Origin of the sequence: Peribacillus sp. FSL M8-0224 (assembly GCF_038003055.1) — a bacterium.
Lineage (GTDB): Bacteria > Bacillota > Bacilli > Bacillales > DSM-1321 > Peribacillus > Peribacillus frigoritolerans.
In genome coordinates this window covers 4,325,364-4,556,049 of record NZ_JBBOOJ010000001.1, presented here as the reverse complement: position 1 = coordinate 4,556,049, position 230,686 = coordinate 4,325,364, and the positions used below count along the sequence as shown (strand labels likewise).

The window sequence follows — 230,686 nt, the reverse complement described above, 5'->3', positions numbered from 1 at the left end:
TTTGTCAATATGGGAAGGTTATCACCTGAAAAAGGGCAAGATAATTTGATTCGTGCATTCGCAGGCTTTCATGGGAAACACAAAAATAGTAAACTGTATATTTTAGGACAAGGTCCTTTAAAGGAAGATTTGCAGGAAATCATTGATGAGCTGGACTTAAATCATTCGATTCATCTTTTGGGCCAGCTTGAAAATCCATTTTCGTTCATGGAAAAATGTGACTGTTTCGTTCTTTCCTCACATTATGAAGGCCAGCCTATGGTATTATTGGAGGCAATGACCTTAGGAATGAAAATCATGGCTACTGATATAGTGGCTAACCGGACCGTTTTGGAAAACGGTAAATATGGTTTACTTGTCGAAAATAGCATAGATGGACTGGAAAAGGGCTTATCTACCATGGTTAGTGATGATAATCCTAAACTAGCGAAGTTTGATTACACCCAATATAATGGATTGGCCATGGAAACCTTCAATAAATGCTTATAAAATGAGGGAGGTCCTTATAATGAGACCTCCCACTAATGACATGTATAGGTTGCGAGATTTAAAGATTCATTTAAGCTTAAAATAAAAGGGGTAATACTATATGATTTTGGTCGTTGGCGGTGCAGGATATATTGGAAGTCATCTTGTGAAAGAGTTAGTGAAAACTGAAGAGGTTGTCATTCTGGATAATCTCTCAACTGGATTTCGTTCGCTGGTTGATTCGAAGGCCACCTTGGTGGAAGGGAATTTAGGGGACGAAGCGGTCTTGAATGATATTTTCCTTAAGTATCCGATTAAAGCGGTCATGCACTTTGCCGCTAATAGCTTGGTCGGGGAGTCTGTTCAAGATCCTTATAAATACTATGATAATAATGTAGGTGCAACTCTTACATTATTGAATACCATGCTCAAGCATGATGTTAAGAATTTCATTTTTTCATCAACGGCAGCTACGTACGGGATACCAAATGTGGATATGATTGATGAAGATCAGCCAACGAATCCGATTAACCCATATGGCCGCTCGAAATTGATGGTGGAACAGATATTAGGGGACTTTGCAAAGGCATATGGACTTCATTATGTCGTCTTGCGTTACTTCAATGCGGCAGGAGCACATGCGTCAGCAGAAATCGGTGAAAGCCATGATCCGGAAACACACCTGATTCCAATCATTTTACAGCATTTATTAGGTCAACGTGAGAAGATTTCCGTGTTTGGTACGGACTATGACACAGAAGATGGCACATGCATTCGCGATTATATCCATGTAACGGATTTAGCCCAAGCTCATATAAGCGCGCTTCAAGCCCTATTATCCGGGAAGAAGGATACGGCCATCTACAATCTTGGGAATGGAAAAGGATTTTCGGTTAAGGATGTAATCGACACTTGCGAAAAAGTCACAGGAGTTAAACCAACAGTTGAGTATGCAGACCGTCGGCCTGGAGATCCAGCCCGCCTGGTTGCTTCGGCCAATAAGATATATGAAGAACTTGGTTGGAAAGCATCGATAAATTTGGAAGAAATCATTGAAAGTGCGTGGAAATGGCATAAATCTCAAATGAATTAATGGTCCCTTGGGACTCGGTAGTCATTTCAGGCTGTAGACAAACTCGAAGGAAAACGAGTTTGCCTGCAGTTTTTTTATTTGAAGAAGTTGCAGCTGTTTTCAGAAATCCATTGAGGTTTTTTTTATATAAAACAGCAAAAAACATGTAGTAAACCAAGCTTTGTTTTAAAATCTGGTGATAATTCCCACCGGTTTCTTTAAAATCTTGCTGTTAGTTCAGCTAGATATAAATTTTTTTAATTTGAAACCATACTGATTGGGAAAAGGAATATTATATTAACATTCTACAGATATTCCACAATAACTAACCAAGCTTATGGAAAATGTTGTAATAAGATACCTTATAAGTTAGTTAAAAAACAAGACCAAATTAGATTGGTCTTGTTTTTTTCTTTTTTTTAGCAGTGAATGTAAATGTCTCTTGTGAAGCATGTCCAATATTTAAATTAAAACTATTTATAAATTTAACATTTATTTGTATATTTTTTGGTAAAAAAGACCTACTATCAAATATTCTTCTATGTTATTGTCAAAGAGGTAAATATATAATAGAGGAGAAATAATATGGAAGAAATAGAAAAAACATCCAAGGGGATGCTTGTTAAAAGAATATCTGCTTTAACTGTCGCTATACTAATAATTTATTTTCTAACCTTGCTTCAAGTGAAGCACAGGAGAATACTGAAATAGTACAAAAGGAGATTACTAGTGTAGCCGTACTAGAAGATTTAACAACTACTAATATTACTAATCTGGATGAGGGAAAAGTAACAAAGGAGATCGCTGAATTAGCTGAAGAAATAGAATTAAATGAAGGATTATTGTCTGATGATTTTGACTTTGAAGAAGCTGCAGTGAACCTTCCTTCGATTCAAGAAATGACTAATGAGGAAAAAGAAGTGTTTAATCAAATAGTAGATGAGCAAGTCAATCTAATGGGGCTTGAAAGTAAACAAGATAAAAAAATGGTAGGCGATTTATTAACCAATTTTTTTGATGAAGAATCCGAAACTTATAATGATTTTGAAGCACTATTAGAAGAAACGGAGAAAGTAGAAGAAGTACTTGTAACAACTAAAACTGAAGATATAGGTAATACAACCTTTATTAAAGAAGAATACACTGTATCTAATGTATTAGAAATTTTAAGTGTACAAGAAGCAAGTGCTATTTCTCTTAATGGAAAAGTAAAAGTTACAAATAGAGTAGCTGGGGCTGCATTTAATGTAGTTCTTGGGCTTGTTGTTGGTGGTGGACTTGGTGCTATAACAGCATATATCAAACAAAAAGGTAAAAATGCTGCTAGTCAAATGTTTGGTAGAACACTTAAAACAAAACTAACTCAATGGGGAGCTCCTAAATTAGCTATTGCAGTTACAGGGGTTACACTTTACGCTGTAGCTTATCTTGATCCAGGTAACGCAATAGCTAAGAGGCTTGACAAGTTAGATAAAAAACCAAACAATGGCTATGTAGACATGTACTAATTGAATTCCTTAAAGGAGATATTTAAATGAAAGTTGTATTTAAATACTTAATATTAATTATATGGTTAAGCATATTCATCTACTATTTTACTGAGTATATGCCACATAATGTTTATTTATATTTGTTAATCATACCAGTTTTTATAATAAGTCACACAATAGTTAATAAAATATTCGCAACCAGTAAACGGCCAAAAATATAAGACTATAATTACGTGTGTCGCTAAGCCTTGAGCGACAAATAAAAAAAGGGGCGATCAAAAAGAAGAGATCGCAATCCTTGCCTGCGATTCATAATATGGGGGATTGCAAGTGAGATTCTTACTTGTCCGTAAAAAAAGTGGTGGAAGTTTAATCCCAAAACTTCCGCAACTTTTTTACTTTCTTCTTTGTCTTCCTATTTCCAATGTTTATTCTTTTAATTTCTTACTCTATACGGCAGTTTTCATTCTAAGCTTGAAGAGCTTTCTGGATTGATTTTTTCATGGCTTTTACAAAATTTTGGCGTGTTTCTTCGGGTAATTCCAACAGGGAGAGGTACGGATTTAAATCTTCCAGTTCTACTAATAAAAGTTCACCTTGCTCATTCCGACAGGCATCTACTCGTTGGATGCCCCAATCAAGATTGTTCCATTCAATAAATCGTTTAGCAAAAGCCAGGTCTGCTTCAGTAGGGGCATATTCTTTTAATTCCCATCTTTTTTCTTTATCAGGCGCATAAAGGGCGTACTGAAATTCTTTATCGATAAAATAAAAAGAGACTTCATACTCAAAGTTGATAAATGGCTGTACCAATGTGTTCTTTGATTTTGCATCCATTTTATCTCCCAATTCTTCTTTCGCGGCAAATTCCAAACCGATGGAATCCGCGCCATCTTTCGGCTTCACTATATACGTTTCCACATTGGGAAGTTTATTTAAAGATTCAAGTGAATCGATGGTCGGAATGACAGGGAAGTGGGCATTCGTCAGTTCAATTAAGTATTCCTTCCCGTTCATATCAGCCTTTCCATCAAATGAGTTGTATGTTTTCAAATAACCAGCAGCCACTCTATTACGGAATGCTAGATACTTGTCTTTAAAATTGGCTACTGGACCGGCATTTCGAAAGACGATCAAGTCAAAATCCTTTTCAAACGTTTCAATGTCTTCAGGATGGCAAAGTACTAACCGAAAATCCTCCCTAAGCTTCGAGGTAAGGAACAAATCCTCCTCATAATAATTTCTTCCTTTTGCCTCATAGTATAAATCCGTTACGAATAATAGTGTCTGCATGACTCCTGCACCCGCTTTCCCGATATTTTCATTGATTGGTTTACATACAAAAAAATCCCGTCTTATTAAGAACGAAATTTGAACTCGCGGTACCACTCTTGTTTAATAACAAACGCACATCCCATTTAACGGGGGGAAACCGGTAAAGCTTACTGAAGCTTCGGCTTTACTTCTCGGGGATGATCTTTGGTAGATTCTGGACACTGGCTTTCAGCAAAGCACCAGCTCTCTTTGGAACAGAACGATAACGTACTCCTTCCCTTCATGGAATTTTACAATTGATGAATTTGAGTAATTGTATAATAGTCAGAAAATAAAATCAATGGTTGTTCACTTACTATAGGACGAAAAAGGGATATGGATAGAGATATAGAATTACTATTAAATAGAAGCACCATTCATTTAATAGGAGATGTTAGATTTGAAAACGGTAAGGGTTTTTCATTACGATGCGTTCAGCAGTAAACCGAATAAAGGAAATCCGGCAGGTGTGGTTTTAGATGCGGATGGACTGACCGAAAAGGAAATGCAGGATATAGCGATGAAGGTGGGGTTCTATGAAACCTCTTTTCCGATGGATTCCGATATTGCCGATCTTAGAATCCGTTATTTTACACCGGGACACGAAATGAATCTTTGCGGACACGCAACAATGGCTACCATCCATGCACTGAAGACCAGGGGAATATTGGATAAAGATGAGCTGATGATTGAAACAGGAGCGGGAATATTGCCAATCAAGATCCATGCGACGGCGAATCAAGATATATATATTACGATGAAGCAGGCCGCGCCGCAGTTTGAAGCGTTTAACGGAGATAAAGGTGGCTTAGCCAATTCCCTCGGCCTTGATATAGAAGATCTTGAAAGTGAATTACCTATTGTTTATGGAAGTACAGGTTTATGGACTTTACTGGTTCCGGTAAAAGAAAGAAGTTCATTTAAAAGGATGAAGGCCAACAATAGCCTGTTTCCGCAATTATTAAAGGAAATGCCAAGAGCTTCCGTTCATCCCTTTTGCCTGGAAACGTACGATAGTGATGCCCATATGCATGCCCGGCATTTTTCCTCGCCCTATTCAGGTACGCTTGAAGACCCGGTTACAGGAACGGCTTCAGGTGTGATGGGCGCTTATTATGCAAAATACATAAAGGCTGATCTTGAAGATGAGGTGCATTTGTTAATCGAACAGGGGCATGAAATCGGAAAGGATGGCAGAGTTCGCGTTACAGCTACCAAGAACGATGGCACATACGATATTGAAATCACCGGTAATGCTGTCTACGTTAAAGAATTTGAAGTGGAAGTCTAAAGGTACATAATGAGATACAAGCCTGAAAAAGTATTTGGAAAAAACCCTGTGCTAAGACGTTACGTGTCTTAGCACAGGGTTCTTGTAAATCAGAAACATGTTCACGCAAATGATTGAGGTGGAAGCGACAATCGCTGTCCTTTAGATGAGGGTCACGCCGCTAAGATCAATCTTTGCTCCATGTAAAAAGTTGTAAGTGAGTTTATCCATCGAAGCTCCAGTAAAGTCGATTTTCTTTAAATCGGACATCCGAAATTGAACATTGATGAGGGTGGCATCGCGAAATGATGCCTTTCTCAATGAAGAGCCTTCGAAAATGGTTTGTTTGAAAGTTTCCCCATCGAATATAAGACCAGATAAATTACAGCTTTTAAAATGGGTTTTATTATAAATGCTGTTCTTGAAAGTTACGCCTTTTAAATTTGCATTTTTAAATAAGGTGCCAGTTAAATTGGCATTTTCAAAGGTGCAATGATCTAAGTTACTGTTTTTAAATGTGCTGCTCGTCAGGTCGGAATGGCTGAAGTCAGAACGGCTTAAATCGCAGGAATTGAACTTCCCATCATGAACCGAAACCGAGCGGAAGTCGGAATCCAATAAGCGATGCCTGGAATAGTCCATGCTTATCGCCTGCTCAAGCACATTGTATTGCAGATTGAGGGATTCCATGAGCTCTGATACCTCCCCAATCGAATCAACAGTCAGCTTGAACGCTTCCTGTTCACTGGCACCATTCCTTCTATGGTCATCGTATTTTTCCAGTAAGTTTTGCAGCAGTTCTTCTTCCAATTCCGTTGCTGTTTTTGCACTTTTGTACGGGGCAAAAATGCCATGAACATGTGCATTCAGTTTTTCAATCAAATTTCATCTTCCCTTCTTAGAGAAGGCGCTCAAGTATTCGCTTGGCCTGCTCCCAGTCATTTTTATTTTGGATATATGTGTTTTCCCCGATTGGGGTGATTTTGTAATATTTCCTTCTTCCGCCTTGTGTGGCATCTCCCCAATAAGAGATGATGCATCCATCCTTTTCCAGCCGTTTCAGGCTGGAATACATCGTCGCTTCCTTAATTTCATATTGCTCATTGGAATTCGTATATATCAGTTTGCTGATTTCATAACCATATTTATCGCCACTTTGCAGGAGTTTTAGAATCATCGTATCTACATGTCCGCGAAGCAAGTCAGAGGATAGTTGTCGTTGAACCAAATCCTCACCTCCTTTGGTATATCTTATAGTATATTACTATGACAGTCAAGGTAGTTTGGTTACTATTGATCATACAGATTTGGAGGGTTTATGAAAAGAAACATGCCAATTTTAGTGAATCACTGCATCGCATATACTTTTTAATTGTACTAATTTTCCAGAGGTAATATCCGCTTGGAAGGGATTTATGATGTTTCATGGAAGATGTATGTAAGGGGGTGGGGATGTTGAATAATTCGTGGAATAAAGTGATTTATAAATTTTGGTCGCCGGTTTATGACAAAATCTTCAACTCTCATCTCTTTTTAGATGCCAGGAAAAGAATGTTTGAAGAGCTGGATTTTCATGATCATGCAAAGGTCCTGTTTGTGGGAGTAGGTACGGGGGCCGATTTGGAGTTGATCAAAAACCTTGACCTTGAGATAACGGCAATAGACCTGTCGGCGGATATGCTAAAAAAAGCAATGGGGAAATTTGATGATGCATCGATCAGTTTCCTCGAGATGGATGCACAGCAAATGGAATTCGCTAATGAATCGTTTGACTATGTAGTGGGAAGTTTGGTTCTTTCCGTCGTACCTGATGCCAATGAATGTCTTCGGGAAATGATCAGGGTTGTAAAAGGCGAGGGGAAAATAATACTATTCGATAAGTTTATTTCTAAAGATGAACGTCTTTCAGTGCCCAAAAAGCTTCTGAGGCAAATCATTCGATTTTTAGGAACGGATATTGGCTTGAGGTTTGAAGACTTGTTCAGTGGACATGAGAAGAAAATGGAAATTGAAGAAGATCGGCCGATCATGCTGAATGGAATGTATAGAAAGATAATCATCAGTAAACGGTTGTGAGGACATCAGGATACCACATAGAGCTGAGTTTTGTTTTTTGAAGCTAAACCGGATCCGCTGTAAAGAACATGTAATATTTGACATGCATGTATAAAACCCATGTCTTCCCTAACATGGTTAATGAGCTGATCATCGGGTTATTGAGTAAGAATGGATCATATCATCAGAAGGCAGTTTGCGTGCATCATTGATACCTTTAAATTCCAGTGAGCATTATATAACAATAAGGTCCACTGGTGTCTGAACGTCATATGTAACGCATTTTTGATGCGGCTGTTACAGAGGCACTGGGCGAAATGAGTATAATTAAATGGTGGGATAAAATGGAAGAGGTGATGGTTTTGTCGGAGACGATTACAACCTATGAAGATCTGTTGAACATGCTGGACTCATTATTGCGTGAACCAACTGGATTCTGGAATGGTTTTTATGAAGATCGCACAAAAGGGGTTCCCTTTTTCGAAAATTTCCCTGATGAGAATTTGGTTTCATATTTTGATGGTGGGTTAATTGGGCCAGGGAAGGTTCTTGAGCTTGGATGCGGACCTGGCAGAAATGCCATTTACCTTGCTCAAAAGGGCTGTTCCGTTGATGCGGTGGACCTTTCGAAGGAAGCCCTTGAATGGGGAAAAGAACGGGCAGGAGATAAAAATGTCCAAGTGAACTTCATTCAAGGGAATATATTTGATTTGGATATTGCAAAAGGACAATATGACTTCGTATATGATTCAGGTTGTTTTCACCATATTGCTCCACATCGAAGGATGAACTATTTGGAGATGGTGAAAAAGGCGTTAAGGCCTAAGGGGTTGTATTCGATCACTTGTTTTGTCGAAGGCGGCATATTGGGTGGTTCCGATATTTCAGATTGGGAAGTATATAGGCAAAGAAGCCTTAAAGGCGGTTTAGGTTTTACCGAAGAAAAACTCAGAATGATCTTCAAGGAATTCGATGTGGTGGAAATACGGAAAATGAGGAAAATGGAACAATCGGATGAAACCTTTGGGGTGCAAGGTTTATGGACGGCTTTATTTAGGAAATGAGAAGGCGAAATGGTTTTAAACGGAGGATCTGGGATCAGGTCCTTTTTTTGTGTGTGGAAATTGTTAACGAAAAATAAAAATGGTAAACTATAACAACACTATGAAGTTTTGGGAACGCAGATTTACCAGAATGATAGATGAAGGCTTTTGCTGATCTTTTTTTAAAAAACATGGTTTCAAAAACAGCTGGGAAGGTATATGGAAAGAGGGGGCCATCAGGCATCAGAGAGCATAAGGTTTTAAGTATGGAAGAGGTTTTCTTCGATGCTTGCTTTGTTGATAATATTTCAATTCCCTGGCAATGCCGTTTTCAGGTTAGATTGCTTTTTATAAAAAACTAAATAGGAGGAGTTTATGCACGTAAATAAAGAATTATATTCCTTTTTATTGGGTGTGGCAGCACAATTGACTGAGGATTGGTACGCATCATTGAATAAAAGTGATAGTGCGGGTGTATATAGCTCAACCGATCCCAAAGTGATTAAAAAACTTAAGCAGCAAAATAATGAATTCCATTTACGTTTCTTTCAGGTCTTTGATACAGAGGAGAGGGAATTCTTTAAGCAGCTTGGTGATTGGATTGAAGAGATCGGTCAGGATGAGCAGCATTTAAACACACCCATTTATTTTATATTGAGGGAGTTTTTCCGTACGCAAGAGCAATACCTGGTTTATATTGACCGGTTTGTGAAATTGCATGGAGATCAATATACACAGGAGGAAATAAACTCCTGGTATCGGATAGTGGTGAAGGTGATCAGTGAAGTGATGGAGCGGTTTACGGAAGCGAATCATAGGTATGCCAATAAAATTATGAAAGCCCAACAGGCAACGATCGATGAATTGAGCACACCCATCATTTCCCTTAAAGATAACACGGCATTGCTTCCCCTGATAGGAGATATTGACACGGCGAGGGGCATGTCCTTGCTTGAAAACACCTTACAAAAGTGCGCTGAAAAAAATGTCACCAGACTTTTCATTGACCTATCCGGCGTTCATGCAATAGATAGCGGATCCGCACACCAGCTGTCTCAATTGATTGAATCCTTGCATTTGATCGGAATTCAAACAACCCTTTCAGGACTTCGGCCGGAAATAGCCATGACTGCCGTTAAGCTTCAACTTCCTTTTGATAAAGTGACGATAAAGTCCACTCTTGCCCAAGCGATCAGTACGAAAAAATAATACATACATATCCAGGGCACGGGCATGTTCGTTATAAATTTCATCGAGAAGACCTCCTTATGGCGGTCTTCTCGTATGTATTAGCCTTCAAAAGGAGCAAGAGCCGGAACCTGCCGGATTTTATTCAATATTGGCAAAGACGGCCAGATCTTCTTTATTGCCAACCACTAAAAGCATATCTTTTTCATGGATATCCTGATCCGGTGACGGTGCTATGATAATTTCTCCATTACTCACGATGGCAATGACGCTGATATTATATTTTGCCCGTAAATCAAGCTCCCTGAGGCTTTTTCCCTTCATGCTCATGGGGAGGATGATTTCCTCGATATTGTATTCTTTAGAAAGCTCTATATAGTTCAGCATATTAGGGGAAAGGAGCTGATTCGCGACCCGTTCCCCCATATCCCTCTCAGGATAGATGACCCAGTCGGCACCGACTTTTGTGAGCACCTGACCGTGATTTTTATTAAGTGCTTTGGCAATGACCTTTTTGATCCCAAGCTCTTTTAAAAGCAAGGTAGTTAAAATGCTCGATTGCATGTCATTTCCGATGGCTACGATGACACAATCGAAATTACGGATTCCGATTGCTTTCAATGTCTCTTCTTCGGTCGTATCCGCCATGACTGCATGGGTAACGTTCAGTTCCGCATTCTCGACTCTTTCCTCGTTCACATCAATACCCAAAACCTCTTGGCCTGCCGTATATAATCTATGGGCCACACTGGTTCCAAATCTGCCTAAACCTATCACGGCGTATTGTCGTTTTCCCATCTTTTACACTCCTTCATTCATTATTAACCAATCATGATTTTCCCTTTTGGACGTCGGAACGGATCTGGCTTGCGCCTCATGGCGATAGCAAAGGCAAAAGTCAAAGGGCCAACACGGCCTGCAAACATCGTGAAAATGATGAGCATCCGGCCGACAGGTGATAATTCCGGGGTCAAACCCATTGAAAGTCCCACGGTGGCGAAAGCTGAAGTGGCTTCGAACAAAATCATCAAAAAGTCAGTTCCGCTTTCAGTGATGGTCAGCAGAATGGAGATGATGGAAACCACGAATACACCAATGAATGTAACGGATAATGCTTTAAAAATCGTTTCACTCACGATGCGGTGGCGGAACAAGACCACATCACCCTTACCTTTGATCTGTGACCAAACCGTTCCGGCAATCGTCGCCAATGTCGTCGTTTTAATCCCGCCGCCAGTCGATCCGGGTGATGCCCCAACGAACATCAAGAAAATGATGAGCAGTAATGCAGGCTGAGTTAAATCAGTGATATTCAGCGTGTTGGAGCCTGCCGTCCGTGGTGATACCGATTGAAATAAAGACGACAGCATTTTACCCATGAAAGATAAAGGCTGCAATGTCTTGGCATTGCCGTACTCGAATAAAAAGATTAAAATCGCGCCGGCAATCGTAAGGGTCAAGCTAGTCGTCAGAACAATCTTCGTATGTACGGATAAACGATGTGTATTCCGATATTCGTATAGTTCATTCATCACGATAAAGCCTATCCCGCCAAACGTGATGAGGAAGGCAACGGTAAGGGTTACGAATGGATCCGATACATATGGGGTCAAACTCCTGAATTCCCCCATTAAGTCAAAGCCGGCATTATTGAAATTTGAGACGGAATGAAAAACACCGTAATAGATCGCCTTGCCGGTTGGCATGTCAAAAGAAAAGCGAATCGATAAGATAAGGGCACCCATGCCCTCAATGATGGCCGTGAAAATTAAAAGCCGTTTCACTAATCTGACTACACCCGCCATGGATAGATTATTTAACGACTCCTGCAGAACTAACCTGCCTTTTAAAGAAATCTTTTTGCCTAATAATAAAAAGAAAAATGTCGCAAATGTCATGAACCCTAAGCCGCCTACCTGAATCAGTGTTAAGATGACCAACTCACCAAAAGTGGTGAAGGTCGATCCCGTATCCACAACGACCAGTCCTGTTACACATGTAGCGGAAGTCGAGGTGAATAAAGCATCCAGAAAAGAAAGACCATCGCCATTTTCTGTGGAAATCGGCAGGGTCAATAAATAGGCCCCGATAAGTATCAGGATGGCAAAGCCGAGTACAAGTATTTTTGGCGGATCCAATTTTGTCATTCTCAAATGATCATCCCTACTGTATGACTTTTAATCATCAATCTGCTTTTTGAATCTTTTTAAAGGCATAATAAAAAGACCTGCGAAAACATCGAATAGCTGTATTGCTACAAAAAGCGTGCAAAAAAAGCTTCCGAAATAGGCGGTCTTATGACCTCCTTCGCTTTAGCCGACGAAGTTAGCTGACGGGTAGGATGGCGAAAGAGCTGATCTCATCCCTTCTGCAAGGCAGAATTAACCCCAAATGATTGGGTCCTCCGTACTCATTTTCCATGAGTTTTGGCCGAAATGCATTAAATTGATAAACGTATTCTACTCCCATCATTTAGCAGTTGTAAACCCCTAAATCGTAAAAAAATATTTCTTTAACAAAACTGAAAATTTACGTTTTATTTACATTTAAAAAACGTATTGACAAATATTAGTTAGCACATTATGATAGGTTCGATTAATCCAATTATGATAACCGGCATCGATGTACTTTATTCAATAATTTCAAGCAGAACATGCTATTGCCAATCAAAATTTGTAATAGATATATTATGTTTCTTTTGTAAAAGATAAAGGAAAAAGCAGTACATTATTAGTTAAATTCAATACATTTTATTAAAAAGGCGGGCAATTATGGAGAAGACGTTCAATAGATATGTTATTAATGCTACAGGCAAGGGTGGCCAAACATATTTAACACAATGCCAGGATAAAGATGCACTAAGGAAATGGATAGCCGATCATGAGGATCAAATCATCATGAATGAATTAAGGATAACGGATAAGAAAAAGAATCCGTTTTTAAAATTGTTTTCCCCAAGGTAAATCAACTGATTCCAACATTCATTAGCGGTATTCAATTATTGTAATCCCTGTGTTCTATCCAGGAACGGTGAGCGAAAAATCCATATCTTGTTTTGCTTTTAAACTCATTTATTTTGAATGAGTTTTTTTGCTTTATTTACAGCATTTAACCATTAATGTTAAAATTTAGTAATACCTAATGTGGACGTAAAGAAAAGTAAAATGAAATAATCACTTTCCGAGAGCAGCCGAGGATTGTTGGGGATGTATGGTGACACATGAAGGTGGCATCGCAAATTGACCTCGTCCCGAGAAGCATTGCTTTGGGGACGGGGTTTTTATTGTTCGGTCAAAGGGGGAGAAGCGATGACATTAAAAAATGCATTGGTATCCTGGAATACCCTTCCATTCTTTTGTGCGGAATAGGTATCTCCAACTTCGGTTCTTGGGTGTATTTCATTGCCCTTAATTTAATCGTTCTGGATATGACTGGTTCAGCCTTGGCGGTAGCTGGACTTTATATCGTTAAACCGATGGCTGCCATATTTACGAATGTGTGGGCAGGGAGCGTGATCGACCGGATAAATAAGCGGAACCTGATGGCGGCACTTGACCTATTTCGCACGGTATTCATAGTCTTGCTGCCTTGGACTTCTTCTATTTGGGTCATGTATTCCCTTGTCTTCGTGATCAATATGGCAGGGGCCATGTTCGGAACAGCATCTAGGTCGTATATAACAAAATTAATACCCATTGAACAGAGGAAACGATTTAATTCATTACGAAGCTTAATGGATTCTGGAGCTTTTTTGATTGGACCGGCGCTAGCGGGTATCCTTTTCTTGATCGGTACGCCCGTTTTAGCGATTTATATTAACGCGGCTGCCTTATTGTTATCCGGTATCATCACTCTATTCATGCCTAATCTTGAAAAGGATCATCGCCTTGAACAATCCAATCATTACCTGTCTTGGACCATCATGAAAAAGGATTGGGGCATCGTCCTGGACTTCAGCCGGAAATCTTCCTATATCATGCTCATTTATTTCTTATTCAGCTGCATGGTGGTGATGGAAACGGCCATCGATTCCCAAGAAGCTGCGTTTGCCAAGGCCGTGCTCCGTTTGTCGGACAGCGATTACGGATTCCTTGTAAGCGTCGCCGGGGCAGGCATCATTGTTGGTGCCATAGTCAATGCCGTATTCATCAGTAAAGTGAAAATCTCGCACATGATTGGTCTTGGATCTTTATTTGTCTCGATAGGTTATATGATCTTTGCCTTTTCGAATTCCTTTTCACTGGCCGCCATCGGATTTTTCATCATTGCCTTTGCATTGGCTTTTGCCAACACTGGCTTTCAAACCTTTTATCAAAATAATATTCCTGTGGAAATCATGGGCAGGGTCGGAAGTGTTTTTGGCTTGTTAGAAGCTTTATTGATCATCATTACTACCGCAATCGTTGGTGTTTCAGCCCATTTCATTTCGATTCGGTTCGTGGTGATTTCAGGTTCCCTGATCATGTTCGCTTTATCCATATGGTTGTCGATGCTTAGTATGAAGACCTCCAAGAGCAGGTATTATTCCGTTGGTGATGTAGAGATAGAAGCGAAGGAAAAGATGTAATCCGATTTGTAGGCATGTTGATATGCCGTTGATGAATCGTTCATTGGATGAATGTGCGCAATTGGCTGATGAAGTTCAAGATTTGAAAATGGATTTTCGCCATTACTTCCACCGTTTGTTCTTCACAGTTCTCCAGCCACTCCGTAATCACCCCTAAAATCGCCGATGTCAGGAAGGCGTGCATATACATGCGGAATGCTTCATCTTTAGCTGCTGGATGAAGGCTGATCAAACGCTCCAACAGTACTTCCCCGAAAACCCGTTTTATTTTTTTCGCAAAAGAAGGGTCGCCCTGATCACCAAGAATGGCCCTTAATGCGTGAGCATGTTCACTGATGAATTGAAAAATCGCTATGAAAGGCGGATAAAGTTGCTGTTGATGAAGAGCCAAAAAAGCCTCTTTAGGCAAAATGGCAGTAATGCGGGTTTGAAGTTCATGTAACAATTCCTGCTGTAAGTGATCCATCAATTCATATTTATCTGTGTAGTGCAAATAGAATGTGCCCCGATTAATATTGGCACGCTCTGCAATTTTCTTTACGGATACATGTGAGAACCCCTCTGCTTCAATGAGTGCAATAAAATGATGTTGTATCTGCTTTTTCGTTTTTTGTACCATATCCTCATGAATCGATGCCATGGAATGTCTCCTTCACTAAACATTTTTCCAAATGTGTTGATTGTATTAGACCGAATGCTACCTTAGAATGATGATACACTCAACACCGTGTTAATTAAAGAGGGAGGATGTGTGTGCAATGAAAAATGCGATTTCCATTGATGGAATTGCTAAGGGTTTTCAGCAGAAGAAGGTCATTCAGCCAATGAGCCTGAATATTGAAAAAAGCGGAATTTTTGGTTTGTTAGGTCCATCCGGATGCGGAAAAACGACCTTAATTAAAATGATTGTCGGATTGATTAAACCCGATGCGGGTAAAGTCACGGTTCTGGATCATGAAGTGCCAAATGAAGCACTGTTAATGGATGTCGGCTATATGGCACAGTCCGATGCTTTATATACAGAATTGACGGGAGCTGAAAACCTCGAATTTTTTGCGAAGCTATACCGTTTTTCGAAAAAGGAACGAAGGGAACGCATTCAATATGCAGCTGAAATCGTACAGCTGACGAATGATTTGAACGTTCGGGTTGCCCATTATTCAGGGGGAATGAAACGCCGTCTTTCACTTGCGGTTGCACTCATCCAAAATCCGGAGATTCTCATTTTGGATGAACCGACAGTAGGAATAGACCCTTTGCTGAAACAATCGATTTGGGAGGAACTTGAGCGTTTAAGGAATGAAGATGATAAGACGATCATCATCACGACGCATGTGATGGATGAAGCGGAGCGATGCGATAAACTGGCGATGCTGCGTGAAGGTGAAATCATCGCGGCAGGAACCCCTGCAGCTTTAAAAACTCAATTTGCCGCGGAAACGCTTGATGATGTTTTTTTAAGGATTGGAGGCGGCCTAAAATGAGAATTGCCTCTCTTGTTACTCGTATTACCCAGCAGATGCGCCGGGATCGAAGGACGCTCGCTTTATTTTTCCTGGCTCCATTGCTCATTTTAACGCTCATGTATTTTATTTTCGATACAGAGTCAAGTGATTCGAAAATCGTTGTTACAGGCAGTGATGAAACGATCGTTAAAGCATTGAAACAAGCGGATTTTCAAGTGACGGCTGCTGAGGAATTCTCACAGGAAAAGATGATTGAAAAGGATACGGATGGCTGGCTGCATGTTGAAAATGGCAAAATGAAACTCACACTGTTGAACGACGAACCGACCCGGGCAAAGGCCGTTCAAATGCAAATGATGCAAGGTTTGCAAGGGAATGAAAAAAACACTCCATCAATTGAGGAGAAATATGTTTACGGAGATGCCAACACAAAGGGTTTTGATACCTTCAGTCCGATGCTCGTCAGCTTTTTCGTTTTCTTCTTTGTATTTTTAATAGCGGGGATTGCGCTTTTGAAGGAGCGTACAAGTGGTACGTTGGAACGGCTGCTTGCCACCCCGATTAAAAGATACGAAATCGTAGCGGGCTATGTGATCGGATATGGCTTATTTGCTCTAATTCAAACCATAATTGTCGTACTATATGCTGTCAATGTATTGGATATCGTCCTTGTTGGCTCCATTTGGCTCGTTTTACTGACGAATATACTGGTCGCGCTCGTTGCATTATCGCTTGGTACATTACTATCGAGTTTCGCGACATCCGAATTCCAAATGGTACAATTCATTCCGTTGGTCATCGTGCCGCAAGTTTTCTTTACAGGGATTTTCCCATTGGATGGCATGTCAGACTGGCTCCAAAAAATCGGCAAGGTCATGCCTCTCTATTACGCATCGGATGCCATGAACGGCATTATGTACAAAGGTTTCACGTTCGATGAGGTCTTACTGGATCTGCTCATTCTCCTGGCCTTTGCCATCGTTTTTATCACCATCAATATCATTAGCTTAAAAAAATACCGTGCACTATGAAATCAACAACTTAACAAAAGAAGCCGGATTCCTGGAAAGTGAGGAAGCGGCTTTTTTTTTACTGACATGCTTTAAAGGGATCTTGATACTTACACCTTTTTGACCATGAGCTTTTCGTTGTTATAATCTGATTCGCCATTAAATGCAAAGCCGAATTTCCTATACAAATGAAGGGCAGCCTGATTATCTTCAACTATGCTTAAATAGATTTCAGGACAATCATATTCTTCTATTATTCTTTTTATTAAAGCCTCCAACATGATACTTCCAAGCCCGAAACCCTGATGGGCAGCGTCAATGAAAAAGCGGTCTAACCACACTCTGCCATTTTCGCCTTCCCCAGGGAAAAAACCATACATCGCAAAGCCGACCAAGATATCATCATAATAGAGCCCAACTGGCCTGTAATAGTTACATTCCTTAGCGTCTTTTAAACATTGTTCAGTCGTTTCGATGTAAGCCCTTTGCTTTTCGTTTATTCGCAATTTCAAAATATCCGTTACATTTTCTTTCGAGACTTCATTTATTGTGGTCTTCATCATTCATTTTCCTTCCTCATTTCGCACTTGGTTATCCGCTTTGTTATCATGATATATAAATACCCTAAGGTATATGGTTTCGCACGTTTTTGAGGATTAGTAAATCTGATCGTTGATTTCCACTCCAGGCACTCGCTTTCCGCGGGCGGTCCGCCCTCGGCGACTCCTGCGGGATCTCCCATGGCCACGCTTTTCCCGCAGGAGTCTCGTACCTTACGTTCCAATCAACTGGAACGTTTTTTAAAATGAAAACTGTAGGCTGATCTCACACCGAGTTATGTTTGAGACTAGTTTACCCTTTAAGTTTTTTTCACCTGTAATCCTCATTGGATGGAAGACATATGCGACACTCCTGCCGAAATACTGTCTAGCCGAGACCCCACAGGCGCTCGCTTTGATGCGGCTTGGCAGACAGTCGGCGGAAAGAAGCGGAATTCTGAAATCAGCTGGAATGTTTTCTAGAACAAACTGTAGGCTGGTCTATTCGGAACCAAGTTTAAGACTAGTTTATCCTTTAAGTTTTTCACCTGTAATCCTCATTGGATGGAAGAAATATGCGACACTCCTGCCGAAAAACTGTCTAGCCGAGACCCCGCAGGCACTCGCTTTGATGCGGCTTGGCAGACAGTCGGCGGAAAGGGAGCGGATTTCTGAAATCAGCTGGAATGTTTTCTAGAACAAACTGTAGGCTGATCTCACACCGAGTTATGTTTGAGACTAGTTTACCCTTTAAGTTTTTCACCTGTAATCCTCATCGGATGGAAGAAATATGCGACACTCTGCCGAAATACTGTCTAGCCGAGACCCCACAGGCGCTCGCTTTGATGCGGCTTGGCAGACAGTCGGCGGAAAGGGAGCGGATTTCTGAAATCAGCTGGAATGTTTTCTAGAACAAACTGTAGGCAATCTCATCCCGAATTATGTTTAAGACTAGTTTACCCTTTAAGTTTTTTTCACCTGTAATCCTCATTGGATGGAAGAAATATGCGACACTCCTGCCGAAATACTGTCTAGCCGAGACCCCGCAGGCCGCGCCGAGGAGGCTTGGCAGGCAGTCGGCGGAAAGGGAGCGGATTTCTGAATCAGCTGGAATGGTAATAAAAAACTGAGACAAATTTGGATTTGTCTGCAGTCTGAAAGAAACAGAGGTTTCTTTACAATCGTTATAAAATAAACTATTGTAAAGAAAACCTATCATTCAGTCTAAATTATTGTTCTAAATCATTATGTATAGAGGAAGGTATATGGAAATATGGGTGTAAAGTATAGAATGGTCGTAGAACAAATGGAAAAAGAAATATTAGAAGGAAAATATACATTAAATACTAAGTTACCTACTGAAGAAGAGTTGATGAAGAAGTTCGATGTCAGCAGGAATACCATTAGAAAAGCAATCAACATATTGGTTGAGCAGGGGTATATCTATCAAGTTCAAGGAAGCGGCATATTCCTTAGGGAATTTTCCAGACCGGGCTGCATTTCGATGAGGGATATGGGTGGCTTAACCAAAGTTTTTCCAAATGATGAAATGAAAAGTAAAGTGTTGAAGTTAGAATTAATAGAAGCTGATGAAAAATTGGCCAAACAAATGAAATGCCAGGTAAAAACCAAAATCTATAACCTCAAAAGGGTTAGATACTTAAATGGTGAACCCATTGTAATAGAAGAGTCCTTTTTCAATAAAGATATCATCCCCATCATAAATAAAGAAATCGCAAATGGTTCCATTTATGAATATATAGTCGAGGATTTGAAGTTGAATATCGGGTTTGCGGATAAAATCATTTCGTGTGAAAAACTTAACGACGATGATGCCAGGCTTTTGGACTTGCAGCCAGGTGATCCGACATTAATCGTTGAAAGTACGGTCTTTTTAAAAGCGGGAGCCGTTTTTGATCTATCAATCGAGAAATATAATTACACTTCAGCCAAATTATTAACATTGACTTAAAGAGTGCAGGAAATTCCTAAATAAGATTTTACGGTGTGAATGGGAAATATCGATTCACACCGTTTTTTTTCATTCATTTCTCTTTTTCCCCAACGATCCCATAAAACAAAATCTTCATAATATCCTCAGTCAAAGGCAGGATGCTTTGATAAACCTCTTCCCGTTGGATATATTCATTCATTGCTTTTATATAAAATAAAATCGCTTCATTAGATAAGTTCGGATCAACATATCCTTGTTCCTTCCCCTGGTTAAACAGATCGATAAAGCGGGGCAGGGCCTTTTCTGTATATATTTTTTCCATATAATTGATTCCGGAAGTATATTCCTTCATTAAATATTGATAAAAATCTTCATGAATTTGTTTGGCTGTTTCATTTTTCGTGAACATGAGATGTTTTATTTTTTCAGGGAAGGCCATGTTGCTGGCCAGTATTTGTTCAAATTCATCCAATGCCTTATCTGTATAATAAACAAAAACCTCATGAATTAGATTATGTTTGCTTTCGAAGTAATTATATATCGTTACTTGAGATACATTTGCTTTTTTTGCTATTTCCCCAATCGAAATCTTTTGGACACCATACTCCATGAATAAAGCCAAGGCAGCCTCTAATATATTCAATTTTTTTTGTTCCCTGCGTCGTTGAAATCCGTCCATTTGTTTCACCTCAACCTTAGTTTAATTAAAAATATGTAATAGAACAATTAAATTAGTTCATAAACTATTGTCAGGAATTCTCCTTTTGTATATTATGAACTAAATCGGTTAAGATATTTCATATTTTTTTCAATGAGGAAGAGGTGGATGAGGAATGTCAGTATTGAAAACAACGGATTTAACTAAAAAGTTTGGAAAGTTCACTGCTTTAAATGGTGTGAACATTGAAGTGAATAAAGGGGAGGTATTTGGGTTCATCGGTCCCAATGGTGCTGGAAAATCAACAACGATCCGTGTGCTGCTCGGGATTTTAAAAGCGACGGATGGGGAAGCGAAAATTTTTGGCAAGGATGCATGGAAAGATGCGGTTGAAATTCACAAGCGAATCGCGTATGTACCGGGAGATGTGAACCTATGGCCCAACTTAACAGGCGGAGAAGTCATTGATCTATTTGTTGAATTACGCGGGACGAACAATAAAAGCAGACGCGAAGAACTAATAAAAAAATTCGATTTGGACCCTTCCAAGAAATGTGGAACCTATTCAAAGGGAAACAGGCAAAAGGTTGCTTTGATCGCTGCTTTCTCATCTGATGCCGATCTTTATATATTGGATGAACCAACATCAGGTCTAGATCCATTGATGGAAAGGGTTTTCCAGGAATGTGTGATGGACGCGAAAAATGAAGGAAAAAGCATATTGCTTTCCAGTCACATTCTTTCTGAAGTGGAAAGGTTATGCGATAAAGTGGGCATCATTCGGCAAGGGCAAATAATTGAAACGGGAACAATGGATGAGTTACGTCATTTAACGAGAACGAGCTTGCTTGTCGAAACGAAGCAGCCTATTCCTGCTTTAGGGAATGTAAACGGTGTTCGGGATATCGTGATGAAAGACCAGGCACTTTCATTCCAAGTGGATACAGATGAGTTGGATAATGTCATGAAGTATATAAGCCAGTTTGGAATTGTGAAATTGGAAAGCGCGCCGCCTACATTGGAAGATTTATTCATGAGCCATTATGAAGGTGTAAGGAAGACTTCAGATTCTGGGGCGGGAGGTGCGTTATAATGGCGAACCAGTCCTATCATAATACAGGAAGACTTTCCCGATTCATCGTACGGCAAGATCGGGTCCGGATCCCTGTTTGGATCATTTCCTTATCCGTCCTTTCCTTTATGGTTGCGATGGCATTCACCGATCTGTACCCGACTGGGCTAGAAAGGCAAACCATTGCAGAAACGATGAAGAACCCTGCAATGACAGCGATGGTGGGGAAAGGTTACGGCCTGGATGACTATACAAACGGAGCGATGATGGCGCATCAAATGTTACTGTTAACCGCTATGGCCGTGGGGATAATGAGTATTTTACTTGTTACACGCCATACACGCGCAGATGAAGAGGACGGCCGTATCGAAATGATCCGTTCTTTGCCGGCTGGACGATTGGCTAATTTATATGCAACCATTTCCGTATCGTATGGAACGAATGCGTTGATCGCGATAATAATGGGTTTCGGATTGTATGCTCTGGGAATAGAAAGCATGGATTTGGAAGGTTCCCTTATGTATGGAGCTGCTTTGGGGGCAACCGGTATTTTCTTCTCGGCAATAACGGCATTATTTGCCCAGCTTACCGAGAGTGCTCGAGGTACGATGGGTTACTCCATCACTGTATTGCTTCTCTCCTATCTTATTCGGGCGATAGGGGATGTCAGCAATGAAACACTTTCCTGGTTTTCACCATTGGGTTGGGTTTTAAGTTCAGAAGTATATGTGAATAATTATTGGTGGCCAATCATCCTTACGATCGGTGCGGCAATCATTTTGGTTGCCTTATCTCTATATTTGAATGCCATCCGTGATTTGGAAGCTGGATTCATTCCGGCTAAGCCCGGCCGGAAATATGCTTCATCGTTTTTAAAAAGTCCGCTTGGGCTCGCGCTGAGGCTGCAGCGTACAGGATTGATCGCCTGGGCAGCCGGGATGTTCATTTTGGGTGCATCTTACGGTTCCGTTTTAGGTGATTTGGAATCCTTTTTTACAAAAAATGAAATGATGGCCGAACTATTGACGCCAGTGAAAGGCTATTCGCTGACAGAACAATTCTTGACAATGTTGATGTCAGTCATCGCCATGATATGCACCATCCCGCCTTTAATGGCGATGTTAAAACTTAAAGGGGAAGAAAAAAAGAACCATACTGAACATTTACTGAGCCGTGCTGTATCCCGTACAAGGCTTATGGGCAGCTATCTTATCATCTCCGTTATTGGAGGTTTTCTCATGCTTGCGCTTGCTGACATCGGTCTTTGGGCAGTCGGGAATTCAGTGATGGATGAAGGGGTTGCTTTCGGCACTATATTTAGTGCAGCGATGGTCTACCTGCCTGCGATGTGGATCATGATTGGTATCGCCGTGCTGTTTATTGGCTTTGCACCAAAATTATCCGGCTTGACTTGGCTTTACTTGACATACTCAATCTTAGTCGTTTATTTAGGGGGAATGCTTCAATTCCCGGAATGGATGGGAAAACTAACGCCATTTGGCCATATTCCGAAACTTCCTGTTGAAGATATCGACTTCATGAAAGTATCCATGCTTACCATCATAGCTATCTTATTATTGGCTGCAGGCTTTCTCGGATATAACAAACGGGATATCCGCGGTTGATGGTTCGACTATGATTCTATTATTGTTGCAAATTGTCTTCAGACTAAAGCCTGATTTCTTTGCTTAGAAATCAGGCTTTTATTGGTTATCAGTCATGGGGAATCAATAATAGTACACCTAGCGCAATGATGATGAAGAATAAATAGCTTTCGAATTTCTTCGCGGGGATTCGCTTATTCATGAACATTCCGAGACCTGTCGCAAGTAATATAGCTGGAATGGAATAAGCGTAAAGAATAAGTGAATCGGCTGTCCAAAGTCCGCCTAGCGCATGACCTGTCACGACCAGGATTCCGGATATCAGGAAATGGGCTTGCAATGTTCCGCGGAATCTATTTGGGTTCCATCTTCGCAAAGTTCCATAGACGTCGACCGGCACCCCGTTAAAGTTATAGGCGCTGCCAAGGGCTCCCGACGCAAAACCGAACGGCCATACCCAGCCCTTTGAGTTAAGTAATGGTTTATCCACAGTCTGAAAAAATCTTTGCTTTAGAAGAGAATACCCCCCATATGCAATCAAAAAAACACCCAGTGCAGAAGTGATGATCATAGAAGGTGCGTAATGGAGCAAAGCCAGGCCAGCTGGTATGCCGATCACCGTTGAAGCAGCCAGCCTGATTAATACCGAGCGTTCGATATGCCGCCATCCGCTAACGACGGTTAGTGAAGCGACGGTAAGACCCGCCAATCCAATCAAGGAAACCGAAGTATTAAGCGGAATGTGAAGTAAGGCAAGCAGAGGCATGCTGACAATCGCTTCACCGAACCCGAACATCGTCCGCATCAAGGCGCCGATAAAGACTGCCGCCACCACCAATATGATGCTGCTGATCGTCATTCTTTCACCTCCTAAAAGCACAATAACCCTTTTATAATTATACCATACCAACCCGGTTTTAGACTGAGGGAAAGATACTTTGAAACGGGTTATTTAAGGTGTTTCACGCTCTTTGTGAAGTGTTTGAAATGATATTTAATAGAGAGGTACACACCCTTTATTTTTGTTGCTTATGAGTCAAAAATAAGGCAGGGGAAGCGGGTGTATATCTTGAAGTGTTAATTCAGATGAAACTCCATTAATTTCTACTTTCGCATCAACTAAAACAAAAACAATTAGTCACCTTTAGGAGTTTTAGGAGTGCATAAACCATAAAAGTGAAAGACAATAAACCCAAAAACACTAGGCTTTGCCTAGTTCAACAACTTAGTTGGGGACAGTTTTTCCTTATGCTCTTTCTTCTGCCAATACCTTTAAATTATGACACTTTTCATTTAGATAAATCAAATAATTGGCTTAAGAAACAAAGGCATAAAAAAAGGAAGAGGAACTACAAAAGTTCCTCTTCCTTTTTTCACTTTATTTTTTTGAAATTTTTCTTAATAAATATAAAGCGTATATGATAGCTGGTATAGCTCCAATCATTAAAATCATCTTTATTAAACCAAATATAAAAAAAGAAGGCGATACATTCATTTTAATTCAACCCCATTAAAAGTTTTAATCTCTATATGTGTATTGTGAATAAACACGAGCATATTTACTAGTTTTATTTAATTTAGTAAGTTTGAGAGAACTAGTAAGACTTACATAGCCATTAGTAACGGCACCAGTCATTTTATAATTTCCTACAGCATTCATATCATAATTTACTTTTTCAGCTTTTGAATCAGTAACATCACATGAAGCATCTACATTTGAATAAACAGTACCTTTTGTTCCTGCTACAGAACAATATCTCATTTTCAACCCATAATCACCAACAGAATAATGATTACCTAATTTTAAGGTAGCAACAGTCACCCCTAAACTTTTTAATTTAACCCAAGCAGTATACAATCTAGATCCATAATCTTTAGGTCCATGCCAGAATAGCCCCATCTGCGTAGAGGTAATTCCCCGAGCCTGTATGCTGCTTGAATTACTGTAATCAACTTCATCTGTTGAACTAAGGTCAACAGATGAACCATCGCTTAATTCTATTGTTATAGGTCCTTCAGAATTAACATTTGATTCGTCTAATAAAGCTTCATTAATCTCGTTCATTTTCTCTTTCTGGTATTGCTGTGCCACCTCTTCAGGTACAGACTCTACAATTGTATTTAAAAGATCTAGTTTATCGTTGTTTGAAAGACTTTCTACTTGATTAGATTCTTCAACACTTTTTAATACAGCCACTAAATCATCGGAATTGCTATTTTCATTTAATTTATTAGAGTATAAATCAGTTGCCTGATCCAATGAGTACTCTGATTTTTCTGGACTAGAAGCTTCAGCTTTATTAAATCCTATACCTGAAACAATAATCCCAAATCCCAAAACGCCTGTAAATACTTTTTTGCAAAATCCTAAATTCATTTGAAAACTTTCCCTTATTTAGTAAATTATTTATGTACTAGCAAATTATAAACTAATTTAACTACTAATTGTACATATTTTCCTACTAGTTAGGAATTCAGTCCCGAAATTGTTTATTTACAACGAAAATTACATTAATTGATTAAGTTGACTGTCAGACAAATTACACTCATCATTGAACAAAATTCTGAAAATGAAAGAAAAAGCTCGCGAAACGCATAAGTTAAGTTATGACACTATAAATCAAGTAATTATTTTCCTGCATAAGAAAAGGCTGAAGTGGAAATAATTCAGCCTAGAAAACCATATAAATATTTTTTTAGAAGAATATCCTTTAGCATTTACGAATCAATCTCAGGTCTTTTTTTCATTCAGTTAGTGAATTAATCATAAAAGATTAAATGCATATCACTGTTAGTCCTTGATTTCGCAAAAAATTCTGCTTCATTTCCTCCATCAACGAAGTTACCAATACCCCGGAAAATACCACATTGGCCTCGATCTAAATATCTTACCCCTACATAATCATTATAACTGTCAGGATCATACTCCCATAATTCAACTTTTAACTTACCAGCTGGACCCACGTAAGAATCCCGACAAATCTTATAATCACCACCAGTAGAGGGAAACTGATCACTTTCAGCACCATTAGAATAAAGAGATTGTTCTCCTAAGTAATCCCAGCCGCTTGCAAATGTAGAAGAAGGGAACAACAACGCAGCTAACAATGTCACAGCACTCATTTTAAACATTTTCATGCTCATTCTCCTCACCCATTTTGACTTATTATTCTCCATATAATTCTAATCAATATTTTTTATATTATCATCTATCCAAAGATTCACTTTTTCACGAAGCGTTTTTGTAGTACCCACTACTTCATGCCCAACATATGGAATTAGGGAAAAAGTGAAATGTGCTCGTCATTCAGTTTTGAAATGCATTTCTGAATCATCTTTAAACTTTTAAGCCTTCCCGGATCAAGTAAACTAATTACCTCTGAATCCACCATTTGTGTAGAGACGTCTCGATTTCCAATACCAGCAATCAGCAGCATAGTTGCTGCTAAACTAACACTGCAATCCATGGAATAGGCCAATGCTGAAATTCTTTCATGCTCATAAGCTTTGAATCTTAAATGAATCCTTTCCTTCTGAATAATAGTTCTCTTCTGGATTACTTCGGCTTCAAAATCCCCTCTGAAAATCGTATTATCATGCCTGTAGTCTCTTTTAAAATACATGGACAAGCCCTCGATACATTCCCTGGAATTGATAGCTTCCATTATTATTTTTTCCCCTATATCCTTCACAGGCTTATGAACACATTCATTTAATGAGTGTTGAACGCAAAAAAACATATTAGGGCTATCCAGGGAATAAAATGAAAGGAATATTTTGAAGGAAAGCGGGGCTGTGCATGTGAAAATCCATGTGGTGAATAGGGGGGATTCTTTGTGGGGAATTTCCCAGCAATATGGTGTCAGTATCAACCGGATTGTTCGGATCAATGGACTTGAAAATCCAGATAAGCTGGTGATTGGCCTAGCTCTTTTGATTCCTGAACCTTATCTTCAATACAGGGTTCAGCAAGGGGATACTCTAAATAATATCGCAAATCAGTTTGGAATTACGGTACAGGAAATCATGCAATCGAATCGCATCACAAATCCTTCCGCTATCTATCCAAGGCAGAGACTGACCATCCCGGTTATTTATCATACCGGAAGGGAGCGAGATACCCTTTATGATATAGCAGGACGTTATGGAACGACAGTTCAGGCCATTATGCAGATGAATAGGATTACAGATCCGTCCAATATCCATATCGGACGGATAATAAGGATTCCCCAGAAACCAAAACCCATCATTGAAGTAAATGGTTTTACAAACGTTTACGGGCAAACCGGTGCGGAGCAGGTACGTGAAGTAGCCTACGATCTGACCTACGTAAGTCCATTTGGTTATAGAATGAGGCAAGATGGCAGCTTAGAAGTCATAGATGACATCCCGACGATACGGGCGGCACAGTCGACTGGCGTCATACCCATGATGTGCATAACGAATTTTTCCGCGACGGAAGCGGGAACTCAGCTTGCCCATACAATACTTTCTGATTTAAGTTTAGTGGAAACATTATTAACCAACGTCATAAAAACGATGAAAGATAAAGGGTACCGTGGATTGAATATCGATTTTGAAAGTGTAGCACCAGAGGACCGTGATTTCTATAATCGCTTTCTCCAAAGAGCAGTGGATCGATTGCATCCTGAAGGCTACTTTGTGTCATCCTCCCTTGCCCCAAAAACTAGCGCCAATCAAAAGGGACCATTAGTTGAGGCACATGATTATCCAGTTCACGGACGGCTGCTCGACTTCGTGGTGCTGATGACATATGAATGGGGTTACCGAAAGGGGCCGCCGCAGGCAATCTCCCCCATTAATGAAATAAAACGTGTCCTTGACTATGCCGTAACGGTGATACCAACAAATAAAATCTTCATAGGATTTCAAATTTATGCACGGGACTGGCTTATTCCTCATGAAGAGGGGCAGGAAGCAGAGACTTTCGACATGCAGGAAGCCATCAGACGCGCCGTCCAATATAATGTAGAAATAAAATATGACGAGACTGCCCAATCACCTTATTATAGGTACAAAGATGATCAGGGACGCTCACATGAAGTTTGGTTTGAGGACGCACGCAGTGCCAAAGCCAAATTCGATCTGGTGAAGATTTACAGGTCAAGGGGTCTCAGTTATTGGGTACTTGGTTATCCTTTTCCCCAGAATTGGGAACTGCTTGGGGATACATTCATTGTACGGAAACTGTAGGGTGTTTTGTTACGGCAAGGTAGATCTCATAATTGATATAGTGATGGGCAGCTTTTTTATAAAGCTGTCCATTTTAGTGATTTCGAAATACACTACAAGAATTACAAGATTTTTATAACGGTTAAAATCGCTTGGAACCTGAGTCGAAATCGAGGACGCCATATGGTGGTCGTTTTCATTTTAATGAGAACTTTTTAAAAAACAAGGGAAAGGTCATTCAAAAAAGGAAAAGGGGTCCACATTGTGGAATTAGGAAGCTAGAATATTACTTACCGGAGGCACGTTTAATGGAACTAACCATCATAAATACGTTTACAGATCAACCTTTTAAAGGAAACCCTGCTGCAGTCTGCCTTCTTACCGGGGAAAGTGACAGCGAGTGGATGCAGCGAATAGCTAAAGAGATTAATATGCCTGTTACCGCTTTTATTCAATCACAAAATGGTGAATGGAAGCTGCGATGGTTCACACCATCCATTGAAATCCCGATTTGTGGACATGGGACGCTGGCAAGCTCTTTCTTTTTATGGGATAAAGGATACGTGCCAAGGAATCAGCCGATTGCCTATCAGACAAAAAGCGGGCTTCTCATTGCAAAATTCGTTGAAGGAATGATTCAGTTGGAATTTCCATCATTAAGGGAGAAGGAGACCGTTGCCCCTGATTTACTGATAAGGGCTTTAGGTGTTGTGCCTACTTATGTTGGGCAAAACAAATGGGATCTTCTAGTCGAAGTCCAATCAGAGGAAATCGTAAGGAATTTAAAGCCGGATATAGATTCCATTGCCCAATTGCCGGTTCGGGGCGTCATCGTGACGAGTCAATCCGATAACAGTGAATATGATTTCGTTTCACGTTTCTTTTCCCCTGCCCAAGGCCTTGACGAAGATCAAGTAACCGGCTCGGCCCATTGCTGTCTGGGACCTTATTGGGAAAGCAAGCTGGACAAAAGTATTTTTATAGCCTATCAGGCATCGGAAAGGGGCGGAATGCTAAAGGTTGAAGTAACGGAAAACACAGTTAAACTTTCTGGCCATGCCGTCACAATATTCGAAGGGAACTTAACCATCTAGATAATAAAGGAAGGTTTCATCCCGAACCATGATTTTAAAACAAGACTAGAATATCCTTAATGTTTTTTTATTATAACCCTCATTGGATGGAAGAAATTTGCGACACTCCTGCCGGAAAACTGGCTAGCCGAGACCCCACAGGCGCTTGCGTCGAGGAGGCTTGGCAGCCAGTCGGCGGAAAGGGAGCGGATTGCTGAAATCAGCTGGAATTTTTTTGAGGGGGCGTTTTCCCCGCAGGGAACTTGCACCCTTACCCTTTTTAGTGTACAAGAATCGAAATGGCACTATACACTAATAACAAAGCCATGATTACATTAAACTGACTTCTATACTTTGATAAAAACGTTTGAAAAACAGAACCGAACATACTCCAGCAGAACGTACTCATAAAACCAACGAAAGCAAGAAATAATGAAAAGAATAGTAAGCTGAAATTTGAAGAGTGATAAGGTAGGATGAAGGTCGATATTGCCGTGATGCCATATAAGATTCCTTTTGGATTTATGAATTGTAAAAGCATGCCTGCTATAAAACTGTTGTTCTTGTCATCATTATCGTCCTTCGCTTTATTTGAACTGGAAATGATTTTTATGGCCAGATACAGCATGTAAATTGCCCCAAGGATCGTCATGATAAATTCAATCTTTGGTATGAAATTTTCAAGCAAAACATTAAAATAACTGCACAATAGCATGATTACAAAAAAACCGGCACCTACTCCGAAACAAAATTTAATCGTCTTTTTTAACCCGTACTTGTTCGCAAATAACATGGCCATGATGTTATTTGGACCCGGAGTGAAACTTGTAACAAAAACAAACAGCAAAAAAGATAGTAATGGCATGGTTGACTCCCCTTTGTATGCTATAATGACCAAAATTGACATTATAACGATTTCCTTTTTATTGTACAATGCCGACGTTATATTGTAAATAAGGAGCATTTTTATGGAAGAAATAAATTTTATTATTGCTAACAATTTAAAAGCCATCAGGGAAAGTAAGAAATTAAGTCTTGAAAAGGTTGCCGAATTGACTGGAGTAAGCAAAACGATGATCGGACAGATAGAAAGGGGAGGATCGAGCCCTACGATTACGACAATTTGGAAAATAGCCAATGGATTAAAGATTTCATTTTCTTCATTGATAAATAGTCCGCAGCCGGATACAAAAATTGTTTTAAAAAGTGAAATTCAATCATTATCTGAAGATAACGGCAAATATCGAGTTTATCCCCACTTTCCCTTTGAGGATGAGAAGCGCTTTGAAGTATATTCAGTCGAGATAGAAAAAGGTGGATTCCTAAGTTCCGATTCGCATAGGGAGGGGACGGAAGAGTACATAACTGTTTTTGAAGGGGAAGTGACTGTACGTGTAAATAACGAAGAATTTACAATAAGGAGTGGTGATTCTATCAGGTTCAAGGCTGACAGACCGCATGCCTACCATAATTCAGGGGATACATTAACTCGATTAAGCATGATCTTATATTATCCAACTTAAAAAAGGGAGTAATGTAGTTCTGTTAATATATCTTAGCAAAGTGAATATCCCCTATGGATTGACTGTTGGTATGGTCTGCCTGTTGGGGATACTGCTTCAAAAAGTCAAAGGCCCAACGATTTGACTTGTTATCAAATTACTAGTAAACTGATGGTGCATCAAAGATGGGAGGCAGGCTTTACATGGATAGACGGGGATTTTCGGATGAGAACAAATTGAGTTTGCTGATTTGGCTGCGAATGGTTCGTTTTTATCAAAGAAGCAATCAGCTTTCGAATGAACACTTACAGCATTTCGGCGTCACCGCTGCCCAATTCGATATGTTGGCACAAGTACTTATCCATCAGCCTGTTTCACAAATCGAATTAGCGGAGCACCTAACGATAAGCCGTGGAGGCGTATCACATATGCTGACAAGGTTGGAAAAAGAGAACTTGATCGTCCGTAATCAACAATGGAAGGTTAAATATATTTCTTTAACGGAAAAAGGGAAAAAGTTAATGGAAAAGGTCATGCCTATTCAATCCGATTTCCAAGCTTCATTATTGGATATATTGGATGATGAAGAAAAGAAGCGCATGCATGAGATGATGATAAAGATTCATAGACATAGTTTACAGATGGAAGTGCCTAATGCCAGCCAGGAGGAATCCTAAGACTGGATCAGGCAGCCATAATGATAGCATTTTTATCAGTTTACTAGTAACTTAAGGGAGGAATGGAGTAATGAAAAGTGAAAATCATTTTAAACGAGATATTGTCGAAGTGAAAGATGTGAAGCTTCAAAGGTATAGTCCGATTCATACGGCCGGACCAGTCATAGAACCAGGAAACTGGGAAAAGAGTGATCCGTTCCTTTTAATGATGGAGGATAAATTTCAAAAGGGATCATTCGATATCCACCCGCACAGGGGAATTGAAACCGTTACATTCGTCATTGACGGAACGATCGAGCACTATGACAGTCATACCGGGGATGGAGGGATACTTGGACCTGGTGATGTCCAATGGATGACAGCGGGAAGCGGCGTTGTGCATAATGAGGTGCCTTCCGAAGGTGTGACTGCCCATTCCCTTCAACTTTGGGTCAACCTTCCCCGGAGTGAAAAGATGACGACACCAAGATATCAAAACTTAATGGCAAAAGATATGCCGGTCAGAAAAGAAGAAGGAGCACTAATCCGTGTCTTTTCCGGATCATCCAAGGATGTTATCTCAACAACGAAAAACCATGTTCCCGTGACGATGGTGGAGATGGTCCTGGAGCCTGGAGCATCGATCACACAGAATTTACCTGGAAGCTACAACGGAATCATTTATTTAATAGAAGGAAGCGGAATTTTCGGTAAAAACGAAGTGAGAGCTTCAAAGGGACAGGTCTTATGGCTGGGTACTTGTAAAGAATCAGGGGAAAGTGAAGTTGATATAACGGCAACTGAACCTTTAAGACTTGTTTTATATGCAGGAGAACCTTTAATGGAGCCTGTTGTTGCCCGCGGACCGTTTGTCATGAACACGGAAGAGGAAATCGATCAGGCATACCTTGAGTATCGGCAAGGTACTTTCTTGAAGCATTAGAATAAGATTTTTGACAAGGGCATCGTAACTGATGCTCTTTTTTTGTTTTTTTGAGGGTTTGCAAAATTACGTTGATTGGACACGGTAGGGGACTCGCGTTCCGCGGACGGTCCGCCCTCGGCGCTAACCTGCGGGGTCTTCCTTGGACACACGTTCCCACAGGAGTCTCGAACATCCGCTCCAATCAACTTTGTTTTAAAGTTTAGATAGAAACCCTCCTTTTGACAAAAGGGTATTAGGAATGGTTTCATCCCGAACCAGGATTTTAAAAGTAAACTAGTTTATCCTTAATGTTTTTTTTTAGTACCCCTCATTGGATGGAAGAAATTTGCGACACTCCTGCCGAAATACTGGCTAGCCGAGACCCCGGAGACGCCTGAGTCGAGGAGGCTTGGCAGCCAGTCGGCGGAAAGGGAGCGGATTTCTGAAATCAACTGGAACTTTCCTTGAAAAAACTGTAAGCAAACTGGCTTTCTTAGAATTTGTCTACTATTAGAGGTTCGGAATAGTCTCATCCCGAACCAGGATTTTAAAAGTAAACTAGTTTATCCTTAATGTTTTTTTACTATAACCCTCATTGGATGGAAGAAATTTGCGAAACTCCTGCCGAAAAATTGGCTAGCCGAGACCCCACAGACGCTTGAGTCGAGGAGGCTTGGCAGCCAGTCGGCGGAAAGGGAGCGGATTGCTGGAATCAGCTGGAAGTTTATTAAAAAAACTGCAGTTTCTGAGAGAGAGTTAACTTTCTCTTTTGTTTAATTTAGGTATAAAGACCAAGGGTGGTTATGGAAGCGTGTGATTCTATTTTACCATTAAATCATTTTATTGATATATCATCTATCTGTTACTAGGTATTTTAGGGTGATTATAATGATAATATTCTGTTAATATTCGATGTAGCATTGTAAATTTGTTTTAAAATTGGATTATTTTGTTGTAATATAGGAGATACACGGATCTTTAGAGGAAAAAAGTAGGGTGGATTTGTGTAGGGGTAAGTAAATTTGTCGGAATTCATTTTTTGGGAAAAGTGTGTCATTTATATGTATAAGTTATCAGAATGTTATGCCAGTATAGGACTAATGGGGGGATTACGATAATGGGGAAAAAGAAAATCGTAAAAATTGCATCAGCTACCATAATGGCTGCGACAACGATCGTAGCAGTAGCACCGGCACCATCGGATGCTGCGAATAGCCTTAATAGTAAAATCAAAACGGCCAAGGCCGCCATCAAAAAACCATTCGATACCTATTTCTACACTTCTAAACTCGCTTCAGTGTCCACTGTTGAAAAACAAATCAAGTCTGCAAAACAAGCAAAAAAAGACATCAACTCTACCATTAAAAAATCAATGTTAAGCAAAAAGGAAAAAGATGCCAAATACAAAGAAATCGAAGCTTATGATAAGTACATCACTCGTTCAGAAGGTTATGTAAAAGGATATAAAGCGGCTGAGAAAGCAAAAGCTGCACATGGCAAATCGATTGGCAACCTTACGAATTCAATACTTGCCAAGAAATCCATTGATATCAGGAATCAATACGAGGCATTGGATAAAGCCGTGAAAAAGGCAGATAAAGATATTAAAGATACGGTTTACGGTGCGAAAATCGAAAAGCTCCTATACGATAAATTCACTAAAGCGACCAAAACAGCTTTGAACGGTGACCTGAAAGTTCCATACTACTATGAAAAAGCTGCTTACTGGGTGAAGAAGGGGGATTTAAAGACCGCGGACAAACGGATGCAAACCGTTTCTTCGCAATTGAAGAAGGTCAGCAAAACATCCAAGCTCGGAAAAGCCATACACGCCTATGTTAAAGAAGTGAAAGGTAAGTATGATGATGCGGTATATGCAGAAAAGAAAAAAGAAGTGGCAAAGCAGGTCAATGCCTATGTAGCCCTTGCCAATGGGGAACTTAAAACAAAAGAACAGATAAAAGCGGCTAAAAAGGCCAGAGCCGACATCCACTTACATGGGATCAAGGAGTCGGACCGAAAGGAATTCGAAACGAAAATAGCATTGGCGGATAAGAAAGTAGCAGCTGCTAAAGAAGCTTTGAAAAATCCAGCGAAGGCAATCACGCTTTCCTTGATGCATACGAATGACACGCATGCCCACTTGGACAATGTGGCCAAAAGGGTGACAGCTGTTAAGGAAGTGCGTAAGAGTAAACCGCAAGCTCTTTTGGTGGATGCAGGTGACGTATTCTCGGGTACCCTCTATTTTAATGAATTCAAAGGGCAAGCGGATCTTCGCTTCATGAACTTAATGAAATATGACGTCATGACATTCGGGAATCATGAGTTTGACTTGGGTTCAAGCGCCGAAGGGCATCAAGCTTTGGCTGACTTCGTTGAAGGGGCACAGTTCCCATTTGTCAGTTCCAATGTGGACTTCTCCAAAGATGATAAGTTCAAGGGACTATTCTCGGATTTGATTTCAAGTAAGCCAGAGCATGGGAAGATATACAATGGAATCGTAAAACAAGTGGATGGCCAGAAGGTAGGTTTCTTCGGGCTTACGACTGAAGAAACGAAAGATATTTCAAGCCCTGGAAGTATAGTATTTGAAAACTATCTTGAAGAAGCCGAAAAAGCGGTCAAGGCGTTCAAAGGCATGGGTGTCAATAAGATCGTTGCCGTATCCCATATTGGTTACGATGATAATGCGGCCTATGACAATGATTTAACATTAGCTGCCAAGGTCAAGGGCATCGACGTGATCGTTGGCGGACATAGCCATACGCAGTTAAACGCCCCCGTTGTTATTGATAAGGATGATAAGGGGAAAACGAAAGATCCGACAGTCATCGTTCAAGGGTATCAGTATAGCGACTTTTTAGGAACGATCGATGTGGAATTCGATAAGAAAGGCAAGATTGTCGGACAAGCCGGTCAGCTGATTAAGCTTTCTGAAAAACAGGATGATGCTGAAGCGGCAAAAGTGCTTGAAACATACTCCTCGAAGATTAAGGAGCTGAAGGAAACGAAGACGGGTGCAATAGCTGTAAAGGCCTTGGAAACCCCTCGTGATTCAGGTGATGAAACGAAACCGAGTGTTCGTAAAAATGAAACCGAACTGGGTAATCTAATTACGGACGGAATGCTTAGTAAAGCGAAGGAATTCAATAAGGATGCGGTCATTGCTTTCCAAAATGGCGGGGGCATCCGCGCTGGCATCGATCAAGGTGAGATCACTTTAGGGGAAATCCTCACCGTTTTACCGTTTGGGAACACGTTAGCGACGATGAAGCTTACGGGTGCAGAAATCAATGAAGCATTAGAGCATAGTGTAAGCCTGGCCCCTAAGGAAAATGGCGGCTTCCTGCATGTTTCCGGAATGAAATTCAGCTACGACAGTTCGAAGGAAGCAGGCAATCGGGTGACAAAGGCAGAAGTCCTTGGACAAGATGGAACCTATTCCGAATTGGATCCAGCGAAGGAATATACTGTGGCGACCAATGCTTTTACAGCCAAGGGCGGAGATGGATTCAACGTTTTCAAGAAGGCTTATGAAGAAGGAAGAGTGACGGATATAGGCCTCGCTGATTGGGAGAATTTACGTGATTATGTAAGCGGGCTGAAAACTGTCGATCCAAGCATCGAAGGACGCATCAAGGATGTGGCTGGAAGCAATACAGACCCGACTGTGGTATTGGCTAAAGACTTTGGCGGAACGGCTGATGCGCCAAAAACACATGAAGGCAATGTAGTTGTGGATATCACGGATATTGCTTCATTGGAACATTCAGTGGTTAAAGGGAATCTTACATTAACGGGAACTCCTCCGGATGATTTTACTTTTTCAGAGGTTACAGTAGAGGGTGATTTGGATTTATCGGGACTTAACGGTAAGACCGTAAGCCTGAGCGGTGTCACGGTGAATGGTGAAACCATTCTTTAAACGGTTTTCAAATGATTGCTGAGCCTATGGAAAAAAGTTGGAGGGGTTGAGATCTTGAAGAAGAACGGGATAAGCAAGCTTTTCTTTGCCATACTGATCGTACTGTCAACGGTTCTGCCAAATGCAGCCGCAGCAAATGCCGAAGGGACAATATCGGTCATTGAAGCGATTAATAATAACAGCGGAACGGCGACGGTGAAGGGATATATCGTCGGTACAGCTAAAAGCGGTACAAGCTATCAACAAACATCGCCTTTTACTGAAAATACGAACATAGGCATTGCCGATAGTCCGGATGAAACGGATGTTAAGAAAATCATGCCTGTTCAGCTTCCAGCCGGAAGTATCCGAACGGCCTTGAATTTGGTCGAACATCCGGAATTACTTAAAGCGCAGGTGACGATTACGGGGAAGCTGGAAAAGTACTTTTTAGTACCCGGCCTGAAATCCGCAACGGATTTCACGATCATCACTGATGGGGGAACAACACCTGAACAGCCTGATGTGAAGGTTCTGGATTCCATTGCCGAGGCGCGCACGAATACGGAAGATGTCGTGCAGGTCGATGGGGTGGTCACGACGGGACTTGGTTATTGGGGAGGAAAAGGTTTTTATATCCAAGATGAAACGGCAGGGCTATATGTTTATGGTTCTTCGTGGCCTGCGGAAGTAAAGCAAGGGGATAAGGTTAGATTAATCGGACAAGTATCCGCTTATAATAAGGAATTACAAATCCAACCAACTTCCCTTGAAGTCGTATCTTCTGATAATGAACTTCCTGAAATCCAAACGATTGATGCTTCAGGGATCAATGAGGATACACAAGGTGAGCTGGTCACCATCGATAAGGCGACCATTACAGAATTGGCGGCATCGGGCACATACGGAACTTTCGAATTCAAAGCGGAAGATTCTGAAGGGAAATCCGTCATCGTTCGCCATGATAACCGGACCGGTTCGAGCTATGAAGATTTCGTGAAAAGCTTTAAAGCAGGGGATGTCATTTCCGTAACCGGAATCGGATCGAGGTTCAATGACACGTACCAGTTGAAGCCGCGTGGTATTGAAGATTATGAACTGGTGAACAAACCAGCCGTTTACACGGATATTTTCCCTGGTACGGTTAGTGAAAATACAAAGATATCACTTGAATCTGGTTGGGAAGAAGCGAAAATCCATTATACGCTGGATGGATCCGCACCAACGTCTTCAAGTGCTGTGTACACAGAACCCATCATTTTAACGAAAGATACGGTCATCAAGGCAATTGCTGTCAACGACAGGACATCGGAAGTTTTCACATTTGCCTATACCGTTAACAAAACCACTGAAGTGAAGATTCGTGACATTCAGGGGATGAATCATTTTTCATCTTATGAAACCCAACTCGTCTCAGGTGTGGAAGGTGTCGTCACTTATGTAAAAGATGCGAATAACTTTTACATGCAAGATCCCAACCCGGATACGGACTTAACGACTTCCGAGGGAATACTTGTGTACAACAAAGCGCATGGCCTAAAAGCGGGCGATCATGTCAAAGTGGCAGGTAAAGTCGCCGAATGGTATATCGAAGGATACGCTGAAATGAAAACGACGGATCTGCCGACAACTGAATTGACCAATACGACGATTGAAAAGCTTGGCACTGCATCGATGCCAGAACCGATCGTCATCGGAAAAGATGTCATTCCGCCGTCTGAGAACATCGATGATGATAGATTGACAGATTTTAATCCGGGTGAAGACGGCATTGATTTCTACGAGAGTCTGGAAGGAATGCTTGTGCAAGTATATAACCCGAAAGTGGTTGCTCCTCAAGACTATGGTGAATTGGTCGTGATTCCAGGGAATATGGAAACGACGACTGCAGTTGGCGGCGTCAAAATAACGGAAACGGATTTTAACCCTGAAAGAATTACCCTGGATATAAATGATGAATCATTTGCAGCGAAATCGGGTGATTTCTTTGAAAGCCCGGTTACCGGTGTAATCAGCTATGGATACAGCAACTATAGGGTAGTGACGGATAAAGCTCAGCTGCCGGCGTTAAAGGATGGCGGTACGGCTCGGGAAGTGACATCTTTAGAGAAGGATGCTGATGAGCTATCGATCGCTTCCTATAATATAGAGAATTTCTCCACTCAAACCGCTAATTCGAAAGTTGAAACGATCGCAACATCCATCATTACCAATCTTAAACAACCCGATATCATCGGGGTAACGGAAATGCAGGATAACGATGGGGAAACAGATAGCGGGACAACGGATTCTGCTCAAAGTGCCAAAAAGTTAACCGACAAAATAAAAGAGCTGGGCGGACCGCAATATCAATACATCGATGTCGCTCCAGAAGATAAACTTGATGGCGGTGCACCTGGCGGGAATATCCGTGTAGGCTTTTTATATAATGCCGACCGTGTCAAATTGACTGAAGGAACGAAAGGGACGGCAACACAGTCCGTGGCTTTCAAAGATGGAAAACTTACCTTGAACCCTGGACGAATCGAGCCTGCCGATCCCGCCTTCAATTCAAGCAGGAAGCCTTTAGCGGTTCAATTCGAATTTAAAGGCGAAAGCGTAGTGGTGGTGGCCAATCATTTTAATTCCAAGGGCGGAGACCAGCCGTTATTCGGCAAAAACCAGCCACCTGTCCTTTCAAGTGAAACGCAAAGGCTTCAAATTGCCTCCATCGTCAATCGGTTTGTCAGTGATATCAAGTCACAGGATGCCAAAGCGAATATCGTCTTGCTTGGAGACTTTAATGACTTTGAATTCTCGGCTCCGCTTAAAACATTGAAGGGCAAAGATTTAACCAATATGATTGAGAAAGTCCCTTTTGAGAAACGTTATTCTTACACCTATCAAGGCAATTCACAAGTACTGGACCATATCCTGGTATCGAATAATATGGCCGCGGCCACAAAAGTCGATATTGTCCATATTAATTCATCCTTCATGGAAGTTCACGGAAGGGCTAGCGATCATGACCCTGTATTGATTTCAACCACTTTATCTGAATCAAGCGGAGTTGAAACTCCTGCTCCAGAAAAAACATATAATCTGACAAACGTTAAAACGAAAAAACTTACGATTGCTTCACCTAGTGCTTTGATCGATCTTGATGAAACATCCAGCATCGAAGAAGGTATCTGGTTAAAAGGCTCATATGCTGTACTCAAAGGCCTCGGGCTGAAGAATGCTGCTGTGACGATAAAACCGGATAAGGATGGTGCAATCATTGATTTTAGCGGCATGGCGGTGAAGGAAGTCATCATTGATAATGCCAATGTAAAAGAAATCAGAGGCGCTGAAAATGTTCAGAAATGGTCGGTAACAGAAGGTGTTAACACATCGAATATCAAGTTTGTCGATTCCAAGGGGGAAGCAATTGCTTCCCCTTTCGACCCTAAAGAAAACCATGCGCCCGTCGTAACGAAAAAACTGGAAAATCTTGAAGTGAAAGCCGGCTCAAAGGTCACCATCGATTTGAGTGAGCACTTCTCAGATCCTGATGGAGATAAGTTGACCTTTTCATCCACTATCGGTACAGTCACCGGTCAGACATTAACGCTTCCTGCAAATGAAGCTGGAACATACCTTGTCGCAGTCAAGGCCGAGGACCAGCAATCGGAAGCGGTTGCCCGTTTCACGTTGACCGTATCGAATGATAAGCCGCTTGAAGCTTATTACGAAACGGCGGCAGGAAAAACGGGAACGGAACTGAAATCGGTTCTGCACTCGATAATTAAGGGCCATACGATGTTATCTTATGATCAAGTGTGGAATGCCCTTAAAGAAACGGATGAAGATCCGGTGAAAAAACAGAATGTCATCTTGCTTTACTCTGGAAAATCCATCTCGGAGAACGCGAATGGGGGCAATGCCGGACAATGGAACCGCGAACATGTTTGGGCAAAGTCCCACGGTGATTTTGGGACAAGCAAAGGTCCCGGGACAGACCTTCATCACCTTCGTCCCGCTGATGTGACAGTCAATGGCAAACGGGGCCACCTTGATTTCGACGAGGGAGGTCAAACATATAGTGGATGTGAATGTAAGTTTGATTCAGATTCATGGGAGCCGCCAGACCATGTTAAAGGTGATATAGCACGGATGCTATTTTACATGGCCGTCAGATATGAAGGAAACGGCGAGTTGGATCTTGAATTATCCGATACAGTCAATACGTATCCGAAGCCGCTTCATGGAAAGCTATCGACACTTTTAAAATGGAATGAACTCGATCCAGTCGACGATTTCGAGAGCCATCGCAATGATGTCATTCAGGACTGGCAAAATAACCGCAATCCATTCATCGACCATCCGGAATGGGCATCCGAAATTTGGGGTGCCGCTGAATCCAGAGATGAAAAAAAGGCGAGTTAAATCGGAGATCGAAGGGGAAGCAGCCTGATGGCTGCTTTTTTTAGTTTGATTACGCAGGTAATTAGAAAGTGCCTCACCCCGAACATGATTTTAAAAGAAAGCGGCATGTAAGTAAATGGGTTAATTATCTTAAAATACTGAAAAATCAAATATTACTTCTAAGTTAAATAATAAAAAATTTTGGTGGGTATGTTATGTAATATATGTTAATATGGGATATGCAATGAAAGGGTTTTCATTGCAAGAATGATAAAAATATTTTAATATAGTAATAATGCCGCTTTTTGATCTTCATTCACTTTAAAAGACGGTTAAAAAATTTATTGCCAGAAATGGGGCATTACACGATGAAATACAGATCTGCATTCGATATAATCGGTCCCGTCATGATTGGACCTTCAAGTTCACATACAGCAGGAGCTGCCAGAATTGGCAGAGTAGCACGGACATTATTTGGAAAGCAACCGAAGAAAGCGATTATTTCTTTATATGGTTCTTTTGCAAAAACATACAGGGGACACGGTACGGATGTTGCTGTCGTAGGCGGGATCTTGGATTTCGATACGGATGATGAACGAATCCCTGCCTCTTTAACGATAGCGGAAGAAGCCGGTATGGACGTTTCCTTTACAATTGAGGATACTGTGATGGATCATCCTAATACAGTCAAGATCAGATTGTTCGACGAAGATAAGGAATTGGAACTGGTTGGGATCTCCATTGGCGGCGGAACGATAGAAATAACGGAGCTGAATACATTCAAGCTAAAATTGTCAGGGGAAAACCCAGCCATTTTAGTCGTGCATAACGATGTGTTTGGAATCATATCTTCCGTTTCGACCGTATTGGCGAATCATGAAATTAACATTGGTCATATGGAAGTTTCACGAAAAGAAAAAGGTCAAATGGCCCTCATGGTGATTGAAGTCGATCAGAAAATCCAGAGCGATGTCATGAAGGAAATTGAAGGATTGGAAAACGTGTCGCAAGTCATAAGGATGGTTGAATGATCATCATTCAAAGTGCTGGCATAGATATGGAGGTAAAAACATGTTCCGAAATGTAGCAGAGTTGGTTGAACTTGCTGAAAGTAAACAGGTAAAAATCGCGGAAATCATGATTTTACAAGAAATGGAGTTCTCAGGCCTGTCGAGAGAACAGATCATCGAAAAGATGGACAGGAATTTGACAGTGATGGAACAAGCGGTGGAAAGAGGTCTGAAAGGTGTGCAATCCGTGACAGGCCTAACGGGCGGAGATGCCGTTCTTTTGCAAAATTATATCAAGTCAGGCAAGGCACTGGCAGGTAATTTATTATTGGATGCCGTCAGTAAAGCTGTTGCGACGAACGAAGTGAACGCAGCAATGGGAATGATTTGTGCCACTCCGACTGCAGGTTCTGCGGGCGTTGTGCCCGGTACATTATTTGCCGTGAAAGAAAAATTAAACCCGACCCGGGCAGAGATGATTGAATTTCTTTTCACTTCCGCAGCCTTCGGATTCGTGGTTGCAAACAATGCTTCCATTTCTGGAGCGGCAGGCGGCTGCCAAGCAGAAGTGGGCTCGGCAAGCGGAATGGCCGCAGCTGCGATAGTGGAACTGGCCGGCGGTACACCAAGCCAAGCGGCAGAAGCGATGGCGATCACTTTGAAGAACATGCTTGGATTGGTTTGTGACCCAGTGGCTGGATTGGTTGAAGTTCCTTGCGTGAAACGTAACGCAATGGGTGCATCCAACGCAATAACGGCAGCTGACATGGCACTTGCGGGCATTACGAGCCGCATTCCATGTGACGAAGTGATCGATGCCATGTATAAAATAGGATTGACCATGCCGGTTGCACTTCGTGAAACGGCAGAAGGCGGCCTGGCTGCGACTCCTACTGGGCGCAAATTGGCAAAGGAAATTTTCGGTTCATATAAATAAACATTCAGTCCCATTAACAAGAGGTTTGTTAATGGGATTTTTAATTGGTCTTAAAAATAAATGAGGCTATTTTTGTGAATGAAAAAAGGAAATTAGAGGAAGACCGAGGGATTTGGCGTTTTTGGACACGGAGATGGAAACAGTCGTTAAAAAATCTGAATTATCAGTGAATATGGAGCTATAGCAACTTTGTGAGTTATCCCTTTCAATGATAAGATGAGTACGAAATTCACTATGGGAAGGATTGATTCTTCATTAATTTTCTCGAACTAACGTACACGTCGGCAATGGAAAAAGCGATGTTTCAGGCTCATGGAATCGGCTATGCACAATATGCTCAAAAACTGGAGCAACGCATGATGGTTGAACAAGAACGGGAACAGGATTATCTACAGGGCAGGCGTATATCAGAGGAGATGAGAGCCAATCTTTTTTTGGGGAGCTAATTTCGATCTGCGATATCGATAACATAAACGAAAAAATACAAAAGGAGCAATCGAAAAGATTGCTCCTTTTGTCCGGCCATAAAGGGTATTTTTCCATTAAAAGAAGGAAACAGCACTTTTAAATAGAATGTACGTTCATGAAGAGGAGGAGGATCTTGTTGGAGAGAAAAGCATTGCTTGTATCAGCATTACCGGGATATGAAGAGGAAATTGGGCGGTGGCTATGGTGTTTAGAAGATGTTCGCCGTACGCTTATATCGGAATTGACTGGAATCAGCCAAAATATACTCGATTCAAAAATTGATGAAAGGCACACTATAGGCTCGATGTTATATCACATCGCGCTGATAGAAGCAGATTGGTTATACGAAGAGGTCCTTGTTACGGAATGGGATTCGGAAGTATCCGCGTTGTTTCCGGTAGGGTGCCGTGCTGAAGATGGCTCCCTGAATCATATTGAAGGACAAACATTAGACGAACATTTCTACCGACTCAATAAGGTGCGTGAGGTATTTCTTTCAAACTTTCGCACAATGGACCTGACGGATTGGCGTAAACCGAGGGTACTTGAAAAATATGATGTCACACCTGAATGGGTCGTTTACCATTTGATTGAACATGAATCACATCATCGAGGTCAGATATTCCAATTGCTGAAGAAATTACGGAATGAAAATGAAGTTAAAGAAATGTGATTCTTTAATCCCTGCTATCAACATCAGATTATGGAGGTCTCACCCGGAACCATGATTTTAAAATAGGACTAGATTATCCTTAGTGTTTTTTTACTGTTATCCACAGGAATGTTTAATAAATAAAGAACCTGAAGGCAAACTTGCTTTTCTTTCAGTCTGGAGCTGCCTTTATGGCAGCTTTTTGTATGTCGAGATACTTGGTTGTTGGATATTTATGGTGAATTACCCATAATAAGTTACAGTTTATGGTATATTGGTTAATGTCAATACGTCAACATGGTCCGGTGTGCTTGCGTTTTTGTTTGTCTTTAAATTAAAGAATAGATCCAAGCCTTCAAGAAAGAAAGCAGTGAGGTTTCCGATCTTTATGAGGTTATAGCGGTCAGTGCTATAAAAGACGGTGACGCCATCGTAAATTGAAATTATGAAAACAAGACATCTTGATGATTCCATATGGGATGAAACCATCAGAGACGTTTGTTAATAAAAAAAACTGTAGGCAAACTCGCTTATCTTCGAGTTCGTCTACAGTTTATATGTCTGGACTTTTATATCATTTAATCTATTTGGTGATTATGACCGAATTTCGACTTTAAGACGCTGCTCGCATACCCAATGAATCCTCCAACAATGGCAGGGACGATCCACCCAAGCCCAGCTTCATACATAGGAAGTATTGCAGTGAAGAAATCATTGATGAATGTAATGTGTACACCTGCTCCATTTAATCCATCAAATAGACTGACGATGAATGTTAAAAGTAAGCTGCCTTGATAAACCTCAGGTCTTCCCTTAAATAAGGAATGAAGAAATGTTAGGAAGATCAAAACAATGGCTAATGGATAAATGGCTGTCATAACCGGTACTGAAATGGCAATTAACTGGGTTAGTCCAATATTGGCAATGATTGCACTGAATATGGATAAACTTATGGCAATCGTTTTGTAAGGCAGACTTGGAAATAGCTTATGGAAGTACGTCGAGCAAGAGGTAATGAGTCCTACGCTCGTCGTTATACAAGCTACTGTGATCATTAATCCCAATAATAGCCCGCCATATGATCCAAAGTAGTAATCCGAGACTTTCGCCAAGATAATGCCTCCATTATCCAAGCGTCCAAGTTCCCCAACGCTTGAAGCACCCATATAAGAGAGAGCTGTATAAATGGTGGCAAGGATAACGGCCGCAATGGCAGTCGCTTTTCCACAAACGATCATGATTTGTTTTTTTGTTTTGGCACCTTTTTCTTTGATGGCATTAATGATGATGATGCCAAAAACAAAAGATGCAAGAGTATCCATGGTTAAATATCCTTCTCTGAACCCATTGAAAAATGGTTGAACCATATAGTGCTCGGCAGGTGCTTCAAAATCTCCAATTGGATTAACGAAAGCGACTACCACCAGGATTCCAATGAACGTCAACTTGATGGGTGTCAAAACTTTCCCCACAATTTCGACAATTTTCGCGGGATTGAGCGAAAGAAGGCATGAAACTGTAAAAAAGATGATGGTGAAAATAAGTAAAGGCAATGGACCTGGATCTTCAGGCAAAAAAGGTTTTACACCGATCTCAAAAGAAACGTTTCCTGTTCTAGGCATGGCGAATAATGGACCAATGGCTAAATAAAGAATGGTTGTGAATACAATACCAAAGACTGGATGGACACGGCTCGCTAATGATTGTAAATCATCTTTTCCAGAAAAACCGAGTGCCAGCACACCAAGTAACGGTAATCCTACTCCTGTGACCAAAAACCCTGCATTAGCCGACCAGATATTCATACCTGCCGATTGACCAAGCATTGGCGGGAAAATTAAATTCCCTGCACCGAAGAAAAGGGCAAATAACATGAACCCAATCACTACTATAAATGAAGATGGAACCTTATTAGACAAAATAAACCCTCCGACCAAAATTTGCTATTTTAGAAAATTATTAAATTTTCTAAAAATTATATAAACAGTAATACTAAGACCGTAAAGTATTATAACTAAATTAAATTGATATTTCAATATATTTTTTGTTTTTTATTATTTACCTTGATGATCAGTGATCCGCCCTTATCTTATTTTGAACATCTAAAGGCTGCTCATACTCATGAAATTTGAAATGTAAAGGAAATGAGGATGCAGAAAAAACTGCTTTACGTCGCGAACCAGTTTGAGCTCACGATAAAGAGTGACGGTTTAGATGCGGTTTTAATTGTGGGAAAATTAAGGAGGTGTTTAGAATGGTTGAAAAAATACTGGGATTGTTCTTTGAAAAACGGAAACAAAACAAAAAGGATGTTTTATTACTAATTTTCATATTCATGCTTCCTATAATTAATTTGGTTACGTATATCTCGGATATGGACTTATCTTGGTTATCTGGCATTGTATCAATTGCAATCATTATTCTTGCGGCATCTATATATTTTGAAGGAAAAAGAAACAGGGAAAACGATGGATAAACTTCTGTTTTAGTTTGAGGGGATGTAGGCTAATTGTAGTTGTTTAATCAATAAAATAAGATGACGCTAAAATAATAATTATTACTTTAATTAGGGACTGTACTTCAAAGGGAGCTGCTTTGGCAGCGCTTGAGTTTGTAGACAAAAGGGGTTTATCTAAATTTCAAAACAAAGTTGATTGGAGCGGGTGTGCGAGACTCCTGCGGGAAAAGCGCGTCGAGGGGAGACCCCGCGGCGCCGAGGAGGCTCCTGGACCGCCCGCGGAAAGCGAGTGCCTGTAGTGGAAATCGACATTCGAGGTTTTATAAACCCAAATAAAAAACTGAGGAAAACTTAATTGTTTGTTTACATTTGGGCTGCTTATGCAGATACTCCTTAAATTATAAATTGAAAGGAAGCTCTAAGGTATCCGATCAACGGGAGTAAAAATAACTTGTGCTCAACAGGGTTTGTATAGTCTTCTTCTGTCAATAATGGTTATGGAATCAGAATTTCTGCGTTTTGTCTATAACTTACCGTTTTGTCGTGAAAGGAATTTATGAAAATGCTCGAGAAGGGTAAAATCGGAAGCCGTCAACTGATGATATTAGTGATTCTATATACGCTTGGAGATTCTATTTTAGTCATTCCCTCCGTTGTCGCTTCCGAAGCTGAACAAGATGCTTGGATTTCGGGCATGATAAGCGTGGCAATAGCACCGTTATTGATTGTTTTGATATATGAGGCCTTAAGGAAATGCTATCCTGATTTAACATTAGTGGAATACAGCCAAAAAATTCTGGGGAAGTGGCTGGGAATGGCTATTTCTCTTCTTTTTATAAGCTACTTTTTTATAACCACAGCGACTTATTTGAGTGAAATTGGGGATTTTATGATTAGTCATATTATGCCTGATACTCCAATTCAAGTGATCATGATTCTTTTTATGAGTGTCGTCCTCATGGCCGCGCGTCTTGGTTTGGAACCTTTGGCCCGAAGCGCGGAAATATTTTTCCCCTATGTTTTATTACTTATATCAACCTTGATAATTCTTCTGCTTCCCGAGATTAAATTTCAAAACCTGCAACCCGTATGGGAGGGGGGAGTGAAACAGGTTATACGGGGTTCTATACCATTTATTGTTTTTCCGTTTATTGAACCGGTTGCGATTCTAATGATCCTCCCGTTCGTAAGTCAAAAAGATAAAATAAGAAAAAGCCTTTTTGTCGGTCAATTGTTGGCTGGAAGTGTTTTGATCATTATAACCATGTTAGCCATTCTTGTACTTGGTTCCGAGTCAACGATAAGACAAAATTATCCAATCTATATGTTGGCAAAGAAAATAAATATCGCTGATTTCTTGACGCGGCTGGAAGCAATAATGGCCATAATATGGTTCATCACAATTTTTATTAGATTTAGTTTGTTTTTTTATGTGACCGTTTTAGGTACGGCCCAAACGTTAAAATTGCAAGATTATCGTCCTCTGGTTTTTCCGTTTGGTATCCTATTGATTGCCTTTACTCTGATGATGACACCGAATATTGTCCATTATAATAAATTCATTACAGAAATCTGGCCGTTTTATGCCATGACATTCGGGTTTCTGCTGCCATTGATATTACTAATAATCGCCAAAGTTCAGAAAAATGATCAACGTAACTAAGGCGGGTCTATCTATTAAGAAACTAGTGTATAAAATTCTATTAGAAGCTCAGGTGTCATTTTTTACTTTGTCTCAGTTTATAGAACTCCTCGACCGTCGATTTCCACTACAGGCACTCGCTTTCCGCGGGCGGTCGGGAAGCCTCCTCGGCGCCTTGCGCCTGTGGTGTCTCCCCTCGACGCGCTTTTCCCGCAGGAGTCTCGCACCTTTCGTTCCAATCGACTAGGTGATCCTTCATGGTTTTTTACAGTAATCCATAAAGGATGTAAGAAATTTGCGACACTCCTGCCGAGTAACTGGCTAGCTGAGACCCCGGAGACGTTTACGTCGAGGAGGCTTGGCAGACAGTCGGCGGAAAGGGAGCGGGTTTCTGGAATCAACTGAAATGTAATTTAAGAAAAAACCGTATGCCGGCTCATCAGAACCAAGTTTAAGACTAGATGATCCTTCATGGTTTTTTACAGTAATCCTTAATGGATGGAAGAAAATTGCCGCACTCCTGCCGAAATACTGGCTAGTCGAGACCCCACAGACGCTTGCGTCGAGGGAGGCTTGGCAGACAGTCGGCGGAAGGGGAGCGGATTTCTGAGATCACCTGGAACGTTTTTTTAGGATTATGAAATAGACAAATAGAATTTAAAAAATAGTTTGACTTTTTTAACAACTATGTTTATATTTGGTTTAATACTAACTACCGTTAGTTAATATGGTGCGAAAAAGTAGGTGTTAGACATAAAAAGTAATCCAATGAATCATGGTTTGTAAGCGATTACACATTGTGTTCGTAAATTCATATGAAAAGACTTTTATTAAAACCAGGAGATGATACTTATGAAATATCCACTTACACCAGATGTAAAGCCAGAGTTTTGTACAACAGGAACTTTTATGCGTTTACCTTCTCAAAAGCATGATGCAAAGCTGGCAATTGTAGGTATGCCTTTTGATACAGCTGCTTCTTTTCGGGTAGGAGCCAGGTTTGCTCCTCAAGCCATTCGCCAATCATCCATGACCCTGTTTCCCTATCATCCGATTCATAATGTATATCCTTTTGAACAAATGAATGCCATTGATATTGGCGATATCCCTGTTATTCCCCATAATATTCATCGAAGCTATGAGCTAATGAAGGAATCCATTCATGAATTGATGTCCAAAGGGGTCATACCGATTGGATTAGGAGGAGACCATTCGGTTACTTTAGCTAGTTTACGAGCTGCGGCAAAGGTATATGGGCCTGTAGCCATGATTCACTTTGATTCCCATACAGATACCTGGGATACATATTATGAGGAAAAATATTGGCATGGATCTCCTTTCATTCGTGCCCACGAAGAAGGTTTGCTGCAGGCAGATAAAGTGTTTCAAATAGGAATCCGCGGCACGCTAAACCACTCTGGAGATTTACAGGCAAGCCTCGATTTAGGCTATCGCCTGATTACAACTGGTGAACTTTCCAATCGTGGATTTGAAGATGTTTTGAAAGAGATTAGAAAAACGATTGGTAACACCCCTTGTTTCTTGACATTTGATATAGATTTCGTTGATCCTTCTTTTGCCCCGGGAACAGGTACACCTGAAATAGGTGGGTTTAGCAGCTATGATACATTAAAAATGATACGATCCCTAACTGAATTTAACTTTATAGGATATGACGTGGTTGAAGTGCTGCCTTCATATGATCCAAGTCAAATCACTTCACTTTTAGCGGCAACACTTGTACATGAATTTGCCAGCCTGGCAGCATTAGGTGCGAAAGAAGATAATTAAAATCACTTTAACTTAAAAACAGCCATTTATTTAATAAAGGAGGCACCTCTTTGCGATGAAAGGATTACCCGAGCTTAAGCGTTCACTGAATACAAGATATGTAATTGTATTTGGACTTTCCTTTATGGCGCCTGTGACAGTCTTTAGCACATATGGCATCGCTATTGACCGTACCCATGGAATGATTCCGACAGCATACATAATCGCGTTAATTGTCATGCTATTCACTTCATATAGTTACGCAAAAATGGTTCAGGTATATCCCACTACCGGTTCAGCTTATACCTTTGTGCAGAAAGGAATTAACTCACACCTTGGTTTTCTGGTAGGATGGGTGATTTTATTGGATTATCTTTTCAGTCCTATGATCAGCGCTTTACTTTTTGGGATTATGGTGAATGCTTACTTCCCTGGTATTCCTATCGTTGCCGTTATCATTTCCTTTATCATTGCTGTGACAGCGATTAATATTTTTGGGATTAAGGTCGCTGCAAATGTGAATACCTTTTTGGTGATATTTCAATTTCTTTTTATCATGATCTTCAGCCTGCTTTGCATAAATGGACTTTTAGCAGGAAAAGGCACCGGAGAGTTGTTTTCTAAGGATCCTTTTTTTAGTCCAGACGTGAATATTAATAATCTGTTTTCGATTGTACCTTTATTATGTTTTAGTTTTCTTGGGTTTGATGCGGTTACTACACTTGCAGAAGAAACCAAAAATCCGAAAAAAACACTTCCTAAAGCTATTTATGCTACGACATTGATTGGAGGGTTATTATTTGTTGCAGCTACCTATTTTGCACAATCGATTTTCCCGAATTTCAATGCTTTTAAGAACCCTGATACAGCTATAGTCGATATCATGATTTATACCGGGGGTAATTTTCTGAATAGTTTGTTCATTTCTGTCGTAGTGACATCCGCCACTGCCTCTGCGATAGCTTCAGGAGGCAGCGGAGCCCGGATTTTGTATGCAATGGGGAGAGATAATGTTCTGCCTAAGCGGATTTTTGGATATGTTTCCCCAAAATTTCAAACTCCCATATTCAATATCTTGATCATTGCTTGTATTGCAATGAGCGCCGTATTTTTGGATATCGCAACGGCTACTTCTTTCATTAATTTTGGAGCACTGTTTGCTTTTACCTTCGTTAATCTTGCTGTGCTTTTCCATTATTTTGTGAGACAGAAGCAGAGAGCTCCTAAAAGTATCATTTTATATGTTCTTCTTCCCTTAATAGGCACCGGCATAACTATATGGTTTATGACAAAGTTGGATATCCATTCATTAGCATTAGGAATCACTTGGATGACAGTAGGGTTCATTTACTTATTGTACTTAACAAAAATGTTTAAGGAACGTCCTCCTGAACTGAATTTTGCAGAGCAAAAAGAAGAATTCGATGTAAAACTAGTGCAATGATCATTTACTGTTTTATTATTTTGAATGAAAAGAGGTAAACTTCATGACTATTAAAAAAGCGGATATTGTACTTTCCAGCGATGCTATTTTCACAGGGCTTACACATGAGCCAATGTCTGGGGCAATAGCTATCTTAGGTGACAAAATTCTGAGTGTAGGATCAAAAACAGAGATTGAACCTTTTATAGGAAGTGGGACAAAAGTATTTAACTATGGAAATCAATTGATTATGCCTGGATTTCATGATTTTCATCTCCACATTATGTTTAGTGCACTAAGTTTAACTAGTATTAATTTATTTGAAGCCAGGTCAGCTCAAGAAGTGGCTGCAAAAGTACTGGAATTTTCTAAAGAATGTCCTGGGGAAGAATGGATTATCGGCATGCAATGGGACGCAGGTTATTGGCATGATAAACAAGAGCCCCATTATAAAATTCTTGACGCTGTCATTCCAGATCGTCCTGTCGTTCTTTTTCATGCTGAAGGTCATTATACATGGGTAAACAGTAAGGCCATGGAATTAGCAGGGGTTACTGAGGAAATACGTGATCCGGATTTTGGTCGCTATGAAAGAGATAAGAATGGTTTACTTACTGGGATTTTATATGAAGATGCCCAGCAAATCGTTTTAAAAGAGGCATTACGGTTAACACAAAATAAAAAAGAAACGATATTAAAAGAGTTTTTACGATTGTTATCGCAATATGGAATTACTTCTGTAAACGATTTGTTTGCGCCAATAGATGACTTCCTTCAAGACTATGATCTTTTTGAGAAATTGGATAAGCAAGGAGAATTATCGACTAGATTTCATATCACTCCTGAATTGGATGGCAATTTGGACAAAGCCCAAATACTGAGAAATAAATATGAATCAAAGAAACTACAATTCTCAGGATTAAAACAATTCGTTGATGGAACAGTCACGGGTCATACCGCTTACTTCCTGAAACCTTACTCCGATCAAGTGGATATTTGCGGTCATCCAGCTCTAGATCCAGAAGTATTGATTGATCGAGTTGTTAAAGCGGATGAACTTGGATTTAGAATCAGGTTTCACGCTATTGGAGATGCGGCAATTCGTTTAGCTTTAGACGCTTTTGAAGAAGCTGTACGCAAGAATGGAAAAAGAGACTCAAGGCATACAATCGAGCATATTGAAGTAATCGATTCGGATGACATTGAACGTTTTTCAAAACTGGGGGTCATTGCCTCGAAGCAGCCTGATCACATGGCTGCTTCATCAAGAGAGGTATATTCTTCAATAATAGGTCCTGAAAGGGAAAAAAATGTGTTCCTGACGAAGTCGCTATTAAATACAGGTGCATCTTTAGCTTTAGGAACAGACTTTCCGGTTTCCATCTCATTAAATCCAATGCGGCAAATATATACTGCGATTACTAGAGTGGATAGTAGCGGAGATTCACAAAACACATGGCACCCTGAACAAAAACTCACTTTGGCAGAGGCATTGCAAGCATATACATATGGCTCAGCCTATGGATGTTTCAGGGAGCACGAGCTAGGTACAATAGAAGAGGGGAAACTTGCTGACCTTGTGGTTTTAGACAGAAATCTATTTGATATTCCAGAAAGTGAAGTGCTCAAAACTAAAGTGGAACTTACAATAAACGATGGGAAAGTTGTGTATAAAAGCGAAGAAACCTCTTTAACAAGCATATTCTAATTCTTATTTTTTAGAGAAAGAACCATGTTCCAGGTGTTAAATATTTAGTTTGAAAAAGGAAATGAGTTTATAATGAAATTAACTGATGTTGGATAGTTTGGAGGCTCATTATGACAAAAAATGAAATTAAAAACATTTCCTTGACTCTTTTTACCAAGTACGGATATGAGGGAACTGCTTTATCGGAAATTGCCAAGAGGGTAGGTATACAAAAACCCTCAATCTATAACCATTTCAAAAATAAGGATGACCTTTTCTTGTGTCTGTTTGAAGAAATCCTGGAAGAGCATATACACCAGGTCGAACAATTTGTCGAAGAGATAAATACCCTCTCTTCTGAAGAAAAGTTAAAACACATCCTTCTTGATACTTGTAACTATTATAAAAACCATGAAGATAAAGCAACATTTTTAAAGAGGGCAATGATCTTCCCGCCGGAGCATTTGAAGCACATTTTAAATGAAAGTTTCCTTAGATCTGAAGAATCATTTTCCGCTATCTTACATGCTATCTTTGTCGAAGGAATCGACAAAAAAGAAATACGCCAGGGGAAAGTCGAGAACTTAATCATGTCCTATTTCTGTTTGATTGATGGGATATTCATGGAATTTTCTTATTATGGTAAAGAGAATATGGAACCTAGAATTCAGAATATATGGGAAAACTTTTGGTATGGACTAAGTGGATGATACGTTCAAAAAGTTCATGCTCTAAAACTAGATCTACGCTCCAGGCACTCGCTTTCCGAGGGCGGTCCGCCCTCGGCGCCTATGCGCCTGTGGGGTCTCCCCTGTACACGCTTCTCTCGCAGGAGTCTCGTGCCTAAAATCGAAGTCTCTTCCAATACCCTGAAATTGGTAAAATCGCCATCAAACATATAAAACGATTCCCAAAATGGTCAGTTGTTCTTTCTCAGTCAACACAACTTATGATAAACTTATATTATCAGAATTTTCCAAATGATAGAACGTTCATTGTTCCGTTAAAGGGCCAGTTTAATTGAACAATGAATTGGCATGACACCTTGGTTAGTTATCTAAAACACGTCGAAAATGAATGTTGACCAAAGGGATTATCTATTAAAGGGATTAAATGGGAGGGAATGGAGAATGGATGTAAAGACCCTTTTGTTACAACAATGGGCAAGCTGCTTAGATGAAGAAGACTGGTTTCCACCACTTGAGAAAGTGCTAGAGGATATTACTTTTGAACAGGCAATTTGGAAACCAGCTGATGGGGCAATGAATTCCATTTGGGAATTAGTTTGTCATTTACTTTTCTATGAAAAGAGATTTCTGATGCGGTTTCTTGGTGAAACAGAGAATGAACCACAGGCAGAAAATAATGAATCTACATTTCGTTTACCAAATGAGACGTTAGAAAATTGGAAAGAAACAAAACAAGAATACTTTTATGTTCATCGTGAACTTGGAAAAATACTAGCAAAATCAGAACATGAAGATTTGTATAGACAGGTCCCGGGAGAAGATAATTCATTAGTGCTTGAACTGAAGAGTTTAGCCATGCACGACGCATATCATATTGGGCAAATTGTATTCCTTAGTAAAATGCAAGGAGCTTGGCCAGAGAAACGCAGCTTTTAAAAATGCTACATTAGCTTTACAGTTATTCCATTATAGGGAGCTTTAATGGAATAAGAACGGGAACGTCCAAATCGGACGTTCCCATATTTTATACCTGAAAAACAATAATCCTGCTTTTTATAGAGAAGAAGCCCTCATTGGATGGAAGAAATTTACGACACTCCTGCCGAAAAACTGGCTAGCCGAGACCCCACAGACGCTTGCTTTGATGCGGCTTGGCAGATAGTCGGCGGAAAGGGAGCGGGATTCTGAAATCAGCTGGAATTTGTCTGCAGAAAAGCTATGTGAATATAAGATTTCACATAGCTTTTATTTTTGGTTATGCGATTGGGCTTCTGTGCATTTGGGAAGAAACAGTCATTGGATGGAAGAAATATGCGACACTCCTGCCGAAAAACTGGCTAGCCGAGACCCCACAGACGCTTGCTTTGATGCGGCTTGGCAGACAGTTGGCGGAAAGGGAGCGGATTTCTGAAAACAACTCGAATTTGCCTACAAGTAAACTCACAATTCCTTTGTCTTAATCCTTTTGATTAACTCTTCAAACCAAGATATTGTGTGATCTGTTCTGGTCGAAAAATAACCAGCCAAAAATTCACGAATATTCTCGTTGCCTTTAGGTTCTGGCTCGAAATTCCCAAGCTGCTCCCAAATAGCCTTGATGGACTTTACTTTTCTTTCTAATATATCGACTACTTTATCCCGGTCCACATACTTGATGTTGGCTAAACCAACAATCATATCCTTGATTTCATCCGCATTTTCAAATAATTTATAGATTTTTTTGGGTAGTTCTTCGCGACCCTTATCCGTAATCGCAAATACCTGTTTATCAGGCCGATGTTCTTCTTTTATCACTTCAACTGGCTCGACTAAACCTTGTTTCACCAATGATTCAAAATGGTAGTACAGTTTACTTTCCGTTAATCCGCCCAGGCGATCCAATGGAATGGGTTCTGAAAGCTGCTTTTTTAATTTATAAGGATAATTTTTATCCTCCATCAGCTTGCTCAATATAAAAATTTGAATAGACATTTTCTACGCTCCTTTAAGAAGTATTATCTCCTTATTGTAGCAAAACCTAAGCTGTGATTTCTGCCGCTTTCTTTTCAACTTCTGTTTCAGAAACCTGTACTGGCATCGGTTTGTGCAAAAACGCGACAATAGCCATATTAATTAACATCGCAATGGCACCTACCGCAGCCATTGACCAAATATACGGACTTGGACTGATGCTGCCAAATAGGTTTGCAAAGTAAGCTTGCACCGAGTAATACATCGGTGAAATGTGGCTCATCCATTCATATGGTGCGTGCATCATATCACGTGTGATGGTGGCACCATTCGCTATTGTTTGCATTAATAAAATCGGTAAGTTTAAAATCATGCCGCCTTCACCAAATAAGAAGATTAAAATCGCGGTGAAATTAAAACATACCATATAGTTCAGTATTTGTTGACCTACTATACCAAAGAATAGGTCACCGCTCGGCTTGTCAATTAAATAGGCTACACCTACAGCGATGATTGATGAAACCACGGCAATCAATAATGCAGCCATTTGCACATAAGTGAATAAACGTGTTTTGCTTGCTTTTCCCCGGCTGGCTCTAAATGCACCTACTAATTGCATGGCCCCGATCATTGCCCCTACATAACCGGCCATTGTTAAGAACATCGGCAGCATATTATGATTCATGCCATCAGGTATTTCGTTGATTGTAACGACATTTCCTACATAGGATTTCTCAATCTTTTCCGCTAATTCAGCAGCTTGCTTTTCTGGTACATTAAAGTTCATCAATACGCCCTGAGCTGTTTGTTGCGAGAATTGTGTGCTTAACTGACTATTAATTTCAGTTACGACAGAATTCATGGTAGAAGAAACGACTGTTGCGCCTGCCTCATTGATTGTAAAGTCGATGCTTGATGACGCTTCACCTTTTTGAATATTTTCAGAGAAGGTTTTTGGGATGTGTACGACTAATGCTAAATCATTGAGCTCCAAATCTTTTAAGGCTTGTTTATTTGTTATATCCGTCTCGATTTCTTTAAAGGGTAAATTTTCTTGTAAATTTTCGGCGATCATTGCACCATTTTTACCAGCATCATCATTGATGATGGCGATAGGTAATTTATCGACATTTCCTGGAATGGCTGTATACCCAGGCAAGAAGATGCCTAGCATGGCAACTGCATAGAAAATCCCCATAAAGATTGCCGCTGTTGCACCTCTTGTTTTTAAGAATGCAGTAAATTTCATATGTTGAATCCATCCTTTTGTTTTAAAGTATATTACTCAATTTAAAGTACTCAAGTTAGAGTAGTTTAAAAGAAGTACTTAGAATTTTATTTTATTTTTTACATAAAGTCAATCGAAAAATTTTATGTTTCCTTATTCAAAAGAAAAACCCCCGACACTTTGTTGGGGGGAATTTGTTATTTAGATTCCATCGGAAACCTTGTGTGCAAAAAAAATCCTTCTCTGACTAGCATATAGGATCTTGATTTCATTCCATTAAGACACCCATTTTCTCGGTGTTACTAAACGAGTTAATAACAGCCTCTACTGAAGGAGAGTGTCATTTTCATAAATAATGACATTAGTGCAGGCTGTTTTTCATACGATATATTTGGGGTGAAAAAATGCCGAGAGTAAGTTATCGAAGTTCAGACGTTGATTTAATGGCAAGGATGATGAGAGCTGAAGCCGAAGGTGAAGGACTGCAAGGTATGTTGTATGTTGGAAATGTAATTGTTAATCGTCTTAAGGCAAATTGTTTAGACTTTAAAGAGTTAAGAACAATTCCACAAGTCATTTTTCATGTACAAGGAGGAAATTATTCTTTTGAAGCTGTTCAAAAAGGGAATGTATTTTATCAAAGAGCGAGAACTGCTGAAAAAAGATTAGCAAAACAGAATTTGGATTATTGGAGGCAACACCCAGGGAAATATGCGCTTTGGTATTTTAATCCATATGCTCCATGCCCTCCGACATGGTACGATCAACCTTTTGCGGGTCAATTTAAAAATCATTGTTATTATGAACCAAAACCTGGAACATGTGAAAGTGTTTATACAGGAGGTTAGGCTGTTATTTCATTTCAAGGAGCAGATCAGCAGCTCCTTTTTTTTATGCAACAATCGGGCACTCCAATAAGGTTTTTTTTGGTAAAATAAAGGGGGGAATGAGTTGTTGTTAGGAGGATTTTTAGTGAAGGCTATAATATTTTATATTGTTGGGGTATTCATTCTCTATATAGTTATTGAAACAGCAGTGAGAAGAGGAATTAACCATTCAAATATTGGTCAATTTCTTGAAAAAAAGTATGGAATGAAAGAAGATAAAAAGTCTTTTCTTGATGATGATTTGGATAATGAAAATAAGGAGGATTATTAAAACAAGGGAGGTTGCTGCGGCAACCTTTTTTTAGGGGAAGTTAATGTACGACCCCTTTTTATAAAAACAAATTCAACAAGAAAACAATGATTTTCCTAAAACAGGCTCCAGTTTGTCGGAAAGCATACTTAATCAGCATCTTTCCCAGGGCGGCGAAATTCGGCGTAGTAGACCTTTCTTTTTTTTGGTTCGGATTCAATATTTTCGATGAATGCTGTTTTGGCTTTCTCCAGTAACAACCCCTTTAGTTCCCGAAGCTTTATTGGACCCACTCCTGGCATCTTATCAGGTATATGTACTTCGAAATCCCCCTGGCGTTTATAAAAGCGGATGCTAGCAAGCCCCGTTCTTTCGGCTTTCCCCAAGGTATATGCAAATTCAAATTGCTGCTGAATGAATGAAGATAACTCAGGCAGCCCTAAACCTTCATAGAGGGGAGGGAATTCATGATAAACGGGAGGTTCTTTGAACGATATTGAAGAAATCTTCAAATGGATACTCCTCCTTTGGCGGAATAAAGAAAGACATACGTTGCCTATATTATTGTGCTATGGGCCAATTTTTTAAACATCCATACAGAGGTCTTGTGCTTTCCGGTAAAAATCCCATCATGGGGCCAGTTCATGTCTTTAACTCCTGTAAACCACCATCTACTGGCTGCATAATCAACAGGGTAAACTTACCCGTTGTAAGTTGATAAAATGGATTGTAATTCGATAATATCTTCATAGTTCGCCGTTGACCACTCTTATCTGATGAATAATGTATTTTTACTTTGCTGGATTTTTGTAAGGAAATTTTGGATGCGGTGATTCTGCTTATTTTTAAATGCTGGATATTGAACAGTCCAATCTTGATTTGGTATCTTCGGAAAATCATGGACGGAATCTATCTTATAGTGGCTATCATGAATAAAATGTGCTTTTGATGGTTGAGTACCCCCTGGTTCAAGAACAACATTTCCTTCATCAACAAAATGAGCTAGTATATTTTTCTCATGCATATTTTCTAACTCCATATATCCCTCAAATTTATTCTTTAATCTTTTAGAACAAATAATGGAAAGGAAATGGGAGCCTTTCTAAATAACACTGTTGCTGCTCAAAATCCTAACATATTTCTTTTAAAAGATATGCATGTACGGGGTTAATTTAATAATTATTATATAAAACATAACAAAAAATCACGGTCCCTTTATACGGATATAAAATTCTAGAGTTATTCTTAATTTACATCTAGAGGGAGGGATCCGAAGTTGTCAAAATTTCAGGCCATAACTTCTTTGTTCATCTTGGTATTTATCATCATTTTCGTATCTTATAAAATCACTGCTTTCTCATCCAATCATCCCACAACGAATCATTCCACATCCAACCGCTACATTCAACTACAATTATTAGGCGTTAATGATTTTCACGGCCAACTAAACAAATATCAATTGGTTTCAGGAACCATGGCAGGCGGTGCTGAATACTTGGCTGCCTATTTAAAAAAATATAAACAAGAAAACCCAAATACATTACTTGTTCATGCTGGTGATATGGTAGGAGGAAGCCCTCCGATCTCTTCTCAATTTCAAGACGAACCCACGATTGAATTTTTAAACCTCCTGCACTTTGATGTCGGGACACCTGGAAATCATGAATTGGACGAAGGCGTAAATGAAATGAAACGTCTTATTCATGGAGGATTCAATAAAAAAACAGGGTATTTTCAAGGTGCCAATACTGCTTACAGTTCTGCAAATATCATCGACAGAAAGTCGGGCCTTCCCTTGTTACCACCGTATGTTATTAAACAAATGGACGGAATTGATATTGGTTTTATCGGTGTGGTCACAAAAGAGACCAACATGTTTGTGTCCCCTGAAAATCGAAAAGAAGTAGAAATTACGGATGAAGTTTCAGCTATTAACCGAACCGTAAAGATTTTAAAGGATAAAGGGATCAAAGTGATTGTTGTACTGGCACATAATTCAGCTAAATCAGAAAAGGCAGGAGCAAATTCCACTGGAGCTTTAGTGGATATGGCTCCAAGAATCGATGATGAGGTAGATGTCATTTTTGCGGGTCACAGCCATGAATATGCCAATACCGTTGCAGCCGGTAAACTGATCGTTCAAGCTTATTCTAATGGGAATGCCTTTTCTCAAGTAAATCTTGAAATTGACCCGCATTCTAAAATTATTGTTAAGAAACAAGCAAAGATCATTGCCACTTCACATCAACATATAAAACCGGATGAAGAAACGGTTGCTCTTTTAAATAAATATAGAAAAAGATTAGGGAGCAAATTTAGTCAGGTAATAGGGGAAATGCCGGAAGAAATCAGACGAAATCAAGATGCATACGGTGAATCCCCATTAGCGAAAATGATTGCAGAATCTGAGCGCGAAGCCATGGGGGTAGAAATTGCTTTTGTCCATCAAGGCGAAATGCGGAAAAGCTTAAAAAAAGGGAAGATCACGGTAGAAGACCTTTATACAAACGTGCCTATGGGTCATAGTGTCAGTAAGTTAATTTTAACAGGAGAGCAGATAAAACTTGCTTTAGAACAGCAGTGGACGAAGGAATATGAAAATAGGTTACAAACGGTTGGCTTAACGTATGATTGGGAAGCCAAAGCTCCAATTGGCAGCAAGGTTGTTGTGCTGAAAGACAAGAATGGTCAAAAGATTCAGCCAAACAACGAATATGAAGTAGCGGTGAGTAATTATTTAGCTTCAGGCGGTGATAACTTCACTGCATTTGAACAAGGCAGACTCGTAGAATCCGGTCCGCAAGTTGTCACTGCACTTATACGTCATATCCAACAGAAGTATCCTCCCCATTCATTGAAAGAATGAAGGGGAAACATAACGGGTGCGTTTCTGTAATAAGCAGGAACGCCTTTTCCCTAATGTAAGCACGTTAGTTCAACAACAAGGAATTTGCCTTCATCCTAGGGAAATATAGTAATGGACTAAAGGGGCAGTATAGTTGAAGAAGGAACTTGAAATGTAAATCTCGAATATCTAATGTAATCGATAGATGAAAATTGGATGACAGACAGGAGTTAGATACGATGATAAAAGGTTTCGGAGGAATATTTTGGAGAACCAAGAATCTTGAAGTTGTAAAAAAGTGGTACAGTGAAGTGTTGAAGATTGAAATAGAAAATTGGAATGGGACTGTGATAAAACCGCAATTAGGAAATGAAACGATCTTTTCTTTCTTTACCGAGAATGACAGTCATTTTCCAACAGAACAACAAGTGATGTTAAATTTCGAAGTACATAATCTAAACGAGACTATTAAGCATCTTGAACATATTGGTGTACCTCTTGCAAAGAAAAAGGAGATTAGTGAATTTGGAAAGTTTATTTGGATTGAAGATCCTGAAGGTCGACTGATCGAGCTTTGGGAGAAATAACGAGTTGTCATTCATTTGAAAGGAGTTCTACAAATGACCGAACAGCTAATTGTAAGAGATGAGATACTCATTGAGGCGAATTCTCAGAAAGTCTGGGAAGTGCTTACTAAACCCAAATACGTTGCAGAATGGGATGAACTACCAGAAAATTATCCTAATGAAGATATGACCGAGGGAAGTAAGGTGATTTGGGATCTCCCTAATGGCGGTCAGTCAATCACTAAAATCATTAGAGCAGTTGTGCAGAAAGAATTAAAAATCGCTTTGCACGTTTCAAATTGGGAAGTAAAACCGAATGAAGGTGATGTCGCATATAATTATCACTTAAAAGATAAAGGCGATAGTACTCTGCTAAGAATCGAGATTGGTGATTTCTCCCTGATTAAAGACGGAAAAATGTATTATGATGCATCTATGGAATTTGCATCTAATTCTAAACAAATAATTAAGAAGTTATCCGAAAATCTTGGCTGATTAGACATACCTGGATTTCCTTCATGAACTCACGGGTGCTTTAATTCAAAAAGGGAGCTGCTTCGGCAGCTCTTTTTCTTATGGAGCTAAAGGCAGAATAGTTCAACAAGGGTATAGGCATATATGGTAAAGTTATACAGAATGAAGAAGCGGAAATTGGAGGAAATAAGATTGGGAGACTTAAATATTCTTTTACCTTTTGGTGCAGGGATACTATCTTTTATATCTCCTTGCTGTTTACCCTTGTACCCTGCGTTTTTATCTTATATTACAGGATTATCAATAAGTGAATTAAAAGAAGATAATAACAAATTAAACCGCAAACCAATGCTTCATACCTTATTCTTTTTGATCGGTTTTTCTATTATCTTTGTAATATTAGGGTTATCCACTTCTTTTATTTACGATCTCTTTTATGAATATATTGATTTAATTAGACAAGTAGGGGCTATATTGATAATTATTTTTGGTTTAATGATTGTTGGGGTTTTTCAACCTAAATTCTTGATGATGGACAGAAAAATAAATTTTAAAAATCGCCCATCTGGTTATATAGGTTCTATTTTAATTGGGATAGGATATGCTGCTGGTTGGACTCCTTGCATTGGACCCATATTAGGTGCCATCGTAACCCTTGGTTTATCGACTGGACAAGGTTTAATATATATGATTGCTTATATTCTTGGGTTTTCCATACCTTTCTTAACAATGTCATTTTTTATAGGAAAATCAGGATGGATAAAAAAATATAACCACAAAATAACTCAATTTGGTGGCTATATAACAGTTATTATGGGGATTGTCTTATTTTTTGATTGGATGGCCAAGATTACATTTTTTCTAACAAATAATGTATTTGGTGGCTTTACGGGTTTCTAATGCTTATAGAACTAACCGGTGCTTTACTTCAATAAGGAAGGTTGCTAGTGAATTACTTGTATACTTTTAATTACTTTTTGTGAAATAATGTGTAAATAAAATCGTATAACAAAATAGATAACATATTTTTTATTGGTTATCCCTCATGCTTTTATTCAATTGTATACCTAGAATGTATGAACAATAAAAGTGCTTTTATATAAAAAAATTACGTTTTTAGTATAATTAAGTTAAGTTACAATATAAGAAAATATTTACAAGGGGAAAAAATGAAAAATTCAAAGTTGGATTACAACCTAATTACACTTTTACTTTTACTATTTATAACAAGTTGTATAGCTATATTAAATGCTCAAGATTTTGGTCAATATGAAGGGAATTTTTTATTTAGACAAATAACCTGGTATATTGTAGGAATCGGAATAATTGCAGGAATTATGTATTTAGATTCTGAACAAATCTTTCGCTTGAATTGGTTTATTTACTCATTTAGCATAATTCTATTAATCGCGTTAATTTTGGCACCTGAATCAATAGCTCGTGAAATAAATGGAGCCAAAAGTTGGTTTCAACTTCCGGGAATCGGATCTCTACAACCAGCTGAATTCACAAAAATATCTTTGATAATTTGTTTAAGTTTCTTAGTACAAAAACATCATGAAAAATATTTAGATAAAACTTTAAAAACAGATTTGTTACTGTTAATTAAGATGGGAGCTGCTACAGTTCTTCCTATACTATTAATTATGCTACAACCAGATTTAGGTACGTCTTTAGTATTAATATGTATTTTTACAGGGATTTTTATTGTTTCGGGAATATCATGGAAAATTATCAGTGTTATTTTTATTATCATTTCCTTAATTTCTAGTATTCTTATATACTTAGTCTTTTTCAACCCTGAAATGCTTCAATCAATGGGATTCGCAACATATCAATTAGGAAGAATTTATGCTTGGATTGATCCAGAATCTTATGCATCAGGTGAAGGCTATAATCTAACCAAAGCATTACTAGCCATTGGTTCAGGAGGGGTATATGGTTATCTGGAAAAGGGTATATATGTTCCAGAAGCACATACGGATTTTATATTTAGTGTTATTTCTTCTAAATATGGTTTCTTCGGAGCTAGTATTTTAGTAACAATTTATTTTCTCCTTATTTCGAGTATAGTGAAGTTAGCTCTGGACGTAAAAAATAGTTTTGAATCTTACATATGCACCGGTGTTACTTCCATGATTTTTTTCCATGTTTTTGAGAATATCGGGATGAATATAGGCCTAGTACCCATAACAGGAATACCTTTACCTTTTATAAGTTATGGAGGAAGCTCATTAATTGGTAATATGTTAGCGATGGGGTTAGTCTTTTCAATAAGCTATCGAAAAAAAACATTTATGTTTGATTAAGATGGCTAAGTATTCAGGATTAATTCTAGGTAATTTTTTATTAAGAAAGCTATTTATTAGACGGTAAAACCGTCTTTTTTTTATGTCTCAGTCTTTGTCAACTCAATAAAGTCTTATGCAACTAAAGGGGCAGGATAGTTCATTAAGAACTACCCGTTTTTTTTGATGAATACCTTGCATTATATAGTAATATAAAATATATTTATACCAAGAGGTGGATAATTTGGAAATTAATAAAGAAGTCTTAAAAGGGCATATAGACACTCTCATCCTTTCTCTTTTACATAAGAGGGATATGTACGGCTATGAATTAGCCAAAATTGTTCGAGAAAAGAGTGATGACCAATTTGAATTAAAAGAGGGTACGCTTTATCTGTCTTTAAAGAGATTAGAAAAGAATGAATGGATTTCTTCTTACTGGGGGGATGAGAAAGGACCAGGAGGAAGAAGAAAATATTACAAACTTACATCAATGGGTGAAGAAGGATTTAAAGAAAAGCGTTTGGAATGGGAATTTGTAAGAGATGTGATTGATTCGTTTTTGGATTGGGGGAGAAAAAATGAAAGAAATTGAAGCATTTGTTGATTCGGTTTATCAAAATGTTGGCGGAAATAAAAAAGAAATACAAGAATTAAAAGATGAAATGAAAGGTCATTTATTAGAGGCTGTTCACGAGTTGAAATTAGAAGGAAAGTCTGAACAAGAAGCAATTGAAATTTCCATTGAACGTTTCGGCGGAGAAAAAGAAATGCGTTCTATTGTTGGTCAGTTGTTTAAAGCACAAAGAACATTTGCAAAATGGGTACTTTATACAGCATTAACATTCCTTTTAATTAGTTTTATCGGATATGGTATTCTTATTCCACTTGAAAGGAATCAACAAAATGAGAGTTATCAATTTAGTTCACAAATCCTTGATAGTTTAGGTAATACAATAACCGAGCAAGCTAAAACGGATATTCAAAAAATTGTACAAGAAAATGAAAACATTACAGGAGTAACCATTAGTGCTGTTGAGGTTACCAATTATGGTAATGAGACATTTTATACTACTGTAAGCGAAGAACCAGAATATAGTTTTAGAGAAAAACCAATATTTAACCACTTTATTACTTATCGTGCTGATGGTACAGGTAACGAAAATTGGGATGTCATGGTTGAATCAAAAGGTTATGTAGAAACAGCATATACTGCATTGTTTCTAAGTGTATGTATTTATTGGGTACTGTTTGCAATTTGGGCAATCATTAACGCTTATCATCATAGACGATTGAATGCTGGTTGGGTTATTGCTTTTGCTTTATTAAATGTTGTAGGGTATCTGTTTTTCCGTTTTATTGGAAAGGGGATAAAAAATGAAACAAATTGAAGAATACGTTCATTCGGTTTACCGAAATGTTGATGGAGATAAAGAAGAAATTCAGGAATTAAAAGAGGAAATGCAATCGCATTTATTAGAGGCTGCCCATGAGTTAAAAGAAAAGGGAGTATCAGAAGAAGAAGCGAGCAGAATGGCTATTGAAAACTTTGGAGATAAAAAACACATGATTAAAGGATTATCAGAATTTTTTAGTGTACAAAAGAGATTTGCTCGTTATATCTTATTATTTTCATTGGTTTCACTTGTGCTAGGAGCTATCATTTTTGTAAATACCTCCTTAGAAATATATAATTTCAAGGAAGAAAGAAGCATCATCATGAACGATGTGTTAACCATTGTAGGTGATGATGATGTGATTTCTGACTCCAAAAAAGAGGATATTCAAACTCTTTTCGACGAACATAAGGATCATTTGAATTATCTTGCAATATTTAACACAGAAGAGAACGCTCAATTAAAAGATTGGTTGAAAGAATTTAATATAACACAAAAACCTTCTACCACTTACCCCATTGAATATCAGTATGCAACATTTATGATAGAAGATCCGTATGAAATTTTTAATAAAGAAGGAATTGTTAGCGATGATTATGATTTAGGAACAGTGGCGAGTACAAAGGATAATTGGATTGTTCAATATGAATATAAGGATACCTACCAGAATGTTATTGAAGCAAATAATTCATGGGCATTAGGAGATTACATGGATATTTTTCAGCTGCCGATTTTGTTCTTTGTAGTGTTTGGGGTTCTAATTATTGTTTGGGGATTCTTAAAAAAATATCATAAAACATATTTAAAAGGACTTATAAACTGAATTTCTTAATGAACTAACGGGGGCGTTAGTTCTTTAAGAATTAAACAACTTAAATATCCTTTTTTTTAAAAAATCCTTCAAGATTATTTCAATTTTAAACAACTTTTAAGAGCCTTATTACATGTCAAATGTAGTAAGGCTCTTGTTTATTAGAGGGAAATTAAACAACTTAAATATCCTTTTTTTTAAAAAATCCTTCAAGATTATTTCAATTTTAAACAACTTTTAAGAGCCTTATTACATGTCAAATGTAGTAAGGCTCTTGTTTATTAGAGGGAAATTAAACAACTTTATTATCACTCTACATCAAGAGAAAAAACCCCTTGTTCAAATTAAATTAAGAAGTTATCCATAACAAAAAAGCGACTATCGCGATTAGATAGTCGTTTTAGGATATATATTCTATAAAAGAAGGTATTCGTAATAGTCCAGTCGATGTATAATTTCTAAACTTCACCTTGCACTTAATCTTGGGATCTAAATAAATGAACTTCTCATTTTCATCAACAACTAAATCTTGATACTGGCTATAGAATTGTTTCCTAGCAACAGGAGTCACAAACTCCATTATTCCTGCTGGCCTTATCCGATTGTTTTCTTCAATCCCTAGAAGCAAACCGAATTTATCTTTTCGTAATCCGGTAATTACTACACTTGTATATTGATAGTTAATTACCTTTAACCAGTCATGTGATCGTTTACCGATCTGGTATTTAGAACTTGCTTTCTTCTGGACGATCCCTTCAAGACCTTGTTGCTTTACTAACTCAAAATAAGCAGGACCATTCCCATATATCCATTTAACCTTACATATTAAATTGGAATCCTCGACTATTTCTTCAAGCAGCTCTTTTCTTTCCTGAGAGGTAAATGAGTTACTTTTTGACCATTATGATATATTACGTCAAACACGCAATATTGTATTGTATGTTCCGATCTATTAGATTGAAATCTTTGTAGCATTGCTTCAAAATTAGGCTTACCTTGTTGGTCAGTCACGATAATTTCACCGTCCAGTATAGTTCCAGATGGGATATCTAATTGGAGCAATTCAGGAAATTTCATTGAGACATTATTTTTTTGGCGAGTAAACAATTTTATCTGATTATCAAACTTAGAGAGAATTAAACGAATTCCATCAAGCTTCAATTCTGTTATAAAGCCTTGATCTTCGAATGGTTGCTCTTTACTTTGCAATAGCATTGGAGAAATAAACAATGTTACCACCTCTTAGATAATTGTAGCACTAAAAACTCTAAATTCTCTGAGGTAGATAATGTAAAATAATAATGCTTGTCTATAGAAATATAGGTATTAGTCTATAGAGTAAAATTGACACTCTTGACATATGTTATAATATGGTATGAATATTCTTATCTGAAAAAAATTTCCACTGTATAGTTAAGTTAATTTATATAATTATTTATTGGGGGGGGGATATGTATGGTATCTAGCTTATTTATTTTAATTGTAGTTGGCATTATTGGATTTACAGTTTACAAAATGATATTCAAAAAGAAAACGCCTTCTAACATGTATACACCTTACGATGACGTGGTTATGGGAAAAAAAGATGATATTAAAAAAGTTCAACCTCCACAAGATACAAAACACAATATCGAATATGAAGAAAAAAGCGATAAAGACAAGACCGTTTAACGGTCTTGTCTTTTATGTTTCTTAATTAGAAATGTAGGTTGATTAAATAAAACAGGGTGGTTTCCAAAATAATCCTTATTTATTACAAATATTATGATAAAAAGTAATTTATTACTAAGGAGGTAATTGGAAAATGAATAAGCCGTTTGGTAGAATGCTATCTGCTTTTCTTGTTTTTATGGTTTTAGTCACAGGTACGGTTTTTGTAGAGGGTATTAAGGTGGAAGCCGCATCTTATAAGAGTATTAATCTTGAAGGATGGAAAAAGTATCTTAGAGGTGGTCAATATGCTGGTGGTTTTACTATGAAGGCTGCTTACCAAGAAGAATATTCCTCTCTTTCTTCTACGAAATGGAAGCTTTCAGACAGACAAACTACTATAAGAGTTTCCGACGGTACATTATCAGTTAAATTTGGGGCATATACAAAGTTATATGATAACGGGGCTCAAAAACATCACAGTACATTATCTAGCTCTTGTGACTACATAGGCATTGGTGGACAATCAGCAACTTGTAAAAGAAATGCTACTGATTACACTTTGACAAAGAATAAATCTAGAACAGATCATACGTCAAATGTAACATTAGGATCTAACTACTTCCCATCAGTACATTATTTGAAGAAATCCTATAGTTATTAATTGGTTATTTTAAATACGGAGGTGCATTATGAAATCCATTAGAAATTTAATAATTGTTGCAATTACTGTAACTATAATCGGTACTAGTATATTTCTTGTTAACTCTAATTCAACGAGGGCTACTGATGAAAGTGCTGTTTTTGAGGATCTAGGAAGATATATAAAGAGTCTAAAAGAAGATGAAAAAGAGAAAAGGAATCTTACTAATGAGATTCTAGATAAAAATCAATATTTAATTTTAATAAAATTCTATCAAAACAATGAACCCACAATGACTACTGACGAAGCTAAAGAAATTGCATTGGCACAAATAATTGAGGAAACTGCCATAAAAGAGAAAGCAAAAGAATTAAGCATATTTCCTTCACAAGAGGAAGTAACAGCAAGAGTACAAGAAGAAAGGTTTAAATTCGAAAATGCAAATGATGAAGACCCAGATAATAAACAAGTTCAGGAAATGCTTAATAGTTTAATGGAGGGACTTGGGATGAACGCTGATGAATACTGGGGTTCTTATGTTCCTACAGGTTATGAATTTACAATTAGTCAAGAAAAGTTATATGAAGAGGTAACTAAGGAAATTACAGAGGTAGATCAAAAAAATGAAAAATGGAACACAGAAAAGGAAAACTATATTGGGAAATTTAAAGAAGTATACAAAGATGAAATTTCAGAACTCAAAAATAATTGATTAACTGATGCCCATTATTGGTGTGGATTTGAAAGAAAGTTGTACTGTTAATAAAAAGTCGTACCGTTTTGAAAAGAGTTTAACCGTCTATAAAAAAGATGAACCGAAATGATTTAATTTCGGTTTTTCTTAATGAACTAAAGGGGCAGGTTAGCATTCCTGTAGTTCGTTATTTTTCAGCTTTGAAAAAAATAGGGCTCCTCAGTAAGATATGAGTAAGACACCACTCAAACTCAAAACCTTAGGAGGAACCCTAATATGAAGTTTAAAATGCAAGATAAACAAAATCAACTAATAGAAAGAATTTCCGATAAACACCTTGTTGTTGGAGTGGATATTGCCCAACAATTACATGTGGCTAGAGCAGTGAATTTCCGTGGAATTGTAGTTGGAGATCCACTTGCATTTGAAAATAATGAAGATGGATTTGCTAGTTTATTAAAATGGATGGATAAGCTTCAAAGATTAAATAAACTGGAGGCAGCCATCGTGGGAATGGAACCTACAGGCCATTACTGGATTAATCTTTCAAAATGGCTATTTAAACAAGGAATTGAGGTAGTAACGGTAAACCCTCACTTAGTAAAAAGGAATAAAGAAAACCGTGATAATACTCAGTCGAAAAGTGATAAGAAAGATGCCCTGGTCATCGCTGATATGGTGAAGAACGGTTACTACACCTTTGTCAGGAACACTTCAGAATCATTTGAAATACTTAGGGTCCTTATGTCTAACCGTGATGTGGTAGTTAAACGACTCGTTAGCACTATTAATCAATTAAACCGTTGGGTGGATATTGTCTTTCCCGAACTCAGGCAAGTATTTAAAGACATTACTGCTAAAGGGGCAATCGCCACACTTCGTTTATTTCCATCTCCAATGGAACTGCGTTCCCTGAAACCTCATGATGTTGTTTCAGGTTGGAAATCAATAATGAAGAGGCAGCCTGGATTAAAGAAGGCTCAATTACTTCTTCAGTTAGCTAGGAAATCTGTCGGCACAAAACAAGCACTTGAAGCGTATAAATTTCATTTGGAACAATTATTAGAGGAGTATGATCTCGCAGTCTTACAACTCGAAAGAGTGGAACAGGAGGTTAAGGATGTATTAACACAAATACCTTTTGCCAAGAAGCTGCTTGCCATTAAGGGAATTAGTGAAATTTCTTTAGCCGGAATATTAGGTGAAGCAGGAGATCTAAGTGGTTTTTCACATGGTAATTCTTTACTTCGACACGCTGGGTTGCATCTGGCTGAAGCAAGCTCTGGAAAGTGGAAAGGCCAAATTGTCATCTCTAAACGAGGGCGATCTAGGCTAAGGCGTTTCCTTTACTTAGCCACCATGAGCCTTGTAATGAATAACACGGAATTTCGAGCCATTCACTCCCATAATGTTAAGGTGAAAAAAATGAAGAAAATGAAATCGATTATGAAATTGGTGGGTAAGCTAGCTAGGATATTTGTTGGAATAGCACGCAGAAACGAGTCTTATTGTGCAGATAAAGTTCAACCTATAACTGAAATGATTGCGTAGTTTTAAAGGGGGATTTTTTAATAGGGTTCTCGAAGGGAACCTTTAAAAACTAATGTTCATAGTTTTCTTTTTACTAATGTTGGCTTATTCGTAGGATCTCAAAAATGTACGGAGTACCAGATTACTTGAACAAAAGGGCACCGACCCATCAGGTTAGCATAACTGGCCTCCACCCCTTGGATAGGCATGACGAAGGAATGATAGGGCAATTGACCCGTTGAGACATGGGAGGGAAAGCCTCCAGGGGCGGCGTGGAGAATGTACATTATATGGTAAAATGTGGAGTGTTGTACAACTCCTTTATTTCCCTATGCCTTCACGAAGACTTCATGTCCTGAATCACTCCGTTTTAACCATGAACTTAAATTCAAGGGTGATGAAATCCTGCGAATAAGCGAGTATTTGTGAGAAAATCGAATTAAACTGAGGGAGTTCAACAAGCGCAGTGTACTCGTACTGTCAGCTATTAGTTTGTTTCTTGAATAACCATCCCCTTGTTCGTTTAACTTTTTCTCGATGGAGGACTGCTTGGCTTTATCGAATGCTAAACCGATACCTAAACTTTGCTCTTCAATTTCATGACTGCTCCAGCATCCTGTAAGGGATAAGAACAAAAGAACGGAGAGGGGAATGAAGATAAGTGCTTGTTTCATATTTTCCTCCCTCTTATTCTTGAGATAATAAGCAGGAGAAGCGGGAGAAAACCAAATAAAAACAATGCCATATGGCCGACGAAATCCCCTAGTTTAAATAGGTCATTCATATTTTTCGGAATCATGGCAATGATGTAGAGAATCGGAAGCAAGCCAAACATGAATGGGTGAATGCTCTTTTTCGTAAGTTGAGACAGCCCTAAAGCAGCTGCAAAGTATGAGATGCTAAATGTGGCAAATATTTGCATGACCCAAACCCCGACCAATAAAGATTCAAACCGTTCAAAGATTAAACCGGAGATTTCAAAACTCCGTATAAGGTCCAGTGTCGGCCATGTTCTCAGGACCACTCCATCAACAGATAATGCCCCGATCACCATTACGACCGTTATCACATAAAAAATCAATGGAATGGAAACTCCAACAAGCAGGGCTTTTACTGCTTTTTTTGGCTGATTCATAAACGGAACAAGCAGTAACATGATTTCAGGCCCTGAAAAAGCGAAAGCCGTTGTTTTTACTCCTTTTAGTACAGGGATGACTCCGTCTCCTAATACAGGACGCAGATTATCGATCTCAAATATTTTGAAGCTCATAAAGGTAACAACCAAAAAAAGGATAACTGCCAAAGGTAATATAATCTCAAAAAGACGGGCGATGGGGTTAACTCCTCCGATGATGAGATAAAGACTTACCCACATGAAAATCATGGTAATTGCCCATGTAGGCGTACCTTCCAGAAGTAAATACCTTATAACTTCAGCCATTGCACGGAGCTGAAATCCGGAAGTCATAATAAAATAAAGTATTATAACTAAACTAAGTGAACTCCCCACCCATTTTCCTACAATTTCATTGATGTATAGATAAACGGTTTTTTCGGGAAACTGTTGGCTTAATTTGACCATGACCACCCCCGCGATTATCGCGATAATCCCGCCTAAAATAACGCTTATCCATACATCTGGTGTATGCACCTTCTCGGTAGCTGATCTGGGTAGGGTGAGTAATCCTGTGCCGAGTACAAAGTTGATGACAAAGACAGCTGTTTGAGGAGTTGTAATTTGGTCTTTCGGACTGAGAATCATTCTTTAACCACCCTTCCACCGATAGGTTATCCTTTGCGAATGGGATTTTTTGTATGCATTATCTTTGGACGGCGTTTCATCATCATAAGTGGCATGCGAACCATCAGGTCTTTCCACTCACTTAAGCGATAAGGAACGGCTGGACTCAAATAGGGCACACTAAAGCTTTTTAATTTAACTAAATGGCTGGCCATTAAAAGAAAAAAGAGAATGACCCCGAATAATCCAAATGTAGCAGCACATAGCAAGGAGGGAAAACGAAGCATCCGTAATGTAAACCCAGTAATATATTGCGGAATGGAAAATGATGAAATAGCGGTTAAGGCTACTACAATGACCAAAACTGGGCTAACGATCCCTGCCTGTAAGCAGCTTCCCCAATGATTAAACCGCCGACAATTCCCATTGCGGGACCGATTGGCTTAGGCAATTGGAGTCCTGCTTCCCTCAAAATTTCGATTGATATTTCCATGAATAATGCTTCGATAAGTACCGGAAACGGAACCCCCTTTTCCGCAGGTACAGAATACAGAGCGTCCTGATCGGGTGATCGCTGCTTTGATGGAAGGTCGAGTGTCCCATCTTGTTAGACGGGAAGCCCTTCGCTTTGAGCATGATGTTACAATCACCGGAAGATTATTATGAAAGGTGGATTCCTGGTACATTCATCCGTATTCGTTACCTCGCAGCTATTCTGGCTCTTTTTACACCGTCTTTGTATATAGCTTTCATCTCATTTCATTCAGGGATGATTCCGACCAAACTGGCCATTTCCATTATAGGAACCAAGGCCGGGACTAAGGTGATTATCCTCGATAAGTTGCTCTACATAACCCGATTCCGGAACACTATCAATATCAATTTTCTTAATTCGATTTTCTACCTCTTGAACTAATTCGGGATCAACAATATCTTTAATATAAGCGACAACTAAGTCTTTTTTTGAATGCTTACCTACTTGGAATTGTACTAACGATAAACTTTCATTTTCATCACTCATCCTTTGAGTTGCGAAGCCGATTAAACAATTTGGAGATTAAATAAGGAATAAAAAACACAATAAAAGCTTGTATAAAAACCTGCCATTCTGGAAGGTAGGAAACAATCGTTTTCCACATTTTCATCACCCTATACTTGCCTAATATCAGCAGCTAAAATCTGTGTAATCTTCTACAAAATTCCTTTATTTCTCAAATAGTATTAATATCTTATACGTTTCTTATGCAAGGAAGTTAAAGGCAATTCGCCTTATTTCCATCATCTTATACGTGTATTAGCTACACGAGACAATAAATGCCATCCAACAATCTCCACTGGTTGTAAATATGACTTGGATTTAAATGGGATAATATGTAATGGTAGCTTACATAAACAGTGCAAATGATCCCAATCTAATTGTTATTGGGAAAAGAGAGACCGTTAAGGTCTTTATTTGGTGGTAACTTTTTAAGTTCACGTTTCTTTACTAACCCAATAGCTGATTTATCAATTATGTTCTTAAATCTTAGTTGCGAACTAATATAAGTTTGTGAAGAAATGTACTTAAACTATCGGGTGCGTTAGCGCCATAAGAAGGCCGCCAAATGGCAGCCTTTTGAACGTATGATTCTTATACAAATCATACATTCGGATTCAAGTAAAAAGCACCAAACAAATACTTTTAATTAACTATTAGGGCAGGCTTGAATTGAAGGTCAAGCTGCCGAACCAGACGGCTTTGAAGTAACGAAGCAGATTAAGTAAAAAATAAGGAAAAAAAAGACACAGCTATTGCTAGTGTCTTTTTTGAGACGTTATTACACCTTCGTCTATACTTCACACTGTTGTTAAACATAATATATTGCGGACAACCTGTATTTACTTTTTTGTATCAAATTTTGAAAAAGACGGGAGAACGAACATTAATGGACAAAGAAAAAGGAAGTAAAGAAAAAAAACAAAAGGGGATAGAAGTTTTGGGAGATAAAAAAGAAATACAAACTCAAATGTTGGAACTACAGAGAGAGTCAACAGAAACATTGAATAAAGTCTTAAATGAAATAACACTATTAAATAGTAATCTGGAAAAAATGGGGACTGCAATTTCTTCGATGCAACAAAATGTACCTACTACAAATTCTTCAAACATACTTGCTAATCTTGATGCTGACACAATGTTAAACCTCTTACCGGTCGCAAGTAGCCTTTTTAAAGGTACAGGAACGGGACATGCTATGTATCCGATGTCTCAAGTTCCACAACCTAATCCTTTAAGCTTCCTTAATAATTTGGATATTGATAAAGCATTAGAAATCTTACCGGTTGTACGTAGCTTTTTTAAAGGTACAGAAACGGGACCTGCTATGTATTCGATGTCTCAAGTTCCACAACCTAATCCTTTAAGCTTCCTTAATAATTTGGATAAAATCTTACCGGTTGCACTTAGCTTTTTGAAAGGTATAGAAACGGGACCTGCTATGTATTCGATGTCTCAAGTTCCACAACCTAATCCTTCAAGCTTCCTTAATAATTTGGATAAAATCTTACCGGTTGTACGTAGCTTTTTTAAAGGTACAGAAACGGGACCTGCTATGTATTCGATGTCTCAAGTTCCACAACCTAATCCTTTAAGCTTCCTTATTAATTTGGATAAAATCTTACCGGTTGCACGTAGCTTTTTGAAAGGTATAGAAACGGGACCTGCTATGTATTCGATGTCTCAAGTCCCGCAACCTAATCCTTTAAGCTTCCTTAATAATTTGGATATTGATAAAGTATTAGAAATCTTACCGGTTGTACGTAGCCTTTATAAAACTGTAGGCGAAAGTGAAGGCAAGAATAAAAATAAAGAATAGCAATGTAAAAGGGCAAAGAGCTGACTCCAAAAAAAGAGTCAGCTCTTTGCCCTTCGTTTACTTATTAATTAAAATCCTACTAAGATAATAACTAGTAGGATGAAAATCACAAGGATCAAGGCAGTGTTGTTTCCACCATTTCCACCATTTCCACCAGACATATCTATCCCTCCTTTAAAAATTGTAAAGGACTGGAAAAGTTAGGTTCAACTCTTGTGGGTTCTAACCTCAATAGTTAAAAAATAAATGCCCATAATACTCCCCTTGTCCTCTTTAACAAGATATGTCTGTAAAATTATCTTGTATAGGACAAGCTATTAGGGGATATGTGGATTTTTCAAGAATGCTAATTTTTAAAAAAAGTAAGGGAGTATGCTATTTATCAAAAAAGAGTAGAAATGGAGCGTAAATCGTATCTGCGAAGACATCTCTTGATAACACAAAATAATCTACATACTATTTAACTTATAGGGTTTGGCCGCCAATTGGCTACACGATTTGAATGTACGACTTTTTACATAATCTACATTCAATTTAAAGTGAAAAAGTCACCCTTAATTAACTAACGGGGCAGTTAGTTCAACAAGGATTCCCCAATTAAATGGTGAAATATATACCTATGGATATACACATATCAAGATTCTTATAAACATTTGTAATGTCATATAATTCATTACTCTTTTGTAAATCAGGAGGAAGAGCAATTGGAGAATCAAAAAAAGATAAAAAAACAAACAGTATCAATTGGGGATGTATATGCGGTAAAACTCCCTGATGGGAGATATGGAGCATTAAGAATTGTTAACTGTGATCGAAACTCTTATCTTCTTGTTACCACCCCATATATAGGGGAGACTATCCCAATGATTGAAAATAATGTTTTAAGTAAAACTCTTCTGCAAAACCGTTTTTATTTTGAAAACGCCCCTGCAATTTGTTGGTTTGATGGTAAAATTCCTGGAACTTTTATTTACATTGGGAACATTCAAGGGACTAAAAAAATGAGACAAAGTAATTATGGTGGCACCTGGGATGAAACAACAGGTATGGAAGCCCTTTATGAGTGGCGTTGGATCAATGACAGAGATAACTTTGAGAAAGAAATACTAGAGGAAGAGCGAAAGATTGAACAACTAATGGAAAAACCGCAGAAACCAAGAAAGATGATGACAGATGAATCCTTTTGGTACATAATTTCTCTTCTAGATTGGGAGTCAGTTAATGATGAGGATGAAGTTATAGAAGTGGCTGTTAGAGAGCTTGAGAAAATGGGAGTAAGGAATATTAAGCAATTTGAAGAAGCGATGTCCTACAAACTTTATTTATTAGACACAAAGGAACACGCAAAAAACATAGGCGAATATTCATACAGTAAAAACAAGGATGATTACTTCTCACCTGATGTTTTTTTATACCTTCGATGTGAAGTAATTGCTAAAGGAGAAGGCTTTTTCAATGCAGTTCTAGAATACCCTGTACTTATGCCTAAGGAGAATACATTCGAACCATTGCTTTCCATAGCAACTGAAGCATATGAAAGGCTTACAGGAAAAGAGTTTCAGTATATCACTGGATGTGATTATGAGACTTTCTCAAATGTTGTAGGTTGGAAATAACTTTGCAATCTTCAACTAACGTGGGCGTTAGCTGAGGATCAGAGCTGTCTTTTAGGCAGCTTTTTCTTATGGCACTAACGGGGCAGGATAGTTCATTAACTTCCAGTTGTTAATAAAATTTATTCCCGTTTATTCGTATGGTCATTTAAGCATTACGAAAAATGGGAGGATTAGTAGTTTGGAAAAAAAATCCACAAACGAAAGAAATTACTATAAGAACAGTGCTAAATATATATGGGGTTTTCACTGTTCTTGCATTAATATTATCAATTTTTACCACTCCTTAAATGAAAACATGCAACTTTTTTACGATGAAGATTTAATGATGGAATCCAAAAAGATAAAGGAGTTCTTACTTTTTATTTTTGGTTCTGCGTTAGTTCACTAAAAGAAAAAGGAGAGTGCATATTATACATGGCTAATATGTACTCTCCTTTATTTATTAAGGTTTTTATAATTAGGTCTAGATAATTTTGAAAAACTAACAAACATTAAAGGACCGTCAATAGACCTGTTTTTTGTACGAAAGAAGGATGGCCACCAAGTTTCGACGAATATATCAATATACTTGTTGGAGGTGTTGGATATGGGGATTTGTTGTGGAGAGTGTCACGTTGAATTAAAGAGTGATGATTATGTCACATTGGATGAATTTAGCACGCTGAGGCACACATATTGCGGTTATGATCTTATTGCCGAGCTGATCAAAGACATTGGGACTTATCGAAATATCAAAACAAAGTATTGGTTTTCCCGTGAGCGTACTAAATGAAAATCGGTAAAATCTTGGAGTTAATTAAAACTGATACATCAGCGAATATTGCCAAAAGGGCTGATGTTCATCTTTCAGAAGAATCACTAAGAAAAGCATTGAATAAAGCTGGTTATGAGTATAGAAATTCAGGCAAAAAAGGCTGGTATTTTGTTGGTGAAGGTGACGAGAAAACGGTACAAGAGCAGCTTATTTATGACTTTGCAACAGCAGGAAAAGTTTCAACTAATGTAAATAAAGAACCTATTAACGATACCAACCAACGTTCTAACGTTGGCATAAAAAGTGGTAAAGAACAGGTCAAACAAGCGAACGAACAATCAGCACCAACCATAGAACGAACCAACGTTATAAGAAAACGTTCTTCATTCGATATGGATGTTGAACTTATGAAGGAACTAAAAATACAAGCAATCATTCATGATAGGACGGTTTATGAACTAGTTGAAAGTGCCGTAAGACACTATTTAGCTGAATTAAAGGGAACATGATGTGGCTTTGAAATAAAGTCACGATGTTTATAATAAAGTTGCACCGTTTTACCCCTTTGGATAATATCCTCTAAAGGGGTGTTTTTATGTCCAAAAGATAAAGTACATCTGAAATTTAAAAATGGATCAAGGGAATTTTTTAGTGGTAATAGAGTTGTTCAGTTAAAGGGCGCGATTCTTTAATGAGAATTACTTTTCTTATGGAACTAAAGGGGCAGGTTAGTGCAATAAAGCGTCCAGGGGTTATAATTAAGGATGCAGCTTTATTAAAAAACTAGCAAGTTATTATGTTAGAGAAGAGGTTAACAATGAAAAATAGAGAGGGAGCTATCGGTTACTGTTTGGGAATGGGTAATACATATGAAGATTATCCATTTCGTGATAAGAATTGGACGTTAATGCGACATATAGATAACAAGAAAGTGTTTGCGTGGATATTTGAAAAAGATGGACATATTTGGATTAATGTGAAATGTGAACCTGGTTTTTTAGATTATTGGCGTCAGCTTTACCATTCGGTAGTTCCGGCATTTCATCTTAATAAGGACCATTGGAATTCGATAATTCTTGACGGTACTGTTCCAAAGGAAGACATTTACGAAATGATAAAACAAAGCTATATGTTAACTAAAAAAAATAATAGTAAAGTTAATTTCAAAAAGTGAAGGCATTGATTCAGCAGGAAGGATTTATGCCTTTTTCTGTGGAACTTACTATGATTGTGAAATAATCTACTTAAAGTAACGGGTGCGTTAGCTGAAGATCGGAGCTGTTTTTAAGGCAGCTTTTTCTATGCTTTTAAAGTGGGAAGATAATCCGATAATAAAAAAATACCGATTAATTAGAGGAGAAGGGTGGTTAATAATATTTAGGGGTGGGTTATTTCGTTTGCTTTAATTATATTGGTTAGACCCTGGAGTAACAACTTTTCGTGTATTGCTGATATGTGGAATCATTAAATCTTTCTCTTATCTTAGAGAGAAAGGACTTTGGAGAAATTTAGCTTTAGGTCTTAGTATATTTGTTGGTTTCGTTTACTTTATGAGCTGTTGAATTAATAAGAATAATATTCCAGGGTAATGGATTTTAAATTGTTTATTCAACAAACAGGTGCTTACTTCATTACCAGGAGCTGATCAACAGCTCCTTTTTCTTATGGGCGAACCCTAATAGTTCTCACATGTCACTGCAAAATTCTATATACTAAAATTAATTAAACTAGAAAACACGAAGAACCTTTAAATAGAAGTGTAATGGGAGGAGGATCATATCATGCTTATTACGGAACGGCATCAATTAATATTAAAGCTATTAAAAGAAAAGGGGAATGTTAAGATTCATGAGCTAGTAGAATTAACAAATACTTCAGAATCTACTTTGCGTCGTGATCTAGATCAATTAGAAAAGCAGAACTACTTAAAACGTGTACATGGTGGAGCTTCACTTTTACATAGTAAACGAGACGAACCAAGTGTGTTTGAGAAAATAACGCAGAACCTTGAGGAAAAAGCTAAGATAGCAAAATATGCGGCAGAACTAATTTTGGACGGCGACTGTGTTTATCTTGATGCTGGAACAACAACGTATCAGATGATCAAACATTTAAGACAAAAAGATATCGTTGTCATTACAAACGGAATTGGTCATTTAGATGCATTACTTGAAAATGACATATGTACATATTTTATTGGTGGGTTTGTTAAAAAGATTACCAAAGCAACAGTTGGACGTTATGCATACGAAAGTATAAAAAAATACAGGTTTGATAAGTGTTTCATGGGTGCGAACGCTATTCATTATAATTTTGGATTGACTACCCCAGATCCAGAAGAGGCGCAAATAAAAGAAAGAGCCATCTTTTTGTCACGTGAGGCCTTTGTATTAGCAGATCATACAAAATTTGGAGAAGTATCATTTTCTAAGTTTGCAGATTTAAACCAGACGAAAGTTATTACGAATGAAGAAGGTACAATAACGCTAGGAAAATATAAGGAGAAAACGGAGATAATTATTGTGATGGACTAAAAACTAAATTTGCTATCGTTGAAGGAAAGCTGGTATTCAAACTGTCTGATTCAGACATTTAGAATACCAGCTTTTTTTGAAGATTCTGAAATTATTTTATTGAAAATTTTCCCCTTTGTTTTATCAATATAATAAAGAATGCTTGATTTATTGTAATGTGACCAATTAACAATCAGGGAAAATCTGCTCCATGTATTAAACATTCCATTTGAAACGTTTAATATTTTATGTTATCAATATATTTTTTGAAATAATTGGAACCGTTGACAATTACAAACAGCTCTAATATAATCAAAATCAATCAAAAACAACCAAAATCAATCAATTGTAATTCTAATGTGTAAAGGGTAATTATATTGTTTTACAAGGTATGAAAGCGTTATCAATAAATAGTCAATGTGAAAAAACTATCAAAATCAACCATACTTCCATTGTTTCAACCAAAAATATTCATTTAAGGAGGTGATCTTGTTTAAGAGATTGAGAGCGTTAACAATTTCTCGTTCAGTAGCTAATTATTTTCATCTTCAAAAACTAGGGGGGACTAATATGGTGAAATATTTAAAAGTAATAGGAATGCTAGTTTTGGCGTTTGTAATTGCCGCGATGACGGCATGTAGTGGGGCTAGTGAATCATCAAATGGATCAACAGACGGTAACGAAGGACAAAAAGGTAACAAACAATTAACGATCGGTGTAGCGGTGGGTAGTTTAGCAAACCCTTTCTTCGTCTCCATGGCTAAAGGTGCTGAAGAAGCAGGAAAAGAATTAGGTGCTGAAGTTCTAGTTGAAAGCGCTGAATATGATTTAGCCAAACAAGCAGCTCAAATTGAAAACTTTATTACGAAAAAGGTAGATATCATTCTTTTAAATGCTGTTGATACAAAAGGAATTGCGGCAGCTGTTCAACAGGCCAAAGCGGCTGATATTCCAGTAGTTGCTGTAGATACCAATGCTGAAGGTGGTGTCGATGCCACTGTTACTTCAGACAACTATCAAGCTGGTAAACTGGCCGGAGAATATGTGATTGAAAAATTAGATGGAAAAGGAAAAATAGTTATTATTGATGGACCTCCTGTTTCGGCTGTATCTGATCGTATTCAAGGATTTGAAGATGCAATAAAGGATTCCGAAATTAAAGTAATCGCGAAGCAAAATGGAGAAGGGAATCGCGAAAAGGCATTAACGGTGATGGAAAGTATTTTACAAGCTAATTCATCAGGCTCTATTGACGCTGTATTTGCGATTAATGATCCAGAAGCAATTGGTGTTGAAATTGCTCAAGAGCAAGCGAATCGTAAAGATGAATTTTTCATTGTCGGAGTGGACGGTGCTCCTGAAGCCACAGAAGCAATGGCAAAGGAAGGAAGTACAATTGCTGCTACTTCAGCTCAGTCACCTAGTAACATGATCAAAAAAGCTGTTGAAATCGGAATGAAAGTGAAAAATGATGAAAAAGTTGAGGAGCTTATTAAAGTTCCAGTTGAGATTGTAACTCAAGATACATTAGATTCTTACCAAGGTTGGTAAGAATCTTTCATAGGCTGATAAGGATTCCTCCTTTAATCAGCCGATTCAAATCAATATAAGGGGTGAGATAAAGGTATGGCTGTGAATGAAATGTCCCTTAAAGGCCAACAAAGTCTAAAAAAGCCAGTGTTGAATATGGAAGGGATTGGTAAGACATTCTCGAGTGTAACCGTATTGAACAATGTGAGAATTGAACTTTATCCAGGTGAAGTACATGCATTAATGGGAGAGAATGGCGCTGGAAAGTCAACTTTCATGAAAATCCTCGCAGGTATTCATACACCTGATGACAATGGTGGGAAAATCTACTTGAAAGGTCAACCAATTTTATGGAAGGACCCTACTGATGCAAGGAACAAAGGAATTAGTGTTATTCATCAGGAGTTAAACCTTTCTCCTAATTTAACAATAAGTGAAAATATCTTAATGGGTTCCACCTTTCCTAGAAATGGTTTAGGAATGGTGAAATGGGATAAGGTCCATGAACGTGCCCAAGAGGTGTTAGATTCAATGGGGTCGAATCTAAATCCACGCCAATTGGTTTCGACCTTAAGTGTTGCTCAACAACAAATGGTCGAGATCGCCCGAGCATTATCCTTTAATGCAGAGGTACTCATAATGGATGAACCAACCGCCTCTTTAACAGATAAAGAAATAAAAAAGCTGTTTGAAATTATTGATGATTTGAAAAAGCAGGGAGTTGCCATTGTATATATCTCTCACAGAATGGAAGAAATCTTTAAAATTTCTAATAGGTTCACTGTATTACGTGACGGCGAATGGATTGCAAGTGGGCCGATTGAAGAGACAAATCCTGATCATCTCGTAAAGTTGATGGTAGGACGGGATTTAAAGGACTTGTTTAATCGGTCAAAAGCCTTTGGCACAAAAAATCCAAAGGAAGTTTCACCTGTACTTGAATTGAAAAATGTTTCTGATAACACAATTGTAAAGAATGTATCTTTAAAAATTTACCCAGGTGAAATTGTTGGTTTAGCGGGGCTTGTTGGTGCTGGCAGAACAGAATTGGTTAGGGCCATTTTCGGTTTGTCCGAGTTGAAAAGTGGCGAAATATTGGTTGATGGTAAATCTGTTAAAATCAAATCCTCAATAGATGCTATTGCTAATAGGATTGCACATGTACCTGAAAGCAGGAAAGAACAAGGGTTATTTTTATCAATGTCCGTAAAAGAAAACATCATAATGGCTGAATTGAAAAAACACGCTAAAGCAGGAATTGTTAGTTGGAAGCAAGCAAATGAAAGCGCTAACCAATATATTGAAGACTTAAATATAAAAATAGCTTCCCCAGAACAGCAAGTATCAAACTTAAGTGGTGGGAATCAACAAAAGGTAGTGATCGCTAGGTGGCTATCAATTGCACCAAAGGTATTACTACTGGATGAGCCAACACGAGGGGTTGATATAGGTGCCAAGACTGAAATCCACAAGATTGTTTCAAAGCTTGCAGATGAAGGATTGGCCGTTTTAATGATATCATCTGAACTTCCTGAAGTATTGGGGGTAAGTGATCGAATACTTGTCATGAGTGAAGGAAGGTTAACAGGCGAGCTTTCGAAGGAAGAAGCTACACAGGAAACTATTATGCGTTTAGCTACCATAGGGGGGAGAGAGAAATGAGAGGGAATACGCAAACTATTACACATTCACAACGCCTAAATATAGGAAATGTCCTTTATTCTTTATGGAATAGGCTTGGCATGATCATGATTTTATTATTATTGTGTGTAGTACTTTCATTTACAGCACCAAATTTTTTAGATACAGCCAATTTATTGAATGTATTAAAACAAGTTTCCATTATTGCTATTTTAGCTGCTGGGATGACAATCGTTATTTTAACTGGTGGTATTGATTTATCAGTTGGTGCAACAGTTGCTCTATCTGGCGTTATCTCAGTCATGGTCTCTTCTGCAGGAGTTAACCCTATAATTGCGATGTTATCAGGCGTACTAGTAGGGTATGCAGTAGGACTGATTAATGGGTTTCTTACAGCCAAAGCAAAGTTACCAGCATTTATTGTTACACTAGGCAGCTTCACATATGTTCGTGGACTCGCTTATGTCATTAGTGGCGGTTATCCAATTGTTTTACAAAACGAAACATTTAAATTCATCGGTGGTGGAAGTATTTTCGGAATCCCCACTCCTATTTATATCATGTCTTTAGTATATGTTGTGATGTTTTTCGTTCTTAAATATACGATGTTCGGTCGTCATATTTATGCGATTGGTGGCAATGAAGAGGCAGCTCGGTTAACTGGAATTAAGGTTGAAAAGTCTTTAATCAATGTGTATTCGATTAGTGGTTTACTAGCTGGTTTAGGAGGAGTCGTTTTAGCGGGAAGGTTGTTTTCTGGACAGCCAACTGCTGGTCAAATGTATGAGTTAGACGCAATTGCTGCTGTTATTCTAGGAGGAACAAGTTTAACAGGTGGAAAAGGGAAAATAATAGGAACAATTATTGGGGTTTTAATTATGGGGGTAATCAGTAATGGGTTAACTCTAATGGATGTCAACTATTATTGGCAGTTAGTTGTAAAAGGTGGAGTTATTGTAGCAGCCGTTTTATTAGATCGATTGCGCGGAAATAGTCCAGCATAACGATCATATGTCATTTTAGATTTTAAAAAAGGGATGTGAAATAAAAGTGAAGAGGATCATTAGTATTCTACTAATATGTTCAACTGTCACTTGTTTACCATTTAATCGTGCATATGCAGAAGACCCTGGGTATTATAATGAACCATACCGTAATCAATTTCATTTTTCTCCTGAAGCTAACTGGATGAATGACCCGAATGGTATGGTTTTTTATAAAGGTGAATATCATTTGTTTTATCAATATCATCCGTATGGAACGACATGGGGACCGATGCATTGGGGGCATGCTGTCAGTAAAGATCTTGTTAATTGGGAGCATTTGCCGATTGCTTTATCGCCGGATGAAAACGGTCAGATTTTCTCGGGGAGTGCTGTTATTGATTGGAACAATACAGCTGGCTTTGGAAAAGAAGCAATGGTTGCCATCTTTACGCATGCAGGGGATAAGCAAGTCCAAAGTATAGCGTATAGCCTAGATAAAGGAAGAACTTGGGAAAAGTATAAAGGGAATCCCGTAATGCCAGACCCTCCTATACAAGATTGGCGCGATCCTAAAGTATTTTGGCATGAAGAATCAAACCAATGGGTTATGTCGTTAGCGGCTAAGGATAAGATTATGTTTTATACCTCACCTAATTTAAAAGAGTGGGAGTATGCAAGTGAATTCGGCGAAGATGGTGGAATACAAGCAAATAGCCTAGACAGAACTTCTTATACCATGTCATCCCAGACAGGTGAATCATTTAGCTATGAGGGAGATATTACCCTTAATGAGAAGAATGGGAGAGAAGGGGCAGGCGGTTTAGTTTTTCGGTCAGACAGGCGTGCAAAGAACGGCTATGTTGCGAGCTTAGATGCCAAAAACGATGTCATAACATTAAGTAAGAATGTAGATGGAACAAACGAGGAAATTGCGAGAAAACCTTTTACCCTCAAAACTTCAACTACCTACCATGTGAAGGTGGAAACAGATGGGGATCAAATTCAAGTCTCTGTAAACGATCAATCCGTTATAAAAAAAACAGATATAGAATTCGATTATGGATACTATGGATTGTCAGCGTGGAATTCAACGGCTGCCTTTCGAAATGTGGAGTTCAAGAATACATCTAACTTTGAAACCAATTTATCAAAATGGACAAATGTAAATGGAAGCTGGGAGAACACGATGGACGGAAAAAGTGGAGCCTCTACGGAGGATGCTTTTGTAATGAGTGGTCAAACAGGGGATAACTTTTTTTATGAAGCAAACATTGAGATATCTGGGGAAAAAGGTGGCAATGGAGCCGGCTCGCTCGTTTTTCGTGCAGATCCTCATGCAACAAACGGTTATATGGCGAATATCGATGCTTTAAACGATACAATAAAAATCATGAAAATTGAAAATGGAGACATATCCATTCTAGCTGAAAAAACAATAAATCTAGATACAGATAAAAGGTACCATTTAAAAGCAAGCACTCATGGAAAAAATATTAAAATTTTTTTAGATGGTAATCTCATTCATGATGTAAATGATTCAACTTTTTCGTCAGGACATTTTGGCTTAAATGTTTGGAATTCATCCACGTTATTCCAAGATGTTCAAGTTGGTAAGAACATCATGACAAATGAGAAGGAAGTTACTAATCATGATTTTGAGACAGGTGATCTAACTGGGTGGAGTACAATCGAAGGTAATGCTTTCACAAAAGATCATGTGACAAATGTACCATCTTACTGGGGAGGGGATTTCGGCCACCAAGGAAACTACCACCTATGGGGGTTTACTGATCTTCAAAAGGGAGATGACGCAACAGGTGAACTGCACTCCTCATATTTTAAACTAGGTGGCTCTGGAGAAATCAACTTTCTGTTGGGCGGTGGTAATGATATCAACAACCGCTATGTTTCGTTAGTGAGAGCCTCTGATGATCAAGAATTAATTCGACAAGCCAATACCAAATTTAAAGAAGAAAAATATCAAAAATACGTCTGGGATGCTTCTAAATACATTGGAGAAGTGTTATATATTAAAGCTGTAGACCATGCTACAGGTGGTTGGGGTCATATAAACATGGATGATGTTAATGTTTATAATGAAGGGGCCATGCCAAATGAAGTAGACCAAGTTGCCAAAGAGCCTGAGAAAGGCGATTCGAAAGAAAGCGGCATCCTTACAGACTGGTCTGCTGTTTCTGGAGAGTGGATACCTTCTACTCATGGTAGTAACGGAGGGATTTGGGAATGTCCTACTCTAATCGAATTACCAATTGATGGTGACCCTTCAAAAACAAAATGGGTACTACAGGTAAGCATTAATGATGGCGCTCCTGCAGGCGGGTCAGGTATGCAATATTTTGTAGGTACCTTTGACGGGAAAACGTTTAAAAATGAAAATTCTTCCGATCAAGTGTTATGGACTGACTACGGGGCAGATTATTATGCCGCAGTAGATTGGAGCGGAATTGATGGTAAGAATGGCGAAAAATATTGGATTGGCTGGATGAGTAATTGGCTGTATGCAAATCATACACCAACTTCGACTTGGAGAAGTTCAACGACATTGCCAAGAAAGATGGAGCTAACTCAGACAGATGAAGGTTTACGTTTAAAACAAACACCAGTTTCTTTAAAAACCATTCGAGATAAGAGTGAAAAAATTTCATATAAAAATAAAGTCATATCTGGTGAAAGTAATCTCCTATCCAAACTATCAGAAGATACATTTGAAATGATAGCTGAGTTTGATGTAGATGATATAAAAGCAACTGAATTCGGCTTTCAAGTTCGTAAAGGTGCAACTGAATATACGACTATTGGCTATGATGTTGCCACCAAACAATTATTCGTAGACCGTTCAAATTCAGGAAGCTTTGATTATGGGAACAATGTAGTCGGTAAGCATGAAGGACCGTTACATGCATTAAATGGGACTGTGAAAATGCATATTTTCATTGACCGATCTGCTGTAGAAGTGTTCGGAAACAAAGGTGAAACGGTTATTTCTGATCAAATTTTCCCGGATCCATCAAGTAAAGGATTACAAATTTATAGCAAGGGTGGAGAAGTTACGCTAAAGTCTTTGAAAATATACCCTTTAAAGAGTATATGGAAAAGATAAAGACTAAATTTCAATCCTATTAAAGATGGGTTGATAGTAAGAGTTTATGAAGGCTGTCGAAAATGATCGATAGCCTTTAATTTTACCTATATCACAAGAATGGAGAGTGTAATGTAAATGAATAAAACAAACCGCGCAGTCATATGCGTTGGGGAGCTTTTGATCGATTTTTATTGTACAGATATTGATGTTAATTTAATGGAAGGTAATCATTTTCTAAAGAAAGCCGGGGGCGCACCAGCGAATGTCGCAGCTGCTATTTCAAAGCTAGGTGGGGAAGCGAGTCTTATTGGAAAAGTAGGAAATGACCCATTTGGATTATTTTTAATAGAAACGATAAAAGAGGTGGGGGTTGATACATCGATGATTGTTACTGATGATTTGGCACCAACTACTTTAGCATTTGTTTCTTTACAAGCAAATGGTGAAAGGGATTTTGTATTCAATAGAGGAGCGGATCGAAATTTAACAGAGGATAACTTATACCTAGATAGATTAAGTGGTGCAAAGATCATTCACTTTGGATCTGCAACTGCATTTCTGGAAAACCCTTTTAAAACAACTTATTTAAAGGCAATGGAATTTGCACAAAATAGGGGGATATTTCTTTCGTTTGACCCTAACTTCCGAGATGATTTATGGAAAAATAGAGTGGCTGAATTTATTAGTTTAGCCAGAAAGGGTATATCAATGGCTGACTTTGTAAAAGTAAGCGAAGTAGAGCTTGAACTAATCACGGGAAAAATGGATAAATATGAGGGTATAGCAATGCTCCATCATTTAGGGGCAAAAATAGTGGCTGTTACCCTTGGATGGGAAGGCACTCTTCTTTCAAATGGAAGTGGAATGAGTGTAATAAACAGTGTCGAAGTAAACTCAATTGACTCAACTGGTGCTGGTGATGCATTTGTCGGTGCTGCTTTATTTCAATTTGCAAATCTTGAGTCCTATGACACAATTCTTAGTGATTTTAGTAAACTTAAAGAGATCATTCTTTTTGCAAATAAAGTGGGTGCCGTCGTGTGTACGAAGGTAGGAGCGATTTCTTCTCTACCAAACGAAGAAGATATATATAAGGTTTAGTCTTCAGCGTATTGTTTCGGATTTTTAGTTTATATTCGTCCCTTAGCGGATAAATATTATATATATAAATAAGAAGAACCGTGAACTGAAGTGAATTAGATTTTATTTTGATTAACTAGTAAAAAACAGATGGATAACAAAATCATGCCTTAATCGTTACTTAGAACAGTAATTAGGTAATTACTATTAGTGCCTCGCCTATTTGGATTGAAGGCACTATTTAGTGATTTAAGAAAAATGAGCCTACTTAATGTGAACTTTGTGAAATATTGTACTTAAACTAACGGGTGCGATCGGAGCTGTCTTTAAGGCAGCTTTTTCGTGTTTAATCGTTTTTCGACTTGGGCCATGGTTAATAATTGTTTTTTGTAACCCTCCTATCCAGGGAATGGAATATTATATTAACTTCTCCGGCAGTTCTGCAATAACCTACCTTCCTTAGGAACGTCTTTATGTACTTCACTGTTAATCATTTGGTAACAACTTTTGATTAGGATAGAACATCTTGTTCATTTAACCTGCTTCATCTATAGTAGATGGATATGAAAGGTGTAGAGGTGAAGAGATGGCATTGCGGCTATTACGGTATTTTATTTTTTTTCTTGGATTAACTTTCTTTGGATTAGGGAATGCGATTGCGGTGAATGTTCAATCCTTGGGGCTGCATCCTTGGGAGGTTTTAAACGTCGCCCTGTTCGAGTGGTTCGGTTTCACAATTGGGACGTGGAGTGTCATGTGTGGTTTAGTACTTGTGTTGATCGTCTTTGTCGTGGATAGGAAGTATATTAATATTGGTACCTTTCTAAATGCCTTGTCAATCGGCCCAATCATGGATTTCTTTTTGCATCTCAACATTCTTCCTCATGAAACGGAGCATTGGTGGTTGAATATACTCATATTGTTGACGGGTATCATCATAACCGGAATTGGCGGAGGAATATATGTGGCTGCGGGAATTGGGGCAGGTCCCAGGGATGGTTTCATGCTTTCCGTTTCGGAAAAAACCGGGTTATCGGTCAGTTGGGCAAGAATCGTTGTCGAGAGCCTCATCTTGATTATCGGATTCATCCTTGGAGGTCCAGTGTTTATTATGACGTTTGCATATACCTTTATTCAAAGCCCGGTCTTTCAGTTTTCCATGAAACTGATGCGTTCCTTTATCGTAAGTTTGGAGAAGAAGCGAAAGGAACAATTTGAGATTCCATTATAATGGGAAGGAGGATGTCCTTTGGTCACCTCTTTTCGTGCTAACGGGTGCATTTCTTTAAAAAGGAATGCTCTTTTCGTATCCAATTAAAAGGAAGTGAATGTTATTATTTTATTAAAGATGGTTGCTCTTCTATTATAGGTGGAGAAAGCTTTAATAAAATATTAACTTTGGAAGCACACCACTGCAATAAGACTTATAACGAAATTAAGTTCTTGATATATCCCGTCAAGGACATATTATGAAACAGTGCTTTAATAAAGGAGTTGTATAAAATGAATGAAAATAAAGGTACAGAAATAAAATGCTTTTCAAAAGCAGAAAACATTCTACCTCAGATCAATAGTAAAACTAAGCTAGGCGACTTACGAAAAATCGCGAAGGACATTAAAAAAGATCACGAACTAGCTATGGAACTTTGGTCAACCGAAGAGTTTTTGCCCAGACTATTAGCAATCTTAATTATGGACAAAAAACTTCTTTCACAAGATGTGCTAAATAAGCTTGATAAGGATATGCAGACTCACACTTTTGATGAGCGAAATAACTTAATGGATTGGTTAATGGCTAATCAGCTCACCAAAGACAAGAAGAAAATTGCATTGATGGAGTCATGGGAAAATAGTCCTTCTGCTCTTCAAAGGCGAGCTTTCTGGTATTATCAAGGGCGATTGAGATGGACTGGACAAACACCGCCTGATAACACCGCATACTTGCTATCTGCATTAGAAGCTAATATTACGCAGGAAGAACCGGAAGTTCAATGGGCTATGAATTTCACCGCAGGCTGGATAGGCGTTTATGATGAAAAGAATCGTGCACGTTGTATTAAACTTGGTGAGAAAACGGGTCTTTACAAAGATGAAATAGTAGCAAAAGGATGTACTCCCAGCTATTTGCCGGAGTTCATTACAATTGAAGTTAACAAACGACATAATAATTAGTTACCTCTGAAAAATTTATACAAATAGGTAGAAAAGTTAAAAATTAAGGCATGTTTTTTTGGGGAAAAATATTGAAAATTCAAATATTTTTAAACAAGTAGTAAAGAGAATTTGTAAAATTAACAATATCCCCCCCCCCAGAAACCTAAATTTGAAGTTATCGATAACTTAATGGTTATTCGTATAAAGAACCATTTAAAAAATGGAGTAGACTTAGATTGTTTATCTGATTTACCGAATAATTGGACCATTAGGGATAAGATTCAATCAACAAATTTACCTCTTTCCAAATTCGGAAAGACTGGCTAGAGTAACTTTATCTTTTAAAAAAGAAGATTAGGATGCTTTAAATAGCGAAATGAAAGAATTTTGTGAATAAATGTACTTAAGCTAACGGGTGCGTTCGTTCTATAAAAGGCTGCCAATTGGCGGCTTTTTTTACAAAACAAAAAAGGAGCTATATAGCTCCTGGTAATTTTAAAAATCCAAAAGGTTCAGCCCTTGTTATAAATATCAAAAGGACGATGTCAACTTCCGTCATAATAAACATAGGCACAAATTGATCCATTTCCCTTGCCAATCCGGTTACTTCATTTCAAATTCAGTTACCCATCTGTTCGCCGCACTCAACATGAGCCCATATTCTAAATATTGCCATCAAGATAGTTTAAGGTGTGAGTGAGATAGTTTAATATAAATGGAGGATTAAGACCGCCACGTTGATGATGGACTTTCTGTCTGAAAGATGTAAAATATAGGTTTGATTGAAGTTCATCTTATTTACATAATGTAGCATATTGAAGGTTTAAGTGATAATACAATCAGGAGGAATTTTTCAATGGCTTTGTCCGAAATGAATAGTAATTTGTTTAGAATGATTAATAATCTAGGTAAACAATACACGGATTTAAATCCTTTCTTTGTATTCATCGCTGAATACATGATTTTTTTCTTAGTATTGGCAGTCCTGATGTTTTTGTTTTCTCGAAGTAATAAAAATAGAATCATGGTAATCTGTGCATTTATTGCATTAGTTATCTCGGAAATATTGGCGAAAATAGCAGGGCAATTCCACTCGAATTATCAACCGTTTGCTGAGTTGCCCAACGTTAATAAGTTAGTTGAAAAAGCAGTCAATAATTCATTTCCAAGCGACCATACAATCATATTTTTTTCATTTTGCATAACCTTCTGGTTGTTCAAAAGGGGTTGGGGGTTTTTATGGGGAATTTTGGCTGTTCTTGTAGGCATTTCGCGAATTTGGGTAGGTGTCCATTATCCAGCAGATGTTCTAGTCGGAGCCATCATCAGTATCGTTTCAGCGATGATCGTTTACAAAATTGTTCATAAGTTAAGTCTGACCAAGAAATTTTTGAGAAATCAAGGGGTGGGCGAACAATCCATTCTATCTGCCCTATCCAAACAAAAGAAAGGTCAGTCAAAGGACTATTAAAAAAGGGTTAATTAATATACAAATTAGCAGACCAAATCGGTCATTGCTTCACTTGCATTTGTTGTTTTAAGTCTTGTTTCAAGAACCGAACGGAGCAGGACAAAAAATATGTAATTATCAAAAGATGATTTACTTCTTGAAATGAAATAATTATTAAACAGGAAGTTTTAATCAACGATTCTTCAACTGAAAGGTCGAGAGTATAACAAAAGGTTGCTAAGGCAGCCTTTTTCTTATGGCACAAAAGGGGCAGGTTAGTTCCAAAACATTAAAAGTTAACGTAATTCCCCTCTAAGATGTATTCGTCTCGATTTGCTTTCTCAATATTGCACCTAACAGAACAATAGTATATTGTTCTGTTAGGTGATATGGTTCATCAACTTAAACCATTAAACTGATTACTGGAGGTATTTTACTGAATGAATAAACAGGACCAACTAAATATTATCAAAGAGGATTTTATTAATTGTCAAAAAGTACTATTGGCAATTGGTGATGAAACACGTCAATCGATCTTGTTAGTTCTAATGGGGACGGATTGTCAAACAGGATTACGTGTGGGTGAAATCACTAAACAAACACATCTTTCTCGACCTGCTGTGTCCCATCATCTTAAGGTTTTACGGGATGCCGGTGTTATTTTAATGCGTAAAGAAGGGACAAAAAACTTTTATTATATTAATGTACGTACAGAATTGGGTTTATTAAGAACGCTTGTGTTGGATATTGATAAGTTCATGCAGAACTTTTATTGAAATGATGGAATATAAACACACATAAGTTGGAGGTATAGGTATGAGAGCAATGGTTATTGATAGGTATGGGAAAGTTCCAATGCATTTGGTAGAAATGCCCACACCTGAAATTGGTGAATATGAGGTACTCGCAGAAATTCATGCAGCTAGTATTAATCCTGTTGATTTTAAGATACGCGATGGGAAAGTGAAATTGTTAGTTAAATATAAAATGCCTCTTATCTTAGGAAATGACTTTTCTGGTGTCGTTGCAAGGGTTGGCAAAAAAGTGACTCGTTTTAAAGTTGGTGACGAAATATATGCACGTCCACGTAAGAGTAAAATCGGTACTTTTGCTGAATATATCGCTATTCATGAAGATGACATCGCTTTAAAACCTAAAAATTTAAGCTTTGAAGAAGCAGCATCGATTCCACTGGTTGGGTTAACCTCCTATCAAGCCCTAACTGACATTTTGCAATTACAAAAGGGACAAAAGATTTTAATTCAAGCTGGGGCTGGCGGTGTCGGTACCTTTGCTATTCAACTGGCCAAATTAATGGGTGCCACTGTTGCAACGACTGCCAGTGAAGCTGGTGCGAATTTAGTAAAATCTCTTGGTGCAGATGAAATTATTAATTACAAGACAGAAAAATTTGAAGAGATACTGAAAAACTATGATGCCGTATTTGATACACTTGGGGGTGAGATACTTGAAAAATCATTCGAAGTGATAAAAAACGGAGGTAAAATTGTTTCCGTTTCGGGATTAACGAATGCTCGTTTTGGTAAAGAATATGGTTCCGGATTTTTTAAAACTATGTTGTTTTCTGCAGCAAGTAATAAACTTACTGCGCTTGAAAAAAAGCATAATGTTCAATATACGTTTTTGTTTATGAAGCCGAGTGGAGAGCAATTACGTATAATCGCAAACTTTATTGAGACTCGTAAAATTAAAACTATAATTGATAGAGTTTTTCCTTTTGAAGATGCTCAAAAAGCGATGGAATATGCGGAGTCAGGAAGGGCGAAAGGGAAAATAATATTAAAAATCAGATAGTCGTCAAACGAATTTGAAAACATTTCCCAACTTTTCATTTTTTCTTTTTAATAACTCTATAAAGTCACTCCCTTTTAATCAATCTTTTTTCAGTATGGAGTCTTTTGTAAGGATATTAAATCTAGGGTAAAGGTAACTTTTTTCAATCAATCTTTATTCTAAAGCTATAAATGATCTTCAACGCACAGGTGCTTTAATGAAGTAACCAAAGCCTAAATCACAATTATAACACCGGTAATTTAGGCTTTATGTATTGTGATTTCCTTAACGTTGTAACCCCGACACTTTCCTGACGCTACCCCTTAATGAACTATCTGGGCAGGTTAGTTCAACAAGAAAATTGACACGTAAATGATAGGCGGCTCTCATCATATTAAATGGAATAATAATCGAAAAACATATCCAGAAACGAATGAAACACCTCTGATTTCTCATCACGGCGGTATGCTACTGCAATATCCAGCGTAACTGTCGTATCCGCCAGTTCCTTAAAGACAACTCCAGTAGTTTGTATATTTCCAGCTGTAAGTGAGACGCCCATCCCAAGGGATACGAGAGACATTACCGTTTGGAGGTCATGGGTCTCAACCGTGATATTAGGAGAAAACCCGGCTTGAAGACAGGTTTTTGTAATCACATCGTAAAAGCCCGGTCCAATCACCCTAGGGGTAATAACAAATGATTCGTCTGCCAAGTCTGCTATGGAAATGGGGCCCCCTTTCATGGCCAAGGGATGTTTTTCTGGTAGCATGGCTTTTAAAGGAAGATGCATATAATTTTTTACGATTAGCTGTTCGCTATTAACAGGTGGGGTGAGAAGCCCGACATCAATCTGTTTCCCATGTAATGCATGAATTTGGGCGGTAGTACCCATTTGCTGTAGATTCAAGTTGACGGAAGGATACTTTGCCCGATACTTCTGCACGATGGGAAGAATATTTTCTCCAGTCCCGGTGAACGCAATTACCAACTTCCCGTGTTCTGCCCTAGCCGTCATTCGTGCTGTATCAAATGCATCCTCAACCAGATCAAGCATTTGATAAGCCTTTTCCAGAAAAGCTTTTCCTGCATTGGTCAATTCAACCCGGCGATTGGTACGATGAAACAGGAGAACGCCAACTTCCCCTTCCAATTGTTGAATTTGCCTGCTAAGCGGGGGTTGGGCAATATGCAAGCGCTCGGATGCACGACTAAAGTTAAGCTCTTCTGCAAGTGCAACGAAATATCGAATATGCCTCAGCTCCACTCTTCCTCCTCCTGTTCATTGAATAATACTTATTGGGTATCATTATAGATATTTTTAAGTATTTCTACAATTCTTTCTTTTTATTTATAATATCTCTAAAGCTGCTTTTGTAAGGAACATGTTCCGAAAATGCAAGTCGATGAGTAGGGAAACGAAGATTTTTATATTTTGAGAGTATAAATAAGGGAGAACGAATATTCATTCTGCTATTTGGTTTCAGGCAATATTATGTCTCTAATTATAAGTCTTCTCATTAAGAACGCACGTAACGGTATGGTACACAATCAGACTGGGTCAAAGATGGCATAAATACATCAAAACGTAGGTCTTAATTATTGTTCTCATGGTGGTTTTTAATTGAAAGCGTTTTCCGTAAACTGTTGGAATATGAATTGAGGAACTTATGAAAGTAGGACTGTTTTGTAAGGGTATTTTTAATTGAGGAGTTGATCTAATGAATTTTAACAAACGGTTAGACAAGTTACGGGGTTTTATGGAAAATGAAAAACTTACAGCAGTATTATTGACGGATCCACTTAACCAGTGCTACATGACTGGATTTGAAATAATTACTTATTCCCGACCAATTTTCACATTAGTAACTAAGGATGAATGTATCCTAATTGTACCAGGATTAGAGGAAGAACACGCCAAATTATATGCAGAATATGATCGTATATTTGTGTATTATGAGCATCCTGAAAAAGCAGATCAAATTAACCCTGTTGAGTTGATTATAAAATGTTTACAAGCTCAAAAAGGGGAAAGAAGGCTCGGAATTGAGTCTCGCTACTTACCATTTGAATTAGCATGTATCCTCCAGAGAGAAAACTGGGAATTGGCTGATATTACTTCCGAGTTGATTAAAATGCGAGCGATAAAAAGTGTGAAGGAATTAGAAAAAATGCGTCAAGTCTGCTCATTAGCTGTAGGCTCTGTACAAGCAGCATTTCGTGCTCTTGAAGTAGGAATTACTGAGTTGGAAATTGAAGATGCTGCAGCCAGAGCAAGTTATCAAGAAGCCTCTTACCTTTATCCCGACTCAAGCTTTATTTCTAGAGGAATGAGTCCATCTGGAATAGAACGTACTATTCTGCCACATGTGTTTTCAAATTTGAGAAAAATAGAATTAGGGGATGGATTAATTATTACAAGAATTACTTCACTTGATGGATATAAGGGTGAATGTGAACGAACTTGCTTTGTTGGGGAGCCGAATGCTAAGCAAAGAGAATTGTTCGAAGTGATGGTGAATGCACGAAAAGCCGCGCTTGATACAATCAAAGCTGGTGTAAAGGCAAATGATGTAGATGTTGCAGCACGCTCAATTATTCAAGAAGCAGGATATGGTGAAAACGCCCTTCATCGCACCGGACATAGTATCGGTCTTGCTGTCCATGAGGCTCCGTTCTTCCGTTTTGATGATAACTCCATATTAAAAGAGGGAATGACATTTACGGTCGAACCCGGTATTTATGTCCCTGGAATAGGAGGCTTCCGTCATTCGGACACGATTCTCGTTACAAAAAATGGATATGAGATGCTAACGGAGTGTCCGGACTCCATAGAAGAATTAATTTTTAATCCTATTGCCCATAAATAATAGGTTTAAGCAGAGTCAGAAAAAAGCTGTCGGGTTTTATCGATTTCCATCTATATTTGTCTATTCTCAGCACCTTCCAGATTGGGATTAATTAGAAAAGATTTCCTTTAAAAATAACAAGCAAGCAAGCCAGCCAGACACCTGCTTTGGGTTCTGGCGGCTGCTTTAATGAAAACTTATTCTGGGAGTATATAAGAAGGGGGGAGAGGGTTTGAATACAAGACTGTCACGACAAAAGGGGATTATTGTACTACTCTTCTTAGGTTGGTTTGTTTCTTCCATTGATCGTATGTTCATAAACATAGCAATTTTGCCTATTGGAAAAGAATTAGATATGGATGCAGCAACTTTTGGGATCGTGCTTAGCATATTTTATCTGGGCTATACACTCATGCAAATACCAGGAGGTATGTTAGCAGACCGATACGGGTCCAAATATGCCATTATAGGAACAATCCTAGTGTTCTCCTTGTTTGCTGGTTTGTCGGGTGTGGCTTGGTCGGTCACTTCTCTCTTAGTTATCCGATTTTTCTTTGGATTGGGAGAAGGAGCGTTTCCAGGAGCAGCTACCAAACTAATGAGTGAGAATGTGAGCCCAGAAAAAAGATCTAGTGCACAGTCAGTATTACTTGTCGCAATTGTATTGGGTGGGTTCGTGGCAAGTATAGCGGGAGCCTACTTTATTACGCAATTAGGTTGGAGAAACGTGTATATATGCCTTGGAATTATGGGGGGGATTATCGCCCTGCTGTACACCTTATTTCTCCGGTCAGACAAAACCGACCATAGTGAAATCGAGCAGCAAGAAGGGAAAGTCACAATTACTTCTCTGCTGAAATCACCTTCTATGTGGAAAATAATGGCATGTCTTTTTGGGTTGTATACTGCGATTTGGGGACTGAATAGCTGGGTGCCATCCTATCTCATGAATGTCCGTAAACTCAATCTGCTTGATACTGGGATCTACTCATCCCTTCCGGCAATTGCAGGGATGATTGGTTACTTGGTTGGAGGGTGGCTGGTTGACAAAGTCTTTGTGAACCGTGAGAGACTATTGATCATCTTTGGCAATTTACTATCAGCCATTTGTATTTTTGTCATGTTCAATGTTGAATATCTGACAATGACAATCCTCTTTCAAAACATGGCGGCTTTCTTCCTTCAGATTGCATACATGGGCATTTTGGCCGTGCCATTGAAATTGTTGCCCTCTACGATTATGGGAAGCGCTTTTGGAATGATAAATACTGGAGCGAATCTAGCAGCATTTATCACTCCAGCAGTTATGGGTGCTTTGATTCAACTATTCAATGGATCTTATTACATCGCATTCTGCTATTTGATTGTAGGCACTATTTTATCTCTTATTATGGGCCTTCTCCTTGGTAACGTGCGTAACGATTTTGTACAAAGTCGTGATGGTTCGAAGACGGCATAAATTGTGAAAGAGTGTACTTAAACTAATGGGTACGTTAAGGTTAGCCAGTTTTACTGGTTGACCTTTTTTTAATAGAATCTAAGGATAATGAACTTATTGCAGTTGGTGTGAACTTTGACTTTGCTCAAGAAGATGAATTAAAACAAGCTGATTTTGTAGTGAATAATTTCAAAGAAATCTTAGAGTTAGTTTAAACTTCAAAAGGCTGCCAATTGGCGGCCTTTTGAAAATACGATTCTTAGCATTATCATACATTCGCATTAAAGTGAAAAACTACCTGTTTGTGTCCACCGTTTATTCGTACTGTGACACAATCGTTATGTATTTCTCGGGTTTGTGTCTACCCTCAAACGGCCTCGCTTCTGGAATAATTTTTTTAATGTAGCAAATTCTATTCATAACCTGTTGTTGGGGCCCCTTAGCAACAATTCTGGTGACCCGTGACAATTGGAAGGCTTGGCGTGTTTTAAATCCTAAAAAATCAAACCATACTATCTATAAGAGGTGAATTTACTTAAAGGAATTTCCCTGAAATACATACAAACTTTTGGGACGCCGTGATAGCAATACCTGTTATAATGCTCCTAACTCAAATAATTAAGGTTTTTTTAAATGTTTCAAAAAAAATTGTACCTTCCATAGCACTGGCACTTGGTCTGATGATTTCAATTTTCATTAGTCATAGGCACAGCTTAGTAGCAGGTATCTTTATGGGTTGGTTTTATGGTTATGCTGCGATTGGAAATTATGCTGCCCTAAAAACGTCCATAATGGCTTATAGAAATAAAGAATAAGACTACTTTCCCACAATAAGCTGTTTGAATAAAATGTCTTAAACTTAAATAAATGTCCATTTTCAGGCCATCCTTTTAAAGGATGGTTTTTAGCTTTGAAAATTGTTGCACAGTTTATGTCAACTCCGAGTAAAGTTTTATAGAACTATCAGGGCAAAACAACTATAATGGTAAAATGAGGTAATGGGTGGTAACGATATTGAAAAAGTATCTTGTGTTTTTGATTAGTTTCGTAATGATATATATGGTATTTCAAATAGGATCAGGTTTGATTCTTACTGCTTCTTATATTCCCGATTTTTCTTCGATAAAGGGTAATTTAAGTCAAGAAGTAGTGTTTGGCAAGACTTCAATTCCATTACTGGTAACATTGCTAACTGCTACATTAGCTTATTTTCTTTCTCAAAAGAAATTTAAAATCTCAAAAAATTAAATAAATAACGGGTATGTTAGCTTAAGATCGGAGCTGTCTTTAAGGCAGCTTTTTCTTATGGAACTATCGGGGCAGGTTTGTTCAATAAGCAATTTTGTAGAATCACAAAACCTTTGAGTTGCAGAATACACTCAACAAATTCAAAAACTTTCAAAAAAAATCAACAGTTTAAATAAACAGAAACCGCAAAGTGGTTTCTGTTTATTTTGTTAAACTTAGGTTTTTATTTGCATGTTATGCTTTTTCTAAAAATACTTTAACTTTTTGAAACTTTTTCTAAAGATATATTCCACTAATAGTTGAAAGGAGTTGAGAGAGATGGAGTTTGAGAATGATAAGAGGGTTAAAAAAGCAATCAGGGGCAATAAAAAAGCTTTTGAACAACTCATAAAGCAGCACTATGAACGAATCTACCGGACTGCTTATCTTTATGTACATAATGAAGAGGATGCATTGGATGTCGTTCAAGAGACGACATATCAAGCTTATAAGAGTATTCACTCATTAAAGCATCCAGATTACTTTATGACTTGGCTTACCAGGATCATTATCCGATGTGCTGGTCATATTCTCAAAAGAAGAAATAATATTGTGCCACTAACAGACGAATTATTGTCTGATTTATCGGTAACCTATCATTCAGGTCATGACGAAGCAATAGATCTATTAAATGCGATCGGACAGTTAAAAGGGAATTATAGATCCGCCATTATTTTGTTTTACTACTATGATTATTCTATTAAAACCATTAGTGAAATCATGGAGATCCCCGAAGGGACTGTAAAAACTTATTTAAGCAGGGGGAAAGCCGAATTAAAAAAGTCCTATAAAGATGAGGAGGGCAAATGTAATGGATAACAATGAAGTAAAAAGTGCTATTGAAAAAATAGTTGTACCAAAAGAAAAAGTGTTTGGCGCTATTGATAAAGGCTTAAAAATGTCAGGGCAAGGTAGGAAAATAAAGAAAAAGAAAGTTCTTGCAGGTTCATCTGCTGCAGCTGCTCTTCTTGGAATCACCATTGCTTCTGGATTTGTTAATCCTACAATGAATAAAGTATTGGCTAATACCCCTTTAATAGGCGGGATTTTTCAAGAATTCAATGATTCAATGGGCGTTGAACTTGCGAATCAAGATGCAATTACAGAATTATATCAATCCTTAACTAAAAATGGAGTGACTGTAAAACTCACCAGCGCTTATTTTGATGGCAATGTGGTATCAATTACAGGATTTGTAGATGAAGATGTTGAAAAAGGGCATAACGAAAAAGGGGAAGTAAGCTTTGATATGAATTTTGAACACAACAAAGGGGATAATGACCCTTGGTTGAATGGAAAGTCGACAGACATTAGGAAGGTCAAGGGGGGATACAATTTCCAATGGAAAATGGAATATCCATATAAATCATTTAAGGAGAATTCTACTCTCCCCATAACTATTCATAATATTAACGGGATAAAAGGTGAATGGAATTTTGATATCCCAATTCAGCAAGAAAAAAACAGTACACTTGTTATTGATCAGGAGCAAGGGTACCCGGATGATGAGGTCAAAATCCGTATTAAAGAGGTCCTCACCGCAAGGGCGTCATCTTCGCTTATTTATGAGACGGTGGAAAAATACAAAGATGATGAAATTTATATACTAAAAGCAATTGATAATAAAGGCAAGGTATATAGGTTTGGAAACGGAACATCTCTAGAGGAGGCAGCACTAGAGGATGGATATCATAGTACTGCTCGAACAAAAATGACCAAGCTGAACTCAAATACTACTTCACTTACCTTTTATCCGCAGCTATCTGTTGCAGACCCAAAAGTACAACAGCTATTGGATAAAAAATCATTTACGTTAAAAAGCAAACGGCTCAATTTAGGCCTTCAGGTAAATGATATAACTAAAAAGGGTAGTAAACTAGTAATCGATTATCAATTTACAGGGCTCTCCAAGGAATTGAGTAAACACCAGCTTGATTTATTTGAAAATAATTTGAAATATGAATTATTGTTGGTAGATAAGGAATATATAGGGGGGATAGATCCTGAAAATCCAGTGCCACCTAAAAATCATAGCATTCGCATGAATAAAGTGAAAACTATCGATAAAAAGACAGCGCACTTCCAATCTACATTCGATTTAAATGGAGAAGAAAAAATCATGAACTTTAAACTGAAAAATACAATTTTGCAATTCAATTTTTCAAACTTTATCCCAGCTAAGGAATTACAACCATTTACTGTTGTACTTCCAGTGGGGAATGAATAAACAATTAAAGTAGCTCATTTTAGGGACCATATAGTTGACGAGTGGGATTCTACTAGTGCATTGAATAATTAATAATATCGGGGCGATGACTTATGTAAGTCACCGTCTTTTTTTATTAGTTAGAAGTTTGTGAAATATTTTACTTAAACTATAGGGTGCGTTAGCTGAAGATCGAAGCTGTACTAACGGGGCAGGTTGAAGATGTAACTATAAATATAAAACATTAACCATAAGAGATTCTTTTGTATTTTTATAAATAATATAAAATTTTATTTATGTTGGAAGTTTAGTATCCTTTAGTTAAAGGAGAGTTTTGTGAAAAATTTGAATTCACAGGGGTGATAAAATGATTAAAGGATTACATCACGTTCAGATAACTATACCAAAGGATACTGAAGAAAAGGCTAAGAATTTCTATTGTGGTATTTTAGGTTTACAAGAAATCGAAAAACCCGAATCCCTAAAAGGACGAGGAGGATTTTGGTTAAAAGTCGGTGATAAAGATGTACATATAGGAACAGAAGATGATTTTGATAGGTTGAAAACTAAAGCACATATTGCTTACGAAGTAGAAGACATCTCATATTGGAAAAATAGATTAACAAAAGAGAATATACAAATACTTGATGGTGTTCCAATTCCAAATTTTGAACGATTTGAATTTAGAGACCCATTTGGTAATAGGGTAGAAATGATTCGAAATTTGAACTTATAAGTTCTTTTTGATCGATTGGAGCTGTCTTTAAGGCAGCTTTTTCTTTATGAAACAAACGGGGCAGGATAGTTCAACAAGGAAAATCTTTATTTAGAAGAGAAAAAATAGTGAGGAATATTTAAATATTAATTCTAAGGAGAAAAAAATGGCTCAAAATGGGATTGTTTTAGTAGTTAGTGTATCAATATTCAAAGATGGAGAAGTTTTAATGATAAAAGAAAATAAACCAAGTGCAATGAATAAGTGGAATTTCCCTAGTGGACGAATTGAATCTGGTGAAGACATTCTTTATGCAGCTCGAAGGGAAGTAAAAGAGGAAACAGGTTTTGATGTGGAACTTACTAGCACAACTGGTATTTATAACTTTATCAGTAATGCAGGTAATCAAGTTGTTCTTTTTCATTTTACTGGAGAAGTTACTGGAGGTTCATTAGATATTAAAGAAGATGAAATTATAGACTATAAATGGTTAAATATGTCTGACCTCGTGAACTTTGATAATGAAGAACTTCGTGATGCAGGTGTTATAAAACAAATAGGAAATAGTCTAGTTAATAAAAGTTTCCATTCAGTAAATATCTTTAATCAACAATTAGGCAGTTTGTGAATAGATGTACTTAAACTAACGGGTGCGTTAGCTGAAGATCGGAGTTTTCTTAAGGCAGCTCCTTTTCTATAAAACAAACGGGGCAGGTTAGTTCCATAAGCGTTGTGTACTCAAATACGAAGGCTTAGTTTATTTATTTTTACCAAACTTCTCGTTACCTTTCAACTTCATTGATTCTTTCTATTAGACGCAGAGCCTCCCCATCCTTTAAAAATTTAATTTGTTTACCTTTGTAATAGATTACTATTGTTCCTTTTTTCGTTATTCGATAAGTAAATGGTTCTTCACTTAATCTGTTTCGTTTGTCTATATTGCTCACTACACCGTCTCCCTACTTATTATAGTTCAAAGATTATATTCAAAAAAGGCAGTTGATTCTCCTGTGTTCTTTAAATATTATTATTCACAGTCTGTGTCAAATCTGTGATAAGTCTTATAGAACTAACGGATGTGTTCGTTCATTAGTGAGCTGTGGCGATTGGCCTTTTTCTTACAGGATTGTTTGAATAGGATATGAGTAATCAGCATAATTCTTATTTCAAAATAGATGCATATCCGTTTCGGATCTATTCATTAGTTCATATCCTATTAATACTAGGGAGGAGATGAATAGATTGGCATCGAATGATGAATTGATTTGTCAAAAGTTTGCTAGGATTATCGGCGGCCAAGCAGGATTTGCGGGTGGCAAATGTGTGGCAACCATAAATCGAAATGAAATAAAAGTGAAAATTTTAGGGAAACGTTTTAGAGTAACCCCTTCTTTCTCATATGAATCCAGAGATAATCAGACTGGACGGGCATTGTGCCTAGGCAGGGTAGCGCTCTTGCAAAAAGAAGTCGAGAATTTTGTTTCTTCCATTCTTAAACAAGGAATAATAGTTTCATCCGTACACAATGAGTGGCTATTCGATAATCCGAATTTGGTTTACGTTAAAACGAAGCTGTTGAGGATCCATTAGTTTTTGCAAGGAAAGTCAGGAAAGCGTTAAGGAACTAATGGATTTCCCACTAGTGGTAAAACGGAGCTGTCTCTATGGCAGCTCCTTTTCTTATGGAACTACCCGGGCAGGTTGAAGAACAGGTAATAAAATCTCTATGTCGAATTAGTAACAAATGGGGTGATTAATTTTGATATATGTAAAAAGCTGGGAACAAAGTGAGCATGATTTAGATTTTTTAACGGATATGATGTATGAAGCTATTCATATTCCTGAAAATAAGCCACCTAAAGAAGAACTGTTAAATTTATCACATATCAAAAAATATAGTGAGGGGTGGGGCCGAAAAGGTGATAGAGCAATAATTGCTTTTAAGGATAATTTTCCTGTTGGTGCTGCATGGTATCGCCTATTTGCAGAAAATCAAAAAGGTTACGGATATGTTGATGCTAAGACTCCTGAACTAGGTATAGCTGTAATTAATAAAGTAAGAGGTACGGGAATAGGTAACCTGCTTATGGAAAAGTTATTTGAAACAGCTTATAGAGATGGTTATACATCACTATCTTTGAGCATTGATCCTAGAAACACTCAGGCTGTACAACTTTATAAGAAACTTGGATTTGAACAATGTGATTCATCAGGAACATCTTGGACAATGATATATAACATCTCTTCCAGTTAGAAATTATCAACTAACGAGTACGATTGCTGAAGGTCGGAGCTGTTTTTAAGGTAGTTTTTTCTTTATGGAACTATAGGGGCAGGTTAGTTGAACAAGTAAAAGGTTTTTGTGGTGGTTATCTCGAAACTAAATGAGTAGGAAAATCATTTTAACATCAGGGAGGATGGCTGTTGTACTTAATTTAGGGATCCATATTCTAATTAGAATTGAGGAGTGAATAGATTGACCAACGTAAAAGATATTATTTCTGACCAGTTCTTAGCGAATGCTAATGACCCTAGTTGGTACAAACCATTTTCAGAATCAGTTGAAAATTTGACGGAAGAACAGGCTTTATGGAAGCCAAGTAAAGATAGTAACAGTATAGCTGAAATTGTACAACATCTGATTTATTGGAATCAAACTTGGCAAACCAGGTACGAAAAATCCAACGTAGACGCTGTATCTTCAATCGGAGATAATAATCGGAGCTTTTTAAGTCCTGAATATATGTGCTTTAACGATTTGAAAAAAATCTTATTAGAAGTCCTTTTAAAGTGGGAAGGGTTATTAACTAATGAAAAAATAGAAAGTGATGTTATAGGTTTTCCTGAAAAAGTTAAGTGGTGGCAAATTCTTGGAAATGCAACTACCCATAATGCATATCATATCGGTCAAATTATTTATATAAGGAAACTGCAAAACAGTTGGAAGGCGAATGCATGAGAAGTTGACTTAGCTGCTAATTGGAACTTTTCGCTAGAATGGATTGCTGCGGCAATCCTTTTTTCTTCTTCAACTAAAGGGGCAGCATTCCTGTAATGAACGAATCGGTTTATTTATGCAAAGCCAACTAAGTTTGTGAATAAGTACACTTAAACTAACGGGTGCGTTAGCGCCATAAAAAGGCCGCCAATTGGCGGCCTTTTGAAAGTATGATTCTTATCATTATCATACATTCAAATTATAGGGAGTTTTGTTCAATAATAGTTCTTAATAAATTGGGATTTTAAGGTAAAATATTATTTGAACTAAAATTATATAATAAGGAGTTTGATTTTTTGAAAAAAAAATTTTGTTTCTATGCTTTTGTTCTCTTTTGATAACAGCTTGCCAAAGGGAGTATAAAGGTGAATATATAAAATGGGGAGAAAAAACCAACAGTAATGCGACTGAATTATTAAAAGAAAATGGAATACCTTATAAAATTAAAGATGGAATTATATATATACCTGAAGATGCTTTTGATAAATCTATTATGTGTTGTGCTTAAAGATTAAAATAACATAAGTTTAAGTTTGTTAAAGTAACGGGCGCGTTAGCTGAAGATCGGAGCTGTCTTTAAGGCAGCTTTTTCTTATGCAACTAACGGGGCAGAGTAGTGGAAGAAGGTATTTATTGTTCAGCTAAAGAATAGTATTCGGTAAAGGTTGATTTTAAGGAATAAACTAACTTAATATCAGGAGGGAAAAATGGCTGATAATAGTTATGAGAAACAACATCTGAAAAAACTCAGGACTTTTACTTATATCACGATAGCATTAATATTTTCAATGATATTTCTATTTATTAGCATTTTTCTTTTGTTTTTTTCTATGTCAGGCATTTTAGACTTTGTGTATTTTACACCCCAAATAGCCATTTTCTCATTCTTGATTTCTTGTGTATTTTCTGTTTTAGCTATAAAAAATCTATTTGGTAAGATATTGTTAGTATTGAACATATTTCTCATGCTATTTATGATTTTTTATGGACCATAACTAGTTACCATTAAATGAGGACTGCACATTTTAGATATGACTAATATGTGTAGTCCTTTTTCTATCAATTGTGGAAAAATGTTTATTTTTTGAAGGTGATTCTCTTATTTTGTTGTATTTTTACTAATTGATGGATTAATTAAAAATACAGCAAAAAACGGAGGGAAATCACATGTTTAACAATTGGAAAAAAACACTGATGGCTGGAGTGATCAGCTTATCCTTGCTAGGTACTGGGTACGTCAGTCATGACCTGATCTCCTCGCAAAACGTCTCGGCTGAACCGGCAGCTAAAAATGCGCCAGGGCATTTGAAAAAAGCGGAGTCTTCCCAGCTTGATGAAATTATCAAACGTGGATACATCCGGGTAGGAATGACGGGGGACTATAAACCATTTACCTATTTGAACCCGGAAACGAATGAGTATGAAGGCTTTGACGTGGATGCTGCCAAAGAGCTGGGTAAAGATCTTGGCGTAGAGGTGAAATTTGTCCCTACCACATGGCCTGCGATGATGAAAGACCTGCAAGCGGACAAATTTGATATCGCTGTGGGCGGTGTGACCCGCAACACAGCCAGACAAAAAAGCGCTTATGTATCCCAAGGTTACCTTTCATTCGGTAAGGTGCCTCTGATTCGCAAGGAAGATAAAGACAAGTATCTTACCATTGAAGATATCAACAAGCCTTCTGTGCGCATTGGCGTAAATCCAGGCGGAACAAACGAAGAATTTGTTCGTCAGTATCTAAGCGATGCTAACGTAACGGTTGTAGAAAACAATCTTGATATACCACATCTTGTAGCAGAAGGTACGTATGATGTTATGATCACTGACACAGTAGAAGCAATGCTATATGCAAAAGCTGATTCAAGATTGCATGCGGCTCAAACCGACAAGCCTTTCACAAACAGTGAAAAAGGTTATATGATCCCAAGAGGCGATTTCATTTATGCAAGCTACTTGGAAATGTGGATGGATGAAATGAAGCTCCAAGGGAAATTTGACGCCCTCTACAAAAAGTGGATGGAATAAAATATAAGAGGTGTTCCCCCTTTTATTTCACCACCTGTGTTAAAAACTGTCCATCATTTGAAAACAAGCGTACCCCCGTTCAAAATTTGGACGGGGTTACGCTTGTTTAATTTAACCATTATGATAAATGTAATAATTGAATCAATAATATTAAACAGTAAATTAATATTATTGATTTTTACGATTGAAAAAATTTAATTTTACTATTTATATTTTTAATTCCTTGTTATATAATCGAATCAACTAAAAGGGAGGAATTGCATTCCATTATGGCTTATAAAGTAATTACAGATTGTCCTGTCTGCAGTAAAACATTGAAAATTACAAAGTTGCAGTGCTCTCATTGTCACACTACGATCGAAAATGAGTTTGAATTATCTAAGCTGGCATCCTTATCAAAGGATCAGCTTCATTTTGTGGAAGTATTTTTAACATGCAGAGGGAATATCAAAGAAGTTGAAAAGGAGCTTGGGATTTCGTATCCCACGGTTCGAGGCAAGCTAACAGACATCATTTCATCCCTTGGATATGTGCAGAAGAAGAAAAATGAAGTAGACGAGAAAAAAGTTGTCACCATGTTGGAAAATGGCGAAATCACACCAGAAGAAGCCATTAAGCTCTTAAAAGAGGAATAGGGGGGAATTTATCATGAAAGAGGAAATTTCAAGAGTGTTAACAATGGTTCAAGAAGGAAAGATTGATGCAGATAAGGGATCAGAATTGATTCAAGTATTAAAAGAGAAAGAAGAAACAGGTCATAAGCCTTTGGAAAAGCCAACTAAATATTTAGATAAAACATTAAAAATTCGTGTTGTATCAGCCGAAAATGATAACGTCACGGTCAATTTGCCTATAAAACTGGTCAAGGTAGTATTAATGGCTGGACACAGCATCGCAGCGAGTATTCCTCAATCGGAAAAATACGTTAAGGATGTAGACATAAGCCTTATCATTGAAGCAATCGAAAACGAATTAGATGGCCAAATTGTTGATATTAAATCGGCAAACGGGGATACCGTTTCCGTCATCATTGATTAGTGATTTGTTTATGATGCATGTAAAAGTGAAAGCAAAAGACGTTCGGTTTACCATCCCAGTTCCATATGCCATTTTAAATATTGTTATTTCCATTTTGTCTTCAAAATTTCTTCAGAAAAATGTAAACAAATGGACAAAAGAGCACTTCGAAAGAAAAAAACTGGATTTTACCTTTCCGTTAATAGACAAAAATAGGCTAAAGCCTATCGTCAAGGAACTGAAAAATTATAAAGGGATCGTGCTAGTGGATGTCAGAGCTAAAGACGGTACTGAGGTTAAGGTTAGACTATAATTTATTATAGAATACGCCGACCACTGCCTGGCATTTTGAAGGAAAATCCTAATTTCTCACAAAGTTCTTTAATTTTAAAAGCTTAAACAAGCATAACCCCGTTCTAAATGTAGGACGGGGTTAAAAATATGTTGTTGCGCCCGATTGTTGAATAATATGACGGGCGCTTTTTTAATCGCGCATTGCTCCTGCCTCTCGGGAAGTCATTGCACCTTGTCCTTCGCTTACATCTTTTTGAATTTGTTGTTTTACTTTTTGTGCATCAGTTCCGGCAAATTCCGGTTTCATAATGTAACCCGAGTTCTCTTTAGCTGGTTGATTCTGCTGCATACAATTCCTCCTCAATTTATGTTTAACACTCTTATTATTTACAAAAAGGTTCAAGAGTACTATTTGATTTTAGAAGCCAATTGCCCTTGAAGTATAAACCTAAAACCAATAACACCTCTCGGAAACTCAAGTGTACTCTACATACTTGATCGTATTACCTTGTGGGAATTGAAGGGAATATATGTATCGCAAAGAATATATAATGAAAAAAATTATATAGATGAGAGGGGATATTATGATGATTAGTGAAAAGAGCAAAAAAATCATTGAAAATTATATTATGGCCTACAATTCGTTTGATATTGAAAGTATAGTTAAACTCCTTCATAAAGAGATCATGTTTAGGAATTTCACGAATGGCGAACTGAACACAGAGACCAGAGGCATACAAGAGTTTAAAGAACTGGCGGAAAAGTCGTCAAAGATTTTCTCTAGTCGCCGTCAGACGGTTATTGACTATAACGCTATAGAAGATAAGGCAGAAGTGCAAATTGAATATGAAGCAATACTGGCTGCTGATTTGCCTAACGGATTAAACAGTGGAGATAAGATTCAATTAAAAGGAAAGTCCATATTCGGACTTAATGAAGGGAAAATATCATTAATTGAAGATTATAGTTGAGTGCATCTAACCTTAATTACGCTAAATAAACGCGTGAACAAGCTTCAATAACTATTGAAAATATTGTCAGTACTCAACAAAAGGGAGCAATTCTTTAATAAGAAATGCTCAGTTTGTAGACAAAAGGGGTTCGGAAAATATATCTTTCATCAATGAAGTTCCCAAACTAACAACTTCAACTCATCAGGTATGTTTTCTATATAAATGCTATAACAAAGTTGATTGGAGAGAAAGGTGCGAGACTCCTGCGGGAAAGGCGCGTCTAGGGAGACCGCGCAGGCGCAAGCCGAGGAGGCTCCCTGACCGCCCGCGGAAAGCGAGTGCCTGTAGCGGAAATCCGCTGCAAATTGTACAAGCCATAAAAAAACGGGAGGCAAACTCGATTTCTTCAAATTTGTCTACAGTCTCAGCAATTCTTTAATAAGAAATGCTTTTCTTTATGAACTAACAGATGCTTTAGTACATTTTAAAAGGAGCTGTCAGAAGCTCCTTTTCTTATGCAGCTAAAGGGGCAGTGACTGCAAACAATCAATAAGTGAGATTAAATCAACAATCAGTTAAGTTGGTTTATATAGGGAAAAATAGAATAAATTTACTTGAAATGATAATTATGATTTAATCAGAATGTCAGTACGTTTTATAAATGACTCACTCAATAATTAGATATACAAGGAAGGTGTTATTATCCATGGAAATTAAATCGATTGTTTTACAGACTAAAAGTTTAATGCAAATGAAAAATTTCTATATTGGAACATTAGGTTTTTCTCTCATTAATGAAGATAAGAATAGCTTTCGATTGGCTGTTGGTACAGGTGAAATGGAGTTTACAACAAAAGAAGTAAAAGGTGCCCCCTATTATCACTTTGCTTTTAACATACCGGCTAACAAATTTAATGAGGCAAAATCATGGGCAAAAGAAAGAGTGAGTTTACTTGTTGAAGATGGGGTAGATGAAGCTAATTTTACTCATTTACCTGCCCATGCTCTTTATTTCTATGATCCTTCTGGTAATATAGTAGAATTTATTTCAAGATATGAAATTGCTGAAGCTAGTATGGAGCCTTTTTCGGTTAAAAGCATTTTAAACATAAGTGAAATAGGTTTAATTGTAGAAGACACGATAAGTGTGAGCGAAAAATTAAAGGAAATTGGTGTGTATGAGCGTGACAATCATACAATAAGTAAAAAATCCCTTAATTTCATGGGTGAAAGAAGGAATGGGGTATTTATTATATTAGCCCAACCTGGGAGAAGGTGGATATTCTCCGATAAAACATCTGCCATATCCCCTCTTGAGATTACATTAATAAATAACAATAAAATAATCATCAATTCCGATAATGAATTTCAGATATATTGAGACAGGTTAAAATTTTCTTGATTTAGTGAGTGTATGGTTTTGATTCTTTGAGGGGGAAAGGCAATTATGAAAAAAGTTTGTATGATATTTATTTTTGTTTCTGTACTTTTTTCGGTTGTAGCAATGAAAAAAAAGATCTGAAAGAAGACCCTGGGCTTAATAAATCCCAAAAGATAGAAGTATCGTCAGAAGAAAATCCAGACTTGGTTTTAAGCGTTATAGACAATCAAGATGAAGTAAGTGAATTTGTTAATACACTTGAAGTTGATAAATGGCGTATTGTAGATAATCCTCCAAATTTAACTAAAGAGTATATTTATAAGATGTACCAAGAAGATACAGTCAAACATGGAGAGCCAAATACAGATAAAAAGGAACTTAAACAAATCGCTACAATTATTACATATAAAGATAGCCCTTATATTGAACTTAGAACCAAGAAACTGAATTTAAATTTTAAAGTTCCAAAAGATGTAGCAGAATACCTATCCAATAAAGAGAATCAAAAACATTGACCATACAACAATTTACGTCAACAATACGTTATTTCTTTTTATTGAATGAAATTAACTGGTAATAGGCAGCTTTTTCTTATGGAGGGGTAGGATAGTAGAATTAGTATGCCGATAAAATTGTACAGAACTTAATAGGGGAAATATTTTCTTGAAAATGGTTAGAGTTATATTAGCAATAGTTGTTATTGTTCTAACAGGATATAATCGAATAACTGAAACCGAGTTAACGACTATTATATGTTTTCCTAAGGGGCACTTATATTGGTGACAGGATTATCCGAACTTCAAAAAGACAGAAAAGGCTTTTGGGGATATATGAACATTGTTATCTCTTTATTTATTTTCTTTGTTTCTATACAGGGTTTCTTAATGAACTAACGGGGCAGGATAGTTGAAGAGTGCTGTTTGACCTTTGTTCAACAATTGGGCCATATTATTGAAGAAACTTCATAAAGTTAAACCCTTAATGGGAAATCAATTTATCTTGGTTATTCAAGAATCGGAGGTGCAATTCTTAAATAAAAGAAATTACAGTTTAATCCAATTCCGGATTTTATGTTAAGATAATTCTTGTGATTAAGTTTGTTGCGAACTGAATAGAAAATTAATAAAATGAGTTTTGATTGAGGGAGAGAAAAGTTTGTCCAAATTAAAAAAATATCTATTTTTAACTTTTTCAATCACTTTTCTTTCTTGGGGAATGATTGCTGTTTATACGCAAATTAAAAATATTCCTTTTGGTTCATCAATTGCTTTATATATTCTTTATATTTTAGGTGTAATAGGGCCTGCAATCGCTGGTATAACCGTTAGCAAAAGGTCTGATTCAAAAGAAGATTTTAGTATGTTTTTAAAGAGTTGTTATCAACCACCGAAACATTTAAATTGGTATTTTTATTATCGTGATCGTTTTAGTTTTTTCTTTACTTCCGTATTTCGTAGTCGGAGGAGAACAAATTGTACCCCTTCAATATATACTTTTACAAATTCCTATTTTTATCTTAATTGGCGGTTTAGAGGAAATTGGATGGCGGGGGTATATGCTTCGAGAATTGACAAAAAGAATACCTGCTTTAACAAGCACATTACTCGTAAGTATTGTTTGGATTTTTTTGCATTTGCCATTGTTTTTCATAATTGGAACTTATCAATATGAATATTTGAATATTCCTGTATTCTCCATAAGTGTTATTTCTTTTTCCTTTCTTTTATCAACTGTTTATTACAAAACAAAGAGTATATTTCTTTGTATTATGACACACGCTTTTTGTAATAGTGTTCTCAATGTGTTCGTTAGCAATCAATCATTATTAGGAGGAATTATAGCATTAGTTTTTTCTTTATTCATCTACTTGCTATTCGTAAACAATCGCAACCGATCATTAATAATGAAAAAAGTTGATACATATATTGAATAATCTATTAGTAGCAATCTCTTATTCCACATAAGGGCGCGATTCTTTAATAAGAATCGCTTTTCTTAATGAACTAACGGGTGCGTTAGCTGAAGATCGGAGCTGCCTTAGGGCAGCTTTTTCTTTATGCAACTAAAAGGGCAGGTTGTTGGAGAAGGAACTATTTTGAACGATCTAGAAATAAAGACTATAAAGAAAAGATAATGAGGTGTTTGTATAGAAAAGATACCTGTTAAAACGATTAAGAAGATAGAAGAAGACATTGAAAAAAATGATTTAGGGAAAGCAAGGGATAGGCTACATGGGTTAATTTCGACCTATCCTAATGAGTTAGAACTGCGCAGAAAGCTGGGGGACATCTATTTTGCATTGAAATACCCTTCAATGGCAGGTCGTTATTGGTATTTAGAAAAGAATAAGACATCAGAGATGGTAAAAGCGTGTATTTTGTTCGAAAAATCTATGGGAAACGATCCTTTCAGAATAGCACGAGCTCTGAAATTTAAAGGTGATAGTGAAATTTTAATAAAACTGGAATTGGATCAGGTAATTTCGCCTATACAAAATAAAGTGAAAGAGAGTCTGCTGGAACAACCTGACGATCTATTAAAAGATAATTTGGTTAGTTTGGGTTGCTTCTCAATAATCATATTAACAATTCTCTTTGCATTAGTCGGAGTTTACGCTTTTTTCACCTGGATTTTTTGATCCGTAATCTTGCTTTATAAGAGAGTTTTATAGTACTTTTTCTTTACCTAACGGGTGCGTTACTTTTTTTAATTCTGGCTGCCATCGCTGGCAGTCTTTTTAGGAGCAGGTTAGTTGAACGATAAAGATAAAAATCATTCTATATGGAATGTTTTTTATCTTTATCATAATTCGGTGATGTACTAGGTTGTGTTAATACGCGGTCTAATACTTTTTCAGTAAATGGCATAAAGTAATTGAGTATCAGCCCGCCTAAACAAACGGTTAATAAAGTTCCAACGCCAATTGGTCCATTTGAAATCATTGCCATTATCAAGAATGCGAGGTAAATGACTGTTCTCGAAAAAAATATATTTGTTTTCGTTAATTCTTGTATGATTAATGTTAATCGGTCAACTGGAATCGGTGCAAAATTTGTGTGTAAATATGTTGCCGTTCCTAATCCTATAACAACCAAGCCGATTCCAAAACAAATAACTTTGCTGTACCATAGTTCAGGTGTTATCAAATCGTGCAATAAAAAAAGCCACATATCAATCCCGATCCCCGTTATAAATGCTGTTAACAACCCCAAAACTTCTGGTCTTTGCCTTTTTAAAAATGAATTAAAACATATCATGATCAAAGCTATTATGACTTCCCAACTTCCCACAGTAAGCCCCGCATTTATGGATAGTCCCACCAAAAGTGCATCAAATGGTGAAGTCCCAAGATCTGATTGTATAGTGAAAGAAATACCAAGGGTTAATACTAAAATTCCTAATACATAAAAAACATATTTCACTATACCGCCCCCTTTATTTTTTTGTTGCAAACGCAACAAAATTAAGTTAAATTTAATATAGGTCATTTTTATTGCATTTGCAACAAAAATACGTGCTGAGGAGTTCATTATGAAGGAAATTCTTCGTGAAATTGGAATGATAGCAAGGGCATTAGATTCCATAAGCAATATCGAATTTAAAGAACATGACCTTACAAAAGGGCAGTATTTGTACCTTGTGCGAATATGTGAAAACCCAGGAATCATTCAGGAAAAGTTAGCTGAGATGATAAAAGTAGATCGAACAACAGCAGCTCGTGCTATAAAAAAACTTGAAATCAATGGCTTTATTGAAAAGAAAGAAGATAAACACAACAAAAAAATTAAAAAGCTCTTTCCAACGGAGAAAGGAAAAAATGTTTATCCTTTTATAAAAAGAGAAAATGATTACTCCAATATCGTTGCATTAGAGGGATTTTCGGAAAGAGAAGTAGTAACCATTTCCGATCTTCTTCACAGAGTAAGAAAAAATGTAGAAAAAGACTGGGAATTTGTAAAAAAGGGAAACAAGAGAAATTATTGATTATTATAAAGGAGCGGCATATTTAAATGACTGCAAATATTAAAAAGTGTACCCTAGACGATTCGCGCATTCTCCAAGAAATTAGTTATGAAACATTTTATGAGACATTTAAGCATCAGAATTCACCCGAAAATATGAATGCCTATTTGGAAAGGGCATTTAACTTAAACCAAATAGAAAAAGAATTATCCAATATTTCTTCGCAATTCTTTTTTGTTTATTTTAATAATGAAGTCGCTGGATATTTAAAGGTCAATACCAATGATGCTCAGACTGAAGAAATGGGTGATGATTCACTTGAAGTCGAGCGGATTTATATAAAGAACAAATTTCAAAAACATGGGCTGGGTAAATATCTTTTAAATAAAGCAATGGACATTGCGATGGAACGTAATAAAAAGAAAATCTGGCTGGGCGTATGGGAAAAAAATGAAAATGCCATTGGTTTTTATAAGAAAATTGGGTTTGTTCAAACTGGAGCCCACTCTTTTTATATGGGTGATGAAGAACAAACGGACTTTATAATGACCAAAACACTCATATAATTTATCTTGAAAGGTGCATCATTGATAAATAATGAAGGAAATCCAAATTCAAACAAATGGCAGAGCTGATGGAAAAGAGAGTAAAAAATAACATATAAGCCCACCTTTATTTAACACTCAGGTTCAATAATTTTGGATGGTACTGCACGAACGGTTAAAAACGAATTGGAACTCATTAGAACTAATTATTCACTTTATTATTTACCCGAATTACATGACGGATACATGCTACAGCCGGTTTTATTCGGAGTATATTTCTTCTTTCAGATCTCATACTAAAGATAAGAAGGAGGGGTATACATGGCAAAACGAACAAAGAAAAATGATGCAGATCAAAAAAACAAACAAGGGTTTGATTCAAGCAAAACTGATTCTGAATTCTCTAAGGAATTCGGCAGTGCAAATGCTAATCAAGCACATAAAAATAAAGCAAAAAAAGAAAAAGCATCTAAAAATCAAGGTGAGTGGAAAGGCATGCATTGATGCCTGCTTGAGTACGCTTATCGTGCTTCAAACTTTTTACTTAACTTTATGTAAAGGAGCTTATTTAGATGACTCAATCCAAGCGACAACAAGAACGCCAATGGAAAGATCGTAAACAATCGCAGAATCCACATGGTAAGGTCCCTTCATTTGAACAATTAGCTGAAGATACGGGCAAAAATGAATCTGAAACTAAGTAAAACGGTTCTCTTTTCGTTACCTAAAAGGCCATAATCATCGATGATTATGGTCTTTTTAGGTTTTTATATATGAGCTGGATTTTTAGAATGATTCGTATGTATCCCCTTAAGTACATACTGTAAAAGACAAAGACTACATAAAAATGCGGATTATTACAAAACCTTTTAGTAAGGAGTTTTTTGGAAGGGGGGGGAAGATCAGATATATGTTTTCATTACGGGGAGATGCTCATAAAGTTTATCTTCAATTAAAAAAAGCCTCATACAAAGACCGATCTTTCAAAGGGATGAAAAAACTGATTGAAGTGGAAGAAATTCAAAATTTTTATAGTTCGATTGATAGCGATACGTTAAAAAAAGTTTATTATTGTATGATAAAAGAGAAAAACGGATCGGGGATCATTCCTATTATAATATCCTCTGGGCCTTGGCTTTTTCTTCTGTTTTCAAATCAATTGCAAGATTTCCTTTTTAAAGATGGGAGTTTGCTTTGGGTCGTCTTTAGTATAATATATATTTCGATTCTTTCCATAAGTGTGTTTCTTCACTTTCATGAAAGATCATGGTCTTTTGTTCATATTGAAATCATTCAAGAAATTTTACATGATCGAAAAGGGATAAGGGAAAAGGCATGAGGTTCCCTCAATTTTTCGGAGGATATTTGTCTGTAAACTCAGCGATTCTTTAATAAGAATCGCTTTTCTTATTGAACTAATAGGACAGGTTACTTTAACAAAAGTCATGTAAAATATAATGAAAAAGCGTGTAGTAGAGGAGTCAGAAAATAATATGGAATGTTTATGTGAACAAAAAGAAACATATGAGTTGAAAGTTGAAGGGGATGTTGGGGCGGACCCTATATGGTGCAATCAATGTGGTTGTAACTTGGATATAGATGACCTTCCGATTTCAGATACGTTAACTACTGAATTGATTGAATGGGTAAATAGGTATGGTGAATGGATTGATTGGGATGAAGATAAATTGCTTCCTAATGGGATTGAACTTGAAGAAGAACACAATAAACAAGGATTAACTTTAACGGAAAAAACAGAGAAAGAACTTGAAGGGAAATATAGAATTAAATTTTCACCTTCGATAATGGCAAGAATGTATGCAAATAAAGATCATTAACCCTTATTCCACGGAGCAGTCTTTAAGGCAGCTTTTTCTTCATGCAAATATCAGGGGCAGGGGAGTTCATGAAGGACAAATGGAAGTTTATATCGAAATTAATGAAGTAAGAGTTTAATTAATGGTAAAAGAGGGATAACAATGACTGTTTCATTCAACCCCGTTTCCAAAGATGAAAAGCATATTCTTCAGAATTTATATTCCCTTTATTTACATGACCTTTCGGAGTTTACCGAGGGTTTAGACATATCAACAGATGGTTCATTTGAATTTGATTCATTCGAATTAATTTGGAAGGAGGAAGGATTAACCCCATACTTTTTGAAAAAAGATATGAAAATTGCAGGGTTTTTATTACTGTTAGAAAGGCCGTTTTTAAATAAGGACTATGATTACAGCATTAATGATATTTTCATTTTGAAAAAATATAGAAGAAAAGGTGCTGCAATATCATTATTAAAGGAATTGTTTAAACAAAAAAAAGGTAATTACTTTGTTGTTCAATTAGCCAATAATATCCCTGCTGTTATTTTTTGGAGAAAGATTTTCAGTGAGCTAAATATAGATTTTGAAGAAAAAAAGCAAATTGTCGATAATGAAGAATGTTTGGTTCAATCCTTTCAAATTTAAACAGATAAACAACGGGTGCGTTGGCTGAACATGGAGCTGTCTTTAAGGCAGCTTTTTCTTATGGCAACTATCGGGGCAGGTTGGTGTAACTGTAGTGTTACAAAAAAGATTGATCATTTAGAATAAAGTTCGATAATTTATATTAAAGCTTGATAAAAATAACCTCTTTGGATTCTCAACCGTAAGAGGTTATTTTTTAGTTATGCTATTTATTGAGTTTGTGGTTTCTGTTGATAGTTTTTAAATTTCAATCGTGTATATGAAATAATGCCGGACAATAAGAAGAAGCTGATAATCGTTCCTTCACGAATATTGATTGGTAAATTGTATAGTAGTGATATTGTTATTGATAGAATAATGGAGAATAAATCGACACAATATCTGTATTGAGAGAAAGGGCGTTTTGTTAATTCAGCTATTCGTAAACATAAACTTTCAATAGGAAAAGGAATAATATCTAATGATAAAATAATGCCTGTTGTTCCACCGGCTAGTATCGCACCGAAAATAAATAGTCCGATTCTTACTAAATAATTCTCTACGTAAATCGTACCGAAAATAGTATAGAGGAAAAAATTAATAACCATTCCAAAGAACAAGCTGGAAATGAACATCAAAGTGAATTTTCTAAAATCCTTTTTTTCGCATAGGCAGATATAACCGAATAGAAAAATGAGATTTGCAATGAATGTAATTGTGCCAACTTTGATGGAAGTCCATTCAGATATTGATAAATTCATCGCATTAAAACTGCTGACACCAACATCAGCTTTTAATGTAAGACTAATGCCAATAGCACTTACTATATAGAGTAGAATCGATTGAATTACTTTTTTCATGATTATTCCTCTAATAAGTCCATTATTTGCATTAAATTTGGTATCGTATATGTGCTCTTAGGTGAACATGATTTAGGCATGCTTCTTTTAGGGTTAAACCATACACAATCAATTCCGACATTGATAGCTCCTTGAATATCCGATGTTAAACGATCACCTATCATTAAAAATTCTTCTTTACTGCTTGTATGCAGGGCATCAAAAATATAGTAAAAGAATTGGGGATTCGGTTTTTCATAACCAATTTCTTCGGAGATAAAAAGTTGTTCAAAATATCCTTGTAGCTTGGCACCTAATAATCTTTTTCTTTGAGTCTTTCCTACACCGTTTGTTCCAATATATAATTTATAATCTTGCTTACTTAAAGCATTTAATAATTCATGTGCATGGGTGATGGCCTTATGTCCTTGGTTTAAATGCTCACGGTACATAGCTTCAACTTTTGCTCCGTTTTCATCTATTTGAAATTCCTTCAAAAAAAGTGAAAAACGCGTTGTCAGCACTTCTTCACGAGAAATCAAGCCTTCCTCTAATTGATGCCATAATCCATCATTAATGCGCTTATAACATGCAATTGTTTGTTTGTTATAGGGCAACTCGTACAGCGTAATAATTTGTTTTAAAGCCTTTTCTTCTGAATCTTGAAAATCAAGTATCGTATCATCTAAGTCAAAAATAATATGTTTGTATTTGTTCATTCCTATCCACCTCTTGGTAGTAATATATCGAAAGTAACAATATAATAATAGGAGATATCTCATATTGAGGTGATAAAATGGAAAAAATCAATTTGAAGGATTACGCTGAAAATTTTGTGGATATATATAATGATATTCAAGAAACTTTTCCGAAAGCAGTTTTACATCAGGCTTTTATTTGTAAGTTTTCTTCAAATGAATATATAGTGCGCTTTGATGAAGATATTCAGTACTTATTTTTATTATTGGATGGGCGGGCAAAAATATATATAGTACACGAAAATGGAAAACGTGCGCTGATTCAGTTTCTAAAGAAAGATGATTTTATTGGTGAATTATCCTTGATTGAGGTGGAAAAGAATTTAAAAGATGTTGTGGCTATAAATGACTGCACTTGCTTAGCGGTTCCATTGGCTTCATCGAAAGAGCATCTGTTAAATGACAATCGTTTCCTCCATAATTTATCAAAATATTTAGGTGATAAATTACTTAAAAGAACGGATCATTACACAGATATGCAGGATTATGAATTCAAAAATCGATTGGCCAAATATATTCTTCAAATAGAAAACAATGGATGCTTTCAAGAGAAGCATACCGAAACAGCAGAATACGTGGGGGTAAGCTATCGACATTTATTATACACACTTAACCAATTCCATGAAGAAGGATTATTAGAAAAAAAAGGAAGGAAATATTATATCATTAATAGAGAAAAGTTAGAAAGATTGAGTTCAAAAAAGGATTAATTTAGTATGATTTGATAACTTGAAATATAAACAAGTTGTTACACTTTTTTCTTATCACAGAAACGGATACTGCTTTGCTAATATAAAAGATTTTGATCCATTAATTGTACAGTGGAAGAAAACAATCCTGAAGAAACTAAACGAATAAAGAAATGCTTGGCGGTACCCCTAGGTTAAAGTTAAAGGATAACATTGTGATATGTAACAAATGTGTTGGGTATTATTGGGTATTTATAATTCTTTACTAATCGTTCTAAAAAGGGTATTATTTAATCATGGTTTGAAATTCATGTGTTTATTTTAGAACGTTCATTCTATAATGGATTATGACGATTGTTTTTGTTAGTATTGGTTCATGGATTTTTTAAAGGAGAAAATAAAATGGCTAGAAGTAAAGAGTTTGACGAAAAAGCTGTATTAAGAAAAGCAATGGAGCTTTTCTGGGAACAGGGTTATGAAAAAACATCCATGCAAGATTTGGTGGATCATATGGGAATACACCGCAGGAGTATATATGATACATTTGGTGACAAGCGTTCATTGTTTTTAGCTTCCCTTAATCACTATGAAGAGCTCATCGTCAATGAGATGGAAAGCATAATTAGTAGCACTTCATCCATTAAACAGACGATACGTGATGTGTTTATTTTCGTACTGAATTCCATTGAACAATACCCAAAAGGTTGTCTATCAGTAAATGCAGCCATAGAATTATCTTTACTGGACAAAGAAATTGGACGCATAGTTACAAATATGTTTAACCGTACTGAAGATATGTTTAATAACCTTATAAAACGGGGCCAGATTAGTGGAGAGCTATCAAAAGAAATCGATTCTGATAACACATCTCGTTTCTTACACAACAATTTGGTAGGTATAAGAGTACTAATAAAAACTAATTACAATAAAAAAGAATTAGAAGGCATCATCACTCTAGCACTTTCAGTGTTGGACTAGCTTTCTTTTTTTTACCCTTTCTAGAACGTTCATTCTAAAAATAACATGAAACAAACCATCATAATGCATACTTATAAAACCGTTTTTAAATTTCTAAGGAGGAACACAATAATGACTAACTTTAAAATACCAACAGAATCAGAATTTATTGAAGCAGATGGAACTCGATACGCATATAGAAAATTTGGTATACAAGATGGTATACCAGTAGTATTTCTTGTTCACTTTAGAGGAACGATGGAAAACTGGGATCCAAACATGCTTGAACCTATTGCAAATACACGCCCAGTAATCTTGTTTGACAATAAAGGGGTTGGTGAGACCGATGGACTAACGCCTACTACAATTGCTGATATGGCAAAAGATACAGCAACATTTATAAAAACTCTTGGATTAGAACAAGTTGACATTCTTGGTTTTTCCATTGGTGGCATGGTTGCACAAGAGCTAGCTCTACAAGAGGGAGATTTAGTAAGAAAAATTATTATGGCAGGTACTTCGCCTGAATCTGGTATTAATCCAAATCCAGAGATTTTTGAAAGAATGAATCGTCACGGCGGAACGGAAGAAGATGGAATAAATGATTTTATGTTCTTTTTCTACGGACGAACCGAAACAAGTAAATCTGCAGGAATGGCTTCACTACAAAGAATTTTTAATCAGAAAAAAGTAAACAGTTCAGAACAAGTAAAAGAGGCACAATTACAAGCCATTGCAAAATGGGCTAAACAAAAATCCAATCATGATTATGAATGGTTACAAAACATCAAACACCCTGTACTTGTTACTAATGGTGTTAATGATGTGATGGTACCGACTAAAAACAGTTATATCTTAACAGAGAAATTACCCAAAGCACAGCTGATTATATATCCTGATTCTGGTCACGGGCACCTGTTTCAATTTCCAGAACTATTTGCAGAACACGTAAATTCATTCCTTGATTCTAATTCTTATTAAAAAGGAGTATTCATATGAGCAGATTATTTGAAAAATTTCGTATCGGAAACATTGACTTGAAAAATCGTATAGGAATGGCTCCGATGACTAGAAGTAGAGCTTTACCAGATGGTACGCCGAGCGATCTAATAGCAGAGTACTATGGTCAGCGTGCTTCAGTCGGTTTAATTATAAGCGAAGGAACCCAACCTTCAGATGATGGGCAAGGTTACACTAATACACCTGGAATTTATACAGAAAATCATATTAAAGGGTGGAAAAAAGTAACTTCTAAAGTTCATGGTGAAGGCGGTCATATTTTTGTTCAGCTTATGCATGTGGGACGTGTATCACATCCTGATAACACACCTCATCACCGCCAAGCAGTTGCACCGTCAGCTATTGCACCTGGTGTAGAAATTTTCACGGCAGAAGGAATGAAAGAAATTCCAACACCAAGAGAATTGAGTGAGCTTGAGATAAAAGATGTTATCCATGAGTTTCGTTTAGCAGCACGTTCAGCAATTGAAGCTGGTGCAGACGGAGTTGAAATTCACGGAGCGAATGGTTATCTGATCCAACAATTCCTTAGTGAAAACTCCAATCATCGTCAAGATGCATACGGTGGTACGATTGAGGGGCGTTCTCGATTCGCTATTGAAGTAGCTAAAGCAGTTGTTGATGAAATAGGAGCAGAAAGAACAGGCATCCGTTTTTCTCCTCAAGGAACACTGCAAGGCATTGATGAGGGGGAAAATAGCCTTGAGATGTATCGCTATTTAATAAGTGAATTAAATAAGCTTAACCTTGCATATCTGCATTTAATGCACTTTGGAAACGAGCAATTCCTAAAAGATGTGCGTCAACTTTGGGATCAATCACTTCTTGTTAACCGTCCAGGTCGTCCTCTAGATCAACTTTCGTCTGATGTAGATAATAATTTTGCAGATGTTGTCACAGTTGGCACTTGGGTACTAGCTAATCCAGACTTTGTAGAACGGATTCAATCAGGTGCTCCCCTAAACGAACCTGATAAAAACACGCTCTATGCAGGGGGAAAAGAAGGTTATACAGATTATCCTTTCTTAAAATAATTTAGTTAATATGAATATCCCATCCAGGGATATTCATAATCTTTTTTCTTAGGGTTCGTCATGAAAAGATACATGTGCGTTAAATAAAAATGTGGAGGATTGTAATGAAAGCTCTAGCAATTGAAAACTACGGTAAAAAACCAAATTTTTTAGACTTCCCTATGCCCAAAATGAATAATGATGAGGTCTTAGTTGAGATATATGCGGCAAGTATAAATCCTCTTGATACAAAAATTCGAAAAGGTGAATTAAAATTATTATTGAAATACAAGATGCCGTTAATTTTAGGAAATGATTTTTCTGGAAAAATTGTTGAAGTAGGCGCTAGTGTCACGAAGTTTAAAGTCGGTGATGAGGTATATGGTCGACCTAGAGCAAATAAAATGGGAACTTTTACTGAATATATCTCTGTCAACCAAGAAGATATTGCATTAAAACCGAAAAATTTAAGTTTTGAAGAAGCCGCCTCCATCCCTCTAGTCGGATTGACATCCTACCAAGCTTTACATGATATTCTGCGAATTGAAAAAGGACATAAAATATTAATACATGCAGGATCAGGGGGAGTAGGAACATTTGCTATCCAACTTGCAAAACATATAGGTGCTTTTGTCGCAACTACAGCTAGTGGTGGTAGTGATTTGGTGAAATCTCTTGGCGCTGACGAAGTTAATAATTACAAGACAGAAAAGTTCGAACATTCGATTCGTGACTACAACGCAGTTCTTGATACCATTGGGGGGGCGACGTTAGAGAAATCATTTGTAACATTAAAAAAAGGAGGAAAGATTGTTTCTATATCTGGAATCCCGAATGGTCGCTTTGCTAAAGAAAACGGATTTAGCTCATTTAAAAAAACCTTATTTTCCATTGCAAGTTATAAACTTACGAAGCTAGAAAAAAAACATAATGTCCAATACACGTTTCTTTTTATGAAGCATAGTGGAGAGCAGTTGGAAATTTTAACAGAAATGTTAGAGTCAGAAGTAATTAAGCCTACACTTGATAAAGTTTTTATTTTCGAAGATGCCCAAAAAGCATTGGAGTATGCAGAGACTGGAAGAGCAAAGGGAAAAATAATACTTAAATTGAAATAATCAGTCTTATCTAACAAACCATTCCTTGGGTGGAAAGTGTTTGTTTTTTTAACTTATCGAGGTTGCGAATAGAACTAACGGGGCAGGTTAGCTGAAGATCAGAGCTGTCTTTAAGGCAGCTTTTTTGTATGAAAACACAATAGTAAAAAGCCATGCTAAAATAAACCCTCCATATTCTCATTTTTTGATGGGGGTAAATGTACTATGTCGTTATTTAACTGGTTATGCAGTTTGTTGTTCAGATGGAGCGATTGTATAGCCTTTCTTTTTTAGGTATTCGATCATTTTTAATTCTTTGTTATTTTGTTTTTCTTCAAGGTAATTTGAGCCTAGTTCATGATAAGGTTCTCCTGTTTTTAAGATGTTGTAAGTAATCGTTAATAGTAAATGGGCAGAAGCGATTCGTCCCTTCATTTTCCCCTGTCGTTTAGTAATCCTTTTTCGATGTGAAGCAATTCTATTATTTTGCCTTGATGTTGCTAATACACATTCTACGGCCATTGTTTTTAAAGCTTTATTTCCTTGTGTGGTTTTACTCGTTTTTTTTTACCAGCACTTTCGTAATTTCCAGGACTCACACCAGCCCAAGAGGCAAGATGTTTAGCTGACTTAAATACGGACATATCAACACCCATCTCCGCAATAAAAGTGGCTGCGGCAGCTTTGTTCACACCAGGTATACCATCCAATAATTCTACTTCCTTACGATAGGGGGACAGGAGTTGATCGATTTGTTTTTCCAATTCTTCTATGGTTTGTTCTAAATAACCCATATGATCCCAATGGTAACGCAACATATCACGATGATGACGGCGAATACGACCATTAATTGCACTTGCAATGTCAGTTATACTTGCTTTTGTTCGCCAATCCACCATTTTTCGAAGACCATCGGTCTCTATTTTTTCACCATTTAGAATCGCTTCAAGGATACGACGTCCCGATAAACCAAAAATGTCTGATAGAACGGATGTTAGCTTGATATTAGCATCTTGAAGGATTTTGTGAATGCGATTCTGCTCTGATGTGCGATGATGAATCAATTTTTTTCGATAACGAGTAAGATCTCGTAAATCACGAATATCCTCTGGTGGGACAAAATTGTTTTCAATAAGTCCGCATCTTAGAAGCTTGGCAAGCCATTCGGCATCTTTCACATCAGTTTTACGCCCTGGAACATTTTTGACATGTCTGGCATTGGCAAGAACAAGGTGAAAAGAACCTTCGAGTATATTCCATATTGGTTTCCAGTAGACTCCGGTACTTTCCATCACAACATCGGATACCTGCAGGGTAGCGAGCCAATCACTTAAAGCCAAGAGTCCCGTTGTTGTAGTTGAAAAAGTTTCAATAGAGGTCTTTGGCTTTTTATCTAATGGACCAAATAATACACAGGCTACTACTGTTTCTTGGTGTACATCTAGGCCAGCACACCGTTCAATCATTGCTTCCATAGGAGAAATCACCTCAAAAAAAATTAACAATACATATGACAGGAGATTTGTTACAAAAATTTTTGTATACGTACTAGTAGTACACTAAATGGTTCTTCCATACTGTCACAACCAGTTTCTTATACAGGGTATCTTCCTTAAGATCCACCAAAAAAAGTTCAGCCTGGTTGTATTGTTATTTTCCATTATTGTCAAGGGGTTAATGGGTTAGACTCTATTTTGAGTTTAGATTTTCGTAGTAGATGGTGGCGGCGAGGAGCGCCGCCATAGGAGTTTCTTATGGAACTATCGGGGCAGGTTAGTTTAATAAGAATCATCAAATTGGTGGGAGGAAAATATGATGAAAGAAATTCCTTTGCAAGAAGGTAAAGTGATCTTTTTTTAAGAATCGGATTTTTGGGATGATTGGTTAGCAAGATGTATAAAGAAATATAAGCTATCAATACAGCGACAAACAATGTTAATTTAAAAAAAGTTTTTATCAGAAGTCATCACACCTCGCGGATAAGGAAGAATTATATATTGATAAAATAAGAGAGGTAATACAAGAATTACCTCAAAAAAACCTTTCTACACATGAGTAGAAAGGTTGGTTAAACAATCCTCAATTTAATTCTCTTTCGTTAATCGACTCATTCGGAATGGAGTAATGATGAGAACGATAATAAGGACAATTCCCATATAGCCAAAGATTGGATAGAGAGAGGAAACAAGTTTAGTGAAGCCAAAGAAGCTTGCTATAAATCCTATCAACAGTGATGAAATAACGATTACTTTAAATTTTGTGGTCTGCGGATCAGAAAAGCGTGTTCCAAATGAGTAGAACATGCTGACTGCCGTATTGAAAATCATGGCGAACAGAACGAGAGAGTACAGGATGCCTAAGAGAGGTGAAATACTGTTGGCGATTCCCAGCATGGGCATATCCAAGTCCGATACAGTATTAATATTTGAGAAAATAGTAAGGTGACTAATTAAAAGAAGTAGACCTAAAGCGATCCCTCCTGTAAGTCCTCCAATGGATGATATCCTTTCATCAGGTTCATTCCCACCCATAACAAGTGTCATGGAAGCCCCCATTGCAATGGTTATTGAAATATAGTTTATTGTAGATACAAGCCAATGTCCCGCAGCTGAGTTTTGTTCCAGCGCATGTGGTTCAAGTGACGTAAATGATGAATTCATTGTAAACATACTATAAATAAATAGAAAAAGTACGACAAGAATCAGAAATGGTGTGACGGATGCAATTACCTTAATCACACGGTCAACTTTCAGCATAACTGTTATCATAACAAGAACAGTCATAAGGATGGTTCCTATAAAGGAAGGTAATCCGAATTGCTGATCAAAGATCGAGCCTGACCCCGCAATCATGACAATTCCTATACCAAATAGGATGGCATTCAGAACATAATCAATGATACAGCCGAGAAAGCGACCGCAAATCTTATAAATTACTTCCTGATGCGAATCTGTTTGTGTACGACTGCCAAGCTTCATCAGAATCATTCCAAGGTATGCAAAAATAGCGACTGAAATGATAGCTCCAATTGTGCCCAAGTTCCCGAAGCTTACAAAATAAAGCATGGTTTCTTGTCCTGAGGCGAACCCTGCTCCGACTAGAATTCCGATAAAAGCGCTAGCGATCTTAAGGATTCTCTTCATGTTGTCCTCCGTTTTTCTTACGTTTATATTTTTTCTTAACTATTTGATGGATTGTTATTTGATAACCACATCTTTTGATACATATAATTTCCTAAGGAGGCTCCATGGTGTATTTATGGAGATGATTAACTTAGACACCGTCCTTTTATGGTACTGAAGTTCCCCAGTACTCTCGGGGGATTAGTCGATTTGCTGCACGCTACTGCCATCTCATCATTCAGCTCTTTCGAACGTTTCGCAGCATGATGAATCGCCTGTGAAATGGCTCTGCCGCCATTATTTTTCTGTAAAGCATCAAGTCCGGATGCTGTCGTTCCATTTGGTGAAGTGACTTTCTCTCTGAGACTTGCCGGTGTCTCGTCGTTCACCATAATCATCTTGGCTGCGCCTAAAATCGTTTGGGCGACAATCTCACGGACCATCGCTTCATCCATACCCTTTTTAACGCCAGCGTGTTCCATATGCTCCATTAAATAATAGAAGTAAGCAGGTCCGCTTCCTGCAATTCCTGTAAAAATATCCATATGCTCTTCTTCAATTAAGAACACTTTTCCCATACAGCCTAACAGTTCTTTCACTGCTATCACATTGTCCATCGCTGTATGTCTTCCCGGACATAACGCAGTTGCCGACTCCCGGATCATGCTAGACGTATTCGGCATCAACCGCACAACCTGCTGTCCAAGCTGTAGATGATTTTCCATGAATTCAGTGGAAATGCCCGCTAAAACAGAAATTACAACTTGATCCACTCTTATTTTATCTTTGAGTGCATCAAGAGCATCTGCTGCTCCCTGGGGCTTCATTGCCAAAATGAAGAAATCAACTTCTTCATATGGCAATGCATCCTGATGGACCGCATGAACTCCATACACGTGATTCATTTCCTCGAGTCGTAATTGATTGCTGCGATTTGTCACATAAATTCTCTCTGCTGGTATGCTCCCAATCTGCACAATTCCAGAAATCATCGACTCTGCCATCGAACCGGCTCCTAAAAATGCAACAGTTTTATCTCTCAACATTATGCCCTCCTAAAAGTTCATTGTTCGTAATTCCGTTCGTATTTTTTAACCTTGTTATCGTAACATGCTGAGATTTAGATTCAAGGGAAGAGAGGACATTCACCAGGAAAAGGCCGAGATAGTGAAGGGAAGCGTTATCATTTGGGGCTTACATGCCAGTCAGGTCATTTAATCAAGGATAATCGGCTGTAATCCGGGTATTTGCGGATATATTAGGAAGAAAAACGAAAAAAACAATTCATATCATTACAGGTTTTGGCCGTATTTTTTGTCTGTAAAATGCCCTTTTAATAATCGCTCTCCCATTTTATCTAAGACTTGACCTTAATTTATTGAGGGGGGATAGTTGCAGAAGCGAATTTCCTTATTTGAATTGTTCCATTAGATTGAGCAAATGTTACGGATAATCAATACCTTTAATTCGGTAACCCTGAGTATTAGAACATATCCTTAACATAGTGAATAGGATAATTTAAAAAATTTTTGAAGGCGTTGAGAAAAATGAACGATGCTCCTTTTTCGTATCCCCACCCATATCCAAATCCTTATTATTTTAACGTACCAATATATAACAATATAATACAGCCCAAATACTGGACTACACATGATGTTGCTAACCGATTAGATCTTTTTCAATCATCAATTGGAAGGAATGAAATCGGACTAAAAGATTATGGACGGAAACCATTTGTAATCAATATTAATGAAGCTACGAAACAAAACAATAACTACCGGACCGCATTATGGACAGGAAATCATTTTCAAGTTACATTGATGAGTCTTAAGGCTGGGGAAGATATCGGGTTAGAAATTCACCCTAACGTTGACCAATTTTTACGTATTGAACAAGGTCAAGGGATTGTTCAAATGGGCAAGAGAAAAGATAATTTAAACTTTGTACGGAATGTTTATGATGATTCTGCCATTATGATACCTGCTGGAACATGGCATAATGTAACCAATACAGGTGATATCCCGTTGAAAATTTATTCTATATACGCACCTCCACAACATCCATTTGGCACGATTCATGTAACTAAAGCAGATGCTTTGGCTGCAGAACACCGTTCTGACTGCGATATGCGCGATTCTCATCTAACAAAGTATCCAAATGGGATTCAAACAAATAATTTTAACAACGTAAAAACAAGCTTTTCTAAAGAGGAAGCAGCAGCTATAGCTTTACTTTTAGGCATTGATTTTAATAATAGCAAGTTTGATTTAGATGAGTTTTGGATGGGAGTAAATACTGAGCTGGAACATGGAAAAATATCCAGCCAAACAAATGTAACTGATGATGATCCTATTATAACGGGGAAAATTGCCCTAGCTCATCTTCAGGAGTTTCCTGATTACTATAAAAGACTAAAGGTGCTTGAGAAAGAAGCAAAAGCCTATTGGAACATGTATTAATAGGATGCCTAAATGATAAGAACAACTTATAATTTTAGCGAGTTTGTGAAATATTTCGCTTAAAATAACGGGTGCGTTAGCTGAAGATCGGAGCTGTCTTTAAGGCAGCTTTTTCTTTATGCAACAAACTAGTCAGGATAGTTTAGGAATAAATGATATAATTTGTAATATTGATTTAATTGAAAGGAGTTTGTTGCATATGCCAACCTGTCAGCAATGTGGCTATAAATGGGGTTGGATAGAGGCCTTTTTTAAAATGTTTACCTTTAAAAAGAGGTTAAGTTGTTCATCCTGTGATTCATCCCAATACGTTTCCAAGAAAACAAGAAAGCTATTAAGCCTATTTATATTTATAACTTTATTGATCGTACCTTTAATATCATTTGGTGTACCTAAAGGTTATGCCTTAGTTTTTGAAATAGTTGCGTATGCTTTAGTGATTATTATGATGCCATTTATATATAAGTTAAGTAACAAGGATGAACCGATGTGGTAGTCATTTAAACAACGGCGTAAGCTTAAGATAGGAGCTGTCTTTAAGGCAGCTTTTTATTAATGTAAATATCGGGGGAGTTTAGAAGAAGGGAGGAGTCAAAATGAATCAGAATATTGGTACAGAAGAAGCGATTAAAAGGTGGGATAGTTTCGCGGATACATATTCTGCAAATCATACCGAGCAAGGAGATCTTCATAAACAAGTTTTTTTGAATCCAACTTTATTATCACTTATGGAAACGGTGAGGAATAAAAACGTTTTAGATGCCGGGTGTGGTGAGGGGTATTTAAGTGGATGTTAGCGAGGTCCGAAGCAACTGTAACGGCTGTGGATTATTCATCACGGATGATAGAAATTGCTAAGGGAAGAACCCCGAATGATTTGTTGATTGATTATAGGCAGGGGAATTGTGAGGACTTGTATTGCTTAGAAGATAAACGTTTCGATTTAATAGTATCAAATATGGTTATTCAAGATCTTGCAGATTACGAAAAAGCATTTCAGGAAATGTATCGTTTATTAGTAGATGGAGGCTGTTTTATATTTTCGATTTTGCATCCTTGTTTTGTTACTCCAGAGAGTGGTTGGGAGAAAACGAAAAGCGGTAAAAAACTGCATTGGAACGTAGATAAGTATTTTTATGAAGGAGTGTATGAACAACGTTTAGGTGATAAAGAAAAAATGCTATTCTTTCATAGAACATTAACAAGTTATATAAACACTTTAATCAAAACAGGTTTTATTTTAGAAAGCATAATAGAACCTAAGCCATCAAAAGAGATGTTAGAAAAATATCCTTCATTTGAAGAAGATTTCAGATGTGCTGATTTTATAGTTTTTAAACTAAAAAAGTAAAGGTGAATCTTAATATTAGAAAATCAACGAGAGGAAGGTGTACATGGTGGGGAGAAATTACAGAATGATGAATGAGGTCTTAACAAATGTCCAGTAAAACATATCAAATGAACCAGAGTTATGTAGATTCTCAAGAAAAACAAAAAATGTTATACAAACGTACATTGATTATTATAAGTATTTCACAAATTTTTGGCGGTGCCGGTTTAGCGGCTGGAGTTACGGTGGGGGCACTTCTTGCACAACAAATGCTTGGCACAGATGCATTTGCTGGAGTGCCATCGGGTTTATTTACATTGGGATCTGCCGGGGCTGCTTTAATCGTAGGGAGACTTTCTCAACGTTACGGCCGCCGTACAGGTCTAACAGCTGGTTTTATGATAGGTGGACTTGGAGCTATAGGAGTCATAATGGCAGCCATCATAAATAGCGTTTTCCTTTTATTTGCTTCCCTGCTCATCTATGGTGCAGGAACAGCGACAAATTTACAAGCTCGTTACGCTGGTACGGACTTGGCTAACAATAAACAGCGAGCCACTGCCATCAGTATTACCATGGTGTTTACTACATTTGGTGCAGTTGCCGGTCCGAATTTAGTGAATGTAATGGGGGATTTTGCTCTTTCTATTGGCGTTCCTTCACTCGCTGGTCCTTTCATTTTATCAGCGGCAGCATTTATCTTAGCAGGTCTTGTCCTTTTCGTTTTGCTTCGCCCGGACCCATTAGTTATAGCAAGAGCAATAGAAGCGTCCAAACAAGAAAGTAAGCGATTAGGATATTCGGCTGATACTGAACAAATGGTAAACAAAAGAGGAATTATTGTTGGTGCGACAATTATGGTTCTTACTCAAATTGTAATGGTGGCCATTATGACCATGACGCCAGTTCATATGAGGCATCATGGACATGACTTGGGTGAAATAGGTCTCGTTATTGGATTTCATATAGCTGCCATGTATCTTCCTTCACTGGTTACAGGTGTCCTTGTTGATAAGTTTGGCCGTACTGCCATGGCTATTGCCTCTGGAGCTACGCTGCTTCTGGCCGGTTTAATATCGGCGATTGCACCAGGTGATTCTATGATTCTCCTAGTTATTGCCCTTTCTTTACTTGGATTAGGATGGAATTTCGGTTTAATAAGTGGGACGGCTCTTATTGTTGATTCAACCGACACTTCAAATCGGGCTAAAACCCAAGGTACAGTGGATGTTTTAATTGCATTATCAGGAGCCTCTGGTGGAGCCTTATCTGGAATGATTGTGGCCGGTTCAAGTTATACAGCCTTATCATTTATCGGAGGGTTATTATCTCTATTATTGATTCCAGTGGTTATCTGGTCTCGGGGAAGTGAAAAATAAAAAGAAGCCATATAATAAGTAAAAAAAGTCATTTCCTATCGTACAGGAAACGGCTTTTGAAAGTCATTTTGGAACGCTTGAAACGTTTGCCCCTTTTTTGCCATACAAAAAATCCCCTCCATCCTCGAAGGGTTGCTCTGTTTTGTGCAATAGCATTGGAGAAATAAACAAAGTTTACCACCTCATAATTATTGTAGCATTGATTGATGAGCAATCTGTAGATTATAATAATAATAGGAATACTACAAATGTACATATAAATTCATAAGAACTAACGGGTTGGGGGAGAAATTATGATGAAAAAACTAGCAAAGGCATTAACCGTAGGAGTATTAGCTCTAGGATTACTGGCAGGAGTTGGAGCAAATAAAGGAGAAGCTGCAACAGTAACAAAGCCGATCGGTTCAACTTTCTATAAGAGCGCCTTAGTAGGTACTACCTATAAGGTTCAAGATTATAAAGGTAATACAATTAATGCAAAAACAACTAAAGCTGTAACGTTAACTCCATATGCAACAAATAAAAACTTTTCATATGCTACAGTAACATTTGTAGATTATGATAAAGTAGGAACAAAGTGGGTCAAGTATACAAAAACAGCCAAAGGATATTTCTTTACTCCTATTAAAAATGGTATAACTTACAATGAATATACGAATGTAAAAAAAGGAATGACTTATAATCAAACGGTATCTATCACAGGTGAATATATGAAATTAGATTCAACATATACCTATGGCGGCATTACCCAAAAAGATTATACCTGGAGCCGTTACAGTGACACTAATGACACACATTTTTATACGGTTTTTGAAAACAACAAGTTAACATACAAAAGCTATTCTGTAAGTGAATATTAATAACAAAAAAGCCCCTCTCGTGTGAGAAGGGCTTTTTATTTTTATTATTCCAAATATAAAAATTGTTTCTTTTTCATTTAGGTGAATTTTGACATTGTGAGGGGAGAGGTGAAGTTTTGGAAAATAAAAGAAAATTGAACAAACAAGAAGCAATACCTTTGATATTGACTGTTGTTTAGTTATAGCTGCATTACTGGTTTTTTTATCGGCAGATCGATAACGAATATAGATTTAAGGATATCGATTTTTATTTTTTTTAATTGATATTGGATTTTTAGTGGCTTTGATTTTGGGAACCAAGGCAAAGCAATTTGGTATAAGAGTAATCAGCGTTTTATCAAAGCTTTCGGGACCATAAAGCAGGTTTTAGCCATAATAAATCCAAATGATTAATTTTAGGTGCTTTAGGAGCTGTCTTTAAGGCAGCTTTTTCTTAATGAACTAAAGGGGCAGGATTGTTGAAAAAGGAATGCAACCTATGTTTGTCTAAATAGTAATATTTAACAATGTTTAGGCATTGCTCTAATAGTATTTTAACAGTTACATTATTTTCTAAATGGGGAGGGGCATTTTTGCAAACTTTTTTTAGATATAACTGGATGGTAAGAGAAGACTGGTATCGTTGGTGTGAAGAGTTAAGTGAAGAAGAAATTCTGCGGAACCGAACGGGTGGAATGGGAAGTATATTGCATACACTTTTCCATATTGTTGATGTCGAATGGAGCTGGATACGTCTCTTGCAAGGTAAAACTGACTTTCAGGAGAGTTTCGATAGTTATAAAAGCTTGAACAAAGTTCGGAAATTGGACGCTGAATTTCATTTAGAAGTGGAAAACTTTGTGAACAACTGGGATGCTAGTATGGAAAATCAATTATTTTATGATACCTTGCAGGATGGAAGAATTGTGACGGATACTTGGGGTGAAATAATGCGACATACTATTGCTCACGAAATTCACCATATAGGGCAATTATCAATTTGGGCAAGGGAATTAGGGAAAAAGCCTGTTTCTGCAAACCTTATAGGTCGGGGTCTTTCCTCTCATTCCATATAAATAATTCAAATAGATATTAATTTAGTCGGTTTCTATATATATTGAGTGAAGTCCTTCAATTAGAGATCGCCTTTTCGATGTTCTGCTGCTGGTCAGTTTTGTTAAGCAAAATCAGTTTGTGAAGAATTGTATTTAAAGTAACGGGTGCGTTAGCTGAAAAAAGCTGTCTTTAAGGCAGCTTTTTCTTACGGAACTAAAGGGGCAGAATAATTGAAGAAGGAATGAAGAAACAAAAAGAGAATAGGTACTGTTAGTTAAAATGATTTTTATAGAAAGAAGGATTAATATGGCATATTGCAAAGTTCGCCAAGCTGAAATTTATTATGAAGATTTAGGGGAAGGAAAACCAATTTTAATGATACACGGTTATTCTCCGGACCATCGATTAATGAGTGGTTGTATGGAACCAATATTTACCAAGAGGGAGGGGTGGCGACGTATTTATATCGACCTACCTGGGATGGGATTAACAAAAGAATATAACGAAATAAGTAGTTCTGATGAAATGCTGGATGCTGTTTTAGAGTTTATTCAAGCTGTAATTCCTAACCAAGAGTACGTAATTGCTGGGGAATCTTACGGTGGCTATATAGCTAGGGGCATTATTGAAAAGCATCAAGAACAAATACTTGGTGCAGCATTTATATGTCCTCTTATTATTCCTCTTCCAGAAAATAGAACAGTTGAGATACATAAAATAATGAGAACGGATGAGAAGTTCATTGAAAATTTATCAAAGGCTGAATTAGAAGATTTTAGAAATAACAACATTGTACTTGATGAGTACACATGGTTAAGGTACAACAAAGAAATTCTAAGTGGTTGTAAAATTGGAGATGAAAAGTTTCTAAATAAGGTTAAGAATAAATATGGGTTTTCTTTTAAGATTGACCAGTCTGATTTTATTAAACCCAGTGTATTCCTGTTAGGAAGACAAGACTCTTCGGTTGGATATAAAGATGCTCTGGACATAGCAAACAAGTTTCCGCGAGGAACATTTGCTGTATTGGATATGGCAGGTCACAATTTACAAATTGAACAACCACAACTTTTTAGCACTCTATTAAATGAATGGTTGGATAGAATTGAAGAGTTCCAAAACTAATACTTAACGCAGTAATTGAAGTTTGTGAAATATAGTATTTAAATTAACGGTTGCTTTAGCTTAGGATCGAAGGCAGCTTTTTCTTATGGAACTAACGGGGAGGTTAGTGAAATAACAATCCTTTGTAAATCTTATTTTGTTATAATGGAAATAAAAGCTTAATTATTATAGGAGATAAAAATGTTTGATAAAATCAAGACTTGGGCGAGGAGACTAAAACAGCAAATTTTTATCCTTTACTTTGCTTGTAAAGATGAACGGGTGCCTTGGCATGCAAAGGTATTTACGGCTTGTGTTGTGGCTTATGCATTCAGTCCGATAGACATAATACCTGATTTTATACCCATTCTTGGCTACTTAGACGATGTAATTCTCGTTCCAATTGGGATAATGATCGCATTAAAGATGATACCAAAGAGTGTATTAACCGACTGTGAAGTTAAGGCAGAAGAAATGATGAAAAATGGTAAGCCGAAGAATTGGATAGTCGGCTCACTAATAGTAATGATTTGGGTCTTAATTATAATATGGGCAATTATATATATTTATCGTTTTATGAACTAACGGGTGCTTTTACTTCACTAGGATGCACAAGAAGACCACTTATAGGTGGTCTCTTTTATTTGTTCAAAAATCAACATTAATCTTTAACAAAGCCATGGTTAAAAAGCGATCTTAATATAGTCTATTATTATAAAAAGTGATTTTCCCTCCATTAATTTGTGGTACAAGAATCGGATTCTCTGAAGCTGATGCATTGTCATCTTTTATTTTTTAAGGTTCTTAGACTTTCCATATCCCCATTTACTATCACATCAATATGAGCAGAAATGATAGATATATCCAAATCCCACCATTTAATTTCCAGCAGTTCGTTAATGATTTCTTCCGAGAAGCGGGTTTTAAGTTTCTTTTCGGGATTCCCTCCAACGATGGTGTAAGGTTCCACATCTTTGGTAATAACCGATTTGGCGGCTACAATTGCACCATCCCCAATTTTTATTCCAGGCATGATGACAGTATCCATTCCTATCCAAACATCATTTCCAATTATGGTATCACCTTTAAACGGCAACTGATCTAACGTTGGCGTATACTTCTCCCAACCATGTCCGAAAATGTTGAAGGGGTAGGTTGAAAAACCATCCATTCTATGGTTGGCTCCATTCATAATAAACGTTACACCAGGTGCCATGGCGCAAAATTTCCCGATGACAAGCCGGTCACCGAAGAATTCGTAGTGATATAACACTTGATCTTCAAAAGACTCACCATTCCTTGCATCGTAATATGAATATTCACCCGCAATAATGTTTGGTCTAGTGATTGTATTTTTAATAAATTGCACGACGTGATTTCCTTTAATCGGATATTTATCTTGAGGATTTGGTCCATGTTGCTTATTAGATTCCATGGATATCCACTTCCTTTCAGGGTTTTTATAATAAACTTAGCCGGCCGATCTTATTGCATTCCTCAGCGAACCAAATGGCACCATCAGGACCTGATGCAATTCCATGCGGCTCCGCATTTTGGGTAGGAATTGGATATTCCGTAATTTCTCCTTGCATGGTAATGCGCCCAATTTGATTTGCTTTATGTTGTGTAAACCATAGCGCACCATCTTTTCCGGCAGTTATTCCATATGGGCCTGAACCTTTGCCAAGAAGTTCGTATTCGTCCATTTTTATCCCCATTATATGCCTCCTTCTTTTTGTATGAAATTCTTCTAGTCATTCGTTATAAATAATTGAAATCCTGTGAAAAAGTTTTTGCACAAGGTGTGAAGTCTGTCCAAGGAGAGATTTTAATTCATAGATGAAAAGGTTATTGAGATTCTATGTTTCTAATTGGTCATATTTGCAGGAGAACCCAATTACCTAACAATTTGGGTGAATTGTCTGATACAAAAGTTTTTTTTCCACATAGTTTATTAAAAAGTATGGTTACTCCAGCGGTGTTGATTAATCATGGGTATTTAATAAAGAACAATATTCAACATTAGAAAATTATGCTTATATATGGATACAGCCTGATATTAGAACATAATGAATCTGTCGTGACCTTGCCCTTATTTTGGCGGAAAATACTTTTATATATATCACAGGAGGGGTTTTCATGGAGAAAGCAATAATTGTGCCTTGGGAAGAAGATGAACTCACTCATGAGTTTTTTGTTCCTGAATATATTGAAAAAATGGCACTGGAAGTTCTTGAACATTACGGTTTCTCCGTTCAGAACATTCAAGTTGTTACAACAAAACCAGATAAAGGCGGCTCTATATGGAAAATGGAAACAAGTTCAGGGCCAAAGAGTTTAAAACTTTTACACAGAAGACCTACAAGAAGCATGTTTAGCTTAGGAGCTCAAGAATATTTAGTTAATGTTAAGGAAGCAAGAGTACCGCCCATCGTGAAAACCAAAGATGGAAAGGATTATGTTGAGGCGGGAGGGAAGTTATGGTTCGTCGCTGAGTGGATCGAATCATTGGCACCTGTATCAAAGGATTTGGAAGGAGCCAAGCATCTTTGTAATGCTCTCGGTGAATTCCACCTTTTAAGCAAAGGGTATGTTCCGCCTAAACAAGCTGAAGTTGCATCCCGGTTATATAAATGGCCAGCGACTTATGAAAAAGTCATCAATAAGATGGATTGGTTTCGGAACATTGCTAATGCATATGAAGAAATGCCTGCAAGCCCCTATTTGCTGAATGTTTTAAATGAATTTGAAGAACAAGCAAAAAGAAGCTTAGAAAGATTAAATGAATCAAGCTATCTAGAGCTAGCGCAACAAGGTAATGAATATTGGGGATTAGTGCATCAAGATTATGGCTGGTCAAATGGTCAAATGGGCTCTAATGGAATGTGGATTATTGACCTTGACGGTGTTGCTTATGACCTTCCTATTCGCGATTTAAGAAAACTGATTACCGGCACAATGGCGGATTTATATAGATGGGATGCAACTTGGGTAAGGGAAATGATCAAGTCCTATCACGAGGCAAATCCAATTTCATCGCAACTATATGATATCTTAATGATCGATTTATCTGCACCAAATGAATTTTACAAGAATGTTAAAGAAGTAGTATATGAACCTGAATTATTTCTAACTGATCAAACAACAACGATGATTCAAACAATTGTTGATACCGATCAAACAAAATGGCCAGTGTTAGAAGAAATTAAAGATGATTGGAAGGGAATGGAACAAACATGAAAATTTTAATGATTTGTACCGAAAAGCTTCCTGTTCCTCCGGTACTGGGCGGGGCCATTCAAACCTATATCTCAGGCATCCTGCCACATTTAAGTAAAGCCCATGATATAACGGTTTTAGGTATTAATGATCCATCACTCCCTGATCAAGAGACGATTGATGGAAACCGTTATGTACGTGTACCTGGAAAAATATTCGAAGTATATCGAGAAGAGGTTGTCAGCTATCTTGAAGCAAACCATTTCGATCTAATTCATATATTCAATCGGCCTCGGCTAGTCCTTCCTGTCCGAAAAGCAGCCCCTCATTCAAAAATTACCCTTAGCATGCATAATGATATGTTTAATCCAGAGAAAATCAATCCGGAGGAAGCAAAAGCAGCCATAGACGAAGTTACGAATATTGTAACGGTCAGCGATTATATAGGCAATGTCATAAAAAGTTTATATCCACAAGCTTCATCAAAGATCCGCACCATCTATTCTGGTGTTGACACCAATCGATTCCTGCCCGGCAGTCACCCGAGAATGCAAAAAATTCGTAATGAATTACGTAAAGCGAACGGTCTTGAAAACAAAACGGTCATACTATTTGCAGGTAGACTTTCAAGTAATAAAGGTGTCGATAGGTTAATTCGGGCACTGCCTGAGCTTTCAAGTAAATTTAAGGATTTGGCTTTAGTTATTGTCGGAAGTAAATGGTTCAGCCAAAATGATGTTACCGATTATGTAGCTTATGTAAGAGCATTGGCAAAAAAGCTGCCTATCCCAGTTGTTTCAACAGGTTTTGTCGCACCTAGTGAAATACAAAATTGGTTCGCTGCTGCCGATTTATTCGTGTGTACATCAATATGGCAAGAACCGCTTGCGCGCGTCCATTATGAAGCGATGGCTTCAGGGCTTCCAATCGTAACAACTGCAAGAGGCGGAAATCCAGAGGTCATTCGTATAAGAGAGAATGGGCTTGTAGTAGAGAATCCAGAAGATCCTGGATGTTTTACAGAGAAGATTACTGAAATTCTATCAAACAGGTCACTAATGAAAAAAATGGGCGAACGAGGCAGAGAACTTGCCCTTAGCTTATATGAATGGGATCGAGTAGGATCTGAAATACTTGAAGTTTGGAAAAAATAACTGAATAACCAATCAAGAGTGGATGTGAATTGCGCTTACTAAAATACTTGTCACTGGTGCTGAAGGGGTTACGGATCACATTTATGTGAACCATTCCTAAAGGGTACGAAAAACAAAATGATTGGCGATGATGCATCTGCAGGACCTACCTCCATTACCCCCTAATAAGCTAAGGAAGTTAAGCTTAAAGCTCTCCGGAACCACCCCAAGTGTCAATTTTATTATGCGAAAAACTTGTCAATGACACCCCACGGAATCAGACTTTGTAAAAAAATACAATTTAAGGGACCCCTTGAATATAGACTCAAAAAAGGTCGGGAATTTCGGGAGTGACTCCAAATTTTTGGAGGGTTATATCGCTCTCCTTTCAAATGAAACAAGTTGAAGAGCCATAATTGAGTAAAAAAAAGCACCTTGCTTACCTAGTAAATAGGCTGTTGCAAGGTGCTTGTATTATTTGTTTGAAAATTCCCTGAATAAGGTTATAATTAAAAGTGTTGGAGAACCTAGCCAACTAGACACCCTTAGAGAATTGCCTTGTCCGCTACTTTCTAAGGGTGGATATTAATATTCTGGCTCATGCTTGGTTGAATTTCGGGTATGGAATGATGGTGTGTAATGGATGGATTTGTTTTTCCATTCAGGATGGCATTTAACACAACCAGTGTTATTGTACCCATCACGACTCCGTTTCCACATATTAATTGGACTGTTTCCGGGAATTTATCGAATGCTTCCGGGACCCCCTTGACTGCCAGACCGACTCCTATTCCAAGTGCAATCGTCAATTGATTGGAAGGTTTGCTTAAATCCGCTTTGGCTATCATCCCCAAAGCTGCAGAGAGAAGCATGCCGAACATTGGTATCATGGCCCCGCCCAGAACGGGTAAAGGGATCATTGTCGTAAGACCGGCAACCTTAGGCACAAAAGCTAGAAAGATTAGGATACAACCTGCCGTGATTACTACCGAGCGCTGAGTTACCTTTGTCAGCAAGACCAAGCCAACATTTTGGGAGAAGGTAGAATGGTTGAAAGAGTTGAAGATACCGCTTATGAAGCTCCCTATTCCTTCTGCACGGAGGCCCTTTTCCACATCTTTTTCGGTTATTTCCTTCCCGCATACTTCCCCGAGTGTCAAAAAGACGCCTATACTTTCCACAGCTATGATTAAAGATATGATTGTCATAGTGATAATAGATGAAAGGTCGAAGGTAGGTACCCCAAAATAAAAAGGAGTCACCATTGTAAACCAGCTGGCCTCTATAAAGCCGGAGGTATCGACCATACCTAGAAAACCAGCCAATATAGTGCCAAGAATCATGGCGAAAAGAACTGAAACCGCTTTCAAGAAACCTTTAGTAAGTGTATTCAATAAAAGGAAACTTACTAGTGTAAAACAAGCTAGCATTAGATTCATAGGATCTCCAAAGGTGGGGGAACCGACTCCGCCCGCTGCATTTTTCATGGCAACTGGCATTAATGACACGCCTATGATTAATATGACGGACCCTGCAACAATTGGTGGGAAATAGGGTATTAATTTACCGATTACTCCTGATAAAATGGCAACAATTATTCCGGATACCATAACTGCGCCTAAAACCCCGGTTATACTATGGACCGATCCTATGGCTATTACTGGCTCAACCACGATAAAAGAAACAGCCATTAAAGCAGGTAATCTTATACCAAATCCTTTACCGCCAATAACTTGAAGCAAGGTGACTATCCCGCAGGCGAGTAAATCAAACGAGATCAGGTATATGATCTGTTCTTGTGTCAAGCCGATTGCAGGACCGACGATTAGTGGAACAGCTACCGCTCCTCCATACATTACACAAACATGCTGTAAACCTAACAATAACGTGTTTAGTTTGCTCAATTTTTCCATGTTTGCCCCCTTTTAATTAGTCACGACTTTCCAATTATATGAATGTAACGAAATCGCCTCCTTGTGATTTTGTAAATACTTCCTTATGGATGGTTTTTCTGTTGCTTATTAAGAAACGCTATTTACAAAATCGGTGTATTTTTATATTATCACCGCCATAATGCTAAATCAAGACTATTTTTTGGAAAAATATGAATATTCATTCAAGTTCACTCTGTATATAATTAAGAAGAATAGGGGGAGAAATATGTATTTAACGATCGAAAAAGCTTTGAAACTTCCTGCCCTAAACCAAGTGGAAGTTATTGGAGGAAGTCAAGGGTTAACTCGGGTAATTAATTCAGTAAGTATAATGGATCATCCGGATATATCATGGATTAAACGAGGGGAACTCCTGCTGACAACCGGTTATGTGTTTAAGGATGACCTGAATGCTCAAATCAATCTTGTGAGGGAATTGTCGAAAAGGGGAAGTGCTGGATTAGCTATCAAGATTAAGCGGTTTCTTTCTACGATTCCTCCTGGAATGGTGGAAGAAGCGAACAAGTACAATTTCCCATTGCTGGAGATTCCTTATGAAATGCCTTTATCCGACTTATTATTCAGCTTTACATATGAACTTGTTAATAAGGAGAAAGTGAATAACAATGGAAAAGGAAGTGTTGAAGTTTTTCATTCTCTTTTGAATGGGGAAAATAGGAGTTCATCTTTTATCCCCCAATTACAGGAATTTGGCTTTAATCCCGATAGGCCCTATATTCTGCTCTTAATAAACGGAACGAAAGAAGAAGGGGATTCATTCTTTCCAATTGGCAGAATGTTGGAGAAATTAAACCAAACGGAAAGGGAAGATTTCAAGTATTGGAATATCGATTTCGATGGTCAATTGATTATTCTGCAAGGGAAAGGAATGGTGACTGATGAACACCTTCTTATGCAGGCTCAACGAATTGCCATCCTTTTAGAAGGTCTTATATCCAAAGATGATCCTGGCACTTCACTATCCATGGGGTTAAGCAAGGTGAAAAAGGAATTCTACAATATGAAAGAAGGGTTTATTGAAGCTAAAAAGGCCATTCAACTTGGCTCGAGGCTTAACCCGACTAATATCAATGATTACGCAAGCGTTGAAGTTGAAGATCTAATAAATCAAATCCCTAAGGATGCCATAACTCAATACGTGCTATCCATGATTCAGCCGATTATTGTATATGATAGGGAAAATGAGGGTGAGTTGTTAAAAACGCTGGAAACCTATCTATTTTCAAGAGGGAGAATAGAAGATGCGGCACGGGCTTTGTTTGTTCATCGAAATACTGTAAAGTTCCGTTTGTCTAGAATTGAAGAATTATTGGGAGTTGATTTAAAATCGAGGGATATTGCTTTTAAATTGCAGTTTAGTATAAAAGCTGCGAAGTTATTATTACATGACTAAGTAAAGGAAGCATGATTTGAAGGAATCGGGAATCAAGTGTTACTGCACATGAAAAACTGCCAGGGAATGAAGGATCCCTGGCAGTTTTTCATGTGTATGGGCCATTTTCTTATTGGTTATCCAGCAGACGTTTGGCATATAGGGCAAGTTTTAAAGTGAACAGATCATCATTGCTTAAGTCCATTCCTAATCGTTTTTTTATGCTTTTAATTCGAAAATGGATAGTGTTTCGGTGTACCCCCATTTTTCTGGCCGTTTCAGCAGGTCGAAGATTGCATTGCAAATAGGCCTCCAAGGTTTTGATCAGATCAGACTGGGTTTCATCGTCATGGTCCTTCAGCGGTGCTAAATTACCTGTAACAATATCCATGAGCACATTTTTTGGAGCATACTGCAAAATTTTAAATGTTATTAATTCTTTGTAGCCGTAAACTTCCTTTCCTGGGTTCAATCGTTTTCCCAAATCAATAGATTGTAAAGCTTCCTGTAAGCTATGGGCCAGGTTATGAATACCTGTATGATAGTTACCGACTCCCAGTGTAAGTTCCATTGGCAGGTGTGTAGATAAAGTAGAGATGATTTGTTGGCTTATCTGGGTGACTTGTGAATAAAAGCGGGTGTTCCCTAAGGGGATGGTATCCAGATAAATGATTACTAGACTGCCCTTGATATTCCTTATGAGCTTATCGATTTTATATTGCTCGGTTAATGTTTCAATTGTCTTGATAAGCTGTTTATAAGTAATGGAATCATTCCTTTGATTCCATTGTAGCGTTAAAGGTAAAACCGTACATATGAATCCCCCAGTAATTTGTTGGGAGCTGGATTTGTCCTCCGTCATTTCTAAAATCCCGTAACTTAAATTTCCAGCACCAACTCCGGAAATATCTTCCATGTCATAGCTTTTCTCTTTTTGTTCATTCTGTCTCTTTACAATTTCACGAAGCAGGGGAGACATGATATCTGATAGCGAAAACTCAGGGGGAATTTTGAGAATGGGCAAATTGGCCATATTGGCAATGCTGATGGTGGTTTGCGGAATTTCTTCCAGTTTGATGAACAATCCTGAACAATTCATTTTTGCCAATTCGATTACGAATTGGTCTAATTGTTGCGGATTATCTTGAAATAAGTATCCGGTTGTTAGAATCAATTCATTTGGCTTCAACCAGGAAAGCACATCAGGAGCATCAAAGCTATTGATGGATTCTATTTCTCTATTAAGTCCCTGCATGCCAGCTGCCACTTGGCATTGTTTGATCTGTGGTAATTTTAATGCATCAGTCATCGTTAAATGCATGATAGGTCCCCTTCGCTGTGCCTTTTTTCTCTAATTTAACTAATTTTTTGAATATTGGCAACAGAAGCTAAGCTATTAGGATGGCCTGTTCTTTAAACGGTGAGTGCGGTAAGCACAAAGGGGTTGGAAAAATATTAGCTTTTTCAGCTAATGACCTATAAATGAACGCATGTATATAATTCAATTAAGTTAAGAATGTTTTGAATTATAAAAATAATTGGAAGAAGGGAGGGCCCGTATTGATATCTGACCTTAATAGCATTAATGAGTTGAACAAGGTGGAATTCATCGAAAAGTTAGGTTGGGTATATGAACATTCTCCATGGATAGCAGAGCGTTCATGGGAGTACAAGCCATTCATTTCCTTAGAGGACCTAAAGCAGAAAATGGAAGTTGTTGTGGAGAATGCCTCATTATCGGAACAGCTCCAATTAATCAAGTCTCACCCGGACCTAGCAGCCCGGATTGATATGGCTGAAGCATCAGTTAAAGAACAATCCGCAGCCGGTTTGAATTCGCTTTCTCCGGATGAATATGAAGAATTTCATGCGTTAAATAATCAGTATAAAGAAAAGTTTGGATTTCCGTTCATATTTGCTGTCCGTGGCAGCGATAAAACGGTGATAAAGGCAGAGATGAAAAGAAGGATTGGTTTGGATCAGGCAAATGAACTGAAGGAAGCGATCAAGCAAATCCACTTAATTGCCAGCCACAGGTTATCTGATTTTATAAACTAGGAGGAGGAATAATATGACAGCTCAAAATGAAAACAGAACGATGTTTTACGGTAAAGGGGATGTATTTGTATATAGGACTTTTGTGCAGCCTCTTACAGGTTTGAGGAAAATACCGGAATCAAGTTTCACAGAAAGAGATAATACTATTTTTGGATTTAATTGTCAGATTTCTCTGAAAGGAGAAGCTTTTTTATCTTCTTTTACGGAAGGAGATAATAGCTTGGTGGTTGCAACGGATTCCATGAAAAATATCATTCATCGCCAGGCGGCTAATTATCAAGGAAATACGGCTGAAGGATTTTTAAAGTTCATATGTGAAGTTTTCCTTGATAAGTATAGCCACATAGATGCAGTGGAACTGACAGCAACTGAAGTTCCCTTCGATCATGTACTCGTTCCAAAAGGGGAAGGACATGAAAATAGTGATGTTGTCTATCGATGTTCCAGAAATGAAAGGGCTACCACTACAATCGAAGTCAAAAGGACACCTACCGGAAGCAAAATCGTTAAGCATTCAAGTGGAATAGTTGATGTCCATTTAATCAAGGTTAAAGGAAGCTCTTTTTATGGATTTATTCAAGATGAATACACCACACTGCCAGAAGCTCAGGATCGTCCACTATTTATCTACTTGGATTTCGATTGGGAATATAGCCGCTGGGAGGATGGCACTGGAGCGGATCCAGAAAAATATGTAGCAGCAGAACAAATTTGTGATATTGCAAACACAGTGTTCCATGAACTGAATAACCGTTCGATTCAGCAGCTCATTTATCATATTGGTATTAGGATTCTGGAACGTTTCCCTCAGCTGGCTAATGTTCAATTTAAAACCAATAACCGTACCTGGGAAACCGTTGTGGAAACCATTCCGAATTCAGAAGGAAGTGTTTATCAGGAACCACGTCCTCCGTTTGGCTTCCAAGGCTTTGTCGTTACACAAGAAGACGTTAAACAAAAAAAGGCAGCTGATTCAACAGTAGGGGCTTCCCGATAATGGACAGTAAGCTGACCACACATGTTTTGGACCTGTCTAAAGGTCTGCCGGCAAAAGGGATGAAGATAGAACTTTGGGCCATAGCAGAACAGGGAGACCATTCTTTCATAAAAGAGGTCTGTACAAACAAAGATGGGCGAGTGGATGATCCGCTTCTTCAAGGGGATGATCTCAAACCAGGTGAGTATGAGCTTGTCTTTTATGTTGGGGAATATTTCAATGATGGAGCGAATGATCCCAATATAAGGCCATTTTTAAATAAGGTCCCACTTCGTTTTGGAATAAGAAGTAATGAAGAACATTATCATGTTCCTCTGCTTGTTGCTCCGGGAGGATATAGCACCTATCGAGGAAGCTAGTAAATCAGTAAGAGAGTTGGAGGGTTCAATTTGGCACATGAACGTACTGGTGCAGTGACTTTAGGCGGTAATCCAGTGACCTTGATTGGTCCCGAACTAAGAGTAGGGGATAAGGCACCTGACTTCGCACTATTAACAAATGACCGCCGTAAAGCACATTTAACAGACTATAAAAATAAGACATGCATCATCACGACTGTTCCTTCGCTTGATACTGGTGTATGTGATTTACAAACAAGGGTCTTAAATGAAGAAGCAAGCAAAATGGGTGATGATGTAGCGGTGTTGGCTATCAGCGCAGACCTTCCCTTTGCTCAAGCAAGATGGTGTAATGAAAGTAATGTCGAAGCTATAACCATTCTCTCCGACCATTTTGATTTGTCATTTGGTACTGCATATGGAACGTATATGAAAGAACAACGATTGGAATGCAGGGCAGTATTTGTAATCAATCAAGAAGGAACCATTGAGTATGTGGAATATGTACCGGAAGTCACGGATCACGCAGATTATGAATCCGCATTGCAGGTAGCGAAGGAAGTAATAAATAAAGCTGGTGCAGCTAAATAAACATTTTCCCTTACGAAGGAAAGTAAAAGTACATTCTATTATCCGCAAGACCGTCCGATTTACAAAAAGCTGGACGGTCTTTTGGTGATACTGAATTAAATTAGTAGTTTTCCAGTGACTTATCCAGGTCTCTTTCTAATGTAAAATATAATTACTAAAATTAAACATTAATTACTTTTATTTGAAGGAAAATCATGCTATAATGAAAGTCCAATAGCTTTAAATAAGATAGAAGCGCTTCCTTATCAGAGGAAGCGCCCTTTTTATGTTTTCACTTACTAATTAACATAACAATGCTAGAAACACCTGAAATAGAAATAAGTATACATGTAAACTCCTGAAATCCGTCATCTCTGCCCCTTCCACTTCAATTTCTTGATGATAAACAGCCCCTGCAATGATATTTTCTACATCACCTAATGGTAAAATCTATCGAGGGCCCTTTTTAAAACAACTTTTCTGGGTCATATCCATTCCCACTTAAGAATGTTCAGTGGTTTAATACAATAAAAGTTAAAAGTACTTGCCTTCTATTATTTCTTGTTGAAGGTGAGTCCTTTTCATTGTTCCATTTCAATTTATCAATGTAAGCATCTGTAATATCATAATACTCTACAAAAATCCCTTCAGAACAAAATCTGAAGGTTTTTTATGTTCATATAACCTAGATTATTAGAAGTTGAGGATTTTAAACTAATATCCTCGTCAACAGATGAATATAATAATCGTGAATTTTAGCATGTGGAAAATTTTTTTTTTGAAAGGGGATTTTTCATGAGTTCGGAAAAACGAAGAAGATTATGTCAGGAATATGCAAGAATTTTAGGCGGAGACGGAATGATTACTCCAGAAGGAGTATGCTTGGTGCAAAAGTTTCGTAATATTAAATTCACAATACTTGATCGCAGAACGCAATCTCCACTAGTCAATCCGCAATTTTTTACGTTTGAAAATGTTGATAGTAGGGGGAATGCATTAAATTTAGGGGAAACAGTTCTTTTACAAGAAGAAGTTAACCCGTTATTAACTGAACTTAGAAAAAGGGACCTTTTAGTTACTTCTATTCATAATCACTGGTTATTTGAAGAACCTCGGGCAATGTATATGCACTTTGAATCGATTGAACCACCTCTAGATTTTGCTAAAAAAGTTAGAGATGCATTTAGAGTATTAAAAGTGTAGTCAGACTATACGAGGCAAGCCTTACATCAGTGAGATTATCAATCCCACTGATGTTTTTTTTTGTATATCATGTCTTTTATTTTCCCCTGGAGCAGGCCGCATGGCATCTTGTGTAGTTTCTAAATTACCGGATTAGGGATATCAAAAGTACATATTGGACCATTAACACTAGCATGTCTGAACCTTTTTAGCTTAATTTGAAGAATTTCCAAATTTTCAAAGGTATTCAATTTAGTTTGTCCTGAAATAATAAGAAAAAATGCAGGAGAGGCCAAATGAAAAACAATAAATTAATTATCGCTATTTTTATATTTGTCTTAATGGTCGATCACTCGGTCTATGCCATGGAATGGGAAGATGAAGAAGGACCTATAAGTTTTAAAATTGAGATGTTACCTTGGGAGATTGTAAATAACATTATTCCTGATAAAACAAATTTCACCATAATCGATATTGAAACTGGTTTATCATTTAAGGTACAACGAAGGGCAGGTAGCCATCATGCCGATGTACAGCCATTAACCAAAGAAGATACTCAAATCATGAAGAAAATTTATAATAATAAATGGAGTTGGAATAGAAGAGCCATTATTGTATTAATCAATAATCAAATGATTGCTGCATCCATGCACGGAATGCCACATGGTGCTGGTGCTCTTCCAAATGGTTTTTCAGGTCATTTTTGCGTTCATTTCTCTGGAAGTATTACGCATAGGTTGAAAAACGAAGATCTTTCTCATAAATTAATGGTATTGAAGGCGGCTGGTAAGCTTGATGATTATATACAAACGGTAAATCCTTACGAACTTATACGTATTTTTACCATTGCCATTAATCAAGGAAATCAGGAATTATTAGCAATGACCTTATCAAATCCGAGTCACCCTAACCGTGTCAATAAACTTGTTAAAGATATTACATACTTTGGAGTGGTTGACCCTTTAAGACAACCGCCTGAACAGCTAAATGGTCTATTTCTCGTGGATGTACCCGTTCAAGTAGCTATTTATAAGAAGAAAGAAGGCAAAGAAATAAAGGTTATGCATTTTATGATCCGCAAGGAGAGTTTGCCTGATCGTTGGTTTATTGATCAAGATGCAATTTATGAAGACTTGAAGTGAAATTGTGAATGTTCAAGGAAACCAACCCAGGAGGTGCATTAAATGAGATTAACATGGATTGCGGGACTTTTGCTATTCGTTCAACCAGTGAATATTTCTGAAAGCTTATTGGTAACCCACCAAGGACAAACGATTGCCAGTGTCAACCATGCTGATATTACAATGCCCTTCCTGGATGTTCCTATGGTGGACGTGGATAAATACAATCAATTTGTCGAAAAAATAGACCGGCAAGTTTACCAAAAACCTGTAAATGCCACAATGGACAAGCAAGGTAATATTCTACCTGGGCGGGTAGGTTACAAGCTATACCATCGAGCCTTTAAAGAGCAATTTCATTCCTTTTTGTACAGTAGTAGATCATACAAACTAGAAGTACCTTTGCTTGCTATTCATCCAAAGGTTGACAGCGAAATACTTGCGGAAATTCGTGAAAAAAAGATAGGTGAATATAGAACCTATTTTAATGTGAACAATAAAAATCGTTCAAATAATATCTCACTTGCTGCAGAAGCCATTAATAATTATGTCGTGTTTCCAGGAGAGGTCTTTTCTTTTAACCAAGCTGTTGGCAAGAGGTCAGTAGAAAAAGGATATTTGCTCGCTCGGGTTATCGTTAAAGGAGAGTTTTCTGAAGGGATTGGCGGAGGGATTTGCCAGGTTTCATCAACATTGTTTAATGCTATCGACAATGCAGGGTTGCAAACGATTCAACGCTATTCCCATACAAGGAGCGTTCCGTATGTTCCATCCGGCCGCGATGCAACAGTAAGCTGGTATGGGCCTGATTTTAGTTTTAAAAACAAGTACAATCAACCGATCCTGATCCGGGCTACGATCCAAGGAGGAATGGTGAGTATCATGGTTTACTCTTCAGATATGATTAATTATAAAATACGAAAGATTCCTGATGCTTCAAAGCAGATATCCAAAGAACAAATTATTCGTTCGTAAAAGTACACGTATACGAATGGGGGCACCTTTGGCAAATTTGATGTATATATAGAAGAAACGCGTAAAAACAGCCTTTGCTTATTGGAGCAAGGGCTTGTTTGGGACATTTTCTTGAAAAAGAGAAGGGTTTATTCGTAGGTAAATCGAAGTTAATCAAAGGAATAAATGTTCAAGCCACTTTTGATAAAATATTCACTTACACTGACATACTGTTGTCAGCATAGACGTTTACAATAGCTATCGGAACTGCAACTAGGAAATCACCCGGTGACCCTAAATATTGAAGTATAGTTACTTACTCAACATTGAGGAGGAAATCGATTATGAGCGAAACAAAGACATTAAGAGGACTCACCACCGTCAGTTTTTGGGCCGACGATCTAGTGGCGGCAAAGAAGTGGTACGCAGAGCTGCTGGGTACCGACCCATACTTCGAACGGCCGGGATATGCCGAGTTTCGCCTCGGGGACTACCAGCACGAGCTGGGCCTAATCGATAGCCGCTACGCGCCCGGTGGTTCGTCGACCGGAGCGGCCGGGGGTGCCGTCGTGTACTGGCACGTCGACGATGTGACAGCAACTTTCGAGAAGCTGCTGTCTATGGGAGCGAAAGAACACGAGGCACCCACAGTTCGCGGTCAGGGGTTCATTACTGCATCCGTGGTTGATCCCTTTGGGAATATCCTAGGCATTATGTACAATCAGCACTATTTGGATGTTCTGGATTCGAACAGAAAAGCGTGATCCGCGCTGACGGCATTCAAAGCATGTCCAGTTTGCATTACTCGCATCTAGTTCGTATATACAATTTATAGAATCGTTTACTGATCGGAGCTGTCATTAAGGCAGCTTTTTCTTATGGAACTATACATAAGGAGATAATAAATGGATGGTACAATTGCGTTATCTCCATCGAAAAAAGTATCTATTGTGAGGGGATTTTTGATTTGTAAGAGGAATATAGAGCTAAATAAATGTAAGCCGCATTCCTTCGATGAAAAATGCGGCTGTTTCAAAAATTATTTAAGGGTTTAATACCCTCGATTCCGATCTACCATTCCACTTAATGGTTGTTCACTTGAAAATCGCCTTAAATTTTCTATGAAAAAGTTGCTCACTTCGTTAATCGTACTGGGCCCTGACAGGTGGGAAGTGACAAACACATTGGGCATGGACCAGAAGGCATGTTCTTTTGGCAACGGTTCTGTCTCAAATACATCAAGGACTGCTCCCTGAAGATGTCCTTCCCGCATGACAGATAGTAAAGCCCCTTCATCTATCAATGCGCCGCGGCCAACGTTGATAAGGTAAGCGTTGGGTTTCATCGCTAAAAGTAGGTCCTGGTTAATGATATGATAAGTGGAATCCGTTAAAGGAAGCGTCAGGACCAAATAATCCAGGTCTTTTACAAATTCACCCCATTGATCTGGAGTAAAGTGGAGATCCACGAGTGTTGCTTGTTTTCCACTAAAGCTTAACCCATGTACATTCATATCAAATGCTCGGGCTTTACGAACAAGTTCAGCGCCAATCGATCCAAGTCCAGCGATCCCGATTGTTTTCCCTTTTAGGGTTTCAGAAATGAAAGGATCCCACCTTCGCTCCAATTGCGATTGTTTCATCCGAGGACCGTCTTTCACTATGTCCAAGAGAAACAAAAATACATATTCAGAGATGTAAGCACCAAATTGGTCAATAATTCGAGTTATTGTAATGTTTTGAGGTATCGAATTGTCTGCTATCAAATCATTGACCCCTGCTCCCATTGATTGAAACCAGCGAACAGATGCGGCTATTGGTTTACATAGTAATTGTGTAGGAAAATTCCACCCCAAGATAACTTCAGTGCCTGGTAAATATTTTTCTGCTTCCTCCAAAGTTTTCGCTGTCTTCACCGATATGAACCCACTATTGCGGATACGATCAGCATAAGCATCGACCTCTGTCTGAATAGGACTAAATACAAGAATGTTTGGTTTGTGTGTACCCCCCATTGGCTCTCTCCTTATTGATTCTTTAAATATAGTGTAAATTCTTCCACCTGAGTCGTACATGGATAAAAAAACAGTGCATTACTTTCGAGTATGCACTGCTTTTTAAAATTTCTCCAGAATCATTCGTTTTATTTATTTAACAAAATGGCTTCTGCGTTACTAGGCTGCAGAGCTGTTTGCAGTGTTCTTTTTTCTTCATCGTTTAAAGGGACCAATGGTAAGCGGACACCTCCAACATTTAATCCCCGCATATTTAATGCTGATTTTACTGGTGCCGGGCTTGGTGCAGCAAATAATGCTTTCATGATTGGAAGAAGTGTACGATGTGCAGCGGCAGCACCATGGACATCACCATTTTTAAAGCTATTGATCATTTCTTGCATTTCATTGCCAATTATGTGTGAAGAAACCGAAACGATGCCTGCTCCACCGATGGCTAAAACCGGTAATGTTAACCCATCATCGCCGCTGTATAAAGTAAAATCACTAGTTGTTTTGCTTATGATTTGTGCCATGGCATCCAAGTCACCACTTGCTTCTTTTACTGCCACGATATTGGTGATTTTTGAGAGGCTGACAATCGTCTCCACTGACATGTTTACAACACTTCGACCTGGAATGTTATAAAGCATTACCGGTAATGAAGTGGAATGGGCAATAGCGCTAAAGTGCTGAAATAATCCTTCTTGAGACGGCTTGTTATAGTATGGGGTAACGAGCATGATTCCGTCGACTCCTGCTGCCTCCGCTTGCCTTGTCAAGCTGATGGAAGCTCTCGTGTTATTTGAGCCGGTTCCAGCTATGACTGGAACTCTTCCATCAACAACTTCTACAACAAATTTGAATAAATCCACTTTCTCTTCTTGAGTTAATGTAGGGGACTCTCCAGTTGTACCGGCTATTACTAATCCATCAGAACCATTAGCAATTAAATAGTTTACTAAAGTTCTCGTAGCATTAAAATCAACCTCTTCATTATGATTGAACGGGGTAACCATTGCGGTTAAAACTTGGCCAAAATTCATAACTTCACACCCTTTTGTATAATTTTTTAAAAATATTCAGAGGTGGTTAGGGCCATTCAGGAGTAAACGCAAAAAAGCAACAACGAGGATTCGCTGCTGCATTAGAAACAATATTTACCAAGAAAATGTTTCCGCGCATAAGATAGCCCTCCATATAGTTTCCTATATGACAGTCCTGTATTTATTCAATAGCAGAACCAGCTTCAAGAACATGAGATTCTTTCCGCTTCGGCAAATTCCCCTTTCCACAATAGTCATAGGATCTCATTCTCCTCAAAATGTGTACTAATGGTCTTTGCTCCTCTATCCTCACTTCAAAAGATTCCGAAGTAAGAAAATATTTAATTGATTGTAATATAACAGGGAATCCATTCTGTTGCAAGCCTAATTATGAAGTTTTTTAAGAATGCTAGAAATCTATGGAAATGGCTAGAGTATTGGGGTGGATTCATCTTTATTCGTTATAAGTTGAATAAATATTTAATGGACGAGGGTTCTAAACGAGGGAGTAGTAGAAAATACAACTCCCCTTTTATGATTCTTTTTTATTTATTCGATTAAAACTCAAATTACAGTTGGCCACTAATTTTAATCGGTAATTTCAACTAAGTATTCGTGCGTATAAAAACCTTCAATTCGTAAATAATATCCATATCTTACAATCAAAGGAGTGAAGTCTATTGAAAAGATATTCATTCTTTAAAAAGCAAGAAATTCATAAATCTACAGACTTCACTGATGTACTCAAACATCTGCAAAAGTCCAAGGACTTCACAAGCTTTACACTCGATTTTGAAAATGAAATATACTGTGTATCTTTTTTCGATACATTAATTGATAAAGATATAATGCATAGGGACCTCCTTCCTTTTTTACATACAAATTCTTCAACTCTGGAAGAGCTTGTACACAACTTGCCAATAGAGGGGCTTGTTTTTACAAAAAATCCTGCTGAACTACAAAGTCAGCTGTTAATGGGTTATATAGCCATTACATTAAATAATCAATCTGATCAAGCAGTTTTAGTTAAAGCAGCAAATAACACTTCGAGGCAAGTTACACTGCCAGAGGTAGAGTTCAGTGTTGTCGGTCCGAAAGAGGCACTGGTCGAATCACTTGATACGAATATATATTTAATCCGAAAACGGCTTCCAATTGCAGAACTTGCTGTTGAAGAAATTATTGTTGGGAAGTTATCCAAAACAAGAGTAGCTGTGATTCATATAGAAGGAATTGCAAATAGCGAGAATGTAGAAACCGTCATACAGCGCATATCTGATTTAAGGGTTAACCAAATAATTGATAGCTCCTATATTTCCCAAATGATTGAAGATAATAAAAATTCTCCTTTTCCTCAATTTATCGATACGGAACGACCTGATCGATTGGCTGCAGTACTTGGAGAAGGCAAAGTAGTGATCTTGGTGGATGGAGCTCCACATGGCTTACTTGGGCCCTCTACATTCTTTGAGTACTTTGCGGCATTCGAAGATTATTTTCTCAACTGGACAATTGCCTCATTCTTTAGGCTTATTCGTTTTTTTGCTGTATTGTTTTCCATCTTAATGACCCCCATATATGTCGCAATTCTCACCTATCATTATGAGTTGATCCCAAAGGATTTAGTCAGTACGCTTGTGATTTCTCGTAGCGGAATTCCATTTCCACCGATTTTAGAAGCATTAATCTTGGAATTAGCCATCGAACTTCTCAGGGAGGCAGGAGCTAGACTGCCGACTAAAGTAGGTCAAACAATAGGTATCGTAGGTGGTATTGTTATTGGGACGGCATCTGTTGAAGCAGGGCTGACGAGTAATGTATTGTTAATTCTTGTTGCATTGTCGGCTCTTGGTTCTTTTACTACACCTGTTTATCAAATGGGTAATACCATTCGCTTAATTCGATTTCCTCTCCTACTCATGGCTTACTTTTTAGGATTATTGGGTATAGCTATCAGTTTTTGTTTTTTGCTTGTGCATTTACTGAGGGTAACTTCCTTAGGGAGGCCATTTCTTGAACCATTATATCCGCCAAGGATTTATGATATGCGGGATGCCTTGATTCGTTTACCATTTTTTCTTCAGGCTAAACGTCCAATTGAGGTTCAGACGGAAGACACCGTTCGGTTAGAACCCAAGGAAGATACTAAAGACTAAGTGAGAGTGGAGGTTTCTTACATGAACGATAAAAGTGATCAAATCTCGCCTTTTCTAGTCTTCTTTTTAATCGTTAAAATTCAGGTAGGTGTAGGGGTCCTGGGATTTCAAAGGATAATCATTAAATCTGCTGGCCATGATGCTTGGATGGCGGTCATTATAAGTGGTGTAGTCTTTTCATTGGGTATTTGGGGTATGTACAACCTATTAAATCGGCACGATATGGACTTAATAGGCATACAGAAACGACTTTTTGGAAAGTGGCTTGGCGGTTTACTAAATATCATTTGGATACTGTATTGGCTGATGGTGGGGATTTCTGTTTTAAGATCCTATCTTGAAATCGTTCAATCCTGGGTATTCCCCCAAATTAACACATGGTTGGTGACCTCCATATTTGCTTTATTAATTTATTATGTGGTTTTAGGTGGGTTTAGAGTGGTCGCCGGTATTTGTTTTTTAGGGATCAGTATCCCTTCTTATTTAATTCTAACTTTTTATTTCCCGCTGGAATTTACACATTTTCGCAACCTATTGCCCATATGGGATCATTCTCTTAAAGAAATGGCCCTTGCATCTAAGCAAATGTCATATAGCTATTTAGGCGTTTCCACTTTAATGATGTATTATCCATTAGTTAAGCATCGTAAAAGTTCACAAAAGTGGGCGCAACTAGGAAATCTTACTTCTGTTTTCCTTTATTTATGCCTAACGATCCTGACAATAGGGTATTACAGTGAAGGCCAAATCAGTAGATATATTTGGGCAACTTTGTCTTTTTGGGGAATTGTACAAATGCCTTTTGTTGAACGGTTTGAGTACATAGGAATCGCTACATGGGTCTTAGTTTTAGTACCTAGTGTATGTCTCTATATGTGGGTTTCGGCAAGGGGGATTTCACAATACTTTAAAATGAAGCAGAAAACAATTTATGCTCTACTATTAATTTTATTGGTTGTGATGACAAATCTAATTAAAGGCAGGGGAATGATTAATCAATTTGTGGATTACATTTCAAATTTAGGATTGATTTTGGAAATTCCTTATGTCTTATTTCTGGTTTGTTTATCTACTGTCATATCAAATAAAAAGGAAGATAAAAAATGAAAATTTTATTCGCGAAATTGGCCCTGATACTTCTTTTAATTAGTGTTCTCTCAGGCTGCATGGGGGTGGAAAGCAAAGTTCTCGATGAAATAAATTTGGCAACAGCCATCGGATATGATTATGTCGATAAGACTCATTTCGAAGCTATCGCTGTAACACCTCTTTATTATCCTGATAAAACCATTAAAAATATTACCTTTAGTTCGAAATCATCACTTAGTAAAGACGTGCGAGATGAGATGAATCAGCAATCTGAAAGACCCATATTTAGTGGGAAATTAGAGGTGGTTTTATACGAAAAAAGGCTTGCGAAACAAGGGATATTCTATCTAATTGATACATTAATCAGAGACCCTTCAATTGGAACTACTTTAAAACTCGGCATTGTAGAAGGGAGTTCAAAGGGTGTGTTAAGCCCGCAGTTTGGCAACATAGATAAAGGAATTTATTTATCTAATACAATTGAACAAAATATAAAAATGGGTATGTTGCCTAGAACTAACCTCCATCTTTTTTTGTATGCTCATTACTCTGAAGGAATGGACCCATTCTTACCTATCGTAAAAGCATTGGATGGGAAAGTTTATATTAAAGGAAATGCCATGTTTAATAGTAAAGGGGAATACGTGTATCAGACTAAGAGCCGAGAAAATGTTATTTTCAAAATGTTATATGAAAATACAACAAGCAAGGAAGGGTTCTCTACAAAAATTGAAGGGAGAGAATTTGCTTCCGTCAACAATATAAAAACAAAAAGGTCTTATAAGATTTCAAAGCCGATGACAGATACTCCTATAACGATCGATCTCGAGATAAAGGCAATATTGCGAGAATATACCGGTGATGAAGTAACTCCTAAAATGATTAAAATTATAGAAGATAAAATGTCCAAAGATGTGAAGGAACGCTCGGAAAATTTAGTGAGGAATTTTCAAAAACTACATGTTGATCCCCTAGGGATTGGCGAACAAGTACGAACGAGGACTAGAAGCTGGGATAAGAAAAAATGGGATGAAATTTATACTTCTATCCCGATAAATGTGAATGCTAAAGTTGAAATTTTAGAATCGGGCGTTGTGGAATAGGAGTAAACTGAGTTGCGGTTTGGGGAAATAAAGCGACAGGAGTTCTTCTTTATAAAAAATGAAAAATTCCGGAGTTGATTTGTAAAATATTAGCATCATTTACAGGGTGCTTTTTTTTGCTGAAAATTATTTTATAAATTATCTGGATGTTTTACTTTAGTATTAGTCTCAATTGAGCCTAAAAATCACGTTTAAATTAATACGTTTGGAACGTTTACTTTTGCGACGCTAATTAAAGATATAAAAAGCTCTGCCTTGCATTTCAAGCATCTGCAGACTATATATCTAATATTCTAAAAATCCCTTGAATCACCACTAGATTTTGCTAAAAAAGCAAGAGACGTAATTAGAGAATTAAAAGTGTAGTCATACCATCCGAGACAAGCTTTACATCAAGGAGATTTACAATCCCCCTGATGTTCTCTTTTTGCATATCATGTTTCTTATTTATTTCCTGGAGCAGGCTAAGTAGGGGGCGTGCGTTTATGACACTAACAAAACAGCAAAAAGACAATTAATAAATTAATTGCCTTTTTTTATCCTGCTTGGAATGGAGAAGAATATGAAGGAGTCATTCAGAACTTCCTGACCCCCGTCTCCCATAGGGGAGTTTTTAATTTTTTCCCAATCCTCTATAAAGTCTTAAGCATTAAACATCGGTTGCGTTGTAGCGGGACAAATCGTTTTAACGGAACAAATAGATGAAAGGCTAATAGTGAAATTACCCATTGCTCTGTCAGTAACTATCACTTGTCCGGTAACAGCATCAAAACTGCGTAACTCTACAAATATAGGTTTAAATGGTTCAGCGGTTGTAGTGAATCCAATGATTGAACCTATGGTAGAATTTCTTAAAAACTCACTTATTTGTTGTCGGGTCTGACATGCTTGTCCGATTGGCGAAAATCTTTTTTGTTTATGCCCTTTGTCCTTTGCTTTATCACAGCAGGATGACTTATCACAGCAGGATGACTTATCACAGCAGGATGATTTATCATGGCAGGATGATTTATCACAGCAGGATGACTTATCACAGCAGGATGATTTATCATGGCAGGATGATTTATCATGGCTGGATGAATTATGACCGCAGAATGGATTATGACGGCATAAAAAATCATTACTTAAATTCATAAATATCACTCCTTTTTCTACTATATATATGAGATAAAACAAAACATGCTTGTACAAATTTACTAAATTCCCGGCCTTTATCGGATCCGTCTATGAATATTTCTAAGTAATGTTTTGTGAATCGTAACTGTCTATAAGGCAGTTACAAACAGGAATTGTTTTACGTGTTATAGAAAGTCATATTAGGGAGGGATCCATAGATGTCAAACCTTGATAATGAAGAAATGCTAACAGGAGGGAATGTTTCTGAAGTTTATCGTTCAGGAGATACTGTGCGACGGGAATTAAAGCCTGATAGTCCCAAGATTCATAAGCTATTAAAGCATTTGGAGAATAAAGGTTTCAGTTATGCACCAAAGTTTTTAGGTATTGATGAAAAAAGAAGAGAAATATTATCATTTATTGAAGGAGAAGCTGGTAATTATCCTTTAAAGGAATACATGTGGTCAGATGATGTCTTAATGGAAATAGCGAAAATGCTCCGTCTTTATCATGATTCTGTCAGTGATTTTTCATTTGATGACAGCTGGCAACCGATAGATAACACCCCACAACAACCTGAGGTGCTGTGCCATAATGATTTTGCCATGTACAACATTATTTTTAATCATAAAAAACCAATGGGTATTATTGATTTTGATGTTGCTGGACCTGGTCCAAGACTTTGGGACATAGCTTACACACTGTATACTTGCGTTCCCTTAAGCAGATTTCATCTTTCTGAAGCAGGTGAGAAAGTTTATTACCATTCATTACAGCATGGCACCCGTATAAAACAAAGAGTCAGATTGTTTCTTGAATCTTACGGTGAGGGAATAGAAGCAAACTATTTGGAAATGGTATTGCTGCGATTAGAAGGGTTATGTAAAACAATTACAAGAAAAGCCAGTGAAGGGGACATTGCTTTTCAAAAGATGATAGAGGAAGGGCATCTTGAACATTATCAAAACGATATTAATTTCATTCGGAAACATGGAAAAGAGTGGATGTAAGGGTGGGTTATTGTTTAATTAACGGGTGCTTTACACAAGAAAAGAATCCATTTCGATCAAACTTTTTTCAAAATGGATTCTTTTTATTTACGTTAATATGTGGTTCAGGAGAGGATTTTGATCAGTCTTGATTCTAAAATTACACATGGATCTTAATTAGTTCTATATTTTTATAAATGGACTTATGATCATTAATCAGCACCTATATATTCAACTCTAAGGGGATTTTTCACCTGATAATTATCCTCATGATTCATCGCATCTTTGAAAACTTCATGCCTTTGCCCTTTCCTGGTTTCTTCAGAAAAGAGAGTACGAGCTACAGAACCATATTCTCATATTTTCTTCATCCGTATCATATCTTTTTTGTGATACACACTTAAAACCAGACCAAACAAGAAGGCGTTGATCATCGCTGATAATGCACCATAACTCATAAATGGCAGGGATACGCTTATTATTGGTAATAAGCCGAGAGACATTCCGATACTGACAGTTACCTGTGCAGTGAATATGGCGAAACTGCCAGAAACAAGCATTTTCCCAAATGGGTCTTTCACCGTTTGGAATATAAGGGAAATTCGCCAGATCATCCATAAAAACAGCAGACCAATGAGCAATGCCCCGGTCCAGCCAAGCGTATAGGTAATGGTTACAAAGATGAAATCCGTCATCATTTCATTAGAAAAATCAAATGCTCCAAGGGAACCAAAATGGCCAAACCATCCGGCATCCTCAATTAGCCTTTCTAGTTTCAAATATATATACCCCGATGTCTCACTGAATTTTTCAGGCGTAACGAAGGCAAAAAGTCTCTCAAATTGATAGGCCCTTATATTTTTCAAGGATATAAGCAGAAGTGAAACACATGTAGTAAGCAGGACCGCTGCAGTGATAAGGATTTTCCTTTTATTTAGTCCGCTCTTCCAGACCATGACAGCGACCATCAATGAATAAAGCGCCACCGCCTGCAAGTTGACTGTAACCATAAACAAAAAGGCTGAACAAATGTATAAAATGGCAGCCAAATAAACATTCATCTTTTTTGATTGCAGCATTCCGGCCCAGGCAAGCAGTAAAAGCGGCAGAACCACATTAGAATCGACCGAAAATAAACCCATAATATTAATACGAGGACTGCCGTTCACTAAAACATTGGAATAATGGAACTGAACAAGAATCAGACATCCTATCGTAAAGAAAGCCCAGCCCCATCTCTGAAGTTTCCGATAATCGAAAAAAAGAAGGACACAGGCCAAAATGACACTTCCTGTGACAGAATATACCTGCTTCAGCACGGAAAAGGAATTACCATTCTTAAATAAGAACCAAAACAAAAACAGACCCGCAGCTGACATGAATAGAAACATGCTCATTAGCTTCCAATCAACCTTCGGCCTGTGCAGCTTGTCCATCTTCTGTCCAATGTCAGCGGGACTTCCCATTTTTCGGACAGCCAGTTCCTCTGCTTCATCTTCTGTATATCCTTTTTTGACAAGTTCAGTTTTAGCTTGATGCAAATGGGCCTTTAATTCAGCTTCTATATATTTTTTTGCTTCTTTTGATCGGATATATGACGAAACCTCATCTAAAAAATGATTGCTTCTCAATCGGTTCCTCCTCCTTCAAGCGCTATCCGCCAACGAGCAGAGGCGGAACCACTTTTAGATTCCTTTTTCTTTAGCCACTTTTTCGCACGTTCATCCAAGGAATAGAGCTTTCTTTCTTCCGTTTCCCAAAAAGACTGGATCCAGCCTTCCTTCTCAAGCTCATGCAAGACAGCATATAAGGAGCCTTCGTTATTTTCAAATTTCCGGATGCCTTTCTGGTAAAGAGATTCGTTAATCTGATAGCCACTTTTCTCCTCATCTAATGATCTGAAAATACCATTCAAAATGTCTTCACTACTCACATCCTGCTTTTCGATGGCAGTATGGATGGAGTGTCTATGGTTTTCCGTGAATTTTAAATCACGAAATGTATGCTTTTTCATAGCCGATTTCAAACGCGCTAATTTATCTTCCATCGGTGGATTCCTCCCAATAGGTTTTTAACCTTCTTTTCGCCTGGCGCATCCTGGTCTTCACCGTTCCCAGTTTGACTCCGGTAATTTCAGAAATTTCCTTGAGCTTCATTTCCTGAAAATAATGGAGATAAATAAGCTCACGATACTGGATGGGCAGCTCCATAACTGCAACAGCAAGCTGCCTGTCTTCATCCTGCTGAATGACCTCTTCTTCCACATTATCGGTAGAAGTCCAATCTTGCTCCTTTTCCGCAGTCGAAACTTTTCGGAAGTACCAGCTTTTCCTATAATCCTTACAATGGTTAATAGCAATTCTCCAAAGCCACGTCCTTATATTTGATTGTTGGTTATACGTGGGCAGAGCCTTATAGCATTTGATGAAAATCTCCTGTGTCAGGTCCTCTGCAACAACTGCATCTTTTACATAGGAATAGACCAATTGCAGAATATCCTGGCCATAAAGGGACATCATTTCATCAAGTAAGGATTCGTCATCTTTCTTTTGAGACCATTTCAACACAAACTCCTCCAAAACAGTTCACACTTCCTTCCCTAGATATATAGACGATAGTACTTATATGAAGGTTTTCTTTTTTTAAAAATTATCCCTTTGTTACTATGGAGTACAACTGAAAATCTTGAAAACATATTAAGAATCAGAACAGGAATAGTAGAATATATCCTTCCCTGACAAAATCCAATCAGAAAAGTTAAACCGTTTATAAACATGATAAACCGAAATCACTACTTTCTTGAATAGGAGAGAAGGGATTATTTGTAAGTGAGTCGAAGTTAATGTAAGAAGATGTTTAGTTTAGCATTTGGACGTACTACTCAACATTAGAGAGAAAGAATAATTATAAAGAAAGCGGGAGATCTATTGGATACAAAAGAGGTATTGAAGCGATTCGAACAGTTGTCTGCATACTATATTGAAGAGTTAAGTAAATATTCGCTGGATGAGTTTACGAGAAAGCCTTCTGAGGATGAATGGTCATTAGGACAAATGTACAATCATTTAATAAAGAGCACCCTTCATCTTCATTTGAAAGCCATTGAACAATGTGTTAATGGCGCTACTTCCGATGGCGGTGAAAAAACAGAAATAGGCGAATCGATTTTCAAAGAAGGGACGTTTCCCCCAATCAGGTTAAAAGGTCCGGATACACCGGATTTCACACCGCCAAATCCTACAGGCAAAGAAGAAGTAAAGGAAGGACTGCTTCAAATCGTTGAGAAAATGCAAAAGATAGAGAGAAAGCTCTCTGACATTCCGGCCAGCCAGAAAGTTCAGCACCGGAGAATGGGATATTTAAATGCAAAGGAATATTTTCAGCTAATCGAAATGCATTTCCGGCACCACTTACGGCAAAAAGAACGTATCGATCAGTTTCTTTTAAAAGTAAGTAAGTAAGTAAGAGGAACGAAAAAAGCCCAATTTCTCAATTTTAATGCTGAGAAATTGGGCTTTTTAATATTGGAATTTTCCTTAACGTTATAAATCCCCCTTATAGAACTAACGGGGTCCTTTAGCTAAAGGCCGGAACTGACATTAAGGCAGTTTATTGTTATAGAGGGGCCTTTGTTATCGAGATTACACATAATAGAGTTTTATCTATAACGCACTAAGAGACATTGATATAGTTCTTAACGTTTTAAAATCGTCAAATCCCGACGTTACCCCTATTAGATAAAGTAAGAGCCTGGCTATAACTAGCCAGGCTCTTATTATTAATCATGTTCTATATAGTGCAAGACTTTTGGGTGACTATCAAAGAAGCGTCTAAGCATTGAGTCCCATTTCCTGAAGTTAGCACTCCCCACGAAACCATCCAGATGATCTTCTAAACCATTCCAATGAACAACGAGTATAAAATGAGTTGGCTTCTCCTTATTTCGAAGCAGTTTGTGAGATAAGTGCCCCTCAGAACTGCTTAAAATGGGGAATGCTTTGTTAATTGTCTGTACAAATTCTTCCACTAACTCTTCTTTGATGGTTAACATCGCATGTTCGATAACCATTCGCTCATTAACTCCTTATTTTTTTAAGAAACGTTTTACTCCCTCGACAGCATAATCATGATCAAGTTGAGGTGTAAGCCCTGCTACTGTTACAGTTCCAATTACGCCTACCCCTTTAATACGAATAGGGAAAGAGCCGCCTACAGCTTGATAGTCTGATGATTGAAGAAGGGAGCTTTCATCATGAGTCGTACCTTGCTCTTCGAATCTTGCTCTAATATAATGGGAGCTTCTGTTGTAATGATCCACTATGCGTTTTTTTCGATATAGCCAGAATACATTTTCTTCGGATGTACCATCCATTAGGTGGGTGAATAAAGGTACTCGATTACGTTCAATATGAATAGCTACTGCTTTATTATTTTCTTTTGCATAATCAATTAATGTCATGCCCAGATTTAGAGAATCTTCATTTGTAAATGTATCAAATTGTAAGTCGTTTTCTACGTTATCAAGTTGTTGTAAGTTCATAAATAAACTCTCCCTTAAAATAAATTTTGTTTTTTATCTAATTTATAATTCAGTACGGATAGAAGAAATGCGAATGCCACCATAATGGCACCAATCCATGCCGTATCTAAATATGTTAAATGGTCTACTGCTACACCACCTAAGGTAGATCCTGCAGCAATCCCTACATTGAAAGCTGATATATTTAATGCAGAGGCAATATCTTTTGCAGAAGGTACTAATTTTTCAGCAAGCGTTACAATGTATGCTTGAACACCTGAAGACATCATAAATGCAAATAAACCTAACAAAATAATAGATATGATACTTAATCCTTTACTAGGTAGTAGTACCATTTGTAATATAAGTACAATACCTTGGAATAAAAATACAAAACGTAACGATTTAACAGGATGCTGGTTTGCCAATTTTCCACCTACTATGTTTCCAATTGCCACGGCAACCCCATAAACTAAAAGTAACAATGAAATAGATCCTGATGAATAGCCACTAATTTCTTGGAGAATAGGGGCGAGATAGGTAAACAATGCAAAGGTTCCACCAAATCCTAGGGCAGTCATTAATAATGCGAGTATTATACGTTGATTTTTCACAAGTTGCCCTACATCTTTTAGAGTAGGGGGATTTGTTTGTCTGTTCACTTTATCAACGGCAAATACATTTACAATTAGTCCAATAATGCCGAGTACAGTTACCGCACCGAATGTAGCGCGCCAACCAAAGTGTTGTCCAATATAAGTCCCCATTGGAACACCTGCTATGGTTGCGACTGTTAATCCTGTAAACATAATTGAAATAGCTGTTCCTTTTTTGTTTTCTGGTACGATATCGGCAGCGACTGTAGCTGCAATAGCAAAAAACACACCATGAGCGATAGCAGTAATAACCCGTGAGATCATTAATATTTCATATGTTTCGGCAATGACTGACATTGCGTTACCCAATATGAAAATCACCATTAAGATGAGTAAAAAGCCTTTTTTAGGAATGCGCCCTGTAATAGCTGTTACAATCGGAGTTCCAACAGCTATAGCTACTGCATAACCAGAAATTAAAGTACCAGCTTTTGTCACAGAAATAGATAGATCATCAGCGACAGTTTGAAGTAAGCCTACAATTACAAACTCGGTTGTTCCGATAGCAAATGCACTAATAGCCAAAGAAAGTAAGGCGATATATACTTTTGTTGACATTCCTTTCATATTTACCACCTCTATAATAATGATGTTTTTCCATCAAAGCATTTTCGATATACGCAAACTACATTGAATAAGTTTTTTACTTAAAGCTTTATCTAATTTTTTATTCAACCGAAGGGCTGGACCAGCTATCGCAACTGCTGAAATCATATTTCCCTCAAAGATGACAGGAGCAGCAATACAGCGTAAACCTATTTCTGTCTCTTCGTCATCTACTGCGTATCCTTGCTTACGAATGACCTTTAGGTGTTCTTTTAATAAATGTAAGTCTGCAAATGTATTTTTTGTATTTTGCACTAATGTTAATTCTTTAAGGATTCTTTCGAGCTTGGTTTTGTCTAAAAAGGCTAATATGACTTTTCCTAGAGCGCTTAAGTGGACAGGAGCCCGGTCACCAACCTCTGAGTGTGCCCTCATAGAATGATGGCCGTCAACAACTTGTGCTGTGACTACATCCGTTCCATAAAGGATTCCAACATAGGCCGTTTCTCCAACTTCTCTACTCAATTCATGTAATGGCGGAACCGATAACCAATTCGCTTTTGAGTTATAGGAAGTGGATAAAGATCCCATTTTATTAGTAAGACTATAGGAATTATCAATTTTTTTGACATAGCCCATTATTTCAAGGGTATATAACAATCGAAAAGCCGTTGATTTATTAAATGAGAATGTTTGTATTACGTCGCTAAGTGTCATAGCTTTTTCCTGTAAAGCATCTAAAATTAGAAGTCCTTTTTTCAGTGTAGCTACTTCGTATTGCTTCAATGGATTCACCTCTCTTTCTTACGTTGTTCATAATAAAATGTTGAGAAATAAAAATCAAAAAATGAATAAAAGTTTCTATAATTGAAACAAATCCTTAAATATAACGATAGTATTTCGACATTCACCTTTTTAGATGTAGTATTCACAAAATATGAAATGAATTATTTATCTTGTAGAGCAGCGAGGAGAATTACACAGGAGATATTTCTTAAAGAAAACAATTCAAATAGGAAATTTATTGTGGTAGCCGTCAGCTACTATTTCCGTTTTTCTTTAAGCTATCGTGTTGTATCTGGGTAATCGGCTTGAAAATTTGCTTAGCGTTGTAAATCCGCATATTCCTGACTGTACTCCTTATAGACTATAGTGGCAGATTAGTTCAACAAGGGTAATTCACAATTTGTATAGAATATGTAGAGTGTATGTACATTTGAAGGAAATGAGGTGGCGGCTATCTTAAGGAAAATTCTTTATTTATTGTTTTTGTTGGTATTGTTTCTTGGTTTAGTTGCTTGTAACAAGGCTGCGGTCAATGAAAAGGGTGAGGAAAAAGAGGGGAAACCTGTTAAAGAACAAAATGTGGTCAATGTAGAAGAGGCAGAAAAATTATTTAAAGATTATAGTACAGAACTATATACCATTAAAGATCCATCCAATCCCCCAACTTTTGATGAAATCGCAGAAAATATTAAAGAATATTTATCAGAAGAACAATATGATGCAGAAATCGCTAACCGTAAATTTCAAATACCAGAATTGGTATCCAATCAAATTAATAAAAGTATTGAAGTACAAGATGTGAAACTTGAAGAACAAAGCAAAAACGATGATGGAACAATAGATTACTTATATACAACGAAATTTAAAGTTTATGACGAGAACGAATCTAAGATTTATGAGAAAGAAGGAGAACTAACCATATCCACTACAAATAATGAATTGAAAATCGATCGAGATTGGAGTAGAGGAGTGAAAATTGACGGTTTAGATGGTGGACTTTAAGAGCTTATAGAACTAACGGGGTGCTTTAGCTGAACTTTAAGGCAGTTTATTGAGAGGGGCAGGATAGTGGCATAAATATATCAAATATAAGTATTAGGGGGAGTTGAATGAAAATGAATGACGAAAAAATGGGTTCGGCCAGTGGAATAGTTATCGCTGTAAGTAAAAGTGATAAACACACATTCAGTAAGGAAAATTGCAATAGCATAAAACTGTTGAAAGGTTTGGGCGTTGAAGGAGATGCCCATTTAGGTAAAACCGTTAAGCATCGTTCACGTGTAGCGGCTAACCCCAATCAACCTAACTTAAGGCAAGTTCACCTAATTCACTCAGAATTATTAGATGAATTGAAGGAAAGGTTTAATGTTGCAGCTGGACAAATGGGTGAAAATATTACGACAAAAGGTATCGATCTGCTTGAATTACCGAAGGATTCGATACTGTATATTGGGGAAACAGCAGTTATTAAAGTAACAGGCTTGCGAAATCCCTGTGCCCAAATTGATCAATTTAAATCTGGACTAATGAACGCTGTTTTAGACCGGGATCAGCATGGGAACTTGATACGTAAAGCAGGAATCATGAGCATAGTTTTGGAAAGTGGTGAGGTTCACCCCGGAGACCAAGTTAGAATTCAATTACCGCCCTTACCTCATGCACCACTTGAGAGGGTTTAATGTTTTCTAACAAAACTGTTTTTATTTTATTTAAAACCATTAGGGGGTTGCTGAGGCAGCCTTTTTCTTTGTGTTTTAAAGTTGCTTTTTATTCAAAAAGGGTATTTTTTATTGAAAAATAATACTTTTAGTGTAAAATTACACTAAAAAGGAGTATTTAGTATATATGGAAAAAGAAGAGTTCATCAATTTAATATCAGAAAAAATGAAACTTGTCCGAACAGAACAAGGTTTTTCTCAAGATAAGATGTCTGAAATTCTAGGAATTTCAAAAAAAACACTAGTTCAAATTGAAAAAAGAAGAACAGAAGCCAATTGGACCACCGTTGTTGCATTTTGTGCTTTGTTTAATCATAGCGAATTGTTGATATCATCAATAGGTGACAATCCAGTAGATTTTGTTCAGTTAATTGCTAGCAAAAATGGTGGTACGCCTAAAGAAAAAACAATGGGTGGTAAGATATGGTGGAAAGAAATCGAGTATAGAGAGGATTTTCGATTGCAACAAAATTTGATTAGTAACCATTACCGCATATTGGATCAATATGATTATCGTTGGCATAGTTCTTTTAATAAAGAAGAGAGTTTAAGTCGTTTAAATGAATTACAGGAGGCGGGGACTATCGAGATAGACAAAGGTACAGGAATGTGAATATATGAAGAATAAGATTTTATACACAATTTTGATAATCAGTATAGGGTTTAATTTGTTTTTATTTGGTAGATGGTTTATTTTTGAACAAGCGTATGAACCGTCGGAAAGTGAACAGGTTATTTTAAGTGAAATGGTGCTGAAAACAGTTGAGAGTAAAGAGTATAAAAAGTTAGCAGAAAAAGAGAATATTATTGCTTGATGCAAACATGGATAAAAATAAAGGTGGAAAGTTCCCCTACTATTTTGAAGTAAGTGTCCGTACTGACATACAAACTTATCTGTTTGCTTGCAGTAATGAACAATGCTCAGAAATGGAAAGCGCAGGCACGACTTATTCTCGATATAAAGACGAAGATCCCCGAATTCCATTTGAAAAATAGAGAAAAGTCAAAAATAACTCAAATAAAAGAAAGCCTCCTTCCTTACATAACAAGGATTGAAGGCTTTCTTTATTCTTATAGGTGTTTAATTTCCAAATCGACTTTTTTAATAGGGTTACTTTTTGGGTTTTTTATTTAAAATAGTGCGTAGTTCATTGATATCATCATCAGATAGGGTATCTTCGTGAATGAATTGGACAAGCATGGATTTCATGGCCCCTCCATAGATACGGTTGATAAATGATTCGGTCTCTGCACGCTGGCACTCTTCCTGTGAATAGAGCGGGTAAAAGGTGTAAACTCTTTGATCTTTATTGACACCTACTACATCTTTTTGAACCAATCGATCGAGAAGGGTCCGTATGGTTTTCGGTTTCCAATCGGTACTTTCCTGTAAGGAAAGTATGATGTCATTCGCTGTTTGAGGGGCTTTATCCCAAAGTACGTTCATGATTTCCCATTCTGATTCTGATATACTAGGAATGTTTTTTTCCATATTTCTCCCCTTCATTTTCATTATAGATTCCTAACTCTTTTAAAATTGATAAAGTGATTTCTCCCGCTTTGCTTCCAGAAGAATCATCTTCATTTTGTATATTGGTAGCAAAGAAATAAGTGTTGTTCTTCGTCTCTACATACCCGATAAACCAACCATTGATGTTTTTTCCATTCACTGCTCCTGTGCCTGTTTTTCCTGATAGGCGAGCTTCTTCATTCTTTTCTAAGAGTAGTGCCTCCTTCACGGCTTGGATATGCCTTTCCTTATATCCAAATTGATTGTTATAAAAGGCTTGCAGCAGTTGGACTTGTTCGACTGGAGAAATTTTTAATGAGGATTCGTTCCAGAATTCACTTAATTCCCCAGATACATCGGAATTTCCATAGTTTATCTCTTGTAGATTGGATTGAATGGTTTCAAATCCTGTTCTACGATCTAATTCTTGGAAATACCAGTTTACAGATTTTTGTAAAGCAGATGAGACATCCTGATCCATATTCCAAGCTTCATAGGGTTGCTCCGTCCCATCCCATGAAAGTTTGGATTCTTCGGGTGATATCACATTTGATTCTAGAGCAAATAAGGCACTATAGATTTTGTATGTGGAATCAGGTGATATCCGCAAAGTGCTTTTCTCTTCATTATAAATGCGATATTGCTGTGCGTTATGATCATATAAAACAAAGCTTCCTTCATACCCTTTAAAGAATTGATGTAAATCCTCATGAACTACTCCGTCATTTTTAAAATAGTATCGGTCGTTTTCCGTCGCAAATGCGGAAACGAAAGGTAATTGGATTGTCAAAATGATACTGGCCAACACATAAATGAAGACGCTTTTTCTTATTGATTTTTTTGCGGAATGCTTATAGGCAGAAATTTGTTCAATTCGTTTTTTGATTTGAAGCTTCGAACCGTTTAATTGTGTCACCAACTGTAGATTACTTGATCGTTTTGAAAGATCCAAAAAATTAATGATAGTATTTCCATAATCACTAATGGAATGATCATCCAGTAACTGTAAAACAGATGTATCACATGCGATTTCCCGATCCAATCTCATTTCTCTAAAAGCAAGCCAAACAAGGGGATTAAACCAATATATGATTTGATAGAACAATATCACGTAATTTGTCAGCAAATCCTTGTTTTTATAGTGATTCAGTTCATGAAGAAAGATATACTCGTAATTTTTCAAGCTAAGCCAGTTTTCATGCTGAGAAGGTAAGACGATATATGTTTGAAAAAGCCCGAATATCATTGGAGATTGGACTCTATTCGAAATAACAATCTCTATTGGTTTTTTTATCTGTAGTCTTTTCTTGCATTCTTCGAAAAGCACGAGAACTTCTTGATTGGAAAACGGAGAAGAATAATTCTTTATCCTTCTGATTGTGAGCCATCCACGAACCATAGTAAAGGTAAATAAAAGCATCCCTGACATCCATAAACCCATCACTTCCCTATTAAGTAAGGACAGGTCCGGCCGATTGACCGATACAGAAAAGTCTTGTATGAGGTGTAGGCCCTGCATCATATCAGTCCCGGTTTTTTCCATATTAGAGCTGGGTGCATTAATCTGATTTATATCCCCGCTGCTAAAGAGAGAACTAAAATTATATAAATCAGTAGGTATGAATGGAAGTGCTAAAGCGATAAAAAGAAACATCCACAAATGATAGTGCCATTTTGCTGTTAATTGTCTTCCAAACCATTTTCGTATAAGGAGGATAACAGTAACGGAAAATGAAGACACCAATAGACCTATTATAAAGTAGGTTAAAAACATGTCCTTCAATACCACCTCTCTTGACTTTTAAATTTAAAAAACAGGTATATAGCAAATTTATAGTGGCTTGATGGTAAAAAAATAAAGAATTGACTTTGTTTGATTACATATGTAATACTATACTACAGATGTAATCAGACTACAAACGTAATCTGTTAAAACTCCTTGCATGAGGTTGTTTTTACAATACGTACATAAGAGTCTAATCAAATAATTAGGAGGTTTAAGTTATGAACAAAAGATGGTTTTATCAAATACTGGCACCAATAGGCTTGGTGCTTATGGTTGCAGGCTGCTCAGATGAGGAAAAACAGGTTGTACAACAAGCGGAAACAGAACAAACCGGGGGAACTAACCAAACATCGGAAAATATTACGGCAAAAGAAGCCGCAATCAAGAAATTTGAACAACTTGAGAAGGAATATGATGCAAAGCTTGGGGTCTATGCCATTGATACAGGAACGAAAGAAACCGTGGAATTTCATGAGAACGAACGATTTGCGTTTACATCTACTCATAAGGCTCTGGCTGTAGGAGCACTTTTACAACAGAAATCGATAGAAGACCTTAATCAAAGAATTACCTATACAAGTGAGGATCTGGTTAATTATAATCCGATAACCGAAAAGCATGTTGATACGGGGATGACTCTTAAGGAGCTTTCTGATGCTTCGCTTCGATACAGTGACAATACTGCTGGAAACCTTATCCTTGAACAACTGGGGGGACCGGCTGGATTTAAAAAAGTACTGGAGGGAATTGGAGATAATGTTACCAACCCTGAGCGAATTGAGCCAGATTTAAATGTAGTTAATCCTGGTGAAACGCATGATACGAGTACACCAATAGCACTTGCTACTAGTCTTCAGGCTTTTACATTGGGAGATGCACTTCCAACTGAGAAACGTGAACTTTTAATAGATTGGATGAAGAGAAATACTACTGGAGATGCGTTAATTCGTGCTGGAGTGCCGAAAGGTTGGGTAGTGGCTGATAAGACTGGAGCAGGATCATATGGTACGCGAAATGACATTGCGATCATTTGGCCATCAAAAGGAGATCCTATTGTTCTTGCTGTACTTTCAAGTCGTGATGAAAAAGAGGCTGATTATAACGACGAGCTTATTGCTGAGGCAACAGAAGAAGTAATTAAGGCCCTTAAAGTCAAAGGTAAATAGAAAATGATTGTACTAAAAAAGGTTACGTTAAGTAGCCTTTTTTGGTGGATTAATTCCTATAATGATTGTTATGGTGACCCTTCTTCAACTCCCTTTAATGAACGAAAGCCTTTCATCATCTGTATTGCTATGAGACATAACGAAGCGACGCTTTTTTTATAGAGCTAAAGGGGCAGGATAGCGGAGGGAAATAATGGTATTGTATAGTGTGTAGACTAAGGAGGTTGTTATATGAGTTATAAGAACACACTTATTACCATTTCAGAGGATTCAAAAGTTTCTTCAGCAAAGGTACCTGTCATCAAAAACGGTAAACTCACTATTGCTTATATCGAGCATGATTTAATTAACAATAACCCCTATAAATTTACACAAGAAGACGTCCAATTCAAAACATATTTAATCAAAAATCAATTGGAAGCGGAAAATGCAGCTGAACTTCGAGAACAGTTCTTTTCAAAATCCAAGGCTTGTTTCAGGGCTTCTCCTTTAGTGAAAAATTATGGTTGGGGAATTCATTATAATAATCAAGGGAAAGTTGCGATATATGATGTTAACAGTGAAATGTATAACCAGTTGCTTAAGCAAGATGACATTACAAAACTTAAAGGCATGCGCTCCAAAAGAAAATAGATGCAGGATCGTTCAAAACGTAGTGACTGGAAATGTAAAACGATGAAGATGACGCAACCAAAAGATGTTGAAGCTAAGAAGGTATAGTCATTTTTAATCATTTTAATAATCAGTTTATTCTGATATCATAAAAGGGATAAAATGGGAGGAGGAAATAACATAAAAAACTTATTTTCAATCTTAAGTATGTTTGTGTTAGTTCTGGTAGGTGGAATGGTATTAGGTAATTCTTCTGCACAAGCAAGTGTTCCTCAGTATTCTTTTCAAACAGAAGATGGAAAATGGGATGGTGAAATTGGAAATCCTAACAGAGGTAGTGACTTACAGGTAGAACTGGTTTCCCCAATCTATTTAAAGACTTCTTCCGGAAGTAAGTTGTTGACTAATTATAGTAACATATGGTCCCGTCTCTGCAATGCCAGTACTGGAAAGTGCACAGGCTATCATAGCTTAGCTGGTGGAAAGACATTATTCACAGATATGAGAGTTGGTAAATTTTATGTAGATGTGAAAGATGGATACTCTTCTGGAAGAGTATCTGGAAAACTACAAATTGTTTTCAAATAATATGTAATACTAGCTACCCACTCTTAATGGGTAGCTTTTTATCATGAAAAGATTTTATAGGTATTTTTGTATAATTTATTAAAAGCTCCACCGCTGCCCTTTTTTTCAGAAAAGAAGTGAAGCTAACTGAATTGACTAGCACGATCACAAACGCAACAAAGGGTACGGGCCATAATACTACAAGATACAGTAAATAACTAAAACTTCAAATAGAGGTTTTCGTAGGGGGTGCTTAGTTTGAACAATCACCATGAAACGCCTGAGGAAAAAAGAGAAAGGTTAAGACAAGAAGAACTTAAAAAAAATCCAATAGGCACATTAAAAGATGGATTTAATGGAAATGGTAATCTAGCAGACTTAGTTGGCAGTTTAGGTTGGAAAGGGACGGGAATATTAATTGTTGTTTTAATAGTTGGATATGTTTTTTATAAACTGTTTTCTTAAAAGAATTTACTTAACCTTCTTCAACTAATGGGTGCTTACTGCCTTATTAGGAGCTGATCAGCAGTTCCTTTTCTAATTGAACTATCCGGGCAGGTTTGCTGAAGAAGGATTGAAACTTTATTAATTTAGGAATCGTATAAAAGAGAGTAATACGGGTAGGAAAGGATAAGGGATGATAAATAATGGAAATTTGTAGCGAATGCGGCCACGAACTTACGAAAGCCTATATTTCTGGAATTCAAGGAGAATTTCAGATAAACAAAGAATCAAGAGGTTTTTTCACGGATAGTCCGATTTACAGCAAAGTATCTCCTAGGAATATAAGTTAATGGAAATGCCCTTTCCAGAACTTATCTCAGAATTAGCGGTAGCACCTTTATATATTTTAGTGGTAATAGTGTCTATTTTAAATGTAATACTAAATAGAAAAAATAAAGGATGTTTTAATTTTTTCTTGATAATGGGTTCTTGGGTTTACATTTGTATATATTTATTAGCTCTGTATTTCTTTTTCTTTGGAAAATAAATAGTTAATCCACTAACAGGTGCGTTTGCTGAAGATCAGAGCTGTCTTAAGGCAGCTTTTTCTTATGGAATTAACGGAGCAGAATAGTAGAAGTTGGAAGAGGACATTCCAATAAAAAAATAGAATAAATTTGATATATATAACTCTAATGACGGTGGTGGTCTTATTGAAAAAAACTCCAAATAAAATACATATTATAGGTTCAGTTGGTAGTGGAAAAACAACCTTAGCAAGAGAGTTATCCTCTAAGTTAAATATCCCACTTTATGAATTAGATAATGTTATTTGGAAAAGGTATGAATCAGGAGATATTAAAAGAACTGAAGAAGAACGAGAAGAACATTTTAATATTATTATTCATTCTGAAACATGGATTGTAGAGGGGGTTCATAATGAAGAATGGGTGTCTAATAGTTTTCGGAATGCGGAATTAATTATTTTCTTAGATACAAATTATTCAGTGAGAATCTATCGAATAATAAAAAGATTTATCTTACAAAAGATTGGATTAGAAAGGTCAAACTATAAACCCACATTAAATATATTTTTTAAAATGTTTAAGTGGAATAGATACTTTGAAGAAGTAGGGAAACCAAATTTCTATAATAAATTTGGGATATACAAAAATAAGATATTAGTTGTGGCAAATACGAAAGAAATTAAAAATTACTTCAACTAACATGAGCATTAGCTAAAGATCTGAGCTGACTTAAGGCAGCCTTTTTTTCTTATGGCACTAAAGGGGCAGGATAATTCCATAAGGAATACTGTTAAGTGACATTAAAGTTGTTTAATGTACAATAAAGTCATTTAAAAACGTATAAATATTTTTAAAGTGTTACATCCAAGGTGGATGAACAGAGAGATTTAAAATATGCCAAAATAGTGATCAAATATTTTAATCACTATTTTGGTTCCAAATTTCCTATGTCTTCTATTCAATTTAAAATTAAATACCAGAGCAATGATCAATATGGGATTCCTAAATTATGAATTATATATTTCTCTGTTCATATTCACGATATCTTTATTTGCGAGGGAGGTGAAGTTAGAAGCTGATAACTTCTCTATAACCTTATCCCGTAGGAATGGGGCTTTTTCTTTATTGGCTTTTTCCAATGCTTTTGTTAGTTCTTCTTTTGTTAGTTCTGTGCAGTATGCAGGAGTTCCCGGCTGTTGTCTCCACGAATCACTTAAAGAACCACTATCCACTGTGTCGAAGCCTAGCTGGTTTACTACATCCATGATTATTTGTTTTTGTGATACGTCATTACCAGCAATCGCCATGGCAATGCGTCCACTAGTACCTTCGGGGGTTCCCTCATTTTCTAAAGTATGGGCTAACAAGTTGTTGAAAGCTTTGATGATAGGTTTACCTAATTGATTGGAAACCCAAACACTTTCAATCATCCCGTTTTCAATTTCTGCAATTTTTTGGTCTCTGCTAGGGTAATAATTTGAAGTATCTACGATGATTACTTCCTCCCCAACTTGCTCGATAATATTCCGAATGCTTGGCAGTGCTGTTAAAGGGAGAGATATTATAAGAACTTCAATATTGGTCATTACATCTTCTATAAGGACAGGTGTTCCAGCAAGCTCTTTTCCTTCTAAATGTTCAATTCCTCGTGCATCTGCAATTTTGACTTCATGTCCAGTCTTAACTAATTTTTTAGAAATAATCGACCCGATTGTTCCAGCACCTATAATTCCAAATTTCATCATTGCTCCTCCTAAAGAATTTGTATATCAAAGATTCTGCTTGCTTAAAGTTAACAATGATATTTTTATCTGAATCAATATCACCACTTTATCAATCCGTAAACATATCTCATTAGATATAAAAAATATTGAGTGTTTTTATTACATATACTAGAATATAACCAATTCTCATTTTTTTGAAGAAGGCAATAAAAATTGCCATAGTACATTTTTTTGTACCTAATAGTAGAAAGCAGGTGAATGGGTGTCTAGAATATGTAAGGATGGATTTGACAAAAAGTGTATAAAGGAACAGAGAGAAGTATATGGCATTGCCTATACCCAAAACATACTATCTGGACGTTGGAAATATCTCATTCTTTGGTTTATAAAGTCCAAAGAGCGCCGTTATAGTGAAATCAAAGCTTTTTTAGGGGATATTTCACAAGGTTCTCTTACAAAGCAACTTCGAGAACTAGAAACAGCTGGTTTAATTAATCGCAAAATTTATCCAGAGGTTCCTCCTCGTGTTGAGTATTCATTATCCTCAAAAGGGGAAGAACTCATTCCTATTATTGATTTAATGGAAGAATTCGGGAAGAAGTTTGGGGAGCAGGTAGACTAACCAAAGCTAACACATCGTTAACCCCAGATTTCAAAAACTAAATTTGTAGATAAAGTAAAAGTTGCGGGAGAAATCGTTCTAACGCAGCTTTTTCTTTTACGATAAAAATTTTGGGGAAATGTACTTAAAGTAACGGGTGCTTTACTCATTATCAAGAGCTGATCAAAAGCTCTTTTTCTTATGGAACTAAAGGGGCAGGATAGTTGAAGAGTGCTCTTTGCCTTTCTTCAACAAGAAGGATATTTTCTGTTTTTCGAGAATTAGAATGTAAGAATACGGATATTGCAAAATAACAAGAACAAAGGAGGTATGAAATATGAAGATCCACAGAATAGATCATGTAGGTGTAATCGTAAATGACCTCTCTGCTGCTAAAGAGTTTTTTCTCGATTTTGGACTAGAAGTGCAAGGGGAATGGGAGATGGAAGGAGAATTGATGGATAAGATGAGTGGGCTTAATGACGTTAAAGTAGCATGTGTAGGATTGGGGAAGCCAGACGGTCAGGCATGGATAGAGCTAATTAAATTTTATACGCCGTCAGATGAAAAAGATAGTCAGCAACCTTTTGCAAATACCCTGGGTATCCGGCATATTGCATTTGCTGTTGAAGATATTGAAGCCCTTGTTGCCAAATTGAAAAAGAAAGGTACGGAAATCTTTAGTGAGATACAACAATATGAAGATAGTTATAAGTTATGCTACTGTCGTGGACCAGAGGGAATTATTTTAGAGTTGGCGGAGCAAATCAAATAAATTAATGGTAATTAATGTTGCTGGTGGTACCCTTAAAGAATTAACAGGTGCATTAGCTCCATAAGAGGGCCAATAATGGATAATTAAACATATCCTAAGGAGGTAGATTAAATTTAAGAAAATCCTTATGTTATTTGGATTCACTTTTATTGGTCTTTTTTCTTTCCAATCTGATTTAGCAAATGCGCCAGTACCAGTAGATGAAGAAGTTATTCTGTTACCTGGAAGTGACACATTAGATGAAGATGACATTGAAACAGCCAAAAAACAAAGAGAAAAAGCGATGCAAGACTTGGCAGATCACCCGGAATTGTTTCAATTTGCAACTGAAATTGAATGAATAAATAAGGACTTCTTTATTGCAAAGGGGTTCTTTTTCTTGTTCATTTCTCTTGTTGAACTATGGGGGCAGGTCAGTTTAGTTTCAGTAAGGGTTATGAAATGGTTATGCCAGAATTGTTTAAAAAAATAACAAATAACGAATTTGACCCAAGAGATATTATCACACACAAAATGTCCCTTGAAGAAGCAAGTCATGGTTATCGAATTTTTAATAATCGTGAGGATGAATGTATAAAAGTCGTTTTAAAACCGTAATACTCTTCTCTTTCCAAAAGGCTGTTTTCACATACTTTGTTGCTATTTACCAGGTAGTGAGTTGTGGTTGATTTCCCCTCCAGATGCTCGCTTTCCGCGGGGCGGGCGGTGAGCCTCCTCGACGTAAACGCCTGTGGGGTCTCACCTGTCCCGCTGCTCCCGCAGGAGTCTCGCACTTCCGCTCCAATCAACCTTAAATAGTTTCGTTTTAAAAACATCAATCTTTACGAAAAGAGCCTTCCAAAAAGACTTCATACTGTGTATGGAAGTCTTTTTTTTTTGTAAAATTTTTTTATGGATAGGCGAAAAGTGGAAGTCTGAGTCCTATCTTGACATTGGCAGGAATCATTCATCATTAAGTATATCAATCTTTAACTAGGTGCAAATAAGGTAGGTTGCTGCTGCAACTCTTTTTCTTAAGGCACTAACGGGGCAGGTTGATTCAAGAGTAGTGTTTGGTCTTTGTTCAACAATTGGACCATTATGTGGAAAATCAGCAGAAACTTTTGAGGTCTTAATCAAAATAGTAATTAATCTACGGAAGTTGTAAAATAAAGGTAAGAATAGTTCTGGGGGGATTTATATCAATTATAATGCTATTAATCTTAGCGAGAAACTGTCCAAATTCAGTGAACACTGGTCGCCCAAAGTCATTGGTGAAATGAATGACTATCAGTTTAAGTTAGTTAAGATTCAGGGGGATTTTGTATGGCACGATCATAAAGACACCGATGAGGCATTCATCGTGATAGACGGCGAGATGTCCATCGCATTCCGCGATGGAGAGGTTAAACTTTCCAAAGGAGAAATGTATGTGATACCAAAAGGTGTGGAGCATAAGCCTTATGCTGAAAAGGAATGCCATATAATGCTGGTAGAGCCTAAAGGTGTAATCAACACTGGTGAAACTAATTTTAAACTAACTGCTGAAAATAATATATGGATTTAAACCGATAATTTTCCAGTTACTATCTTTGGATCAACATATAAAAGGAAGTTACATATTTTCCGCAACGGGAGCGATTCTTTAATAAGAATCGCTTTTCTTAATGAACTAACGGGTGTGTTAGCAGAAGATCGGAGCTGTCTTTAAGTCAGCTTTTTCTTCTTGATCTATCGAGGCAGGATAGTTCAAGAAGAATTAACACAAGAAGGTCGTCAATAAAGACAATCTTCTTGTGTCAATTTTTTTTTAGAATAAGGGATTTATAATTGGAATACTATGTAAAAATTAAAGCGAACAGAGCAGTTTTTAGGGTATTGATGGTGAGCGAAATGGGGGAAATGATTATCTTCGAGAAAAGTCCTATGATTCACTGATAAGACCGCAATCTAGGTGAGCGAGCCAAAAAATGAAGGCATCCTTAAAAGAGATGAAGAAGTCGTGTCAGAAAATAAATAATTCCCAATCAAAAAACCACACATCATGGTGTGGTTTTCATTTTTCTTCCTTTTATGCTTCTTTTACATCCATTCCCTTCATCATCGAACGGTCTTGGAGGCTTTCGGAACGCATGCTATATGCCACGAGCTTCTTCTTGTCCTGTTTTACGACATCCACATGGTCACCGTACACGAACACCAATAACCGAATATCCTTTTTGCCTTTTTTCGTATCGATGACCAATGGCTTAACACCGCTCTCTGGATGTAAAAACAAGGAATCGTTTCCAGGAAATATATGATTTTTCTTCAAAACCATCGCGTGGTTAACATCCTGAATCACTTGGTTCTTCTCTTCCCCTTCCAATCGTTTTCCGTCCATCGTGATTACGGTATTCCCGACACTAAGTGTTGGATGCATCTTAAATTTATTCAAAAGCCAATTGACGACATCGGTCGGAAGGCAGGTAACAACTAGTTTAAATATCGTTAAAATAATGGTCAAAATCAAAACGGGTCCTGTCATTTTTTCATCATCTCCGTATGTTATAAATGCCTCTATAAACAGCTGCCTCTATATTACCAAAAGAATGGACATTTTTTCTTTCGAAAATATGTCCATTCTCGTAACGTTTTCCTTTTGGGGCGTGCGGTATAAAATAACGGTCAGGGGGTTGCTTCCGCAGCTCCTTTCATATTGAAAAGGGAAGATTAGTGTATTCATAACGGGTGCTTTATTTCAATTACAAGGGTTGCTGCGGCAGCCTTTTTTCTTATGGCACTAACGGGGCACGATAGTTTAAGAACGAATGGGTTTTTAATGGTAAAATTAACCTGATTATAGTGATTAAGTGGTTTACCTGCAGTATAGAAAATAAAATAGGAGTTGTTTTATGTTTGACATTGCCTTGATTTTGATTATAGCTTCAGCTGGGGGAGTTATTGCTATTACCGGATTCCTCGTTATATTAGGTCGAAGAATTTTAGAACCTAAGAAAGAACTTCAACAAAAGGTAGATAAACTAGAAGAAGAGGTTCAAAAATTAAAAAATCACAAATAAAAACTAGCTTTAATGAATTAACAGGTGACATTAGCTGAAGATCAGAACTCTTTAAGGCAGCATTTTTAAAAATGTTTTAATGAGAGATAATTTGAGGGGGAATTTCAATGAGTAAAGCAATCATTTTTGATATGGATGGAACCTTATTTCAAACAAATTTAATTTTAGAACCTGCCCTAGAAGCAACATTTGAAGTACTACGAAAAGAAAATTTATGGGATAAAAAAACACCGATTGAACAATATAGGGGAATTATGGGTGTGCCACTACCGGTTGTATGGGAAACACTTTGCCCAAACCACTCACTAGAAATACGAGTAAAGAGCAATGAGATTTTTCATAAAAAGCTTATAGAATTAATCCAAGCACAAAAAGGTGCATTATATGCTGGTGTGGAGAGCACATTAAATGAGTTAAGTAAAAAGTATCCCTTATTTATTGCCAGCAATGGTCAGATAGAATATTTACAAGCAATTGTAGAAACTTATAATTTGGATAGGTTTATTCAAGATACATATAGTATCCAACTAATTAAATCTGGGAATAAATCAGATTTAGTGCAAATGGTGAAAAATAAAAATCAAATTGGAAAAGGTTACGTTGTCGGAGACCGGTCTTCAGATATATCTGCTGCTAAGGATAATGAACTTATCGCAGTTGGTGTGAACTTTGACTTTGCCCAAGAAGATGAATTAAAACAAGCAGATTTTGTAGTGAATAACTTCAAAGAAATCTTAGAGTTAGTTTAAATTCTAAAAGGCCGCCAATTGGTGGCCTTTTGAAAAACGTTTCAGGCTGATTAAGCAGCTGCTTCCTCAACAGTGTCGATTAAAAATAGAAGTGTAAAATTAAGGCTGACAGTTTTAAAAAATCACGGCTTGAACAGGTACGGTGAACCGTATCATAATTAAAAGGCCATGTGGTGGAAAAAGGTAAAACCTTGTTGATCGAATAAGTGCGCTAGCTGAAGATCGGAGCTGTCTTTAAGGCAGCTTTTTCAATGGAACTATCGGGGCAGGTTAGTACAACAAGCGCAGTGTATTCGTACTGCGTAGTTCGATATTTACACAAACACACTTATTTTTGTTAAAATTAGGTAGTATTAAATTATCATTAAGGGGCAATTGTTGTGCAAGAAATACCAGGACTTATATCCATTCTAATCCCGTCTGTTTTAACATTATTGATCATTAACTTTTTACTTGATATTGTATCCTTAAAAATTCAAGGAATGCCGCTCGTATTTCCGTTTATACTGTGTCCAATAGGAGCTATATTGGGATTCGTAGGCTATAAAATAAATCGCGATAAACTTTCGTTAGTTGGAATAATTTTCAACATCATTTTATTTATGTTCCCAATCTTATATAACATCATCGCTATACTTACACAAGGTCCATAAACTTTAGTGCAAAAGGGTTGGATTTTCCAATCCTCCGTTTTAAGAGATATATCGCACAGTTTGTTTAACTCTACAATAAGTCTTAAGAAACTAACGTGTGGTGCTTTGGCTGAAGATCGGAGCTGTCTTTAAGGCAGCTTTTTCTTATGCAACTAACGGGGAAAATTAGTTGTATAAGAAAATGTTAAATCAGAGAGTAGAATAATAGGGGGATGTTTATATGAATTGGAACTGGAATGAAACCACTATAGATTTTCCATTCTCTTCTGAAAACTTAAAGAACTTGTTAAAAACCATATGTAGAAAAGAAAACAGATTTTCACAATTTGAGTTTATTAAGTGGTGTGATAACTTTACAATGGCTTTTGAGGAAGATAAAGCATCCAATGAACTTGATGAAATGGCTTTTGGGATAGCACGAGATATTGAATGTCAATGGGATTTATTTTTGGTAAATACATACTCATTAAAAGAATTGCAGAATTTAGACCTTTCAAAAGTAGAGTTACCTCAAGATTGGTTTATAGAGTGGTTAAAGCAATTAAACGAGAATAAAAGGTAACTCCTTATTCCCCTAACGTGTCAGGTTAAATTATCAAACTCAGTATTGTTTTTTTTGGTTAATATTGAGATAAGGTAAGGCTACTATATGGGGGATGTAAAATGAGTAATTATAAAGTTGGTTATCACTGTAAATGTTGTGGAAATTATCACGATGAACTTCCCTTGAGTTATGGAAGTCCTATGAAGAAGTACCATTTGAAGAACAAGAAAAACGAATAGAGATGATTGAAGATATGTGTATAATTGATGATGAATATTTCTTTATTCGTGGATCCTTATGCAACTTTCGGGGCAGATAGTTGAACAACTTCATAGGTAATAATGTATTTTATATAATGGAATCACAAAAGAAGGACTATTTTTCTTTAACATGAGGTGAGAAGTAAGTGCGATTAACTACTGCATTAGATAATGAGGAATCTAAAGAAATAAGAAAATGGTTAGAACAATACATATTTCCAAACGATTTCCTTGAAGATGATTTTTTTAATACAAGTACAGTTTTATATTCGGTTGAGTTGAATAATCACCTTACTCTTTTCCATTCAGTTGTTCATAATCTAAAACCTGCAAAATTTTCTCCAGAAGATTTAAATGAATCTTTATTAGAAGGATGTAGAATATTTGGGGTAAATGAAGGGTGTAATTATTTTAATGTTAATGTTCACGATAATATTTCAAGGGTAATAGAAAGCATTGGAACTTATAGTTTAAAGAGACAGGATAAAACATCTGTACTATTTCCATTGTATTACCTATTGACTGAAAATACCGCAGGTGAAGGTGGTACTTCTTATACTGGACTTATAGGTAAGGATAAAGAATGGATGTTATCAATTGAGTTCGAGAATGAGATAATTTTTAAAGTTCATGGTAATGAAGACTTTTGTAATTTTGTTAAAAAAATATTATTACAGAATAAAGAAACATGAATGTAACCATTATTATTCAACTTTCAGGTGCTTTACTCAATAAGGGAGTTGCTTTGGCAGCTCTTTTTCTTATGGCACTAACGAGGCAGGATTGAATAACGTTCAATTTATCAAAAGAAGGTTGTTATCTGATATTCAACACATTTTTTAGAAATAGGTACTGTGGTTATATCGTTTATTACTTTAATTTAAGCATTTTTTATAACGTTACGTCATAGTCTTAAGTAAGAATAGAAGGAGGTTTGTATGTTTACGAAAAAAAAGATGGATCATTTTAGTTATTGTTTCTTTGGCTATATTCATACTATTGTACATAATCAGGTCTTTTCAAAGATGATGGTTCAATGAGTGGTTTCGTTACAAATGAAGGTAAGCAAGAATACATAAATTCTTATCATGAGGCAATGAGCTATTTACCACAACCTGTTGAGTCAAAAATGCTCAATACCGATTTTGGTAAAGTGAAGCTATACAAATTTCAAGAAGAGGAAACACCAGACAAAACACCGTTATTGTTACTTCCTGGAAAGGGGTCTGCTACACCAATGTGGGAAGCAAATCTCAATGACTTCTTAAAACACCGTCCGGTTTACACAATTGATTTGATAGGTGAGCCAGGGTTAAGTATAGAAACAAAACGTATCAAAACTAATATGGATCAAGCTATTTGGTTAAAACAAGTGCTAGAACAATTGCCAGAAGAGGAAATCAACTTATTAGGATTGTCATTTGGTGGATGGAGTGCGGCAAATTTAGCAATTAAGCACCCAGAAAAAATTCAAACACTCATATTAGTAGAACCAGTTTATGTTTTTGGTCCTATTCCACTAAAAATGATTCTAGTTTCGATTCCAGCTTCCGTACCAGCAGTGCCAAAATCAATAAGGGAAAGAATGCTTAGATATATCTCTGGTGGTGCTAAAATTGATGAAAGTGAGCCGGCTGCCAAATTGATTGAAACAGGAATGCGAACATTCAAAAGTAAATTGCCAATGCCAGAAAAGGTTAAAACTGAACATTTGAAGAAACTTAAGATGCCAGTGCTCGGAATTTTGGCTGGTCAATCGACTATGCATCATTCCGAAAAGTCGTTTCAAATCGGTTTAGAAAATTTAAGAAATCCATACAGTAATATGGTGTTATTTGAAGACGCCTCTCATGCTATCAATGGGGAGTACCCTGAAAAGTTGTTACAAACGATTGAAGACTTTCTAAAACATATTGAATAAGGGGTATGACCACGGCTATTTAGGTTCCAGGCATCTCATCATAATATAGTCATCGACACAAATGTGAATTGGTGATTATCGTGAGAACTTTGGTAGTTCATTAAGGATTACTAAAAATAATCAAACTATTTTATAAAAATTGTATCTGAAACAAAATGGATTCCTGTTTTTACACTAATATGTGGTTTCAAGAGGGAATTGTGGTCAATCTTGGTTTAAAAACTACACATAGACATTAATATTTTTATAAATGGACTTACTTGGAGAATTATAAATAGGGATAGTCCAATCACTATCCCTAACAATACATATGATTTCGATTAACGAGTTCTTCCGCCTAATTGTTGTTCAGCCATTTGCACTAAACGTTTTGTAATTTCTCCACCAACAGATCCGTTTGCACGAGATGTTGTATCAGCGCCAAGTGTAACACCGAATTCACTAGCGATTTCGTATTTCATTTGTTCTAGAGCTTGCTCTGCACCATTAACTACTAATTGATTATTGTTGTTATTTCTAGCCATGTTGTCAGCTCCTATGAATATAATGTGTTGCTGGTCATAGGTTTTGATATTGTTAAGAGTTATATACATAGATTTCAAAATAAATTAAGGCAATGATTAATTTAAATTAATACCATCTGTGGATTTAGAAGAGAGAGCAGAGGAAAACATTGAAGTCACCGGGTCGCAAGGAAGGGTTTCAGAAGCTCCGAAAGGCAAATAATCTGAGGGAGAGACTTTCTAAGGCAGGTTGCTTAGGCTGCCTTTTTCTTATGCAGCTATCGGGGCAGGTTAGTGGAAGAAGGAATTTTCGGGAAGATAACGAATAATGCATTAAAATGAAACGATAGGTGAATTATTATGAAAACAAATGATTTGCAATATCTTCGCTCAGGGTTAAGAGTCAAATGTGAAAAGGATGTAAATCCATCAGTAAGACGGACGTGCTTAAGCTTTGCGGTTTGGTTACGTACATATATGGAATTTCCTATAAGGGTTGTTGTATATCTAAAAACGGATTATCAACTTAAAACGAGAGATACAAGAGAACTGGCAAGTGCTACTTTTTTTGCACCTTATGATAAAACTGTTGAACCATACATAAGAATTGCAACAGGTGATTATGAAGAATTATTAGATAGTTACTATCGATTTTTGTGATTTGATTTTCTTGTTGAACAAACAGATGCGTTAGCTGGAGATCGGAGCTGTCTATAAGGCAGCTTTTTTGTATGAAAACACAATAGTAAAAAGCCATGCTAAAATAAACCCTCCATATTCTCATTTTTTGATGGGGGTAAATGTACTATGTCGTTATTTAACTGGTTATGCAGTTTGTTGTTCAGATGGAGCGATTGTATAGCCTTTCTTTTTTAGGTATTCGATCATTTTTAATTCTTTGTTATTTTGTTTTTCTTCAAGGTAATTTGAGCCTAGTTCATGATAAGGTTCTCCTGTTTTTAAGATGTTGTAAGTAATCGTTAATAGTAAATGGGCAGAAGCGATTCGTCCCTTCATTTTCCCCTGTCGTTTAGTAATCCTTTTTCGATGTGAAGCAATTCTATTATTTTGCCTTGATGTTGCTAATACACATTCTACGGCCATTGTTTTTAAAGCTTTATTTCCTTGTGTGGTTTTACTCGTTTTTTTTTACCAGCACTTTCGTAATTTCCAGGACTCACACCAGCCCAAGAGGCAAGATGTTTAGCTGACTTAAATACGGACATATCAACACCCATCTCCGCAATAAAAGTGGCTGCGGCAGCTTTGTTCACACCAGGTATACCATCCAATAATTCTACTTCCTTACGATAGGGGGACAGGAGTTGATCGATTTGTTTTTCCAATTCTTCTATGGTTTGTTCTAAATAACCCATATGATCCCAATGGTAACGCAACATATCACGATGATGACGGCGAATACGACCATTAATTGCACTTGCAATGTCAGTTATACTTGCTTTTGTTCGCCAATCCACCATTTTTCGAAGACCATCGGTCTCTATTTTTTCACCATTTAGAATCGCTTCAAGGATACGACGTCCCGATAAACCAAAAATGTCTGATAGAACGGATGTTAGCTTGATATTAGCATCTTGAAGGATTTTGTGAATGCGATTCTGCTCTGATGTGCGATGATGAATCAATTTTTTTCGATAACGAGTAAGATCTCGTAAATCACGAATATCCTCTGGTGGGACAAAATTGTTTTCAATAAGTCCGCATCTTAGAAGCTTGGCAAGCCATTCGGCATCTTTCACATCAGTTTTACGCCCTGGAACATTTTTGACATGTCTGGCATTGGCAAGAACAAGGTGAAAAGAACCTTCGAGTATATTCCATATTGGTTTCCAGTAGACTCCGGTACTTTCCATCACAACATCGGATACCTGCAGGGTAGCGAGCCAATCACTTAAAGCCAAGAGTCCCGTTGTTGTAGTTGAAAAAGTTTCAATAGAGGTCTTTGGCTTTTTATCTAATGGACCAAATAATACACAGGCTACTACTGTTTCTTGGTGTACATCTAGGCCAGCACACCGTTCAATCATTGCTTCCATAGGAGAAATCACCTCAAAAAAAATTAACAATACATATGACAGGAGATTTGTTACAAAAATTTTTGTATACGTACTAGTAGTACACTAAATGGTTCTTCCATACTGTCACAACCAGTTTCTTATACAGGGTATCTTCCTTAAGATCCACCAAAAAAAGTTCAGCCTGGTTGTATTGTTATTTTCCATTATTGTCAAGGGGTTAATGGGTTAGACTCTATTTTGAGTTTAGATTTTCGTAGTAGATGGTGGCGGCGAGGAGCGCCGCCATAGGAGTTTCTTATGCAACTAACGGGGGAGGTTAGTTCATTAAGAATTCACAATTATTTTGGAAATTTTTGTTATAATGAAGTGGATATTTAATACAGTTGTATTAAATAAAGGGGTGTTGACTTGATTGGTTGGTTAATTATTTTCTGTGAGATTGGATTTTGGGTGTTTGTTTTAGCAGGATTATTTGTTAGATATATTTTTAAGAAAAAGAAGCTTGGTACATTGTTGCTTATTTGTACACCAATCGTCGATATCATTTTACTCATTGCTACTGTTTTAGATTTAAAAAATGGAGCTATTGCCACCACCGTACATGGACTTTCTGCCATTTATATAGGGGTAAGTGTAGCGTTTGGGCATCAGATGATTAAATGGGCGGATGCGCATTTCGCTTATAAATATGGAAATGGTGAAAAACCTATAAAAAAGAAAAAATTCGGAAGGGAACATGCTAGACAGGAGCGCTTAGGATGGTTCCGGCATTTTGTTTCTTGGTTAATAGGAGGAGCTCTTTTAGCAGTGATGATCTTTTCGATTAATAATCCTTCTCAGACTCAAGCACTGATTAATACTTTAAGATTATGGACATTGATCTTGGTTATTGATTTTATCATCAGTTTTAGTTATACCTTGTTTCCCAAAAAAGAAAGGTAAAATTTTCTCTGAATCTTGAAAAATGTGAAACGAATATTGTAAGGAGACTTTATGATAAAAGAGTAAAGTCTCTTTTTAAATTGAATTAATGGAGGAGGTGCCAAAAAAGTCACTCCAAAAACGGATGCTCCTTTTCAATTAAAGGGTGCGTTAGCTGAATATTGAGCTGTCTTTAAGGTAGCTCTTTCTTTATGCAACTATCGGGGCAGGATAGTTCACTAAATATGGATAATTTTTCAATTTATATATTGTAGAAGGAAGAAGTGAGGGATGAAATTTGAGGATTTTCAAGATGTTTTCTTTGTGCATTTTAATGATAATATTCTTAAATGCTTGTAGTTTAGAAACTACAAAAACGAAAAGTGAAATTTTGGAAATACCTAATGAAGATGAATATACAACTTTATTAGTGCAAGGTGTTGATGAGGACGGGGTAACTTCCCAGTCAACTTCAAAGGTCATTACAGATATTAATGAAATACAGGCTTTTATAGAAAAAGTGAACAAAATGGAAGTTGTGCAACCTCCTAATAAGGAGTTATTGGAGAAGAGTAAAGAATTAAATAAAAAAGGGAATTACTTTTTTGTTTTATCCGATAAGGAAACCATGGATAACAAAGTATACACTATAAATTTTTTTAGTGATGGAAGGATTATGTTTCAAGAACCGAACGGAAAGAAGCGGGAAACAAATGGAGCAGAACAGAAAATGATGTATTTATCAAAAGAAAAACATACTGATGTTCTTCTTGAAATGAAAGAATTATTAAACATTAAGTTTTAATTAATCCTTAATCAACTAACAGGTGCGTTAGCGCCATAAGAGTGCCGCCAATTGACGGCCTTTTGAATACATTCAGATTCAAAAAAAATATAAACAAAATAAAAAAAGTAAAGCCAAATACTCTAGATTTTCGTCTAATATTTGTAATAAGAGAAAAAGCATATCCAATGTGATTGCGATTTCATTTAAAGTGTAATCATGAAAATATTTTAAAAGAATACCTTTACTGTTTTCTTCAACACTTACTAGTACTTCTTGGGGGGGGATCTGGCTACCCTTTTCCATTTTTTCGAATTTATCAGCCAGTATTACGTTAAGAGCGTTTTGAATGGATGCCTTTACAACGGGTGTTGACAATAATCCAATACTAAGCAATAGAATTGCAGCACTTGCAATAAACCCAATTAACCATTTTGACTTTTTTCTATTGTTATTCATTTCACTATAGGCTTTGTTAATTCCTTTTTGACTCATCAGTTCGAACTCTTTGGGTATTTCAATATTTTCGAGTTCTTGTTTAACTTAACCACACCCACAACGCCACTAAATCTTTGGCTTGATACTTACTCGTTCTTTGAACAAAACCGACCTTTTTGGCCAACTGTTTGAGAACATGAGGAGACAAAGATTGTTGCAATTCTAGTGAAAAGAGGTCCAGTTCATCTGAAACATCTCGGCACATAAAAAACCATCCTTTCTATCATATTACAGAAAGGATAGTGTTTTTTTCGTTTAGGGGCTAATGATTTGCCTTAGCTTGATGGGCATGTGGTAGGGACCCCTAGTTTGGATAGCGTCATGGAGGTACCCAATTAGAAAAAAGTTATAAGAAAGAAGTATTTTTACCATTAATTTAAGAAAACTGAATTCACAACATTCAGTTGTCTTTTATTTTAGTTACTTAGGTCGAAAAGGTTTGTTGACAAGTGTAATTACATATTATTATAATCAATTATATATGATATTGATAATCATTATCAATAATGGATAGGTGGAGATAGTATTGCTCAAAATGTATGAAACGGAATTTTTTGTTAGAGATGGGGAGACAGTGGAATGTTTTACATTCCGCCCAGTTGACTTTGATAAAGACTTGGATATGCTTTATGAATGGATGCACCAAAATCACATCGCACCCTTTTGGAAGCTCAATCTTCCTATGCCTGAGTTCAAAAAATGGTTACATAATTCGATCGAAGCTGAACATAAGGATGTCTACATTGGTACATTCAATGGAACCCCTGTTTGCTATCTGATTGCATACTCGGTCAAAGACGATCCGATTCGGGAGTATTACGATTATCAGAAAGGTGATTTAGGCATGCACTTGCTGATTGGACCGCGTTCATTTTTAAATAAGGAGGATGGACTTTCCATCATCAGAGCGATGATTATTTTCTTATATAATCAGTATGGGACAAAAAGGATCATCGGGGAACCGGATATCCGCAACCGAATTGTCATACCCATTTTAAAAAAATTGGGTGGAAAAGTGGTAGACAGAATCGACTTGCAGCAAAAGAAGGCATCCTTAATCGTTGGAGAAAGACAATCCGTTGAGAAAAAACTGAAAGAAAAGAATATCCAGGTAGAAATGTTGCACACGTTTACAGAACTTGGGAATGAATTGGTCTGATGGCGGTAAAAACAGCGATCAACCCGCAAGTAACCAAATTACTTAATTCCATTAGTAAAAAAATGATCGAACTAAACCATCCACCCTTGGATGTTCTGACACCAAAGCAATCAAGGGAGTTTTATCAAATCGCAAGAAGTTATTTCACACCGATTCCTGTCAATGGTGTAACGATTGAAAATACTTCCATCACTTCTGCGATGAGGCAAGAAGTACCAGTACGAATCTACACTCCTTTTGGTGAAGGCCCTTTCCCGGTTCTCGTATACTTTCATGGAGGGGGCTGGGTATTCGGGGATTTAGATAGTTCGGATAATGTATGTCGTTACTTTTCAAGTAAGGCTGGTATCGTCGTCGTTTCGGTTGGTTATTGCTTGGCTCCTGAACATAAGTATCCAGCTGCATTTCTTGATGCAGTCGAGTCCGTGAAATGGACGTTTCAAAATGTGGAAAAATTGAATGGGGACTCGACGCGAATTGCGGTAGGTGGTGAAAGCTCTGGTGGAAACCTTGCAGCCGCAGCAGCAATTTTTTTCAAAGGTGATGAAGAATTTAAACTGTCCCATCAATTCCTGATTACCCCGGTAATGGATTACAGCTTTGACACGTTATCTTACAAAGCGAATTACAAGTTTAATCTGACGACTGAGAAGATGAAATGGTTTTGGGCTCACTATTTGAACGATTCTTCTGAAGGCTCAGAAATATTCGTTTCACCTCTTAAGGTTCCATGTGCGAAACACTTACCAAGGACTTTACTTGTTACAGCTGAATTGGATCCTCTTAGAGATGAGGGTTTAGCTTTCGGCAAGAGACTGAAAGAAGCTGGCGTGAACTTAGAACTATTGCATTATGAGGATTTGGTCCATAGTTTCATCAATATGATCGGGACTGTAGATGGAGCAAAACAAGCACTAGAAGAAATGACAATAAAACTTCGGGAATTGTTGCATAATTGATATGTACACCAACCAAAACAATTAGGTTCCTTCTTAATAATCCTACTGTTGTTATTAAAGAGATTCAATTCAGTCGATAAACGAATGATAGATAAAGAAGGACCAAATAGAATCTAAAAAGAAGAAAGTGCTTGTTAAATAAAAAAAAGGATAGTTTTCTTGTTGAACGAACAGGGCGTTAGTTGAATATGTAGTATAAAGGGATCTTCAATCGAAGATTCTTTTTTCCTTTAGTATTAGGTCGATTATGTTAACTAAAACGAATTATGTTTTTAATTTTTAAAAAAACTCTTTCAATGTATTTTGTATTGTCGCGCTTTCTAATGGGCTAAGGAATTTCATTCTGTTTGGTCCCTTTCCTTTTTCGAAAGGCACTTATTCCTAACAATAATAGAGGAAGAAATAGCCTATAGGTTAAAGCATGTAATTATCGGTAATGTTTGGGGGTTTAATGAACTAATGGGTGCGTTAGTTCACTAAAAGAAAAAAGGAGAGTACATATTATACATGGCTAATATGTGCTCTCCTTTATTTATTAAGGTTTTTATAATTTGGGTCTTGATAATTGAAGTTCAGTTATAAAATCTCTATCCTCGAAGGGTTGCTCTGTTTTGTGCAATAGCATTGGAGAAATAAACAAATTTACCATCACAAAAAGTTGTCACACTAAAAATCAATATTCTCTTAGGCAGATAATGTAAAATCCAAGGGGCGGTGTTATTGATTCGAAGCACAAAGGACCAGGTAACAATGGTGGTACCCCATAATAGTAATATAGCTTATTTCATTTAACTACTTACAATTGTATTCTCTTCTTTGCATGCTTTAATGACTTCTAACCAATAATCCGGTTTTTGACCTTTAAACTTCTCTTTCAAATTGAATGTAGCTAATCTTTCTAATTTGTTTTTTGCTGCCTTAGACATGACTGAATTAAGATTAGAAGCTTCTAACATTTGGATAGAACCATCTAGTTCAATTGATCTTCTTAATGCATGAATAGACGTTCCCGTTACTAATCGATTCATGGTTTCTTTAAAGCTCTTGCTATCCATAGTTTCACTTATCGAATCTAAAACCAATTCTTCTATATTAAATTCATGGGCGGCCTCTAACAACTCTAAATAAAGGGCGGCTACTCCCTTCATATAAATACTACGGACTAGTTTTATAGCAGAAGCGTCGCCAGGATTCTCACTCACCTTAGTTATATCCATGCCGTATGGAGTCATTAATGCGATAAGCCGATCCACTCCGTTGCCACTTGCTGAAATAGGAACTTTATGTTTATAAACTGGTAAGGGCCCTAACATTGCTGCGTCGACAAAAAATGCATTCTTTTCTTGAATGTTTTTGTTAATATTTTGTTTTACTACAGGAGTCGAAGCCGATACATCAACGTAAATACAATCTTTCTTCAGATGGAGTTTTAACACTTCGCTAACCTCATAAGCTTTATCTGCTGGCACTGCTACCATGACTACATCAACTTCATTTAATACGCCCTCGGGATTAGAACGAAGCTCCACTTGCGCTTGTATAGCCCGTTCTTTTATTTGTGGACCGAAAGTAGGATGGTCTAACATGACATCATGAGCCAGGATCTTTTCTAAACCTTCTTGTTTTAATCCGACGGATAATTCAAAGGCTGCTTCTCCAAATCCAATAAAACCTAATTTCATTCTAAAGTTCTCCCTTCTTTTTATAGTCCATACGCTTTTATTTGTTCTCTCAACCAAGGAGGTTCAATGCTTCCTTCTGGTTTGCCTTGCTTGCGGGTTGTTTCATAAGCTGTAATGGTTTCTATGCGCGTTTTCTCATAATCTAGTTTTTTCTCTGCCTTAGAAAGAGCCACTTCAATCTTGTCTCTTGGAACCACAATAACACCATCATCATCACCAATGATCAAATCCCCTGGAATTACGGATACCCCTCCACAAGAAATAGGTTTATGAAGCTCACCAGGACCATCTTTAAGAGGACCGTTTGGAATAAATCCTTTTGCAAAAATAGGAAATTTTAATTCGCTAAGTGTTTCTTTATCACGAACTAATCCATCAATGATGACTCCTTCAAGTCCAATGGCTTTCGCAGCTCCTGCCATCAATTCTCCAAGGTAGGCGTTTGAAGTATGTCCTTTTCCATCCGCAACTAATACATAACCTTCTTTCCCATCATAGATAGCTTGATGAAGGAACAAATTATCTCCAGGTCTTAAGCTTACAGTTAGAGCAGTACCAACTACTTTCATACCTGGTGCTACAGGCTTTATTTTATAATCCATAGAACCTGTACATCCCATCGCATCTGATATAAGTGTAGTGTTAAGACGTTTTGCTCTTTCGATAATTTCTTCCGACAATAACGGTGCTAAGTTACTCAATGACATACACTCCTTTTACTTTTTTATGTTTCCATTAACTAAACAATTAGCTACTAAATGTAACTTGTTATCTTTGATGTACAATCAACTAAGATAACGCTTTCAAAAATTACATAATTTTTAGTGTATTTCCTGTCTCTTCAACACTTTGTCACGTTATTTTTCTAAGTTTATTGACAAAAAAAGATTTGTAGGTCATTGGAAAATCCACTATTTTTCTTAACTTTAGTTTTAAAGTAATAAATATTACTAAAACTTGTTTGGGGGTAATATTTATTACCAATAACTTAAATGTATACTAACAGCGTTATTTATTAAAGTAAACCCTTTTTTTAATGACATTGAAAAGAAACTGAATTTTAAGAAGAAAAAGGGCTTAAGAACAAAGAAAGCGAATTAGATTGTTAACTTGAAAGGTTCAATCACCTTTATTAGCTCATTTATTCCGAAGTGCTAATAGAAATTAATTTTATTTACTACTTATGAAGTAATCATGCATACGTTTATGCATACGTTCTAGAAGTTTCAGGTAAGGAAATTATTAATACTCTTATTAAGGGACTCTTTTTTACATTAATAAATAAAAATGATAAAATTCAATTGAATATCGTAATAAATACTTTATTAGAATAAAAAAATATAAAATTTACACTATAATATGTTCAATTGGAGCGAATCTTATGGAAAACCCAATATTAAAACTAAAAAACAAGATATCAGAATTAACAGAAACACAACAAAGAGTTGCGGACTATATTATTAAAAATCCTGTGGATGTCGCTTTTTTAACCGTAGATCAGTTGGCTGGAATTGTAGGAACTAGTACTACCACCATTATGAGATTGACTTTTAGTCTGAATTATTCGGGATATACTGAATTTCAAAAAGGACTTCAGGAACTTTTACGTAATAGAGCAGCTCCTCAAATTAGATTAGAGGCAAATTTAAAAGATTTAAATGAAAGTGATTTGTGGATTCGCTCTGCAGAAAGTCAACTCAATAATATTCAATCTACAGTAGAGATGATTTCCACGGAGAGTTTAAATAAAACGGTGGAAATGATTGTGTCTGCAGATCGAATATTTTGTACCAGTGTGAGAAGTGGATTACCAGTGGCACAACATTTAACTTTTGGACTTAATCGTCTACTTGGAAACTGTGAATTGATTGTTGCTGATTTAAGCGATTGGGTTGATAAAGGAATTAATTTTACTTCGAAGGATTTAGTCATCGCAACCTCTTTTCCAAGATACGCTAGAAGAATTGTTGAATTCGCGATGGCAGCTAAAGACAATAAGGCACAAATTATTTCTATTACTGATAGTTATTCTTCTCCTCTAGTTAAGTATTCAGATTTAGTCTTGCCATGTAATTCTAGTAGTATCGCTTTTCATAATTCACCAATAGCATCTATGCTTGTAGCAGATTATCTTGTAAGCGCCATAGCCATCAATTATCCTGAAAAAACCAAAAATCGTCTTGATGAAATTAATTCAATTCTTACCAAAATGAATTATCACTATAGTGATTAAATTTAAAAGGTGATAGGAGCAAGGATTCAATTGAATCCTTGTTCCTATCACCTTTTTATTTCTTCTTAACCAGATATCCTACTCACCATCATCTACTCTCTGCTTGATAAAAAAAGGTTTACTTTTAATAAGCATCCATGATAGTATGCTTTTAATAGTTAAAAATATTACAACATAAACTATAAATGTAAAAAATATTACTACAAAAAGAACATTAATTCTTAGGGATATAGTTTGTTTTCTCCAATTTCTGGTTTTGTTAAAAATATTCACCAGTATATGTCTGAATATTTCAGTAAAAGTAATTATTATAATATGCTGAATGACTATTGGAATCTAAGTATCACCGAATATTGCTTTATTTTTAAAATTAAAGGTTTTTGAAAACGTTATCTTTTTGAGTTTTTTTGTTTAAAGGTAATAAATGATCTTTATGTTACTTTAACTATTAGAAAAATTTCTTACATGTAATGAGCACTCTTTAATTAAAGTGGTGATTCATAAAAAAATTTAAAATGAAAAAGAGGTGTAATTAAGTGAATAATTTAAAACTGTAAAAATCAGATGAGACTATTAAAAGAGCAAGATACCAGCGTATTGGTAATATTATCTTAACGGATCTAATGATCAATTGGATGTATAATTACTAGTACTTCAAGATATGGTTCATAGCAACAATTATAGGGGAATTCAATAATGTCAATTTTGTAAACCCTTACAATGAAATGATGTTAATAGTCCATTAAGCAGTGCTAACTTATACTATAGAAAATTTTCATATATGATTCGAAATAACGTATTCAACATGTATTCTAAAAATTCAGGGAAGATAAAGAGGGGGCATACTATGTTAACATTTCTGGGATTTGCCATGATTGTGGTATTTATGTATTTAATCATGAGTAAGCGCTTATCAGCGTTCAGTGCACTTACGGTTGTTCCAATCGTTTTTGCGCTAATTGCAGGATTTACGGATTTAGGACCGATGATGTTAAAAGGTCTCGAGACTATAGCTCCTACTGCTATTATGATTATTTTTGCCATTCTTTATTTTGGTGTATTAATTGATACAGGATTATTTGATCCACTAGTATCAAGAATTTTAAAAATGGTAGGCGGTGACCCATTAAAAATTGTACTGGGCACTGCAATTTTATCATTGGTAGTTGCTTTAGATGGTGATGGTACTATTACCTACCTTATTGTAGTAACAGCTTTTCTTCCTTTATATAATAAACTGGGTATGAATAAACTCATTTTGGCCTGCATTCCTGCATTAGCGATGGGGGTTATGAACTTGTTACCGTGGGGGGGACCAGCTGCCCAAGCTACGGCGGCGGTAAAAGTGGATATAATAGACTTGCTTTTGCCAATCATTCCTTCTATGATTGCGGGTGTGTTATGGATTTTAGGAGTGGCTTACTTCTTGGGTCGACGTGAGCGTAAGAGATTAGGAGTTATCGATATTGAAGCTTTTAACGAAGAAGAAATTGCTGCTGCAGTTGAGGTAGGAATGGACTCATCAATAAAACGACCTAAATTATTTTGGTTTAACCTAGGCCTTACGATTTTAGTATTGGCAGCTTTACTTACGGGCTTCCTACCGTTGCCTGCGTTATTCATGCTCGGCTTTGCCATCGTTATGATTGTAAATTATCCAAACTTGCAGGACCAGAAGGATCGCTTACACGCACATGCAGGTAATATATTAACTGTTGTCTCCATGATATTTGCAGCAGGTGTATTTACTGGGATTATAGATGGTACTGGCATGGTTAGCGCGATGGCAGATACCCTAATAGCAGTTATTCCAGACTCTCTCGGACCAAAATTAACAGTCATTGTTGCACTTATAAGCATGCCATTTACATTTTTCATGGCGAATGCTCCCTTTTATTTCGGGATTATTCCGATTATGGCAGAAACAGCTGCCAACTTCGGTATCCATCCGATGGAAGTTGGACAAGCTTCTTTATTAGGACAACCCTTGCACTTGTTAAGTCCACTCCAAGGTTCTATCTATATATTAATGGGGCTTCTTGGTATAGAAATAGGTGATCATATTCGCTTTACAGCCAAGTATGCGGTAGGTACAGCATTAGTTATGATAATTGTTGGTGTATTGTTCGGAGTACTATCCATTTAATTATATAAACATAATAAATTCCAGAGAGCTAGTATTTCAAAATAGCTCTCTCTTTTATTGGTCTAGAATTACTTATTATTGTAACTATTTTATTTCACGCTTATTTATAAAGTACTAAAAAGTTGATTTTACTTTTTAATAAACTTCTAATGCACCAGGATTAAGCAGCGTACAAAAGCTTTAAAAAAAAGAAGTCCAGGAAGCTTAGTTAGCCTTGGTATAGCAATGGGTAATGGAGATGAATAATTATTTTTTTTGCTGATCTTTACTAAAAAAAACAGTGAATACGGTATAGCTTTTGCATAGAAAAAGTATAGGGTTAATTTAACTGAAAATGTATGTGAAATTTTGTACTTAAACTAATGGGTGCGTTAGTTGATTAAGGAACACAAATATGATCAATCTCTTTTTAATAGTATAAGGGCATTTTTCAAAACATGCCCTTTCTATTTATTCATTTATCAAGGTTGTTTGTATTAATTTGATCAAACTTTGTGGTGATCCCATGATCCGTTCTTTTTTTTATTTTTACTCTGTATAAATTAATCGCTCCTAAAGCTACAGATATTCCGGCCAAATATAGGGCATGTTGATAACTGTTCAATAGATTAACGACTAAACCGAATAAAGAGGGTGCTATGACAATGAATAATTGATTTAATGTCAATGCTGAACTCACCGTTAAACCTATAAAACGTGAATCCGATTGCTCTGTGATACAAGCAATAAAAATGGAATACCAACCAATGGCTACAAAACCCAAAAGAAAACAAAATAATAGCATCAAGATTTTCATATCAACAGTCATGATGAGTGGCAGCATAACTGTAAGAATTACGGTAACAGCCATCACAATAAGCAATAATCTTTCCCTTTTACCTTCAAAGAATTGATCACTCGCCCATGCGATGACTACCCGTCCAACCATACCACCTATTAAAACGACGCTTAAATATTTTCCTGCCTCTGTTAATGCATAGCCCCCTTCGTTATGCAAATAACTCATAAAATGCCCAATGATAATCATCTGTAATGACATCATCACAACACCTACTATATACATCGGATATAACTCTTTATTATTCTTGATGACACTCATTTTCTCCTTGAACCCGACCGAGGTTGATCCCGTTTTACCCGTTCTTTCTGGTTCGTTATATAATATTAGGAAGAGCAGCCCTCCCATTATTGCTACGATCCCTTGTACTATATGTACTGATGACAAATTGAAATGATAATATGTATAGGATAAAACTACAGAGGCTAGAGATCCTCCAAGCGGTATTCCCGTCTGTCTTATCCCTAGAGCCAGACCTCTATGTTCGTTTGGAAACCATTTTACGATGGCTGTGCTTCCACCGGTTTGAGCACTTCCGTACCATATACCGACCAACAATAATAAAAGCAGCAATACAATATAATCATTAACAAAAACTAGCGTTAAAGCTGAGAGGCCCAATAAAATGTTCCCCCACCCGATAATGTGTTTTTCCCCTTTTATATCCATCAAGTAACCGAACGCCAGCATTGAAAACATCGGACCAATATTGACCGCTGAAACAATGAAGCCTGTTTGAAGTGGTGTTAAATTCCATTCAATTTGATAAAATGCAGCGATGGGTCCCATGCCATATGTCACAAAGGTTGCTGCAGTTTGGGATAATGTGGCCACCAATACGATTAACCATTTATAATATGTATGCATTAAGAAATTCTCCCCCTATGCTTGATGTATCGTTCAATAATAATTCGGTGGGATAAATTCTTATTTTTAGCTTCTAGCATTATCTAGTCTCCCTTACTTATTAACTAACTAGAGTTTACTCTGACTGCCCAGAAGCGTAAAATGGAGGAAAATGATAGGGTTCATAAATTTTTTTTATAGGGTGTGCCAACTATATGAACATCAAAGAAATAGCATTGAAAATTGAAATATTAAACCGTCAAAATTTAAGTAAGTCTGCAGAAATCACGAACTATACTCAATCCGCCCTTACGGCTAAAGTGAAAAAAATAGAGTCGGAAATTGGAAAACTTGTTTTTAAACGCACGCCCCAAGGATTGAAAATCACTAGCGTAGGAATACAGTATAAAAACTATCTTCAACTTATTTCACAAGAGTACGAAGAATTTTTACAAAACATTGGTGCCATTCAAACTAACTCTAAAGTGGATTTTGGCACATCACATACAACCTTGAAAATCTATGGTGCCCATATCGCGAATACTTTGAATATGAAGAACGACATTCAAATGGATGTGGATTTCGCCGTAGATTCCAGTAATGCCATAAACCAAAAAGTGCACAATTCTGAATTAGATTGTGCACTCATTAGTGAACCTATTAAGAAATATCCCGACTTAACTTATGACATCGTTGCATCCGAAACATTCGAGATCATTTCAAGTAAGGACCATATCATCAATTTTGATTGGAAAACACCTATTACATTGCTCGTATTGAGTAAAGGTTGTATGTATACAAGAGCTGTGACCGAATGGCTTATGAATAATCAAATACCATATAAATTAAAGGAAATAAAATCAATCAGCAGTATCCAAGATTTTTTGCAAATCAGCAATACCATTGCAGTATTGAATACTAAGCTTATAGATTTATATAACTATACAAACATTCACTTTTACAAATTAAGCTTTAACAATGTCATTAATACCGTTTTCGTTTATAAGATGAACGACCGCGAACAGAACAATATCGTACAATTTAAAAATGTTCTGAAGACGATTGGATAATTACAAAAAAGAGGTTTTATCTTTAGAGTTGCTTTTTGGCAGCTCTTTTTCTTATGGAACTATCGGGGCTTTTAATTTGATATCGTTAATTCACCATTAAGGAATGTGATTTCCTGTGAGAGCAATAAATAAAATTAACTTAGTTACAAAGCTATTAATTTTTTTAATTTTTGTCTCTTTTAATACATATATTTGTTTTTATGCAAAAGACAAAACAGAAGGTATAGTTACTGCGTGTATAGGTATCTTTCTAGTGATTTTGGTTGCAACTATGGGATTTCTTCAAGATAGAAGCAACCATATGTATAAAAGATAAAGAGGATGAAAAAGATGAAAAAGGAAAGGCAAAAAAGAAGGTTTTTCAAAGGGATAATGATTGAATTTCGTGATTCAATCTTATATGAATTCGTTTTTAACCTCTTAACTATTATTCCAAGAATGATAGTTCGTTTAGTAAAAAGTTTATTTTAACTAATTGTGTCGGAAGTAAGTCTTAATGAACTAACGGGGCGTTAGCTGAAGATCAGACTTGTCTTTAAGGCAGCTCTTTCTTTAACTAAAGGGGCAGGTTAGTGGAATAAAAAATTTTCAAACGAAACCAAAACGAAAACCTTTAAATGGTAAAATTGAAAAAAATTCATTTTTATCATTAAGGAGGATATAATTTGAAGAAAATTTTTACTGTATTATTTTTAATGATGGTTTTAACAGCTTGTGGATCTAACAGCACTAACAAGGATTTTAATTCGGATACCACTAATTTGGAAACCACTAAAAAAGATACTAATTCGGAGGAAATGACTGAGCATAATTATCAATTTACAGGAGAAAGCGAACTGAATTATGGGGAGAGAAAAACGAATAAACCACTCATTCTAGCAAAGATAGCTATGAACTTGTATTAAAATATAAGGGGGCTTTGAAAGAGTTATCTTCCATGAAAAACCTGGAATATACTTATGAAACAACCACTTCAAGCGGAACTAAAACTGAGGCATACAAAGAACCACCTAGTGAAAAAGTATTTACAATTAGAGGTGGATCAGAAAATGGAGCAATAATAGGTGAAGGCGAAGTTATAAAAGTAAATGTAAAATGGGTTGGTTCTGAAGAGTCATTTCAATTGCATAATAAGGCTAAGTGATTTTGTTGAACTAACGGGTGCATTTCCAGGAGCTGTTCAGCAGCTCCTTTTCTTATTCAACAAACGAGTTGTTTGATTGAGTGCCGGCTCATGTTATAATGAATAACTTACGAAAATTACTATTTTGAACGGATGCCTAGAAAAGCCTCCGATAGCGATTAAATATGGAGGTGTAAGAGAATGAATAAACAATGGACGATTGGTCAAATTAAAGAATTTGTTGAGAAGAATTCGGAAAGTAAGTTGCTGACGACGGAATATCACGGTTTTTCTCAAAAGTTACTATTTAAATGTACATGTGGAAGCAACTTTGAAAAAACATTTAAGAAATTTAAAAATAATAACCAACGTAAATGTGATGTGTGCCAACCGCCTAAAGCGACTCGATAACGTATACAAAGAAACGAAGTGCTGATTTCTATACTACCTTATCAGGAGCAAAAGATCAGGGTTAAAGGTGAAGCCACCCATTTGATCCAACAGACAAAAAGGTTGCTGAGGCAGCCTTTTTTTTATGGCACTAACAAGGCAGGTTGGCTGAAAAGGGACGAATTACCAGTACAAAAGTTTTGATATTTTGAGATAATCAATAAGCAACAAGTCTTTAATAGACTGGATTTGTTTAGAAAATATTATACAAGTTTGGGTGGTAAACATTTCATGGGGAATGTACTACTGAGGCTGCCAATCGGAATATGTATTGCAGCCTATATAAGGCAATGCACAGATAAAATTATAAAAAATGATAGGTTCCATCAAATACATAGTTAAATAATTTTCTTATTGAACTAAAGGTCGGTTTAGTAGAAGATGGAGTCGCGACGAGAGCTCTTTTTTCCCGTAAAAGAACAGGCATGTTATAGTATAGGAGAACCGGATTTTATAATATCTGTGGTAATCTTAATCATCAAAGGAGTTTATTCATAATGCATGTGCTACAAAAAACACAAAAAATAGTTCGCTATCAGAATCAACAGGGCAATATACATTACGGTATTGTTGAGGATGACATGATATTACAACTGTCTAGCAGTTTTGCTGAACTTGTCAACAAGGAAATAAAGTATGACGGGGTCGAGCTGAAATATAGTGACGTGAAAATCTTGGAACCTGTAAAACCTTCGAAAGTGGTTAATTTCGGCTGGACATATGCAGGTCATGCGAAGGAAACGGGTGGAGAGGCAAACCTTGTTGAACCATTCTTATTTTTAAAGCCATTATCTTCGCTTATTGCAGACAAGGAGAATATTATCCTTCCTCCAAACGAGCTATCCAATCAAGTGGAACTTGAAGGGGAAGTGGCCCTTGTCATTGGAAAGCGCGGAAAAAACATTAAAGAAGAAGATGCGCTTGATTATGTATTCGGCTGCACGATATTTAATGACGTGACAGCAAGAGATCTTACAAAAAAAGATCCACAGTTTACGCGGGGCAAAGGATTTGATACATTCGGACCTTTGGGACCATGCATCGTTACCGGGGTAGATCCTACAAACTTAAGGATTGTGACCACTTTAAACGGCCGCGTTGTCCAAGACGGAAATACCAATGAAATGTCTCTAAGCATTCCATTTTTGATCAGCTGGCTTTCACAGGTAATGACACTGGAGCCCGGCGATATTTTGGCCACGGGTTCACCATCTGGCAGCTGCATGATCAAGTCGGGGGATGAAGTCGTTGTTGAAGTCGAGAATATCGGTCGGTTATGTAATGGTGTCCAGTAGGATTTGCTGGAATTCTTAATACGTTAAAAAAGATCAGAGCTGCCTTTAAGGCAGCTTTTTCTTATGCATCGGGCAGGTTAGTTTAATAAAGAATGGATAAAGTATCTATGTAGATAAACATTTGGGGTGTGATTGAAACGAATAACAGGCTATTAGAAATATAAGTGTTGGATGGGAAGATACACTAGATAATGACGACTGGTATTTTGGTAATTCGAAAAGTCTATTATTTCGATGAAGAGCCAAGTAATCCTTCATGTTAGCGGAATGCTTGACCCTTCAGTTTCGTTTACCTGCAAGCTCTTCTTGGAAAAGCAAAGAAGTCACGAGATTGTACTTATTTAGCATTGCGCGGGGGCTTATTAGTTGGATAAATTGCTTTTTCCAAGTCTTCTGTTGCAATCACGGGGTCTACTGTATTGCTTTTAGCCTTTCCCTTCTGACTATTGCCTTTATCACGCTTTTGGCTCATGCCTAGAACCTCCCTCCATGTAGCTTCATTTGTTAAGATGGACTATTAGATGGCGACTTATTCACCAAACGAGTGAAGGGCCTCGTTTTGATTTGAAAACATCCATATAGCATTTAATATGTAATGGTGTCAGCTATTGTTGATAGACGATAATGAATATTAAAGTCCATACTTTGTTATCTTTTTATAAAGAGTAACTCTTGAAAAGCCTAATAAGGAGAAGCAAAGCAGCGGAACATATATGATGATTGTCCGGTTATGTATAATGAATTCATATCTTTCAAATGTAATCACACTGAAACCGAGATTTTATTTTGACAGAAAGCCCTTTTTATCCTGTAGAAGTCTACTATGGCAATCTGTCTTAAAGTTGCCAATTCCGATTACTATGTCCTATTGGTGCTTTACGGCATATAAAAATAAAAGTAGACGGTACAGCTGGAATCTTAGAGATTTTCACTGTACCGTCTATAAAATATTCAAGGTTTTTATTGTATTTGAGAATTTTTTTTGGGATACGGCTGTATATAGAATCCATCCGTTTCTGACCATTCTCCATATAGGATATCCTCAATTTTTTTATAATTCCTCTTCTGAAGCCCTTCCAGAAGCCATTCTTTTGATTTTTTCACGGATCGAAGTTCTTCCTCTTTTATTTGGCCTTCTTCAATTACTAAGATAGAAGGTGCTTCATCCCTAGGATTGAGGTCAAGCATATCTGGTGTGATGCTTCCCGCCTTAGAATGAAGCTTTACACTGATGTCCCCGCCAGGCTCAAGATATAAATCTCGCACTTCCCGGAGAGTGAACACCCCCTGTTTCCGTAGCATGGTTCGAACCTGTTCAATTTCCAGGTGATTTTTTTTCATTTGTTTTATATCCAATTCGCCATTACGAATAATCAAAGAAGGATGTCCTTTGAGCAACTTTTTCATGCGATCACTTTTTTGAGCGCAAATCTCAATGATATAAACGGAAATCCCCCAAAGGCAAATGGCAAATAGAATCTGCCAGATCGACACTTTTTCATCGTAAATGCCTTCTTCCAGAATGCCGCCTAATACTAAAGCGTAAATAAAATCAAAAGGGGTCACTTGAGACATTTCTTTTTTTCCAAGAAGTCTTGTCACTGCCAGGAGTCCAGCCAGCCCAATCACCAGCTTCGTTGCTATTTCCAGATAAATCATTTTACCACCTCATCTTTTTTTCCCTTTCTCCCTTTTAACAATCATTTAAACCAAATTGTACCTGGTATTTATTTCACACGCAGAGTACCGTTTTCTGCAATTCTATTAAATAAGAATACCCAACATCAGAGGCGGTATTGTCCTATTAAATAAAAGAAGACGGTACAGCGAGAATCTATAGAGATTTTCACCGTACCGCCTATTTTTAAATGAACATAAAGTTGTTAACCTGCCTATTCATTACCAATCATTTTTCAAAACAATTTTTCCTATCGCCTTGCCTGACTCCATGTACTCATGAGCTTTTGAGACTTCATCAAAGGTGAATATGTTTGGATCCACAAGCGGGCGCAGCTTACCTTCCTCAACCACCTTGGCAACCTTCTTCAAAATCTCTCCATATTGCTTATGCATGTCCTTATTTAATATCTTCAACAACATAAAGGTAACATGCAGAGAAAGTCCCTTTGAATGCACTGGGGAGAGGTCATGAGTCGAACGGGCTGCAATGGCTGCCACCGTTCCATGTACCGCAGCCGCCTCAAAAGAGCGATCAAGGTTTTCTCCGCCTACCGTGTCAAACACAACGTCAAATCCTTTTCCGGCTGTATATTTTTGTACATAGTCATGAACGCTTTCTTCTCGATAATTGATCGTTACATCTGCCCCAAGGCGCGTGCCAATCTCCAGCTTCTCTTGCGAAGAGGCAGTTGTATAGACTGTCGCGCCTTGCCATTTGGCTAGCTGAATGGCAATGTGGCCTACACCGCCGGTTGCTGCATGGATCAGTATATCTTGACCAGGGACTAGATGTGCCCGATTGAATAATGCTTCCCAAGCGGTAATGGCAACTAGTGGTAAAGCAGCGGCTTCTTCCATCGTCAAATTTTTCGGCTTGTGAGCAAGTAAATCAGCATCTGCAAGCATGAACTCTGCAAGTGCACCGCCAGTCCCTTTAAAACCACCCGCGCATCCAAACACTTCATCGCCAACTTTAAACTCAGTAACTCCTTCTCCCACTGCAGATACCAAACCTGCGACATCACCATGTAAAACGGCTGGAAACTCGGGGGCAACGGCTGGAACTGCACCAGCACGGACTTTCGTATCAATAGGATTTACACTTGAAGCCTTGACTTGAATAAGTACATGTCCAGGTTTTAATTCGGGTTTTGAAACCTCTTCAAGCTGAAATACGGATGGATCACCAAAAGATTGAATGATTTGTGCTTTCACTTTAGTCACTCCTATTTATTTTATGGGGAATTTTTCATTGCCTATGCCTGTTAAGGATTGCAGGGAATAGGATGAAATGTAAGAATATTTAGTCTTTGTTTGTAAAATCAATGATACTTTATCTACTATAAAATTAAAAGTTACACACATTATTGTTTAATAGAATAAAATTTGTAATATAGTATACTGACTTTATAATTTGAACAGGTGCTTTAAGGGAGTTACTTTGGCAACTCTTTTTTTATGCAGCAAAGGGGCAGATTAGTTGAAGAGTGCTGTTTGGCCTTTATTCAACAATTGGGCCAGATGATGAAAAAGGAATTCTGGAATGATTGCAGAATCTGTAGAACAGTGATGATGGAGGTGTATTAATGGAGTTAAGACCAGTAGAAAAAGAAGAATATAGTTTCATTGAAGACTTTGTATATGAGGTATTCAAAAATACCGCTTATTCAAATGGATTAGCTGAAAAAGCTTTGGTAAGAGAGATCCGGGAAAAACCCTATTATATTCCACAGCTTGATTTAGTTGTTGAGGAAGAAGGGGTAATTATAGGTCACTTTATCCTTTCAAAACTTCCAATTAGTAATAGGTATGAAAATGAAATGTTGATGTTATCACCAGTTTCGGTGGCAATTAATAAACAGCGTCAGGGTGTTGGTACGTATATGTTGCAGGAAGGTATTAAATTAGCTGCTAAAATGGGGTTCAAGGGAATGATTGTTGAAGGAGATGATCGATACTATCAACGCTTTGGATTTAGAACATCAACTGAATTCGGAATCTATGCGTCCAAAAAAAATCCTCCACCTTCTGTTGAGAATTTAATGGCTATGGAGTTGTGTGAAAATGGGTTGGGAAATATCTCAGGTGAAGTAGATTATTCGATTTATACTGCATTGACACATTGACAGTCATATCGATCCTATACAAATTCAAGATTTTGAGGAAGTTAAGCCATGAATCGGAGGTTAATCAATCTTCACTAAAGGGCGATTCTTTATGAACTAACAGGTGCTTGCTTCATTACCAGGAGCTGATCAGCAGCTCCTTTTTTGATGCAATAATATGGTAAAATGAGTAAAAAAGGAGGGGCATTATGAAAGTGGTTCTTCAAGCAATTATAGGTTCAATTTCCATTCATATAATCTATGTAGTCGTTATGATGCTAGTCGGTTATATAAAAACGAAAAACTATAAACCAGGTATTGAGAATGCATGGGGAAAAGTAGAAAACCTCCAAAACCAGGTAGAGTGTGTGAGTGTTACGCCCCCTCATTTTTATGTTTTATCATTTTTAGGAGTTTCAGTAATTTGTGGAATTGTAATTTTATCGTATGAAAAGTTAATGAGCTAACGGGGTATGTATATTATTGAATGGACTTAATGATTAAAGGGGGATAAGGATGGAAATTCGTTCAGTGAAAGGGGCAGATTACTATGTCATATCGCCGCTGATCAATGAGTGGTGGGGCGGAAGGCAAATGTCTGATATGCTACCGAAATTATTCTTTGATCATTTTACAAATACAAGTTTCATAGCCGAAAAGGAAGGGAAAATAGTCGGTTTCCTGATAGGGATTTTATCTCAATCTCAGCCTGATGAGGCATATATTCACTTTGTCGGAGTGCATCCTGAATACAGAAGAAATGATATCGGCAGACAGTTATATAATCAATTTTTCGATGTCGTTAATCAAAATGGCCGCAATGTTGTCCGTTGTGTAACGTCTCCGGTCAATAAATCTTCAATCGCCTATCATACCAAGATGGGATTTGAAATGGAAGAGGGAGATACATTCATTGATGGTGTTTCAGTGCACTCTGACTATGACGGACATAATCAAGATAGAGTTTTATTCATGAAACAGTTATCAATGAACTAAGGTCGACCAGTAAAAATCGGTCGATCTTTTTTTATAGAATCCACTAAGGCAGGACTGTCAGCTAAAGCGGGTTTTATTCATTGCCAATGCGGCCTGGAATAGCACGTACAATACCCGTTCTTTGTAATATTTCTCTGAAGAACCTCATAATTATCTAATCTGCTCATTGTATGCCCCCTTCATTTCTTCTTAGGCAGCTCTTCTTTTATGGTCCTATAGGGACAGGATAGTTCAACAAGGATAAGATATAATTTGGATTAATATACAAAATTTTAATGAATATAGAAAGGAAGCATGAATATGACAGAAATGGTACCACTGACATCGGAGAATTTGGAGCTATGCATCGAACTCTACATGAACGTTTTTAATCGTGAACCATGGAATGAAAGATGGACCTATGAAACGGCTAAAGAGAGACTTTCCGACTTATTGCATACACCTAAATTTCTTGGGTTTTTATTTCATATTGATCATAAACCAGTTGGTTTCATTGCTGGAAATAGTAAAGTGTCTGATCAAGGTTTAACGTATTATTTGGCAGAACTTTGTGTGAATAATCAAATGCAAGGCAAAGGGCATGGCTCAAAAATGCTTCGAGCCTTGGAAGCTGAACTGCAGAAGAGAGAGATTAAAAGTCTATATCTATTAACGGCCAATGAGGGGCTTGCAGAAGCATTTTATCTGAAAAATGATTATGTTGTAAACGAAGATAGGGTGGTCATGAAGAAAAACTTTTTTTGAAAAATAGTCAAGGGACGTGATGGGATTTTGTCGAAATCTGTAAAGTTGTATCAATTAAGCAGAAAAATACATAAATGGACTGGATTGATTTTATCCATCTTTTTCATGTTCATCGCAGTAACTGGCCTCGTGCTTGTTTATATGATACCACTCGGAGTGGCTGATGAGTTACGTATGGGGAAAGAGGCAAGTCCAGATCATGCGATACCCATGGAGAAGGTCGTGTCCATTGCTGTGTCTCAGGATCTACCAGGTGCGGATTCGGTTGAAGATATCTTTAGAATCGAATATAGACCAAGTGCAAATGTGTACCAGGTTCGCTTTAATAACGGTCAAGGTGTTCAAATGGATGTGAGTACGGGAAAAGTGTTATCCACAAATCCAGATTACTCGACTTTCCTCATTACATTACATGATGGAACCTTCTTTGGTGATTGGTATAGATACAGTATCCTCACAATGACGGGTTTATCCTTAATCCTGCTGTCGTTTTCCGGGTATTACATGTTCGGGTATCCTCTCTATAAGCGTCTAATGGCGAATAAAAGGAAATCTTAATATGAGGTGGTAATGTGTCTATAAAAGGTTTGAATCACTTTTTATTTTCAGTTTCTGATTTAGACAGTTCCATAGAATTTTATCAAAAGGTTTTTGATGCGAAATTATTAGTTAAGGGCAGAACCACAGCCTATTTTGATTTGAATGGAATGTGGATTGCCCTGAATGAAGAAAAAGATATTCCCCGTAATGAAATAAGCCAATCATACACACATATCGCCTTTTCCATAGAAGAAGCCGACTTCATGAACATGTATGAGAAACTGATCGGATTGAATGTAAACATTCTGTCAGGACGTCCAAGAGATGAAAAGGATAAGAAGTCCATTTATTTCACTGATCCAGATGGTCATAAGTTTGAGTTTCATACAGGGACTTTACAAAATAGAATAGATTACTACAAACAAGAAAAAGCACATATGGAGTTTTTCGACTGATAGTAAGCTATTTTCAAATGAAAAGGGGAATGTTCATGAAAACTATTGGCCTTATTGGCGGCATGAGCTGGGAGTCATCGTTGGAATATTATCGAATCATCAATGAAGAGGTAAAAGCCAAATTAGGAGGATTGCATTCAGCCAAGTGCATTTTATATAGCGTGGACTTTGAGGAAATCGAACGCTGCCAAGCTGAAGGGGATTGGGAAAGTTCCGGCAAATTATTAGGCGATGCAGCTCTGTCTTTGGAAAAGGCAGGTGCCGAAATGATACTAATTTGTACAAATACGATGCATAAAGTGTTTGGATATATTGAAGAAAAAGTCAGTTTACCGATTTTGCACATTGCTGATTCAACGGCAAAACAAATTCAAAAGACCAAAATCAGTACGGTTGGTTTACTTGGCACTAAATATACGATGGAGCAAGACTTTTATAAAACACGAATTGAGACTAATGGTATCAAGGTCCTGATACCAAGCGAAGAGGATAGAAAAGTAATCAATAAAGTGATTTATGAAGAATTATGTTTAGGTGAAATTCAACAATCATCAAGGCATTATTACAAAAAAGTCATCAAGGAGTTAGTGGATGATGGAGCGGAAGGAATAATACTAGGCTGCACAGAAATTGGATTACTAGTAAAACCAGAGGATTCCGAAGTGCCATTATTCGATACAGCTGTCATACATGCCATCGAATCCGTCAATATGGCAATGGAAAAATGAATTGATCACATTGTGCTTCAATAAGGAAAGTTGCTGCGGCGGCCTTTTTTTTTGTGGAGCTGAGGTTAGGTTAATTCAGGTAAAATAACCAAATTAATGTAATTGTGTGTTAAAGTCTTACTAGAAGATATGGTATTCGAATTTAAAGGGAGATAAAGATGCGAAATGTAACATATATATTTATTACTAGTTTAATTTGGATCTTATCAGGAACTTTTTTGTTCATCCATAGTAAGGGTATGATGAATGTTAGTCCTTGGGGGATGCACACTTTTGAAAATATAACGATACAAATAGCAGTTATTCTATTACCGTTTATTGGACTATTTTTGTCAATTCTTATTAAGAAGAGAGTCATAAAGTACGTAATGATTTTAGGGTGTTTAATGAATATTTATTTTCTCTCCATTCCATGTATCTTTGCTTGGATACATTACTTTCAGGTCATTTAATACAGTAGAATTCTTTTTGAAATTATTCTAACAGGAGCTTTCCTTCATGCTTAAGCTGTGCTTATGCAGCTAACTGATTTGAAATAAAATTTATATTGCAGTAAAGGAGAAGGTTGGATTTGCTTAAGATTGATACAGTTTTTTCATATGTTCTTCTCGGAGTAATAGTTTTTTATGCCTTGGAATGGTTAGCTGTTGGTTCAGGTTTCGGGGTACTTGTTGGCGGGAGTTTTGGTTTACTTTTATATATAGCTAATCATATTAGTAAAAATCAAAAAACAATGGGCAATACGGAAGAAACTGATGACAAGCAATAAATATTAAAATAATAGGTTAACGGGTGCTTTACATTAATAAAAGGGTTGCTGTGGCAGCTCTTTTTCTTATGGAACTAGCGGGGCGGGTTAGTTGAACAAGAGATTCCATAAAACCTCATTTTCTTATACAGCTCCTGGCTTCTTTAGAAGCTTGTTTTTTATAAGTTACCTTCCTATATGAATAAAGGCAGCTTTCCGTTTCTTGCTGAAAGCTGCCTTGTTAATATTTTTATTTCACTATATAGGGATATATCTACATTAGTCTAACTATCATAGCTCTTTGCTTGGACTTTTCCGAGACCAAACAACTACAGGAATAAGCACTAGTGACAGAATGGCTCCAGAAAGTGATAATGCTGCAAAACTAGAATGAGCGACTACCATTCCTGATACCCCCCCACCAGCTGCTCCTGACAGTGCAAATAGTACATCGACTGATCCTTGTGTTTTTGCACGCACAGATGGGTGTGTTGAATCTATAATGAGAGCAGTCCCGCTTATTAAACCAAAGTTCCAGCCTAAACCTAGCAGTACTAACGCCAGGGTAAGCAGTGGCATTGATCCTACCGGTGTAAAAGCTGCCACCAATCCAGAGGCTAGGAGTGTAGCACCAGAAGCAACAGCCATAGTAATGCGGCCAAGCTTATCTACCAATATACCTGTCAATGGTGAAGGAAGGTACATAGCTGCTATATGGAAACCTATAACTAATCCTACTTCTCCCAAACCATGACCATGATGTCCCATATGAATTGGTGTCATTGTCATAATGGCTGCCATGACAAATTGAGTCAAAATCATAATTACAGCCCCAACAACAACACCCTTTTTGTTTATGGTAGCATTCTTTAAATTTGTCCCTGTCTGTACGCTATCGTCTTTTTTCTTTGCATTCGCAATAGCTGTGGACACAACCAAAGGGTCTGGACGAAGTAAAATTAAGATAAATAATCCGGCAATAATAAAAGCAGCTGCTGACAAGATAAAGGGGCCAGCCAAGGTTGGAACACCAATTGAATCCGCAAATTCCCCCATTCTATTGACCAAGTTAGGACCAACAACAGCACCCAAGGTAGTGGAAACCATGGCCATGCTTGCAGCAGTTGCCCTTTGTTTATCTGTTGCAAGGTCTGTACCTGCATATCGCGCTTGTAGATTAGACGCTGTACCAGCTCCATAAATAAAAAGAGAAATAAATAAAAGTGGGATGCTGTTGGTTAAGGCTGCAATTATAACACCAATAGCACCTAACCCACCTGCAAGGAAACCACCTGCAAGTCCTGCTCTGCGGCCAAAACGTTGCGAAGACCGGCCTATAAGCAGGGCAGCTCCTGCAGAACCTAAAGTAAATAGGGCAGTTGGAATTCCTGCCGCATTTTCAGTCCCTAGCATGTCTTGTGCAAGAAGCGCTCCTACTGTTATACCGGCTCCAAGTCCTGCTCCCCCAAAGATTTGTGAAAGAATCAAAATTCTTAATGTTTTTTTATAAAGGTGTATTTGTCTTTCTGGTGAATCAATATATTCTTGCAGCCATATAGGCTGGTGTGTTGAGGCATTCGTATCTTTTGCTGACATTGTCATGAACTTTACCTCCTAACGAAATATCCTTGTAGCTTTTCATGTTTGGATGTCATCCTTGGAACATTTCATATTGTAATTAGAAGAAGCTCATAATTAAATTTCGATAATTATGAGCTTCTTTTATTTCTTATTTTTAAATAGGAACGTGAAACTATTTGTCGGTGTTCATATTAAAATTTGTAGGATTCACCATCTTCTGGTACTAACATATTACTTGAGAATCCTTTTTCATTACTAAAGTTTTTTAATTCTTCTCTAGATAGTGTCCAATGGTTAACAGCTTCCATATGAACAGAAATAATCTTAGCATTAGGAGCCGCCTTGTGTACTTCATAGATGTCTTCTTTTCCCATAATGAGAGAACCATATTCTATCAATTGATTATCTCCGCCATTGACAACAATAATATCTGGTTTATGGGTTTCCAATTCATCCTGTACACCTTCATACCAGACTGTATCACCAGCTACGTACAATGTTTTTTCACTTGGATGTTTAAAGAAAACGCCACATACTTCCCCCATACGCTTTAATAGTTCTTTTCCTCTTCCATGCTCGCCTCTTGTTTTAACTAATTGGATGCCTTCAAAGACAGTGTCCTTTGTTAATACCTCTACATTGTGGAACCCGGTATTTTGGACTTCCTTTGCATCTTCTTCATTTTGAACGAACATTTTAATATCTTTTGGTAATAGTCCTTGCGCTGCTTCGTCAAAATGGTCTAAATGTAAATGAGTCACAATGACTGCATCAACTCCACTAATAATATCGTCAGCAGAGGTTGGTAAACTCACTGAAGGATTGTTTTGATCTTGCCTAATCGTACCAGGGAAGGACGGGTACGTACCTTTCTCTGCTAACATCGGATCAATTAAAAACTTTTTATTTGCATATTCTACAACTATCGTTGCATTTCGAATTTGTGTAATTTTCATCTTTACAACTCCCTTTCTTTTCATGTGTTCCCTAACAGTGTTAAGTGTATAATATGAGCAGGATTCAAATACACAGATAAATTAAAGTGTTTTAGTCGTTTGACTTTATTTTTGAAAGGAGTTGACGTTCAGATGGATCAAACAGATAAGCGAATTATAGAGGAGTTATGTAGCAATAGCCGGATTACGATGAAAGAATTAGGGGAGAGAGTTCACTTAACAGGACCAGCAGCCGCAGCTAGAGTGGAGAAATTAGAGGACAATGGGGTTATTGAGGGTTATAGCATTAAAGTGAATCAAGCGAAATTAGGGTGCTTTACGTATGCCTTTATCAATATCTATATAGAAGGTACACATCATCAACCTTATCTCTCTTTTATCCGAACAAAGGAGGGGTATGTCATCAATAATTATAAAATCAGTGGAGATAGCTGTTATCTTTTGGAGTGCAGGTTTCCAAGTAATGAAGCGTTAAATCAATTTTTATTAGAGTTAAACAAGTATGCAAACTATAAATTATCGATCGTTATAAGTAAGTAGGGCATGAATAAACATGGATATTTGTGAATAGTCACATTTAAACTTATAAGGCTTGAATTGAACAACGAAGGCAGCAGGGACACCTCGTTTTCTTATTCACAAGTTAGTATATGAAGGACTGTACTTAATCTAATGGGTGGTTTAGCTGAAGAGCGGAGCTGTCTTTAAGGCAGCTTTTTCTTATGGAACTATAGGACAGGTTAGTTGAAGAAGAAAATGAATTGATTGGTGTTGAATTAAATGCCTAACTATATTTTTTATACAAAGATGTAACTGCTAGGCAGGAAAAATATTTAGACAGTTGGTCAGAATATATTGAATAAGGAAAAAGAGTCGGCAAAGCGACCCTCCTCTAAGATTCTCCGTATTCAACATATTAAGTATTTATTCAACGCTTGTTGTAAAGTTCCTAATGTTTGTGCTTTTTCATTCAATCTCATTCCTAAGCGTATCATATTGCTAGCCACTTCAGCTCTTAACCCGGTAATCACAGTGGTACATCCCATTAATGAAGTGCCGTCAATAATCCTCATTAAATGATCAATTACCTCAGTCTCCATTTCCATAATTCCAGATAAGTCCATAATCAATGTTTGAATACGTAATTTTCCAATCTCTATTAAAACTTTTTCCTCTAGAATATTCGTTCGGTAAAGATCAACCGCACCAATTAAAGGCAAAATACATATAGTGGGTGTTATTGGGATTATTGGCACAGAAAGATTTTCGACCAATTCTCTTTGAGCCATTATCAATGAATCTTTGTATTGAGAATATGTGATAAAAAAAACATTTAAAAACCTGTCTACTTGATTATTTATTTGTTTTTCTACCGAAAAAAAATCTTCATTTATAACGTGATTCGTTACCTCGTTATATCCTTGTAGGAACTTCCACAAAGTTCTTCGAATGGCTTGCATCCACTCTAATTTGAAAGTTAATGGTATTTCGTGTGTCGCCCAAGCTATACCTTCTTGTTTAGCAAATGATTGAAGCTCTTGTTCTTCACCCTCAATAATGTATCGAACCAGCTTACGGGCATTATTTATCAGGTCAATATTACCTACCATTAATATTTCTTTAATTTTGTCTTTCACATTAGATGCTTCGTTTAATAATGAATCTTCAAAATCCTCGTTATTTTCTTCGATGAATTTCATTAATTTATATATATCAAGTGACAAATCCATAATTTAATCTCCTTCTTTTAAATATGCCAAATCATAAATACCCTATTATTTAATTACTAAACCCATTTACACAAAAAACTTCTAATTTAAAGGAAAATGGATGATATTTATGTAAATTAATATTGTGAAGATTTCTACTTAAACTAACGGGTGCTTTACTTCAATAAGGAAGGTTGCTGAGGTAGCCTTTTTCATATGGCACTAACGGGGCAGGTTGTTCAATTAAAGAAATGTACATTGGCATATTTTCCTTACATTAGTAGAGAGTTTAGTTGAAGAAGAACTGAATAAATAAAAACAGCCAGGTTCTGGCTGATTTTATTGTAAAAAATCCGAATGCTTGAAATAAAAACAAAAATTCAATCAGATTTATAGGATAACTTTATTAATTCCAGTTTTTCTCTATAAATTGAACTGCAGGATTTAAATTTGTTTTGTTAGCAATTGAAATGAGAGCTGGAACCACAGAAGGGTCCGTTTTGGAGAAATTAGGGATCCGTGGATTTAACCGAAAAAAACGATTTCCTAGAAGCTGAGAACTGACCATGGATTCATAGTAACCGGATCCACTAGCGACAATCTGAAGAAATGGCAGTAAGGGTTCATTGGGAGCTCGGTCCAAAAGAACTCCCCAATTTGGGGGAAGGTTCTTCATATTTTCGGGACGTATGTTATCTGCACTTACCATCCCCCACCCCTTCGTATCTCTTCTTAATCGAGTCGGCTCTTCACCTGTTCCAATGGATAATACCGCAATTTGATCCAACGGCTGTTTGGCTTTCCCCACCGCAAATGCGATACTGGCTGTACTGGGGTTGGTTGCTACTGTATACCCATCCACGTAGTTTTGATAGGCTCGTTGCGTCGCGGGAGCACCACTGCTCCGTAGTATTACATCACTCGCTTTCTCATTTAAATAGGGAGAGCCAGGAAAGTTGTGGAATAACACAGGAGTCCAACGATTCAGCTCCGGTGAGAATAAATGAAATGCAGGTACAACAATTCGTCTTTTTAAGTCTTTGAGGAGAAGATCTGATGGGAAAAATGTTTGTACCGCTTTAATGAAACCAGAATATGGCAATTGTTGGTTAAAAACAGGTCCACCTGGTCGGGAAACGCTGAAAGCAGGCAGGATTTTATCCTTGAAAAACTGGAGTGTCTCCTTCGGCGATCTTCCACTTGCTAACGAAAGGGCAGTGAATGAACCGATTGAATTTCCCGAAAAAACATTGGTTCGACTAATTAATTTTGGGTTTTGCCGAGCCAGTCTGTTCAAAAGTTGTAAACTTAAAGCACCTAAAGTGCCGCCTCCATCAAAGGACATGATCCGATATTTTGTCAAAGCTATTTCTCCTTTCTAATCTGGTCACAAATATCATTCAGTATATGTTTATTTTTCAGGAGCCGGATTATGTAGCTAAACATCCAAGGAAAGACTTCACCGAGTATATAAAAAACTATGACGATGATAGAGGGGACTACGTTTGAGTGGCAGTACGGGCAAGCCAAACAGAATTATTATGTACGTACTTTGTTTGTAATGGGTGATGGGAAAGACAGAAAGTACAACCAAAAAAACTTGAAAGAAAATAAAAAAGCCATAGCGGTAGGCTACGGCTGCCTGTTCCGTCCTCAAACAGGTTCTTTTGCAACCTGTGCACAAAAGGAATTGATTATTATTAAATATCTTGCGACCCCTCAAGATGGAGATCATTTTTTCCAACAACAATATTGTGAAGGGTTACACTTAAACTAAAGGGTGCTTTAGCTGAAGATCGGAGCTGTCTTTAAGGCAGCTTTTTCTTGAGGCACTAACGGGGCAGATTAGTTGAACAAGGGTAATTCATAATTTGTATAGAATATGTAGAGTGTAGATTCATTTGAAGATAATGAGGTGGCTATCATAAAGAAATTTCTTAGTTTATTGTTTTTGGTTGTATTGTTTATTAGTGCAGTTGCTTGTAACAAAGATGTGATCAAAGAAAACAGTGAAGAAAAAAACCCCTAAAAGAGGAAAATGTGGTCAAAGTAGAAGAGGCAGAAATACTATTTAATAATTATAGTAAAGAACTATATACTATTAAAGATCCGTCCAATCCCCCAACTTTTGATGAAATCGCAGAAAAGATTAAATTATATTTAACAGAAGAACAATATAATGCTGAAATCGCTAACCGGAAATTTCAAATACCAGAATTGGTATCCAAACAAATTAATAAAAGTATAGAAGTACAAGATGTGAAACTTGAAGAACAAAGAAAAAATGGTGATGGCAAAATAGATTACTTATATACAACAACATTTAAAGTTTATGACGAGAATTCATCTAAAATTTATGAAAAAGAAGGAGAATTAACCATATCCACTACAAATAATGAATTAAAAATCGATCGTGATTGGAGTAGAGGGGTGAAAATTGACGGTTTAGATGGTGGCCTATAAGAGCTTATAAATGAAGAGTCATATTATGCAAGTGTGCTCTCGTTTTATTTAATTATTGTTGAGGACTATAAAGATTTAACGCATTGGATTTTGCACTAAATCAATTCATTAAAGTAAGGAATGGAAAATATATTTCATAATGGTTGTTGCATCACCTTTTCTATATAAACTCCACAACAATGTAATGTAAAAATTTGGAACTGGGTATTTCGTATTCCTGAGGAAGGTGAACGCAGTTGATGCAATGTTGTTTTATACCTAAATGACTCTTTAACACAGAAAAGGTTTTACTCTCGTTTATGTTATAATTTCGATTGAAGAATATCGATTTATACTATGACTATTAGATTGGTTGTTGAAGATGAAAAGGAAAAAAAACAAGAAAAATGAATCAAATATAATTAATATGACATTTGGAAAGAATTCTTATGTTAAGGACGATGAAACAGATTTTATATTTGCGTGGTTACATCCTATTATTTCGTGTAGGTTATGTATCAAGTATTTTATAAAATGGATGACGTCTGTGGATTCTTCTTTAGCACCTAATGTTCACCGTTACTACATTTTATTCTTTACATTGATATTGAGGTCATTTTTGTGGATTTATATTGGAATGGGAATTGGAGTAATCTCAAATGATAAGTCAGATGGCATGAGGTTAGTGACAGAGATTCCAATGGCTTTCGGGATGTCATTTTTATGTATATTTGGATTATTGTTGGTTTTACGGATTGTCATTTCTTTCTTTGAACTGATCAGACTATTTAAAAAAGATAACTTAATTTTGTATGGTTTGGGAGTTACCGTTGTATATGGGTTTATTGGCATGGTTATGTTGGGAAGTGCAATGAGGTAGTTTTATACAATGTTATCCTTCAGGTAATGGGTGCGTTAGCTGAAGATTGGAGCTGTCTTTAAGGCGGCTTTTTCTTATGGAACTATCGGGGCAGGATAGTTCATTAAGAATACATTCCATTTTTAGAAATAATTGTTGTAATGAAATAGAATATTTGTTAGGAAGGTTGTTGTTCAAGGTGGAGTATAGTTATGAAATCTAAAAAGACAGTATTAATTATAGCTTTGGGTATTATTTGTATAGCTATCTTTATAAATCTATTAAAGAAAGATTTATGGGATGTAAACGAAGAGTTGTTAAAAGAAGAAGTGTTATCAATTGGACATTCCGTTGAAACAATAAATTTATTAGAAGTAACACCGTTTGACTGGGATGTAGTATATTCCTTTGAACCATATACCCCGTTAGATCATATATATGAAACGGTAGGTTATAAATGGGATACTATTAACGGAACTGTAAATGAAGGAATGAATCAAATTGTATTCTTGAACGATGGAAAAGTAGTCTGCTATTTATATGGTTATCCTGAGAATAATGGATATGGTATATCTTTTGAATCTGAGAATTATAAAGATGCAGTTTATATGCTTAATAGTAATGATGATTTAAATTTTCAAGTAGAACGAAGAAACAGTGTTGTTTATTTGAGAAGCTAAGCAAGGATATGATTTCTTCAACTAACAGGTGCTATACTCAATAAGGGAGTTGCATTGGCAGCTCTTGTTCTTATATTTGTGAAGAAATGTACTAAAACTAACGGGTGCGTTAGCTGAAGATCGGAGCTGTCTTTAAGGCAGCTTTTTTCTAATGGAACTAACGGGGCAGGTTAGTTGAACAAGGTTCTTAATAAACCTTAATAGGATTTAGAGTTATGATACCTCAGTTTTTATGCTTTTAAAGGTTTTATTAAAGTTGAATTGAATTATTAATATGGATAAATAAAACAAAGTTGAGGTGTTATCTTGCAGATACTATTAATTCGACATGGTGAGTCAGAAGACGATTTTCTAGAAGAAAATTATGAAGGAACTACAGATTTACCACTAACTATTAAGGGAGTTGAACAAGTAGAAAAAATGTGTCGGCGTGTATCAGAAGAGTTTCCACCAGAATTCATATGGTCAAGTACCTTGCTTCGTGCTAGTGAAACTGCTGAAACTTTATCAAATACTATCCAAAGCCCAGTAACATTCTTAGATGATTTACGAGAGATGCAAGATATGGAGAGTGAATTTAATTTTAGATTACGAGCTCAAAATGTCCTTTCCTATATTAGAGAGAACAGTGCAAATTATAAAAGAATTGCTATAATATCCCATGGGGGGGTGATTACTAAAATAATTGAAAGCTTTCTTCAATTACCACCCGAAATTAATGATGTGTGGTTCAATTCTAATAATACAGGTATACATCTTCTTGAGTATACCGATCATCCATACAAACTTATAAGATTTTCAAATAGTACTACGCATTTGAATTAACTTACTTTCGCGCTGAATAATTTTAACTTTTTTAATATCAGGAGCTGATCAGCAGCTCCTTTTCTAATGGAACTAACGGGGCAGGTTAGTTTGGTAACTTTATTTGGAAACTGTGTTAAGATTAGGATATTGTTGTTTTGAAAGGCGTTGGAACAATTGAGTCGAGTCAATCCAAAAACAAAGATATACTTTTGGCTATCTGTTACCTTTTTACTCTGTGGAATTGTTTCTTGGATTCCTTATTTGGTCTTTAAAATTGAAGTATCTTATGGGATGCTAACATTTGTTCTTAACCCAATTGGAGTGGTAATAGGTTCTTTATCAAACAACAGATTAATAGCCTTAAGCAATTTAATTATGGTCTTTAGTTTTATTCCTGTTATGATATTTGTATATCTAACAAAAGGGTACATTCCTATGTGATTGTTAGGGGGATTTCCTGACACTCCATCAAACGTATTATAGAAGTAACAGATGCAATAGCAGTAAGTTAGATCTGTCATCTAGACAGCTTTTTTTATGCAATAAATTTGTCAATGACACTCCTTCTTAACAGCCTTTATAAAAAAGTGAATTTACAGTTTAAGAAAGTTATTGTGTCGCAGTTCGAAAAAATTGTGGTAATAAATAGGATGATCCTTGTTTAACAAACGGGTGCGTTAGCTAAAGGTCGGAGCTGTCTTTAAGGCAGCTTTTTCTTATGGAACTATGGGGCAGTTTAGTTGAAGAAAAAAAACGAAAAATGCGTATTTGAAGCAAAAAGCGACGTAGGGGTAAAGTGATGAAATCGTATGTTATACCAATTTTAAAGGGAATCATAACAGGGATTTTAGACGCAAAGAGGGAGAAAATTAGTTTTACTATACATGTTCAGAGTGCGGATGTCTTGGAGAATTATCAGATTTTTTTTCAAAAGAATCTGGGGATATAGCAGTTGTTAATGGTAACCAATTCGGTGAAAAGGGCGAAAACACTGTATCAATTAAATGCAACAAATGTGGAAATAGAATAGTCAGTTCAGAATATTAATGCACAGTACCTTCTTCTACAAACGGGTGCGTTAGCTGAAGATCGGAGCTGTCTTTAAGGCAGCTTTTTCTTATGGAACTAAAGGGGCAGGATGGTTGAGGAGTGCTGTTATTCAACAATTGGGCCATTTAATTGAATACTGTATATTTGAAATAAAGCTGCACTGCTTTGAAAAAACTCTGTATATAAGCGTGTGTTTGTTGAACAAGAAGTAAAAGGGTGATACTTATTATACATGACTAATATGTATCACCCCTTTTTGTAACTTTGTATGATTTTAGGTCTTGAAAAATTTCAAACCAAGATAAAAATCGGTATTATTTCTCTCTAATCTGCTCCGTCAGACGGTAGGTTATTCCCCAATACAAAAGGGCCAAAGCGCTGACAGAGGTACCAAATAGACATACACCAATCCATCCATAGTTTGCGTATATATTGGTTGAAACAACTGAACCCATGGCACTGCCGATGGAATAAAAAATCATGTAAGCAGCAGTAAGTCGGCTTCTCGCCTCAGGACGCACTGTGAAAATCATACTCTGATTGGTGACATGTACTGCTTGCACAGCCAGGTCAAGAAAGATAACGCCAATGACTAATGCGATCAGTGAGTGTTCGGTAAAGCTGATTAGGAACCATGATGCTAGCAATAAAACTAGGGCTATGCAGGTTGTTCGCTGTCCTAAACCTCGATCAGCCAGACCCCCAGCACGAGCAGCAGCTAATGCTCCGGCAACTCCAGCGAGACCAAACGCTCCAATAGCGCTATGTGAAAGAGAGTATGGTGGAGCACTGAGAGGTAGAACCAGCGAAGTCCACAATGTACTAAACGCGGTAAAAATCAGCATAGCCAGTACTCCTCGGACTCGTAGGATTCGTTCTTGCATGAACAATGTGAGCACCGAACGAAGCAGATGCGGATAGGATAGTGACTCTCTTTCGCTTTCATCACGCGGGAGTACTCGGAACAACACGCCAGTCATGATGAGCATCATGGCGGCAGAAACTAGATAGACCGAACGCCAACCGGCGAGATCGGTTAGTACACCAGCGAATGTTCGTGCGAGCAGAATGCCGATCACGACTCCACTTTGCACCAAGCCGACTATACGTCCACGTTCGGCTGGGGCAGCCAAAGTCGATGCGAACGCTACGAGCACCTGAGTCACCACAGCAAGCAGTCCGACCGCAGCTAATCCCGTGAAAAGCACTGTGATGATGGGGGCGATGCCAACCACAATCAGAGACAACACGGATAAAAGCAACTGACCGATGATTAGCCGACGTCGATTCAGTAGATCACCGAGCGGTACTAGCAGTATCAGTCCTAGCGCGTAACAAAGCTGAGTAATGGTAATGACAATGCCGATGGATGAATGGGCGATACCGAACTCGGTCGCCAGTGAGTTTAGCAACGGTTGTGCATAGTATATGTTGGCGACAGCCATCCCACAGGCTGTTGCAAACAATAGTGCCATATAGCGAGTCATGGTTGATCCGGATACTTTTTGTAATTGATCTGTTTTCGTATCATGATCTTTAACTTTAATTGTTGTTTTTTCTTTAACCTTCACCTTTACCATTACTTACACCCCTCTTTTTTTGTACTCAACAGTATAATATATCGTTCGGTATAAAATGATTCCTAATAAGGATAATCAACAAAACGTTTTGATGTCAAGTAAGTTATGCAGTTATTTGAATGATGTCCTTGAAAGAATCATCACAATTTGACAATAGGACTTTAATTAAATAAAATCATAATATACCGATTGGTAATTAAAAGGAGGGTTAATTATCCATGAATCAAATACCGGGGAATAACGAATTAACTGAAATATCTGGGGGCGATTCACCATCTCCAAAATTCCTGCAGACAAACGAACAGATTATAAAAAGCTTCTTTGAAGTTGTCAGATCAGGTTGCAATCCCGAACAAGCTAAGTTTTTTATGGCGAAAGAGGTAAGAGCACATCAAGTGAATTCAGAAAGCATGGTGACAATTAAAAGGTCACCTGAGAATTATGCTGATCATATAAGAGAAATGATGGATTCATGGGGGAATTTTAAAATAGAAATCCAAGAATTAATTTCTCAAAATCAAAAAGTTCATGTCAGATGGAAGCAGACGGGAATGCATATTGGAGAGTATGAGGGTTATCTGCCTACAAATAAAGAGGTTATTGAAATAGGTAGTGCCGTATACCGATTAGAGGATCGAAAAATAGTGGAATACTGGATTCAAGTGGACAGATTCGGAATCATTGAGCAAATAAAAAAGAATCAAGAACAAGATTAATTATCTAGTGAAGAAATTTTGTTTTTTTGAAATGAGGGATTTATTATGGTTCGACAACGTGAATTTGATGAGGAAAAAGCGTTGGATGATGCTATGTTGCTTTTTTGGGAGAAGGGGTACAAGGCTACTTCGCTAAGCGATTTGACTGCCAAAATGGGGATACAACGACCAAGCTTATACTCAGCTTTTGGAGACAAAGAGAAATTGTTTGAGGCTGCATTACGCAAATATACAAAGCTACATGCTTCCCATATTCGAACAAAACTTCAAAACAATCTATCTGTAAAGGAAGCATTTCACACATTTTTTGAAGATTTGGTGGAAGAGGAATATAAAGAAAGTCCGAACAAGGGATGTTTTTGCATTAATACAATGGTGGAACTTGCCCCTCACGATGAAAAATTTGAAATCCTTACAAGGGAGCATCAGATGTATCTTTCGATCATATTTCAAGAAACGATTGTCCGAGGTATTCGCTCAGGTGAGCTCGAAAGCAGCCTTAATGCTAAAGTTTTAGCACAGACACTAGTCGTTTCATTAATCGGACTTACCGTGTTGATGAAATCCCGTCCAGAGCGTTCATTTGTAGATAATTCTGTAGCGATGATATTATCATTATTAAAATAAATTTATCAAAATTCCAGTTTTATCAATCATGTCAGTCTCTGTGAATAAATGGGGTTTGTATAAAGCCCAATCTATAAAATCGATTGCAGCTGTAATGCTAATTTTTATTAACCAAGTTACGGCAAGTTTTTTTAATAAAATAATGATTCATTAATTATATTAAAAGCGTATTTTGATCAATCTTTTTTCAAAATACGCTTTTTCTTCGTTTATCAAGGTTATTAGTATCAATTTGATCAAACTTTATTTAAAGCAACAATACCATTGAGTTTTCACCTGATATTTTTGCAATTAGTTAACAGCAATACTAAGTAATATTAGTAAAGTATTCTTCAATTAAAGGGAGCGATTCTTGAAGAAGTTTCACTTTTCTTATAGAACTACCGGGCAGTTTAGTTGCATAAGGATAATCGTTTTTTGTGGTAAATTAATAGGAAAAGGATAGTAAGGGGGATGACTATGGAAGGGTTGGAAATATACGATTTCCTAAGATTAGTTTTTATAACTTTTATAATTAGTTTAATTGTTATTACCATTATTTTATTGGTTCAAAAGAAACGGAGCAACCTCGTTAATGGATTCACAGTTAGTATTACTTCAATAATTTCAATAATTGTTTCTGGTATTAATCTTATTATAGGATACATAGCTGATGAATTAAATTTAGGAGGAGATGTTATTTCCTCATATTTGTTTCTTATAATTTTAGGGTTAAGCATATTTAATTTGTTTATTTACTTTAAAAATAAAAACAGGATTATTAGTGATTAATAAATAAATTTTGTTCTTAAAGGAGTTGTTAGGGCAACTCCTTTAACGGGTGCGTAAGCTGAAGATCGGAGCTGTCTTAAGGCAGTTTTTCTTCTTTAACTAACAGGTGTTATTGTTTAATGAAAAATCTACTGATCTATTATAATAGTTCTTCTTTTGTCTATACTGTCTATTAATATGGTATACATTGGAGAGAAACAGGTATGATCTTAACTGATGTATGGGGTTTATATAAGGCAGATAAGCAAATCCAATTTATCGAGAATAACGGGATAGTATATCCATTAGTTCTTGCTTGGCTGTTTCTACACTTTCTTTTTGGAAATGTTTGTATTGCACTCGGATCTTGGATTCATCCATTCCTGCTGCACTTTCCAAAAACCCAGAAAGTCCTCTTGCTTTTCTATCCACTTCGATGAATAAATCTACGGATTGTGCGTCCGCGACGAATCCGATTTCAACCTCATCAAGGCTTCTTTGGAATGGACCGCCCTTTGGCTTGTATTCGAATTCCTGAAAGACACCCGTTTTGCTCCGTTTGAAGGGTACATTTTTCACTTTGTTCAAGTAAAACCCTAATGATTCGATTGCTTTTAGGAAGCTACTGACTGTTTCATTTTCAAATACGTTTATATAATCGTTATCTTTAGGGTCCAATGCGAACGTCACATCCATTTCCGTCTTCATCCACACAGACACGTCCCCTACCGTGATTGGCGTTTCGTACGGAAGTTGCAAGGAAAACGGAATCACCTTTTCTTCGCCTTTTTCAATGACGAATGCATCCGAAACCTTTATTTTGTAAAGGGTAACATCATCTAAATACTTACGGTCATCCTGTTCCCTCAAAACCTGTGTCATCACATGGATGTACAGCCCATTGATTTCCTGTTGGGTGTTTCCGCCAAGGACAAACACGTTCCCTTTTACCGTTTCTCCTTGTTTGTATGAATCTTTTTCTAATTTTGTATCCACTTTCGCCGCACCGATTCCGATGCTTGCTTTCATTTTATCAAAAAATGACATGTACATAATTCCCCCTTTGTAAGTCTATAAATAGCATAGCATAATAGGTCCATGAGCGCCTCTAGAAGGGGGTCAAAGTTTAATGGGCCATGAAAAAGTGAAACCACAAAAATTTATGCATATCTAAGTGGTGCAATGCGGAGAGACTTGTAAAGAAAGTATTTTTTTAGGGGGAAATATAATTTTTGAAAATGGTTAGAATTATTTTAGCGATAGTGGTTATTGTCCTATCAGGTTATAGTCTAATAGCTCAAACCTTGGAGTTAATGCCCTATTATATGTTTTCCCTTGGGGCATTTATGTTGGTGACAGGATTTGTCGAAATTCAAAAAGACAGAAAAGGATTTTGGGGGTATATGAATATTGTTATCTCTTTATTCTCTTCTTTTTTTTTACATACCGTATTTCTTATAGAACTAATAGGGGCGTTAGCTGAAAATCGGAGCTGCCTTAAGGCAGCTTTTTCTTATGGAACTATCAGGACAGGATTGTTGAAAAAGGAATTCAACCTATGTTTGTATAAATAGTAATATTTAACGATATTTGGCATTGCACTAATAGTATTTTAACAGTTACATTATTTTCTAAATGGGGAGGGGCATTTTTGCAAACTTTTTTTAGATATAACTGGATGGTAAGAGAAGACTGGTATCGTTGGTGTGAAGAGTTAAGTGAAGAAGAAATTCTGCGGAATCGAACGGGTGGAATGGGAAGTATATTGCATACACTTTTCCATATTGTTGATGTCGAATGGAGCTGGATACGTCTCTTGCAAGGTAAAACTGACTTTCAGGAGAGTTTCGACAGTTATAAAAGCTTGAACAAAGTTCGAAAATTGGACGCTGAATTTCATTTAGAAGTGGAAAACTTTGTGAACAACTGGGATGCTAGTATGGAAAATCAATTATTTTATGATAACTTGCAAGATGGAAGAATTGTGACGGATACTTGGGGGGAAATAATGCGACATACTATTGCTCACGAAATTCACCATATAGGGCAATTATCAATTTGGGCAAGGGAATTAGGGAAAAAGCCTGTTTCTGCAAACCTTATAGGTCGGGGTCTTTCCCCTCATTCCATATAAATAATTCAAATAGATATTAATTTAGTCGGTTTCTATATATATTGAGTGAAGTCCTTCAATTAGAGATCGCCTTTTCGATGTTCTGCTGCTGGTCAGTTTTGTTAAGCAAAATCAGTTTGTGAAGAATTGTATTTAAAGTAACGGGTGCGTTAGCTGAAGATCAGAGCTGTCTTTAAGGCAGCTCTTTCTTTATGCAACTAAAGGGGCAGGATAGGGAAGGAAACAATTAGCTTAGGGAGAATAATATTTTGAGGTGACTTTAGATTGAAAAAATATGGTGTAGCAATTCTTTATCTAGTAGGAGGAGGATTATTTTTAGCAATTGGTTATTCAAGTTTTGCTCAAAATCTGCTAGAAGAGCTTACTACTCAAATGAATAATCCTGAATTGTTAATTGGATTTGGTTATATTTTTCTGATTGTTGGCATTATTCATTTCTTAATAAATAGTTTAAAAAGGAAATAACCGGCGGTTATTTTCTGGTATCTAACAAGCTCATAATGAAACAAAAGGGTGCACTACTTCTCTATGGGGCTGGAAATGGCTCCATTTCTTATGCAACTTTCGAGACAGGTTAGCATTCCTGTAGTTCGTTATTTTTCAGCTTTGAAAAAAATAGGGCTCCTCAGTAAGATATGAGTAAGACACCACTCAAACTCAAAACCTTAGGAGGAACCCTAATATGAAGTTTAAAATGCAAGATAAACAAAATCAACTAATAGAAAGAATTTCCGATAAACACCTTGTTGTTGGAGTGGATATTGCCCAACAATTACATGTGGCTAGAGCAGTGAATTTCCGTGGAATTGTAGTTGGAGATCCACTTGCATTTGAAAATAATGAAGATGGATTTGCTAGTTTATTAAAATGGATGGATAAGCTTCAAAGATTAAATAAACTGGAGGCAGCCATCGTGGGAATGGAACCTACAGGCCATTACTGGATTAATCTTTCAAAATGGCTATTTAAACAAGGAATTGAGGTAGTAACGGTAAACCCTCACTTAGTAAAAAGGAATAAAGAAAACCGTGATAATACTCAGTCGAAAAGTGATAAGAAAGATGCCCTGGTCATCGCTGATATGGTGAAGAACGGTTACTACACCTTTGTCAGGAACACTTCAGAATCATTTGAAATACTTAGGGTCCTTATGTCTAACCGTGATGTGGTAGTTAAACGACTCGTTAGCACTATTAATCAATTAAACCGTTGGGTGGATATTGTCTTTCCCGAACTCAGGCAAGTATTTAAAGACATTACTGCTAAAGGGGCAATCGCCACACTTCGTTTATTTCCATCTCCAATGGAACTGCGTTCCCTGAAACCTCATGATGTTGTTTCAGGTTGGAAATCAATAATGAAGAGGCAGCCTGGATTAAAGAAGGCTCAATTACTTCTTCAGTTAGCTAGGAAATCTGTCGGCACAAAACAAGCACTTGAAGCGTATAAATTTCATTTGGAACAATTATTAGAGGAGTATGATCTCGCAGTCTTACAACTCGAAAGAGTGGAACAGGAGGTTAAGGATGTATTAACACAAATACCTTTTGCCAAGAAGCTGCTTGCCATTAAGGGAATTAGTGAAATTTCTTTAGCCGGAATATTAGGTGAAGCAGGAGATCTAAGTGGTTTTTCACATGGTAATTCTTTACTTCGACACGCTGGGTTGCATCTGGCTGAAGCAAGCTCTGGAAAGTGGAAAGGCCAAATTGTCATCTCTAAACGAGGGCGATCTAGGCTAAGGCGTTTCCTTTACTTAGCCACCATGAGCCTTGTGATGAATAACACGGAATTTCGAGCCATTCACTCCCATAATGTTAAGGTGAAAAAAATGAAGAAAATGAAATCGATTATGAAATTGGTGGGTAAGCTAGCTAGGATATTGGTTGGAATAGCACGCAGAAACGAGTCTTATTGTGCAGATAAAGTTCAACCTATAACTGAAATGATTGCGTAGTTTTAAAGGGGGATTTTTTAATAGGGTTCTCGAAGGGAACCTTTAAAAACTAATGTTCATAGTTTTCTTTTTACTAATGTTGGCTTATTCGTAGGATCTCAAAAATGTACGGAGTACCAGATTACTTGAACAAAAGGGCACCGACCCATCAGGTTAGCATAACTGGCCTCCACCCCTTGGATAGGCATGACGAAGGAATGATAGGGCAATTGACCCGTTGAGACATGGGAGGGAAAGCCTCCAGGGGCGGCGTGGAGAATGTACATTATATGGTAAAATGTGGAGTGTTGTACAACTCCTTTATCACAGCAAATGATGATGAGTAGATTCAAATGGCTTAAACTATTTAACAGGATAAAGAAGCAATAAAGGAAAGAACTTTATCGTTTAATGTAATGTAACCTATGCTTATGTAAAACAGCAGATTTTAAAGAATGAAATCCAATACTCTTAAAGGAGATTGAGGTATGACGGAAATCTGGGAATCAAGTTTTATAGAAAATCATATGATGTGGGGATTTGAACCTTCAGACTCCGCAATCTTGACAAAGGACTTTTTCCTTGAAAAGAAAGTTAAGGATATATTGATTCCAGGTATTGGATATGGCAGAAATGCCAAGGTTTTTACGGACAACGGAATACATGTAACAGGTATCGAAATTTCAAAAACAGCGATAGAATTGGCAAGGCAAAATGGGCTTAATCTTAATATTTTTCATGGTTCAGTAACCGATATGCCTTTTGATAATAAACTTTATGATGGGATATTTTGTTATGCCCTTATTCACTTATTGAATAATCGTGAGAGAGAGAAGTTTATTAAAGCTTGCTATAATCAGTTAAAGCCAAATGGATATATGATTTTTACTGCTATTTCAAAAGAGGCCCCAATGTTTGGTAAGGGCAAACAACTGGGTAAAGACTATTTCGAGATAATGGAAGGGATGAAAATGTTTTTTTATGATTCCGACTCGATTAAACAAGAATTTGGAAATTATGGACTGGTAGAGTTTTCTGAAGTAGTTGAGCCGCATAAGAATGCGGAAAATAAACCTCCATTTAAATTTATAATGGTAAAATGTCAAAAAGGACTATGATACAAAATCATAAGATTAGACTCCAGAAGATCGTCATTAGTGGCGATCTTTTTCTTTTCATTTATTTGAAAGCGCACTGTAACCAAATTAATAGTAATAATATTTTATGAATTAGAAAAAAATAGGGTAAGGGAAGGAGGGAATGCGAATGTCTGTGAAAAAGTGGGTAACAGGATTGGTTGTTGTGCTTGCAACGGTTGTCGTTGTGACAACTCTAGGATCATTCGGCATATCTGCCGAATCTCGTGTTGTAACTCAGCCTGCGGTGAAATCGATTGAGGTCGAGTTGAACGATGATTTCTTTAATCCGGAAGTCATCACTATTCCAAGTGGAACAGCCAC

Annotated in this window: 237 protein-coding genes, 11 pseudogenes, 2 riboswitches and 1 other annotated feature (2 of these 251 only partly in view); of the genes and pseudogenes, 179 read left to right on the top strand and 69 right to left on the bottom strand. The window is 37.1% G+C overall.

What is annotated here, in order from left to right:
- The 3 genes from MKX49_RS22065 to MKX49_RS22055 form a co-directional block, all read left to right on the top strand.
- Positions 1-489 carry the 3' portion of a CDP-glycerol glycerophosphotransferase family protein gene (locus MKX49_RS22065; protein ID WP_340877796.1) on the top strand. It extends 3,114 nt beyond the left edge of the window, so only the last 489 of its 3,603 coding nucleotides appear in the window; the start codon falls outside the window, past its left edge; its stop codon occupies positions 487-489.
- Positions 490-589: 100 nt separating this feature from the next.
- Positions 590-1,561, top strand: a complete 972-nt coding sequence (gene galE, locus MKX49_RS22060; RefSeq protein WP_323598556.1) for a UDP-glucose 4-epimerase GalE — start codon at positions 590-592, stop codon at positions 1,559-1,561.
- Positions 1,562-2,382: 821 nt separating this feature from the next.
- Positions 2,383-3,048, top strand: a complete 666-nt coding sequence (locus tag MKX49_RS22055) for a hypothetical protein (protein ID WP_340877794.1) — start codon at positions 2,383-2,385, stop codon at positions 3,046-3,048.
- Between the two features lie 450 nt (positions 3,049-3,498).
- Here MKX49_RS22055 and MKX49_RS22050 read toward each other — a convergent pair whose 3' ends face one another.
- Positions 3,499-4,323 carry a hypothetical protein gene (locus MKX49_RS22050; protein WP_340877793.1) on the bottom strand — a complete coding sequence of 275 codons (825 nt, stop codon included), beginning with the start codon at positions 4,321-4,323 and terminating at the stop codon, positions 3,499-3,501.
- 64 nt (positions 4,324-4,387) lie between these two features.
- Positions 4,388-4,598: a binding site (T-box leader), on the bottom strand.
- A 146-nt stretch (positions 4,599-4,744) separates the two neighbouring features.
- Here MKX49_RS22050 and MKX49_RS22045 point away from each other — a divergent pair.
- Entirely contained in the window at positions 4,745-5,635 is an 891-nt protein-coding gene (locus tag MKX49_RS22045) for a PhzF family phenazine biosynthesis protein (RefSeq protein ID WP_340877792.1), read from the top strand.
- Positions 5,636-5,776: 141 nt separating this feature from the next.
- On the opposite strand, the gene MKX49_RS22040 is transcribed toward MKX49_RS22045, so the two are convergent.
- On the bottom strand, positions 5,777-6,496 hold the full coding sequence (locus MKX49_RS22040) for a pentapeptide repeat-containing protein (RefSeq protein ID WP_340877791.1): 720 nt from the start codon (positions 6,494-6,496) through the stop codon (positions 5,777-5,779).
- 16 nt (positions 6,497-6,512) lie between these two features.
- Entirely contained in the window at positions 6,513-6,791 is a 279-nt protein-coding gene (locus tag MKX49_RS22035) for a PadR family transcriptional regulator (protein ID WP_222620182.1), read from the bottom strand.
- Positions 6,792-7,069: 278 nt separating this feature from the next.
- Between MKX49_RS22035 and MKX49_RS22030 the strand changes: the two genes are divergently transcribed.
- The 4 genes from MKX49_RS22030 (at position 7,070) to MKX49_RS22015 (ending at position 9,921) form a co-directional block, all read left to right on the top strand.
- On the top strand, positions 7,070-7,690 hold the full coding sequence (locus MKX49_RS22030; protein ID WP_340878600.1) for a class I SAM-dependent methyltransferase: 621 nt from the start codon (positions 7,070-7,072) through the stop codon (positions 7,688-7,690).
- A gap of 341 nt (positions 7,691-8,031) precedes the next feature.
- Positions 8,032-8,733, top strand: coding sequence for a class I SAM-dependent methyltransferase (locus tag MKX49_RS22025; RefSeq protein WP_323598628.1), 702 nt, complete (start codon positions 8,032-8,034; stop codon positions 8,731-8,733).
- Positions 8,734-8,870: 137 nt separating this feature from the next.
- Positions 8,871-9,074, top strand: a complete 204-nt coding sequence (locus MKX49_RS22020; RefSeq protein WP_340877790.1) for a hypothetical protein — start codon at positions 8,871-8,873, stop codon at positions 9,072-9,074.
- A gap of 13 nt (positions 9,075-9,087) precedes the next feature.
- Entirely contained in the window at positions 9,088-9,921 is an 834-nt protein-coding gene (locus tag MKX49_RS22015; protein ID WP_340877789.1) for an STAS domain-containing protein, read from the top strand.
- Between the two features lie 120 nt (positions 9,922-10,041).
- Here the strand turns inward: MKX49_RS22015 and MKX49_RS22010 are convergent, their stop codons facing one another.
- Together MKX49_RS22010 and MKX49_RS22005 are read right to left on the bottom strand one after the other, a co-directional pair.
- Positions 10,042-10,698: a potassium channel family protein gene (locus tag MKX49_RS22010; RefSeq protein ID WP_034310793.1), complete on the bottom strand. Its 657-nt coding sequence runs from the start codon at positions 10,696-10,698 to the stop codon at positions 10,042-10,044.
- Between the two features lie 23 nt (positions 10,699-10,721).
- Positions 10,722-12,047 (bottom strand): TrkH family potassium uptake protein, encoded by a 1,326-nt coding sequence (locus MKX49_RS22005; protein ID WP_340877788.1) that lies wholly within the window; start codon positions 12,045-12,047, stop codon positions 10,722-10,724.
- Between the two features lie 152 nt (positions 12,048-12,199).
- Positions 12,200-12,342: riboswitch (cyclic di-AMP (ydaO/yuaA leader) on the bottom strand.
- A 329-nt stretch (positions 12,343-12,671) separates the two neighbouring features.
- Here MKX49_RS22005 and MKX49_RS22000 point away from each other — a divergent pair.
- The gene (locus MKX49_RS22000; protein ID WP_034310797.1) at positions 12,672-12,863 is read left to right on the top strand and encodes a hypothetical protein; all 192 of its coding nucleotides are present in this window, start codon (positions 12,672-12,674) and stop codon (positions 12,861-12,863) included.
- Positions 12,864-13,213: 350 nt separating this feature from the next.
- A complete protein-coding gene (locus MKX49_RS21995; RefSeq protein WP_340878598.1) occupies positions 13,214-14,467 on the top strand; it encodes an MFS transporter in 1,254 nt (417 codons plus the stop codon).
- Between the two features lie 40 nt (positions 14,468-14,507).
- On the opposite strand, the gene MKX49_RS21990 is transcribed toward MKX49_RS21995, so the two are convergent.
- Positions 14,508-15,107 (bottom strand): TetR/AcrR family transcriptional regulator, encoded by a 600-nt coding sequence (locus MKX49_RS21990; protein WP_340877787.1) that lies wholly within the window; start codon positions 15,105-15,107, stop codon positions 14,508-14,510.
- A gap of 118 nt (positions 15,108-15,225) precedes the next feature.
- Between MKX49_RS21990 and MKX49_RS21985 the strand changes: the two genes are divergently transcribed.
- Entirely contained in the window at positions 15,226-15,951 is a 726-nt protein-coding gene (locus MKX49_RS21985; protein WP_340877786.1) for an ABC transporter ATP-binding protein, read from the top strand.
- Positions 15,948-16,964, top strand: coding sequence for an ABC transporter permease (locus tag MKX49_RS21980; protein ID WP_340877784.1), 1,017 nt, complete (start codon positions 15,948-15,950; stop codon positions 16,962-16,964). Before MKX49_RS21985 ends, MKX49_RS21980 begins: the two co-directional genes overlap by 4 nt.
- Before the next feature lie 89 nt (positions 16,965-17,053).
- Here the strand turns inward: MKX49_RS21980 and MKX49_RS21975 are convergent, their stop codons facing one another.
- Entirely contained in the window at positions 17,054-17,503 is a 450-nt protein-coding gene (locus tag MKX49_RS21975) for a GNAT family N-acetyltransferase (protein ID WP_323598627.1), read from the bottom strand.
- 1,252 nt (positions 17,504-18,755) lie between these two features.
- On the opposite strand from MKX49_RS21975, the gene MKX49_RS21970 reads away from it, so the two are divergent.
- Entirely contained in the window at positions 18,756-19,454 is a 699-nt protein-coding gene (locus MKX49_RS21970; protein ID WP_340877783.1) for a GntR family transcriptional regulator, read from the top strand.
- A 73-nt stretch (positions 19,455-19,527) separates the two neighbouring features.
- Here the strand turns inward: MKX49_RS21970 and MKX49_RS21965 are convergent, their stop codons facing one another.
- On the bottom strand, positions 19,528-20,115 hold the full coding sequence (locus MKX49_RS21965; RefSeq protein ID WP_072273655.1) for a TetR/AcrR family transcriptional regulator: 588 nt from the start codon (positions 20,113-20,115) through the stop codon (positions 19,528-19,530).
- Between the two features lie 154 nt (positions 20,116-20,269).
- Here MKX49_RS21965 and MKX49_RS21960 point away from each other — a divergent pair, with 154 nt between their 5' ends.
- Both MKX49_RS21960 and MKX49_RS21955 read left to right on the top strand, forming a co-directional pair.
- Positions 20,270-21,187 carry an ABC transporter ATP-binding protein gene (locus MKX49_RS21960; protein ID WP_340877781.1) on the top strand — a complete coding sequence of 306 codons (918 nt, stop codon included), beginning with the start codon at positions 20,270-20,272 and terminating at the stop codon, positions 21,185-21,187.
- Positions 21,187-22,791: an ABC transporter permease gene (locus tag MKX49_RS21955; RefSeq protein ID WP_340877780.1), complete on the top strand. Its 1,605-nt coding sequence runs from the start codon at positions 21,187-21,189 to the stop codon at positions 22,789-22,791. Before MKX49_RS21960 ends, MKX49_RS21955 begins: the two co-directional genes overlap by 1 nt.
- 88 nt (positions 22,792-22,879) lie before the next feature.
- Here the strand turns inward: MKX49_RS21955 and MKX49_RS21950 are convergent, their stop codons facing one another.
- The 4 genes from MKX49_RS21950 to MKX49_RS21935 form a co-directional block, all read right to left on the bottom strand.
- Entirely contained in the window at positions 22,880-23,629 is a 750-nt protein-coding gene (locus tag MKX49_RS21950) for a sulfite exporter TauE/SafE family protein (RefSeq protein ID WP_340877779.1), read from the bottom strand.
- 660 nt (positions 23,630-24,289) lie between these two features.
- Positions 24,290-25,147, bottom strand: a complete 858-nt coding sequence (locus tag MKX49_RS21945; protein WP_340877777.1) for a hypothetical protein — start codon at positions 25,145-25,147, stop codon at positions 24,290-24,292.
- A gap of 383 nt (positions 25,148-25,530) precedes the next feature.
- A complete protein-coding gene (locus tag MKX49_RS21940; protein ID WP_226990392.1) occupies positions 25,531-25,908 on the bottom strand; it encodes a hypothetical protein in 378 nt (125 codons plus the stop codon).
- A gap of 140 nt (positions 25,909-26,048) precedes the next feature.
- The gene (locus MKX49_RS21935; protein ID WP_340877776.1) at positions 26,049-26,435 is read right to left on the bottom strand and encodes a hypothetical protein; all 387 of its coding nucleotides are present in this window, start codon (positions 26,433-26,435) and stop codon (positions 26,049-26,051) included.
- Positions 26,436-26,571: 136 nt separating this feature from the next.
- Here MKX49_RS21935 and MKX49_RS21930 point away from each other — a divergent pair, with 136 nt between their 5' ends.
- Together MKX49_RS21930 and MKX49_RS21925 are read left to right on the top strand one after the other, a co-directional pair.
- The gene (locus MKX49_RS21930; RefSeq protein WP_340877774.1) at positions 26,572-27,984 is read left to right on the top strand and encodes a LysM peptidoglycan-binding domain-containing protein; all 1,413 of its coding nucleotides are present in this window, start codon (positions 26,572-26,574) and stop codon (positions 27,982-27,984) included.
- Between the two features lie 287 nt (positions 27,985-28,271).
- Positions 28,272-29,057, top strand: a complete 786-nt coding sequence (locus MKX49_RS21925; RefSeq protein WP_323598539.1) for a PhzF family phenazine biosynthesis protein — start codon at positions 28,272-28,274, stop codon at positions 29,055-29,057.
- Between the two features lie 259 nt (positions 29,058-29,316).
- Here MKX49_RS21925 and MKX49_RS21920 read toward each other — a convergent pair whose 3' ends face one another.
- Positions 29,317-29,901 carry a LysE family transporter gene (locus tag MKX49_RS21920; RefSeq protein WP_252270499.1) on the bottom strand — a complete coding sequence of 195 codons (585 nt, stop codon included), beginning with the start codon at positions 29,899-29,901 and terminating at the stop codon, positions 29,317-29,319.
- 103 nt (positions 29,902-30,004) lie between these two features.
- Between MKX49_RS21920 and MKX49_RS21915 the strand changes: the two genes are divergently transcribed.
- The 8 genes from MKX49_RS21915 (at position 30,005) to MKX49_RS21880 (ending at position 43,500) form a co-directional block, all read left to right on the top strand.
- Positions 30,005-30,559, top strand: coding sequence for a helix-turn-helix domain-containing protein (locus MKX49_RS21915; protein WP_323598538.1), 555 nt, complete (start codon positions 30,005-30,007; stop codon positions 30,557-30,559).
- A 182-nt stretch (positions 30,560-30,741) separates the two neighbouring features.
- Positions 30,742-31,215, top strand: coding sequence for a MarR family winged helix-turn-helix transcriptional regulator (locus MKX49_RS21910; protein ID WP_340877772.1), 474 nt, complete (start codon positions 30,742-30,744; stop codon positions 31,213-31,215).
- A gap of 70 nt (positions 31,216-31,285) precedes the next feature.
- Positions 31,286-32,137, top strand: coding sequence for a pirin family protein (locus tag MKX49_RS21905; protein WP_336866549.1), 852 nt, complete (start codon positions 31,286-31,288; stop codon positions 32,135-32,137).
- Positions 32,138-33,236: 1,099 nt separating this feature from the next.
- Complete coding sequence (locus MKX49_RS21900; protein ID WP_340877771.1) at positions 33,237-36,047, top strand: bifunctional metallophosphatase/5'-nucleotidase; 2,811 nt, start codon at positions 33,237-33,239, stop codon at positions 36,045-36,047.
- Positions 36,048-36,101: 54 nt separating this feature from the next.
- Positions 36,102-40,433: an endonuclease gene (locus MKX49_RS21895; protein WP_340877770.1), complete on the top strand. Its 4,332-nt coding sequence runs from the start codon at positions 36,102-36,104 to the stop codon at positions 40,431-40,433.
- Between the two features lie 347 nt (positions 40,434-40,780).
- On the top strand, positions 40,781-41,443 hold the full coding sequence (gene sdaAB, locus MKX49_RS21890; RefSeq protein WP_054399153.1) for an L-serine ammonia-lyase, iron-sulfur-dependent subunit beta: 663 nt from the start codon (positions 40,781-40,783) through the stop codon (positions 41,441-41,443).
- Positions 41,444-41,483: 40 nt separating this feature from the next.
- Positions 41,484-42,359 carry an L-serine ammonia-lyase, iron-sulfur-dependent, subunit alpha gene (sdaAA, locus tag MKX49_RS21885; RefSeq protein WP_063596028.1) on the top strand — a complete coding sequence of 292 codons (876 nt, stop codon included), beginning with the start codon at positions 41,484-41,486 and terminating at the stop codon, positions 42,357-42,359.
- A gap of 601 nt (positions 42,360-42,960) precedes the next feature.
- A complete protein-coding gene (locus MKX49_RS21880; protein WP_340877769.1) occupies positions 42,961-43,500 on the top strand; it encodes a DinB family protein in 540 nt (179 codons plus the stop codon).
- A 557-nt stretch (positions 43,501-44,057) separates the two neighbouring features.
- On the opposite strand, the gene brnQ is transcribed toward MKX49_RS21880, so the two are convergent.
- The gene (brnQ, locus tag MKX49_RS21875; protein WP_340877768.1) at positions 44,058-45,398 is read right to left on the bottom strand and encodes a branched-chain amino acid transport system II carrier protein; all 1,341 of its coding nucleotides are present in this window, start codon (positions 45,396-45,398) and stop codon (positions 44,058-44,060) included.
- Between the two features lie 335 nt (positions 45,399-45,733).
- Between brnQ and MKX49_RS21870 the strand changes: the two genes are divergently transcribed.
- From MKX49_RS21870 to MKX49_RS21835, 8 genes are all read left to right on the top strand, one after another.
- Entirely contained in the window at positions 45,734-45,955 is a 222-nt protein-coding gene (locus tag MKX49_RS21870) for a hypothetical protein (protein ID WP_340877766.1), read from the top strand.
- A 544-nt stretch (positions 45,956-46,499) separates the two neighbouring features.
- The gene (locus tag MKX49_RS21865) at positions 46,500-47,600 is read left to right on the top strand and encodes a GerAB/ArcD/ProY family transporter (protein WP_340877765.1); all 1,101 of its coding nucleotides are present in this window, start codon (positions 46,500-46,502) and stop codon (positions 47,598-47,600) included.
- An 831-nt stretch (positions 47,601-48,431) separates the two neighbouring features.
- Positions 48,432-49,370: an agmatinase gene (gene speB, locus MKX49_RS21860; protein ID WP_048680023.1), complete on the top strand. Its 939-nt coding sequence runs from the start codon at positions 48,432-48,434 to the stop codon at positions 49,368-49,370.
- A gap of 55 nt (positions 49,371-49,425) precedes the next feature.
- Positions 49,426-50,793 carry an APC family permease gene (locus tag MKX49_RS21855; protein ID WP_340877763.1) on the top strand — a complete coding sequence of 456 codons (1,368 nt, stop codon included), beginning with the start codon at positions 49,426-49,428 and terminating at the stop codon, positions 50,791-50,793.
- 43 nt (positions 50,794-50,836) lie between these two features.
- On the top strand, positions 50,837-52,480 hold the full coding sequence (locus MKX49_RS21850; RefSeq protein ID WP_340877762.1) for an amidohydrolase: 1,644 nt from the start codon (positions 50,837-50,839) through the stop codon (positions 52,478-52,480).
- A gap of 110 nt (positions 52,481-52,590) precedes the next feature.
- On the top strand, positions 52,591-53,169 hold the full coding sequence (locus MKX49_RS21845; protein ID WP_048680032.1) for a TetR/AcrR family transcriptional regulator: 579 nt from the start codon (positions 52,591-52,593) through the stop codon (positions 53,167-53,169).
- Positions 53,170-53,589: 420 nt separating this feature from the next.
- Entirely contained in the window at positions 53,590-54,084 is a 495-nt protein-coding gene (locus tag MKX49_RS21840) for a DinB family protein (protein WP_323598528.1), read from the top strand.
- Positions 54,085-54,368: 284 nt separating this feature from the next.
- A complete protein-coding gene (locus MKX49_RS21835; protein WP_340877761.1) occupies positions 54,369-54,608 on the top strand; it encodes a hypothetical protein in 240 nt (79 codons plus the stop codon).
- On the opposite strand, the gene MKX49_RS21830 is transcribed toward MKX49_RS21835, so the two are convergent.
- Positions 54,589-55,119: a PadR family transcriptional regulator gene (locus MKX49_RS21830; RefSeq protein ID WP_340877760.1), complete on the bottom strand. Its 531-nt coding sequence runs from the start codon at positions 55,117-55,119 to the stop codon at positions 54,589-54,591. The two genes, MKX49_RS21835 and MKX49_RS21830, sit on opposite strands and share 20 nt — an antisense overlap.
- A gap of 46 nt (positions 55,120-55,165) precedes the next feature.
- On the bottom strand, positions 55,166-56,347 hold the full coding sequence (locus MKX49_RS21825; RefSeq protein WP_340877759.1) for a YhgE/Pip domain-containing protein: 1,182 nt from the start codon (positions 56,345-56,347) through the stop codon (positions 55,166-55,168).
- A 383-nt stretch (positions 56,348-56,730) separates the two neighbouring features.
- On the opposite strand from MKX49_RS21825, the gene MKX49_RS21820 reads away from it, so the two are divergent.
- Positions 56,731-57,174 carry a cell wall hydrolase gene (locus MKX49_RS21820; RefSeq protein ID WP_034310870.1) on the top strand — a complete coding sequence of 148 codons (444 nt, stop codon included), beginning with the start codon at positions 56,731-56,733 and terminating at the stop codon, positions 57,172-57,174.
- 124 nt (positions 57,175-57,298) lie between these two features.
- Positions 57,299-57,484 (top strand): hypothetical protein, encoded by a 186-nt coding sequence (locus MKX49_RS21815; protein WP_340877757.1) that lies wholly within the window; start codon positions 57,299-57,301, stop codon positions 57,482-57,484.
- A gap of 128 nt (positions 57,485-57,612) precedes the next feature.
- On the opposite strand, the gene MKX49_RS21810 is transcribed toward MKX49_RS21815, so the two are convergent.
- Complete coding sequence (locus MKX49_RS21810; RefSeq protein ID WP_340877756.1) at positions 57,613-57,975, bottom strand: hypothetical protein; 363 nt, start codon at positions 57,973-57,975, stop codon at positions 57,613-57,615.
- Positions 57,976-58,232: 257 nt separating this feature from the next.
- Complete coding sequence (locus MKX49_RS21805) at positions 58,233-58,541, bottom strand: DUF1796 family putative cysteine peptidase (RefSeq protein ID WP_340878597.1); 309 nt, start codon at positions 58,539-58,541, stop codon at positions 58,233-58,235.
- Positions 58,542-58,739: 198 nt separating this feature from the next.
- On the opposite strand from MKX49_RS21805, the gene MKX49_RS21800 reads away from it, so the two are divergent.
- The 8 genes from MKX49_RS21800 to MKX49_RS21765 all read left to right on the top strand — a co-directional run bounded on the left by MKX49_RS21800 (position 58,740) and on the right by MKX49_RS21765 (position 65,856).
- Positions 58,740-60,329 carry a bifunctional metallophosphatase/5'-nucleotidase gene (locus tag MKX49_RS21800; RefSeq protein ID WP_340877755.1) on the top strand — a complete coding sequence of 530 codons (1,590 nt, stop codon included), beginning with the start codon at positions 58,740-58,742 and terminating at the stop codon, positions 60,327-60,329.
- Between the two features lie 218 nt (positions 60,330-60,547).
- Positions 60,548-60,895: a VOC family protein gene (locus tag MKX49_RS21795; protein ID WP_063596040.1), complete on the top strand. Its 348-nt coding sequence runs from the start codon at positions 60,548-60,550 to the stop codon at positions 60,893-60,895.
- A gap of 33 nt (positions 60,896-60,928) precedes the next feature.
- Positions 60,929-61,369, top strand: coding sequence for an SRPBCC domain-containing protein (locus MKX49_RS21790; RefSeq protein WP_340877754.1), 441 nt, complete (start codon positions 60,929-60,931; stop codon positions 61,367-61,369).
- Between the two features lie 171 nt (positions 61,370-61,540).
- Entirely contained in the window at positions 61,541-62,248 is a 708-nt protein-coding gene (locus tag MKX49_RS21785; protein WP_340877753.1) for a cytochrome c biogenesis CcdA family protein, read from the top strand.
- Positions 62,249-62,517: 269 nt separating this feature from the next.
- Positions 62,518-63,657, top strand: a complete 1,140-nt coding sequence (locus MKX49_RS21780; protein ID WP_048680411.1) for an FtsW/RodA/SpoVE family cell cycle protein — start codon at positions 62,518-62,520, stop codon at positions 63,655-63,657.
- 223 nt (positions 63,658-63,880) lie between these two features.
- Entirely contained in the window at positions 63,881-64,231 is a 351-nt protein-coding gene (locus tag MKX49_RS21775; protein WP_098865994.1) for a PadR family transcriptional regulator, read from the top strand.
- Complete coding sequence (locus MKX49_RS21770; RefSeq protein WP_063574951.1) at positions 64,218-65,027, top strand: permease prefix domain 1-containing protein; 810 nt, start codon at positions 64,218-64,220, stop codon at positions 65,025-65,027. The genes MKX49_RS21775 and MKX49_RS21770 overlap by 14 nt, the downstream gene beginning before the upstream one ends.
- Positions 65,014-65,856 (top strand): permease prefix domain 1-containing protein, encoded by an 843-nt coding sequence (locus MKX49_RS21765; RefSeq protein ID WP_106028698.1) that lies wholly within the window; start codon positions 65,014-65,016, stop codon positions 65,854-65,856. The genes MKX49_RS21770 and MKX49_RS21765 overlap by 14 nt, the downstream gene beginning before the upstream one ends.
- A 388-nt stretch (positions 65,857-66,244) precedes the next feature.
- Here the strand turns inward: MKX49_RS21765 and MKX49_RS21760 are convergent.
- Positions 66,245-67,074 (bottom strand): annotated as a pseudogene (locus tag MKX49_RS21760) (ATP-dependent DNA ligase).
- A 225-nt stretch (positions 67,075-67,299) separates the two neighbouring features.
- Here MKX49_RS21760 and MKX49_RS21755 point away from each other — a divergent pair.
- The 4 genes from MKX49_RS21755 to MKX49_RS21740 all read left to right on the top strand — a co-directional run bounded on the left by MKX49_RS21755 (position 67,300) and on the right by MKX49_RS21740 (position 70,382).
- Positions 67,300-67,515, top strand: coding sequence for a DUF3951 domain-containing protein (locus MKX49_RS21755; RefSeq protein WP_340877752.1), 216 nt, complete (start codon positions 67,300-67,302; stop codon positions 67,513-67,515).
- A gap of 133 nt (positions 67,516-67,648) precedes the next feature.
- Positions 67,649-68,158, top strand: a complete 510-nt coding sequence (locus tag MKX49_RS21750) for a hypothetical protein (protein WP_252296648.1) — start codon at positions 67,649-67,651, stop codon at positions 68,156-68,158.
- A gap of 28 nt (positions 68,159-68,186) precedes the next feature.
- Positions 68,187-68,849: a hypothetical protein gene (locus MKX49_RS21745; protein WP_340877751.1), complete on the top strand. Its 663-nt coding sequence runs from the start codon at positions 68,187-68,189 to the stop codon at positions 68,847-68,849.
- A gap of 258 nt (positions 68,850-69,107) precedes the next feature.
- Positions 69,108-70,382 carry an IS110 family transposase gene (locus MKX49_RS21740; RefSeq protein WP_340877749.1) on the top strand — a complete coding sequence of 425 codons (1,275 nt, stop codon included), beginning with the start codon at positions 69,108-69,110 and terminating at the stop codon, positions 70,380-70,382.
- 308 nt (positions 70,383-70,690) lie between these two features.
- Here MKX49_RS21740 and MKX49_RS21735 read toward each other — a convergent pair whose 3' ends face one another.
- The 3 genes and pseudogenes from MKX49_RS21735 to MKX49_RS21725 form a co-directional block, all read right to left on the bottom strand.
- Entirely contained in the window at positions 70,691-71,035 is a 345-nt protein-coding gene (locus MKX49_RS21735) for a hypothetical protein (RefSeq protein WP_340877748.1), read from the bottom strand.
- The gene (locus MKX49_RS21730; RefSeq protein WP_340877747.1) at positions 71,032-72,123 is read right to left on the bottom strand and encodes a spore germination protein; all 1,092 of its coding nucleotides are present in this window, start codon (positions 72,121-72,123) and stop codon (positions 71,032-71,034) included. Before MKX49_RS21730 ends, MKX49_RS21735 begins: the two co-directional genes overlap by 4 nt.
- Before the next feature lie 26 nt (positions 72,124-72,149).
- Positions 72,150-72,634 (bottom strand): annotated as a pseudogene (locus MKX49_RS21725) (spore germination protein); the annotation flags it as partial.
- On the opposite strand from MKX49_RS21725, the pseudogene MKX49_RS21720 reads away from it, so the two are divergent.
- Positions 72,631-72,919, top strand: a pseudogene (locus MKX49_RS21720) (spore germination protein); the annotation flags it as partial. The pseudogenes MKX49_RS21725 and MKX49_RS21720 sit on opposite strands and share 4 nt — an antisense overlap.
- On the opposite strand, the gene MKX49_RS21715 reads toward MKX49_RS21720, so the two are convergent.
- Positions 72,866-73,123: a spore germination protein gene (locus MKX49_RS21715; protein WP_445670141.1), complete on the bottom strand. Its 258-nt coding sequence runs from the start codon at positions 73,121-73,123 to the stop codon at positions 72,866-72,868. The pseudogene MKX49_RS21720 and the gene MKX49_RS21715 overlap by 54 nt on opposite strands.
- A gap of 904 nt (positions 73,124-74,027) precedes the next feature.
- Here MKX49_RS21715 and MKX49_RS21710 point away from each other — a divergent pair.
- Complete coding sequence (locus MKX49_RS21710) at positions 74,028-74,957, top strand: hypothetical protein (RefSeq protein WP_340877746.1); 930 nt, start codon at positions 74,028-74,030, stop codon at positions 74,955-74,957.
- A gap of 68 nt (positions 74,958-75,025) precedes the next feature.
- Here the strand turns inward: MKX49_RS21710 and MKX49_RS21705 are convergent, their stop codons facing one another.
- Positions 75,026-75,118: a sporulation protein YjcZ gene (locus tag MKX49_RS21705; protein WP_340877745.1), complete on the bottom strand. Its 93-nt coding sequence runs from the start codon at positions 75,116-75,118 to the stop codon at positions 75,026-75,028.
- A gap of 543 nt (positions 75,119-75,661) precedes the next feature.
- Here MKX49_RS21705 and MKX49_RS21700 point away from each other — a divergent pair.
- The 16 genes and pseudogenes from MKX49_RS21700 (at position 75,662) to MKX49_RS21630 (ending at position 93,599) form a co-directional block, all read left to right on the top strand.
- Positions 75,662-76,573, top strand: coding sequence for a DUF4240 domain-containing protein (locus MKX49_RS21700; protein ID WP_340877744.1), 912 nt, complete (start codon positions 75,662-75,664; stop codon positions 76,571-76,573).
- A 586-nt stretch (positions 76,574-77,159) separates the two neighbouring features.
- On the top strand, positions 77,160-77,345 hold the full coding sequence (locus tag MKX49_RS21695) for a hypothetical protein (protein ID WP_034306238.1): 186 nt from the start codon (positions 77,160-77,162) through the stop codon (positions 77,343-77,345).
- Positions 77,342-77,836, top strand: coding sequence for a hypothetical protein (locus MKX49_RS21690; RefSeq protein ID WP_340877743.1), 495 nt, complete (start codon positions 77,342-77,344; stop codon positions 77,834-77,836). The genes MKX49_RS21695 and MKX49_RS21690 overlap by 4 nt, the downstream gene beginning before the upstream one ends.
- A 308-nt stretch (positions 77,837-78,144) precedes the next feature.
- Complete coding sequence (locus tag MKX49_RS21685; RefSeq protein ID WP_289351080.1) at positions 78,145-78,501, top strand: MmcQ/YjbR family DNA-binding protein; 357 nt, start codon at positions 78,145-78,147, stop codon at positions 78,499-78,501.
- A gap of 607 nt (positions 78,502-79,108) precedes the next feature.
- Entirely contained in the window at positions 79,109-79,861 is a 753-nt protein-coding gene (locus MKX49_RS21680) for a DeoR/GlpR family DNA-binding transcription regulator (protein ID WP_340877742.1), read from the top strand.
- Positions 79,862-80,410: 549 nt separating this feature from the next.
- Positions 80,411-81,391 carry a substrate-binding domain-containing protein gene (locus MKX49_RS21675; RefSeq protein ID WP_340877740.1) on the top strand — a complete coding sequence of 327 codons (981 nt, stop codon included), beginning with the start codon at positions 80,411-80,413 and terminating at the stop codon, positions 81,389-81,391.
- Positions 81,392-81,466: 75 nt separating this feature from the next.
- Complete coding sequence (locus MKX49_RS21670; protein WP_340877738.1) at positions 81,467-83,032, top strand: sugar ABC transporter ATP-binding protein; 1,566 nt, start codon at positions 81,467-81,469, stop codon at positions 83,030-83,032.
- Positions 83,033-83,112: 80 nt separating this feature from the next.
- Positions 83,113-84,015 carry an ABC transporter permease gene (locus MKX49_RS21665; RefSeq protein ID WP_225988884.1) on the top strand — a complete coding sequence of 301 codons (903 nt, stop codon included), beginning with the start codon at positions 83,113-83,115 and terminating at the stop codon, positions 84,013-84,015.
- Between the two features lie 55 nt (positions 84,016-84,070).
- Positions 84,071-85,105, top strand: a pseudogene (locus tag MKX49_RS28480) (glycoside hydrolase family 32 protein); the annotation flags it as partial.
- 78 nt (positions 85,106-85,183) lie between these two features.
- On the top strand, positions 85,184-87,118 hold the full coding sequence (locus MKX49_RS28475) for a glycoside hydrolase family 32 protein (protein ID WP_445670172.1): 1,935 nt from the start codon (positions 85,184-85,186) through the stop codon (positions 87,116-87,118).
- Between the two features lie 117 nt (positions 87,119-87,235).
- Complete coding sequence (locus tag MKX49_RS21655) at positions 87,236-88,201, top strand: carbohydrate kinase family protein (RefSeq protein ID WP_340877736.1); 966 nt, start codon at positions 87,236-87,238, stop codon at positions 88,199-88,201.
- Between the two features lie 565 nt (positions 88,202-88,766).
- Complete coding sequence (locus MKX49_RS21650) at positions 88,767-89,411, top strand: YczE/YyaS/YitT family protein (protein ID WP_048687904.1); 645 nt, start codon at positions 88,767-88,769, stop codon at positions 89,409-89,411.
- A 272-nt stretch (positions 89,412-89,683) separates the two neighbouring features.
- Positions 89,684-90,352, top strand: a complete 669-nt coding sequence (locus tag MKX49_RS21645; RefSeq protein WP_340877735.1) for a DNA alkylation repair protein — start codon at positions 89,684-89,686, stop codon at positions 90,350-90,352.
- 838 nt (positions 90,353-91,190) lie between these two features.
- Positions 91,191-91,805: an undecaprenyl-diphosphatase gene (locus tag MKX49_RS21640; protein ID WP_340877734.1), complete on the top strand. Its 615-nt coding sequence runs from the start codon at positions 91,191-91,193 to the stop codon at positions 91,803-91,805.
- Positions 91,806-92,224: 419 nt separating this feature from the next.
- Complete coding sequence (locus MKX49_RS21635; RefSeq protein WP_137020278.1) at positions 92,225-92,560, top strand: ArsR/SmtB family transcription factor; 336 nt, start codon at positions 92,225-92,227, stop codon at positions 92,558-92,560.
- A 40-nt stretch (positions 92,561-92,600) separates the two neighbouring features.
- Positions 92,601-93,599, top strand: coding sequence for an NADP-dependent oxidoreductase (locus MKX49_RS21630; protein ID WP_340877732.1), 999 nt, complete (start codon positions 92,601-92,603; stop codon positions 93,597-93,599).
- A 373-nt stretch (positions 93,600-93,972) separates the two neighbouring features.
- On the opposite strand, the gene MKX49_RS21625 is transcribed toward MKX49_RS21630, so the two are convergent.
- Entirely contained in the window at positions 93,973-94,845 is an 873-nt protein-coding gene (locus MKX49_RS21625; protein WP_249596639.1) for a LysR substrate-binding domain-containing protein, read from the bottom strand.
- A gap of 454 nt (positions 94,846-95,299) precedes the next feature.
- On the opposite strand from MKX49_RS21625, the gene MKX49_RS21620 reads away from it, so the two are divergent.
- The 9 genes and pseudogenes from MKX49_RS21620 to MKX49_RS21585 all read left to right on the top strand — a co-directional run bounded on the left by MKX49_RS21620 (position 95,300) and on the right by MKX49_RS21585 (position 102,701).
- Positions 95,300-96,448, top strand: coding sequence for a M24 family metallopeptidase (locus MKX49_RS21620; RefSeq protein ID WP_323599071.1), 1,149 nt, complete (start codon positions 95,300-95,302; stop codon positions 96,446-96,448).
- Positions 96,449-96,659: 211 nt separating this feature from the next.
- On the top strand, positions 96,660-97,886 hold the full coding sequence (locus tag MKX49_RS21615) for an MFS transporter (RefSeq protein WP_340877730.1): 1,227 nt from the start codon (positions 96,660-96,662) through the stop codon (positions 97,884-97,886).
- Positions 97,887-97,963: 77 nt separating this feature from the next.
- Positions 97,964-98,080: pseudogene (locus MKX49_RS28470) on the top strand (5'-nucleosidase); the annotation flags it as partial.
- Between the two features lie 384 nt (positions 98,081-98,464).
- Positions 98,465-98,680, top strand: coding sequence for a hypothetical protein (locus MKX49_RS21610; protein WP_340878596.1), 216 nt, complete (start codon positions 98,465-98,467; stop codon positions 98,678-98,680).
- 199 nt (positions 98,681-98,879) lie between these two features.
- Positions 98,880-99,113, top strand: coding sequence for a hypothetical protein (locus MKX49_RS21605; RefSeq protein WP_340877728.1), 234 nt, complete (start codon positions 98,880-98,882; stop codon positions 99,111-99,113).
- 318 nt (positions 99,114-99,431) lie between these two features.
- Entirely contained in the window at positions 99,432-99,971 is a 540-nt protein-coding gene (locus tag MKX49_RS21600; RefSeq protein WP_340877727.1) for a sigma-70 family RNA polymerase sigma factor, read from the top strand.
- Positions 99,964-101,379, top strand: coding sequence for a DUF4179 domain-containing protein (locus MKX49_RS21595; protein ID WP_340877726.1), 1,416 nt, complete (start codon positions 99,964-99,966; stop codon positions 101,377-101,379). Before MKX49_RS21600 ends, MKX49_RS21595 begins: the two co-directional genes overlap by 8 nt.
- A 346-nt stretch (positions 101,380-101,725) precedes the next feature.
- Entirely contained in the window at positions 101,726-102,094 is a 369-nt protein-coding gene (locus MKX49_RS21590) for a VOC family protein (protein ID WP_340877725.1), read from the top strand.
- A gap of 145 nt (positions 102,095-102,239) precedes the next feature.
- A complete protein-coding gene (locus MKX49_RS21585; RefSeq protein WP_340877724.1) occupies positions 102,240-102,701 on the top strand; it encodes an NUDIX hydrolase in 462 nt (153 codons plus the stop codon).
- Between the two features lie 154 nt (positions 102,702-102,855).
- On the opposite strand, the gene MKX49_RS21580 is transcribed toward MKX49_RS21585, so the two are convergent.
- Complete coding sequence (locus MKX49_RS21580) at positions 102,856-103,020, bottom strand: hypothetical protein (protein ID WP_340877723.1); 165 nt, start codon at positions 103,018-103,020, stop codon at positions 102,856-102,858.
- Between the two features lie 295 nt (positions 103,021-103,315).
- Between MKX49_RS21580 and MKX49_RS21575 the strand changes: the two are divergent.
- The 7 genes and pseudogenes from MKX49_RS21575 to MKX49_RS21545 all read left to right on the top strand — a co-directional run bounded on the left by MKX49_RS21575 (position 103,316) and on the right by MKX49_RS21545 (position 108,429).
- Positions 103,316-103,701: pseudogene (locus tag MKX49_RS21575) on the top strand (DUF1259 domain-containing protein).
- Between the two features lie 131 nt (positions 103,702-103,832).
- Entirely contained in the window at positions 103,833-104,327 is a 495-nt protein-coding gene (locus MKX49_RS21570) for a GNAT family N-acetyltransferase (protein ID WP_340877722.1), read from the top strand.
- 222 nt (positions 104,328-104,549) lie between these two features.
- On the top strand, positions 104,550-105,032 hold the full coding sequence (locus MKX49_RS21565; protein WP_034304508.1) for a DinB family protein: 483 nt from the start codon (positions 104,550-104,552) through the stop codon (positions 105,030-105,032).
- Positions 105,033-106,238: 1,206 nt separating this feature from the next.
- Positions 106,239-107,099: a transporter substrate-binding domain-containing protein gene (locus MKX49_RS21560; protein WP_340877719.1), complete on the top strand. Its 861-nt coding sequence runs from the start codon at positions 106,239-106,241 to the stop codon at positions 107,097-107,099.
- Positions 107,100-107,368: 269 nt separating this feature from the next.
- Positions 107,369-107,734 (top strand): DUF2089 domain-containing protein, encoded by a 366-nt coding sequence (locus tag MKX49_RS21555; protein ID WP_063594884.1) that lies wholly within the window; start codon positions 107,369-107,371, stop codon positions 107,732-107,734.
- A gap of 13 nt (positions 107,735-107,747) precedes the next feature.
- Complete coding sequence (locus MKX49_RS21550) at positions 107,748-108,137, top strand: SHOCT-like domain-containing protein (protein WP_340877717.1); 390 nt, start codon at positions 107,748-107,750, stop codon at positions 108,135-108,137.
- A gap of 10 nt (positions 108,138-108,147) precedes the next feature.
- Entirely contained in the window at positions 108,148-108,429 is a 282-nt protein-coding gene (locus tag MKX49_RS21545; RefSeq protein ID WP_323599064.1) for a hypothetical protein, read from the top strand.
- A gap of 171 nt (positions 108,430-108,600) precedes the next feature.
- On the opposite strand, the gene MKX49_RS21540 is transcribed toward MKX49_RS21545, so the two are convergent.
- Positions 108,601-108,759, bottom strand: a complete 159-nt coding sequence (locus MKX49_RS21540) for a hypothetical protein (RefSeq protein ID WP_340877714.1) — start codon at positions 108,757-108,759, stop codon at positions 108,601-108,603.
- A 238-nt stretch (positions 108,760-108,997) separates the two neighbouring features.
- Here MKX49_RS21540 and MKX49_RS21535 point away from each other — a divergent pair, with 238 nt between their 5' ends.
- The 6 genes from MKX49_RS21535 (at position 108,998) to MKX49_RS21510 (ending at position 113,382) form a co-directional block, all read left to right on the top strand.
- Positions 108,998-109,381: a nuclear transport factor 2 family protein gene (locus tag MKX49_RS21535; RefSeq protein ID WP_340877713.1), complete on the top strand. Its 384-nt coding sequence runs from the start codon at positions 108,998-109,000 to the stop codon at positions 109,379-109,381.
- A 688-nt stretch (positions 109,382-110,069) separates the two neighbouring features.
- Positions 110,070-110,744: a VOC family protein gene (locus MKX49_RS21530; RefSeq protein WP_340877712.1), complete on the top strand. Its 675-nt coding sequence runs from the start codon at positions 110,070-110,072 to the stop codon at positions 110,742-110,744.
- A gap of 29 nt (positions 110,745-110,773) precedes the next feature.
- Positions 110,774-111,259, top strand: a complete 486-nt coding sequence (locus tag MKX49_RS21525; RefSeq protein WP_340877711.1) for a hypothetical protein — start codon at positions 110,774-110,776, stop codon at positions 111,257-111,259.
- 264 nt (positions 111,260-111,523) lie between these two features.
- Positions 111,524-111,637: a DUF3953 domain-containing protein gene (locus tag MKX49_RS21520; RefSeq protein WP_340878594.1), complete on the top strand. Its 114-nt coding sequence runs from the start codon at positions 111,524-111,526 to the stop codon at positions 111,635-111,637.
- 524 nt (positions 111,638-112,161) lie between these two features.
- The gene (locus tag MKX49_RS28465) at positions 112,162-112,677 is read left to right on the top strand and encodes a CPBP family intramembrane glutamic endopeptidase (RefSeq protein ID WP_445670140.1); all 516 of its coding nucleotides are present in this window, start codon (positions 112,162-112,164) and stop codon (positions 112,675-112,677) included.
- A gap of 213 nt (positions 112,678-112,890) precedes the next feature.
- Positions 112,891-113,382 (top strand): DUF6584 family protein, encoded by a 492-nt coding sequence (locus MKX49_RS21510; RefSeq protein WP_340878593.1) that lies wholly within the window; start codon positions 112,891-112,893, stop codon positions 113,380-113,382.
- A gap of 139 nt (positions 113,383-113,521) precedes the next feature.
- On the opposite strand, the gene MKX49_RS21505 is transcribed toward MKX49_RS21510, so the two are convergent.
- Positions 113,522-114,166 (bottom strand): YczE/YyaS/YitT family protein, encoded by a 645-nt coding sequence (locus tag MKX49_RS21505; protein ID WP_340877709.1) that lies wholly within the window; start codon positions 114,164-114,166, stop codon positions 113,522-113,524.
- Between the two features lie 109 nt (positions 114,167-114,275).
- Between MKX49_RS21505 and MKX49_RS21500 the strand changes: the two genes are divergently transcribed.
- The 7 genes from MKX49_RS21500 to MKX49_RS21470 all read left to right on the top strand — a co-directional run bounded on the left by MKX49_RS21500 (position 114,276) and on the right by MKX49_RS21470 (position 117,720).
- Positions 114,276-114,728, top strand: a complete 453-nt coding sequence (locus MKX49_RS21500; protein ID WP_251543596.1) for a MarR family winged helix-turn-helix transcriptional regulator — start codon at positions 114,276-114,278, stop codon at positions 114,726-114,728.
- Positions 114,729-114,754: 26 nt separating this feature from the next.
- Positions 114,755-115,273, top strand: a complete 519-nt coding sequence (locus MKX49_RS21495; protein ID WP_340877708.1) for a GNAT family N-acetyltransferase — start codon at positions 114,755-114,757, stop codon at positions 115,271-115,273.
- A gap of 300 nt (positions 115,274-115,573) precedes the next feature.
- On the top strand, positions 115,574-115,756 hold the full coding sequence (locus MKX49_RS21490; RefSeq protein WP_034310968.1) for a hypothetical protein: 183 nt from the start codon (positions 115,574-115,576) through the stop codon (positions 115,754-115,756).
- Between the two features lie 68 nt (positions 115,757-115,824).
- Positions 115,825-115,956, top strand: coding sequence for a DUF6254 family protein (locus MKX49_RS21485; RefSeq protein ID WP_221408526.1), 132 nt, complete (start codon positions 115,825-115,827; stop codon positions 115,954-115,956).
- A gap of 206 nt (positions 115,957-116,162) precedes the next feature.
- Positions 116,163-116,591 (top strand): hypothetical protein, encoded by a 429-nt coding sequence (locus tag MKX49_RS21480; protein ID WP_340877707.1) that lies wholly within the window; start codon positions 116,163-116,165, stop codon positions 116,589-116,591.
- A 154-nt stretch (positions 116,592-116,745) separates the two neighbouring features.
- Complete coding sequence (locus MKX49_RS21475; protein ID WP_340877706.1) at positions 116,746-117,090, top strand: hypothetical protein; 345 nt, start codon at positions 116,746-116,748, stop codon at positions 117,088-117,090.
- 141 nt (positions 117,091-117,231) lie between these two features.
- Entirely contained in the window at positions 117,232-117,720 is a 489-nt protein-coding gene (locus tag MKX49_RS21470) for a GNAT family N-acetyltransferase (protein WP_340877705.1), read from the top strand.
- A gap of 209 nt (positions 117,721-117,929) precedes the next feature.
- Here the strand turns inward: MKX49_RS21470 and MKX49_RS21465 are convergent, their stop codons facing one another.
- On the bottom strand, positions 117,930-118,559 hold the full coding sequence (locus tag MKX49_RS21465; protein ID WP_095679950.1) for a YczE/YyaS/YitT family protein: 630 nt from the start codon (positions 118,557-118,559) through the stop codon (positions 117,930-117,932).
- A gap of 2 nt (positions 118,560-118,561) precedes the next feature.
- Entirely contained in the window at positions 118,562-119,257 is a 696-nt protein-coding gene (locus MKX49_RS21460; RefSeq protein WP_340877704.1) for a YjjG family noncanonical pyrimidine nucleotidase, read from the bottom strand.
- Between the two features lie 77 nt (positions 119,258-119,334).
- Here MKX49_RS21460 and yeiL point away from each other — a divergent pair, with 77 nt between their 5' ends.
- The 5 genes from yeiL (at position 119,335) to MKX49_RS21435 (ending at position 124,093) form a co-directional block, all read left to right on the top strand.
- Entirely contained in the window at positions 119,335-120,006 is a 672-nt protein-coding gene (gene yeiL, locus MKX49_RS21455; RefSeq protein ID WP_340877702.1) for a transcriptional regulator YeiL, read from the top strand.
- Between the two features lie 381 nt (positions 120,007-120,387).
- Positions 120,388-120,963, top strand: a complete 576-nt coding sequence (locus MKX49_RS21450; RefSeq protein ID WP_323599051.1) for a TetR/AcrR family transcriptional regulator — start codon at positions 120,388-120,390, stop codon at positions 120,961-120,963.
- 111 nt (positions 120,964-121,074) lie between these two features.
- Positions 121,075-121,923 carry an alpha/beta fold hydrolase gene (locus tag MKX49_RS21445; RefSeq protein WP_340877701.1) on the top strand — a complete coding sequence of 283 codons (849 nt, stop codon included), beginning with the start codon at positions 121,075-121,077 and terminating at the stop codon, positions 121,921-121,923.
- Positions 121,924-121,937: 14 nt separating this feature from the next.
- Positions 121,938-122,996, top strand: coding sequence for an alkene reductase (locus MKX49_RS21440; RefSeq protein WP_340877700.1), 1,059 nt, complete (start codon positions 121,938-121,940; stop codon positions 122,994-122,996).
- Between the two features lie 104 nt (positions 122,997-123,100).
- Positions 123,101-124,093: an NADP-dependent oxidoreductase gene (locus MKX49_RS21435; protein WP_340877699.1), complete on the top strand. Its 993-nt coding sequence runs from the start codon at positions 123,101-123,103 to the stop codon at positions 124,091-124,093.
- A 222-nt stretch (positions 124,094-124,315) separates the two neighbouring features.
- Here MKX49_RS21435 and MKX49_RS21430 read toward each other — a convergent pair whose 3' ends face one another.
- From MKX49_RS21430 to proC, 4 genes are all read right to left on the bottom strand, one after another.
- Positions 124,316-124,507, bottom strand: a complete 192-nt coding sequence (locus MKX49_RS21430) for a hypothetical protein (protein WP_101226107.1) — start codon at positions 124,505-124,507, stop codon at positions 124,316-124,318.
- A 92-nt stretch (positions 124,508-124,599) separates the two neighbouring features.
- Positions 124,600-125,547: an IS110 family transposase gene (locus MKX49_RS21425; RefSeq protein ID WP_231892157.1), complete on the bottom strand. Its 948-nt coding sequence runs from the start codon at positions 125,545-125,547 to the stop codon at positions 124,600-124,602.
- A gap of 609 nt (positions 125,548-126,156) precedes the next feature.
- Positions 126,157-127,215, bottom strand: coding sequence for a YkvI family membrane protein (locus MKX49_RS21420; protein WP_340877698.1), 1,059 nt, complete (start codon positions 127,213-127,215; stop codon positions 126,157-126,159).
- Positions 127,216-127,340: 125 nt separating this feature from the next.
- The gene (gene proC, locus MKX49_RS21415) at positions 127,341-128,240 is read right to left on the bottom strand and encodes a pyrroline-5-carboxylate reductase (protein WP_340877697.1); all 900 of its coding nucleotides are present in this window, start codon (positions 128,238-128,240) and stop codon (positions 127,341-127,343) included.
- A gap of 501 nt (positions 128,241-128,741) precedes the next feature.
- Here proC and MKX49_RS21410 point away from each other — a divergent pair.
- The 9 genes and pseudogenes from MKX49_RS21410 to MKX49_RS21370 all read left to right on the top strand — a co-directional run.
- A pseudogene (locus tag MKX49_RS21410) lies at positions 128,742-129,302 on the top strand (cupin domain-containing protein); the annotation flags it as partial.
- Positions 129,303-129,320: 18 nt separating this feature from the next.
- Positions 129,321-129,653: a DUF5661 family protein gene (locus MKX49_RS21405; protein WP_340878591.1), complete on the top strand. Its 333-nt coding sequence runs from the start codon at positions 129,321-129,323 to the stop codon at positions 129,651-129,653.
- 118 nt (positions 129,654-129,771) lie between these two features.
- A complete protein-coding gene (locus MKX49_RS21400) occupies positions 129,772-130,149 on the top strand; it encodes a TIGR04104 family putative zinc finger protein (protein ID WP_340877696.1) in 378 nt (125 codons plus the stop codon).
- 100 nt (positions 130,150-130,249) lie between these two features.
- Positions 130,250-131,004, top strand: a pseudogene (locus MKX49_RS21395) (class I SAM-dependent methyltransferase).
- A gap of 86 nt (positions 131,005-131,090) precedes the next feature.
- The gene (locus MKX49_RS21390) at positions 131,091-132,362 is read left to right on the top strand and encodes an MFS transporter (RefSeq protein WP_340877695.1); all 1,272 of its coding nucleotides are present in this window, start codon (positions 131,091-131,093) and stop codon (positions 132,360-132,362) included.
- A gap of 293 nt (positions 132,363-132,655) precedes the next feature.
- On the top strand, positions 132,656-133,222 hold the full coding sequence (locus MKX49_RS21385) for a hypothetical protein (protein WP_262871223.1): 567 nt from the start codon (positions 132,656-132,658) through the stop codon (positions 133,220-133,222).
- A gap of 572 nt (positions 133,223-133,794) precedes the next feature.
- Positions 133,795-134,277: a DinB family protein gene (locus MKX49_RS21380; protein WP_034304673.1), complete on the top strand. Its 483-nt coding sequence runs from the start codon at positions 133,795-133,797 to the stop codon at positions 134,275-134,277.
- Between the two features lie 286 nt (positions 134,278-134,563).
- On the top strand, positions 134,564-135,382 hold the full coding sequence (locus tag MKX49_RS21375) for an alpha/beta fold hydrolase (RefSeq protein WP_340877693.1): 819 nt from the start codon (positions 134,564-134,566) through the stop codon (positions 135,380-135,382).
- Positions 135,383-135,562: 180 nt separating this feature from the next.
- Positions 135,563-135,946: a YkvA family protein gene (locus MKX49_RS21370; protein WP_340877691.1), complete on the top strand. Its 384-nt coding sequence runs from the start codon at positions 135,563-135,565 to the stop codon at positions 135,944-135,946.
- Positions 135,947-136,142: 196 nt separating this feature from the next.
- Here the strand turns inward: MKX49_RS21370 and MKX49_RS21365 are convergent, their stop codons facing one another.
- Together MKX49_RS21365 and MKX49_RS21360 are read right to left on the bottom strand one after the other, a co-directional pair.
- Positions 136,143-136,796, bottom strand: a complete 654-nt coding sequence (locus MKX49_RS21365) for a Vat family streptogramin A O-acetyltransferase (protein WP_258832136.1) — start codon at positions 136,794-136,796, stop codon at positions 136,143-136,145.
- A gap of 25 nt (positions 136,797-136,821) precedes the next feature.
- The gene (locus MKX49_RS21360) at positions 136,822-137,079 is read right to left on the bottom strand and encodes a Vgb family protein (RefSeq protein ID WP_340877689.1); all 258 of its coding nucleotides are present in this window, start codon (positions 137,077-137,079) and stop codon (positions 136,822-136,824) included.
- 421 nt (positions 137,080-137,500) lie between these two features.
- Here MKX49_RS21360 and MKX49_RS21355 point away from each other — a divergent pair, with 421 nt between their 5' ends.
- On the top strand, positions 137,501-138,601 hold the full coding sequence (locus MKX49_RS21355) for a CotS family spore coat protein (RefSeq protein ID WP_063594868.1): 1,101 nt from the start codon (positions 137,501-137,503) through the stop codon (positions 138,599-138,601).
- Positions 138,598-139,731, top strand: a pseudogene (locus MKX49_RS21350) (glycosyltransferase family 4 protein); the annotation flags it as partial. The gene MKX49_RS21355 and the pseudogene MKX49_RS21350, both read left to right, overlap by 4 nt.
- Before the next feature lie 554 nt (positions 139,732-140,285).
- Here MKX49_RS21350 and MKX49_RS21345 read toward each other — a convergent pair.
- Complete coding sequence (locus MKX49_RS21345) at positions 140,286-141,626, bottom strand: nucleobase:cation symporter-2 family protein (protein ID WP_340877688.1); 1,341 nt, start codon at positions 141,624-141,626, stop codon at positions 140,286-140,288.
- A gap of 247 nt (positions 141,627-141,873) precedes the next feature.
- Here MKX49_RS21345 and MKX49_RS21340 point away from each other — a divergent pair, with 247 nt between their 5' ends.
- Positions 141,874-143,061, top strand: a complete 1,188-nt coding sequence (locus MKX49_RS21340; protein WP_340877687.1) for a PucR family transcriptional regulator — start codon at positions 141,874-141,876, stop codon at positions 143,059-143,061.
- A 109-nt stretch (positions 143,062-143,170) separates the two neighbouring features.
- Here the strand turns inward: MKX49_RS21340 and MKX49_RS21335 are convergent, their stop codons facing one another.
- Positions 143,171-144,361, bottom strand: coding sequence for a PucR family transcriptional regulator (locus MKX49_RS21335; RefSeq protein WP_340877685.1), 1,191 nt, complete (start codon positions 144,359-144,361; stop codon positions 143,171-143,173).
- Between the two features lie 239 nt (positions 144,362-144,600).
- Between MKX49_RS21335 and uraD the strand changes: the two genes are divergently transcribed.
- The 8 genes from uraD to MKX49_RS21295 all read left to right on the top strand — a co-directional run bounded on the left by uraD (position 144,601) and on the right by MKX49_RS21295 (position 151,024).
- Positions 144,601-145,098 (top strand): 2-oxo-4-hydroxy-4-carboxy-5-ureidoimidazoline decarboxylase, encoded by a 498-nt coding sequence (gene uraD / locus MKX49_RS21330; protein WP_340877684.1) that lies wholly within the window; start codon positions 144,601-144,603, stop codon positions 145,096-145,098.
- Between the two features lie 13 nt (positions 145,099-145,111).
- Positions 145,112-146,095, top strand: a complete 984-nt coding sequence (gene pucL / locus MKX49_RS21325) for a factor-independent urate hydroxylase (RefSeq protein WP_202186639.1) — start codon at positions 145,112-145,114, stop codon at positions 146,093-146,095.
- The gene (gene uraH / locus MKX49_RS21320; RefSeq protein ID WP_034304629.1) at positions 146,095-146,454 is read left to right on the top strand and encodes a hydroxyisourate hydrolase; all 360 of its coding nucleotides are present in this window, start codon (positions 146,095-146,097) and stop codon (positions 146,452-146,454) included. The genes pucL and uraH overlap by 1 nt, the downstream gene beginning before the upstream one ends.
- A 30-nt stretch (positions 146,455-146,484) precedes the next feature.
- Positions 146,485-147,024 (top strand): thiol peroxidase, encoded by a 540-nt coding sequence (gene tpx, locus MKX49_RS21315; protein WP_340877683.1) that lies wholly within the window; start codon positions 146,485-146,487, stop codon positions 147,022-147,024.
- 774 nt (positions 147,025-147,798) lie between these two features.
- Entirely contained in the window at positions 147,799-148,206 is a 408-nt protein-coding gene (locus MKX49_RS21310) for a DUF1259 domain-containing protein (protein ID WP_323599035.1), read from the top strand.
- Positions 148,207-148,481: 275 nt separating this feature from the next.
- Positions 148,482-149,327, top strand: a complete 846-nt coding sequence (locus tag MKX49_RS21305) for a hypothetical protein (RefSeq protein WP_340877682.1) — start codon at positions 148,482-148,484, stop codon at positions 149,325-149,327.
- Between the two features lie 42 nt (positions 149,328-149,369).
- Positions 149,370-150,281 (top strand): VanW family protein, encoded by a 912-nt coding sequence (locus MKX49_RS21300; protein ID WP_340877681.1) that lies wholly within the window; start codon positions 149,370-149,372, stop codon positions 150,279-150,281.
- 323 nt (positions 150,282-150,604) lie between these two features.
- Positions 150,605-151,024 (top strand): VOC family protein, encoded by a 420-nt coding sequence (locus MKX49_RS21295; protein ID WP_048678408.1) that lies wholly within the window; start codon positions 150,605-150,607, stop codon positions 151,022-151,024.
- 287 nt (positions 151,025-151,311) lie between these two features.
- Here the strand turns inward: MKX49_RS21295 and MKX49_RS21290 are convergent, their stop codons facing one another.
- Together MKX49_RS21290 and dapA are read right to left on the bottom strand one after the other, a co-directional pair.
- Positions 151,312-152,274: a D-2-hydroxyacid dehydrogenase gene (locus MKX49_RS21290; RefSeq protein ID WP_340877680.1), complete on the bottom strand. Its 963-nt coding sequence runs from the start codon at positions 152,272-152,274 to the stop codon at positions 151,312-151,314.
- A 128-nt stretch (positions 152,275-152,402) separates the two neighbouring features.
- Entirely contained in the window at positions 152,403-153,299 is an 897-nt protein-coding gene (gene dapA / locus MKX49_RS21285; protein ID WP_340877679.1) for a 4-hydroxy-tetrahydrodipicolinate synthase, read from the bottom strand.
- A 135-nt stretch (positions 153,300-153,434) separates the two neighbouring features.
- Positions 153,435-153,613: riboswitch (Lysine riboswitch) on the bottom strand.
- A 366-nt stretch (positions 153,614-153,979) separates the two neighbouring features.
- On the opposite strand from dapA, the gene MKX49_RS21280 reads away from it, so the two are divergent.
- From MKX49_RS21280 to MKX49_RS21270, 3 genes are read left to right on the top strand one after another with little or no spacing between them, the layout of a single operon-like run.
- The gene (locus tag MKX49_RS21280; protein WP_340877678.1) at positions 153,980-155,455 is read left to right on the top strand and encodes a spore germination protein; all 1,476 of its coding nucleotides are present in this window, start codon (positions 153,980-153,982) and stop codon (positions 155,453-155,455) included.
- A 21-nt stretch (positions 155,456-155,476) separates the two neighbouring features.
- Positions 155,477-156,562: a GerAB/ArcD/ProY family transporter gene (locus tag MKX49_RS21275; protein WP_340877677.1), complete on the top strand. Its 1,086-nt coding sequence runs from the start codon at positions 155,477-155,479 to the stop codon at positions 156,560-156,562.
- Positions 156,559-157,647 carry a Ger(x)C family spore germination protein gene (locus MKX49_RS21270; protein WP_323599029.1) on the top strand — a complete coding sequence of 363 codons (1,089 nt, stop codon included), beginning with the start codon at positions 156,559-156,561 and terminating at the stop codon, positions 157,645-157,647. The genes MKX49_RS21275 and MKX49_RS21270 overlap by 4 nt, the downstream gene beginning before the upstream one ends.
- 642 nt (positions 157,648-158,289) lie before the next feature.
- Here the strand turns inward: MKX49_RS21270 and MKX49_RS21265 are convergent.
- Positions 158,290-158,781 (bottom strand): hypothetical protein, encoded by a 492-nt coding sequence (locus MKX49_RS21265; RefSeq protein WP_340877675.1) that lies wholly within the window; start codon positions 158,779-158,781, stop codon positions 158,290-158,292.
- A gap of 200 nt (positions 158,782-158,981) precedes the next feature.
- Between MKX49_RS21265 and MKX49_RS21260 the strand changes: the two genes are divergently transcribed.
- Positions 158,982-159,773, top strand: coding sequence for a phosphotransferase (locus tag MKX49_RS21260; RefSeq protein ID WP_340877674.1), 792 nt, complete (start codon positions 158,982-158,984; stop codon positions 159,771-159,773).
- Between the two features lie 335 nt (positions 159,774-160,108).
- On the opposite strand, the gene MKX49_RS21255 is transcribed toward MKX49_RS21260, so the two are convergent.
- Genes MKX49_RS21255 through MKX49_RS21245 form a run of 3 tightly spaced genes read right to left on the bottom strand, consistent with a single transcriptional unit; the run spans position 160,109 to position 162,331 of the window.
- Positions 160,109-161,383, bottom strand: a complete 1,275-nt coding sequence (locus MKX49_RS21255) for an FtsW/RodA/SpoVE family cell cycle protein (RefSeq protein WP_340877673.1) — start codon at positions 161,381-161,383, stop codon at positions 160,109-160,111.
- The gene (locus MKX49_RS21250) at positions 161,380-161,799 is read right to left on the bottom strand and encodes a PadR family transcriptional regulator (RefSeq protein ID WP_340877671.1); all 420 of its coding nucleotides are present in this window, start codon (positions 161,797-161,799) and stop codon (positions 161,380-161,382) included. The genes MKX49_RS21255 and MKX49_RS21250 overlap by 4 nt, the downstream gene beginning before the upstream one ends.
- Positions 161,789-162,331, bottom strand: a complete 543-nt coding sequence (locus tag MKX49_RS21245) for a sigma-70 family RNA polymerase sigma factor (RefSeq protein WP_445670139.1) — start codon at positions 162,329-162,331, stop codon at positions 161,789-161,791. Before MKX49_RS21245 ends, MKX49_RS21250 begins: the two co-directional genes overlap by 11 nt.
- Positions 162,332-162,679: 348 nt before the next feature.
- Here MKX49_RS21245 and MKX49_RS21240 point away from each other — a divergent pair, with 348 nt between their 5' ends.
- On the top strand, positions 162,680-163,213 hold the full coding sequence (locus MKX49_RS21240; protein ID WP_340877669.1) for a DinB family protein: 534 nt from the start codon (positions 162,680-162,682) through the stop codon (positions 163,211-163,213).
- Between the two features lie 317 nt (positions 163,214-163,530).
- Here the strand turns inward: MKX49_RS21240 and MKX49_RS21235 are convergent, their stop codons facing one another.
- From MKX49_RS21235 to MKX49_RS21220, 4 genes are read right to left on the bottom strand one after another with little or no spacing between them, the layout of a single operon-like run.
- Positions 163,531-163,821, bottom strand: a complete 291-nt coding sequence (locus MKX49_RS21235; protein ID WP_340877668.1) for an antibiotic biosynthesis monooxygenase family protein — start codon at positions 163,819-163,821, stop codon at positions 163,531-163,533.
- Between the two features lie 15 nt (positions 163,822-163,836).
- Entirely contained in the window at positions 163,837-164,292 is a 456-nt protein-coding gene (locus MKX49_RS21230) for a heme-degrading domain-containing protein (RefSeq protein WP_340877667.1), read from the bottom strand.
- A 14-nt stretch (positions 164,293-164,306) separates the two neighbouring features.
- Entirely contained in the window at positions 164,307-165,494 is a 1,188-nt protein-coding gene (locus tag MKX49_RS21225; protein WP_340877665.1) for an MFS transporter, read from the bottom strand.
- 33 nt (positions 165,495-165,527) lie between these two features.
- The gene (locus tag MKX49_RS21220) at positions 165,528-166,259 is read right to left on the bottom strand and encodes an IclR family transcriptional regulator (RefSeq protein ID WP_063594845.1); all 732 of its coding nucleotides are present in this window, start codon (positions 166,257-166,259) and stop codon (positions 165,528-165,530) included.
- A 444-nt stretch (positions 166,260-166,703) separates the two neighbouring features.
- Here MKX49_RS21220 and MKX49_RS21215 point away from each other — a divergent pair, with 444 nt between their 5' ends.
- From MKX49_RS21215 to MKX49_RS21200, 4 genes are all read left to right on the top strand, one after another.
- Entirely contained in the window at positions 166,704-167,261 is a 558-nt protein-coding gene (locus MKX49_RS21215; RefSeq protein ID WP_063594844.1) for a hypothetical protein, read from the top strand.
- A 113-nt stretch (positions 167,262-167,374) separates the two neighbouring features.
- Positions 167,375-167,938 carry an MOSC domain-containing protein gene (locus tag MKX49_RS21210; protein WP_340878590.1) on the top strand — a complete coding sequence of 188 codons (564 nt, stop codon included), beginning with the start codon at positions 167,375-167,377 and terminating at the stop codon, positions 167,936-167,938.
- A 166-nt stretch (positions 167,939-168,104) separates the two neighbouring features.
- Positions 168,105-168,590, top strand: a complete 486-nt coding sequence (locus MKX49_RS21205; RefSeq protein ID WP_340877664.1) for a helix-turn-helix domain-containing protein — start codon at positions 168,105-168,107, stop codon at positions 168,588-168,590.
- 4 nt (positions 168,591-168,594) lie between these two features.
- Positions 168,595-168,792 (top strand): hypothetical protein, encoded by a 198-nt coding sequence (locus MKX49_RS21200; protein ID WP_340877663.1) that lies wholly within the window; start codon positions 168,595-168,597, stop codon positions 168,790-168,792.
- Between the two features lie 296 nt (positions 168,793-169,088).
- On the opposite strand, the gene blaI is transcribed toward MKX49_RS21200, so the two are convergent.
- Both blaI and MKX49_RS21190 read right to left on the bottom strand, forming a co-directional pair.
- Positions 169,089-169,469, bottom strand: coding sequence for a penicillinase repressor BlaI (gene blaI, locus MKX49_RS21195; RefSeq protein WP_318293158.1), 381 nt, complete (start codon positions 169,467-169,469; stop codon positions 169,089-169,091).
- Complete coding sequence (locus MKX49_RS21190; RefSeq protein WP_340877662.1) at positions 169,450-171,261, bottom strand: BlaR1 family beta-lactam sensor/signal transducer; 1,812 nt, start codon at positions 171,259-171,261, stop codon at positions 169,450-169,452. Before MKX49_RS21190 ends, blaI begins: the two co-directional genes overlap by 20 nt.
- A 230-nt stretch (positions 171,262-171,491) precedes the next feature.
- Here MKX49_RS21190 and bla point away from each other — a divergent pair, with 230 nt between their 5' ends.
- From bla to MKX49_RS21165, 5 genes are all read left to right on the top strand, one after another.
- Complete coding sequence (bla, locus tag MKX49_RS21185; RefSeq protein ID WP_340877661.1) at positions 171,492-172,439, top strand: class A beta-lactamase; 948 nt, start codon at positions 171,492-171,494, stop codon at positions 172,437-172,439.
- A 231-nt stretch (positions 172,440-172,670) separates the two neighbouring features.
- Positions 172,671-173,072, top strand: coding sequence for a DUF6157 family protein (locus MKX49_RS21180; RefSeq protein WP_340877660.1), 402 nt, complete (start codon positions 172,671-172,673; stop codon positions 173,070-173,072).
- Positions 173,073-173,213: 141 nt separating this feature from the next.
- Positions 173,214-173,639 carry a hypothetical protein gene (locus MKX49_RS21175; protein WP_207118140.1) on the top strand — a complete coding sequence of 142 codons (426 nt, stop codon included), beginning with the start codon at positions 173,214-173,216 and terminating at the stop codon, positions 173,637-173,639.
- A 237-nt stretch (positions 173,640-173,876) separates the two neighbouring features.
- The gene (locus MKX49_RS21170) at positions 173,877-174,083 is read left to right on the top strand and encodes a DUF6366 family protein (protein ID WP_289351021.1); all 207 of its coding nucleotides are present in this window, start codon (positions 173,877-173,879) and stop codon (positions 174,081-174,083) included.
- 674 nt (positions 174,084-174,757) lie between these two features.
- A complete protein-coding gene (locus tag MKX49_RS21165; RefSeq protein ID WP_336867061.1) occupies positions 174,758-175,288 on the top strand; it encodes an AAA family ATPase in 531 nt (176 codons plus the stop codon).
- A 308-nt stretch (positions 175,289-175,596) separates the two neighbouring features.
- On the opposite strand, the gene MKX49_RS21160 is transcribed toward MKX49_RS21165, so the two are convergent.
- A complete protein-coding gene (locus tag MKX49_RS21160) occupies positions 175,597-176,331 on the bottom strand; it encodes an NADPH-dependent F420 reductase (protein WP_340877658.1) in 735 nt (244 codons plus the stop codon).
- A 244-nt stretch (positions 176,332-176,575) separates the two neighbouring features.
- On the opposite strand from MKX49_RS21160, the gene MKX49_RS21155 reads away from it, so the two are divergent.
- From MKX49_RS21155 to MKX49_RS21135, 5 genes and pseudogenes are all read left to right on the top strand, one after another.
- The gene (locus MKX49_RS21155; RefSeq protein ID WP_034304541.1) at positions 176,576-176,935 is read left to right on the top strand and encodes a winged helix-turn-helix transcriptional regulator; all 360 of its coding nucleotides are present in this window, start codon (positions 176,576-176,578) and stop codon (positions 176,933-176,935) included.
- A 316-nt stretch (positions 176,936-177,251) separates the two neighbouring features.
- Positions 177,252-177,689, top strand: coding sequence for a VOC family protein (locus MKX49_RS21150; protein WP_101224754.1), 438 nt, complete (start codon positions 177,252-177,254; stop codon positions 177,687-177,689).
- Positions 177,690-177,816: 127 nt separating this feature from the next.
- Positions 177,817-178,029 (top strand): hypothetical protein, encoded by a 213-nt coding sequence (locus MKX49_RS21145; protein WP_336866843.1) that lies wholly within the window; start codon positions 177,817-177,819, stop codon positions 178,027-178,029.
- A 107-nt stretch (positions 178,030-178,136) separates the two neighbouring features.
- Positions 178,137-178,286: pseudogene (locus tag MKX49_RS21140) on the top strand (glutathione-dependent formaldehyde dehydrogenase); the annotation flags it as partial.
- Between the two features lie 583 nt (positions 178,287-178,869).
- Entirely contained in the window at positions 178,870-179,235 is a 366-nt protein-coding gene (locus MKX49_RS21135; RefSeq protein WP_336866861.1) for a cupin domain-containing protein, read from the top strand.
- Positions 179,236-179,739: 504 nt separating this feature from the next.
- Here the strand turns inward: MKX49_RS21135 and MKX49_RS21130 are convergent.
- Positions 179,740-180,195 (bottom strand): YfmQ family protein, encoded by a 456-nt coding sequence (locus MKX49_RS21130; RefSeq protein ID WP_264639525.1) that lies wholly within the window; start codon positions 180,193-180,195, stop codon positions 179,740-179,742.
- Between the two features lie 367 nt (positions 180,196-180,562).
- Here MKX49_RS21130 and MKX49_RS21125 point away from each other — a divergent pair, with 367 nt between their 5' ends.
- From MKX49_RS21125 to MKX49_RS21100, 6 genes are all read left to right on the top strand, one after another.
- The gene (locus tag MKX49_RS21125; protein WP_336866845.1) at positions 180,563-180,730 is read left to right on the top strand and encodes a hypothetical protein; all 168 of its coding nucleotides are present in this window, start codon (positions 180,563-180,565) and stop codon (positions 180,728-180,730) included.
- A 107-nt stretch (positions 180,731-180,837) separates the two neighbouring features.
- Positions 180,838-181,479, top strand: a complete 642-nt coding sequence (locus MKX49_RS21120; RefSeq protein ID WP_264639524.1) for an HAD hydrolase-like protein — start codon at positions 180,838-180,840, stop codon at positions 181,477-181,479.
- 380 nt (positions 181,480-181,859) lie between these two features.
- Complete coding sequence (locus tag MKX49_RS21115; RefSeq protein WP_340877657.1) at positions 181,860-182,132, top strand: hypothetical protein; 273 nt, start codon at positions 181,860-181,862, stop codon at positions 182,130-182,132.
- A 220-nt stretch (positions 182,133-182,352) separates the two neighbouring features.
- Positions 182,353-182,694 (top strand): hypothetical protein, encoded by a 342-nt coding sequence (locus MKX49_RS21110; protein WP_283906170.1) that lies wholly within the window; start codon positions 182,353-182,355, stop codon positions 182,692-182,694.
- A gap of 388 nt (positions 182,695-183,082) precedes the next feature.
- Entirely contained in the window at positions 183,083-183,628 is a 546-nt protein-coding gene (locus tag MKX49_RS21105) for a hypothetical protein (protein WP_340877656.1), read from the top strand.
- Between the two features lie 344 nt (positions 183,629-183,972).
- The gene (locus tag MKX49_RS21100) at positions 183,973-184,857 is read left to right on the top strand and encodes an alpha/beta fold hydrolase (RefSeq protein WP_336866846.1); all 885 of its coding nucleotides are present in this window, start codon (positions 183,973-183,975) and stop codon (positions 184,855-184,857) included.
- A 320-nt stretch (positions 184,858-185,177) separates the two neighbouring features.
- Here the strand turns inward: MKX49_RS21100 and MKX49_RS21095 are convergent, their stop codons facing one another.
- Positions 185,178-185,381 carry an alpha/beta-type small acid-soluble spore protein gene (locus MKX49_RS21095; RefSeq protein ID WP_034315006.1) on the bottom strand — a complete coding sequence of 68 codons (204 nt, stop codon included), beginning with the start codon at positions 185,379-185,381 and terminating at the stop codon, positions 185,178-185,180.
- Between the two features lie 339 nt (positions 185,382-185,720).
- Between MKX49_RS21095 and MKX49_RS21090 the strand changes: the two genes are divergently transcribed.
- On the top strand, positions 185,721-186,020 hold the full coding sequence (locus tag MKX49_RS21090) for a hypothetical protein (protein WP_336866847.1): 300 nt from the start codon (positions 185,721-185,723) through the stop codon (positions 186,018-186,020).
- Positions 186,021-186,185: 165 nt separating this feature from the next.
- On the opposite strand, the gene MKX49_RS21085 is transcribed toward MKX49_RS21090, so the two are convergent.
- Complete coding sequence (locus tag MKX49_RS21085) at positions 186,186-186,377, bottom strand: hypothetical protein (RefSeq protein WP_101226107.1); 192 nt, start codon at positions 186,375-186,377, stop codon at positions 186,186-186,188.
- Positions 186,378-186,469: 92 nt separating this feature from the next.
- Entirely contained in the window at positions 186,470-187,417 is a 948-nt protein-coding gene (locus MKX49_RS21080; protein WP_231892157.1) for an IS110 family transposase, read from the bottom strand.
- A 390-nt stretch (positions 187,418-187,807) separates the two neighbouring features.
- On the opposite strand from MKX49_RS21080, the gene MKX49_RS21075 reads away from it, so the two are divergent.
- Together MKX49_RS21075 and MKX49_RS21070 are read left to right on the top strand one after the other, a co-directional pair.
- Positions 187,808-188,341 (top strand): hypothetical protein, encoded by a 534-nt coding sequence (locus MKX49_RS21075; protein WP_340877654.1) that lies wholly within the window; start codon positions 187,808-187,810, stop codon positions 188,339-188,341.
- A gap of 292 nt (positions 188,342-188,633) precedes the next feature.
- Positions 188,634-189,125, top strand: a complete 492-nt coding sequence (locus MKX49_RS21070; protein ID WP_340877653.1) for a hypothetical protein — start codon at positions 188,634-188,636, stop codon at positions 189,123-189,125.
- Between the two features lie 78 nt (positions 189,126-189,203).
- Here MKX49_RS21070 and MKX49_RS21065 read toward each other — a convergent pair whose 3' ends face one another.
- Together MKX49_RS21065 and MKX49_RS21060 are read right to left on the bottom strand one after the other, a co-directional pair.
- Positions 189,204-189,599, bottom strand: coding sequence for a hypothetical protein (locus MKX49_RS21065; RefSeq protein ID WP_336866849.1), 396 nt, complete (start codon positions 189,597-189,599; stop codon positions 189,204-189,206).
- A 46-nt stretch (positions 189,600-189,645) separates the two neighbouring features.
- A pseudogene (locus MKX49_RS21060) lies at positions 189,646-189,807 on the bottom strand (IS4 family transposase); the annotation flags it as partial.
- Between the two features lie 330 nt (positions 189,808-190,137).
- Between MKX49_RS21060 and MKX49_RS21055 the strand changes: the two are divergent.
- Together MKX49_RS21055 and MKX49_RS21050 are read left to right on the top strand one after the other, a co-directional pair.
- Positions 190,138-190,761 carry a GNAT family N-acetyltransferase gene (locus tag MKX49_RS21055; protein WP_340878589.1) on the top strand — a complete coding sequence of 208 codons (624 nt, stop codon included), beginning with the start codon at positions 190,138-190,140 and terminating at the stop codon, positions 190,759-190,761.
- Positions 190,761-191,720, top strand: a complete 960-nt coding sequence (locus MKX49_RS21050) for an alpha/beta hydrolase (RefSeq protein WP_340877652.1) — start codon at positions 190,761-190,763, stop codon at positions 191,718-191,720. The genes MKX49_RS21055 and MKX49_RS21050 overlap by 1 nt, the downstream gene beginning before the upstream one ends.
- 788 nt (positions 191,721-192,508) lie before the next feature.
- Here MKX49_RS21050 and MKX49_RS21045 read toward each other — a convergent pair.
- Positions 192,509-193,402 carry a prephenate dehydrogenase/arogenate dehydrogenase family protein gene (locus MKX49_RS21045; protein ID WP_283901949.1) on the bottom strand — a complete coding sequence of 298 codons (894 nt, stop codon included), beginning with the start codon at positions 193,400-193,402 and terminating at the stop codon, positions 192,509-192,511.
- A 20-nt stretch (positions 193,403-193,422) separates the two neighbouring features.
- A complete protein-coding gene (locus tag MKX49_RS21040) occupies positions 193,423-194,103 on the bottom strand; it encodes an RraA family protein (protein ID WP_081395730.1) in 681 nt (226 codons plus the stop codon).
- Positions 194,104-194,783: 680 nt separating this feature from the next.
- On the opposite strand from MKX49_RS21040, the gene MKX49_RS21035 reads away from it, so the two are divergent.
- Positions 194,784-195,635: a MurR/RpiR family transcriptional regulator gene (locus MKX49_RS21035; protein WP_251542115.1), complete on the top strand. Its 852-nt coding sequence runs from the start codon at positions 194,784-194,786 to the stop codon at positions 195,633-195,635.
- 847 nt (positions 195,636-196,482) lie between these two features.
- A complete protein-coding gene (locus MKX49_RS21030) occupies positions 196,483-197,781 on the top strand; it encodes a CitMHS family transporter (RefSeq protein WP_340877650.1) in 1,299 nt (432 codons plus the stop codon).
- 454 nt (positions 197,782-198,235) lie between these two features.
- Here MKX49_RS21030 and MKX49_RS21025 read toward each other — a convergent pair whose 3' ends face one another.
- Positions 198,236-199,486, bottom strand: coding sequence for an MFS transporter (locus MKX49_RS21025; protein ID WP_340877649.1), 1,251 nt, complete (start codon positions 199,484-199,486; stop codon positions 198,236-198,238).
- 194 nt (positions 199,487-199,680) lie between these two features.
- Here MKX49_RS21025 and MKX49_RS21020 point away from each other — a divergent pair, with 194 nt between their 5' ends.
- From MKX49_RS21020 to MKX49_RS21000, 5 genes are all read left to right on the top strand, one after another.
- Entirely contained in the window at positions 199,681-200,535 is an 855-nt protein-coding gene (locus tag MKX49_RS21020; RefSeq protein ID WP_340877648.1) for a LysR family transcriptional regulator, read from the top strand.
- 665 nt (positions 200,536-201,200) lie between these two features.
- Complete coding sequence (locus MKX49_RS21015) at positions 201,201-201,440, top strand: hypothetical protein (protein WP_340877647.1); 240 nt, start codon at positions 201,201-201,203, stop codon at positions 201,438-201,440.
- 14 nt (positions 201,441-201,454) lie between these two features.
- Positions 201,455-201,679 carry a hypothetical protein gene (locus tag MKX49_RS21010; protein WP_340877646.1) on the top strand — a complete coding sequence of 75 codons (225 nt, stop codon included), beginning with the start codon at positions 201,455-201,457 and terminating at the stop codon, positions 201,677-201,679.
- A gap of 180 nt (positions 201,680-201,859) precedes the next feature.
- Complete coding sequence (locus MKX49_RS21005; RefSeq protein ID WP_034304456.1) at positions 201,860-202,069, top strand: hypothetical protein; 210 nt, start codon at positions 201,860-201,862, stop codon at positions 202,067-202,069.
- Positions 202,070-202,605: 536 nt separating this feature from the next.
- Positions 202,606-203,403 carry a fumarylacetoacetate hydrolase family protein gene (locus MKX49_RS21000; protein WP_034304454.1) on the top strand — a complete coding sequence of 266 codons (798 nt, stop codon included), beginning with the start codon at positions 202,606-202,608 and terminating at the stop codon, positions 203,401-203,403.
- Between the two features lie 337 nt (positions 203,404-203,740).
- On the opposite strand, the gene MKX49_RS20995 is transcribed toward MKX49_RS21000, so the two are convergent.
- From MKX49_RS20995 to MKX49_RS20985, 3 genes are all read right to left on the bottom strand, one after another.
- Positions 203,741-203,875, bottom strand: coding sequence for a hypothetical protein (locus tag MKX49_RS20995; protein WP_336866855.1), 135 nt, complete (start codon positions 203,873-203,875; stop codon positions 203,741-203,743).
- A 488-nt stretch (positions 203,876-204,363) separates the two neighbouring features.
- Positions 204,364-205,062 (bottom strand): DUF421 domain-containing protein, encoded by a 699-nt coding sequence (locus MKX49_RS20990; RefSeq protein WP_340877645.1) that lies wholly within the window; start codon positions 205,060-205,062, stop codon positions 204,364-204,366.
- Positions 205,063-205,302: 240 nt separating this feature from the next.
- Positions 205,303-206,298, bottom strand: coding sequence for a zinc-dependent alcohol dehydrogenase family protein (locus tag MKX49_RS20985; protein WP_340877643.1), 996 nt, complete (start codon positions 206,296-206,298; stop codon positions 205,303-205,305).
- Positions 206,299-206,669: 371 nt separating this feature from the next.
- On the opposite strand from MKX49_RS20985, the gene MKX49_RS20980 reads away from it, so the two are divergent.
- The 8 genes from MKX49_RS20980 to MKX49_RS20945 all read left to right on the top strand — a co-directional run bounded on the left by MKX49_RS20980 (position 206,670) and on the right by MKX49_RS20945 (position 211,420).
- Positions 206,670-207,209 carry a GNAT family N-acetyltransferase gene (locus tag MKX49_RS20980; protein ID WP_340877642.1) on the top strand — a complete coding sequence of 180 codons (540 nt, stop codon included), beginning with the start codon at positions 206,670-206,672 and terminating at the stop codon, positions 207,207-207,209.
- 188 nt (positions 207,210-207,397) lie between these two features.
- On the top strand, positions 207,398-207,655 hold the full coding sequence (locus MKX49_RS20975) for a hypothetical protein (RefSeq protein WP_340877641.1): 258 nt from the start codon (positions 207,398-207,400) through the stop codon (positions 207,653-207,655).
- A 49-nt stretch (positions 207,656-207,704) separates the two neighbouring features.
- Positions 207,705-208,184 carry a GNAT family N-acetyltransferase gene (locus tag MKX49_RS20970; protein ID WP_340877639.1) on the top strand — a complete coding sequence of 160 codons (480 nt, stop codon included), beginning with the start codon at positions 207,705-207,707 and terminating at the stop codon, positions 208,182-208,184.
- A 300-nt stretch (positions 208,185-208,484) separates the two neighbouring features.
- Entirely contained in the window at positions 208,485-208,928 is a 444-nt protein-coding gene (locus tag MKX49_RS20965; RefSeq protein ID WP_340877637.1) for a GNAT family N-acetyltransferase, read from the top strand.
- A gap of 27 nt (positions 208,929-208,955) precedes the next feature.
- Entirely contained in the window at positions 208,956-209,486 is a 531-nt protein-coding gene (locus MKX49_RS20960) for a PepSY-associated TM helix domain-containing protein (protein WP_340877636.1), read from the top strand.
- Positions 209,487-209,500: 14 nt separating this feature from the next.
- Complete coding sequence (gene fosM / locus MKX49_RS20955; protein WP_072273601.1) at positions 209,501-209,923, top strand: FosM family fosfomycin resistance protein; 423 nt, start codon at positions 209,501-209,503, stop codon at positions 209,921-209,923.
- Positions 209,924-209,958: 35 nt separating this feature from the next.
- Positions 209,959-210,651, top strand: coding sequence for an aspartate/glutamate racemase family protein (locus MKX49_RS20950; RefSeq protein ID WP_340877633.1), 693 nt, complete (start codon positions 209,959-209,961; stop codon positions 210,649-210,651).
- A 571-nt stretch (positions 210,652-211,222) separates the two neighbouring features.
- On the top strand, positions 211,223-211,420 hold the full coding sequence (locus tag MKX49_RS20945; protein WP_340877632.1) for a hypothetical protein: 198 nt from the start codon (positions 211,223-211,225) through the stop codon (positions 211,418-211,420).
- Between the two features lie 270 nt (positions 211,421-211,690).
- On the opposite strand, the gene MKX49_RS20940 is transcribed toward MKX49_RS20945, so the two are convergent.
- On the bottom strand, positions 211,691-213,001 hold the full coding sequence (locus tag MKX49_RS20940; protein ID WP_340877631.1) for an MFS transporter: 1,311 nt from the start codon (positions 212,999-213,001) through the stop codon (positions 211,691-211,693).
- Between the two features lie 170 nt (positions 213,002-213,171).
- Positions 213,172-213,936 carry an MBL fold metallo-hydrolase gene (locus MKX49_RS20935; protein ID WP_340877630.1) on the bottom strand — a complete coding sequence of 255 codons (765 nt, stop codon included), beginning with the start codon at positions 213,934-213,936 and terminating at the stop codon, positions 213,172-213,174.
- A gap of 132 nt (positions 213,937-214,068) precedes the next feature.
- Between MKX49_RS20935 and MKX49_RS20930 the strand changes: the two genes are divergently transcribed.
- Positions 214,069-214,476, top strand: coding sequence for an Lrp/AsnC family transcriptional regulator (locus tag MKX49_RS20930; protein WP_063575111.1), 408 nt, complete (start codon positions 214,069-214,071; stop codon positions 214,474-214,476).
- A gap of 368 nt (positions 214,477-214,844) precedes the next feature.
- Here the strand turns inward: MKX49_RS20930 and MKX49_RS20925 are convergent, their stop codons facing one another.
- Complete coding sequence (locus MKX49_RS20925; RefSeq protein WP_262870477.1) at positions 214,845-215,666, bottom strand: STAS domain-containing protein; 822 nt, start codon at positions 215,664-215,666, stop codon at positions 214,845-214,847.
- Between the two features lie 385 nt (positions 215,667-216,051).
- A complete protein-coding gene (locus MKX49_RS20920; protein ID WP_340877629.1) occupies positions 216,052-217,008 on the bottom strand; it encodes a patatin-like phospholipase family protein in 957 nt (318 codons plus the stop codon).
- Positions 217,009-217,125: 117 nt separating this feature from the next.
- Between MKX49_RS20920 and MKX49_RS20915 the strand changes: the two genes are divergently transcribed.
- From MKX49_RS20915 to MKX49_RS20895, 5 genes are all read left to right on the top strand, one after another.
- Positions 217,126-217,422 carry a hypothetical protein gene (locus MKX49_RS20915; protein WP_340877628.1) on the top strand — a complete coding sequence of 99 codons (297 nt, stop codon included), beginning with the start codon at positions 217,126-217,128 and terminating at the stop codon, positions 217,420-217,422.
- Between the two features lie 263 nt (positions 217,423-217,685).
- A complete protein-coding gene (locus MKX49_RS20910) occupies positions 217,686-218,108 on the top strand; it encodes a hypothetical protein (RefSeq protein ID WP_340877626.1) in 423 nt (140 codons plus the stop codon).
- Positions 218,109-218,469: 361 nt separating this feature from the next.
- Positions 218,470-218,967 carry a hypothetical protein gene (locus tag MKX49_RS20905; protein WP_253349900.1) on the top strand — a complete coding sequence of 166 codons (498 nt, stop codon included), beginning with the start codon at positions 218,470-218,472 and terminating at the stop codon, positions 218,965-218,967.
- A gap of 191 nt (positions 218,968-219,158) precedes the next feature.
- The gene (locus MKX49_RS20900; protein ID WP_340877625.1) at positions 219,159-219,626 is read left to right on the top strand and encodes a hypothetical protein; all 468 of its coding nucleotides are present in this window, start codon (positions 219,159-219,161) and stop codon (positions 219,624-219,626) included.
- Between the two features lie 306 nt (positions 219,627-219,932).
- On the top strand, positions 219,933-220,451 hold the full coding sequence (locus tag MKX49_RS20895; protein WP_340877624.1) for a histidine phosphatase family protein: 519 nt from the start codon (positions 219,933-219,935) through the stop codon (positions 220,449-220,451).
- A 1,346-nt stretch (positions 220,452-221,797) separates the two neighbouring features.
- Here the strand turns inward: MKX49_RS20895 and MKX49_RS20890 are convergent.
- Positions 221,798-223,063 carry an MFS transporter gene (locus MKX49_RS20890; protein ID WP_340877623.1) on the bottom strand — a complete coding sequence of 422 codons (1,266 nt, stop codon included), beginning with the start codon at positions 223,061-223,063 and terminating at the stop codon, positions 221,798-221,800.
- 218 nt (positions 223,064-223,281) lie between these two features.
- Here MKX49_RS20890 and MKX49_RS20885 point away from each other — a divergent pair, with 218 nt between their 5' ends.
- The 3 genes from MKX49_RS20885 to MKX49_RS20875 all read left to right on the top strand — a co-directional run bounded on the left by MKX49_RS20885 (position 223,282) and on the right by MKX49_RS20875 (position 225,177).
- On the top strand, positions 223,282-223,779 hold the full coding sequence (locus MKX49_RS20885) for an ester cyclase (protein ID WP_318292860.1): 498 nt from the start codon (positions 223,282-223,284) through the stop codon (positions 223,777-223,779).
- A gap of 45 nt (positions 223,780-223,824) precedes the next feature.
- The gene (locus tag MKX49_RS20880) at positions 223,825-224,406 is read left to right on the top strand and encodes a TetR/AcrR family transcriptional regulator (protein WP_089364843.1); all 582 of its coding nucleotides are present in this window, start codon (positions 223,825-223,827) and stop codon (positions 224,404-224,406) included.
- A 459-nt stretch (positions 224,407-224,865) separates the two neighbouring features.
- Positions 224,866-225,177: a hypothetical protein gene (locus MKX49_RS20875; RefSeq protein WP_340877622.1), complete on the top strand. Its 312-nt coding sequence runs from the start codon at positions 224,866-224,868 to the stop codon at positions 225,175-225,177.
- 255 nt (positions 225,178-225,432) lie between these two features.
- Here the strand turns inward: MKX49_RS20875 and MKX49_RS20870 are convergent, their stop codons facing one another.
- Positions 225,433-226,203, bottom strand: a complete 771-nt coding sequence (locus tag MKX49_RS20870) for a sporulation protein (RefSeq protein ID WP_063590061.1) — start codon at positions 226,201-226,203, stop codon at positions 225,433-225,435.
- A 191-nt stretch (positions 226,204-226,394) separates the two neighbouring features.
- On the opposite strand from MKX49_RS20870, the gene MKX49_RS20865 reads away from it, so the two are divergent.
- The 6 genes from MKX49_RS20865 to MKX49_RS20840 all read left to right on the top strand — a co-directional run.
- Positions 226,395-226,730 (top strand): DUF3953 domain-containing protein, encoded by a 336-nt coding sequence (locus MKX49_RS20865; protein WP_340878587.1) that lies wholly within the window; start codon positions 226,395-226,397, stop codon positions 226,728-226,730.
- Positions 226,731-226,807: 77 nt separating this feature from the next.
- The gene (locus MKX49_RS20860) at positions 226,808-227,290 is read left to right on the top strand and encodes a DinB family protein (protein ID WP_340877621.1); all 483 of its coding nucleotides are present in this window, start codon (positions 226,808-226,810) and stop codon (positions 227,288-227,290) included.
- Positions 227,291-227,554: 264 nt separating this feature from the next.
- Positions 227,555-227,755 (top strand): hypothetical protein, encoded by a 201-nt coding sequence (locus MKX49_RS20855; protein ID WP_323598363.1) that lies wholly within the window; start codon positions 227,555-227,557, stop codon positions 227,753-227,755.
- Positions 227,756-227,972: 217 nt separating this feature from the next.
- Positions 227,973-229,247: an IS110 family transposase gene (locus MKX49_RS20850; RefSeq protein ID WP_340877620.1), complete on the top strand. Its 1,275-nt coding sequence runs from the start codon at positions 227,973-227,975 to the stop codon at positions 229,245-229,247.
- Positions 229,248-229,714: 467 nt separating this feature from the next.
- Positions 229,715-230,344 carry a class I SAM-dependent methyltransferase gene (locus tag MKX49_RS20845; protein ID WP_340877619.1) on the top strand — a complete coding sequence of 210 codons (630 nt, stop codon included), beginning with the start codon at positions 229,715-229,717 and terminating at the stop codon, positions 230,342-230,344.
- A gap of 148 nt (positions 230,345-230,492) precedes the next feature.
- On the top strand, positions 230,493-230,686 hold the 5' portion of the coding sequence (locus tag MKX49_RS20840; protein WP_340877618.1) for a cupredoxin domain-containing protein. The gene runs 190 nt beyond the window's last position; only the first 194 of its 384 coding nucleotides appear in the window; its start codon is at positions 230,493-230,495; its stop codon lies off the right edge, out of view.

Excerpts from the sequence above, each read along its gene's own strand:
- galE (WP_323598556.1), top strand. The coding sequence starts at position 590 with ATGATTTTGGTCGTTGGCGGTGCAGGATATATTGGAAGTCATCTTGTG.
- MKX49_RS22050 (WP_340877793.1), bottom strand. The coding sequence starts at position 4,323 with ATGCAGACACTATTATTCGTAACGGATTTATACTATGAGGCAAAAGGA.
- MKX49_RS22035 (WP_222620182.1), bottom strand. The coding sequence starts at position 6,791 with ATGATTCTAAAACTCCTGCAAAGTGGCGATAAATATGGTTATGAAATC.
- MKX49_RS22020 (WP_340877790.1), top strand. The coding sequence starts at position 8,871 with ATGAAGGCTTTTGCTGATCTTTTTTTAAAAAACATGGTTTCAAAAACA.
- MKX49_RS22015 (WP_340877789.1), top strand. The coding sequence starts at position 9,088 with ATGCACGTAAATAAAGAATTATATTCCTTTTTATTGGGTGTGGCAGCA.
- MKX49_RS22010 (WP_034310793.1), bottom strand. The coding sequence starts at position 10,698 with ATGGGAAAACGACAATACGCCGTGATAGGTTTAGGCAGATTTGGAACC.
- MKX49_RS22005 (WP_340877788.1), bottom strand. The coding sequence starts at position 12,047 with ATGACAAAATTGGATCCGCCAAAAATACTTGTACTCGGCTTTGCCATC.
- MKX49_RS22000 (WP_034310797.1), top strand. The coding sequence starts at position 12,672 with ATGGAGAAGACGTTCAATAGATATGTTATTAATGCTACAGGCAAGGGT.
- MKX49_RS21990 (WP_340877787.1), bottom strand. The coding sequence starts at position 15,107 with ATGGCATCGATTCATGAGGATATGGTACAAAAAACGAAAAAGCAGATA.
- MKX49_RS21985 (WP_340877786.1), top strand. The coding sequence starts at position 15,226 with ATGAAAAATGCGATTTCCATTGATGGAATTGCTAAGGGTTTTCAGCAG.
- MKX49_RS21980 (WP_340877784.1), top strand. The coding sequence starts at position 15,948 with ATGAGAATTGCCTCTCTTGTTACTCGTATTACCCAGCAGATGCGCCGG.
- MKX49_RS21975 (WP_323598627.1), bottom strand. The coding sequence starts at position 17,503 with ATGAAGACCACAATAAATGAAGTCTCGAAAGAAAATGTAACGGATATT.
- MKX49_RS21970 (WP_340877783.1), top strand. The coding sequence starts at position 18,756 with ATGGGTGTAAAGTATAGAATGGTCGTAGAACAAATGGAAAAAGAAATA.
- MKX49_RS21965 (WP_072273655.1), bottom strand. The coding sequence starts at position 20,115 with ATGGACGGATTTCAACGACGCAGGGAACAAAAAAAATTGAATATATTA.
- MKX49_RS21960 (WP_340877781.1), top strand. The coding sequence starts at position 20,270 with ATGTCAGTATTGAAAACAACGGATTTAACTAAAAAGTTTGGAAAGTTC.
- MKX49_RS21955 (WP_340877780.1), top strand. The coding sequence starts at position 21,187 with ATGGCGAACCAGTCCTATCATAATACAGGAAGACTTTCCCGATTCATC.
- MKX49_RS21950 (WP_340877779.1), bottom strand. The coding sequence starts at position 23,629 with ATGACGATCAGCAGCATCATATTGGTGGTGGCGGCAGTCTTTATCGGC.
- MKX49_RS21945 (WP_340877777.1), bottom strand. The coding sequence starts at position 25,147 with ATGAATTTAGGATTTTGCAAAAAAGTATTTACAGGCGTTTTGGGATTT.
- MKX49_RS21940 (WP_226990392.1), bottom strand. The coding sequence starts at position 25,908 with ATGAAAATGTTTAAAATGAGTGCTGTGACATTGTTAGCTGCGTTGTTG.
- MKX49_RS21935 (WP_340877776.1), bottom strand. The coding sequence starts at position 26,435 with ATGGAAGCTATCAATTCCAGGGAATGTATCGAGGGCTTGTCCATGTAT.
- MKX49_RS21925 (WP_323598539.1), top strand. The coding sequence starts at position 28,272 with ATGGAACTAACCATCATAAATACGTTTACAGATCAACCTTTTAAAGGA.
- MKX49_RS21920 (WP_252270499.1), bottom strand. The coding sequence starts at position 29,901 with ATGCCATTACTATCTTTTTTGCTGTTTGTTTTTGTTACAAGTTTCACT.
- MKX49_RS21915 (WP_323598538.1), top strand. The coding sequence starts at position 30,005 with ATGGAAGAAATAAATTTTATTATTGCTAACAATTTAAAAGCCATCAGG.
- MKX49_RS21910 (WP_340877772.1), top strand. The coding sequence starts at position 30,742 with ATGGATAGACGGGGATTTTCGGATGAGAACAAATTGAGTTTGCTGATT.
- MKX49_RS21905 (WP_336866549.1), top strand. The coding sequence starts at position 31,286 with ATGAAAAGTGAAAATCATTTTAAACGAGATATTGTCGAAGTGAAAGAT.
- MKX49_RS21900 (WP_340877771.1), top strand. The coding sequence starts at position 33,237 with ATGGGGAAAAAGAAAATCGTAAAAATTGCATCAGCTACCATAATGGCT.
- sdaAB (WP_054399153.1), top strand. The coding sequence starts at position 40,781 with ATGAAATACAGATCTGCATTCGATATAATCGGTCCCGTCATGATTGGA.
- sdaAA (WP_063596028.1), top strand. The coding sequence starts at position 41,484 with ATGTTCCGAAATGTAGCAGAGTTGGTTGAACTTGCTGAAAGTAAACAG.
- MKX49_RS21870 (WP_340877766.1), top strand. The coding sequence starts at position 45,734 with ATGGTTGAAAAAATACTGGGATTGTTCTTTGAAAAACGGAAACAAAAC.
- MKX49_RS21865 (WP_340877765.1), top strand. The coding sequence starts at position 46,500 with ATGCTCGAGAAGGGTAAAATCGGAAGCCGTCAACTGATGATATTAGTG.
- speB (WP_048680023.1), top strand. The coding sequence starts at position 48,432 with ATGAAATATCCACTTACACCAGATGTAAAGCCAGAGTTTTGTACAACA.
- MKX49_RS21855 (WP_340877763.1), top strand. The coding sequence starts at position 49,426 with ATGAAAGGATTACCCGAGCTTAAGCGTTCACTGAATACAAGATATGTA.
- MKX49_RS21850 (WP_340877762.1), top strand. The coding sequence starts at position 50,837 with ATGACTATTAAAAAAGCGGATATTGTACTTTCCAGCGATGCTATTTTC.
- MKX49_RS21845 (WP_048680032.1), top strand. The coding sequence starts at position 52,591 with ATGACAAAAAATGAAATTAAAAACATTTCCTTGACTCTTTTTACCAAG.
- MKX49_RS21840 (WP_323598528.1), top strand. The coding sequence starts at position 53,590 with ATGGATGTAAAGACCCTTTTGTTACAACAATGGGCAAGCTGCTTAGAT.
- MKX49_RS21830 (WP_340877760.1), bottom strand. The coding sequence starts at position 55,119 with ATGTCTATTCAAATTTTTATATTGAGCAAGCTGATGGAGGATAAAAAT.
- MKX49_RS21825 (WP_340877759.1), bottom strand. The coding sequence starts at position 56,347 with ATGAAATTTACTGCATTCTTAAAAACAAGAGGTGCAACAGCGGCAATC.
- MKX49_RS21820 (WP_034310870.1), top strand. The coding sequence starts at position 56,731 with ATGCCGAGAGTAAGTTATCGAAGTTCAGACGTTGATTTAATGGCAAGG.
- MKX49_RS21795 (WP_063596040.1), top strand. The coding sequence starts at position 60,548 with ATGATAAAAGGTTTCGGAGGAATATTTTGGAGAACCAAGAATCTTGAA.
- MKX49_RS21790 (WP_340877754.1), top strand. The coding sequence starts at position 60,929 with ATGACCGAACAGCTAATTGTAAGAGATGAGATACTCATTGAGGCGAAT.
- MKX49_RS21780 (WP_048680411.1), top strand. The coding sequence starts at position 62,518 with ATGAAAAATTCAAAGTTGGATTACAACCTAATTACACTTTTACTTTTA.
- MKX49_RS21770 (WP_063574951.1), top strand. The coding sequence starts at position 64,218 with ATGAAAGAAATTGAAGCATTTGTTGATTCGGTTTATCAAAATGTTGGC.
- MKX49_RS21765 (WP_106028698.1), top strand. The coding sequence starts at position 65,014 with ATGAAACAAATTGAAGAATACGTTCATTCGGTTTACCGAAATGTTGAT.
- MKX49_RS21755 (WP_340877752.1), top strand. The coding sequence starts at position 67,300 with ATGGTATCTAGCTTATTTATTTTAATTGTAGTTGGCATTATTGGATTT.
- MKX49_RS21750 (WP_252296648.1), top strand. The coding sequence starts at position 67,649 with ATGAATAAGCCGTTTGGTAGAATGCTATCTGCTTTTCTTGTTTTTATG.
- MKX49_RS21745 (WP_340877751.1), top strand. The coding sequence starts at position 68,187 with ATGAAATCCATTAGAAATTTAATAATTGTTGCAATTACTGTAACTATA.
- MKX49_RS21740 (WP_340877749.1), top strand. The coding sequence starts at position 69,108 with ATGAAGTTTAAAATGCAAGATAAACAAAATCAACTAATAGAAAGAATT.
- MKX49_RS21735 (WP_340877748.1), bottom strand. The coding sequence starts at position 71,035 with ATGAAACAAGCACTTATCTTCATTCCCCTCTCCGTTCTTTTGTTCTTA.
- MKX49_RS21730 (WP_340877747.1), bottom strand. The coding sequence starts at position 72,123 with ATGATTCTCAGTCCGAAAGACCAAATTACAACTCCTCAAACAGCTGTC.
- MKX49_RS21715 (WP_445670141.1), bottom strand. The coding sequence starts at position 73,123 with ATGAGTGATGAAAATGAAAGTTTATCGTTAGTACAATTCCAAGTAGGT.
- MKX49_RS21710 (WP_340877746.1), top strand. The coding sequence starts at position 74,028 with ATGGACAAAGAAAAAGGAAGTAAAGAAAAAAAACAAAAGGGGATAGAA.
- MKX49_RS21705 (WP_340877745.1), bottom strand. The coding sequence starts at position 75,118 with ATGTCTGGTGGAAATGGTGGAAATGGTGGAAACAACACTGCCTTGATC.
- MKX49_RS21695 (WP_034306238.1), top strand. The coding sequence starts at position 77,160 with ATGGGGATTTGTTGTGGAGAGTGTCACGTTGAATTAAAGAGTGATGAT.
- MKX49_RS21690 (WP_340877743.1), top strand. The coding sequence starts at position 77,342 with ATGAAAATCGGTAAAATCTTGGAGTTAATTAAAACTGATACATCAGCG.
- MKX49_RS21685 (WP_289351080.1), top strand. The coding sequence starts at position 78,145 with ATGAAAAATAGAGAGGGAGCTATCGGTTACTGTTTGGGAATGGGTAAT.
- MKX49_RS21680 (WP_340877742.1), top strand. The coding sequence starts at position 79,109 with ATGCTTATTACGGAACGGCATCAATTAATATTAAAGCTATTAAAAGAA.
- MKX49_RS21675 (WP_340877740.1), top strand. The coding sequence starts at position 80,411 with ATGGTGAAATATTTAAAAGTAATAGGAATGCTAGTTTTGGCGTTTGTA.
- MKX49_RS21670 (WP_340877738.1), top strand. The coding sequence starts at position 81,467 with ATGGCTGTGAATGAAATGTCCCTTAAAGGCCAACAAAGTCTAAAAAAG.
- MKX49_RS21665 (WP_225988884.1), top strand. The coding sequence starts at position 83,113 with ATGATCATGATTTTATTATTATTGTGTGTAGTACTTTCATTTACAGCA.
- MKX49_RS28475 (WP_445670172.1), top strand. The coding sequence starts at position 85,184 with ATGGACGGAAAAAGTGGAGCCTCTACGGAGGATGCTTTTGTAATGAGT.
- MKX49_RS21655 (WP_340877736.1), top strand. The coding sequence starts at position 87,236 with ATGAATAAAACAAACCGCGCAGTCATATGCGTTGGGGAGCTTTTGATC.
- MKX49_RS21650 (WP_048687904.1), top strand. The coding sequence starts at position 88,767 with ATGGCATTGCGGCTATTACGGTATTTTATTTTTTTTCTTGGATTAACT.
- MKX49_RS21645 (WP_340877735.1), top strand. The coding sequence starts at position 89,684 with ATGAATGAAAATAAAGGTACAGAAATAAAATGCTTTTCAAAAGCAGAA.
- MKX49_RS21640 (WP_340877734.1), top strand. The coding sequence starts at position 91,191 with ATGGCTTTGTCCGAAATGAATAGTAATTTGTTTAGAATGATTAATAAT.
- MKX49_RS21635 (WP_137020278.1), top strand. The coding sequence starts at position 92,225 with ATGAATAAACAGGACCAACTAAATATTATCAAAGAGGATTTTATTAAT.
- MKX49_RS21630 (WP_340877732.1), top strand. The coding sequence starts at position 92,601 with ATGAGAGCAATGGTTATTGATAGGTATGGGAAAGTTCCAATGCATTTG.
- MKX49_RS21620 (WP_323599071.1), top strand. The coding sequence starts at position 95,300 with ATGAATTTTAACAAACGGTTAGACAAGTTACGGGGTTTTATGGAAAAT.
- MKX49_RS21610 (WP_340878596.1), top strand. The coding sequence starts at position 98,465 with ATGCTCCTAACTCAAATAATTAAGGTTTTTTTAAATGTTTCAAAAAAA.
- MKX49_RS21600 (WP_340877727.1), top strand. The coding sequence starts at position 99,432 with ATGGAGTTTGAGAATGATAAGAGGGTTAAAAAAGCAATCAGGGGCAAT.
- MKX49_RS21595 (WP_340877726.1), top strand. The coding sequence starts at position 99,964 with ATGGATAACAATGAAGTAAAAAGTGCTATTGAAAAAATAGTTGTACCA.
- MKX49_RS21590 (WP_340877725.1), top strand. The coding sequence starts at position 101,726 with ATGATTAAAGGATTACATCACGTTCAGATAACTATACCAAAGGATACT.
- MKX49_RS21585 (WP_340877724.1), top strand. The coding sequence starts at position 102,240 with ATGGCTCAAAATGGGATTGTTTTAGTAGTTAGTGTATCAATATTCAAA.
- MKX49_RS21560 (WP_340877719.1), top strand. The coding sequence starts at position 106,239 with ATGTTTAACAATTGGAAAAAAACACTGATGGCTGGAGTGATCAGCTTA.
- MKX49_RS21555 (WP_063594884.1), top strand. The coding sequence starts at position 107,369 with ATGGCTTATAAAGTAATTACAGATTGTCCTGTCTGCAGTAAAACATTG.
- MKX49_RS21550 (WP_340877717.1), top strand. The coding sequence starts at position 107,748 with ATGAAAGAGGAAATTTCAAGAGTGTTAACAATGGTTCAAGAAGGAAAG.
- MKX49_RS21545 (WP_323599064.1), top strand. The coding sequence starts at position 108,148 with ATGATGCATGTAAAAGTGAAAGCAAAAGACGTTCGGTTTACCATCCCA.
- MKX49_RS21540 (WP_340877714.1), bottom strand. The coding sequence starts at position 108,759 with ATGCAGCAGAATCAACCAGCTAAAGAGAACTCGGGTTACATTATGAAA.
- MKX49_RS21535 (WP_340877713.1), top strand. The coding sequence starts at position 108,998 with ATGATTAGTGAAAAGAGCAAAAAAATCATTGAAAATTATATTATGGCC.
- MKX49_RS21530 (WP_340877712.1), top strand. The coding sequence starts at position 110,070 with ATGGAAATTAAATCGATTGTTTTACAGACTAAAAGTTTAATGCAAATG.
- MKX49_RS21500 (WP_251543596.1), top strand. The coding sequence starts at position 114,276 with ATGAAGGAAATTCTTCGTGAAATTGGAATGATAGCAAGGGCATTAGAT.
- MKX49_RS21495 (WP_340877708.1), top strand. The coding sequence starts at position 114,755 with ATGACTGCAAATATTAAAAAGTGTACCCTAGACGATTCGCGCATTCTC.
- MKX49_RS21490 (WP_034310968.1), top strand. The coding sequence starts at position 115,574 with ATGGCAAAACGAACAAAGAAAAATGATGCAGATCAAAAAAACAAACAA.
- MKX49_RS21485 (WP_221408526.1), top strand. The coding sequence starts at position 115,825 with ATGACTCAATCCAAGCGACAACAAGAACGCCAATGGAAAGATCGTAAA.
- MKX49_RS21480 (WP_340877707.1), top strand. The coding sequence starts at position 116,163 with ATGTTTTCATTACGGGGAGATGCTCATAAAGTTTATCTTCAATTAAAA.
- MKX49_RS21475 (WP_340877706.1), top strand. The coding sequence starts at position 116,746 with ATGGAATGTTTATGTGAACAAAAAGAAACATATGAGTTGAAAGTTGAA.
- MKX49_RS21470 (WP_340877705.1), top strand. The coding sequence starts at position 117,232 with ATGACTGTTTCATTCAACCCCGTTTCCAAAGATGAAAAGCATATTCTT.
- MKX49_RS21465 (WP_095679950.1), bottom strand. The coding sequence starts at position 118,559 with ATGAAAAAAGTAATTCAATCGATTCTACTCTATATAGTAAGTGCTATT.
- MKX49_RS21460 (WP_340877704.1), bottom strand. The coding sequence starts at position 119,257 with ATGAACAAATACAAACATATTATTTTTGACTTAGATGATACGATACTT.
- yeiL (WP_340877702.1), top strand. The coding sequence starts at position 119,335 with ATGGAAAAAATCAATTTGAAGGATTACGCTGAAAATTTTGTGGATATA.
- MKX49_RS21450 (WP_323599051.1), top strand. The coding sequence starts at position 120,388 with ATGGCTAGAAGTAAAGAGTTTGACGAAAAAGCTGTATTAAGAAAAGCA.
- MKX49_RS21445 (WP_340877701.1), top strand. The coding sequence starts at position 121,075 with ATGACTAACTTTAAAATACCAACAGAATCAGAATTTATTGAAGCAGAT.
- MKX49_RS21440 (WP_340877700.1), top strand. The coding sequence starts at position 121,938 with ATGAGCAGATTATTTGAAAAATTTCGTATCGGAAACATTGACTTGAAA.
- MKX49_RS21435 (WP_340877699.1), top strand. The coding sequence starts at position 123,101 with ATGAAAGCTCTAGCAATTGAAAACTACGGTAAAAAACCAAATTTTTTA.
- MKX49_RS21430 (WP_101226107.1), bottom strand. The coding sequence starts at position 124,507 with ATGAAGGGACGAATCGCTTCTGCCCATTTACTATTAACGATTACTTAC.
- MKX49_RS21425 (WP_231892157.1), bottom strand. The coding sequence starts at position 125,547 with ATGGAAGCAATGATTGAACGGTGTGCTGGCCTAGATGTACACCAAGAA.
- MKX49_RS21420 (WP_340877698.1), bottom strand. The coding sequence starts at position 127,215 with ATGAAGAGAATCCTTAAGATCGCTAGCGCTTTTATCGGAATTCTAGTC.
- proC (WP_340877697.1), bottom strand. The coding sequence starts at position 128,240 with ATGTTGAGAGATAAAACTGTTGCATTTTTAGGAGCCGGTTCGATGGCA.
- MKX49_RS21405 (WP_340878591.1), top strand. The coding sequence starts at position 129,321 with ATGCGCGATTCTCATCTAACAAAGTATCCAAATGGGATTCAAACAAAT.
- MKX49_RS21400 (WP_340877696.1), top strand. The coding sequence starts at position 129,772 with ATGCAACAAACTAGTCAGGATAGTTTAGGAATAAATGATATAATTTGT.
- MKX49_RS21390 (WP_340877695.1), top strand. The coding sequence starts at position 131,091 with ATGTCCAGTAAAACATATCAAATGAACCAGAGTTATGTAGATTCTCAA.
- MKX49_RS21385 (WP_262871223.1), top strand. The coding sequence starts at position 132,656 with ATGATGAAAAAACTAGCAAAGGCATTAACCGTAGGAGTATTAGCTCTA.
- MKX49_RS21375 (WP_340877693.1), top strand. The coding sequence starts at position 134,564 with ATGGCATATTGCAAAGTTCGCCAAGCTGAAATTTATTATGAAGATTTA.
- MKX49_RS21370 (WP_340877691.1), top strand. The coding sequence starts at position 135,563 with ATGTTTGATAAAATCAAGACTTGGGCGAGGAGACTAAAACAGCAAATT.
- MKX49_RS21365 (WP_258832136.1), bottom strand. The coding sequence starts at position 136,796 with ATGGAATCTAATAAGCAACATGGACCAAATCCTCAAGATAAATATCCG.
- MKX49_RS21360 (WP_340877689.1), bottom strand. The coding sequence starts at position 137,079 with ATGGGGATAAAAATGGACGAATACGAACTTCTTGGCAAAGGTTCAGGC.
- MKX49_RS21355 (WP_063594868.1), top strand. The coding sequence starts at position 137,501 with ATGGAGAAAGCAATAATTGTGCCTTGGGAAGAAGATGAACTCACTCAT.
- MKX49_RS21345 (WP_340877688.1), bottom strand. The coding sequence starts at position 141,626 with ATGGAAAAATTGAGCAAACTAAACACGTTATTGTTAGGTTTACAGCAT.
- MKX49_RS21340 (WP_340877687.1), top strand. The coding sequence starts at position 141,874 with ATGTATTTAACGATCGAAAAAGCTTTGAAACTTCCTGCCCTAAACCAA.
- MKX49_RS21335 (WP_340877685.1), bottom strand. The coding sequence starts at position 144,361 with ATGCATTTAACGATGACTGATGCATTAAAATTACCACAGATCAAACAA.
- pucL (WP_202186639.1), top strand. The coding sequence starts at position 145,112 with ATGACAGCTCAAAATGAAAACAGAACGATGTTTTACGGTAAAGGGGAT.
- uraH (WP_034304629.1), top strand. The coding sequence starts at position 146,095 with ATGGACAGTAAGCTGACCACACATGTTTTGGACCTGTCTAAAGGTCTG.
- MKX49_RS21310 (WP_323599035.1), top strand. The coding sequence starts at position 147,799 with ATGAGTTCGGAAAAACGAAGAAGATTATGTCAGGAATATGCAAGAATT.
- MKX49_RS21305 (WP_340877682.1), top strand. The coding sequence starts at position 148,482 with ATGAAAAACAATAAATTAATTATCGCTATTTTTATATTTGTCTTAATG.
- MKX49_RS21300 (WP_340877681.1), top strand. The coding sequence starts at position 149,370 with ATGAGATTAACATGGATTGCGGGACTTTTGCTATTCGTTCAACCAGTG.
- MKX49_RS21295 (WP_048678408.1), top strand. The coding sequence starts at position 150,605 with ATGAGCGAAACAAAGACATTAAGAGGACTCACCACCGTCAGTTTTTGG.
- MKX49_RS21290 (WP_340877680.1), bottom strand. The coding sequence starts at position 152,274 with ATGGGGGGTACACACAAACCAAACATTCTTGTATTTAGTCCTATTCAG.
- dapA (WP_340877679.1), bottom strand. The coding sequence starts at position 153,299 with ATGAATTTTGGCCAAGTTTTAACCGCAATGGTTACCCCGTTCAATCAT.
- MKX49_RS21275 (WP_340877677.1), top strand. The coding sequence starts at position 155,477 with ATGAACGATAAAAGTGATCAAATCTCGCCTTTTCTAGTCTTCTTTTTA.
- MKX49_RS21270 (WP_323599029.1), top strand. The coding sequence starts at position 156,559 with ATGAAAATTTTATTCGCGAAATTGGCCCTGATACTTCTTTTAATTAGT.
- MKX49_RS21265 (WP_340877675.1), bottom strand. The coding sequence starts at position 158,781 with ATGAATTTAAGTAATGATTTTTTATGCCGTCATAATCCATTCTGCGGT.
- MKX49_RS21260 (WP_340877674.1), top strand. The coding sequence starts at position 158,982 with ATGTCAAACCTTGATAATGAAGAAATGCTAACAGGAGGGAATGTTTCT.
- MKX49_RS21250 (WP_340877671.1), bottom strand. The coding sequence starts at position 161,799 with ATGGAAGATAAATTAGCGCGTTTGAAATCGGCTATGAAAAAGCATACA.
- MKX49_RS21235 (WP_340877668.1), bottom strand. The coding sequence starts at position 163,821 with ATGGTTATCGAACATGCGATGTTAACCATCAAAGAAGAGTTAGTGGAA.
- MKX49_RS21230 (WP_340877667.1), bottom strand. The coding sequence starts at position 164,292 with ATGAACTTACAACAACTTGATAACGTAGAAAACGACTTACAATTTGAT.
- MKX49_RS21225 (WP_340877665.1), bottom strand. The coding sequence starts at position 165,494 with ATGAAAGGAATGTCAACAAAAGTATATATCGCCTTACTTTCTTTGGCT.
- MKX49_RS21210 (WP_340878590.1), top strand. The coding sequence starts at position 167,375 with ATGAATGACGAAAAAATGGGTTCGGCCAGTGGAATAGTTATCGCTGTA.
- MKX49_RS21205 (WP_340877664.1), top strand. The coding sequence starts at position 168,105 with ATGGAAAAAGAAGAGTTCATCAATTTAATATCAGAAAAAATGAAACTT.
- MKX49_RS21200 (WP_340877663.1), top strand. The coding sequence starts at position 168,595 with ATGAAGAATAAGATTTTATACACAATTTTGATAATCAGTATAGGGTTT.
- blaI (WP_318293158.1), bottom strand. The coding sequence starts at position 169,469 with ATGGAAAAAAACATTCCTAGTATATCAGAATCAGAATGGGAAATCATG.
- MKX49_RS21190 (WP_340877662.1), bottom strand. The coding sequence starts at position 171,261 with ATGTTTTTAACCTACTTTATAATAGGTCTATTGGTGTCTTCATTTTCC.
- bla (WP_340877661.1), top strand. The coding sequence starts at position 171,492 with ATGAACAAAAGATGGTTTTATCAAATACTGGCACCAATAGGCTTGGTG.
- MKX49_RS21180 (WP_340877660.1), top strand. The coding sequence starts at position 172,671 with ATGAGTTATAAGAACACACTTATTACCATTTCAGAGGATTCAAAAGTT.
- MKX49_RS21175 (WP_207118140.1), top strand. The coding sequence starts at position 173,214 with ATGGGAGGAGGAAATAACATAAAAAACTTATTTTCAATCTTAAGTATG.
- MKX49_RS21165 (WP_336867061.1), top strand. The coding sequence starts at position 174,758 with ATGACGGTGGTGGTCTTATTGAAAAAAACTCCAAATAAAATACATATT.
- MKX49_RS21160 (WP_340877658.1), bottom strand. The coding sequence starts at position 176,331 with ATGAAATTTGGAATTATAGGTGCTGGAACAATCGGGTCGATTATTTCT.
- MKX49_RS21150 (WP_101224754.1), top strand. The coding sequence starts at position 177,252 with ATGAAGATCCACAGAATAGATCATGTAGGTGTAATCGTAAATGACCTC.
- MKX49_RS21145 (WP_336866843.1), top strand. The coding sequence starts at position 177,817 with ATGTTATTTGGATTCACTTTTATTGGTCTTTTTTCTTTCCAATCTGAT.
- MKX49_RS21130 (WP_264639525.1), bottom strand. The coding sequence starts at position 180,195 with ATGACAGGACCCGTTTTGATTTTGACCATTATTTTAACGATATTTAAA.
- MKX49_RS21125 (WP_336866845.1), top strand. The coding sequence starts at position 180,563 with ATGTTTGACATTGCCTTGATTTTGATTATAGCTTCAGCTGGGGGAGTT.
- MKX49_RS21120 (WP_264639524.1), top strand. The coding sequence starts at position 180,838 with ATGAGTAAAGCAATCATTTTTGATATGGATGGAACCTTATTTCAAACA.
- MKX49_RS21110 (WP_283906170.1), top strand. The coding sequence starts at position 182,353 with ATGAATTGGAACTGGAATGAAACCACTATAGATTTTCCATTCTCTTCT.
- MKX49_RS21100 (WP_336866846.1), top strand. The coding sequence starts at position 183,973 with ATGAGTGGTTTCGTTACAAATGAAGGTAAGCAAGAATACATAAATTCT.
- MKX49_RS21095 (WP_034315006.1), bottom strand. The coding sequence starts at position 185,381 with ATGGCTAGAAATAACAACAATAATCAATTAGTAGTTAATGGTGCAGAG.
- MKX49_RS21090 (WP_336866847.1), top strand. The coding sequence starts at position 185,721 with ATGAAAACAAATGATTTGCAATATCTTCGCTCAGGGTTAAGAGTCAAA.
- MKX49_RS21085 (WP_101226107.1), bottom strand. The coding sequence starts at position 186,377 with ATGAAGGGACGAATCGCTTCTGCCCATTTACTATTAACGATTACTTAC.
- MKX49_RS21080 (WP_231892157.1), bottom strand. The coding sequence starts at position 187,417 with ATGGAAGCAATGATTGAACGGTGTGCTGGCCTAGATGTACACCAAGAA.
- MKX49_RS21070 (WP_340877653.1), top strand. The coding sequence starts at position 188,634 with ATGTTTTCTTTGTGCATTTTAATGATAATATTCTTAAATGCTTGTAGT.
- MKX49_RS21065 (WP_336866849.1), bottom strand. The coding sequence starts at position 189,599 with ATGAGTCAAAAAGGAATTAACAAAGCCTATAGTGAAATGAATAACAAT.
- MKX49_RS21055 (WP_340878589.1), top strand. The coding sequence starts at position 190,138 with ATGTATGAAACGGAATTTTTTGTTAGAGATGGGGAGACAGTGGAATGT.
- MKX49_RS21050 (WP_340877652.1), top strand. The coding sequence starts at position 190,761 with ATGGCGGTAAAAACAGCGATCAACCCGCAAGTAACCAAATTACTTAAT.
- MKX49_RS21045 (WP_283901949.1), bottom strand. The coding sequence starts at position 193,402 with ATGAAATTAGGTTTTATTGGATTTGGAGAAGCAGCCTTTGAATTATCC.
- MKX49_RS21035 (WP_251542115.1), top strand. The coding sequence starts at position 194,784 with ATGGAAAACCCAATATTAAAACTAAAAAACAAGATATCAGAATTAACA.
- MKX49_RS21030 (WP_340877650.1), top strand. The coding sequence starts at position 196,483 with ATGTTAACATTTCTGGGATTTGCCATGATTGTGGTATTTATGTATTTA.
- MKX49_RS21025 (WP_340877649.1), bottom strand. The coding sequence starts at position 199,486 with ATGCATACATATTATAAATGGTTAATCGTATTGGTGGCCACATTATCC.
- MKX49_RS21020 (WP_340877648.1), top strand. The coding sequence starts at position 199,681 with ATGAACATCAAAGAAATAGCATTGAAAATTGAAATATTAAACCGTCAA.
- MKX49_RS21005 (WP_034304456.1), top strand. The coding sequence starts at position 201,860 with ATGAATAAACAATGGACGATTGGTCAAATTAAAGAATTTGTTGAGAAG.
- MKX49_RS21000 (WP_034304454.1), top strand. The coding sequence starts at position 202,606 with ATGCATGTGCTACAAAAAACACAAAAAATAGTTCGCTATCAGAATCAA.
- MKX49_RS20995 (WP_336866855.1), bottom strand. The coding sequence starts at position 203,875 with ATGAGCCAAAAGCGTGATAAAGGCAATAGTCAGAAGGGAAAGGCTAAA.
- MKX49_RS20990 (WP_340877645.1), bottom strand. The coding sequence starts at position 205,062 with ATGATTTATCTGGAAATAGCAACGAAGCTGGTGATTGGGCTGGCTGGA.
- MKX49_RS20980 (WP_340877642.1), top strand. The coding sequence starts at position 206,670 with ATGGAGTTAAGACCAGTAGAAAAAGAAGAATATAGTTTCATTGAAGAC.
- MKX49_RS20975 (WP_340877641.1), top strand. The coding sequence starts at position 207,398 with ATGAAAGTGGTTCTTCAAGCAATTATAGGTTCAATTTCCATTCATATA.
- MKX49_RS20970 (WP_340877639.1), top strand. The coding sequence starts at position 207,705 with ATGGAAATTCGTTCAGTGAAAGGGGCAGATTACTATGTCATATCGCCG.
- MKX49_RS20965 (WP_340877637.1), top strand. The coding sequence starts at position 208,485 with ATGACAGAAATGGTACCACTGACATCGGAGAATTTGGAGCTATGCATC.
- MKX49_RS20950 (WP_340877633.1), top strand. The coding sequence starts at position 209,959 with ATGAAAACTATTGGCCTTATTGGCGGCATGAGCTGGGAGTCATCGTTG.
- MKX49_RS20940 (WP_340877631.1), bottom strand. The coding sequence starts at position 213,001 with ATGACAATGTCAGCAAAAGATACGAATGCCTCAACACACCAGCCTATA.
- MKX49_RS20935 (WP_340877630.1), bottom strand. The coding sequence starts at position 213,936 with ATGAAAATTACACAAATTCGAAATGCAACGATAGTTGTAGAATATGCA.
- MKX49_RS20930 (WP_063575111.1), top strand. The coding sequence starts at position 214,069 with ATGGATCAAACAGATAAGCGAATTATAGAGGAGTTATGTAGCAATAGC.
- MKX49_RS20925 (WP_262870477.1), bottom strand. The coding sequence starts at position 215,666 with ATGGATTTGTCACTTGATATATATAAATTAATGAAATTCATCGAAGAA.
- MKX49_RS20915 (WP_340877628.1), top strand. The coding sequence starts at position 217,126 with ATGACGATGATAGAGGGGACTACGTTTGAGTGGCAGTACGGGCAAGCC.
- MKX49_RS20905 (WP_253349900.1), top strand. The coding sequence starts at position 218,470 with ATGAAAAGGAAAAAAAACAAGAAAAATGAATCAAATATAATTAATATG.
- MKX49_RS20900 (WP_340877625.1), top strand. The coding sequence starts at position 219,159 with ATGAAATCTAAAAAGACAGTATTAATTATAGCTTTGGGTATTATTTGT.
- MKX49_RS20890 (WP_340877623.1), bottom strand. The coding sequence starts at position 223,063 with ATGGTAAAGGTGAAGGTTAAAGAAAAAACAACAATTAAAGTTAAAGAT.
- MKX49_RS20885 (WP_318292860.1), top strand. The coding sequence starts at position 223,282 with ATGAATCAAATACCGGGGAATAACGAATTAACTGAAATATCTGGGGGC.
- MKX49_RS20880 (WP_089364843.1), top strand. The coding sequence starts at position 223,825 with ATGGTTCGACAACGTGAATTTGATGAGGAAAAAGCGTTGGATGATGCT.
- MKX49_RS20875 (WP_340877622.1), top strand. The coding sequence starts at position 224,866 with ATGGAAGGGTTGGAAATATACGATTTCCTAAGATTAGTTTTTATAACT.
- MKX49_RS20870 (WP_063590061.1), bottom strand. The coding sequence starts at position 226,203 with ATGTCATTTTTTGATAAAATGAAAGCAAGCATCGGAATCGGTGCGGCG.
- MKX49_RS20865 (WP_340878587.1), top strand. The coding sequence starts at position 226,395 with ATGGTTAGAATTATTTTAGCGATAGTGGTTATTGTCCTATCAGGTTAT.
- MKX49_RS20850 (WP_340877620.1), top strand. The coding sequence starts at position 227,973 with ATGAAGTTTAAAATGCAAGATAAACAAAATCAACTAATAGAAAGAATT.
- MKX49_RS20845 (WP_340877619.1), top strand. The coding sequence starts at position 229,715 with ATGACGGAAATCTGGGAATCAAGTTTTATAGAAAATCATATGATGTGG.